This is a genomic window from Aeromonas sp. 11P (assembly GCF_051920165.1).
Lineage (GTDB): Bacteria > Pseudomonadota > Gammaproteobacteria > Enterobacterales > Aeromonadaceae > Aeromonas > Aeromonas veronii.
The window spans coordinates 3,831,865-4,058,449 of the sequence record NZ_JBQBDJ010000004.1; the positions used below are offsets into that span (position 1 = coordinate 3,831,865).

At 59.1% G+C, this 226,585-nt stretch carries 199 protein-coding genes, 7 tRNA genes, 5 pseudogenes and 3 riboswitches (2 of these 214 running past the window's edge); of the genes and pseudogenes, 103 read left to right on the top strand and 108 right to left on the bottom strand.

The annotated features are described in order from the left end of the window. Nucleotides 1–974, top strand: partial view of a retention module-containing protein gene (locus tag ACTG1P_RS17785; protein WP_440001838.1) — the 3' end only. Its footprint begins 11,266 nt before the window's first position; 974 of the gene's 12,240 nt are visible here — the last part of the coding sequence; its start codon lies off the left edge, out of view; its stop codon occupies nt 972–974. A 72-nt stretch (nt 975–1,046) separates the two neighbouring features. On the opposite strand, the gene ACTG1P_RS17790 is transcribed toward ACTG1P_RS17785, so the two are convergent. Next, nucleotides 1,047–1,541, bottom strand: coding sequence for a hypothetical protein (locus ACTG1P_RS17790; RefSeq protein ID WP_019445036.1), 495 nt, complete (start codon nt 1,539–1,541; stop codon nt 1,047–1,049). A 185-nt stretch (nt 1,542–1,726) separates the two neighbouring features. Here ACTG1P_RS17790 and ACTG1P_RS17795 point away from each other — a divergent pair, with 185 nt between their 5' ends. Next, on the top strand, nt 1,727–3,682 hold the full coding sequence (locus ACTG1P_RS17795; protein WP_440002317.1) for a sensor domain-containing protein: 1,956 nt from the start codon (nt 1,727–1,729) through the stop codon (nt 3,680–3,682). 63 nt (nt 3,683–3,745) lie between these two features. Here ACTG1P_RS17795 and rraB read toward each other — a convergent pair whose 3' ends face one another. Then, entirely contained in the window at nt 3,746–4,081 is a 336-nt protein-coding gene (gene rraB, locus ACTG1P_RS17800; RefSeq protein WP_026034893.1) for a ribonuclease E inhibitor RraB, read from the bottom strand. A 265-nt stretch (nt 4,082–4,346) separates the two neighbouring features. Here rraB and ACTG1P_RS17805 point away from each other — a divergent pair. The 3 genes from ACTG1P_RS17805 (at nt 4,347) to ACTG1P_RS17815 (ending at nt 6,203) form a co-directional block, all read left to right on the top strand. Then, a tRNA-Phe gene (locus ACTG1P_RS17805) sits at nt 4,347–4,422 on the top strand. Nucleotides 4,423–4,426: 4 nt separating this feature from the next. Then, a tRNA-Asn gene (locus tag ACTG1P_RS17810) sits at nt 4,427–4,502 on the top strand. Nucleotides 4,503–4,928: 426 nt separating this feature from the next. Continuing rightward, nucleotides 4,929–6,203: an alpha/beta fold hydrolase gene (locus tag ACTG1P_RS17815; protein WP_440001839.1), complete on the top strand. Its 1,275-nt coding sequence runs from the start codon at nt 4,929–4,931 to the stop codon at nt 6,201–6,203. 52 nt (nt 6,204–6,255) lie between these two features. Here ACTG1P_RS17815 and ACTG1P_RS17820 read toward each other — a convergent pair whose 3' ends face one another. Next, a complete protein-coding gene (locus ACTG1P_RS17820) occupies nt 6,256–7,233 on the bottom strand; it encodes a cytochrome-c peroxidase (RefSeq protein WP_064339529.1) in 978 nt (325 codons plus the stop codon). Nucleotides 7,234–7,651: 418 nt separating this feature from the next. Here ACTG1P_RS17820 and ACTG1P_RS17825 point away from each other — a divergent pair, with 418 nt between their 5' ends. Next, a complete protein-coding gene (locus tag ACTG1P_RS17825; RefSeq protein WP_440001840.1) occupies nt 7,652–8,377 on the top strand; it encodes a carbonic anhydrase in 726 nt (241 codons plus the stop codon). 67 nt (nt 8,378–8,444) lie between these two features. Here the strand turns inward: ACTG1P_RS17825 and ACTG1P_RS17830 are convergent, their stop codons facing one another. From ACTG1P_RS17830 to ACTG1P_RS17840, 3 genes are all read right to left on the bottom strand, one after another. Beyond that, the gene (locus ACTG1P_RS17830; protein WP_440001841.1) at nt 8,445–9,773 is read right to left on the bottom strand and encodes an IS4 family transposase; all 1,329 of its coding nucleotides are present in this window, start codon (nt 9,771–9,773) and stop codon (nt 8,445–8,447) included. Between the two features lie 126 nt (nt 9,774–9,899). Then, nucleotides 9,900–10,808: a pseudouridine-5'-phosphate glycosidase gene (locus ACTG1P_RS17835; protein ID WP_440001842.1), complete on the bottom strand. Its 909-nt coding sequence runs from the start codon at nt 10,806–10,808 to the stop codon at nt 9,900–9,902. Then, nucleotides 10,802–11,893 (bottom strand): PfkB family carbohydrate kinase, encoded by a 1,092-nt coding sequence (locus tag ACTG1P_RS17840; protein WP_108588195.1) that lies wholly within the window; start codon nt 11,891–11,893, stop codon nt 10,802–10,804. The genes ACTG1P_RS17835 and ACTG1P_RS17840 overlap by 7 nt, the downstream gene beginning before the upstream one ends. A 204-nt stretch (nt 11,894–12,097) precedes the next feature. Here ACTG1P_RS17840 and ACTG1P_RS17845 point away from each other — a divergent pair, with 204 nt between their 5' ends. After that, a complete protein-coding gene (locus ACTG1P_RS17845) occupies nt 12,098–12,550 on the top strand; it encodes an RNA methyltransferase (protein WP_005335311.1) in 453 nt (150 codons plus the stop codon). A gap of 120 nt (nt 12,551–12,670) precedes the next feature. Here ACTG1P_RS17845 and ACTG1P_RS17850 read toward each other — a convergent pair whose 3' ends face one another. Then, the gene (locus ACTG1P_RS17850) at nt 12,671–13,414 is read right to left on the bottom strand and encodes a hypothetical protein (protein ID WP_440001843.1); all 744 of its coding nucleotides are present in this window, start codon (nt 13,412–13,414) and stop codon (nt 12,671–12,673) included. A 188-nt stretch (nt 13,415–13,602) separates the two neighbouring features. Here ACTG1P_RS17850 and ACTG1P_RS17855 point away from each other — a divergent pair, with 188 nt between their 5' ends. After that, a complete protein-coding gene (locus tag ACTG1P_RS17855; protein ID WP_005335309.1) occupies nt 13,603–14,034 on the top strand; it encodes a universal stress protein in 432 nt (143 codons plus the stop codon). Between the two features lie 77 nt (nt 14,035–14,111). On the opposite strand, the gene ACTG1P_RS17860 is transcribed toward ACTG1P_RS17855, so the two are convergent. The 4 genes from ACTG1P_RS17860 to crp form a co-directional block, all read right to left on the bottom strand. Continuing rightward, a complete protein-coding gene (locus tag ACTG1P_RS17860) occupies nt 14,112–14,747 on the bottom strand; it encodes a murein L,D-transpeptidase catalytic domain family protein (RefSeq protein WP_440001844.1) in 636 nt (211 codons plus the stop codon). Between the two features lie 174 nt (nt 14,748–14,921). Then, complete coding sequence (locus ACTG1P_RS17865; protein WP_440001845.1) at nt 14,922–16,013, bottom strand: porin; 1,092 nt, start codon at nt 16,011–16,013, stop codon at nt 14,922–14,924. Nucleotides 16,014–16,355: 342 nt separating this feature from the next. Continuing rightward, nucleotides 16,356–17,156, bottom strand: coding sequence for a putative RNA methyltransferase (locus tag ACTG1P_RS17870; protein WP_440001846.1), 801 nt, complete (start codon nt 17,154–17,156; stop codon nt 16,356–16,358). A 125-nt stretch (nt 17,157–17,281) separates the two neighbouring features. Next, a complete protein-coding gene (gene crp / locus ACTG1P_RS17875) occupies nt 17,282–17,920 on the bottom strand; it encodes a cAMP-activated global transcriptional regulator CRP (RefSeq protein ID WP_005335304.1) in 639 nt (212 codons plus the stop codon). Between the two features lie 300 nt (nt 17,921–18,220). Between crp and ACTG1P_RS17880 the strand changes: the two genes are divergently transcribed. Both ACTG1P_RS17880 and ACTG1P_RS17885 read left to right on the top strand, forming a co-directional pair. Continuing rightward, entirely contained in the window at nt 18,221–18,625 is a 405-nt protein-coding gene (locus tag ACTG1P_RS17880) for an OsmC family protein (RefSeq protein ID WP_069556412.1), read from the top strand. 93 nt (nt 18,626–18,718) lie between these two features. Further along, nucleotides 18,719–19,015: an MliC family protein gene (locus ACTG1P_RS17885; protein ID WP_005348285.1), complete on the top strand. Its 297-nt coding sequence runs from the start codon at nt 18,719–18,721 to the stop codon at nt 19,013–19,015. Nucleotides 19,016–19,156: 141 nt separating this feature from the next. Here ACTG1P_RS17885 and ACTG1P_RS17890 read toward each other — a convergent pair whose 3' ends face one another. From ACTG1P_RS17890 to ACTG1P_RS17900, 3 genes are read right to left on the bottom strand one after another with little or no spacing between them, the layout of a single operon-like run. Further along, nucleotides 19,157–19,687 (bottom strand): DUF4136 domain-containing protein, encoded by a 531-nt coding sequence (locus ACTG1P_RS17890; RefSeq protein WP_201932275.1) that lies wholly within the window; start codon nt 19,685–19,687, stop codon nt 19,157–19,159. A 16-nt stretch (nt 19,688–19,703) separates the two neighbouring features. Next, entirely contained in the window at nt 19,704–20,573 is an 870-nt protein-coding gene (locus ACTG1P_RS17895; protein WP_346198142.1) for a phosphoribulokinase, read from the bottom strand. A 52-nt stretch (nt 20,574–20,625) separates the two neighbouring features. After that, a complete protein-coding gene (locus tag ACTG1P_RS17900) occupies nt 20,626–20,850 on the bottom strand; it encodes a YheU family protein (protein WP_005335298.1) in 225 nt (74 codons plus the stop codon). Nucleotides 20,851–20,947: 97 nt separating this feature from the next. Here ACTG1P_RS17900 and ACTG1P_RS17905 point away from each other — a divergent pair, with 97 nt between their 5' ends. Beyond that, on the top strand, nt 20,948–22,099 hold the full coding sequence (locus ACTG1P_RS17905; protein ID WP_440001847.1) for a GGDEF domain-containing protein: 1,152 nt from the start codon (nt 20,948–20,950) through the stop codon (nt 22,097–22,099). Here the strand turns inward: ACTG1P_RS17905 and ACTG1P_RS17910 are convergent. The 3 genes from ACTG1P_RS17910 to ACTG1P_RS17920 all read right to left on the bottom strand — a co-directional run bounded on the left by ACTG1P_RS17910 (nt 22,078) and on the right by ACTG1P_RS17920 (nt 24,842). Further along, complete coding sequence (locus ACTG1P_RS17910) at nt 22,078–23,064, bottom strand: hydrolase (RefSeq protein WP_440001848.1); 987 nt, start codon at nt 23,062–23,064, stop codon at nt 22,078–22,080. The genes ACTG1P_RS17905 and ACTG1P_RS17910 overlap by 22 nt on opposite strands. A 66-nt stretch (nt 23,065–23,130) precedes the next feature. Then, a complete protein-coding gene (locus ACTG1P_RS17915) occupies nt 23,131–24,030 on the bottom strand; it encodes a chemotaxis protein (protein ID WP_429186814.1) in 900 nt (299 codons plus the stop codon). Nucleotides 24,031–24,182: 152 nt separating this feature from the next. Then, on the bottom strand, nt 24,183–24,842 hold the full coding sequence (locus ACTG1P_RS17920) for a hypothetical protein (RefSeq protein ID WP_440001849.1): 660 nt from the start codon (nt 24,840–24,842) through the stop codon (nt 24,183–24,185). Nucleotides 24,843–24,881: 39 nt separating this feature from the next. Here ACTG1P_RS17920 and ACTG1P_RS17925 point away from each other — a divergent pair, with 39 nt between their 5' ends. Then, nucleotides 24,882–25,085, top strand: coding sequence for a YheV family putative zinc ribbon protein (locus ACTG1P_RS17925; RefSeq protein ID WP_005335287.1), 204 nt, complete (start codon nt 24,882–24,884; stop codon nt 25,083–25,085). A gap of 143 nt (nt 25,086–25,228) precedes the next feature. Continuing rightward, nucleotides 25,229–25,900, top strand: a complete 672-nt coding sequence (gene slyD, locus ACTG1P_RS17930; RefSeq protein ID WP_005348264.1) for a peptidylprolyl isomerase — start codon at nt 25,229–25,231, stop codon at nt 25,898–25,900. A 100-nt stretch (nt 25,901–26,000) separates the two neighbouring features. On the opposite strand, the gene ACTG1P_RS17935 is transcribed toward slyD, so the two are convergent. Both ACTG1P_RS17935 and ACTG1P_RS17940 read right to left on the bottom strand, forming a co-directional pair. Next, entirely contained in the window at nt 26,001–26,216 is a 216-nt protein-coding gene (locus ACTG1P_RS17935; RefSeq protein WP_005335285.1) for a SlyX family protein, read from the bottom strand. A 14-nt stretch (nt 26,217–26,230) separates the two neighbouring features. Then, complete coding sequence (locus ACTG1P_RS17940) at nt 26,231–27,199, bottom strand: hypothetical protein (protein WP_440001850.1); 969 nt, start codon at nt 27,197–27,199, stop codon at nt 26,231–26,233. A gap of 118 nt (nt 27,200–27,317) precedes the next feature. Between ACTG1P_RS17940 and fkpA the strand changes: the two genes are divergently transcribed. Both fkpA and ACTG1P_RS17950 read left to right on the top strand, forming a co-directional pair. Beyond that, nucleotides 27,318–28,121 carry an FKBP-type peptidyl-prolyl cis-trans isomerase gene (gene fkpA / locus ACTG1P_RS17945; RefSeq protein WP_005335283.1) on the top strand — a complete coding sequence of 268 codons (804 nt, stop codon included), beginning with the start codon at nt 27,318–27,320 and terminating at the stop codon, nt 28,119–28,121. Between the two features lie 151 nt (nt 28,122–28,272). Next, nucleotides 28,273–29,679, top strand: coding sequence for a sigma-54-dependent transcriptional regulator (locus tag ACTG1P_RS17950; protein WP_440001851.1), 1,407 nt, complete (start codon nt 28,273–28,275; stop codon nt 29,677–29,679). A 55-nt stretch (nt 29,680–29,734) separates the two neighbouring features. Here ACTG1P_RS17950 and ACTG1P_RS17955 read toward each other — a convergent pair whose 3' ends face one another. The 3 genes from ACTG1P_RS17955 to ACTG1P_RS17965 all read right to left on the bottom strand — a co-directional run bounded on the left by ACTG1P_RS17955 (nt 29,735) and on the right by ACTG1P_RS17965 (nt 31,542). Further along, nucleotides 29,735–30,604 (bottom strand): hypothetical protein, encoded by an 870-nt coding sequence (locus ACTG1P_RS17955; protein WP_440001852.1) that lies wholly within the window; start codon nt 30,602–30,604, stop codon nt 29,735–29,737. 113 nt (nt 30,605–30,717) lie between these two features. Next, complete coding sequence (locus ACTG1P_RS17960; RefSeq protein WP_005358483.1) at nt 30,718–31,053, bottom strand: hypothetical protein; 336 nt, start codon at nt 31,051–31,053, stop codon at nt 30,718–30,720. Nucleotides 31,054–31,197: 144 nt separating this feature from the next. Then, nucleotides 31,198–31,542 (bottom strand): DUF2956 domain-containing protein, encoded by a 345-nt coding sequence (locus tag ACTG1P_RS17965; RefSeq protein ID WP_005349520.1) that lies wholly within the window; start codon nt 31,540–31,542, stop codon nt 31,198–31,200. A gap of 268 nt (nt 31,543–31,810) precedes the next feature. Between ACTG1P_RS17965 and ushA the strand changes: the two genes are divergently transcribed. Continuing rightward, the gene (gene ushA, locus ACTG1P_RS17970) at nt 31,811–33,535 is read left to right on the top strand and encodes a bifunctional UDP-sugar hydrolase/5'-nucleotidase UshA (RefSeq protein ID WP_440001853.1); all 1,725 of its coding nucleotides are present in this window, start codon (nt 31,811–31,813) and stop codon (nt 33,533–33,535) included. 195 nt (nt 33,536–33,730) lie between these two features. Here ushA and ACTG1P_RS17975 read toward each other — a convergent pair whose 3' ends face one another. Continuing rightward, a complete protein-coding gene (locus tag ACTG1P_RS17975; RefSeq protein ID WP_005335275.1) occupies nt 33,731–34,591 on the bottom strand; it encodes a Tim44 domain-containing protein in 861 nt (286 codons plus the stop codon). A gap of 362 nt (nt 34,592–34,953) precedes the next feature. Here ACTG1P_RS17975 and dnaB point away from each other — a divergent pair, with 362 nt between their 5' ends. The 3 genes from dnaB to ACTG1P_RS17990 all read left to right on the top strand — a co-directional run bounded on the left by dnaB (nt 34,954) and on the right by ACTG1P_RS17990 (nt 38,040). After that, nucleotides 34,954–36,348: a replicative DNA helicase gene (gene dnaB, locus ACTG1P_RS17980; RefSeq protein WP_026035132.1), complete on the top strand. Its 1,395-nt coding sequence runs from the start codon at nt 34,954–34,956 to the stop codon at nt 36,346–36,348. Nucleotides 36,349–36,547: 199 nt separating this feature from the next. After that, nucleotides 36,548–37,621, top strand: a complete 1,074-nt coding sequence (gene alr, locus ACTG1P_RS17985) for an alanine racemase (protein WP_021230808.1) — start codon at nt 36,548–36,550, stop codon at nt 37,619–37,621. Between the two features lie 17 nt (nt 37,622–37,638). Then, nucleotides 37,639–38,040 (top strand): secondary thiamine-phosphate synthase enzyme YjbQ, encoded by a 402-nt coding sequence (locus ACTG1P_RS17990; RefSeq protein WP_440001854.1) that lies wholly within the window; start codon nt 37,639–37,641, stop codon nt 38,038–38,040. Nucleotides 38,041–38,159: 119 nt separating this feature from the next. On the opposite strand, the gene pepE is transcribed toward ACTG1P_RS17990, so the two are convergent. The 5 genes and pseudogenes from pepE to ACTG1P_RS18015 all read right to left on the bottom strand — a co-directional run bounded on the left by pepE (nt 38,160) and on the right by ACTG1P_RS18015 (nt 43,411). Continuing rightward, nucleotides 38,160–38,885: a dipeptidase PepE gene (gene pepE, locus ACTG1P_RS17995; RefSeq protein ID WP_440001855.1), complete on the bottom strand. Its 726-nt coding sequence runs from the start codon at nt 38,883–38,885 to the stop codon at nt 38,160–38,162. A gap of 232 nt (nt 38,886–39,117) precedes the next feature. Then, nucleotides 39,118–40,479 carry an endonuclease/exonuclease/phosphatase family protein gene (locus tag ACTG1P_RS18000; RefSeq protein WP_440001856.1) on the bottom strand — a complete coding sequence of 454 codons (1,362 nt, stop codon included), beginning with the start codon at nt 40,477–40,479 and terminating at the stop codon, nt 39,118–39,120. A 230-nt stretch (nt 40,480–40,709) separates the two neighbouring features. Further along, nucleotides 40,710–41,522, bottom strand: coding sequence for a heme ABC transporter ATP-binding protein (locus ACTG1P_RS18005; protein WP_100645236.1), 813 nt, complete (start codon nt 41,520–41,522; stop codon nt 40,710–40,712). A gap of 11 nt (nt 41,523–41,533) precedes the next feature. Further along, nucleotides 41,534–42,563, bottom strand: a pseudogene (locus ACTG1P_RS18010) (FecCD family ABC transporter permease). Continuing rightward, nucleotides 42,560–43,411 carry a heme/hemin ABC transporter substrate-binding protein gene (locus ACTG1P_RS18015; RefSeq protein WP_150998959.1) on the bottom strand — a complete coding sequence of 284 codons (852 nt, stop codon included), beginning with the start codon at nt 43,409–43,411 and terminating at the stop codon, nt 42,560–42,562. The pseudogene ACTG1P_RS18010 and the gene ACTG1P_RS18015 overlap by 4 nt, the downstream one beginning before the upstream one ends. Nucleotides 43,412–43,581: 170 nt before the next feature. Here ACTG1P_RS18015 and hutX point away from each other — a divergent pair, with 170 nt between their 5' ends. Together hutX and hutZ are read left to right on the top strand one after the other, a co-directional pair. Beyond that, nucleotides 43,582–44,094, top strand: coding sequence for a heme utilization cystosolic carrier protein HutX (gene hutX, locus ACTG1P_RS18020; protein ID WP_042080089.1), 513 nt, complete (start codon nt 43,582–43,584; stop codon nt 44,092–44,094). Continuing rightward, on the top strand, nt 44,091–44,648 hold the full coding sequence (gene hutZ, locus ACTG1P_RS18025; RefSeq protein ID WP_005335257.1) for a heme utilization protein HutZ: 558 nt from the start codon (nt 44,091–44,093) through the stop codon (nt 44,646–44,648). The genes hutX and hutZ overlap by 4 nt, the downstream gene beginning before the upstream one ends. 86 nt (nt 44,649–44,734) lie before the next feature. On the opposite strand, the gene ACTG1P_RS18030 is transcribed toward hutZ, so the two are convergent. From ACTG1P_RS18030 to ACTG1P_RS18040, 3 genes are read right to left on the bottom strand one after another with little or no spacing between them, the layout of a single operon-like run. Further along, a complete protein-coding gene (locus tag ACTG1P_RS18030; RefSeq protein WP_005335256.1) occupies nt 44,735–45,118 on the bottom strand; it encodes a hypothetical protein in 384 nt (127 codons plus the stop codon). A 37-nt stretch (nt 45,119–45,155) separates the two neighbouring features. After that, complete coding sequence (locus ACTG1P_RS18035; RefSeq protein ID WP_440001857.1) at nt 45,156–45,710, bottom strand: cysteine hydrolase family protein; 555 nt, start codon at nt 45,708–45,710, stop codon at nt 45,156–45,158. Nucleotides 45,711–45,735: 25 nt separating this feature from the next. After that, nucleotides 45,736–46,707, bottom strand: coding sequence for a ChaN family lipoprotein (locus tag ACTG1P_RS18040; RefSeq protein WP_440001858.1), 972 nt, complete (start codon nt 46,705–46,707; stop codon nt 45,736–45,738). 193 nt (nt 46,708–46,900) lie between these two features. Here ACTG1P_RS18040 and ACTG1P_RS18045 point away from each other — a divergent pair, with 193 nt between their 5' ends. The 8 genes from ACTG1P_RS18045 to ACTG1P_RS18080 all read left to right on the top strand — a co-directional run bounded on the left by ACTG1P_RS18045 (nt 46,901) and on the right by ACTG1P_RS18080 (nt 57,412). Beyond that, on the top strand, nt 46,901–49,006 hold the full coding sequence (locus ACTG1P_RS18045; protein ID WP_440001859.1) for a TonB-dependent hemoglobin/transferrin/lactoferrin family receptor: 2,106 nt from the start codon (nt 46,901–46,903) through the stop codon (nt 49,004–49,006). A 216-nt stretch (nt 49,007–49,222) separates the two neighbouring features. Then, on the top strand, nt 49,223–50,023 hold the full coding sequence (locus tag ACTG1P_RS18050; RefSeq protein WP_440001860.1) for a LuxR family transcriptional regulator: 801 nt from the start codon (nt 49,223–49,225) through the stop codon (nt 50,021–50,023). Nucleotides 50,024–50,249: 226 nt separating this feature from the next. After that, entirely contained in the window at nt 50,250–50,768 is a 519-nt protein-coding gene (gene hcp1 / locus ACTG1P_RS18055) for a type VI secretion system effector Hcp1 (RefSeq protein WP_005332563.1), read from the top strand. Between the two features lie 338 nt (nt 50,769–51,106). Next, nucleotides 51,107–53,188, top strand: coding sequence for a type VI secretion system tip protein TssI/VgrG (gene tssI, locus ACTG1P_RS18060; RefSeq protein ID WP_440001861.1), 2,082 nt, complete (start codon nt 51,107–51,109; stop codon nt 53,186–53,188). 9 nt (nt 53,189–53,197) lie between these two features. Further along, nucleotides 53,198–55,528: a glycoside hydrolase family 73 protein gene (locus tag ACTG1P_RS18065; RefSeq protein WP_440001862.1), complete on the top strand. Its 2,331-nt coding sequence runs from the start codon at nt 53,198–53,200 to the stop codon at nt 55,526–55,528. Beyond that, complete coding sequence (locus tag ACTG1P_RS18070) at nt 55,525–55,875, top strand: hypothetical protein (protein ID WP_440001863.1); 351 nt, start codon at nt 55,525–55,527, stop codon at nt 55,873–55,875. The genes ACTG1P_RS18065 and ACTG1P_RS18070 overlap by 4 nt, the downstream gene beginning before the upstream one ends. A gap of 221 nt (nt 55,876–56,096) precedes the next feature. Further along, nucleotides 56,097–56,516, top strand: coding sequence for a hypothetical protein (locus ACTG1P_RS18075; RefSeq protein WP_440001864.1), 420 nt, complete (start codon nt 56,097–56,099; stop codon nt 56,514–56,516). A gap of 116 nt (nt 56,517–56,632) precedes the next feature. Then, nucleotides 56,633–57,412 (top strand): hypothetical protein, encoded by a 780-nt coding sequence (locus ACTG1P_RS18080; protein WP_440001865.1) that lies wholly within the window; start codon nt 56,633–56,635, stop codon nt 57,410–57,412. A gap of 81 nt (nt 57,413–57,493) precedes the next feature. On the opposite strand, the pseudogene ACTG1P_RS18085 reads toward ACTG1P_RS18080, so the two are convergent. Then, nucleotides 57,494–58,536, bottom strand: a pseudogene (locus ACTG1P_RS18085) (IS481-like element ISAs19 family transposase). Nucleotides 58,537–58,897: 361 nt separating this feature from the next. Between ACTG1P_RS18085 and ACTG1P_RS18090 the strand changes: the two are divergent. Continuing rightward, the gene (locus ACTG1P_RS18090) at nt 58,898–60,052 is read left to right on the top strand and encodes a 3-phenylpropionate MFS transporter (RefSeq protein ID WP_440001867.1); all 1,155 of its coding nucleotides are present in this window, start codon (nt 58,898–58,900) and stop codon (nt 60,050–60,052) included. Between the two features lie 77 nt (nt 60,053–60,129). Here the strand turns inward: ACTG1P_RS18090 and ACTG1P_RS18095 are convergent, their stop codons facing one another. From ACTG1P_RS18095 to ACTG1P_RS18105, 3 genes are read right to left on the bottom strand one after another with little or no spacing between them, the layout of a single operon-like run. Next, on the bottom strand, nt 60,130–61,347 hold the full coding sequence (locus tag ACTG1P_RS18095; RefSeq protein ID WP_440001868.1) for a hypothetical protein: 1,218 nt from the start codon (nt 61,345–61,347) through the stop codon (nt 60,130–60,132). Nucleotides 61,348–61,354: 7 nt separating this feature from the next. Continuing rightward, entirely contained in the window at nt 61,355–61,564 is a 210-nt protein-coding gene (locus ACTG1P_RS18100) for a helix-turn-helix domain-containing protein (RefSeq protein ID WP_108612585.1), read from the bottom strand. A 7-nt stretch (nt 61,565–61,571) separates the two neighbouring features. Continuing rightward, the gene (locus tag ACTG1P_RS18105; protein WP_440001869.1) at nt 61,572–62,195 is read right to left on the bottom strand and encodes a DUF2975 domain-containing protein; all 624 of its coding nucleotides are present in this window, start codon (nt 62,193–62,195) and stop codon (nt 61,572–61,574) included. Between the two features lie 224 nt (nt 62,196–62,419). Here ACTG1P_RS18105 and ACTG1P_RS18110 point away from each other — a divergent pair, with 224 nt between their 5' ends. Next, complete coding sequence (locus tag ACTG1P_RS18110; protein WP_440001870.1) at nt 62,420–65,875, top strand: hybrid sensor histidine kinase/response regulator; 3,456 nt, start codon at nt 62,420–62,422, stop codon at nt 65,873–65,875. Nucleotides 65,876–66,109: 234 nt separating this feature from the next. Continuing rightward, nucleotides 66,110–66,197, top strand: a riboswitch (cyclic di-GMP riboswitch). 101 nt (nt 66,198–66,298) lie between these two features. Further along, nucleotides 66,299–68,893 carry a glycosyl hydrolase family 18 protein gene (locus ACTG1P_RS18115; protein ID WP_440001871.1) on the top strand — a complete coding sequence of 865 codons (2,595 nt, stop codon included), beginning with the start codon at nt 66,299–66,301 and terminating at the stop codon, nt 68,891–68,893. 127 nt (nt 68,894–69,020) lie between these two features. Here ACTG1P_RS18115 and ACTG1P_RS18120 read toward each other — a convergent pair whose 3' ends face one another. Further along, complete coding sequence (locus tag ACTG1P_RS18120) at nt 69,021–70,256, bottom strand: sensor domain-containing diguanylate cyclase (protein WP_440001872.1); 1,236 nt, start codon at nt 70,254–70,256, stop codon at nt 69,021–69,023. Between the two features lie 315 nt (nt 70,257–70,571). After that, a riboswitch (cyclic di-GMP riboswitch) is annotated at nt 70,572–70,659 on the top strand. 98 nt (nt 70,660–70,757) lie between these two features. Between ACTG1P_RS18120 and ACTG1P_RS18125 the strand changes: the two genes are divergently transcribed. From ACTG1P_RS18125 to ACTG1P_RS18155, 7 genes are all read left to right on the top strand, one after another. Next, a complete protein-coding gene (locus ACTG1P_RS18125) occupies nt 70,758–73,370 on the top strand; it encodes a glycosyl hydrolase family 18 protein (RefSeq protein ID WP_440001873.1) in 2,613 nt (870 codons plus the stop codon). A 79-nt stretch (nt 73,371–73,449) separates the two neighbouring features. After that, nucleotides 73,450–75,366, top strand: a complete 1,917-nt coding sequence (locus ACTG1P_RS18130) for a glycoside hydrolase family 19 protein (RefSeq protein ID WP_440001874.1) — start codon at nt 73,450–73,452, stop codon at nt 75,364–75,366. A 790-nt stretch (nt 75,367–76,156) separates the two neighbouring features. Next, nucleotides 76,157–76,232, top strand: a tRNA-Ala gene (locus tag ACTG1P_RS18135). 28 nt (nt 76,233–76,260) lie between these two features. Next, nucleotides 76,261–76,336, top strand: a tRNA-Ala gene (locus ACTG1P_RS18140). Between the two features lie 63 nt (nt 76,337–76,399). Continuing rightward, a tRNA-Ala gene (locus tag ACTG1P_RS18145) sits at nt 76,400–76,475 on the top strand. Nucleotides 76,476–76,523: 48 nt separating this feature from the next. Next, nucleotides 76,524–76,599: transfer RNA gene (locus ACTG1P_RS18150), tRNA-Ala, on the top strand. A gap of 34 nt (nt 76,600–76,633) precedes the next feature. After that, nucleotides 76,634–76,709, top strand: a tRNA-Ala gene (locus ACTG1P_RS18155). A 168-nt stretch (nt 76,710–76,877) separates the two neighbouring features. Here the strand turns inward: ACTG1P_RS18155 and ACTG1P_RS18160 are convergent. After that, nucleotides 76,878–79,073, bottom strand: coding sequence for an ExeM/NucH family extracellular endonuclease (locus tag ACTG1P_RS18160; protein WP_160882093.1), 2,196 nt, complete (start codon nt 79,071–79,073; stop codon nt 76,878–76,880). Nucleotides 79,074–79,365: 292 nt separating this feature from the next. Then, nucleotides 79,366–79,448, top strand: a riboswitch (cyclic di-GMP riboswitch). A 115-nt stretch (nt 79,449–79,563) separates the two neighbouring features. On the opposite strand from ACTG1P_RS18160, the gene ACTG1P_RS18165 reads away from it, so the two are divergent. Together ACTG1P_RS18165 and ACTG1P_RS18170 are read left to right on the top strand one after the other, a co-directional pair. Further along, the gene (locus ACTG1P_RS18165; protein ID WP_160882092.1) at nt 79,564–82,593 is read left to right on the top strand and encodes a glycosyl hydrolase family 18 protein; all 3,030 of its coding nucleotides are present in this window, start codon (nt 79,564–79,566) and stop codon (nt 82,591–82,593) included. Nucleotides 82,594–82,732: 139 nt separating this feature from the next. Beyond that, the gene (locus ACTG1P_RS18170) at nt 82,733–83,677 is read left to right on the top strand and encodes a chemotaxis protein CheV (protein WP_005335238.1); all 945 of its coding nucleotides are present in this window, start codon (nt 82,733–82,735) and stop codon (nt 83,675–83,677) included. Nucleotides 83,678–83,859: 182 nt separating this feature from the next. Here the strand turns inward: ACTG1P_RS18170 and ACTG1P_RS18175 are convergent, their stop codons facing one another. Beyond that, nucleotides 83,860–84,471 carry an arylesterase gene (locus ACTG1P_RS18175; RefSeq protein WP_005335237.1) on the bottom strand — a complete coding sequence of 204 codons (612 nt, stop codon included), beginning with the start codon at nt 84,469–84,471 and terminating at the stop codon, nt 83,860–83,862. Between the two features lie 56 nt (nt 84,472–84,527). On the opposite strand from ACTG1P_RS18175, the gene ACTG1P_RS18180 reads away from it, so the two are divergent. Together ACTG1P_RS18180 and ACTG1P_RS18185 are read left to right on the top strand one after the other, a co-directional pair. Continuing rightward, complete coding sequence (locus ACTG1P_RS18180) at nt 84,528–85,223, top strand: ABC transporter ATP-binding protein (RefSeq protein WP_019446439.1); 696 nt, start codon at nt 84,528–84,530, stop codon at nt 85,221–85,223. 36 nt (nt 85,224–85,259) lie between these two features. Further along, on the top strand, nt 85,260–87,707 hold the full coding sequence (locus tag ACTG1P_RS18185; protein ID WP_440002318.1) for an ABC transporter permease: 2,448 nt from the start codon (nt 85,260–85,262) through the stop codon (nt 87,705–87,707). 127 nt (nt 87,708–87,834) lie between these two features. On the opposite strand, the gene ACTG1P_RS18190 is transcribed toward ACTG1P_RS18185, so the two are convergent. Then, nucleotides 87,835–88,740 carry a TIGR01777 family oxidoreductase gene (locus ACTG1P_RS18190; RefSeq protein ID WP_440001875.1) on the bottom strand — a complete coding sequence of 302 codons (906 nt, stop codon included), beginning with the start codon at nt 88,738–88,740 and terminating at the stop codon, nt 87,835–87,837. 253 nt (nt 88,741–88,993) lie between these two features. Here ACTG1P_RS18190 and ACTG1P_RS18195 point away from each other — a divergent pair, with 253 nt between their 5' ends. Beyond that, entirely contained in the window at nt 88,994–90,523 is a 1,530-nt protein-coding gene (locus tag ACTG1P_RS18195) for an EAL domain-containing protein (protein ID WP_440001876.1), read from the top strand. Nucleotides 90,524–90,594: 71 nt separating this feature from the next. Here ACTG1P_RS18195 and ACTG1P_RS18200 read toward each other — a convergent pair whose 3' ends face one another. After that, nucleotides 90,595–91,776, bottom strand: coding sequence for a PLP-dependent aminotransferase family protein (locus ACTG1P_RS18200; RefSeq protein WP_440001877.1), 1,182 nt, complete (start codon nt 91,774–91,776; stop codon nt 90,595–90,597). A 349-nt stretch (nt 91,777–92,125) separates the two neighbouring features. Between ACTG1P_RS18200 and trmB the strand changes: the two genes are divergently transcribed. The 6 genes from trmB (at nt 92,126) to ACTG1P_RS18230 (ending at nt 96,570) form a co-directional block, all read left to right on the top strand. After that, nucleotides 92,126–92,839, top strand: coding sequence for a tRNA (guanosine(46)-N7)-methyltransferase TrmB (trmB, locus tag ACTG1P_RS18205; RefSeq protein ID WP_005335228.1), 714 nt, complete (start codon nt 92,126–92,128; stop codon nt 92,837–92,839). A 48-nt stretch (nt 92,840–92,887) separates the two neighbouring features. Continuing rightward, nucleotides 92,888–93,220, top strand: a complete 333-nt coding sequence (locus ACTG1P_RS18210; RefSeq protein ID WP_005348158.1) for a YggL family protein — start codon at nt 92,888–92,890, stop codon at nt 93,218–93,220. A gap of 122 nt (nt 93,221–93,342) precedes the next feature. After that, nucleotides 93,343–94,263 carry a glutaminase B gene (gene glsB / locus ACTG1P_RS18215; RefSeq protein ID WP_005348151.1) on the top strand — a complete coding sequence of 307 codons (921 nt, stop codon included), beginning with the start codon at nt 93,343–93,345 and terminating at the stop codon, nt 94,261–94,263. Nucleotides 94,264–94,292: 29 nt separating this feature from the next. After that, nucleotides 94,293–95,588, top strand: coding sequence for a sulfurtransferase (locus ACTG1P_RS18220; protein WP_440001878.1), 1,296 nt, complete (start codon nt 94,293–94,295; stop codon nt 95,586–95,588). 203 nt (nt 95,589–95,791) lie between these two features. Next, nucleotides 95,792–96,001: a YgdI/YgdR family lipoprotein gene (locus tag ACTG1P_RS18225; protein WP_005335219.1), complete on the top strand. Its 210-nt coding sequence runs from the start codon at nt 95,792–95,794 to the stop codon at nt 95,999–96,001. 167 nt (nt 96,002–96,168) lie between these two features. Continuing rightward, nucleotides 96,169–96,570, top strand: coding sequence for a DUF2541 family protein (locus ACTG1P_RS18230; RefSeq protein WP_069555906.1), 402 nt, complete (start codon nt 96,169–96,171; stop codon nt 96,568–96,570). A gap of 83 nt (nt 96,571–96,653) precedes the next feature. Here the strand turns inward: ACTG1P_RS18230 and mog are convergent, their stop codons facing one another. After that, complete coding sequence (gene mog, locus ACTG1P_RS18235) at nt 96,654–97,184, bottom strand: molybdopterin adenylyltransferase (RefSeq protein ID WP_005348144.1); 531 nt, start codon at nt 97,182–97,184, stop codon at nt 96,654–96,656. 393 nt (nt 97,185–97,577) lie between these two features. Here mog and ACTG1P_RS18240 point away from each other — a divergent pair, with 393 nt between their 5' ends. The 5 genes and pseudogenes from ACTG1P_RS18240 to folA all read left to right on the top strand — a co-directional run bounded on the left by ACTG1P_RS18240 (nt 97,578) and on the right by folA (nt 100,041). After that, nucleotides 97,578–97,913 (top strand): DUF3135 domain-containing protein, encoded by a 336-nt coding sequence (locus ACTG1P_RS18240; protein ID WP_021229719.1) that lies wholly within the window; start codon nt 97,578–97,580, stop codon nt 97,911–97,913. A gap of 316 nt (nt 97,914–98,229) precedes the next feature. Beyond that, nucleotides 98,230–98,945, top strand: a pseudogene (locus tag ACTG1P_RS18245) (threonine/serine exporter family protein). After that, entirely contained in the window at nt 98,942–99,067 is a 126-nt protein-coding gene (locus tag ACTG1P_RS18250; protein WP_005335209.1) for a hypothetical protein, read from the top strand. The pseudogene ACTG1P_RS18245 and the gene ACTG1P_RS18250 overlap by 4 nt, the downstream one beginning before the upstream one ends. After that, nucleotides 99,064–99,531, top strand: coding sequence for a threonine/serine exporter family protein (locus tag ACTG1P_RS18255; protein WP_440001879.1), 468 nt, complete (start codon nt 99,064–99,066; stop codon nt 99,529–99,531). Before ACTG1P_RS18250 ends, ACTG1P_RS18255 begins: the two co-directional genes overlap by 4 nt. 18 nt (nt 99,532–99,549) lie before the next feature. Further along, nucleotides 99,550–100,041, top strand: coding sequence for a type 3 dihydrofolate reductase (folA, locus tag ACTG1P_RS18260; protein ID WP_042082782.1), 492 nt, complete (start codon nt 99,550–99,552; stop codon nt 100,039–100,041). Between the two features lie 79 nt (nt 100,042–100,120). On the opposite strand, the gene ACTG1P_RS18265 is transcribed toward folA, so the two are convergent. The 5 genes from ACTG1P_RS18265 to prfB form a co-directional block, all read right to left on the bottom strand. Continuing rightward, nucleotides 100,121–100,915 (bottom strand): phosphoadenylyl-sulfate reductase, encoded by a 795-nt coding sequence (locus tag ACTG1P_RS18265; RefSeq protein ID WP_005335204.1) that lies wholly within the window; start codon nt 100,913–100,915, stop codon nt 100,121–100,123. After that, a complete protein-coding gene (gene cysI, locus ACTG1P_RS18270) occupies nt 100,905–102,629 on the bottom strand; it encodes an assimilatory sulfite reductase (NADPH) hemoprotein subunit (protein WP_440001880.1) in 1,725 nt (574 codons plus the stop codon). Before cysI ends, ACTG1P_RS18265 begins: the two co-directional genes overlap by 11 nt. Then, complete coding sequence (locus ACTG1P_RS18275; protein ID WP_440001881.1) at nt 102,629–104,419, bottom strand: assimilatory sulfite reductase (NADPH) flavoprotein subunit; 1,791 nt, start codon at nt 104,417–104,419, stop codon at nt 102,629–102,631. Before ACTG1P_RS18275 ends, cysI begins: the two co-directional genes overlap by 1 nt. A gap of 197 nt (nt 104,420–104,616) precedes the next feature. Continuing rightward, the gene (lysS, locus tag ACTG1P_RS18280) at nt 104,617–106,152 is read right to left on the bottom strand and encodes a lysine--tRNA ligase (RefSeq protein WP_005335201.1); all 1,536 of its coding nucleotides are present in this window, start codon (nt 106,150–106,152) and stop codon (nt 104,617–104,619) included. 16 nt (nt 106,153–106,168) lie between these two features. After that, a protein-coding gene (prfB, locus tag ACTG1P_RS18285) for a peptide chain release factor 2 (RefSeq protein ID WP_100645262.1) occupies nt 106,169–107,267 on the bottom strand; the annotation gives its coding sequence in 2 pieces (ribosomal slippage) (nt 106,169–107,191 and nt 107,193–107,267; 1,098 coding nt in all). Between the two features lie 256 nt (nt 107,268–107,523). Between prfB and ACTG1P_RS18290 the strand changes: the two genes are divergently transcribed. Next, complete coding sequence (locus ACTG1P_RS18290; RefSeq protein ID WP_058057175.1) at nt 107,524–109,395, top strand: methyl-accepting chemotaxis protein; 1,872 nt, start codon at nt 107,524–107,526, stop codon at nt 109,393–109,395. 240 nt (nt 109,396–109,635) lie between these two features. On the opposite strand, the gene gltS is transcribed toward ACTG1P_RS18290, so the two are convergent. After that, nucleotides 109,636–110,835 (bottom strand): sodium/glutamate symporter, encoded by a 1,200-nt coding sequence (gene gltS, locus ACTG1P_RS18295; RefSeq protein ID WP_005348115.1) that lies wholly within the window; start codon nt 110,833–110,835, stop codon nt 109,636–109,638. Between the two features lie 446 nt (nt 110,836–111,281). Between gltS and ansA the strand changes: the two genes are divergently transcribed. Beyond that, complete coding sequence (gene ansA / locus ACTG1P_RS18300) at nt 111,282–112,289, top strand: asparaginase (protein ID WP_005354141.1); 1,008 nt, start codon at nt 111,282–111,284, stop codon at nt 112,287–112,289. Between the two features lie 262 nt (nt 112,290–112,551). On the opposite strand, the gene ACTG1P_RS18305 is transcribed toward ansA, so the two are convergent. Both ACTG1P_RS18305 and ACTG1P_RS18310 read right to left on the bottom strand, forming a co-directional pair. Further along, nucleotides 112,552–112,845 (bottom strand): YeaC family protein, encoded by a 294-nt coding sequence (locus tag ACTG1P_RS18305; protein WP_011707127.1) that lies wholly within the window; start codon nt 112,843–112,845, stop codon nt 112,552–112,554. A gap of 72 nt (nt 112,846–112,917) precedes the next feature. Further along, complete coding sequence (locus ACTG1P_RS18310) at nt 112,918–114,351, bottom strand: glyceraldehyde-3-phosphate dehydrogenase (RefSeq protein ID WP_440001882.1); 1,434 nt, start codon at nt 114,349–114,351, stop codon at nt 112,918–112,920. Between the two features lie 211 nt (nt 114,352–114,562). Here ACTG1P_RS18310 and ACTG1P_RS18315 point away from each other — a divergent pair, with 211 nt between their 5' ends. Both ACTG1P_RS18315 and ACTG1P_RS18320 read left to right on the top strand, forming a co-directional pair. Continuing rightward, nucleotides 114,563–115,363, top strand: a complete 801-nt coding sequence (locus ACTG1P_RS18315; protein WP_139733452.1) for a DUF2989 domain-containing protein — start codon at nt 114,563–114,565, stop codon at nt 115,361–115,363. Nucleotides 115,364–115,370: 7 nt separating this feature from the next. After that, entirely contained in the window at nt 115,371–115,934 is a 564-nt protein-coding gene (locus tag ACTG1P_RS18320; RefSeq protein WP_101529558.1) for an NUDIX domain-containing protein, read from the top strand. Nucleotides 115,935–116,039: 105 nt separating this feature from the next. Here ACTG1P_RS18320 and lipA read toward each other — a convergent pair whose 3' ends face one another. The 14 genes from lipA to leuS all read right to left on the bottom strand — a co-directional run bounded on the left by lipA (nt 116,040) and on the right by leuS (nt 130,689). Next, entirely contained in the window at nt 116,040–117,005 is a 966-nt protein-coding gene (lipA, locus tag ACTG1P_RS18325) for a lipoyl synthase (protein WP_005335190.1), read from the bottom strand. Between the two features lie 85 nt (nt 117,006–117,090). Then, nucleotides 117,091–117,768: a lipoyl(octanoyl) transferase LipB gene (gene lipB / locus ACTG1P_RS18330; RefSeq protein WP_139477382.1), complete on the bottom strand. Its 678-nt coding sequence runs from the start codon at nt 117,766–117,768 to the stop codon at nt 117,091–117,093. Between the two features lie 62 nt (nt 117,769–117,830). Next, a complete protein-coding gene (ybeD, locus tag ACTG1P_RS18335) occupies nt 117,831–118,094 on the bottom strand; it encodes a DUF493 family protein YbeD (protein WP_005335178.1) in 264 nt (87 codons plus the stop codon). A 292-nt stretch (nt 118,095–118,386) separates the two neighbouring features. Beyond that, nucleotides 118,387–119,583 (bottom strand): D-alanyl-D-alanine carboxypeptidase family protein, encoded by a 1,197-nt coding sequence (locus ACTG1P_RS18340; protein ID WP_005335176.1) that lies wholly within the window; start codon nt 119,581–119,583, stop codon nt 118,387–118,389. 186 nt (nt 119,584–119,769) lie between these two features. Further along, the gene (locus ACTG1P_RS18345) at nt 119,770–120,750 is read right to left on the bottom strand and encodes a septal ring lytic transglycosylase RlpA family protein (RefSeq protein ID WP_440001883.1); all 981 of its coding nucleotides are present in this window, start codon (nt 120,748–120,750) and stop codon (nt 119,770–119,772) included. Beyond that, nucleotides 120,692–121,690 (bottom strand): lytic murein transglycosylase B, encoded by a 999-nt coding sequence (mltB, locus tag ACTG1P_RS18350; protein WP_440001884.1) that lies wholly within the window; start codon nt 121,688–121,690, stop codon nt 120,692–120,694. The genes ACTG1P_RS18345 and mltB overlap by 59 nt, the downstream gene beginning before the upstream one ends. Continuing rightward, on the bottom strand, nt 121,690–122,793 hold the full coding sequence (gene rodA / locus ACTG1P_RS18355) for a rod shape-determining protein RodA (protein WP_005335170.1): 1,104 nt from the start codon (nt 122,791–122,793) through the stop codon (nt 121,690–121,692). The genes mltB and rodA overlap by 1 nt, the downstream gene beginning before the upstream one ends. Beyond that, entirely contained in the window at nt 122,786–124,708 is a 1,923-nt protein-coding gene (gene mrdA / locus ACTG1P_RS18360) for a penicillin-binding protein 2 (protein WP_206901277.1), read from the bottom strand. The genes rodA and mrdA overlap by 8 nt, the downstream gene beginning before the upstream one ends. A gap of 103 nt (nt 124,709–124,811) precedes the next feature. Further along, the gene (rlmH, locus tag ACTG1P_RS18365) at nt 124,812–125,279 is read right to left on the bottom strand and encodes a 23S rRNA (pseudouridine(1915)-N(3))-methyltransferase RlmH (RefSeq protein WP_005335166.1); all 468 of its coding nucleotides are present in this window, start codon (nt 125,277–125,279) and stop codon (nt 124,812–124,814) included. Between the two features lie 19 nt (nt 125,280–125,298). Next, nucleotides 125,299–125,640, bottom strand: coding sequence for a ribosome silencing factor (gene rsfS / locus ACTG1P_RS18370; protein WP_005335165.1), 342 nt, complete (start codon nt 125,638–125,640; stop codon nt 125,299–125,301). Between the two features lie 103 nt (nt 125,641–125,743). Continuing rightward, complete coding sequence (nadD, locus tag ACTG1P_RS18375; RefSeq protein ID WP_440001885.1) at nt 125,744–126,394, bottom strand: nicotinate-nucleotide adenylyltransferase; 651 nt, start codon at nt 126,392–126,394, stop codon at nt 125,744–125,746. Next, the gene (holA, locus tag ACTG1P_RS18380) at nt 126,388–127,425 is read right to left on the bottom strand and encodes a DNA polymerase III subunit delta (RefSeq protein ID WP_440001886.1); all 1,038 of its coding nucleotides are present in this window, start codon (nt 127,423–127,425) and stop codon (nt 126,388–126,390) included. The genes nadD and holA overlap by 7 nt, the downstream gene beginning before the upstream one ends. Continuing rightward, complete coding sequence (locus tag ACTG1P_RS18385; RefSeq protein ID WP_440001887.1) at nt 127,425–127,907, bottom strand: LPS-assembly lipoprotein LptE; 483 nt, start codon at nt 127,905–127,907, stop codon at nt 127,425–127,427. Before ACTG1P_RS18385 ends, holA begins: the two co-directional genes overlap by 1 nt. Nucleotides 127,908–128,112: 205 nt before the next feature. Then, nucleotides 128,113–130,689 (bottom strand): leucine--tRNA ligase, encoded by a 2,577-nt coding sequence (gene leuS / locus ACTG1P_RS18390; protein ID WP_440001888.1) that lies wholly within the window; start codon nt 130,687–130,689, stop codon nt 128,113–128,115. A 145-nt stretch (nt 130,690–130,834) separates the two neighbouring features. Between leuS and ACTG1P_RS18395 the strand changes: the two genes are divergently transcribed. After that, nucleotides 130,835–131,329, top strand: coding sequence for a zinc ribbon-containing protein (locus ACTG1P_RS18395; protein ID WP_005335155.1), 495 nt, complete (start codon nt 130,835–130,837; stop codon nt 131,327–131,329). A gap of 83 nt (nt 131,330–131,412) precedes the next feature. On the opposite strand, the gene ACTG1P_RS18400 is transcribed toward ACTG1P_RS18395, so the two are convergent. The 3 genes from ACTG1P_RS18400 to fldB form a co-directional block, all read right to left on the bottom strand. Then, nucleotides 131,413–132,753 carry a TldD/PmbA family protein gene (locus ACTG1P_RS18400; RefSeq protein WP_252656256.1) on the bottom strand — a complete coding sequence of 447 codons (1,341 nt, stop codon included), beginning with the start codon at nt 132,751–132,753 and terminating at the stop codon, nt 131,413–131,415. Next, complete coding sequence (locus tag ACTG1P_RS18405) at nt 132,753–134,153, bottom strand: TldD/PmbA family protein (protein WP_440001889.1); 1,401 nt, start codon at nt 134,151–134,153, stop codon at nt 132,753–132,755. The genes ACTG1P_RS18400 and ACTG1P_RS18405 overlap by 1 nt, the downstream gene beginning before the upstream one ends. Before the next feature lie 202 nt (nt 134,154–134,355). Next, nucleotides 134,356–134,874: a flavodoxin FldB gene (gene fldB / locus ACTG1P_RS18410; protein ID WP_005335151.1), complete on the bottom strand. Its 519-nt coding sequence runs from the start codon at nt 134,872–134,874 to the stop codon at nt 134,356–134,358. A gap of 250 nt (nt 134,875–135,124) precedes the next feature. Here fldB and xerD point away from each other — a divergent pair, with 250 nt between their 5' ends. Next, the gene (xerD, locus tag ACTG1P_RS18415) at nt 135,125–136,024 is read left to right on the top strand and encodes a site-specific tyrosine recombinase XerD (protein WP_144714380.1); all 900 of its coding nucleotides are present in this window, start codon (nt 135,125–135,127) and stop codon (nt 136,022–136,024) included. A 72-nt stretch (nt 136,025–136,096) separates the two neighbouring features. Here the strand turns inward: xerD and mscL are convergent, their stop codons facing one another. Beyond that, nucleotides 136,097–136,507, bottom strand: coding sequence for a large-conductance mechanosensitive channel protein MscL (mscL, locus tag ACTG1P_RS18420; RefSeq protein ID WP_047438040.1), 411 nt, complete (start codon nt 136,505–136,507; stop codon nt 136,097–136,099). Between the two features lie 316 nt (nt 136,508–136,823). Between mscL and ACTG1P_RS18425 the strand changes: the two genes are divergently transcribed. The 3 genes and pseudogenes from ACTG1P_RS18425 to ACTG1P_RS18435 all read left to right on the top strand — a co-directional run bounded on the left by ACTG1P_RS18425 (nt 136,824) and on the right by ACTG1P_RS18435 (nt 140,507). After that, nucleotides 136,824–137,471, top strand: a complete 648-nt coding sequence (locus tag ACTG1P_RS18425) for a disulfide isomerase DsbC N-terminal domain-containing protein (RefSeq protein ID WP_278168033.1) — start codon at nt 136,824–136,826, stop codon at nt 137,469–137,471. Beyond that, nucleotides 137,437–139,165 (top strand): annotated as a pseudogene (recJ, locus tag ACTG1P_RS18430) (single-stranded-DNA-specific exonuclease RecJ). The gene ACTG1P_RS18425 and the pseudogene recJ overlap by 35 nt, the downstream one beginning before the upstream one ends. Nucleotides 139,166–139,322: 157 nt before the next feature. After that, the gene (locus ACTG1P_RS18435) at nt 139,323–140,507 is read left to right on the top strand and encodes a MerR family transcriptional regulator (protein ID WP_440001890.1); all 1,185 of its coding nucleotides are present in this window, start codon (nt 139,323–139,325) and stop codon (nt 140,505–140,507) included. 67 nt (nt 140,508–140,574) lie between these two features. Here ACTG1P_RS18435 and lnt read toward each other — a convergent pair whose 3' ends face one another. From lnt to miaB, 5 genes are all read right to left on the bottom strand, one after another. Further along, nucleotides 140,575–142,119 (bottom strand): apolipoprotein N-acyltransferase, encoded by a 1,545-nt coding sequence (gene lnt / locus ACTG1P_RS18440; protein ID WP_440001891.1) that lies wholly within the window; start codon nt 142,117–142,119, stop codon nt 140,575–140,577. Between the two features lie 148 nt (nt 142,120–142,267). Then, nucleotides 142,268–143,152 (bottom strand): CNNM family magnesium/cobalt transport protein CorC, encoded by an 885-nt coding sequence (gene corC, locus ACTG1P_RS18445; protein ID WP_440001892.1) that lies wholly within the window; start codon nt 143,150–143,152, stop codon nt 142,268–142,270. Nucleotides 143,153–143,247: 95 nt separating this feature from the next. Further along, entirely contained in the window at nt 143,248–143,712 is a 465-nt protein-coding gene (gene ybeY / locus ACTG1P_RS18450; protein ID WP_440001893.1) for an rRNA maturation RNase YbeY, read from the bottom strand. Beyond that, nucleotides 143,709–144,758 (bottom strand): PhoH family protein, encoded by a 1,050-nt coding sequence (locus tag ACTG1P_RS18455; RefSeq protein WP_440001894.1) that lies wholly within the window; start codon nt 144,756–144,758, stop codon nt 143,709–143,711. The genes ybeY and ACTG1P_RS18455 overlap by 4 nt, the downstream gene beginning before the upstream one ends. 54 nt (nt 144,759–144,812) lie before the next feature. Further along, the gene (gene miaB, locus ACTG1P_RS18460) at nt 144,813–146,246 is read right to left on the bottom strand and encodes a tRNA (N6-isopentenyl adenosine(37)-C2)-methylthiotransferase MiaB (RefSeq protein WP_005335132.1); all 1,434 of its coding nucleotides are present in this window, start codon (nt 146,244–146,246) and stop codon (nt 144,813–144,815) included. A gap of 265 nt (nt 146,247–146,511) precedes the next feature. Between miaB and ACTG1P_RS18465 the strand changes: the two genes are divergently transcribed. From ACTG1P_RS18465 to ACTG1P_RS18480, 4 genes are all read left to right on the top strand, one after another. Then, nucleotides 146,512–147,675, top strand: a complete 1,164-nt coding sequence (locus ACTG1P_RS18465; RefSeq protein WP_440001895.1) for an FAD-dependent monooxygenase — start codon at nt 146,512–146,514, stop codon at nt 147,673–147,675. 49 nt (nt 147,676–147,724) lie between these two features. Then, nucleotides 147,725–148,291, top strand: coding sequence for a cysteine hydrolase family protein (locus tag ACTG1P_RS18470; protein WP_047438019.1), 567 nt, complete (start codon nt 147,725–147,727; stop codon nt 148,289–148,291). A gap of 132 nt (nt 148,292–148,423) precedes the next feature. Beyond that, nucleotides 148,424–149,080 (top strand): excalibur calcium-binding domain-containing protein, encoded by a 657-nt coding sequence (locus tag ACTG1P_RS18475; RefSeq protein WP_440002320.1) that lies wholly within the window; start codon nt 148,424–148,426, stop codon nt 149,078–149,080. Between the two features lie 199 nt (nt 149,081–149,279). Beyond that, nucleotides 149,280–150,218 (top strand): diguanylate cyclase, encoded by a 939-nt coding sequence (locus tag ACTG1P_RS18480; protein WP_440001896.1) that lies wholly within the window; start codon nt 149,280–149,282, stop codon nt 150,216–150,218. A 94-nt stretch (nt 150,219–150,312) separates the two neighbouring features. On the opposite strand, the gene ACTG1P_RS18485 is transcribed toward ACTG1P_RS18480, so the two are convergent. After that, nucleotides 150,313–151,221, bottom strand: a complete 909-nt coding sequence (locus tag ACTG1P_RS18485) for a LysR substrate-binding domain-containing protein (RefSeq protein WP_440001897.1) — start codon at nt 151,219–151,221, stop codon at nt 150,313–150,315. Nucleotides 151,222–151,336: 115 nt separating this feature from the next. On the opposite strand from ACTG1P_RS18485, the gene ACTG1P_RS18490 reads away from it, so the two are divergent. Then, nucleotides 151,337–151,582 carry a hypothetical protein gene (locus ACTG1P_RS18490; RefSeq protein WP_040066840.1) on the top strand — a complete coding sequence of 82 codons (246 nt, stop codon included), beginning with the start codon at nt 151,337–151,339 and terminating at the stop codon, nt 151,580–151,582. Between the two features lie 20 nt (nt 151,583–151,602). Continuing rightward, nucleotides 151,603–152,259 carry an HAD-IA family hydrolase gene (locus tag ACTG1P_RS18495; protein ID WP_440002321.1) on the top strand — a complete coding sequence of 219 codons (657 nt, stop codon included), beginning with the start codon at nt 151,603–151,605 and terminating at the stop codon, nt 152,257–152,259. 112 nt (nt 152,260–152,371) lie between these two features. Here ACTG1P_RS18495 and ACTG1P_RS18500 read toward each other — a convergent pair whose 3' ends face one another. Then, nucleotides 152,372–152,974, bottom strand: a complete 603-nt coding sequence (locus ACTG1P_RS18500; protein WP_440001898.1) for a nitroreductase family protein — start codon at nt 152,972–152,974, stop codon at nt 152,372–152,374. Between the two features lie 273 nt (nt 152,975–153,247). On the opposite strand from ACTG1P_RS18500, the gene ACTG1P_RS18505 reads away from it, so the two are divergent. Then, entirely contained in the window at nt 153,248–154,774 is a 1,527-nt protein-coding gene (locus ACTG1P_RS18505; protein WP_440001899.1) for a diguanylate cyclase domain-containing protein, read from the top strand. 247 nt (nt 154,775–155,021) lie between these two features. Then, nucleotides 155,022–155,504: a YMGG-like glycine zipper-containing protein gene (locus tag ACTG1P_RS18510; RefSeq protein ID WP_123172513.1), complete on the top strand. Its 483-nt coding sequence runs from the start codon at nt 155,022–155,024 to the stop codon at nt 155,502–155,504. 95 nt (nt 155,505–155,599) lie between these two features. Here the strand turns inward: ACTG1P_RS18510 and ACTG1P_RS18515 are convergent, their stop codons facing one another. The 5 genes from ACTG1P_RS18515 to ACTG1P_RS18535 all read right to left on the bottom strand — a co-directional run bounded on the left by ACTG1P_RS18515 (nt 155,600) and on the right by ACTG1P_RS18535 (nt 160,560). Next, entirely contained in the window at nt 155,600–156,556 is a 957-nt protein-coding gene (locus ACTG1P_RS18515; RefSeq protein ID WP_005362328.1) for a D-2-hydroxyacid dehydrogenase, read from the bottom strand. Between the two features lie 145 nt (nt 156,557–156,701). Next, nucleotides 156,702–157,466 (bottom strand): DUF3530 family protein, encoded by a 765-nt coding sequence (locus ACTG1P_RS18520; protein ID WP_440001900.1) that lies wholly within the window; start codon nt 157,464–157,466, stop codon nt 156,702–156,704. A 134-nt stretch (nt 157,467–157,600) separates the two neighbouring features. Beyond that, on the bottom strand, nt 157,601–158,167 hold the full coding sequence (efp, locus tag ACTG1P_RS18525) for an elongation factor P (protein WP_005335100.1): 567 nt from the start codon (nt 158,165–158,167) through the stop codon (nt 157,601–157,603). A gap of 45 nt (nt 158,168–158,212) precedes the next feature. Next, the gene (gene earP, locus ACTG1P_RS18530; RefSeq protein WP_440001901.1) at nt 158,213–159,421 is read right to left on the bottom strand and encodes an elongation factor P maturation arginine rhamnosyltransferase EarP; all 1,209 of its coding nucleotides are present in this window, start codon (nt 159,419–159,421) and stop codon (nt 158,213–158,215) included. A 95-nt stretch (nt 159,422–159,516) separates the two neighbouring features. Further along, the gene (locus ACTG1P_RS18535) at nt 159,517–160,560 is read right to left on the bottom strand and encodes a GMP reductase (protein ID WP_005348017.1); all 1,044 of its coding nucleotides are present in this window, start codon (nt 160,558–160,560) and stop codon (nt 159,517–159,519) included. A gap of 381 nt (nt 160,561–160,941) precedes the next feature. Here ACTG1P_RS18535 and rloA3 point away from each other — a divergent pair, with 381 nt between their 5' ends. Next, nucleotides 160,942–161,436: a retropepsin-like aspartic peptidase RloA3 gene (gene rloA3 / locus ACTG1P_RS18540; RefSeq protein ID WP_440001902.1), complete on the top strand. Its 495-nt coding sequence runs from the start codon at nt 160,942–160,944 to the stop codon at nt 161,434–161,436. Nucleotides 161,437–161,474: 38 nt separating this feature from the next. Here rloA3 and ACTG1P_RS18545 read toward each other — a convergent pair whose 3' ends face one another. From ACTG1P_RS18545 to ACTG1P_RS18575, 7 genes are all read right to left on the bottom strand, one after another. Next, nucleotides 161,475–162,911 carry an ATP-binding protein gene (locus tag ACTG1P_RS18545; RefSeq protein WP_440001903.1) on the bottom strand — a complete coding sequence of 479 codons (1,437 nt, stop codon included), beginning with the start codon at nt 162,909–162,911 and terminating at the stop codon, nt 161,475–161,477. Further along, nucleotides 162,908–163,594, bottom strand: coding sequence for a response regulator (locus ACTG1P_RS18550; RefSeq protein WP_069554101.1), 687 nt, complete (start codon nt 163,592–163,594; stop codon nt 162,908–162,910). Before ACTG1P_RS18550 ends, ACTG1P_RS18545 begins: the two co-directional genes overlap by 4 nt. 130 nt (nt 163,595–163,724) lie before the next feature. Next, nucleotides 163,725–164,357, bottom strand: a complete 633-nt coding sequence (locus ACTG1P_RS18555; RefSeq protein ID WP_404974311.1) for a tetratricopeptide repeat protein — start codon at nt 164,355–164,357, stop codon at nt 163,725–163,727. Between the two features lies 1 nt (nt 164,358). After that, nucleotides 164,359–165,228: an SDR family oxidoreductase gene (locus ACTG1P_RS18560; protein ID WP_440001904.1), complete on the bottom strand. Its 870-nt coding sequence runs from the start codon at nt 165,226–165,228 to the stop codon at nt 164,359–164,361. A gap of 22 nt (nt 165,229–165,250) precedes the next feature. Beyond that, nucleotides 165,251–165,904, bottom strand: a complete 654-nt coding sequence (locus tag ACTG1P_RS18565) for a TenA family transcriptional regulator (RefSeq protein WP_440001905.1) — start codon at nt 165,902–165,904, stop codon at nt 165,251–165,253. Then, nucleotides 165,901–167,367 (bottom strand): AMP-dependent synthetase/ligase, encoded by a 1,467-nt coding sequence (locus tag ACTG1P_RS18570; RefSeq protein WP_440001906.1) that lies wholly within the window; start codon nt 167,365–167,367, stop codon nt 165,901–165,903. Before ACTG1P_RS18570 ends, ACTG1P_RS18565 begins: the two co-directional genes overlap by 4 nt. Continuing rightward, nucleotides 167,364–168,038 carry a thermostable hemolysin gene (locus ACTG1P_RS18575; protein ID WP_440001907.1) on the bottom strand — a complete coding sequence of 225 codons (675 nt, stop codon included), beginning with the start codon at nt 168,036–168,038 and terminating at the stop codon, nt 167,364–167,366. Before ACTG1P_RS18575 ends, ACTG1P_RS18570 begins: the two co-directional genes overlap by 4 nt. Before the next feature lie 144 nt (nt 168,039–168,182). On the opposite strand from ACTG1P_RS18575, the gene ACTG1P_RS18580 reads away from it, so the two are divergent. Next, the gene (locus ACTG1P_RS18580) at nt 168,183–168,830 is read left to right on the top strand and encodes a class I SAM-dependent methyltransferase (RefSeq protein ID WP_139494125.1); all 648 of its coding nucleotides are present in this window, start codon (nt 168,183–168,185) and stop codon (nt 168,828–168,830) included. Nucleotides 168,831–168,876: 46 nt separating this feature from the next. On the opposite strand, the gene ACTG1P_RS18585 is transcribed toward ACTG1P_RS18580, so the two are convergent. Together ACTG1P_RS18585 and ACTG1P_RS18590 are read right to left on the bottom strand one after the other, a co-directional pair. Then, nucleotides 168,877–170,265: an NAD(P)/FAD-dependent oxidoreductase gene (locus ACTG1P_RS18585; RefSeq protein ID WP_440001908.1), complete on the bottom strand. Its 1,389-nt coding sequence runs from the start codon at nt 170,263–170,265 to the stop codon at nt 168,877–168,879. Nucleotides 170,266–170,293: 28 nt separating this feature from the next. Next, complete coding sequence (locus ACTG1P_RS18590) at nt 170,294–171,217, bottom strand: ABC transporter six-transmembrane domain-containing protein (RefSeq protein ID WP_266134322.1); 924 nt, start codon at nt 171,215–171,217, stop codon at nt 170,294–170,296. Between the two features lie 107 nt (nt 171,218–171,324). Between ACTG1P_RS18590 and ACTG1P_RS18595 the strand changes: the two genes are divergently transcribed. The 3 genes and pseudogenes from ACTG1P_RS18595 (at nt 171,325) to ACTG1P_RS18605 (ending at nt 173,835) form a co-directional block, all read left to right on the top strand. Continuing rightward, a complete protein-coding gene (locus tag ACTG1P_RS18595; protein WP_440001909.1) occupies nt 171,325–171,918 on the top strand; it encodes a TetR/AcrR family transcriptional regulator in 594 nt (197 codons plus the stop codon). 107 nt (nt 171,919–172,025) lie between these two features. Further along, nucleotides 172,026–173,252 (top strand): winged helix-turn-helix domain-containing protein, encoded by a 1,227-nt coding sequence (locus tag ACTG1P_RS18600; protein WP_440001910.1) that lies wholly within the window; start codon nt 172,026–172,028, stop codon nt 173,250–173,252. Nucleotides 173,253–173,307: 55 nt separating this feature from the next. Continuing rightward, nucleotides 173,308–173,835 (top strand): annotated as a pseudogene (locus ACTG1P_RS18605) (hypothetical protein). A gap of 89 nt (nt 173,836–173,924) precedes the next feature. On the opposite strand, the gene ACTG1P_RS18610 reads toward ACTG1P_RS18605, so the two are convergent. The 10 genes from ACTG1P_RS18610 to mscM form a co-directional block, all read right to left on the bottom strand. Beyond that, nucleotides 173,925–175,049: a M20 family metallopeptidase gene (locus ACTG1P_RS18610; protein ID WP_440001911.1), complete on the bottom strand. Its 1,125-nt coding sequence runs from the start codon at nt 175,047–175,049 to the stop codon at nt 173,925–173,927. 25 nt (nt 175,050–175,074) lie between these two features. After that, nucleotides 175,075–175,542 carry a YjiG family protein gene (locus tag ACTG1P_RS18615; RefSeq protein WP_167556922.1) on the bottom strand — a complete coding sequence of 156 codons (468 nt, stop codon included), beginning with the start codon at nt 175,540–175,542 and terminating at the stop codon, nt 175,075–175,077. Further along, complete coding sequence (locus ACTG1P_RS18620; RefSeq protein WP_005335061.1) at nt 175,539–176,267, bottom strand: nucleoside recognition domain-containing protein; 729 nt, start codon at nt 176,265–176,267, stop codon at nt 175,539–175,541. The genes ACTG1P_RS18615 and ACTG1P_RS18620 overlap by 4 nt, the downstream gene beginning before the upstream one ends. A 252-nt stretch (nt 176,268–176,519) precedes the next feature. Continuing rightward, entirely contained in the window at nt 176,520–176,876 is a 357-nt protein-coding gene (gene frdD / locus ACTG1P_RS18625; protein ID WP_005335059.1) for a fumarate reductase subunit FrdD, read from the bottom strand. A 10-nt stretch (nt 176,877–176,886) separates the two neighbouring features. Then, a complete protein-coding gene (locus ACTG1P_RS18630; RefSeq protein ID WP_005335058.1) occupies nt 176,887–177,285 on the bottom strand; it encodes a hypothetical protein in 399 nt (132 codons plus the stop codon). Nucleotides 177,286–177,301: 16 nt separating this feature from the next. Next, entirely contained in the window at nt 177,302–178,036 is a 735-nt protein-coding gene (locus tag ACTG1P_RS18635) for a succinate dehydrogenase/fumarate reductase iron-sulfur subunit (protein ID WP_005335057.1), read from the bottom strand. Next, nucleotides 178,029–179,813 (bottom strand): fumarate reductase (quinol) flavoprotein subunit, encoded by a 1,785-nt coding sequence (gene frdA, locus ACTG1P_RS18640; RefSeq protein ID WP_047437968.1) that lies wholly within the window; start codon nt 179,811–179,813, stop codon nt 178,029–178,031. The genes ACTG1P_RS18635 and frdA overlap by 8 nt, the downstream gene beginning before the upstream one ends. 509 nt (nt 179,814–180,322) lie before the next feature. Continuing rightward, nucleotides 180,323–182,200 (bottom strand): methyl-accepting chemotaxis protein, encoded by a 1,878-nt coding sequence (locus ACTG1P_RS18645; protein WP_199416147.1) that lies wholly within the window; start codon nt 182,198–182,200, stop codon nt 180,323–180,325. Nucleotides 182,201–182,355: 155 nt separating this feature from the next. Further along, on the bottom strand, nt 182,356–183,039 hold the full coding sequence (locus ACTG1P_RS18650; RefSeq protein WP_440001912.1) for a glycerophosphodiester phosphodiesterase: 684 nt from the start codon (nt 183,037–183,039) through the stop codon (nt 182,356–182,358). Between the two features lie 24 nt (nt 183,040–183,063). Beyond that, a complete protein-coding gene (mscM, locus tag ACTG1P_RS18655) occupies nt 183,064–186,345 on the bottom strand; it encodes a miniconductance mechanosensitive channel MscM (protein WP_440001913.1) in 3,282 nt (1,093 codons plus the stop codon). 155 nt (nt 186,346–186,500) lie between these two features. Here mscM and ACTG1P_RS18660 point away from each other — a divergent pair, with 155 nt between their 5' ends. Continuing rightward, the gene (locus ACTG1P_RS18660) at nt 186,501–187,838 is read left to right on the top strand and encodes an MATE family efflux transporter (protein ID WP_440001914.1); all 1,338 of its coding nucleotides are present in this window, start codon (nt 186,501–186,503) and stop codon (nt 187,836–187,838) included. Between the two features lie 88 nt (nt 187,839–187,926). Here ACTG1P_RS18660 and ACTG1P_RS18665 read toward each other — a convergent pair whose 3' ends face one another. Further along, the gene (locus tag ACTG1P_RS18665; RefSeq protein WP_440001915.1) at nt 187,927–188,748 is read right to left on the bottom strand and encodes a peptidoglycan DD-metalloendopeptidase family protein; all 822 of its coding nucleotides are present in this window, start codon (nt 188,746–188,748) and stop codon (nt 187,927–187,929) included. A 302-nt stretch (nt 188,749–189,050) separates the two neighbouring features. Between ACTG1P_RS18665 and ACTG1P_RS18670 the strand changes: the two genes are divergently transcribed. Beyond that, entirely contained in the window at nt 189,051–189,830 is a 780-nt protein-coding gene (locus tag ACTG1P_RS18670; RefSeq protein WP_440001916.1) for a BPSS1780 family membrane protein, read from the top strand. A gap of 66 nt (nt 189,831–189,896) precedes the next feature. Here ACTG1P_RS18670 and ACTG1P_RS18675 read toward each other — a convergent pair whose 3' ends face one another. Beyond that, nucleotides 189,897–190,796: a LysR family transcriptional regulator gene (locus tag ACTG1P_RS18675; protein ID WP_440001917.1), complete on the bottom strand. Its 900-nt coding sequence runs from the start codon at nt 190,794–190,796 to the stop codon at nt 189,897–189,899. 126 nt (nt 190,797–190,922) lie between these two features. On the opposite strand from ACTG1P_RS18675, the gene ACTG1P_RS18680 reads away from it, so the two are divergent. The 4 genes from ACTG1P_RS18680 (at nt 190,923) to oxyR (ending at nt 195,369) form a co-directional block, all read left to right on the top strand. Beyond that, entirely contained in the window at nt 190,923–191,783 is an 861-nt protein-coding gene (locus tag ACTG1P_RS18680; RefSeq protein ID WP_005335035.1) for a Vmh family MBL fold metallo-hydrolase, read from the top strand. A 75-nt stretch (nt 191,784–191,858) separates the two neighbouring features. Then, nucleotides 191,859–192,503, top strand: coding sequence for a DsbA family protein (locus tag ACTG1P_RS18685; protein WP_440001918.1), 645 nt, complete (start codon nt 191,859–191,861; stop codon nt 192,501–192,503). Nucleotides 192,504–192,675: 172 nt separating this feature from the next. Next, complete coding sequence (locus tag ACTG1P_RS18690) at nt 192,676–194,313, top strand: methyl-accepting chemotaxis protein (protein WP_440001919.1); 1,638 nt, start codon at nt 192,676–192,678, stop codon at nt 194,311–194,313. 156 nt (nt 194,314–194,469) lie between these two features. Then, on the top strand, nt 194,470–195,369 hold the full coding sequence (gene oxyR, locus ACTG1P_RS18695) for a DNA-binding transcriptional regulator OxyR (RefSeq protein WP_005354003.1): 900 nt from the start codon (nt 194,470–194,472) through the stop codon (nt 195,367–195,369). Nucleotides 195,370–195,418: 49 nt separating this feature from the next. Here the strand turns inward: oxyR and ACTG1P_RS18700 are convergent, their stop codons facing one another. After that, complete coding sequence (locus ACTG1P_RS18700) at nt 195,419–197,890, bottom strand: penicillin-binding protein 1A (RefSeq protein WP_151286595.1); 2,472 nt, start codon at nt 197,888–197,890, stop codon at nt 195,419–195,421. Nucleotides 197,891–198,191: 301 nt separating this feature from the next. Here ACTG1P_RS18700 and tapM point away from each other — a divergent pair, with 301 nt between their 5' ends. The 19 genes from tapM to ACTG1P_RS18795 all read left to right on the top strand — a co-directional run bounded on the left by tapM (nt 198,192) and on the right by ACTG1P_RS18795 (nt 216,524). Then, the gene (gene tapM / locus ACTG1P_RS18705; protein ID WP_278167841.1) at nt 198,192–199,253 is read left to right on the top strand and encodes a PilM family type IVa pilus assembly protein TapM; all 1,062 of its coding nucleotides are present in this window, start codon (nt 198,192–198,194) and stop codon (nt 199,251–199,253) included. Continuing rightward, nucleotides 199,241–199,819, top strand: a complete 579-nt coding sequence (gene tapN, locus ACTG1P_RS18710) for a PilN family type IV pilus biogenesis protein TapN (protein ID WP_139476498.1) — start codon at nt 199,241–199,243, stop codon at nt 199,817–199,819. Before tapM ends, tapN begins: the two co-directional genes overlap by 13 nt. Further along, on the top strand, nt 199,816–200,415 hold the full coding sequence (tapO, locus tag ACTG1P_RS18715) for a PilO family type IV pilus biogenesis protein TapO (protein ID WP_440001920.1): 600 nt from the start codon (nt 199,816–199,818) through the stop codon (nt 200,413–200,415). The genes tapN and tapO overlap by 4 nt, the downstream gene beginning before the upstream one ends. Continuing rightward, on the top strand, nt 200,412–200,945 hold the full coding sequence (locus tag ACTG1P_RS18720) for a pilus assembly protein PilP (protein WP_440001921.1): 534 nt from the start codon (nt 200,412–200,414) through the stop codon (nt 200,943–200,945). Before tapO ends, ACTG1P_RS18720 begins: the two co-directional genes overlap by 4 nt. Nucleotides 200,946–200,961: 16 nt before the next feature. Next, a complete protein-coding gene (gene pilQ / locus ACTG1P_RS18725) occupies nt 200,962–203,187 on the top strand; it encodes a type IV pilus secretin PilQ family protein (RefSeq protein WP_236376219.1) in 2,226 nt (741 codons plus the stop codon). Nucleotides 203,188–203,378: 191 nt separating this feature from the next. Continuing rightward, nucleotides 203,379–203,897 carry a shikimate kinase AroK gene (gene aroK / locus ACTG1P_RS18730; protein WP_005335014.1) on the top strand — a complete coding sequence of 173 codons (519 nt, stop codon included), beginning with the start codon at nt 203,379–203,381 and terminating at the stop codon, nt 203,895–203,897. A gap of 14 nt (nt 203,898–203,911) precedes the next feature. After that, the gene (gene aroB, locus ACTG1P_RS18735) at nt 203,912–204,994 is read left to right on the top strand and encodes a 3-dehydroquinate synthase (protein WP_021229792.1); all 1,083 of its coding nucleotides are present in this window, start codon (nt 203,912–203,914) and stop codon (nt 204,992–204,994) included. Next, the gene (locus ACTG1P_RS18740) at nt 204,984–206,564 is read left to right on the top strand and encodes an SPOR domain-containing protein (protein WP_440001922.1); all 1,581 of its coding nucleotides are present in this window, start codon (nt 204,984–204,986) and stop codon (nt 206,562–206,564) included. Before aroB ends, ACTG1P_RS18740 begins: the two co-directional genes overlap by 11 nt. 70 nt (nt 206,565–206,634) lie before the next feature. Further along, the gene (locus tag ACTG1P_RS18745) at nt 206,635–207,507 is read left to right on the top strand and encodes a Dam family site-specific DNA-(adenine-N6)-methyltransferase (RefSeq protein ID WP_005335008.1); all 873 of its coding nucleotides are present in this window, start codon (nt 206,635–206,637) and stop codon (nt 207,505–207,507) included. A 190-nt stretch (nt 207,508–207,697) separates the two neighbouring features. Further along, nucleotides 207,698–208,372, top strand: a complete 675-nt coding sequence (gene rpe, locus ACTG1P_RS18750; protein ID WP_005335006.1) for a ribulose-phosphate 3-epimerase — start codon at nt 207,698–207,700, stop codon at nt 208,370–208,372. Next, the gene (locus ACTG1P_RS18755) at nt 208,359–209,027 is read left to right on the top strand and encodes a phosphoglycolate phosphatase (protein ID WP_042082626.1); all 669 of its coding nucleotides are present in this window, start codon (nt 208,359–208,361) and stop codon (nt 209,025–209,027) included. The genes rpe and ACTG1P_RS18755 overlap by 14 nt, the downstream gene beginning before the upstream one ends. A 42-nt stretch (nt 209,028–209,069) precedes the next feature. Further along, the gene (trpS, locus tag ACTG1P_RS18760) at nt 209,070–210,074 is read left to right on the top strand and encodes a tryptophan--tRNA ligase (protein WP_005362251.1); all 1,005 of its coding nucleotides are present in this window, start codon (nt 209,070–209,072) and stop codon (nt 210,072–210,074) included. 118 nt (nt 210,075–210,192) lie between these two features. Then, complete coding sequence (locus ACTG1P_RS18765; RefSeq protein ID WP_005334997.1) at nt 210,193–210,408, top strand: hypothetical protein; 216 nt, start codon at nt 210,193–210,195, stop codon at nt 210,406–210,408. 21 nt (nt 210,409–210,429) lie between these two features. Further along, nucleotides 210,430–211,011 (top strand): aminodeoxychorismate synthase component II, encoded by a 582-nt coding sequence (locus tag ACTG1P_RS18770; protein WP_440001923.1) that lies wholly within the window; start codon nt 210,430–210,432, stop codon nt 211,009–211,011. A 276-nt stretch (nt 211,012–211,287) separates the two neighbouring features. Next, a complete protein-coding gene (locus tag ACTG1P_RS18775; RefSeq protein ID WP_440001924.1) occupies nt 211,288–212,505 on the top strand; it encodes an aspartate aminotransferase family protein in 1,218 nt (405 codons plus the stop codon). A 75-nt stretch (nt 212,506–212,580) separates the two neighbouring features. After that, complete coding sequence (gene astA, locus ACTG1P_RS18780; RefSeq protein ID WP_019446361.1) at nt 212,581–213,600, top strand: arginine N-succinyltransferase; 1,020 nt, start codon at nt 212,581–212,583, stop codon at nt 213,598–213,600. Between the two features lie 72 nt (nt 213,601–213,672). Next, nucleotides 213,673–215,142, top strand: coding sequence for a succinylglutamate-semialdehyde dehydrogenase (astD, locus tag ACTG1P_RS18785; protein WP_440001925.1), 1,470 nt, complete (start codon nt 213,673–213,675; stop codon nt 215,140–215,142). 64 nt (nt 215,143–215,206) lie between these two features. Next, on the top strand, nt 215,207–216,004 hold the full coding sequence (locus ACTG1P_RS18790; RefSeq protein WP_071913116.1) for a DUF1338 domain-containing protein: 798 nt from the start codon (nt 215,207–215,209) through the stop codon (nt 216,002–216,004). Between the two features lie 262 nt (nt 216,005–216,266). Further along, nucleotides 216,267–216,524 carry a hypothetical protein gene (locus ACTG1P_RS18795; RefSeq protein WP_042029754.1) on the top strand — a complete coding sequence of 86 codons (258 nt, stop codon included), beginning with the start codon at nt 216,267–216,269 and terminating at the stop codon, nt 216,522–216,524. Between the two features lie 110 nt (nt 216,525–216,634). Here the strand turns inward: ACTG1P_RS18795 and ACTG1P_RS18800 are convergent, their stop codons facing one another. Next, nucleotides 216,635–217,231 carry an HAD family hydrolase gene (locus tag ACTG1P_RS18800; RefSeq protein ID WP_440001926.1) on the bottom strand — a complete coding sequence of 199 codons (597 nt, stop codon included), beginning with the start codon at nt 217,229–217,231 and terminating at the stop codon, nt 216,635–216,637. Nucleotides 217,232–217,402: 171 nt separating this feature from the next. On the opposite strand from ACTG1P_RS18800, the gene ACTG1P_RS18805 reads away from it, so the two are divergent. After that, nucleotides 217,403–218,767 carry an MDR family MFS transporter gene (locus tag ACTG1P_RS18805; RefSeq protein WP_440001927.1) on the top strand — a complete coding sequence of 455 codons (1,365 nt, stop codon included), beginning with the start codon at nt 217,403–217,405 and terminating at the stop codon, nt 218,765–218,767. 111 nt (nt 218,768–218,878) lie between these two features. Here the strand turns inward: ACTG1P_RS18805 and nifJ are convergent, their stop codons facing one another. The 6 genes from nifJ to ACTG1P_RS18835 form a co-directional block, all read right to left on the bottom strand. Next, on the bottom strand, nt 218,879–222,424 hold the full coding sequence (gene nifJ, locus ACTG1P_RS18810) for a pyruvate:ferredoxin (flavodoxin) oxidoreductase (protein ID WP_440001928.1): 3,546 nt from the start codon (nt 222,422–222,424) through the stop codon (nt 218,879–218,881). Between the two features lie 229 nt (nt 222,425–222,653). Continuing rightward, nucleotides 222,654–224,294, bottom strand: a complete 1,641-nt coding sequence (locus tag ACTG1P_RS18815) for an alpha-glucosidase (protein ID WP_440001929.1) — start codon at nt 224,292–224,294, stop codon at nt 222,654–222,656. A 199-nt stretch (nt 224,295–224,493) separates the two neighbouring features. Further along, nucleotides 224,494–224,874, bottom strand: a complete 381-nt coding sequence (locus tag ACTG1P_RS18820) for a DUF1622 domain-containing protein (protein ID WP_033115688.1) — start codon at nt 224,872–224,874, stop codon at nt 224,494–224,496. 61 nt (nt 224,875–224,935) lie between these two features. Further along, a complete protein-coding gene (locus ACTG1P_RS18825; RefSeq protein ID WP_440001930.1) occupies nt 224,936–225,856 on the bottom strand; it encodes an alpha/beta hydrolase in 921 nt (306 codons plus the stop codon). An 86-nt stretch (nt 225,857–225,942) separates the two neighbouring features. Further along, nucleotides 225,943–226,269 carry a N(4)-acetylcytidine aminohydrolase gene (gene yqfB / locus ACTG1P_RS18830; protein WP_440001931.1) on the bottom strand — a complete coding sequence of 109 codons (327 nt, stop codon included), beginning with the start codon at nt 226,267–226,269 and terminating at the stop codon, nt 225,943–225,945. A gap of 42 nt (nt 226,270–226,311) precedes the next feature. Further along, nucleotides 226,312–226,585, bottom strand: the end of a protein-coding gene (locus ACTG1P_RS18835) for a Crp/Fnr family transcriptional regulator (RefSeq protein ID WP_440001932.1). 398 nt of this gene lie beyond the right edge of the window; the window shows 274 of its 672 coding nt (coding positions 399–672); its start codon lies beyond the right edge, outside the window — the gene reads right to left on this strand; it ends in the stop codon at nt 226,312–226,314.

Consider the following 226,585-nt stretch of genomic DNA (forward strand, 5'->3'; position numbering starts at 1 on the left):
GTTCGAGCACGTTGACCTTTGTGGTGGGTACAGATGTAAGGTCTACAGGTGATGTGATTGATGATGTGCGATTGAATTATTTTGGTACCAGTTATGAACAACTGTTGTGGAGTAACCCTGCAGGAATCAGTAATCAGTTGATTGCAAACCATACTCGAGGTGTTGTGATTGACGTGGGGGCTGGTGGGGATAACGTATTATCTGGGCGTGGCGATGACATAATCTATCTTGGTGAAAGCCATGCGATTCTGGATCAGAATGCAAGTGCGCCTAACAATATAGCAGCCGCGCAACAAAAGCTGGTGTCGTTCATGAGTGGTGCGGACAGTAGCCTGCTAGTTACTCCAAGTAATGGTGAGGATAGTGCTCTTAAGACCCAGGCTTTTAGTACAGCCCATATTGATATTGCTCATGGGGGGGGCGGAAGTGATCGTATTTATGGTCAAGGTGGCGTTGACTTGCTATTTGGTGGTTCAGGTAATGATTTATTATTTGGTGGTGACGGAAATGACGGTCTGAGAGGTGGAACGGGTAATGATCTCCTTTCCGGCGGAGCAGGGAATGACTATTTGAGTGGTGGTCTGGGCAACGACATACTGACCGGTGGCGATGGAGCGGATATCTTCGTGTGGAACAAGGGGGATACCGAATCAGGTAAGTTGACGGTTGATACTGTCACGGACTTCAAACCGAGCCTGAGTGATCCGATACAGCGCGACAAGCTGGATCTGAGTGATCTGCTGGATCATGATGGGTCTAAAACGGAGTCATTGTTGAAAAATCTGTTGTCTGTGTCCGCAGATAGCCAAGGTGTGCATCTCAAGGTTAGCGATTCGGTTGGCGGCTCTGTTACCCAGGAGATTGTGTTGTCTGGTCACACTTTTGGTTCTCTGACCGGTAATAGTAGTGCAACGGCTAGCCAGGTGATCGATTACATGTTGGCCAACAACATGCTCGAGATTGATAAACAGTAAGCACTAACAACTACGCAATAAAAAAGCGGCAGAGCAATCTGCCGCTTTTTTTATCTTTGCAGGGAAGAGAAATCAGTTGCCGAGGGTGGCAAACAGGCTCTGCTCCAGGGTGCCGCGGGAGACACAGACTGGCTTGATGGACGGGGCCGGTACGCGCTCGCCTGAGGATTCAACGAAGAACAGCTCGGTGTTGCCCTTGACGTTGACGGTGGCCACGCTGCTGTTGCCGCTTTGGGTGATGATCAAGTTGATCTGCAGGTTCGGGTTGCCCAGTGCAACTTTGGAACCCATGGTACCGCAGTCCAGCCACTCCAGCCCGTCGGCTGACTGGTTGACGTTGGCAGTCATCAGGCCGGAGCCACGCTGGCTGTTTTCGATGGTGAGGCCGTGATCGGTGAACCACTTCTCGGCGCGAGCCCACACCAGATCCACCGGGATCGCCATCTCCTGAGTGTTGTTGGTTGCCTTGGCAATTGGCGGGTTGTAGCGATACTCCTCACCGCCGTTATTGTCACCAGCACAACCAACCAGCAGCAGCGCCAATGCGCTCCCCATCATCTTTTTCATCTTGTTTCTCTCGTCCATATCACCAGGCCATTGGCCAACCGGCGCCTATTATCGCCGGAGCGACAATCTCTGTCAGCAACCATCCAGCGTTAGGTGTTATGGGGAGGTGATCGGGGTGCTTTACAAAATTGGTTTGCTATCATAGATTTGCTCGAAATTCCTCCATAAGCACCCCTGTGACTAACATGCTCACCCCGGATCTGCTGCAGCAGATCATCGACCAATTGCCAATGAGTATCTTCTGTCGGGATAGTCATGGGCGTTACCTGTTCGCCAATCGGGAGTTCGCCCGTGAAGCCAAGCTGGAGTCGCCTGCCGAGGTCGTCGGCAAGACAGATGCAGAGATGCCCTGGGGCGATCTCTTTCGCAGTGAGGATGAGCAGCTGCTTGCCGGAGGCGTGCCGATGCTGTATCAGCAGCTCCATTGCAACCGGGGCGGGAATACCTGCTGGATGGAGGTGCACAAGGTGCCTCTTTACACCCCGCAGGGAGAGGCGTGCGCAGTATTCGGGGTGGTTAACGAGATTGCCCAGCGCAAGAGCCTGGAACAGACGGTCAAAAAGCAGCAGTTGTTGCAGCGTTTTCTGCTCGATGCCATTCCTGACCTGATCCGTTTCGATGATCACAACGGGGTGTTGCTGGAGTGCAATCAGGCGTTTCTCGACTTTATCGGCCAGGGGGCGGATGAGGTGCTGGGTCAGCAACTGCCGTTCCGGTTGGCGGCGCCGCAGGGGATGGGTCATGGCGAGTGCTGTCTGCTGGATGCCAGCGGGCAGGGGCGACACATGGAGATCACCCGGGTCGATGTCCCCGATGGTGATGGTCACTCCCTCGGGATCCTGACGCTGGGGCGTGACATCACCGGCCTGCGCACCACTCAGGCGCAGTTGCAGCAGGAGCAGCACTACGACAGTCTGACCGGACTGCTCAAACTCTCCCGGTTCTTGCAGACCAGCCGCCATCTTGGGGGACGCAGTGCCACATTGGTGCTGGTCGATCTGCACCATTTTCGTGAGATCAACGATCGCTTCGGGATCCGGATTGCCGACCGCCTGCTGAGCCAGGTGGCCAAGCGATTGCAGCAGCTGGTGCCGCCGCGTTCTCTGCTCTGTCGGGTCGCTGCCGATGACTTCAGCCTGCTGCTGCCGGATTTCAATGAGCCATTGCAGGGGTGGAGCCTGCATCTACAGCAGCAGTTGATGGAGCACTATCAGGTGGAAGATCATCGCATCCAGATCCCGGTGTTTCTCGGGCTGGCCCAGGGGCGGGCAAGCGATGCCGAGCGGTTGCTCAGTCATGCCGAGGCTGCGCTGGCGCAGGGCAAACGGCAGCAACAGTACTGCACCCTGTTTGATCCCGAGCTGCATGCCCGGCTCAAGCGGCGTCAGCTGATCGCCGCCCAGTTGCCGCTCGCTATCAAGTCCGCCCAGTTGGTAGCCGTCTATCAGCCCATTATCTGTACCCGCACTCACCGGCTGCACGGCGCCGAGCTGCTCTGTCGCTGGCCCCATCCCGAGCTTGGGATGATCTCCCCCGACGAGTTTATTCCGTTGGCGGAAGAGATGGGGATCATCGGTCAGCTTGGTCAGCTGATGCTGGAGCAGGGCTGTGCCCAGCTGGCGCAGTGGCAAACTGTGCAGCCGGATATGGTGCTATCCATCAACCTCTCGCCGCTGCAGTTCCGTGATCCGGCGCTCTGTGAGCGGGTCTCTGCCTGCATCGCTCGCCATGGTCTCAAGGCCAGTCAGCTGGAGCTGGAGATCACCGAAGGGGTACTGATGGAGAATGCCGACGAGATTGAGACCAACCTCGACAACCTGATCGCCGCCGGTTTTCAGTTGGCCATCGACGACTTTGGTACCGGTTACTGTTCACTGGCCTATCTGCCGCGTTTGCAGGTGGCGACCCTCAAGCTGGATCGCAGCTTCACTCAGGGGCTGGCCAGCAATAGCGCGACCACCGCTATCGTGCGCTCGGTCATCGGGCTGGGCCATGAGCTCGGGATCCGCATCACCGCCGAAGGGGTAGAGACACCCGAGCAGCAGCTGTGGCTGACCGAGGCGGGGTGTGATCGGCTACAGGGCTATCTGTTCAGTCGCCCACTGCCGCCGGCGGAGTTTGCTGCCAGCTATCTGGCGTGAGAGATCGTCAGAAACAACAAGGCCACCGCAAGGTGGCCTTGTTGTTTTACGATGGAGGCAGGATCAATCCTGGAAGTAGGTGCCCCAACCATCGTAATCCACCCCGTATTTTTCCAGGATGGGCAGCATCTTGGCGATATCGGCGACGATCGCTTCGACATTCAGCTTGCACTCGATGGTGGCATCGAAGCAGAAGATGGTGGCGCCGTCATCCAGCTCCATCTCTTCGGCATCGGTCACTTCAAAACCGGCCTTGAACAGGTCAACCGCTGCTTTTTCCAGACGGTCGAAATCCTGGCAGGCGAAGTGGTGCTCGATGTCGTAATCCGCATCGGGATTGCTGCCATCGGCCAGCAGTTCGTTGACGATCTCGGTGGTCTCATCACGCCACTCTTGCATATTCAGACTCATGTTGCCTCCAGGCGGTATCATTGCGGCAAAGCATACTCGCAGAGTGGATTCGGCTCAATGCGGCGGACCCACTGAACCTCGAATTTCCATCATATTGGCGCAGACTGCAGGGCGTGCAGAGGCCAGCAAGTACGGCAAACAGGACTGAAATGGATAATAAATGGCCGCTTCGTTCGGTTGTTGAGCGAACGCGCTTTTTATCGTGCCATCATGGTTGACACGCTGCGCTGGAAAGGGTTTAATGCGCGCCGTTGCCCAGATAGCTCAGTCGGTAGAGCAGGGGATTGAAAATCCCCGTGTCGGCGGTTCGATTCCGTCTCTGGGCACCACAATTCCTCCTTAGTTCAGTCGGTAGAACGGCGGACTGTTAATCCGTATGTCACTGGTTCAAGTCCAGTAGGAGGAGCCAAATTCGAAAAGCCCGCTCAATCGAGCGGGCTTTTTCATTTCTAGTTGCTGTTGCATGCTGCCAAAAAGAGCGTTGCGCCACAGGTGGCACTGAACAGCAGCATTCCGGTCTGCAGCATGCTGCCAGGGCATGGCTTCTTCTCTCTTTTTCTGGCCCTGATCCACTTCGGTTTCATCACATTCCCTTATCCATTTTGTCGGCCTGAATGGCTGCACTCCTGTGCAGGCGAGCCATCTTTGTTGAATGGCGCCATGGCGTCAATCTCCCCTGCAAAACAATTAATTCAGCACCGTTGAAGAGCGGCTTGTCGGGTGATGTTTCGACCTTTAAGCCATTGTTAACATTTTGGAAAACCGGAGTGACCCTGTGGCTGGGCGGGGCTATGATGGGGTCAATGATGTTCCCATCCTGACGGAGAGACCCCAGATGAACAGCCCCTTGAGCTATGTACTGGACGGCATTCATTGCGAGCCGCACTTTTTTACCGTTCCCCTCGATCATGATGAGCCGGATGGTGACAGCATTACCCTGTTTGCCCGCACCCTCTGCCGCAAAGACAAGCTCGATGAGAAGCTCCCCTGGCTGCTCTTTTTGCAGGGTGGTCCCGGTTTCGGCGCGCCGCGTCCGACGGCCAACAGTGGCTGGCTCAAGCGGGCGTTGCAGGAGTTCAGAGTGCTGCTGCTGGATCAGCGTGGCACCGGGATGTCGAGCCCCATCCACGGGCAGATTCTGGCCAAAATGACCCCAGCCGAGCAGGCGGAGTATCTCAGCCATTTTCGCGCCGACAGCATAGTGCAAGATGCCGAGTTCATCCGGCTGGAGCTGAGTCCCAAGCATCGCTGGAGCCTGCTGGGGCAAAGCTTTGGTGGTTTTTGCTGCTTGACCTACCTCTCGCTTTTCCCCGACAGTCTGCGGGAGGTCTATATCACCGGCGGTATCGCACCGATCGGCCGCAGTGCCGAGGAGGTCTACCGTGCCACCTATCAGCGGGTGGCTGACAAGAACCGAGCCTTCTTCGCCCGCTTCCCCCACGCTCAGGGGATTGCCAACCGGTTGGCTAACCATCTGCACCAGCACGATGTGCGGCTGCCCAACGGCCAGCGCCTGACGGTGGAGCAGTTCCAGCAGCAAGGGCTGGATCTCGGCGCTACGGGTGCTTTCGAGGAGCTTTATTACCTGCTGGAAGAGGCCTTTATCGGCGACAAGCTGAGCCCGGCCTTTCTCTATCAGGTGCAGAGCATGCAGCCATTCAATACCAACCCGCTGTTTGCCATCCTGCACGAGGCTATCTACGCCGAAGGGGAGGCGACTCGCTGGGCGGCGGATCGGGTCAGAGGGGAGTTTCCTGCGGTGAACTGGGCGCCTGGCAAGGATTTCGCCTTCACCGGCGAGATGGTTTACCCCTGGATGTTCGAGCAGTTCCACGAGTTGCTGCCCCTGAAAGAGGCGGCCCATCTGCTGGCCAACAAGGCGGACTGGGGGGCGCTCTATAATCCGGCCCAGCTGGCCCGCAACAAGGTGCCGGTAGCCTGCGCCGTCTATGCCGAGGATATGTATGTGGAGTTTGACTACAGCCGCGAAACCCTGCGTGGCCTTGGCAACAGTCGCGCCTGGATCACCAATGAGTATGAGCACAACGGTTTGCGTGCCGATGGTGAAGCGATTCTTGATCGTCTGATCGCCCTGAATCGGGATCGCTGAATCGTCCGGTAAGGTAGCAGACAACAGGGGCCACGGCCCCTGTTGTTTTTTATCAGCTTTTTACCTCTGGTTTGGGGGTATCAGGTTGTGACGGTGGGAGTTGTGGCAACACGATCTGCGGTTGCTCACCGGTCAGGCTCTTGAGGTAGGCAGTCATATCTTCGGCTTCCTGATCTGTGAGGCGCTGCCCCAGCTGGATATCAGCCATGATCTGGACTGCCTCTTTCAGATCCCATACTGCACCATCGTGGAAGTAGGGATAAGTCAGCTCGATATTACGCAGGGTGGGTACCTTGAACCAGCCGATGAACTGCTTCTCTCCGGTGACGGCACCGCGACCCTGAGCCGGGTTGTCCGTTTTGTAACTCTTGACCAGTCCCATCTTCTGATAAGAGTTGCCGCCGATAGCGACCCCGTTGTGGCATGCCGTGCATCCTTTGGCTTTGAACAGCTCATACCCTTTCAGCTGTTGTGCGGTCAGTGCCTTGCTATCCCCTTTCAACCAGCGGTCAAACGGGGCATTGGGGGTAACCAGGGTCTCTTCAAAAGCAGCGATGGCATCGGTGACTTCGTCAATGCCGAAGTTGTCCTTGCCATAAACAGCGCTGAAGCGGGTGCGATAACCAGGAAGGGTATGCAGAGTTTCTACTGCCAGATTGTGGGTAAATGCCATCTCCAGCGGGTTGGCGATGGGGCCCGCCGCCTGCTCTTTCAGATCCTTGGCGCGACCATCCCAGAACTGCACGAAGTTGAGGCTGGAGTTGAGTACGGTCGGGGAATTGATGGGACCCACTTTCCATTTATGGCCGAGTGAGCTGACTTGATTATCCACCCCACCGGTCGCCAGGTTATGGCAAGAGTTACAAGAGATTGCGCCGGATTTGGAGAGTCTTGGCTCGAAAAACAGCATCTTGCCCAACTCGACTTTTTCCGGGTTTGTCACCTTGGCTGGTTCCACGGGCTGTATGGGTTCATTCGCCCAACCGGCACCGGGTAATATCAGTGCCACTAGCAAACAATATTTTCTCATTGCGTCATCTCCCTTGATGCTGTTTATGCCAGCAAGACAAGGATGACGTCAAAGTGCTGCTCATTAATTGATCAAAATCAGGCTTGCTTGATTATTTACAATAAAAACAATCACATATAATTTGTTGGCAAAATGAGGGCAGGATAATTAAGAGGAGAGTATGGAATTAGCATCATGTCTGGATTATGTGCGAAGCAAAGAAAATGAACAGGCGATTAATTAGATTGCTGTCATTGAATAAAGCGATTATTCAATATGCTTTGCCATTCTGCCGTTAAATAAATACCTATCAAATGCATCATTAATAATAAACCGACAGGATGAGCAAATTGTACTCTGCGTTTCAACTCCCTCTGTCGTCTTGTTCTTTGGAGCGGCGCCGGATGGTCGTGCTTTTCAATCAAGATAAGGATGTATGATGAGAAAGTCTCTGTTGGCCTGCTCCCTGTTACTGTGCCCTGTCGTGTTTGCTGCCGCTCCTCATTGGGAATATAACGGTGAGGCGGGGCCTGCCCACTGGGCCAAGCTGACCCCGGAGTTTGGTCAGTGTGCGGGCAGCAATCAGTCGCCGGTTAACCTGAGCGGATTGGTCGAGGCCAAACTGGCCCCGCTGGTACTCCACTATCAGGCGGGTGGCAAGACCGTGGTCAACAACGGTCATACCGTGCAGGTCGGTTATGCCCCGGGCAGCACCTTGCAACTCGATGGCACCACGTTTGAACTAAAGCAGTTCCACTTCCACGCCCCGAGTGAAAACCTCATCGAGGGCAAATCTTATCCGCTGGAAGGGCATCTGGTGCATGTCAGTGACAAGGGAGAGATCGCCGTGGTGGCTGTGATGTTCGAGGCTGGCAAGGCCAATCCGGCGCTGGCGGCAGCCTGGAGTGCATTACCGGCCAAGGTGGGGGAGAACAAGGCCCTCAAGGCGCCGCTCTCTGCTGAGCAATTGCTGCCCGAAAGCCATGACTACTACCGTTTCAGCGGTTCCCTTACTACGCCTCCCTGCTCGGAAGGAGTGCGCTGGCTGGTGATGAAGCAGCCGGTCGAGGTCAGTCAGGCCCAGATCGACGCCTTCAAGGCGGTGATGCACCACCCCAACAACCGGCCTGTGCAACCGCTCAATGGGCGCGTGGTGCTGCAATAACACAGAGTTGCAATAGCGCTGCAGATAGCAAAAACAACAAGAGGGCCGCGAGGCTAATGCCAGTCAGTTAAGCTTGACTGGCATTGTTTTTATTGGCTTTTTGCACCGCATACTTTTGCGGTCTTACCTTCACACTGCGGGGGTAACTCCGCTCCCTTCGCTCCGGTAATACAAACTGCCCCGCCTGCTTATCCAGCTCCGCCACCCGCTTCGGGATACTCCCCGGTGACAGGTACGGCATGCAACTCAGTTCATGGATGAGGTACACCGATGCCATGTGAAAACTCAGCTGGCTCGCCGTGTATCCCTTCAGACTCGCCGCCATCTTTACCATCTGGCTGCGCAGCAGGTTGTACGCCAGCAGCACGCCCCACAGCTCTTGCCGTATCCCCGCCGCCTTCTTGCTGCGTAGGGTCAGCCGGTGTTGTTGCAGGCTGTGCTTCATCTCCCGATAGCCCAACTCGATTTCCCAGCGGTGGCTGTAGAGCTCAACGATATCGGCCCCCGGGAAACGCATCGGGTCGACCATTGAGGTCAACACTTGGCGCGCCTTGCCATTGATGTGGCGGGTCAGCAGGCGGGCTTCCACTGTGTCCGGCAGGTGCGGCCACTTCTTCCTCGCCTGTGGGCTGGTTTTCAGCAAGACCAGTGCATCCTGGCGCCCCAGCTTGCGCACCACCTCGTATTGGGTGCCCTTTTTGAGCGGCAGCAACCAGTGCCGCTCAACGCCCGCACTCTGCCATGCGTGGAGCAGGCCGAGGGAGTAGAACCCCTTGTCGAACAGGGTGAGCGAGTGGTCCGGCGTGCGTGCGACAAGCCGTTCGGCCAACACCATCTCGTTGACGGCGCAGCTCTCCATGACGGCTTGCGTGAGCAGGTGGCTGGTCAGCTCCATCTGGCAGAGCATGCGCACCTGCGGATAAGCGGTCTCGCCATGCTGGGGGCCGGGTTTGGCAAACGCAGCGGCATTGTCCGGGGTATCGGGTGTGCGCCACATCACGCCATCGACGGCGAGCAGTTGCAGCCCGGCCCAACCGGGATGATTAGCCTGCTGGTGCCAGCGCGAAGCTGTCTCGTGAAACAGGCGTTCGATGCTCTTGTCCCCCAGTTTTTGGCGAGCTTGCAGGAAGGCGCTGGGGGCGACAAAGGGGCGGTCGCCGGGCAACAGGATATCGAGCTGATTGACCAGCTGAGTCATGGGGACGTGGCGGAAGATAGCCATGTCGATGATGGCCCAGACCAGGCGCTCCATGGGCATACGGCGACGGCGCAGGGTAGCGACGCCCTCTTCGCCGAGCAGAGTGGTGATGAGCTCGTTGGGAATGAGGTCGGAGAGTGACTCAAACTGAGCGGCATTGCTAGCGTGGAGGAAGTCGAGAGCCTGGTCGATACGCATAAAAAATCCGAAACCAATCAACAGGTTTCGGATTTTCACACATCAGAAGGATCGGTCAATGGATCCTTAACTGATCGGCATTAGGCCGCGAGGCCCTCTTTTACATGGCGAGGTATCGGTGTGCGCTCAGAGGCTGGCGGCGATGCGGGCGCCAAGTGCCGCGTTGTTCAGTACCAGCTGGATGTTGGCCGCCAGCGAGTTGCCGCCAGTCAGCTCGCAGACGCGGGCCAGCAGGAAGGGGGTTGACGCCTTGCCCTTGATCTCCTGCTCATCGGCTTCACGTAGCGCTTGGGCAATGGCTGCGTCGATATCGGCTTTCGGCATGGCGTGTGCGCTCGGGATGGGGTTGGCCACCACGGCGCCGCCCGCCAGTCCCAGCTCCCACTTGAGGCGTAGCGCCTCGGCGATGGCTGCCGGGGTATCGAGGCGATAATCGACCTTGAAGCCGCTCTCGCGGGTGTAGAAGGCGGGCAGCTCCTCGGTTTGATAGCCGATCACCGGCACCCCCTGGGTCTCCAGATACTCCAGGGTCAGCCCGATATCGAGGATCGACTTGGCACCGGCACAGACTACGGCCACCGGCGTTTGCGCCAGCTCCTGTAGATCGGCCGAGATATCGAAGGTCTCCTGTGCGCCGCGATGTACCCCGCCAATGCCACCGGTGGCAAAGACCCGGATCCCCGCCATGGCAGCGATGATCATGGTGGAGGCGACCGTGGTGGCTCCCATCCCCTTGCGCGCCAGTACGAACGGAATGTCGCGGCGGCTGCACTTGGTGACGCTGTGGCCTGCCCGGCCCAGCGCTTCCAGCGCACCGGCATCCAGACCCACCTTGAGGCGGCCGTCGAGGATGGCGATGGTGGCCGGAATGGCGCCGTTATCGCGCACCACCTGTTCAACCTGACGGGCCGTCTCCACGTTCTGCGGATAGGGCATGCCGTGGGAGATGATGGTAGATTCGAGGGCGACCACCGGTTTGCCAGCGGCCAGCGCGGCAGCCACTTCCGGTTGGATATCGAGGTAAGCGTTCAGCATGAGTACTCCTCCAGTATGCGGTCAACAGCGGTCTTGCTCAGACCGGAAAAAACGGTATCGGAACAATTGACGGTGAGGGCAGCGCAGCCCAGGGCAAAGCGGGTGGTTTGGGCAATGTCGAGCTGTTGCAGCCAGGCGTGGGCGAGGCCAGCCATAAAGGCATCCCCGCCGCCGGTGACGTTGAGTACCGGGCTGCCCAGCACCGGTAGATGGCCCTGCTGCTCGCCATCGCTGTAGAAGATCCCCTGTTCACCCAGACTGAGGAACAGTCGCTTGATCCCGGCGCGGTGGAACCAGGCGGCCACCATGGGCCAGGTTTCGGGCCCGGCGATGGTCATGCCGCACAGCTGCTCGGCTTCGCTGCGATTGGGTTTGAGGGTGTGGATCTTGCCGAGCCAGGGGCGGATCTTCTCCACCTTGGCCACCGAAACGGTATCGACAAAGATGGCGTGCTCCCCCTGTCGCTCGAACAGCCAGTCGAGGGTATGGATGGCCAGATTGGTGTCGAGCACCCAAAGCCGGGCACCGCCGAGAAAGCCTGCGAGGGGGGTCAGGCGGGCAGGGGTGAGCTGCTCTATGATGGCCATGTCATTGATGGCGCAGCTCATTTCGCCGCTGCCATCATGCAGGCTGAGATAACAGGAGGTGGTGTGGCCATCGAGCACCAGAGTCTGGCGCACATCGACGCCGGCCCGCTGGCTCACTTCCAATAGATGGTGACCATACTGGTCGTTGCCGACTGCAGTCAGCAGTCGGGTATCGCTGCCGAGCCGCGCCAGATTCTCGGCAATATTGCGGCCAACACCACCGGCCGAGGTGCGCACCTTGCCCGGATTGGAGTCGCCGAGCAGCAGGTTGTCGTGGCTGGTGCCGCAAATATCCATATTGGCACCGCCGATCACCACTACGTAAGGGCCCTCTCGCAGTACATAACCTCTGCCTTGCACATACCCCTGCCGGATCAGGCTGGAGATGTGGCTGGCCAGCGCAGAGCGGCTGATGCCGAGGCGATCGGCCAGCTCCTGCTGGGCAATCATGGGATCCTGACGCAGCAGGGCGAGGATCTCTTGTTCACGCTCAGTCATAGACAAACATCCATTTGCAAACGTTTGTCCATTATTGCTGGGAAACGTTTGCTGGCTATCGGCTTGTGCAAGATTTGTCGGATTGCGCACAATAAATCGACATTCAAAGATGGGTTGGCAAGCGGTTTAGCCGGGGAGGGGACTTTTAACGGGTCGGTGGCCCTGCAACGGCTTATAATGGCCGCCGCAAGATGAGGAGAGATGATGGAAAAGAGTGCATTCTGCTGTGTGGGGCTGGTCAATCCCAAGTCTCCGGAAAATGTCGGCTCAGTGATGCGGGCTGCGGGTTGTTACGGGGTGGACGAGGTCTACTACACCGGCAACCGCTTCGAGCTGGCGCGCCGCTTTGCCACTGATACCAAGCAGATGGTGGAGAAAATCCCGCTGCTCGGGGTGGATGATCTGATGGCGTTTATCCCGCAGGGATGCGTGCCCGTGGTGGTCGATCTGATCGACGGCGCTACACCGCTCCCCGACTATGTCCATCCGGAACGCGCTTTTTATATCTTCGGGCCGGAGGATGGCACGCTCGATCCTGCCCTCTATGGCGCGGTGAAAGATGTGGTTTATGTGCCGACTCAAGGCTGCATGAATCTGGCTGCCTCGGTCAATGTGATCCTCTATGACCGATTGGCGAAGGGGTTCCGGCAACCCTGAGTTGTGGCATGGCAACGGTGACTCAAACCGCAATGGACAAGGTGTTGCTTATGGGCAGGTTGCTGGCGGTGGTCACTGTTGACGGGGCTGCGGCATCCTTCTCTTTCCCCTATGGTGGGATCAGTGTTCGCCGACCTTGACCGCCTGCTCCTCGAGAAAGTCGCGGTAGTAGTCATAGAGGTGATAATGGCGATATATCTCGGCCAGCGTGCCGCGACGGATCAGATTCACCATCTCCTGGTCCCACAACTGCAGTAGCCGGTCGCCCTGTTCGGTATCGGCAAAAATGGGGTAAGTCGGGATCCAGCGCAAAATGGTGCGGTACATATTGGCTGGGGTCTCATCGGCGGCATGGAGCACGCCAGCGGTCAGATAATAGCGATAGCGCCCCTTGCCAATCAGCTGCAGGGCCATCTCATGGTTGTCGATCTCATGCCATCGCATGGTGACCGGAAGATATTTATCCAGCACCCATCCTCGCCGCCAGAGTACGGTCTCTCCCTCCAGGCTGCGCTCTCCCCGCCATTGTGGCTGCCACTGCTTGAGCATGAAGACGGTCACATCATCGGCGGAGGCGGGTTGACGGGGCTGCTTGACCCCCTTGATCTCGTCCAGATAGACGCTCATCGCCATATCCCCCTCTTGCTTGGCTACCATGGCGACGGCGCGTTTGTAGGGCACGATATGGGGCACGATCTGATAGCCATGGGGTTGGTAGATGGTTCGCACCAGATCGAGATAGATACCGCGGCCATCCGGTTGGCAGAAACCGGGCCAGCCATCGCAATAGACGTGAACATCAGCTGTGCGAGCGTGGGCGATCGCACACAGAGAGCAAAGCAGCAAACAAGCGATGCGCAGCATAGTCAGCATTATCCTCGCAGGGGTGAGGAGAGCATTTATCACCTGATTTATACCATGCATTGATCGCGGCGGGCGGAGAAAACATCCCGCATCTCCATTTTGCGACAGGGTCGAGGGTTATTTGCGGCTGGATCGTTATGATCGAGTAAAGATTCAATAGCACCCCAATCAGTAGAGGAGACTGCATTATGCCATCGATCAAGACTCTGCTCTGTCCAGTCGATTTTTCCCAAATGTCTCGCGCGGTACTCGACTATGCCGTTTTCATGGCACAGAGCCATCAGGCCCAGCTCAAGCTGATCCACGTGGTTGATCAACTGCACGGTTTTGACAGTTACAAGATCCTTCATATGACGGCCATCGAGATTACTCACGAGATGGAGCGTCAGGCCAGAACCCAGCTCAAAGAGCTGGTTGCCACCCTGCCGATCCCGGCCACCTTTGATATTCGCTTTGGCCGCGCCGCCGATGAGATTGTCATTCAGGCCAAGGAGGATGAGGTTGAGCTGATCGTGATGGGCAGCCACGGTCGCTCCGGTATCAGCCATCTGCTGGTAGGCAGTGTCGCCGAGTCTGTGGTGCGTCATGCACCCTGTCCGGTACTGGTGGTGCGCCAATAACGCGCCACGTTTAGAGTGAAAAGCGTAACAAACAAGGCCAGCGATCGCTGGCCTTGCGTTTTCTGATGTTGTGCCCGCTAGCCGTGAGCGTAGATGACACTCCCCCCCTTGATGGTATCTATGATGGCTCTGGCCTGCTCTTTGGGCAGGGCGGGGCAACCCCAGCTGCGGCCCAGCTTGTCATATTTGCGCAGATGGGTCGGGCTGGCATAGGCGGCGCCATGTACTACGATGGCACGCTTGCGGGCATTGCTGTTCTTGCCGGGGCTGAGCCCGTCCAGCCGCAGGGAGTAGCCATGCTTGCCCAGATAGGTTTCTGCGGTGCGATAGACGCCGAGGGAGCTTTGTCGGGAGTTGAGCTGGTTGGAAAAGCGTTTTGCGGCCAGTTCACCTGAGTTGCGGCCATGACTGACCCAGGTGTGATAGAGTAGCTTGTGGCGTTTCATATCGATGACAAACAGCCTGCGCTGGGTGGATGGCTTGCTGTAATCGATGATGGTGAGAATGGGTTTTCGTTTGTGGTGCACAGTTTGATAACTGTTGAGTGCCTGACGGAAGGTCTGTTTATCCAGCTTGCCGGCCAGACCCAGCTGACGATAAAGGCTCTGATCCCAGCTGGCATCTGCCGTGCTGCTCCAGATGAGCGATATCAACAACAGTGGCAACAACAGCCACCCGCGTTGCCAGTCTATGTTCCCGCGCGCTTGTCTCATCCGTGAATATCTCCTTGTCACTCCCTGTCAACGGCGCGGATATTGCCATCAATCCGCTCGATAGTTATATGCAAGGTGCTGAAAAGGCGCAATAAAAAAACCGGCCGCAGAGCGGCCGGAAGTAATTCAAACAGTAGACATTGGTATCACAGGGTATAACTGACTTCCAATTACTTAGAAGTTGTACTGCAGGGCAACTGCGACTACGTCGTCGGTGTTCTGGCCCAGCTTGCTGGTACCGGAAACTGTGCCGTCGTCCAGCAGATTCAGCTTGTAATCAACGTAGGCGTTGAAGTTCTCGGTAAAGTTGTACCAGGCACCGATAGATACGTACTCGGTGTAGGTATCATCGATACCTTGCGCGGAATCTTCCACGTCAGTGCGCAGGTAAGCCAGAGAAGGCTTGAACTTGCCGATGGTGTACTGGGCAACGGCTTCGTAGCCATCCATCTTCTCGGCGTAACCGTTCTTGACGAACAGGTGATCTTCACCGTGGGAGTAGGTTGCAGCCAGGTAGAGGTCACCAGTTGCATATTTGGCGCCGAAGCCCATCAGCTTGGCATCGTGGTCGCCATTGAAGGCAGCAAAGCGGGCTTGTTCGTCGGTCTTGCCTGCCTGGTTATATACAGCACCCAGGCTCAGGCCCATATCGAAATCGTAGTTGGCTGAAACTGCGAAGCCTTCTTTGGACCCTTTCTTGTTCCAAGTAGTATTGCCATTTACATCTTTGAAGTCGGAACGATCTGCATTCTGCGGGTCATTGTTACCAGTGAACTGGGCACCCAGGGTTAGACCCTGATAGTTGTAGATGTACTGGGCTAAGCCATTGGTACGGCCGGTACCGAATACTTCGGTATCTTTGCCCAGGCCGTCACCGCCCCACTCGGGCAGGACGTCGGTATAGTTGTTGACGGCCTTGGTGAACAGGCCATCCTGACGACCATAGCTGAATGCGCCGAAACGGTCGTGCTTGATACCGGCATAGGCATAACGCAGCTCGTCGTTGTCAGAACCGGAGGTCGGCAGGTTGTACTCGGCAAAGCCGAACGCCTTCATCTCGGGAGCAATCTTGGTCTCGCCAGCAACGTGCAGACGGAAGTAGCTCTGGTCACCTTCAGCATCGTTGTTGTCAGTGCCGTAGTACATACCCTGAGCGCGGCCACCGATTTCCAGCTTGGTATCGTTCTGGTTGTAAACGGTAGCAGCATGGGCGCCGCTCGCCAGCAGCAGGCTGGAGATGGCAATAGTCAGTGCAGACTTCTTCATATGCGTTATTCCTCTGATGTAAACACTTCCGAACTTGTTGTCGGTTCTGTGAAATCGGAAATGGTCCGATAGCCACACGGTAGGCGCCCTAACCTTGACTGGGCCTGAATCCATCGTTGTTTAATTGGGGTGGCGGGAATGTTATCAAGACTGGATGTGACGGTTTTTGACAGGGTAAAAAGAGATTAAATTCAATGGATTATTTTCTAGTGACTTTTTTGACATCAAGGCTGTTCTGAGCAACAAAGTCGATGGCTCAAGTTGTGAGCTAGATCAAGCAGGGGAGAATGGGGGGGGCGGGAAAATACGGGGTGGGAGCCTTGCAAGGCTCCCGCCCAGTGATCAGATGGCTTTTTGCCACAGGGTCAGCAGCAGATCCTGTTCCAGTTCACCCGGGCCCTGTTGCGCGAAAGCGTGACGCTGCTCACCGGTTGCCCGCCAGCCAAGACGGCTGGTCTCCAGAATAAAGCTGCGCATGGCCTGATCCATGGTGAGGCTGAACTGGCAGCGCTGTTGAGCCATCGGATTGAGATCGCCGAGGGTTGGCCAGCTGAGGGGGTGTTCCATGCTCACCGGATTGAGGCTGACCCGCAGTTGCCACTGATGGCGCGGGCCCGGCTGCAGATAGAGCAGATAGCCACCGGGGGCCAGCCAGCTGACCAGCTGTTCGGTCTTGACCTTGAGATCGTTGACCAGCAGCACCTGAGCAGAGCCCGGTTGCAACGGCGCACGAGCGGGATCGGCAATGACAAACTGGCCGTCCGGCTGCGCTTTTTTGGCGGCAAAGATGGTGTTCTTGGCGATATCAACCCCAGCAAACTGCCAGCCGGGCAGGCGCTCTGCCAGCGCGCGGCAGTAGTAGCCTTCACCGCACCCAAGATGGATCAGCTCTTGTGGGGCCAGCGGAGCGAGCAGGCCGGCCATGGCCTCAACCAGCGGCAGTTGGTGGCCAGCTTCCAGGAAATGGTGCTTGGCGCGCATCAGGGCACGGCTGTCGCTGTCTTTGGGGTTTTTCTTGCCGGGAATGAGATCCAGATAACCTTCCGGTGCCGGATCGAAGTGATGCTTGTTGTCGCAATAGCGCCCCTGGGAGGCTTCATGAAGATGGAGTGGACTGCGGCAGCGGGGACATTGAAGATGCATAGTAACTCTCTGGGCGAATGCCGGAACAGTGAAGGGCGTTCGGGATTATAGGGGAGAGGATCAAAAAAGGCTGCCGTAGCAGCCTTTTTTATCCCAAGGCCTCAGTCAGGCCTGCGGACGGGTCATCAGCGAGTGCCAAATACCACAATGGTCTTGCCGTGAGCAGAGATGAGCTCCTGCTCTTCCAGCATCTTCAGGATGCGGCCCACGGTTTCACGGGAGCAGCCGACGATCTGGCCGATCTCCTGACGGGTGATCTTGATCTGCATGCCATCCGGGTGGGTCATGGCATCCGGCTGTTTGGCCAGGTTGAGCAGGGTCTGGGCGATCCGGCCAGTCACATCCAGGAAGGCGAGGTTACCCACTTTCTGGCTGGTGTGCTGCAGGCGCTTGGCCATCTGGCCAGAGAGACGCATCAGAATGTCCGGGTTGACCTGGATCAGCTGGCGGAACTTCTTGTAGGAGATCTCTGCCACTTCGCAAGAGCCTTTCGCGCGAACCCAGGCGGAGCGCTCGGGATTCTCGTTCTCCTCGAACATCCCCATCTCGCCCAGGAAATCGCCCTGGTTCAGATAGGAGAGGATCATCTCTTTGCCCTCATCGTCCTTGATCAAGACGGCCACAGTGCCCTTGACGATGTAGTAGAGGGTCTCCGCTTTTTCACCCGCATGGATCAGGGTGCTCTTGGCGGGATACTTATGAATGTGGCAGTGCGACAAGAACCATTCCAGGGTGGGATCGCTTTGCGGTTTGCCAATGACCATGAGAATTCCTCTGTAGTGTCTTTTTATGGACTTGTGCGTCCGGGCAAGCTGCCAATCTTGCCATTCCTTGTATTGGTCGCAGTAGGATAAGAGCCTTTGCCTGTGCTGACAAGGCTTTGCGGGCTTTTGACAGAGCCCTTTGAGTAATGCCTGCTGCGCCGCTTCGGCCATTCTAGGGAAGATAGAGGTCGGAGATGTTGATTTTGATCTATTTCCATCCCAACTCCCCCTGTTCGGCAGAGATAAGCGACTGGGTTATGCTAGGGATCCATCATCATGATTAACAGGAGAGAGTGCGAGATGAAAGCCAAGGTCAGCTGGGTGGAAGGGATGAAGTTTGTGGGTGAGAGTGAATCAGGTCACAAGGTGATCCTGGATGGTGCCAACCCCGGTGAGGGGGCCAGCCCGATGGAGATGATCCTGCTGGCGGTCGGTGGCTGCAGCTCCATTGATGTGGTTTCCATCCTCGAAAAAGCGCGCCAGTCGGTGACCGCATGCCATGTCGATATCAGTGGCGAACGGGTCGATAGCGTGCCCCGGGTTTTCGAGAAGATTAATCTGCACTTCGTGGTGACGGGCAAGGGATTGGCAGAGAAACAGGTGGCCAGAGCGGTCGATCTGTCGATGGAAAAATACTGTTCTGTTTCCCTGATGTTGGAAAAAGCGGTACAAATTACCCATAGTTATCAAATTGTTGAAGCTTGATAACGATTGTTTCGTTGGTACCCTGGCATAAGGCCGTTACGTAAGGCCACAGCACAAGGCCATGACATAAAGCCATTACATAAGGAAAGTGCAATGAAAAAATTGATCGCTCTGCTTCCCCTTTTGGGCCTGGCGGCGTGCAGCAGCCCGCAACCTACCCAGTATCAATACAGCCAATACCAGTGTGGCGAAGAGATGCTGGCCGTTACCTATGATGCCCAGGCTGACATGGTGCAGTTCCCCTATGCCGGGGTTTATCACAAGCTGGCGCGTGTGGAGTCAGAGTCTGGCGCCAAATATTCTGACGGCCTGACCACCTTCTGGAATCAGGAGAAACAAGCCCTCCTCACCCAGAAAGGGGTCACACTGCTGACCTGTACGCTTAAATAAGTGACCACAGATAGCTGAAGGTGTGCAGCTTTGTGCCCGGGTCTGGCCTAGGCCGGATTGGGTCAAGAGGTTGAGACCACAAAAAACGGCTTGCCGGGAGGCAAGCCGTTTTTCTATCCATCCCTTATCACTAAACAAGCGCTAGTTGGTGGGGACGCGATTGAGCAGCTCGGCCGCGAGCTGCTGGCTGAGTGCCTGACGCTGGCTGTCTGCAATGCTCACGTCGCTGGTCAGCTGGATGATGCTGCTCCAGACCGCTTTCTGGGTTTTGCGATCGAGCAGCACGATGGCCAGCGACCCTTTGCGCTGGTTGGCTGAGGCATATACCCCGGGTGTCATGCCAAGACGGGCGAAAATCTCGCCGTCACTCATATCCTTGCCGCCTGCGACGCCGATGGCGACCCACAGATCCGCCTCGTCGAGCGGTGCACTCTGCCATCCCTTGCCATTGAGCTCCCGGCTTACCGCTTGCTGCATTGGCTCAAGCCACCCTTCCGCCAACTCACCGGCAAATTGATACTGCTCGGCCAGGGCGTAGCGCGGGGTTGCACCATAGGTCCAGTTGCCCATCGGGCGAACCAGCATGGTGCCGGACTCCAGCGTGGGGGCCGCCGGCCCGCTGCTGCAACCGCCAAGCAGGGCGAGCAGCACAGAGAGATAAGCAAGCCGCATCGTGAGCTCCTTTGAATCAGGTTATTTTGCCGGTTTCGATCAATTGCTGGATGAGCGGGCGCAGGATCAGCTCCATCGCAAAGCCCATCTTGCCACCCGGCACCACTATTGTGTTCATCCGCGACATGAATGAGCCATCGATCATCGACAGCAGGTAGGGGAAATCCACCTGCTTGATGCCGCGAAACCGGATCACCAGCATACTCTCGTCCAGACTCGGGATCACCTTGGCACTGAAGGGGTTGGAGGTGTCCACCGTCGGTACTCGCTGGAAGTTGATATGGGTGCGCGAGAACTGCGGGGTGATGAAGTTGATGTAGTCATCCATGGAGCGAACGATGGAGTCGGTCACCGCCTCGCGGGAATGCCCTCGCTCCGAGGTATCGCGGATCAGCTTCTGGATCCACTCCAGGTTGACGATGGGCACTACGCCTATCAGAAAATCCACGTGGCGCGCCACATTGTGATCCTCGGTGACCACGCCGCCGTGCAGCCCTTCATAAAACAGCAGATCGGTATTGTTGGGCAGATGCTGCCAGGGGGTGAAGGTACCGGGCATCTGGTTGAAGGGCACTGCCTCGTCAAAGCTGTGCAGATAGCGGCGATACTGGCCATTGCCATCCTGGCCATAGCCCTGGAAAAAGCTCTCCAGCAGCCCGAAGTCATTGGCCTCAGGGCCAAAATAGCTGATGTGGCGCCCCTGTTCGCGCGCCTTGCGGATCGCTACATCCATTTCCGGTCGGGTGTAGCGGTGAAAACTGTCACCTTCCACCACAGCCGCGGTATATCCCAGTTGATGGAACATGGAGCGAAAGGCGTTGGTGGAGGTGGAGGTGCCGGCACCGGACGAACCGGTAACGGCAATAATGGGGTGCTTGGCCGACATGGGATTCTCTCTTCCTTGGGAATTCCGTTATAAGGTCCGGATTGCGGTTGGGTCAAGACTGCTCAATGAAGCGGTCTTTCATCACGATATTCACCGATTCGTGCAGCTCGCTATAGACGATGACTGCCTTGCCTTGCTGTAATTGCTCTCTTACCGCGTCCACTTTGACGCCAAGCGGCACATCCTGCTCCCCATACTCGGTACCTTCCTGCAGCACAAAGTGTTCGATCAGGTTGGTCAGGGTGTCGCCGTCCAGTTCTTGCCAGGGAATGATCATTTAAAGGTCTCACAGCAAAAGAGGTGATCGTCAGGCTATTGTTGTGTTGAATCCCGCGAATGCAATCACTTTTTACCTTTTCACCGGAGTCTGAGAGATGTTGTCTGAAGCGCAACGCAGCGCGCCAATAACCCTGGTGGAGCATTTGGCTCAGGCCAGTCGCCGCGCGATTAGTCGCGGCATGGTGTGGTTCTGGTTACTGCAATGGCTGATGGTGTTGTTTCTTGCAATACGCTACGAAGTCTATCGACAGGCCGGTCTGGCCAGTGACAGCTCTCTTCCATGGCGTTTTCAGAGTGAGTTGGGCTTTGTCATGGTGGCGCTGTTGCTGCTGCCTGTTATCGGACTGTTCTGCGATTATCTCAATGACAGGGCCTGGCTGAGGGCTGCCTCTCTGGTCACCCTGGTCTGGGGCTGTGTGTGGGCTGTTCATCTTTATACGTTGGGACAGGTCGAGCTGCGAGGTGGGCTCAGCTTTTCCAACGGTATCATGCGCCTCAACCTGTTAGCCGCGATGATCGCTTTCTATCCTTCGTGGAAGGTATTTTATGGATACGTGTTCGGCTCATTGCTGTTAGGGATATGGAATGAGCTTTACCTGCGGGTAGATTTTCCACAGTTATACATGTTGGGATTGGGTTGTGGTCTGGTGGTGCTGGAGGTTGGCCGCCGCATGCTGCACCGCTGGTTTGAGCTGGCGATCATGCGGGAGCATGAAAATCTGACGCTGCTGCGCCAACTTGATCAGCTCGCCAAGCAAGATCCTCTGACCGGTGTCGCCAACCGGCGGCATTTCAATATCGAGTTGGAGCGCGCGTTGGCCCATAGCCAGCAAAACGGCGCCCCGCTCTCGCTCATCCTGATCGATGTGGACTATTTCAAGTGCTTTAACGACCACTATGGCCATCAGGTGGGGGATATGTGCCTAAAGGAGGTGGCACAAGCGCTCAACCGTGCGGTACGCACGCCATCTGATCTGGTGGCCCGCTATGGTGGAGAGGAGTTTGTGCTGCTGCTGCCCAATACAGACCGTCAGACTGCGTCCAGTGTTGCAAAGCGGCTGCAAGATGGCCTGGCCAGCCTGCAGCTGGAACATCTGGCGTCCGATGTCGCCTCTTGGGTGACGGTGAGCCAGGGGATTGCCACGCTACTGCCCGGTGAAAGTGCAAGCCAGTTGCTGGAGCGGGCCGATCAGGCGCTCTATCGGGCCAAGGAGTCGGGACGCAATCAGTTCTGTGTTGCAGAGTAATTCTGCTCGGCAATCCAGCGACTGATCCGCTCATCCAGCCAAAATCGTGGCCGCCAGGGCGTGCCGTGCAGAAAGCCGACATGGCCGCCACGCTGGCTCAGCTCATAGCGCACCGTGGGCGAGAGCTGCTCGGGGCGTGGGATAACGGCATCGGACATAAAGGGATCGTCGGCGGCGTGCAGGATAAGGGTGGGGATGGGGATCTGGCCCAGCAGTGGTAGCCCCGAGCAGCTCTGGTAGTAGTGGCTGGCGCTGTGAAAGCCGTGCAGCGGCGCGGTGACCTGCTCGTCAAAATCACGCAGGGTGGCAATCTGCTCCACTTGTCGAGGTTGCCAGCGTTCACTCGCTTTCTGCTGCTGGCGGATCTTGCTGAGCAAATTGCGGCGCATGGTGCGCAGCAGATAGTTCTGATAGACCTTCGAGAAGCCCTGATTGACCCGCTCGGCGCAGCTCGCCAGTTGCAGCGGGGCCGAGACCACCACCGCCGCTTTCAATGCCGCAGGACAGGCCCGCGCCAGCAGATTGACCAGCATATTGCCACCCAGTGAAAAGCCGATGGCGATCAGCGGTTTGCCCGGGAAGCGCTGGCTCAGCTCGGCAATCAGCTCCTGCGCATCACCGATGGCGCCGGAGTGATAGGCCTGCAGATGGCGATTGGGCTCGCCGCTGCAACCTCGAAAGTGCATCAGCACGGCCTCTCTGTCCTCTTGCTGCAGATGGGCGAACAATCCCTTGGCATAGTGGGAGTGAATGCTCCCCTCCAGCCCGTGAAACACCACTATCAGCGGCCGTTCATCAAGGCTGACTTCCCCGCTCCAGGCGAGGTCGACAAAGTCCCCATCCTGCAGTTCAAACCGCTCCGCCACAAAACGGGCAGGGGGGCGGCGCAGCCATTTGGGCAATATGGTCTGCAGATGAGGATTGCGTGCCCACCAGGGGGCGTGGAAGTGGCTCTCGGTCAGCATGGGGTCAGTCAGTCTGGGTCGAAGATAAGGAGGACGGGAGGCGTGTTCCTCCCGCCAGTCATTGGCTTATTTCAGCAGGCGATCGTGATGTTCGGCACCGCGCAACATGGCCTGGATCAGCTCATTGGCCTCGAACTTGGTCAGCGCCTCATGAGCACCCACCTGATGGGCCCGCTCCACACTGATCTCGCTGGAGAGCGAAGTGTGCAGGATGATGTAGGCCCCCGCCAGTTTGCTATCACTCTGCACCTCGAAGGCCAGCTCATAGCCATCGAGCCCCGGCATCTCGATATCGCTCACCAGAATGTCGATCGGGGTCTTCTGGCTCGCCCGCGTCTGCATCAGGGTCAGTGCATCCTTGCCATTGGTGCAGACCTCATAGGGGATATTGATGTAGTCCAGCGCAGCCATCAGCTGACGGCGAGCGACCGAGGAGTCGTCGACCAGCAGGATCCGCATCGGCTTGATCCGCTCCCGCTGCACATCGGTCAGCACCGGATAGAGGTGGCTCGGATCATCCGGATAGACCCGGGAGAGGATCAGCTCCACATCCAGCAGCTGGATCAGCTGGTCATTGACCCGGGTCACGCCGGTTACGAACACATTGTGGCCGAGGGAGGCGGGTGGCGATTCGATATCGCGCCAGTTGCACTCGGTGATCTTGTCGATACCGCGCACCAGAAAACCGACCAGAGTGCGGCGGCAATCGGTGATGATAATAAAGCAGTGCGGCATCTCCTCCCTGCTGATAGGGCGATAGCCCACCGCCATCGCCATGTCGATCACCGGAATGGTGGAGCCGCGCATATTGGCAGCCCCCAACACGGTCGGGTGCGAGTGCGGCATTGCCGTCAGTTGGGTGTAGGGCACTATCTCCTTCACCTTGAGGGTACCGATGGCAAAGGATTGTTTGGCTGAAAGGTGAAACAGCAACATGCCCTGGGATTGATTGGCTTTGCTCGTCATGGCAGATGTCCTGTTGGTCGAAACGTTGGCAGTCACTTCAGGCCTCTAGCATAAAGGATTACGGGGGGAATGGCCCTTCCTTGTTAACGACCATCTGGCAAAAAACTGGACTCATTCAGCCAATTTCGTTGGCGTATTCCATCGGCGTCCGGTTATTGATCACCATCCTCGCCAACGCCCCACTGCTGACAGGCCGCTTGCAGCGCGGCCTCATCGGCATAGCCCAGCTTGCTGGCCACCAGGGCTGGTTTGCTGCCGCCCTTGAGCAATCTGAGCGCCTGCAGCAGTTGCCACTGTTGTTGCAATTCAGTCCCTTCCACCGGCGTATCGGCTTGTTGTGCCCACAGTTGCAGAGACTCCGGTTGGCCATTGGCCAGCGCTTGCCAACAGGCTTGCAGCTCACCGTGACCCTGCTGGCTGATGGCGCACTGTTGCAGCTCATCCAGGATCACCTGCAGTCGCTGACCGTAGGCCCCTTGCCACTCTTTCGGACGTTGCCACCGGGCCTGCGAGTCGAGCAGGGCATTGAGCAGCGGAGTGGCTTGTAGCCAGCCAGCCTGCTGCGGCTGAGCCACGCGCAAAGAGACGCTCAGCTGATCGTACTCGCAACCGCTGAGGGGGCTGAAGGCTGCGAGGGCATCGGCGCAGAGCCAGAAGCTGCTGCCTGCCGGCAGCAACAGCTCATGTTGGCCCAGTCTCAGCAACGCGGCGCCCCGGGTGATCCGCAACAGCTGCCCGACCGGAGTTCGTTTGCGGTTGCCGGCGTGCAGGCTCTGGCAGGAAAAATGGTGATACTCGATGGCGTGATGCATGTAAAAACCCTGATATGATGCTGCCTGGAGGTAACAAATATGGAAACCAGACGTAAAAAACGCTTCATTGCCGGTGCTGTCTGCCCGGCGTGCGGCAAGTTGGACAACATGATGCTGTATCTGGAGCATGGAGTCGAGAAGGTGACCTGCGTCGCCTGTGGCGATACCCAGGTACAAACGCCTGCCGAGGTCGACAAGCAGACTCGCGAAGCGGAAGAGGTGATCGGGGTGTTTCGCCCCTGATAAGGGAACGGCGGGTGGAATGCGGGTCTCCTCGCTGACGCTGTTGTCGTTTTTTTCGTCACTCCGTGGCGCCGCACGGCATATGCGCGGCCCGCTTTTTAGGGTATTCTGAGCCCGTTTTTTTCTATCCGCAGGATCCTGACATGAAAGTAGCTCCTCTGAGCGTGGTTACGCTGGAATACACAGTCACCGACGAGCACGGTGAAGTCATCGACAGCACTGTCGGCAAAGAGCCGCTGGTCTATCTGCACGGCACCCGTTACCTGGTCTCTGGCCTGGAAGCCGAGCTGGAAGGTCGCGCGGTAGGTGAAGCCTTCGAAGTGACTCTGGCACCGAGCCAGGCCTACGGCGAATATGACGAGACCCTGGTACAAGAAGTACCGGGCGAGCTGTTCGACGGCATGGAAGTCTCCGAAGGGGATACTTTTGTGGCTGAAACCGACGATGGCCACCGTCCGGTGACCGTGGTTGAAGTGTCCGAAGAGTTCGTCAAAGTGGATGGCAACCATCCGCTGGCTGGCGTGACTCTGGGCTTCAAGGTCGAGATCAAGGACGTGCGCGCTGCCACTGCCGAAGAGCTGGCTCACGGCCACGTTCACGGTGCTGGTGGTTGCGGCCACGATCACGGTCATGACCACGATCACGGCGGCTGCTGTGGCGGTCATGGTCACGACCACGATGAAGATCACGGCCAGGGCGGTTGCTGCGGCGGTGCTGGCCACGGTCACGATCATGGCCACGACCACGGTGATGATCATGGTCACGGCGGCTGCTGCGGTGGCGGCGGTTGTGGTGGCAAGGGCCATCACCACTGATCACGGCCATGCCGATGATAAAAAAACCCGCGATTATCGCGGGTTTTTTATTGGCTGACAGCTGTGCCAGCCATGTTGCCTGACCAGAGATAGTGCCGGATCAGTAGTGCGGCGGCGGGGTCTCTTCGGCCATGCTGGCAATCTGGCTGGGCTGTACGCTTTGCAGTTTGTCGATCAGCAGCTGGATCTGGTATTTGAGCCGATCGAGTTCACGGCCCTGGGTGGTTACCTCGTCATTGAGCTGCTCTATGGTGTACTCCGCATAGGCGAGACGGGTTTCCAGGGTTTCGATGCGATCGTTAAGTTGCTGACTCATGGGCCTTCGGGTCCTTACTTGATTGTCCAGATTTCGGCCAGACCACTGGAGCTGGCACTGACAAGGTGGCTATTGTCGCGCAAAGCGACGCCGTAGACCACTGCGCTGGGCGGTTTCACCTTGGGTTGCGGCGAGACGCGCCAGTTCTGCAGCAGGGCACCATCGCTCACTTGCCACAGGGAGAGCTGACGGGAAGGGGCGCCAGTGATGAGCCACTTGCCATCGTTGGCAAAGCGGGCGCTGGTGTAGACCTCGAAGCGGTGATCATATTTCAGCTGACTCACCTCCTTGCCGGTTTTCAGATCCCAGATGCTGGCCCGGCTGCTGTCGGCGGTGAAGGCGTAGCGGCCGCTCGGCTCCAGTCTGGCCATGATCACCCGGCCACCATGGTTGAAGCGCCAGATCACCTGCCCGCTACGGGTATCCCACAGATAGGCGCTGTAGTCGTTGCCGCCGGTCAGGGCGTAGCGACCGTTGGCGGAGAGATCCACCGTATTGACCTGTTCGGTGTGCCCGAGAAACTGCAGGCGACGGCCGCTTCGGGTGTCGAGCCACTCGGCCTTGCCATCTTCCCGCCCGATCAGCACATAACGACCGTCGGCAGAGAGCGCGATGTCCCTCAGCCTGGATTCAGGAAGTGAGTAGTAGCCTTGTGATTGCCCGTCGCTCAGCCGCCAGGTTGCAAAGGTGTCTGGGGTGGCGGTGACGGCATGGCTGTTGCCTTCGGAAAAGCGGGTAATGAATACCAGGTCTTCCGCAGAGTCGGATTGCTTCCAGCGCCAGCGTTGACGGTTCTGTTCCAGATCCCAGACGATGATGCCCTGGCTGATGCTGGAGACGATGGCCTGCTTGCCATCACTGGAGAGATCTGCGGTCAGCAGACCCGTGCTGGCGAGGGTCATTTGCTGGTTGGGTTGGGAGCTTTGCTCGCAACCGGTGAGCATTAAACAGAGGCTCACCAGATAAATGGCACTTTTTATCATTTTTGCGGTCTCACGCTTTTGTTACCTGCGATCACGGCGTTAGTATAAGGCGCTTATCACGATAAACCTCTCATTTCACGATGGAACCGAGAGCGGTATTTGGAGTTTGGAGAAACTGATGAACAAATTTCTGAAGGTGTCCCTGTTGGCGGCGGCCGTTGCCGTCGGTCTGACTGCTTGCCAAAAAGACGAGAAGCCTGCTGCGGCCAATACCGCCGAAGTGAAGGCAGAAGCCAGCAAGCCGGCAGAGGCGACCAAGGCCGAAGCCAAGAGCTTTGAAGAGCAATCTGGCTACGCAATTGGCCTCTCCATGGGTCGTTACATCGCCAATACCCTGGAGCGTCAGCAGGAACTGGGCATCAAACTGGACAACGCCGTGATCCTGAAAGGGGTGACTGACGGTCTGGGCAAAGAAGCCAAGATGACTGATGAAGAGATCCAGAAGGTACTGCAGGATTACGACGCTAAGATCAACGAGCTGACCAAGGCCAAGGCCGAGAAAGATGCCGTTGAGAATCTGAAGAAGGGCGAAGAGTTCCTGGCTGCCAACGCCAAGAAAGAGGGTGTTAAGAGCACTGAATCCGGCCTGCAATACGTGGTCGAGAAGATGGGCACTGGCGCTAAGCCGAAATCTACCGATATCGTCAAGGTTCACTACACCGGTACCCTGACCGACGGCACCAAGTTCGACAGCTCCGTCGATCGCGGCGAGCCGGCTACCTTCCCGCTCAATCAGGTTATCCCGGGTTGGACTGAAGGTGTTCAGCTGATGCCGGTTGGCTCCAAGTTCAAGTTCTTCCTGCCGTCCAAGCTGGCTTATGGCGAGCACGGTGCAGGCTCCATCCCGGCGAACGCCGTGCTGGTGTTTGACGTTGAGCTGCTGGCTATCGAGAAGCCGACTGCAGACGACGCCAAGAAGTAATCCCTTCTTGTAGTTAAAAACGGCTCCTTAAGGAGCCGTTTTTACTTGTGTATTCCCTGCAATCGCGGGATAACAGAGCTGTCTTGGCGTTGGGGTTGCGCGCGAAAATAAGGCAAAATAGATCGCAGAATCAAATACAAGGATGAGTCCAGTGGCTGAAAATAAATCGCGTGTCCTGCTGGTGGAAGATACCCGTAGTCTGGCGGTGGTCTATGAACAGTACCTGCGCCAGGAGGGGTATGAGGTGGTGCTGGCCGATTGTGGTCAGCAGGCGTTGGCGCAGTTGCTGGCAAGTCCTCCCCCCGTGGTGCTGCTGGATCTGGAGCTGCCGGATATGTCCGGTATGGATATTCTGCAGATGATCACCGAACAGCAGTTGCCCTGCTCGGTGGTGGTGATCACCGCCCACGGCTCGGTGGATGTGGCGGTGGAGGCGATGCGCCTCGGTGCCTTCGATTTTCTGACCAAGCCTTTTGACAGTAAGCGGCTCTGCGCCACCGTTCGCAATGCCTTGAAACACCAGCAGTTGAGCTCGCTGGTTGCCCACTATCGGGAGAACTTCGAGCGTAGCTCCTTCTTCGGCTTTATCGGTGCCTCCATGTCGATGCAGGCGGTCTATCGCATCATCGAAAGTGCGGCGCCCAGCAAGGCGACCGTCTTTATCACTGGCGAGAGCGGCACCGGCAAAGAGGTGTGTGCCGAGGCGATTCACCAGTGCAGTCCCCGCAGCGAACAGCCCTTTATTGCCCTCAACTGCGCCGCCATTCCCCATGATTTGATGGAGAGCGAGATCTTCGGTCATGTGAAGGGCTCTTTTACTGGCGCCCAGGGGGATCGCAAAGGGGCGGCCAGTCTGGCTGATGGTGGCACCCTGTTTCTCGACGAGATCTGCGAGATGGACCTGGATCTGCAGAGCAAGCTGCTGCGCTTTATTCAGACCGGGACCGTGCAGCGGGTCGGCAGCGGCAAGCTCGAGACGGTGGATGTGCGCTTTATCTGCGCCACCAACCGGGATCCGCTGGTCGAGGTGAAAGCGGGCCGTTTTCGTGAGGATCTCTATTATCGGCTCCACGTCATTCCGCTTACTCTGCCGCCCCTGCGGGAGCGGGGCGAGGATATCCTGCTGCTGGCGCGCACCCTGCTGCAGAGCTACGCCAAGGAGGAGAACAAGCGCTTCAAGGATTTCGATGTCGAGGCGGCGCGAGTGCTGCTCGACTACCCCTGGCCCGGCAACGTACGCGAGCTGCAAAACGTGGTGCGCAATATCGTGGTGCTCAATGACAAGGAGCTGGTGAGCCCGGATATTCTGCCGCCACCACTCAATGGGGTTCGCCCCCAGCTGCCGGCTGCGATTGCGGCGGCGGTGACATCGGCTCCGGCCGCCACCGGGGGGGCCAACGGGCCAATTCGTCCGCTCTGGCTGGTGGAAAAAGAGGTGATCGAACAGGCCATCGCCAGCTGTGACGGCAATATTCCCAAGGCGGCGGCTCTGCTCGAGATCAGCCCCTCCACCATTTACCGTAAAAAACAGGGGTGGGAGGAGTCCAATCGGGCCTGAACCATCTTGCCAGCAGAAAGGGCGGCTAGCGTGCCGCCCTTTCTATTTTGGGGGATCAGAGTTTGGCGAGGCGTTTGAGGCGGGCCAGTCGCTCCCCCTCGTTGGCGCTGAACCAGCGGTCCTGCGACAGCAGAAACCAGGCGCGGGAGAAGTATTCCGCGGCCAGCGGATCGTCCAGCACCAAGGCATTCTCCCCCAGCTCCTCGAACAGATAACCATCCTCAGGTTCGCCAGCCTCGGCCATATCGGCCTTGAGCTGGTGCAGCTCTGCCAGCGCCTGCTGGTGCTGACCCTGGGCCCGGGTCAGGCGAGCCAGACTCCAGCGAGCGATAAACGCCTTGGCCGGCTGGTTATGCTGCAGATGCCAGGCCAGGCACTTCCGTTGCTGGATTTTCGCCTCATCAAAGCGGCCCAATTCGAACAGGGTCCAGCCCTGATTGTTGTAAAGGGGGGCCAGCCAGCCACGCACCTTCTCGTCACTGCTGCGTTCCGCCAGCTCCATCGCCAGTTGATGCCAGCGGCTCTGCTCTTCCAGTGGTGCGGCGATGGCGATCATGTGAGCGGCGTCGATGGCGAGATAGGTCTCCTTCTCCTTGAGCCCCCATTGCCAGGCTTGTTCAAACAGCGGTTTGGCACTGGCTTTGTCGCCCGCCGAGTTAAAGGTGCGGCCTCGTTCCAGCAGGGCCCTGATCCGCGCTCTGGGGGTTTTATCGGTGAGGCGAGGCTCTATCTCGTCGAGCAGCTGGTGGGCTTCGGCAAACTGGCGCTGCAGCGAGTGGGTACGGGCAATTTGGGTCAGCAACTCCAGTTCGAGTTGCAGGTCGGCGGCGGTGCGCGCTTCGGGAAGAAGGGTGTGAAAACGAAGGGCACTGGCGGCGGGATCCTGATAATCCCACAGCGCCATGAAATCGGGCGGATTGTCCATTTGGCCTCCTTGCTGGTTATCCTGTCACCAAGATGCCTGCAGGCCATTGTTTGTACAAGGGGCGCCCGTCACAGAGTGCCCCTTGCATCATGCTAACGGCTGTGGCCAGTTGGTCAGTAGACCATGGCCAGGCTCATCAGCATCAGACCGAGGGCGGCAAAGGCCCCCTCCTTGATGGCGAGCCGTGGCACCAGCGCCTTGGGCAGGGCCGGAAACAGGCTCAGGGCAAAGCCAAGGCCCGGCATCAACCAGTGGAATGCCGGATCGCGCAGGGCAGGATCGGCGGCACCATTGATGATGATCAGCAAAATAAACAGGGTGAAGGCGGGGAGGATAAACCAGCGAACCCCACCGGCGGCGACCGCCCGCAGCGGCGAAATGCGATAGAGCAGCATGGTCACAAGGAACAGAACAAAAGGGGCCAGCAGATAGAGCGGAGCGGGGTTCATAACATCTTTCCTGAAAACTGATCGTCAAAAAACAGGGAGTCCGGTGCAAGAGGCGCGGGATTTAATCACTCTTCGCAGGTAATCACCAGCAGCCCGGGCCCGGGCTGTGAAGAGGATCCCGGATAAAGGTTTGCTAGCTCACTCTTAGTGCAACCAGAACCAGGCTGCAGCAAATCCCAGCCAGCTCAGCACCAGCAATATCCAGGGCAGGGGATGCTGATGGCTTACTTCAACCAGCTCCAGCTGATCGTCTTGTTCTTCGGTTTGGGGCGCGCCCTGTGGCTGCCTGGCTTTGGCCTGCAATTTTTTCTGGCGGCTCGCTTCACGGGCCCGCGCCTTCATCTGTTTCTTGTATTCGTCGATGCCTTTCTGGATCCCTTGCGCGATAAGCTGGGTCTGCTCCTTGGTCTGCCCCGGCTTCTGGTTGGCACGGGCAATTTTCATCGCCTCCTGCTGGGTCTCGGGGGAAATCTTGTCGTACTTGGCCATCAAATCATCTCCTCGGGCATGGCTGGCTGGGGAGTATGCCATAAAGGGGCGTCCGGGTGGCGCCTCCTTGGTGCGGGAGGGGTGCAAGTGAGTGACTGCTCAACAAAAAACCTGATAAATCAGCAGGAAGCCGGATGTTGGGCCGAAGATCACAATTAGCAGAATTTGTGAGTCATCGATGAAAAACGGTCATCTGTTGTTTGTTATATTGGCGCCCGACCCGCTGGACAGGGTTGATAAATAACAAAACAATCAAGGTGATATGGAAATGAATAATAACTTTATCAAAGGCGGCGTGGCACTGGCCGTGCTTGCTGCACTGACTGGCTGTAATACCTCGAGCAATGACACCGTTGCACCCTGCACCGAAAATGTCTGCAAACTGACCATCCTGCACACCAACGATACCCACGGCCGTTTCTGGCACAACGCTGAAAATGAGTATGGTATGGCTGCCCAGAAGACTCTGGTCGAGCAGCTGCGTGCCGATGCCAAGGCTGCTGGCAGTGACGTACTGGTTCTCTCCGGTGGTGATGTGAATACCGGCGTGCCGGAGTCAGATCTGCAGGATGCCGAGCCTGACTTCATGGCGATGAACAACATTCGCTACGATGCCATGGCAGTGGGCAACCATGAATTCGACAACCCTCTCAGCGTACTGGAGAAGCAGCGCAAGTGGGCCCAGTTCCCCATGCTCTCGGCCAACATCTATGACAAGGCGAGTGGCAAACACTACTTTGACCCCTACAAGGTGTTCAAGCTGGAGAGCGGTCTCAAGGTCGCCGTACTGGGCCTGACCACCGAAGATACCGCCCAGCTGGTTGACCCCAACAACGTGCAGACCCTGGAGTTCCGCGATCCGACTACGGAAGCGGCCAAACTGGGCCAGCAGATCCGCAGCAACAAGGAGGCCAATCTGGTCTTCGCCATCACCCACATGGGCCATTACGAGAATGGTCAGCACGGCAGCAATGCGCCGGGCGATGTAGAGATGGCTCGTGCACTGCCGGCAGGGACTCTGGATGCCATCATTGGTGGCCACTCCCAGAATCCGGTCTGTATGGAACCGGGTACCACCAACAAGTACGCCAATTTCAAACCGGGTGATAACTGCCAGCCGGATCAGCAGAACGGTACCTGGATCATGCAGGCTCACGAGTGGGGCAAGTATGTGGGCCGTGCCCAGTTTGAGTACCAGAATGGCAAATTGACCCTGACCAGCTATGACCTGATCCCGGTCAACCTGATCAAGCGCAACGCCAAGGGCGAGGCGATCGATGCCAACGGCGCCGTAACCAAGGACCCGGCCAAGATGCAGTTCGTACAGGACGAGATCACCAAGGATCCCGAGCTGTATAACACCCTGCTGGGTTACCAGGAGAAAGGTCAGCAAGAGCTGAATGTCGTCATTGGCTCGGCAGACGGCTTGCTGGTTGGTGATCGCAACTCGGTTCGCAACAAGCAGACCAACCTGGGTCGCCTCATCACCACGGCGACCAGCAGCAAGCTGGGTGTCGACTTTGGTATCGTCAACTCTGGCGGCGTCCGTGACAGCATCCCGGCCGGTGATATCACTTACCGCAGCGTGCTGCTGGTGCACCCGTTTGGCAACACGGTCAACAAGGCTGTCATGAAGGGAAGCGATCTGGCGACCTATCTGGGTCAGGTGGCAAGCAAGACCCGCAATACCGGTGGTTATGCCCAGTTTGGCGGTATCAACATGGCGGTGGATTGTCAGGCCAAGAGCGTCAATATCACCAGTATCGGTGGCAAGGCGTTTGATCCGGCTGCAACCTACAGCTTCGCGATCCCGAGCTTCAGCGCCTCCGGTGGTGACGGCTATCCGAAGATCGATACCATCAACGCCGGTTTGGTCGATGCAGCTGTGCTGAAAGAATTCATCGAGCTCAAGAAGACCATCAACGTGGCCGATTATCAGCCAGGCAATGAGGTGAGCTATCTGAACTCAACATCTGCCGAAGGGTGCAACTGATTCGTCAGCGGTGCGTTTAGCTCCAGATGTGATCCCCAAGGGCAGCCGGTGGCTGCCCTTTGTCGTTGTTTGGGTGGCGGTTACAACTCTTCAATCATCAATGACGATAGCAATCGCCTGTATGAGGTCAGGTGAGGGGATGAAATGAAAAGAGGCGGCCCGTTGGCCGCCTCTTGCGTAGTGACAATCTGAACCTTACAGCTGCTCGATACCGACGATATGCCAGGGGGCATTGTTCTTGGCCAGATCGCGCTCGAGGTGCCACACCTCTTTGATATCTTCTTCGACCTGCTCCTGACGGTCCATGTAGCGGCCGCTGAAGCGCACGCTCACCTGAGCCCAGTCGCTGCCATAGTCGGCACGTACCAGCTGGGTATCGACGTACATTACTTCCGTATGCTGGTCGCCAGTCAGTTCGGCGCGCTCGGCTTTGAGCTGCTCAAACAGTTCGGGGCTGACATACTCGCGCACTTTTTCCAGATCGTTCTTGTTCCACGCTTCTTGCAGGGTGCGATAGTGATCGCGGGCACCGGCCAGGAAGCTGTTCATGTCAAAGCCTGGCGGCAGGCGGAACGGGACGTCGCTGTCGGCAAAGCCGGTGGCTTGCGGTGCGCTGTTGCTCTGCTCAAACTGCTGCGGGGCCGCGGATTGCGGTGGCTGATAGCCCGCATAGGCCGCCTGTTGTGGCTGTGGCGTCGCGACCTTGCCCTTGCGCAGGGTACGGATCAGGAAGACGGCACCCAGCGCCAGCAGGGCGATCAGCAGGAAGTCCATTCCTTGCAGACCTTCAAAGGCACCGCTGCCCAGCAGGTAGGCAAACAGGCCACCGGCCAGCAGGCCGCCCAGCAGGCCACCCATCATGCCGCTCTTTTTCGGCGGAGTCTGGGCATTCAGTGTCGGATTCTTGTTGTCGACCGGTTTGGCCGCAGGCTGGGCCGGCGCAGTTTTGTAACTTTTACCAAAGGATTTGCCGCCGCCAAATTTCTTGGCTTCGGCGTGAGGTGCCCCCAGGCCAATGGCCAGGATCACGGCAAACAGGGTCAGCATCTTTTTCATTTTGACTCTTTTCACTCTCGTCTGTGGGTGGGGCATGCTCCGCTTTGGCAAGCTCAGCAAGGCGCATGGCAGGCTGCCTGTCCCTAATTGTGTCGCAGCTTGTATTCATCAATATCACCTCTGGCATGAATTATTCATGAACGAGGTTGCCGCGATACGGCGTCAACAAGAGGAGTAAACCGGATGAAAAGCAGAAGATTGAGTCGCAAGGAGCGCAAAATGCGAAGCAAAATCAAAATGGTCAAGGTAGAGCAGACTCTGGTTTGGCCCTTTATGATGGTATGAGCCGCCAGATAGGGCTCGCCGTAGTTGGCTTTCTTTTGTAAAATTCCCGTCCCCTTCCCGCTGCGGTTTTTATGTGTATGGCAGAGCAAGTGACGGCGAAAAAAGACGCCAAGACACAACAGCTGAAAGTTCCTCCCCACTCTTTTGAGGCCGAACAGTCCGTACTGGGCGGCCTGATGCTGGATAACGATGCCTGGGATCGGGTTGCCGAACGGGTTATCGATCAGGATTTCTACAGCCGTCCGCACCGGTTGATCTTCCAGGCCATGACCCGCCTCTCCAACGCGGGCAACCCCATCGACCTCATCACCCTGCAGGAGGAGCTGGAGCGCTCCGAACAGCTGGAAGAGGCGGGCGGCTTCGCCTATCTGGTGGAGATCGCCAAGAACACCCCGAGTGCCGCCAACATCAACGCCTACGCCGAAATCGTGCGAGAGCGGGCGGTGGTGCGAGAGATGATCTCGGTCGCCAACGAGATCGTCGAAGCGGGCTACGAGCCACAGGGCCGTACCTCCGGCGATCTGCTCGATCTGGCCGAGAGCAAGGTATTCAAGATTGCCGAGCAGCGTACCAGCGCCAACGAGGGGCCCCAGCCCCTGAAGCTGATCCTCGAGCAGACCGTCGACAAGATTGAAGAGCTGTTCAAGACCCCGCACAACGGGGTGACCGGGGTATCGAGCGGTTACAACGATCTCGACAAGATGACCGCCGGTTTGCAGCGTTCGGACTTGATCATCGTGGCGGCCCGTCCCTCCATGGGCAAGACCACCTTTGCCATGAACCTCTGTGAGCATGCGGCCCTCACTGCCGACAAGCCGGTGCTTATCTTCTCGCTGGAGATGCCCTCCGAGCAGATCATCATGCGTATGCTCGCCTCGGTCGGTCGTATCGACCAGACCAAGGTGCGTACAGGCCAGCTCGACGACGAGGATTGGGCGCGCCTCTCTTCCACCATGGGATTGCTGCTGGAGAAGGGCAAGATGTATATCGATGACGCCTCCGGCCTCACCCCGACCGATGTGCGCTCCCGCGCCCGTCGGGTGGCGCGCGAGCATGGCGGCCTATCCATGATCATGGTGGACTACCTGCAGCTGATGCGGGTGCCGGCGCTCTCTGACAACCGTACCCTGGAGATCGGTGAAATTTCCCGCTCCCTCAAGGCGCTGGCGAAAGAGCTGCAGTGCCCGGTGGTGGCGCTCTCCCAGCTGAACCGAAGCCTGGAACAGCGGGCCGACAAGCGCCCGGTCAACTCGGATCTTCGTGAATCGGGCTCTATCGAGCAGGATGCGGATTTGATCATGTTTATCTATCGTGATGAGGTTTATCACGATGACAGCCCGGACAAGGGGATTGCCGAGATCATCATAGGCAAGCAGCGTAACGGCCCTATCGGAAGAGTGCGCCTCACCTTCCAGGGTCAGTTCTCCCGGTTCGACAACTACGCCGGTCCGGCGTTTGACGACGATTATTGATAAGTAACAATCATGGCAATCCTGTGGTCAGGATTGCCACCACCGCTCTGACCCGCTTGCCATTTATTGAGAGGCAGCCAGCCAGAGCCTGTTTTCCCGGTTCGACAATTATGCCGGTCCGGCCTTCGACGACGATAAGTGAGTGGCGGTCTTCGGCCCGATGAGGGGGAGACCATTTGTGCCCTCGTAAGGGAAAACCATGAAAGCGGCTACTGCCCAAATCAACACTGCGGCCTTGCGCCACAACCTCGCCGTGGTCAAGCGCCACGCCCCAGCTTGCAAGATCATCGCTGTGGTCAAGGCCAACGCCTATGGCCATGGACTGCTGCCGGTCGCCCGCACCCTGGTGGATGCGGATGCCTATGCGGTGGCCCGCATCGAAGAGGCGCTGATGCTGCGCTCCTGCGCCGTGGTCAAGCCCATCGTGCTGCTGGAGGGCTTCTTCTCCGCCGACGATCTGCCGGTGCTGGCGGCCAACAATCTGCAGACGGCGGTTCACACCTGGGAGCAGCTCGAAGCGCTGGAGCAGGTTGAGCTGCCAGCCCCCGTGGTGGCCTGGCTCAAGCTCGACACCGGCATGCACCGCCTCGGGGTGCGTGCCGACGAGATGCCCGCCTTTATCGAACGACTCGGCAAGTGCAAGAACGTGGTGCAGCCGTTCAACATCATGACCCACTTCAGTCGCTCCGATGAGCTGGAGCAGCCTACTACCCGCGAGCAGATCGACTTGTTCAGCAAGTTGACCGCACCGCTGGCGGGCGAGCGGGCCATGGCCAACTCGGCGGGCATTCTGGCCTGGCCAGACTCCCACTGCGACTGGGTTCGCCCCGGCGTCATCCTCTATGGCGTGTCGCCCTTCCCCAACACGGTGGCGGCCGATTACGACCTGCAGCCGGTGATGACTTTGAAGACCCAGCTGATTGCAGTGCGGGATCACAAGGCGGGCGAGCCGGTGGGTTATGGCGCCAACTGGGTGTCGGATCGCGATACCCGGCTCGGGGTGATCGCCATCGGCTACGGTGACGGTTATCCGCGCATGGCTCCGAATGGCACTTCCGTGCTGATCAACGGACGCATCGTGCCGCTGGTGGGGCGTGTCTCCATGGATATGAGCACGGTAGATCTTGGGCCCGGCGCAACCGACAAGGCCGGTGACGAGGCGGTACTGTGGGGCGAGGGGCTGCCGGTAGAGCGGGTGGCCGACGAGATTGGCACCATTCCCTACGAGCTCATCACCAAGCTCACCTCCCGCGTCTTTATGGAATACGTCTGATGTGGCAGCAGTGCCTGTTGACCTTAAAGCCCCGTTCGCGGGGCTTTCATCTGGTGACGGACGAGCTGGTGGCCAAGCTGCCGATGCTGGCGGATTACCGAGTCGGCATGGCGCACCTGCTGCTGCAACATACCTCCGCCTCGCTCACCCTCAACGAGAACTGCGATCCGAGCGTGCGCAGCGATATGGAGGCCCATCTGCACCGGCTGGTGCCGGAAGATGCTCCCTACTATCGCCACACCTATGAGGGGCCGGATGACATGCCCGCCCACATCAAATCCTCCCTGCTCGGGGTGAGCCTGCTACTACCAGTTCGCGATGGTCAGCTGGCGCTCGGTACCTGGCAGGGGATCTGGCTCGGTGAGCATCGCGTCGATGGCGGCGCCCGCAAGGTGCTGGTAACCCTGCAGGGGGAGTAATCAGGCTGCAACCAGCTGAAAGATGACGATAAAAAAGAGGGATGGCATTGAGCCATCCCTCTTTCGTTTTTGCGGTTCGCGAGCTATCCGCTTGCCAGTGGCACGGCGCTCTGCGTGACTCAGCCGACCTTGAAGGGGGTCAGCTCGGCCAGCGGCGCTGCATCCATAAAGGCTTGCGGCTCCTGGCCATGTTTGAAGATCTTGAAGTCCTGATCGCGGGCGCTCCAGTATTCAACGGTGTCGCCGCTGATCTGCAACAGGCTCGCTTCGCGCAGGGCCACCACATATTCGCTCGGGTTGATGGCGCAGAACTCGGCCAGACGCTCGTCGCGGGTCTCGCCCATGTGGCCGCTGATGCTGGCATCCAGATAGTGGGGGTTGATCTGCAGCGGGAACAGGCCCAGCGCTGGCAGCACGGCGGCGTTGCAGACCGGCATGTCGTTGGTGGTGCGGATGCTCGGGGTCGCCACGTTGCAACCAGCGCTCCAGCCCACATAGGGGACGCCACGTTCGCGCACAGCACGCTGGATCGGCACGATCAGGCCATTTTCGTGCAGCAGCTGATTCAGGCGCCAGGTGTTGCCGCCGCTGATAAAGATGGCGTCGGCCTGATTGATGGCATCGACCGGATCATCGAAGTGGTGAATGCTGATGGTCTCGATCCCGAGGCTCTCGGTGAGATCATTGGCGCGGGCATCCCAGTCGCTGCGGATCACCGCGTAGGGGATGAGCAGAATGCGCTTGACCTGTTTGCGAGCCAGCAGGCTCTGCACCCGGTCGCGGGCCCAGCCGAGCAGACCCGGAAATTCGTTGGCTTTACCATTGCTAAGCAGAAGCAGTTCCATCAAATCGTTCCTCAAAAAGTGAAAGCGGAGGAGGGAGGGCCACCGGATCCGCCGTGCGGCCGGATGGCAAGAGCGGGCATGCTACCACCATTGGCGTGGCGGTTCTGTGATCGCGAGGCCCATTCAACTGTTATGGATGGGGGATGCCATGCCAAGCGGTGGATTAATGAGCCGTGGTCAACGCGCCACCCCTCGCCATAAAAGACCCCGCCGCAGCGGGGTCATGGCAGAGTTAGTCGAGTTTGAGATCGACCCAGACCATGCGGTGATCCGAACTGACACCCTTGGCGATGCCGAGTTTCGCATCATAGACCAGGTGATAACCGGCCTCGAAGCTGGCAGGCCAGAAGACGCCGCTCTTGACCGCGTTGAGGTTGGCGGAGGGGATGACGTGATCCAGCTGCAGCACGCTGGAGTTGGTGATGCGTTCCGGGTTGGGGCGATTGAGGTTGCGTTTGCAGTCGGTCCCCTTGCTGACACACTCCGGGCCCCCTTCGCTGACCGGGATCAGGGTGCCATTGGTGATGGCTTGATTCATCAGCGGATTGTTTAGCAGATCCTGAATGGCGCTCAGATCGCCATCGCCAGTGAGGGGATCGGCGTTGAGATCCCCTGCGATAACGAACTTGGCGTTTTTGTCCAGCCCGCCCTTGGTGCCCTTGTCATCGGTCATGTAGTTGAGACCCTTGACGTAGTCGTTCCAGAAGGCGATCTCGGCGCGGTTGTGCTTGACGGTGTGACGCGCAGCGTTGGCAAAGATTGGCGGGGTCGGGTGGGAGATCAGGAAGTGGATCACCTCTTCACCCTTCTCGGTCTTGATGCGTACCGGTACATCGGCGTGGTTCTTGGAGGAGAGCGGGTACTGCTGCCAGGCTGCGTCTGAATACCAGGCATCACCACACTGGCGGCTGGCAGGGATCTTGACCTTGGGATTGTTGCAGTCATCGATGATGGGGTTCTGCTCGCCCGGCATATCCTTCCACTTGAAGTTCTGGAAGGTACGGATCTGCTTGGTGTCGATGGGATATTTGGACATCACCGCAAAGGCGTACTGGCCGTGATAGTTGCCAAAGCCCCAGGCATCGTCGGGGCCGCTGTTGACCTTGCCATCCAGATTGAGGTCGTAGCCACTCATCAGGCCGGTGTTAGTGGCGAAGTTCTGCATCACCGGATAGCTGATGGCGGTTACTTCGGCGTGCTGGGCGTGGGCCAGATAGTTGTCGTTGAAGGCTTTCAGATCGGCGGTGCTCTCGCCTTTGCCGTCGTTGTCGAATTCGTTGAGCAGGAACACATCCGGGCGGGTGCGCTGGATGATCTCCGCCACGTTGCGGATCTGCTGTACGTTCTTGGCTTTGGTTTCAGTGGCGCCGCTCAGGCTCCCTTCGGCGAGGCGGGCCAGCAGGGCATCCTGCTCGGTGCGGGTCAAGGCCAGCTCACCGGTCAGCATACCGGCGGCAGTGCGGTCAAAAGAGAGGTTGAAGGTGGCAAAACGAACCATGGGATCAGCTGCTTTTGAGTCGTTGTCGCTGTTGCAGCCAGCCAGCATCCCGAGGGAGATGGCGGCAGCCAGTAGGGTCTTGTTGATATTCTTCATTGTAATTATTCCGTAGCATCAATGAGTTATGCCTTCTGTGAGGCGGCGCCATTATAAGGAGACGGTGATGCTGCGGGGATTTTGCCTGAGCAAAGTGTGAGGATATTCACACCACATATCTGGCGATGATGAATGTTAGCAGGGCGATATGGGGTGTGAAAAACCGGTTTATACGCTGCAGTTTCCGGGATGAATGGCGCGCTTCCAGCCGTTACCGCACTCTGAATTTGTCACACCACCATCGGCAGGCCGCTCTCGGGGTGGTGGATCACCTGTGCCGGATAGTCATAGAGACGGGCGATGAGCTCAGGGGTCAGCACCTCGGCAGGTGTGCCATCGGCCATCAGTTTGCCCCGTTCCAGCATCACCAGCCGATCGGCATAGCGCGCCGCCAGATTGAGGTCGTGCAGCACCACCAGCACAGCTGTATTGCGGCTGGCGAGGGCGCGCGCCATGGTGAGCAACTGGTGCTGGTATTTCAGATCCAGCGCCGAGGTTGGCTCATCGAGCAGCAGCAGGCGAGGTTGCTCGGCCTGCTCGGTCGGGGAGGGGGCCTGCCAGATCTGCGCCAGCACCCGGGCAAACTGCACCCGCTGCCGCTCGCCGCCGGAGAGCCCCGGATAGAGCCGCTTGGCCAGATGCTCGACCCCGGCATGGGTCATGGCCGCAGCCACAATCTCGTCACGCCGCGCCGCCGGTTCACTGTGGGGCAAGCGCCCCATGGCGACCACTTCCTCGCAGAGAAAGGGGAAGTTGAGGGAGGAGCTTTGCGGCAATACCCCGAGCCGGTGGGCCAGTTGGCTGCTGTCCCACTGCTGGCGATCTGCGCCAAACAGGGTGATGGAACCCTCATATTCCAGCTCGCCGGTCAGGCACTTGAGCAGCGAGCTCTTGCCCGCCCCGTTGGGGCCGAGCAGCGCGGTCAGGGTGCCGCTCTCGAGACTAAGATCGAGCCCATCCAGGATCTGGCGCTGGCCACGGCGCAGGCTGAGTCGGGTGCAGCTCAACAAGGGGGCGGAGAGTGAGGATGAGAGTGGTTGCATAACAGTCCGTATCAGAGGGCGCGGCGGCCTTTTACCAGCAGCCAGAGGAAGAAGGGGGCGCCGAGCAGGGCGGTGATGATGCCCACCGGCAGCTCGGCCGGGGCCAGCAGGGTGCGTGCCAGCATGTCGGCCGCCAGCAGCAGGGCAGCGCCGAGCAGAGCCGAGAGCGGCAGCAACCTGACATGGTTGGGGCCTGCCAGCAGGCGAACCAGATGGGGCACCACCAGCCCGACGAAGCCGATCATCCCCGATACCGCCACCGCCACGCCGACGCCCGCCGCGGTGAGCAGAATAAGGCGGCGCTTGAGGGACTGCACATTGACCCCCAGATGACGGGCCTCTCCTTCACCCAGCAGCAGGGCATTGAGGGGATTGGCATCGCGCATAAAGAGCCACAGCAGCGCCGCCAGGGTGAGCAGGGCCAGCGCCACATCGGCCGGTTTGCCCGCCGCCAGCGTTCCCATTTGCCACAGGCTCAGGTTGCAGCATCTGATCGTCCGCCAGATAGGTGAGCAGGCCGATCACCGCTCCGGAGAGCGCCGTGATGGCGACACCGGCCAGCAGCATGACGGTGACCGAGGTGCCCCCCTCGCGGGTGCCGAGCAGATAGACCAGAGTAGTGGTGAGCGCACCGCCGAGAAAGGCGAGCAGCGGCAGCAGGCCAACCCCGATGGTGGCTTGCAACTGCTGACCGAGTGGGGCCAGCAGCACGATGGCTAGCGCGGCACCGAGCGCCGCACCGCCGGAGACACCTATGATGCCGGGGTCAGCCAGGGGGTTGCGAAACAGTCCCTGCATCACGGCGCCACAGAGCCCGAGAATCCCCCCCACTGCGATGCAGAGCAGGGTTCTCGGCAGGCGAATTTCCTGCACGATCAGCAGTTTGTGCGACTCAATCCCGCTCTCCTGTCCGGCAAACAGCGCCCGCAGACTCTCGCCCAGGGTGAGGGTCATGGGGCCGGTTGCCAGCGAACCGAGCAGCAGCAGCGCCAGTGCGGCCGCGGTGAAGGCCAGCAGCCAGGAGAGGGGCAAGCGCATCATGACCCCTGCTTGATCCACTGGGCGATCTGGTTCGCCTGTTGCAGGGAGTTGAGGCTCAGGCCCCCTTGCAGGGCGTGACCGTCGATGGCGTGAATGGCGTTGCGCTTGCCTGCCGGGGTAGCCGCCAGGGCGGGCACTTCCGCCAGCACCTTGGCCGGATCGGCATATTGCTGCCAGTCACGACCGCTGACCAGCACCAGATCGGGCTGCATCTCGATGAGGGATTCTGCAGATACCGGCTTGTAGTTGCGCAATTCGGCGACCGGATTGATGCCGCCCGCCAGCGAGATCAGCGCGCTGGCGGTGGTGTCACCCCCGGCGATGCTGGTGGGTTGCCCCTTGTGCAGCAGCAGGAAGGCGACCTTGAGCGGTTTGTTCTGTTTGGCTTGCGCCGCCAGCTGAGCGGTCTGGGCCTGGATCTCAGCCTTCAGGCGATCGCCTGCGGCTTTATCGCCCAGCAGGCTGGAGAGGGTGTCGATACGCTGGTTGAGGTTGGCGAGAGTCGGCGCGGTATCCAGCACCTCCACCTTGACCCCGGCACGGCGCAGCTGATCCAGGGTCGGGGCCGGGCCCATCTCGTCGCTGCCCACCAGTCGGGTGGGGGAGAGGCTCAGGATCCCTTCGGCGGCCAGCGCCCGGTGATAACCCACCTTGGGCAACCCTTTTGGCAAAGGGCTGCTGACATCGGTGGCGATCAGGCTCGATTCACCGCCAAGGGCCAGAATGAGTTCTGTGGTGGCGGGGCCGATACTGACGATACGCTCTTTCTGTCCGTCGGCGGCAACGGCAGAGAAGGGAGAGAGTGAACTGCAGAGCAGGGTGATGGCGAGGGCAAGACGACGGCCCATGCTAACCTCCGAAGGGGTGAATGAAACGGGTGTGCCGCCGAGAATATCAAGGCTTTGGAAAAAATGCACTGATAATGATAGCAATTATCAATTGCATTGATTCCAGTGCTTTATTAGAGTAGCCGCCATGATAAACAGCGGGACGACCTGATCCCGCAGAGGGAGAAAACATGAGCATTGCACAACGCATTCACGCGCTGCTGGAGCAGGATCCCGGCGCTCATCCGTCCACCCTGGCGGCCCAGCTTGCCATCAGCGAATGGGAGGTGGTTCGCCATCTGCCCGCCGAGCTGGTGACCCTGTTGCCCGCCGATCGTGCGCAAGGTCTGCTGGAAGATCTGGCCGACTGGGGCCCGGTGACCACCATCGTCGAATCAGAAGGTTCCATCTTCGAGGTAAAAGCCCCCTTCCCGAAAGGCAAGGACGCACGCGGTTACTACAACCTGATGGGCCGCGACGGTGAGCTGCATGGTCACCTCAAACTCGACAACGTGGCGGGGATTGCGCTGGTCAGCAAGCTGTTCATGGGCAAGGAGGGGCACTCCTTCCAGTTCTTCGGTCACTCCGGCCGCTGCATGTTCAAGGTCTATCTGGGGCGCGACGAGAAACGCCAGCTGCTGGCCGATCAGGTTACCCGTTTCATGGCGCTGCGCCACAACTCTCAAGAGGAAGTCAAAGCATGAGTGAACGTCAGGAGCGTCTGCAGAACCGCCTGCAACCGGAGATCCGCGAGTTTCGCGACAGCTGCCGCACCCTGCAGCTCGCCACCGTCGATGGCGAAGGCAATCCCAACGCCAGCTATGCCCCGTTTGTGCTGCAGGAAGATGGCTACTATGTGCTGATCTCCGAGATCGCCCGCCACGCCCGCAACCTGCAACAGGTGCCCCGGGTATCCCTGATGCTGATCGAGGATGAGAGCGGTGCCCGCGAGCTGTTTGCCCGCAAGCGCTTGACCTTCGATGCGGTGGCTGAAGTGGTGGCCCGTGACGACGCCCGCTGGAGCAAGGCGGTGGCGGCACTGGAAGGTCGTTTTGGCGAGATCATCAAGGGTCTCTCCAACCTCAAGGATTTCAAACTGTTCCGCCTCAAGCCGGAACAGGGGCTGTTCGTCAAGGGCTTCGGCCAGGCGTTCGCGGTCTCCGGTGACGAGCTGGTGGATTTCGTCCATCTGGTGGAAGGGCACAAGCGCATCGACAACGGTGCCGAGCTCACCAGCCCGGCCGATGCGCCGGTCTGACGATCCCTGTCGACACGACAGCCGTCATAACAAAACGGGCAGCCACTGGGCTGCCCGTTTTTATTGCGTTATCTCATCTGGCCTGTTCAATCCTGCCAGGAGGCCTTGTTGGGAAAAGCGCGACGATCGGCGTCGGTGGCCGTTTCGTTGCACTCTCCCCGCACCTTCCAGGAGGTCTGGCTCAGTACGATGTACCCCTGGCGGCAATACTGCTTGGTCGCCAGGGTCTCGGTCAGCAGATTCTCCTGCAAGGCTTCCCGCTGTTCCAGCAGCCGCTGGCTCTGGGCCGCCGAGAGGCCGCGCGGCAAGGTGTCGTTGGGCGCGGCTTCAAAGGTGAAGCGCTTGCTCCCCTCCTCATTGATATGGGTCAGAAACAGAGGTTCCGGCCCGTCATACTTCTGTCCGGGCAAGCTGGAGCAGGCCGATAGCAGGGGAACAATCAACAACAGGGTGGCAGACAACAGGCGCACGACAGACTCCAGTGAGAAACGAGGCGAGGCTCGCAGATTAGCACGGCTGCAGGGCGGGTGTTACTGCCAGCAGCTCGTCGGTGCTGAGCAGGGTCACACTGCGCCCCTCCGGCAGGCTGAGGTGGCGCCACATCCAGTGATGGTGCTCGGTGATCTGTGCCGCGCTCAGGTGGGGGCGATCGGCGGTGGTGTGACCATCGCTCAACACCAGCACCTCATACCCATGGGAGGCGGCACTGCGCACCGTGGTGTCGACGCAAAAATCGGTGGCGCAGCCACAGAGAATGAGTCGATCGACCGGCTGCTCGGCCAGCAGGAAGGCAAGCTCGGTGTCGAGAAAGCTGTCACAGGCCGTTTTGCGTACCCGGCTCTCTCCCTTGGCCGGTTGCAGCGCACTGTGCAACTGCCAACCCGGGGTGCCCGGTTCCAGCTCGGTACCGGGGGGTGAGTCATGCTGGATATAGATGACCCGTCCCTGTTGCTGCCTGACATGGGCCGCAGCCCGGTTGATATTGGCCAGCACCTGCTCCTGGCGGTAACGGGGCTCGTTGAATAAGCCTTGCTGCACATCGATGATCAGTAACACATCCATATTTTACCCGCCGTTTCCTGGAAGATTAGGGTTGCAGCCACTGGCTGCAGTCACGACTGCGGGATTGATGCAGCGCGCCCATATCTTGCTTCATCTCGTCACTGTTTTGCCAGCGCTTAGGCAGCGGCATGATGGTTACCTGCACATCGGCTGCGGGATCTGCAACAGAGGTCTCATCTGTGCGGGGCACGACCAGCGCCACCTTGAGGGCAGGATTGCGGCTGGCGATGCGACTGGCGAGCCCAAGCCCCCCCTCGACGTGGAAATTGCCGGCGATATGCATGATCTGCTGGCCCGGGTGCTTGGCGAGATAATCCACCATGCTCTCGGCCATGGTGTCATCCCAACTGGTCTGAGCGGCGAAGCGGCGGGCGTTGCTGTCGGCATCGCCATGGTGCATGGAGGCCATAAATTTCTGGCGATAGGGCTCATCTCCCAGCGTCAGCTGGCGGGCCAGTTGGCTGCGACGCGACGCGGGCAGTTTGTCGAGCCACTCAGCCCCCTCCTGACCGACACAGCTCACCAGCGGCTTGGGGGCGTTGGCGGCGATCACCGGCATCCGGTGAGCCTTGGCAAACTCCACCAGCGGACGGTAGTCGCTCGGATAGTTGGGCCAGGCGTTGCCTTCGCGGATCAAGGCCGCTTCACCAATCTGGTTCGCCAGATAGGCATCCAGCGTCTTCTGATCGGCGCGGCTGAACTGCTCCATGGAGAGGGCCAATGGCCGACCGTGCTGCTGGCCAGCGGTGTAGAGCCCGCTCAGCAGGCGCGATTGAAACAGGTGCACGGCGGGATGGCTGTGCAGCTCACCCACCAGAATGATATCGGCGTCGGCAGTGCGCGCGATAGCCTGCTCCAGCGTCAGGTCTGCGTCTCCTTCGCCGCTTAGCCGGTAGTCATAGAGCGTTTGCAACTGTGATGACACGGTTGGCTGGGTTGGGGTGGCACAGGCTGCCAGTAGCAGCGGCAGGGCGAGCAGGGGAAGTCGTCTAATCATGGGATCTCACGGCTGATATGCCCGGATGCCGGTGCATCTCGGGGGGCTAATAGAGAATAAGGGCAACACAGGACGACAGTGTAAAACCAATTTGGTTCAAAACAAATGAGAATGATTTCGTTTCTTGTTGATCTTTGTCGAGAGCCGGGTAATATGCGGCCTGTTTGATAACAGTTCTCAATAAGGATTCGCTGTGACCCATCATAACGCACTCTCTCTGGTTGCCCTCGCCGTGGCGGCCGGTCTCTCCTCCCAGGTCTTTGCTGCCACCCAGAAGGCGGATGAAGTCGTGGTCGTCAGCGGCTCACGGATGGAGCAAAAACTGGAAGATGTCTCCGGCCCCATCTCGGTGATCACCGCCAAGCAGATTGAAGAGCAAGTCGTCACCAACGTCGCCGACCTGTTTCGCTACGAACCCGGTGTGACCGTGCTCGGCGGTCAGGGTGATGCGCAGACCTTCATCATCCGCGGCATGGGTGAAAACCGGGTCAAGGTGGTGCGCGACGGTGTGCGCCAGAACGATGCCTACAGCAAGGGCGGTGTCGGTCAGAGCTACTTCGATACCGACATGATCAAGCAGGTGGAAGTGGCCAAGGGGCCGGCGTCTGCCGCCTACGGATCCGATGCGCTGGGTGGCGTGATTACCATCACCACCAAGGATGCCAGCGATTTCCTCAAGGGCAAGGATAGCTATCTGGATGTGACCAGCGGTTACGCCTCCAGCAGCCACCAGAAAATGGCGGGCTTTACCGGCGCCCTGCGCACTGGTGAAGTGGAGAACCTGCTGCGCTACACCTGGCGCGATGGCGGTGTGACCCAGAATTTCGACTCCACCAAAAACGACTTCGATATCGGTACCCACGCCCTGCTGCTCAAGAGCAAGTGGAATCTCTCCGATGAGCAGTTCCTCAAGCTGACCGTTGACTACCTGACCGATGGCGAGGAGCCGGATGCGGTCAAGCTCAACAAGGTCGGTACCGGTACTGCCCGTGTCTTTGATCAGCCCATCACCGACAAGCAGACCGACAACCTCTCGGTGGTGCTGGATCACGGCATCGCGCTGAATCAAGGCTGGGCCGATCGGATGGATAGCAAGGTTTACTTCGCCCGCACCAAGCAGACGCTGGATCAGTACGCCTCATCCAAGTATCCGGTCAGCCCCGGCAACCCCTATGTGACCAAAAACTCGCTGGATCACAACGTGTTCGATCAGAAGAACATCGGCGCCCAGCTGCAGTTCCACAAGGCGGTCGCCAACCACCGCCTGGCCTGGGGGGCTGAATACGAGCACACCGACAACGAACGTACCCGTTACAAGGGGCCGACGACTCCCGGTGATTTTGTCGGCTACAACGAGCTGAGTTTCCCGACTACCACCAGCGAGCGCAGCGCCCTGTGGGCCTTTGACGAGATCAAGTTTGGCGAGCGCTGGGTGCTGACCCCGGGTGCCCGTTATGACTACTACCGGATGACCCCGGACAACGATCCGGCCTACACAGGCGACAAGCTGCACAAGTTCTCGGAAGGGGAGTTGTCACCCAAGCTGGGTCTGGTGTTTAAGGCCCACGAGGCGGCCAACCTGTTCGCCCAGTACAGCCACGGTTTCAAGGCCCCCATGTATGACAGCGCCTTCTCCACCCTGAACCATCAGGCGTACGGCTATCGCATAGAGCCCAACCCGAACCTCAATCCGGAGAGCAGCGACGGCATCGATCTTGGCGTGCGTGGCAGCAGCCACGGCTTCAGCTATGAAGTAGCCAGCTTCTACAACAAGTTTGAAGACTTCATCGAGATGGTGGAAGTGGGCAAAGAGGGGCGCACCACCGTCTACCAGTACCAGAACCTGAGCAAGGCGACCACCAAAGGGGTCGAAGCCAAGGCGGATTACTGGCTCAACGATATCGTTAATGTCTGGGGCAACCTCGCCTACATCGAAGGCAAGGATGGGGATGGCAACTACATCAACAGCCTGAGCCCGCTGAACGGCTCCGTCGGTGTGCGTCTGGAACAGTCCCAATGGAACTTCAACACAGCCCTGCGCTTTGCTGACGACATGGACAAAGTCCGTAAAGACAGCAAAGGCAACGATTACGTGAAGAGCGCCGGTTGGGGTGTGGTAGATATGTATGCCCAGTTCAACCCGATGACCGACCTGCAGCTCAACGTCGGGGTCTTCAACCTGTTTGACAAGGAGTACACCAGCTACGAGCGTATCGCCGGTCGTGCCGAGGGCTCCGATAACAGCCTGATGACCGAACCGGGCCGCAACCTGAGTGCACGGGTCAAATACGTATTCTAAAAAGACAACACACGCAGTGATCTCGGGCTGTTGCCCGCACCGGATCCCCGCCCTGACAGGCGGGGATTTTTTATACATGTAGCCAGGTGTGAGGTGACCCGCTCAAGCCATGTTATTCATTGGCTTCGCCTTTTTCTTTGTGTTGGCGAGATACTATGCTATTTGATTCATTGTTAATGACATTTAGTAATTCTTTACAATGGGTGTGCCTCGCTTTTGACTTCGACATCGCACTTTTTCCTCGACACCGTCGATGCACTTGAGCTGATTACCCGCTTCAATGAGGCCTCTGACGAGCAGACCATAGTGACTCTGTTGCGAACTCTGAGCCAGCAGATGGGATTTGACCACTTCCGGCTGGGATTCATCTTTCCCAGTTCGATTCAGCGTCCTGATGTGAGGATTTTCAACGGCTGTCCTGTCGAGTGGGTGCAGGCCTATGACAAACAACGTTTTTTTGCGGTAGATCCTGTTGTGCGTAAAGGAATGAAGCAGAGCACCCCAATCCTCTGGGCCAACCTGATCTCCGAGTGTTGCGATCAGCAAGACATCGCTGGGTTGGAAGTGATGCGGCAGGCACAAGAGATGGGGCTGCGCGACGGGATCACGATTCCTTGGCACGGGGCGAATGGCCATGTTGGCTTGCTGTCATTGATCACTCGTACGCCACGAACCGAACATCAGTGGCTGACGGCTATTCCCTTTTTAAGCTGGCTGGCGGTGCATGTCTTCGAGGCGGTGGCCCGTGTTTGTCTTGCCGTGACGCTTCCTCAGGAAGATCTGACGCTACGGGAGCTGGAGGTGTGCCAATGGGCCGCCGAAGGCAAGCAAGTGAGCGATATTGCCCAGATCCTGGGGATCAAGCCCAGAACCGTCACTTTCCATCTTGAACGGATCGCGGAGAAGCTGGGGGCAAGCAGCAAAAATCAGGCGATATCCTGGGCACTGATGCAGGGGATTGTCAGACTGAACATTGACACGGCACAAATCGAAAATGTGGATGATAACAGTGCATGATGCTGCCTAACGCAAAAGCTTGCTCATTACGTAGATGAAATTACTGAAAAGGTCAGTTTTGCCAGTGAGTGTGATGACATTGCGCAACTTATTGCACCCATGTGCGTCGAGTGGGAATTGATGTGGTCTAATTGATTGATAAATAAGAAATAAAAAAATGGCATGGTCGCTGCTAAAGGTTGGTCGAGTGCTATCTCGTTTAACCAATCTATTTAGGAGCATACCCATGCCAACTCCATGTTATATCAGCATTGAAGGTAAAACCCAGGGCAATATCACCGCCGGTGCCTTCACTTCCGATTCCGTCGGCAACATCTTCGTACAAGGTCACGAAGACGAGATGCTGGTACAAGAGTTCCAGCACGTTGTCACCGTCCCGACCGACCCGCAATCCGGTCAGCCTGCCGGTCAGCGTGTCCACAAGCCGTTCAAGTTCACCGTTGCGCTGAACAAAGCCGTGCCGCTGATGTACAACTCTCTGGCGTCCGGCGAGATGCTGCCAAAAGTGACCCTGAAGTGGTACCGCACCTCCGTTGAGGGCAAGCAAGAGCACTTCTTCTCTACCGTGCTGACCGATGCCACCATTGTTGACATTGACTGCCAGATGCCGCACTGCCAGGACCCGGCGAAGTCTGACTTCACCCAGCTTATCCAGGTCTCCATGGCTTACCGCAAGATTGACTGGGAGCACACCGTTGCCGGTACTTCCGGTGCGGACGATTGGCGCGCCCCCATCGAGGCGTAAGCCTTGCTTCGGTACTTTGGTATTCCTTGTAAGTAGTAATGTGTCTTTGAGCCGGTTGTTCAACCGGCTTCTTGTACTGTGCATTTTCTCCAGCCTGGCCAACGGGGTGGCTGGAGCTTTTCTGTTTTGCCATCCCTCTGCCTTGGGTTCGATTCATGCGGGGTGATGGCAAAGCACTAAAGGGTGTCCTGTGATGCAGACCCAATCCGCCCGTGACCCGTGTTCGCCGCTATCTTGGTTGCCCGTTGTGGCACCGGAGAGGGCGGTAGCGTGGTTTGGCGGTTGGGGTCTTGAAGAAGGGCGCAGACATCGCGTGGCCGTGACAAGAGGGGAGAGCCATGGCTAATCAAACCGGATTGCAATTTACCGTCAAGGTGGGGGCGCTGCCCGAGAGCACCTTCGTGGTGGCGAGTTTCCAGCTGGACGAGGGGCTGAACCGGCCCTTCAACCTGCGCCTTGAGCTGGCAAGCAGCCAGCCCGATGTCGACTTTGGCGCCGTGCTGGACCAGCCGTGCGAGCTCATGGTGTGGTACAACGGCGAGCTGCAGCGCCGGGTCTGCGGGGTAGTGAGCGAGTTTGCCCAAGGGGACAGCGGCTTTCGCCGTACCCGTTACCGCATGGAGGTGAAACCTGCCCTGTGGCGGCTGGGGTTGCGCCAAAACTCCCGCATCTTTCAGGCACAAAAGCCCGATGAAATCCTCAGCATCCTGCTGCAAGAGCACGGCATCACCGACTACGCCTTTGCACTCAAGAATGAGCATGCCCAGCGCGAATACTGCGTACAGTATCGGGAGACCGACCTTGATTTCGTGAACCGCTTGGCCGCCGAAGAGGGCTTGTTCTACTTCCACGAATTCGAAGCAGGCAAACACCGCATTGTGTTTGCCGACGACGCGGCGGCCCTGACTGCCGGCCCCGAGCTCTTCTTCAACCTCGGCAACCGCTCGCTGGAGCAGGGCCCCTATGTGCGCCAGTTCCACTACCGCGAATCGGTGCGCCCCTCGGATGTGGAGCTGAAAGACTACAGCTTCAAGACCCCGGCCTATGGTCTCTCCCACAAGAAGCAGGGTAGCGAACTTGAGCATCAACGGGATACCTACCAGCACTTCGACTACCCGGGCCGCTACAAGCAGGACCCGAGTGGCAAGGCCTTTGCCCAGCACCGGCTCGATGCCCTGCGCAATGACGCGGTGGCAGGCAGTGGCAAGTCCAACAGCGCGGCGCTGCTGCCGGGTCAGCACTTTTCATTGACCGAACACCCCAACGGCAGCCTCAACAGCGACTGGCAAATCGTCCATATCCGCCACACCGGTGAACAACCCCAAGCCCTGGAAGAGGAAGGCGGCAGTGGTCCGACCGTCTACCACAACGAATTTGGCGTAGTGAAAGCGAGCACCACCTGGCGCGCCCGCATCGGCAGCCCCGAGGCTCCCCGCAAGCCGATGGTGGATGGCCCGCAAATCGCCATCGTAGTCGGCCCCGAGGGGGAAGAGATTTACTGCGACGAACATGGCCGGGTGAAACTGCAGTTCCCGTGGGACCGCTACGGCTCGAGCAACGACCAGAGCTCGTGCTGGGTACGGGTGAGCCAAGGCTGGGCTGGTGGTCAGTATGGCATGATGACCATCCCACGCATCGGCCACGAAGTTATCGTCTCGTTTCTGGAAGGAGACCCCGACCAGCCCATCGTGACGGGTCGCACCTTCCATGCCACCAACCGGCCTCCTTACGAGCTGCCGGCCAACAAGACCCGCACCGTGCTACGCACCGAAACCCACAAGGGTGAGGGTTTTAACGAACTTCGTTTTGAAGACCAGGCGGGGCAGGAAGAGATTTATATTCACGGTCAGAAAGACCTGAACGTACTTATCCAGAACGATGCTGCCTGGCATATCAAGCATGACGAGCATCGTGACATCGACAACGAGCGGGTCACTCGCATCAGGAAGGTGCCGGGTAAGGATGGCGCTCCGCCCAGCCTCGGTAATGACCACCTGACAGTTGAAGGCGAGAAACGCGACCACATCAAGGCGGACTATTCACTGACCGTCGATACCTCCCTGCACCAGAAGCTGGGGCAGTCGCTGCTGGTGGAAGCGGGTGAAGAGGTGCATATCAAGGTGGGTGACAAGCTGGTGCTGGAGGCGGGCTCCGAGATCACCCTCAAGGGGGGTGGCAGCTTTGTCAAAGTTGACCCGAGCGGCATCAAGCTGGTCGGCCCCGCCATCAAACTCAATGCCGGCGGCAGCCCTGGAGCAGGCTCTGGCTGGGCTGGTCAGGCTCCCGTTACTCCCAAAGGGGTTGATGTGGTCAAAGCCCCAGAACTGGTTGAACTGGTCCAGGCCATTCCTACTGAGAAGGCGATGGAGGCGCTCTTGAAAGAAGAGAAGCCCGATGCATTCTATCTCTTTTCTGAATAAGGATAAAGCATGAAGTTTGCATTTCCCATCCTCACTGCCAAAGGTGAAGAATTCAAGGATGTCAAAGCGCTGACTGCACTTATTAATGGCGAAAAATCCGGTCATTATCTCCTTGGCAATCACAACAAATGGCACGGTGGTATTCATATCAGCGACCAGAGCGCTCCCTGGTGCAAGGATAAATATCCTGTCCGAGCCATTGCTGACGGCAAAGTCGTGGCTTTTCGGATGATGAAGGATTATCTGACCTCTGAATTTCAGGGAGAGTCACTGCGTTATTCCAACTGCTTCTGCCTGGTCCAACACGAATATTGTGAAATCAATGCAGAAACAAAAGCTAAAAACGAGTTCACCTTTTATTCGCTCTATATGCACCTGTTGCCTTGGGATAAGTACCAAAGCACCGAGAAGCTGGTGTTGAAAAAGGGTTGGAATGCTCGCAATTCTGTTCCCCATGCGAATCCTGATGCAGAGCAGCAGCGTGCCGATGCTGCCTTGCCCCGTTTCACTTTGCCTAAGGATACTGAACTGGAGATGGATAGCAGCATTCCCCCGAAAAAGGGGAGTGTTGGGGGCAAGGAGTATGATTTCATCAAGGTAAAGATCAAGAGCAAGCTGTCCAATGCCCAGATAAAAGAGGCTGAAAAGGCTGGCGTATTGGTCAGTGAAGGGAGTTCAGTCTGGATCGCCAATAGCCCGGATGCCGTGACCTTTATCAAGCCCAATGTGCCAACCTGGCTATTTGACCAAATAGAAGCTGAGCTGCTGACTAATATGATTGGCCGTTCAGATCCTGTTCTCAATGGGCCTACAGGTCGTCTAATGGCGGGAGACAAAAGTGTTTCTCTGCCTGCTGGCACCAAGTTGCAGTATGATGCCCACCAACTCGAATTTCATTGGATTGGTGATAAGGCTCGCAAGATGGCCAGATGCGAATATGTGACACCAAGTGCAGGTGCTGCTGCTGGTAGTTGTGGCATGGCTTGGGTGTGCGTCGAAGATGAATTTATCAAGGTCAATACCCGTACACCCTCCCATCTCGGCGAATTATATGTATTGCCATCTCCCGTGTCGATCGCGGCGGGTGAGACCATTGGCTACCTCGGTCTGGTGGAAACGCCGGGCTCCCTGATTGGGGGCAAGCAAAGCAAGCATCAGGTACATCTTGAGGTGTTCACCCAGGATCCCCGTCTGGACGATGTTCTAGCCAACAAGGCGGGAACGAAAGGTGGTGCTACCTATGCCAAAGTGCCTGCCGATTTGATCCTTCATGAGAAGAAGAGTGAGGGGGGGAAATCCAAGTGGGTAGCAACCAAGGACAAAAGTCAGGAAGTGCTGGTTGAATCACCCAAACAGGAAAAGGATGAAGCCAAGCAGGAGTGGGTCTGCGTTTCAGCAGATAAATATGTCAAGAAAGAGCAAGTTGAGTTATTGAGTCAGCATGACTGGCTGAAGATCGGCTTTAAAAAGGTCGATGGTTCAGGCTCTGATGGCTATCTGGATCCCGATGCGCCACCCACCTTCTTTACCGAATTGGTAAAGAGTTTCGATACCGACAAAAATGGTGAACTAAGTAGTAAAGAGATACAGGCCGCTCTACAAAATAGTGATAATGCCGGACAACTTCAAAAGTTAATTGTCAAGCATCCCAGTGAGTGGTATGAAAAATCATCAGCCAGTAGTTATCTATGGCTAGATAAACTTATGACCAAGATTGGTCTGCCTGACTTTGACTTATTGGTTGATCATGAGAAACAACGTATCGACAAGTTAGAGTGGATGCAAAGCGTGGCCAAGTTAAAATTAGGTGCTGAGTTGTGGCACATTTTTCCATTGGCATTTTGCTTAAATAACAATAAAAAGAGAACAGCCTTGCCAAAAATTTTTACAAGAGCTGAGTTCATTGAGTTTGTCTATGAATCTGCCAAAGAAAGTCAAGAAATATCACGTGTTCCAGCTGAGATTACAGCGGCTCAAGCAATTTTGGAAACTGGGTATGGAAAAAGTGTTCCAATCGACGTCCATACTGGCGTTTATAGTTATAACCTTTTTGGTATCAAAGCTCATGGTCATCCAGATTTTGTTGAAATATATACACATGAATATGAAAGGGGAGTTAAAGTTAAGGTTTTAGATAAGTTTAGAGCGTACGAATCTTTTGAGGATAGTATAAGTGGTCGAGCTGATTTTTTTGTAAATAACAAGCGATATCACTCTTTATTTGAATCGGTAGACCCGGTCAAATGGGCTCAAGGCCTCCAAAATAAAGGCTATGCGACAGATCCTCAGTATGCAAATAAATTGATTAGTATAATGAAAGCAAATGGATGGGTGAAATGAAAAATATTATTTTTATTTTATGGTTTTTTTGTGGTGTGGTTTCATCTGGTGAGATGGGAAACTATTGTGAAAAAAAAGATTCCGTAGGTCAGATTGAAGCAGAGAGAATAAATAGTTCTGAATCTGGCTATACAGTTTCAAGCAAGGGAAGAAGTTTTTTTTACTCTGCGCCTGATGATAAGTGTAAAACGAGCAAGTTTATTATTTTCAGGGATCGAATTGATGCGTACATGGAATATAATGACTTTTATTATGTTATTTACTTTGGAAAAAATGGCGTGACAACTGAGGGGTGGATGAAGTCCGAACGAATAAAAGCAAATGGCTATGGTGTAGGGCATAACTGAAGCTGGATGTGCAGTAAGTAACATTATTTTTAATTTGATGCTCAGCAATATTATAATTATTTCCAGAGGCAATATTTAAAATGCGGTTTCTCTTGGGTACTGCTTTAGTGTGCACTTTTTTATTTTTCGCTCATCGCATTCTTGATGACTATTTATTGTTAAAGAATTTCAATAGAGCATGGTGTGAAAGCGTCGTCTTAAAAAAGTGTTTTGGATGATAAATGATTTTTAAATTTTGCGTTTTTATTTTTGCATTTTTCTCCTTCTGCGTAAATGCTGGTGAAAGGTGGGCTATAGATTGTGTTTCGGGGAAAGGTAGTATTATCTTTGATCAAAAAAAAGCTGATATTGTAGTCAACTCTAATCAAATAGTAATATCTACTAAAGTTGTTAGAAATGATAATAAAATGTCTTTCTTCCTCGAAGGCCCTGCGGATCTGGGACGTGGTGGAATGATGCTCAACTGGGATGATTTCTCTATTGATAAGTCAATTGCAGATGCAGAAATGAATGGCAATAACATCAATTTATCATGGAAAGGCTTTTTAGAAAAAAGTGCATTTAAGTATGTCTGGGTATCAGAATCTGAATTTACCCCTCTCCATAATAAAAATCATGTAACTCTAATGAGATGTAAGTAAATATATAGCAATACAGACTAGTTTATTATCTGACATCGGCTCCACCCGGTGCCAGTATTTATTTCTCCCTGATATTAACATCTCCTGGCCATGCCAAAACATAAGATTTTATCATTATGAAGTTCATCCATTTTATTTTTTTGTTTTCAGGTGCTGTGATTGCTAATTGCAACGAAAACTGGGCGCACGTACAAAAGATAGAGTCCGCTAACACATATGTTGTGAAAAATAAATCCTTTTTCTATTTTTATCCATTCGAAAAGTACAAATCTGAAAGTTTATTTTTGATTGAAGGTGACAATTTTCATTCCTATTTTAAAAGCAATGACTACATTTTTGGTAGTTACATCAGAACAAATGGCTCTGTTGTAAGTGGTTGGCTAAAAGCTGAAACATTAGTTGGTTCATCATCTAAATCGCATTACTTTCCACCAGAAGTGTCGAAATCTGATTTTGTTATTATTTCACCCTATAGAAACATCGAGTTAGGAAGTTCATATGAGCAGTTTTATAAAACATGGGGTAAATGTGAGATAAACAAGCAGCCAGATATTGGTATTTCAGGTAATTTCCTTGCCAAGGGTGATGAAACATATAAATACTTCGATCACTTTTGGAAAGGTTTTACAATCAGATCATCAAATATAAATTATCAATTGACAGGAATGGATTACAACTATTATAGAATAACAACTATAACAATTAACAGTAATAAATACATGACCAGCAGGGGTATTACAATAGGAGATACTACGGATAATATATTCGCTTCCTATGGTAAGCCATTTAATTTAGATAAAGTACAAGTAATATATAAATTTAAAAGCAACACGCTGTCATTCGATATTAATAATGGTTTGGTCGAAAGGATTGTTATGGATGAACAAGCAGAGTGAAAGTTTAAAACGCGCACCTATTCTCTACTATCTGTATAGATCCTGTTATCACCTGACACCGGCCTCAAACCGGTGTCTTGTTTACGCTACTTTAGTGCGCACTTCCTTCGGTATCAATTTCAGACCCTTCCTGAACATGCTGTAGGGGGTTTGCCCCTCCATCATCCTGCCCTGATGTGGCCGCTGGGTGTTGTAGTGCTCTAGGTAGCTATCCAGGTCTGTCTGCATCTGCTCTACCGACTCATACCAGGTCGTTCTCCCCTTGATACGGAAGTGTTCATCCAACAAGGTTCGATGTAGCCGCTCGATAAAGCCGTTGCTCTGTGGCCTGCGTACCTTGGTTGTCCGGTGCTCAATCCCCTCCAGTTGCAGGAACAGCTCGTAGGGATGGTGGTCAGGTCGTCCACAGAACTCGCGCCCGTTGTCCGACAGGATGGTATAGACCCGTGCCTCGTGGGCCTCGAAAAACGGCAGCACCGTTTCATTGAGTACATGAACTGAGGTCACCGGCAGCTTGCTGGTGTAGAGCCGCCCCCAGGCGTGGCGACTGTAGCAGTCCAGCACGGTTTGCAGATACACCTTGCCAACCCCCTTGAGCGCGCCGACGAAGAAGGTGTCGACCGCCACCAGTTCTCCGGTGTAGTGAACCTCAATCTGGCGTTCTCGAAACTCGGGGCTGAAGCGCTCTAACAGGCGAATCTGCTCGTCATTGAGCTCAATGGTCTGCTCCCGGTGCGTTTTCTCGAGGCGCAACAAGCGGTCGTGTTTGGAGAGCAAGTCGTGACGTTGCCACACGCCACGCCCCCCCCCCCCGCACTGACATTGATGCCCTGCAGAGCCAGCTCTTGTGCAACCCGCAGAGGGCCATGAGTTGGTCTGGTGAGGGAATAATCGAGGATGGCCTGTTCAATCTCGGGAGCGACCCGATTGGGATGAGCCCCTTTACAGCCGGGCAATTTGTCGAGCAATCCCTCGGCGCTATAGGTCTGGTAGTTACGGCGAATTTCGTAGAACTGCTGACGGCTGTAGCCGATGAGCTTGCAGGCTTTGCTGACATTATTGAGCTCTTTGGCGAGCTCTAGCAGGCTGAGTTTGCGACGTGCTACTTTCTCGTTGGTGGTCATACGGTGACTCCGGATAACACGGTAGGGGTACCGTTTTGTTATCCGGTTTGAAGCCGTATGACCATTCCCTTTTGTGGGCAACTGTCAGGTGAATACCATCTCCATACAATTTAAGTTTGAATGCGAGATGCAGATCCTGGTGATAAGAAAAAGTGATCAGGGGACAAAAAAGAAACCCGCCATGGGCGGGTGGAAGGATTGCAACACTAACCAGGAGGAGGTGTTATCAGGTAGACCCCGCTTCTTCGGTAATAGTTCAATTTTATTGAAGTTTTTTCGTTTTCTTCACGGGGTTTCCATCGGGATCTGCGGGGGCGGATGGGTTATCATTCTGCTCCCGTCATCCGGTTGCAGAGGATCTATGCCCGCGTTTTCCTGGTTAGCGCTCTTTTTCGGCGCCTTCTATTTTGTCTACGGCGCTTACTTGCCGTTCTGGTCGCTCTGGCTGGAGGGGGTGGGCGTCAGTGCCGAGATGATAGGTCTGCTGCTGGGGGCGGGGATGGCGATCCGCTTTGCCGGCAACCTGATGGTAATGGGGCAGATCAAGGGGGCGGGTCATCTGCTGCCGGTTACCCGATTGCTCTCCCTGCTCAGTCTGCTGGCCTTTCTCGGCTTCTACCTCAGTCATAACCTCTGGTGGCTGGTGGGCTTGACCCTGCTGGCGAACTTTATCTATCCGACCCTGATGCCGGTGGGGGAGGCGCTGGCGACCCGCATGGTGGTGCAGGCGCACCTCGATTACGGCAAGGTGCGGCTGTGCGGCTCCTTTGCCTTTATCGTCGCCTCTACCCTGGTGGGGGCGCTGGTGGGCAACTTCGGTAGCGACTGGATTTTGCACACCATGGTGGCGGGGCTGGTGCTGATGCTGCTGCTCAGCTGGTTGCCGCTCTATCCGGCGCCACAGGATAGTCAGGGCGAGCGGGACAAGGCCTCTTTGCTGGCGACCCTGCGCAGCGCGCCGGTGCGCCGTTTCCTGTTGCTGACCGCTCTGCTGCAGGGAAGCCACGCCGCCTATTACGGTTTCAGCGCCATCTACTGGAAGGCGCAAGGGTATAGCGGCACCATCATCGGCTATCTCTGGGCGCTCGGGGTGGTGGCGGAGATCTGCATGTTCGCCGCCGACAAGCGTTTCTTGCAGCGCTTTGGCGCCCAGAGTCTCTTTATCGCCGGTGCCATTGGTTGTGTGGTGCGCTGGGTATTGCTGGGTGCCTCGACCGAGCTGTGGGTGCTGGTACTCGGGCAGTTGCTCCACTCGGTGACGTTCGGTATGAGCCATCTGGGGGCTGTGCGTTTTATGACTCGCCAGCTACCGGCCGAGCAGTTGATCCCGACCCAGGCGCTCTATGCAGCCCTTGGCCTCGGTATGACGGTGGCGGCCCTGATGGCGCTCTGCGGCGTGCTGTTCGAGCCTCTCGGCGGCGGCATCTTCTTCCTGATGGTGCTGGTGGTGTTGCCGGTGTTTTTCCTGCGGCTGCGCCCCTTTGTGCCCTCTACGCAGGAGAGGGCTCCAGCCTGATATTTGTCTATTTGAATCATCACCTAACAAAAGGGAGAGCCACGGCTCTCCCTTTTTTGTTGCTGCGGTTTGCGGCGTTACTGCTGCTCGCCAAGATAGTGGCGGCTGAGTCGGCGCCAGGTATCCGAGCCGATGGTGCCTGCAATCAGCTCATTGGATGCGGCATCAAAGCGGCCATCCGGCAGCCAGCCCAATTGGGGCAATAGTTGCGCCAGCATCACGTCATTGTGTTGCAGCTCCCGCTCCAGCACTTCCCAGAAGGCGCTCCCTTTGACGTAAAAGAGCGGGTAGTAGGAGCGATCGCCCGCCATCACCTCGCGGGCCGCCCGATAGAGGCCGCTCTCGCTATGGGGCAGCTGTTTGCCCCGCTCGGCCAGCTCGTTGACTGCCGTGACCTGATGCAGCCGGAAGCGGCGCAGTGCCTTGATGGCGAGGTACTCGGCGAGGCTCTCGTTGACCCAGGTGGGTTGCGGCTCGGAGCGGCGAGCGCTGAGGATGTGTACCGCCTCGTGGGCCGAAGTGCGCAGCAGGCGCAAGGGGGCCTGTGGCGTCGGTTTGCCATTCATGATGGGGTAGTTGGCGACAAACACCTGATCTCCGGCGGCGCCGCCGAGGGAGCGGGTCGCCACATCCCGCCCCAGCCACACCAGTTGCCACGGGTGAGTGGGTGGAGCCACATCGAGCTGGAAGGCCAGATAGTCGATGATCTCATTCAGTTGCTGCTGCAGACCTGGCAGATCGAACTGGTTGGCTGCCCCGTCATGGCTCAGCACCAGCCGCGGATCCGGCTTGGTGACGGGCACAGTGTCCAGACCGAATGGCAGGATCAGCGGCGGCTGGTTGACATCCGGCAGCGGTTGGCAGCTGCCATCCGGCAGACAAACCTTTCCTTGGTGGCTCCCCATCTGGCGCACAAAGTTACCCCACTCGGTCAATAGCCACTGGTCAGGGGCAAACAGCAGCGACTGTTGGGCCGAGGCATCCGCACCCAGTGCCGGAGCCGTTGTGAGCGTGATCTGCCAGCCGATCTCTTTGCAAGAGAAGGGCTGGTTGAGGGCAACCGGCTGGTTGTCTGCAAGGCAGACCAGCGCGGGGGAAACCGGCGCGGTACTGCCAGGCAACTGGCGGGCGGGGAGTAGGGTAAAAGGGGGCTTGCCATGCATGGTGAGGCGCACTTGCAGCACATTGGCACTGGCGCCCTGCTCGATAAGGTAGCGTGGGCCGCTCGCGCCATCGGCGGCGCAGGCCCACAGCGGCAGTAGCCACAGGGCAAACTGGGTGATATGACGACTCATAAGGGGGTTAGCGCTCCTGCTCGTAGCCCAGCAGATCGCCGGGCTGACATTTAAGTTCACGGCAGATGGCCTCCAGGGTGGAGAAGCGCACCGCCTTGGCGTGGCCATTCTTGAGGATCGAGAGGTTGGCCTCGGTGATGTTGATGCGCTGGGCCAGCTCGCGGGCGGTCATCTTGCGCTCGGCCAGCAGGGCATCGAGCCGGATGATGATAGGCATAGGATCCTCACACCGTCAGTTGCTGTTCGTCGGCCAGCAGTTTGGCCTCGCGCATGACCAGTGCCAGCGCCAGTACGATCAGTCCCGCCAGCAGTAGCCGGAAATCGGATGAGCTGATGGAGACGGAGCCATGTATCTCGGGTCCGCTCATGGTGAGGACGGTATCGAGCAAGGGGGTCTGGATCAGCTCGACCAGGAAGGAGACGCAGAGCAGCACTCCGATCTGCCGGTAGCGGCGGATCTGCTCGAAGGTGAAGAGCAGGCCGTGGCGGTAGCCGCGAAACAGTTGGCGCAGTTGCCACAGCATCAGCATGAAGACCAGATCTGGCAACAACTGCACCAGGGTGCCGAGCAGTCGGTTGGCGGTACGCAGCGGATAGTCGGCAATGGTAAGAGGCGGCTCTGGGAAGAGGTCGAGGGACGGCGTTTCACCATTGGCCAGCGGCACGCCATTGAGAATGTGCGAGCCGCTGCTGTGGATGATCTGGTTGAGCTCCTCTTGCAGCAGGTCATTGCCGCCAAACAGGTGGGACCAGGTCTCCATCAGGGTAATGGCGGGGGTGGCGAGCAGGGCAAACAGCAGCAGCCACTCGATCAGAACACTCAGGCGTTCGAGTTTGGTCGTTCTCATCATGAACCTCATGGTGGGGGCCATCTCGCTGGCGAAATGGCTTGGAGTTTATTGTTTATCAATATGCAGATGGGCGAATGTTTATCGTTTTACGATATTCAGTCAAGGCAAAACTTATTGAAAAACGATAATTTCAATCTGTCCGAAGGGGATGACTTTTGGCTGCTGCCTCTCTAGACTGACGAGGCTGTATACAAAAAATCAACATGGACAAGGAGTTATCGATGCACCAGGGATGGCTGCTGATCGGATTGTCGCTCACCTATCTGGGGCTGCTGTTTCTGATAGCCTTCGTGGCAGACAAGCACAAACGGCACCGTCTCAAGGGGCAACCGCTGCTCTACAGCCTGTCGCTGGCGGTCTACTGCACCTCCTGGACCTTCTTCGGCACCGTGGGGCAGGCGAGTGAATCCCCCTGGTCGCCGGTGCCCATCTATCTTGGTCCCATGCTGGTCTTTCTGTTTGGTTGGCGGCTGCTGGCCCGCCTTATTCTGGTGGCCAAGCGCGAGCACATCACCTCCATCGCCGACTTTATCGCTGCCCGTTACGGCAAATCCCAGCGGCTCGCCATGGTGATCGCCCTCATCGCCATCATGGGGATCCTCCCCTATCTGGTATTGCAGCTCAAAGCCATCGTGACCGGGTTGGATCTGCTGATGGTCAACAGCGGCGGCATCAGCCCGACCAGCAATACCAGCGAGTTGGCGCTCGGGGTCACTCTGCTGCTGGCGCTGTTCAGCATCCTGTTCGGCACCCGCCACCTCGATGCCACCGAGCACCACAGGGGGATGGTGGTGGCCATCGCCTTCGAGTCGGTGGTCAAATTGCTGGCCTTTATCGCGGTGGGGGGCTTTGCCCTCTGGCTGATCCTGAGCAAACCGGGCGAGGCTCACGAGAAGGTGACCCGCGACTTCTTTGCACAGGTGGTAGCGGTGAGCCCAGGCAACCTGCTGGAGCTTGCCATCTACACGGTGCTGGCGATGTGCGCCGTTATCTGCCTGCCGCGCCAGTTTCATGTGACTGTGGTGGAGAACAATCAGGGGCAGGATCTGCACTGGGCGCGCTGGATCTTCCCGCTCTACCTGTTCGTGATGGGGCTCTTCATCTGGCCGCTGGCGCTGGCGGGCAAGCAGTGGGTGGGGGCCGACATGGCCTCCGATACCTATGTGATCAGTCTGCCGATGGCCCTCGGTTTCGATGGCATGGCGATGCTGGCGTTTCTCGGCGGCACCTCGGCGGCCACCGGCATGGTGATCGTCTGCACCATCGCGTTGGCGATCATGGTGAGCAACGATCTGGTGCTGCCGGTGCTGCTGCGCCGCTTCTGGCGGCAGGGGCGCGACGAGCGGCTGGTACGGCTGCTGTTGCAGGTGCGCCGTGGCGCCATCTTGCTGATCTTACTGGCGGCCTGGGGGCTCTACCTCTGGCTCGGCGATCTCACCAGCTTGTCGCGCATCGGCTATCTCTCCTTTGGCGCGGTGGCCCAGTTTGCGCCGGCCCTGCTGCTCGGCCTCTACTGGCGTCACGGCAATCGCAAGGGGGTCTATCTTGGGCTGAGCCTCGGGGTAAGCCTCTGGTTCGTGACCCTGCTGGTGGAGAGCGGGCTGCTGGCCGGTTCACCGCTGGCCGAGCTGCTGGCGCCGCCGGACTGGCCCGCGTTTCGCGAGTTGAGTCTCGGGGCCTGGTGCATCTTCCTGAGCCTGCTCTTCAACCTGCTCGGCTATGTGGCAGGCTCGCTGCTCTCACGCCCTGCGGTGAGCGAGCGGCTGCAGGCGGCCAACTTTGTCGGCAAGCCGAGCCGCGATACCGCCGCCCTCTATCAGGCGCGGGTCTCGGTCAAGGAGCTGGAGATGCTGGCGGCCCGCTTTGTCGGTTCAAGCCGGGTCAAACGCGCCTTTGGTCGTTTCGCCGGTGAGCGGGGCGGCACCCTTGCTCCGCAGATGCAGGCCTCGGCCGAGCTGATTGCCCACACCGAGCGGCTGCTGGCGGGGGTATTTGGCACCTCATCAGCACGGCTGGTGCTCGCCTCTGCCCTGCAGGGGCGCAACATGCAGCTCGAGGAGATCGCCACCATCGTCGATGAGGCCTCCGACGTGTTTCGCTTCAACCGCGGCCTGCTGCAGGGAGCGATCGAGCATATCGGGCAGGGGATCTCGGTGGTGGACAGGGAACTTCGGCTGGTGGCCTGGAACCGCCGTTACATCGAGCTGTTCCACTATCCGCCGGGGCTTATTCAGGCAGGGCGTCCCATCGAGGAGATCATCCGCTACAACGCCCAGCAGGGGCTTTGCGGCCCCGGCGATATCGAGGATCACGTGGCGCGGCGGGTCGCCTTTATGAAGCGGGGCAGTGCCCATATCTCGGCGCGGGAGCGCCCGGACGGGCGGGTGATCGAGATGCAGGGCAACCCCATGCCCGCCGGCGGTTTTGTCATGACCTTTACCGACATCACGCCGTTTCGCGATGCAGAGCGGGTGCTGCGCGAAGCGAACGAACATCTGGAGGCGCGGGTGGCCGAGCGCACCCGTGAGCTCTCCGAACTCAACCGCCAACTACTGCTGGTGAACCAGCAGGTGGAGCGGGCCAACCACTCTAAGAGCCGTTTTCTGGCAGCGGTCAGCCACGATCTGACCCAGCCCCTCAATGCGGCCAAGCTGTTTACCTCCTCCCTGCTGGAGATGTTGCCCGATGCTGGCGAGCAGGCCCGTATCGCCCGCCATATCGATGATGCGCTGGGGGCGACCGAGGATCTCATCACCGATCTGCTCGATATTTCGCGACTCGAAGCGGGCAAGTTCAAGGCCAAAAAGCTCGATTTTGTCTTGCGTGATCTGTTCGACAACCTCAAGGCGGAGTTTGGCGTACTGGCGCAGGCGGGGGGGATCCACTTCTCGGTGGTGGAGAGCAAGCATGCGGTGCATAGCGATGTGCGGCTGCTGCGCCGAGTGCTGCAGAACTTCCTCACCAATGCGTTTCGCTACAACCCGGGTGGCCGGGTGCTGCTCGGTTGTCGCAAGTCAGGAAGCAAGATCCGCATCGAGGTGTGGGACAACGGCCCCGGCATCCCGCAGGACAAGCAGGAGGCGATTTTTGACGAGTTCTCCCGTCTCGATCACTCCCGCACCGCCAAGGAGCAGGGGCTGGGTCTGGGGCTCGCCATCGCCCGCGGCATCTCGCAGGTGCTCGGTCATCAGCTCACCCTGCAGAGCTGGCCGGGCAAGGGGTCGGTTTTTGCGGTGACCCTCAATCTGGCGACCCGGCCGGTCACGGCCCATCAGCTGGCGGCGCCAGTGGTGCGCGACAGCCAGTTGGAGGGGGTCGCCGTGCTCTGTATCGACAATGAGCGGGACATTCTGACCGCCATGAGCACCCTGCTCGGCCGTTGGGGCTGCGAGGTGCGTTGCGCCGTTGATCTGGCCGAAGCCGAGGAGCTGGTGGCAGACGGGTTTGTGCCAAGACTGGTGCTCTCCGATTACCACCTCGACGATGGCAAGACCGGGTTGGAGGCGCTGGCAGCCCTGCAACGGGTGTGTGGCGACGAGCTGGGAGGCATCATCATCAGTGCCGATCGCAAGAGCGAGTTGCAGGCGCAGATCCGCGAGCGGGGGTATGGCTACATCAGCAAACCGGTCAAACCACTCAAACTGCGGGCCCTGATGAACAGTCTGCTGCTGCGCTAGCCGCATCCGGGGCGGCTAGCCGTGAACCGGCTCACAAAACCGCGCAATGATCCTGTGGCCCGTGGTCATGGATGAATGCCGAAAACAGAGATTTATTGGCGAAGATCTCTTCATCTTCCTGCGTAATGGCTGCCAGTTACTCTTTTGGCTTGCCACTGTCGGTGAACGCCGACAGTGGCAGACCGGATTGGCTCACTCTATAGTCGGGATGCGATTTTTTGCATCGCAAATGAAGTAACCGAAGGGCAAACCGATCGCAAGATCGGGACGCAAAGCTTCCGGTCCAGGGATGAGCCGTACTTGAGATAGCGGGGCCACCACAGGTTGTTGTGCACCTTGCCAAGAGGCCGCACTGCCGTCTGCGTGACCTGTCAGGGCGTAGCCCTTTTCGTTGCCAACATAACGAAATAGGGAAATATAAAAATGCTAAGTCCAAAGCCTACCATGCTGGCCCTCGCGGTCGGTCTGTGCTGCGCCTCGTCCGCTTATGCTGCGGCGCCCGGCAAGCCCACCATCGGATGGGGCCCCACCAAGTTTTCCATCGTTGAAGTCGATCAGGCGGCCACTGCCTACAACAATCTGGTCAAGGTAAAGGATGCCGCCGATGTAGAGGTGAACTGGAACCTCTGGAGCGGCGATCTGGGCCAGAGTGCCAAGGTGCTGCTCAATGGTCAGGAGGTGTGGTCCGGCCCCTCGGCCGCGGCGGGCAGTGCCAAATTCAAGGTGAAGAAAGGGGGGCGCTACCAGATGCAGGTGGCGCTGTGCAACGCCGATGGCTGTACCCTCTCTGATGCCAAGGAGATCGTGGTCGCCGATACCGACGGCAGCCATCTGGCACCACTCAAGGCGCCACTGCAGGAGAACAACAAGCCCTACGCCAACAAGTCCGGCAAGGTGGTGGGGACTTACTATGTGGAGTGGGGGGTCTATGGTCGCAAGTTTACGGTGGACAAGATCCCGGCCCAGAACCTGACCCATATCCTCTATGGTTTCACCCCCATCTGCGGCGGGAATGGCCTCAACGACAGCCTCAAGGAGATCGAAGGGAGCTTCCAAGCGCTGCAACGGGCGTGTGCCGGTCGCGCCGACTTCAAGGTGGCGATGCACGATCCCTGGGCCGCCATCCAGATGCCGCAAGGCAACCTCACCGCCCATGACGAGCCCTACAAGGGCAACTTCGGCGCCCTGATGGCGCTCAAGCAGGCCTATCCGAACCTCAAGATCCTTCCCTCCGTCGGCGGCTGGACTCTCTCCGATCCCTTCTACTTCCTCGGTGACAAAACCAAGCGCGATGTGTTTGTCGGCTCGGTGAAAGAGTTCCTGCAGACCTGGAAGTTCTTCGACGGTGTGGATATCGACTGGGAGTACCCGGGTGGACAGGGTGCCAACCCGAAACTGGGTAGCCCGAGTGATGGTGCCACCTATGTGGTCCTGATGAAGGAGCTGCGGGCCATGCTCGACGAGCTGGAGGCCGAGACTGGTCGCCAGTATGAGCTCACTTCCGCCATTGGCGCGGGGGGCGACAAGATCCAGGATGTGGACTACAAGGCGGCCCAGCCCTACATGGACCACATCTTCATGATGACCTACGACTACAACGGTGCCTGGAGCAACACCGAGCTGGGCCACCAGACCAACCTCTATGCGGCGAGCTGGGATCCCGATACCAAGTACACCACCGACAAGGCGGTGAATCAGCTGCTGGCGCAGGGGGTTGAACCGGGCAAGCTGGTGGTCGGGGCCGCCATGTATGGCCGTGGCTGGACTGGCGTGAACGGTTATCAGGGCAACAACCCCTTCACCGGCAAGGCGACCGGCAAGGTGAAAGGCACCTGGGAGGACGGGGTGGTGGATTACCGCGACATCGTCAACAACCGGATGGGTGCGGGCTGGGAGAAGGGCTATGACGAGGTGGCCGAGGCGCCCTATCTGTTCAAGGCGGCGACCGGCGACCTCATCACCTATGACAACGACCGCTCGGTCAAGGCCAAGGGGCAGTATGTGCTGGCCAACAAGCTCGGTGGCCTCTTCTCTTGGGAGATCGATGCCGACAACGGCGACATCCTCAATGCCATGCACGAGGGGCTGGGCCACGGCGAGGGGGCGACTCCACCAGCCAACAAGCCGCCGCTGGCCAACGCGGGCAGTGACCTCAAGGTGACCGGCCCGACCGAGGTGACGCTGGATGGGTCGGCCTCCCACGATCCGGAAAATGGCGCCCTCACCTATAGCTGGAAGCAGATCTCCGGGCCGCAGGTTGGCTTGCTTGATGCCACTCAGGCCAAGGCCCGTGTTGTACTCGATGCCGTGGCCGCCGACATCAATCTGGTGTTCGAGCTGACCGTGACCGATGACCAGCAGCTGAGTGCCAAGGATCAGGTGGTGGTGACCAACAAGGCGCCGCAGGCCAATCTGGCGCCGGTGGTGAGTGTACCTGCCACGGCCTCTGTGGAGGCGGGCAAGCAGGTGACCATCAAGGCGACCGCCTCTGATCCGAACGGTGATCCGTTGACCTATCAGTGGAGCGTGCCGGCAGGCATCACCGCAACGGGCCAGAACAGCGCCACTCTGGTAGTCACCGGCCCGAACGTCACCAGCGACACCGGCTATGACCTGAGCGTCACCGTCTCCGACGGCGGGCTGGATGCCAGTGCGACAACCCGTCTGACGGTCAAACCGGCCAGCAGCGGCGGTGGTTGCACGGCGACTGATCCGGATGCGGCCAACTGGCCACTCTGGAAAGCGGCCAGCACCTATAACAGTGGCGACAAGGTGAGCCACAACCAGCTGGTATGGCAGGCCAAGTACTGGACCCAGGGCAACGAGCCTAGCCGCACTGCGGATCAGTGGTTGCTGGTGAGCAAGGTGCAACTAGGTTGGGATGCCAATGTGGCCTACAACGGTGGCGAGCTTACCACTCATAACGGCCGTCAGTGGAAGGCGCAGTACTGGACCAAGGGCAATGAGCCCGGCAAACACGACGTCTGGCAGGATGTGGGGGCCGCCAGCTGTAAATAAGCATTGAATGGTGGCGGGGCATGCCAGTCATGCCCCGTTTTTTCTCCCCGCTTCGCTACTCTCTGACGGGCCTGCCAACCGGTTTCTCCCAGCTTCTCTCTCGTCCCTGCAAAGTGCTCACTCCTGCCTAGTGATTAATGCTCTCCCTGATATGTGGCATCTGTGCCGCACGCTGCTCTTTGTGGCGCCGCTTGTGTTGGTACATGTCGGCATCGGCTCTGGCAAACGCGGCAGCAAAGTCGCCGCGATAGGGGGCCATCCCCATGCTGCACGAGATGGTGGGGGAGGCGCTGGCCAGCATGGTCGTCAGCCTGGTCATCGTCTGTTGCAGCTCGGTCGGTGTCAGAGTGGTGAGCAGCACAAACTCATCCCCGCCAAAGCGGGCGGCAATTACCCCCTGACCGAAGTGCTGGCGTATGCCGTCAGCGATAAGGCGCAGGGCCTGATCACCCGCCAAATGGCCACTGCTGTCATTGAGTTGCTTGAGATTATCCATGTCGATCAGCAGCAGTGTGCCTTCCGGTTGCCCCTGCAGAGCGAGTTCGAATTGCTGGCGATTGGCGAGCCCGGTCAGCTGGTCTGTATTGGCCAGCTGATAGATGCGGCGGGACTGCTGATAGATGGTGATGGCGTGGCGAATATCCCGCGCCAGGATCGCCATCAGGTGGCTGTCGTAGCGGGTAAAGGCATGACGTTTGCTGCTGTCCATATTGATCATGCCGTAGAGCTGACCATCGATATGGATCGGGGTCGCCAGCGTGGCCTGGATGGGCAGGTCGGTGCAGTTGACCAGCAGCTCTCTGTCCTGTTCGGACAGGGGCATGGTGGCGTTTATCTTCGACAGGTCGTTGATCAGCAAGGTTTTGTTGCAGCGCCCCTGAGTCAGTTTGTACTGAAAGGTGTGCTCCAGCGGCAGATTGATCCGCCGCAGTTTAACCAGATCCATGCCGATGGCCGCTTCATACCTCAGCATGCCTGTGCCCGGCAGCAGCTTGATCAGGCAGCCCATCTCGGCCCCCGGTATCAACATCACGGCGCGTCTGAGCAGATCCTCCAGAAAGGCCTCTTCGGTCTGGTATTGCGCCGAGTTGCGGGCCAGTTCGGCGGTGGTTTCGTTGATCTTGAGTGCTTCACTCAGATGTTGCCACTGGCGGTGCAGATGGTAGCGGTAGTGGCGATAGAGCCAGAAGGTGCAAATAAGGTAGCTCTGGACTAGCAAGGTGCTGGCAAGCGGTGCTCTTTGCCAGCCATTGAGGCTGTTGATCAGCAAGAGCATCCCGGCCAGTGGCAAGGTATAAATCGTCAAACGAACAAATTTGTCGTATCTGGATAATCGGGTGCGTGAGGGCAGTTCGCTGGGCATGAAGACACCTGCTGGTCATGCAAAGCGGCGATTATAAATTCATTAGTTGCGATACAGATGGGTCTTTTGTCGCATATTGTTCTTACTCATTGATTTTTCTCAATTTGGTGTGATGCAGATCAAAAAAATGGTGCCCGGTATCTGGTTGGAGGTGCTGAGATTGGACTTTCATATCAGATTGTTTTTTAAACACTAATTTATTGAAAGTGGGCAATTATCGGGGTTGGTAACCAGTTAGCAGGCAGTGGTCCAGTTTGCTTACCCAACAGAATTACCCTACAGTCAATCGGCGATTATTTATCGCCAGAAATAACGTTGTGACAAGGGCAAACCGATTGAAAAGTCGGGACGCAAAGCTTCCGGTCTAAGGGTCAAGACGACCTAGGATAGCGGGGCCACCACAGTAGAATGTCGGCTGCCTTTGCCAAGGGGTGGTCGCTTTTGTGTTACCTGTCGTGTTGCGTAGCCCTTTCGTTTTTCCATAACGAAAAGGAAAGCAATATGCTAAGTCCAAAACCCGCACTGCTGGCCATGATGGTCGGTACCCTGCTCGCCTCCTCCGCCGCTTATGCGGCAGCTCCCGGCAAACCCGCCATCGGTTGGGGCCCCACCAAGTTCGCCATCGTCGAAGTCAGCCAGTCCGCGACCGCTTATAATGAGCTGGTCAAGGTGAAGGATGGTGCCGATGTGACCGTCACCTGGAATCTCTGGAACGGCGATATCGGCCAGAGTGCCAAGGTGCTGCTGGATGGCAAGGAAGTCTGGTCCGGTCCCTCTTCCGCCGCGGGTACCGCCACCTTCAAGGTGCACAAGGGGGGCCGCTATCAGATGCAGGTCGCGCTGTGCAACGGCGATGGCTGCACCCTGTCTGATGCCAAGGAGATCGTGGTCGCTGATACCGACGGCAGCCACCTCGCACCGCTCAAGCCCGCCCTGCAGGAGCACAACAAGCCTTACGTCAACAAATCCGGCAAGGTGGTCGGCACCTACTATGTGGAGTGGGGGGTCTACGATCGCAACTTCACCGTGGATAAGCTGCCTGCCCAGAACCTGACCCATATCCTCTATGGCTTCACCCCGATCTGTGGCGGTGATGGCCTCAACGACAGCCTCAAAGAGATTTCCGGCAGCTTCCAGGCGCTGCAACGTGCCTGTGCCGGGCGCAAGGATTTCCAGGTCGCCATTCACGATCCCTGGGCCGCGCTGCAAAAAGGGCAGGGGTCACTGGTTGCCTGGGATGAGCCCTACAAGGGCAACTTCGGTAACCTGATGGCCCTCAAACAGGCCTATCCGGACCTGAAGATCCTACCCTCCGTCGGTGGCTGGACCCTATCCGACCCCTTCTTCTTCATGCATGACAAGGCCAAGCGTGACGTGTTCGTCGCCTCGGTCAAAGAGTTCCTGCAGACCTGGAAGTTCTTCGACGGTGTCGATATCGACTATGAGTTCCCGGGCGGCGATGGCGCCAACCCCAATCTGGGGGACAAGACCAAAGATGGTGAAACCTATGTGCTGATCATGAAGGATCTGCGCGCCATGCTCGACGAGCTGGAGGCCGAGACCGGTCGCACCTATCAGCTCACCTCCGCCATCGGTGCCGGTTACGACAAGATTGAGGATGTGGATTACAAGGCTGCCCAGCAGTACATGGATCACCTCTTCGTGATGAGTTACGACTACAACGGTGCCTGGAGCAATACCTCCCTGGGTCATCAGGCCAACCTCTATCAGGCCACCAACGGCTCGGCCAACAAGCGCTACAACACTGATGCAGCGGTACAGCAGCTGCTGGCGCAGGGGGTCGACTCCGGGAAGCTGGTGATCGGTGCCGCCGCCTACGGTCGCGGCTGGAAAGGGGTGAGCGGTTATCAGGGCAATGACCCCTTCACCGGCACCGCCACCGGCAAGATCAAGGGCACCTGGGAAGATGGCGTGCTGGATTATCGTCACATCGTCAACAGCCATATGGGCGCAGGCTGGGAGTACAACTACGACGAGACTGCCGAAGCGGCCACCCTCTTCAAGCCCTCCACCGGCGAGCTGATCACCTATGACGACGAGCGCTCGGTCAAGGCGAAAGGCCAATATGTGCTGGCCAACAAGTTGGGCGGGCTCTTCTCTTGGGAGATCGATGCCGACAACGGCGACATCCTCAACGCCATGCATGAAGGTCTCGGTCACGGTGAAGGGGTCACTCCGCCAGCCAACAAGCCGCCAGTCGCCAATGCGGGCAGCGATCTGAGTGTCACCGGCCCGACCGAGGTGATGCTGAACGGCTCCGCCTCCCACGACCCGGAAAATGGCACCCTCACCTATAGCTGGAAGCAAGTCTCCGGCCCGCAAGCCACCCTGCATGATGCGACTCAGGCCAAGGCCCGTGTAGTACTGGATGCCGTGGCAACCGACATCAATCTGGTGTTCGAGCTGACGGTGACCGATGACCATCAACTGACCGCCAGGGATCAGGTGGTGGTGACCAACAAGGCGCCACAGCCCAACCTGCCACCAGTGGTCACATTGCCTGCCAGCGTCAAGGTGGAAGAGGGCAAGCAGGTGACCATCACCGCCAAGGCATCCGACCCCAACGACGACGAGCTGATCTACCAGTGGCAGGTGCCTGCCGGTATCACGGCGACCGGCCAGAACAGCGCCACCCTGGTGGTCACCGGCCCGGCGGTCGATGTCGAAACAGGTTATGACCTCTCAGTGACCGTCTCTGACGGTGCGCTCGACGCCAACGCGGCCACCCGTCTCACCGTCACGCCAATCAACGAAGGTGGTGAGGGGGGCTCTTGCAACACCACAGATCCGGAAGCGGCCAACGTTCCCGCATGGCAGGCCAGTAAGGTCTACAACGGCGGTGACAAGGTGAGCCATAACCAGCTGGTATGGAAGGCCAAGTACTGGACTCAGGGTAATGAGCCGGGCCGCGTCGCCGATCAGTGGGCACTGGTGAGTCAGGTTGAGCTGGGCTGGAGCGCGACCGTTGCCTACAACGGCGGTGAGCTGACCAACCACAACGGCCGTCAGTGGAAGGCCAAGTGGTGGACTCAAGGCAACGAGCCGGGCAAACACGATGTCTGGCTGGATGTCGGGGCGGCAAGCTGCCCCTAGGTTGAGTCCATGATGAAGATGGCGGAGCCTGTTCAGGCAGGCTCCGCCTTTTGCCACAAAACCATAGAGAGCAACAATAATGAAAAAAAACCGCATCACCCTTCTGCTTGCCGGCATGATGCTGAGCGGCCACCTGTGGGCGGCCGAGGCATACGACATCAACAAATCCTACCCGGGCGGCAGCCAGGTTAATTACAACGGCCAGGTTTTCGAGGCCAAGTGGTGGGTCAACCCGGGTCAGACTCCGGGCATGGCGGCCGCCCATGAGTGGGATACCCCGTGGAAGCTTGTCGGCGAAGGGGAAGTGACCCCGCCGGACACCGGCGGCGATGACAAGCCCAATCCGCCAACGCCTACCCCGCCGGATGGCAGCACCACCCCCGTCTATATGAGCCAGGCCGAGCTGGATGCCAAAGAGAAGGCGCTGACCGACTTCCCGGCGATGGAAGCGGTCAAGGCTTCCATCGCTACCCGGGACAATCTGGTGGTCGAGGCGGTGCAGCCGGGCCGTGTCGACAACCCGGGCAACGTCAAGCGGGTCGAAAGCCTGCTGAGCGAGGGTCAGTTCAACTACCTCTTCCCGCTGCGCGCCCCCGAGTACACCTATCGCGGCCTGCTGCAGGCGGCGGCCAAGTTCCCGGCCCTGTGCGGCGACTACAGCGACGGCCGCGATGCTGACGCCATCTGCCGCAAGACCCTGGCGACCATGTTCGCCCACTTCGCCCAGGAGACCGGCGGCCATGAAAACTGGCGCCCGGAAGCCGAGTGGCGTCAGGCGCTGGTCTACGTGCGCGAGATGGGATGGAATGAGACCATGCGCGGCGGTTACAACGCCGAGTGCCGCCCCGATGTGTGGCAGGGTCAGCAGTGGCCGTGCGGTACGTTCGACAATGGCGAGTTCAAGAGCTACTTTGGCCGCGGCGCCAAGCAACTCTCCTACAACTACAACTACGGCCCCTTCTCCGAGGCGATGTTCGGCACGGTGCGCACCCTGCTCGACCGCCCCGATCTGGTGGCCGACACCTGGCTGAACCTCGCCAGTGCGGTGTTCTTCTATACCTATCCGCAGCCGCCCAAGCCCTCCATGCTCCATGTCATCGATGGCACCTGGCAGCCGAATGACCCTGACAAGCAGAACGGTCTGGTGCCGGGCTTCGGGGTCACCACCCAGATCATCAACGGTGGGGTGGAGTGCGGCGGCCCGGTCGAGCACGCCCAGTCCCAGAACCGCATCAACTACTACCGCGAGTTTGCCAACTACCTCGGAGTGGCGGTGCCATCCGACGAGGTGCTGGGTTGCAAGAACATGAAGGTGTTTGACGACAATGGCGCCGGTGCCTTGCCCATCTATTGGGAGCAGGACTGGAGCTATGTGGCAGAGAACCCCAACGGCGGCAAGAGCTATGCGTGCAAGCTGGTGGGCTACCAGACCCGCTTCAGCGCCTTCAAGGCAGGGGATTACAGCCGCTGCGTTCAGCACTTCTATCCGGAGGTGGTGATCGAGGATAACGGCGGTGGCACCAACCTGCCGCCGGTGGCCAATATCACTGGCCCGGCGCAGGCCGAAGGTGGCAGCAAGGTGACCCTCTCCGGCCAGCACTCCAGCGATCCGGAAGGCAAACCGCTCACTTATGCCTGGACTATTCCGGCCGGTGCCTCTGCGCCTGCGCTGGATCAGGTTACGCTGGAGTTGACTCTGCCCAAGCCAGCCAGCGATACCAAGCTGGAGATCAAACTGACGGTCACAGATGAAGGTAATCTGAGCCGCAGCACTACTCATAGCCTGCTGGTGAAAGGAGAGGAGGGGGGGGGAACGCCGCCTGACTATCCGGTCTATAAAGAGGGGACTCCCTACAAGGCGGGCGAGCGGGTCAGCAACGGCGGTGCCAGCTACGAGTGCAAACCGCACCCCTACACCGGCTGGTGCGCCGGTGCCGCCTGGGCTTATGAGCCGGGCAAGGGCACGGCCTGGGCTGATGCCTGGATCAAGCTCTGAGCCGTTTCAGGGTTACAAGGCTTGCCGATTAGCCAGCGCACTATCTGGTGCAATGACAATCCGGAGCAATAAAAGATGGGGCCTGCGGGCCCCATTCTTGTTTGGTGGAGTTCAGGTTTGGCCGTGGAACATCTGGCCCGGACAGGACAGCGCCTCGAAAGGGCTGTGTGATGATGTGTGTTGTTGTTTTATTACATTTTTCGTGAAAGGCTTTCAGCAATTATTTGCCGTAGCGGAAGTAGTATTCACGGGTGGAGGGGGCATAGGCATCTTTCTCTACAACGCCGTTCTTGGTGGTTGCACCACGCAGGTGGAACAGGACTGCCAGATTCTCAAACATGGTTTACCTCATCGCTCTGTCATTTATGGTTATGGTGTGTGACCTGGGTCACGGTTTGATCCTATGGTCATTTGTGATCCAGATCAACTTTCTGTGTTGTAAATTTACAAAAATCATGGAAAGGGTTTTCAAATGCAATGCCCTTTATGGAAAGGCTTTCCCGAGGTGACGGGGGAGAAGCTGATTACCAGCCAGCATAGAGAGGTCTGAGAGCGGGGGGCGTTGCACGGGGAAAGGGGCTTGCTGCACGGCCTCTCCTGTATAGGTGCTTGAGCCGATTTGTGACATAAAACAGAGAGATAGCACGCGCCTTGCTGGTAAAAACAGCGAACTGCTGCAATTTTGACTAAACGAATCAGTCGCGGTTATTTTAGGGTTGACAGCAAAGCGGGTGATGCCTATCATGCGCCTCCGTTGCCGGAGATAACTTCGTCAGCGCCGAGGTGAGTTGGGGTTATAGCTCAGCTGGGAGAGCGCTTGCATGGCATGCAAGAGGTCCGCGGTTCGATCCCGCGTAGCTCCACCAAATTCTCCTCGAACAATCTGGAATCAAAGGGGTTATAGCTCAGCTGGGAGAGCGCTTGCATGGCATGCAAGAGGTCCGCGGTTCGATCCCGCGTAGCTCCACCAGGTTCCTGATTGACATGAAGTACCCAGGGCAGTGCGGTGTGTATCACCCAAGCCGACCTTTGTGGGGTTATAGCTCAGCTGGGAGAGCGCTTGCATGGCATGCAAGAGGTCCGCGGTTCGATCCCGCGTAGCTCCACCATTATTTAGGATGAATGGCCGCCAGAACCATTCATTCAATACCGAATTTGGGGTTATAGCTCAGCTGGGAGAGCGCTTGCATGGCATGCAAGAGGTCCGCGGTTCGATCCCGCGTAGCTCCACCAAATTCAGAATGACTACCGGTCATTCACAAAAATCGGGGTTATAGCTCAGCTGGGAGAGCGCTTGCATGGCATGCAAGAGGTCCGCGGTTCGATCCCGCGTAGCTCCACCAAATTCTTGTTACAAGAAGCAAAAGGCCACCGCATCGCGGTGGCCTTTTGTTTTCTCCATCATTTATTTTCTCCATACGCCCGCGCCTTTCATTTGTAAATCCAATGACCTGAATGAAAAAGCCCGCGAGACTCGCGGGCTTTCTTGCACTATTCAGATGCGCTTGTGGTTAACGGCGACGTCGCCAGGCCAGCGGTAACAGGGCCAGCAGGCCGAGTCCCAGTGCACCACCGCCTGAGGAGGTGTCAGGTTTGCCGGCATCACCCTTCATGTTCAGATCGACGATGATGGGGTCGTGGTCGGAGGCGCTGAAGGGGTTATCAGATTTGACCAGGGCGTCGGTGAACTTGGCCGCGTACTCGAACTGATTGCTTTCGAAGGCGTTGATATGCCAGTCGGCTACGCCGGCCACCTTGCTGGTCAGCGCCGGGTTGGCGAGGGCGTAGTCGAGGGTGCCGAGCTCGCTGTCATAGCTGTAGGAGATGGCTTTCTCCTTGTTGAACTTGACGTTGAGATCGATCAGGCCATAGCTGCGAGTCACCTCGCGACCGAGCTGTTCATAGGATTGCTCACCGATAAAGGTGTGGGAGGCAGATACGATCTTGCGTTCGCTGGTGGCTGGATTGTAATCGGTCAGCACCCGGATCGGGTCCTCCTTGGCGTAGGAGTTGAAGTCGCCCACCAGCAGTACCTGTCCCGGCAGCTTGCTGACGGCTTCACCCAGCACCTTGGCCGCGGTCACGCGGAACTCGGTACACTTGCCCTGCAGGTCGGCCGGTTCTGTCTTGCCATCGCCGTTTTCATAGCAGCCTGACCCCTTGGACTTGAGGTGGTTGACCACCAGCGTCAGCGGATCCTTGCTGCCGGCGACGGTAAAGGTCTGCACCAGTGAATCGCGCTGACCGGCTGTCTTGGCCACACCACCAGTGGTGTAGCGCTGCTCCGGCAGCTTGATGACGCTGGCATCTCCGCTGGGGGTGAGCAGGGCAGGACGGTAGATCATCGCCACCATGATGGCGTCGCCGCCGAAGAACTTGCCATCGGTAAGGGCAGTGACCGGCAGACGCACATAGGCGTAGTGTTTGCTCGCATCTTTCTGCTGTTCGTTGAGGCGGGTCACCAGATTGTTGATGGCGGAGTTGTCGCCAAAGCCGTTGTTCTCCATCTCCATCAGGCCGAGCAGATCGGCATCCATTTCGGTGATGGCGTTGACGATTTTGGTGCGCTGTTTGTCGAACCCGGTCAGTGTCTTGGCTCCGCGGTTACAACTGTTTACTTTTGGATCTGTGTTATCTGCATCCGCCTGATCTTTGCACAAGACGTTGAGCGCGCCGCCAATGCTGGAGTGGCTGGTGAAGTAGTTGAGCACGTTGAAGCTGCCGATCCGCAGATCGCTGCCACTGGCCCGGGCGGGAGCTGGCTGGCGGTCATCTTCCGGTGTGCGCAGCAGGGAGCCGGCGCTCAGGGTGACATCGCTGGGTACCACCAGACGGAAGGCATCCTTGTTGTAAATCACCACCCCTTCCAGGCCATCGAGCTGATCACCGATACGCAGATAGCCCTGATCTGCATCCAGCGCAGGGAACCAAGGCAGGGCTCCATTTTGTACTTTGAAATCAGACTCGACCACCAGACGGTTGCTGCCATTTTTGGCGGCCAGAGCGACCGCTTCCGGGCTGCTGGCGACATGGAGCTGGGTCGGCTTGATAAGCGGCGCCTTATGGGAGAGTTCCAGGTTAGTGCGAGAGGCCTTGTAGTCGAAGCTGAAGTTGCGGGTCAGGTGGAGATCGCTGCTGCTGTCGAGCCGTACCCGCATCCCCTCGTGGCGATTGAGCGCTTGGGTCAGCGTCTCCTCTTCATTGACCTGCAGTATGCTGGTTGGCACCGTCAGCCCTTGTGCGGTGACCTGCAGGCGGGCTTTGTTGGCCTCGAAGGTGGGTTTGAGCTGGGTGCCGCCGTAATACTCCTCGACCCTGGCTTCGAGGCAGAGTTCAGCCCCCGGTTTGATGTCTTTATATTTGGTCGCGAAGTCTTTGTCGTTCAGATAGACAAAGATGCCATCTGAGGTGGCCGGATTACCATCCCCGACGGGATCGGTCAGATAGAAGCCTCTGGTCAGACTCTGGCCGAGGGTGGTGACGACACCGCGCACCATGAAGGTACCCGGACTGATTTTTCCCGTGATGTTGCCGTTTTTATCGGTCACCGTGTCGGTTGCGAACTGGCTCCCTGAGCCTGTTCCCTGAATAGTCGGAATGGGGGTGAGTTGCGCCGGATCGGAGGGGCAGACGAAGGCGGCGTGGGCGCCGGGGGCAGCGAGGGCCAGCCCTACGGCCAGCGACAGCAGGGTACGAGTACCTTTCATAGTATTCCTTTTTTATTTTTGCCAGTGATTCCATAGCCTTGGCTCGTTGACCAAGGGCGCGCATTGTCACATTTCTGGCATGTCATACCAGTGAGCTAACGCACATTAAATGAATCTGGGAAGGTGCGGGAAAGCGTTTTTATGATCCCAGTAACGATATGATTTTTTTGATAATTCAATCAATTTTAACCCTGTGATCATGACGCTTTCGTGGCAGGGGATAATTCTCTTTGAGAATAAAGATTGAGGGGATCTTGTCGCCTTCCTATACTGGGTTCGTTCCTCACGGAACCCAGGTAAAGGGCAAACCGGCAGTGATGTCGGGGCGCAATGCTTCCGGTCTCGATCGTGGATCCAGATAGCGGGGTTTCCCTGGGTGAGGGGTGGTTTTTGTGGCAGGTCCATTGCCAGTTGTCTGCGCCCATCATGCAGGTTGCGATTGTTCTTTGCCTTGGTGACCAAGCCAAGACAAAACAAGGAAGATAACAATATGCAACAGCTCTTCAGACCCAGCAGGCTTGCCATGCTGGTCGCCCTTGCGGCTGCGCCCGCCTGGGCTCAGGCCGCTTATCCCGCCTATAAATCCGGTACTGCCTACAAGGCTGGCGATATCGTCAGCAACGTCGGTGCCCTCTATGAATGCAAAGAATTTCCCTATTCAGGCTGGTGCGGGGCATCCCCCTATCACTATGAGCCGGGGGTCGGTGTGGTCTGGGCAGATGCCTGGAAGCCCTATGGTGGCGAGGTGCCCCCTCCGGCGCTCGGCGTTGCCGTCAGCTCGCCAGCTGCTGGCGCCAGCTTCAACGAAGGTACCAGTGTGGCGCTGGCGGTGACCTTGAGCGGTCCGGTGACGGCGCTGGCCAAGGTGGAATATCTTGTCGACGGCAAGCTGGTCGCCACGGCGAGCGCCTCGCCCTGGAGTGCCAGCTGGAGCGCCGCCGGAGTGGGAGGCCATACCCTCAAGGCACGGGCGCTGGATAAAGACGGCAAGGTGCTGAGCGAGGCGGATTCGCGCTTCAACGTCGCCGCCGTGGTGGCGCCGGAGGCGCCCAAGGTGAGCATCAGCAGCCCGGCCAGCGGCGCCAAGGTGACCCTGGGTCGCAGTGTGGCGGTGAGCGGTAACGTCACCGATGCCAACAACGATGTGGCCAAAGTCGAGCTCTATGTCGACGGCAAGAAGGTGGGCGAAGATACTACTGCCCCCTGGCAGGTTAACTGGACACCGGATGCCAAAGGCAGTGCCGCCCTCAAGCTGGTGGCCACTGACAAGACCAATCTGAGCGGCGAGTCGGCGGCAGTGACCGTCAATGTCGAGGAGGCCGCGCTGCCGCCCACCGGTGGCAACCTCTCTTGTGACATTCGCCAGATCTATCGCCCGGATGGTTACGAGTGCATGGGGGATGACCATGCCCGTCGGGTCATCGGCTACTTCACCTCCTGGCGCACCGGCAAGAACGGCCTGCCCGCCTATCTGGTGAGCGATATTCCATGGAACAAGATCACCCACATCAACTACGCCTTCGCGGCGGTGGATGAGCAGAGCCACACCATCAAGGTGGACGATGCAGCCACCAAGATGACTTGGGATGGCGTGCCGGGTGCCGAGATGGATCCTGAATTTGCCTACAAGGGCCACTTCAACCTGCTGTCGAAGTACAAGAAGCAGTATCCGGACGTGAAGACCCTCATCTCGGTCGGCGGCTGGGCCGATACGCGCGGCTTCTACACCGCCACTACCAAGGGTGACTGCTCGGTCAATACTGCCGGTATCAACACCCTGGCTGACTCGGCGGTGAGTTTTATCCGCCAGTACGGTTTTGACGGGGTCGATATCGACTACGAATACCCCACCTCGATGAAGGATGCGGGCAATCCCAACGACTTCCCGCTCTCCAACCAGTGCCGGGCCAAGCTGTTTGCCAATTACGAGGTGCTGATGAAGACCTTGCGGGCGCGGCTCGACAACGCTGGTAACGAAGATGGCCGCAAGTATATGCTGACCATCGCCTCACCGGCTTCTGCCTATCTGCTGCGCGGGATGGAGAACTTCCAGGTCACCCAGTACCTCGATTACGTCAACCTGATGACCTATGACTTCCACGGTGCCTGGAACCACTTTGTCGGTCACAACGCTGCCCTGTTCGACAACAATGCCGACCCCGAGCTCTCCCATTGGGGCGTCTATACCCAGACCCAGTTTGGCGGTATCGGTTACCTCAACGCCGCTTGGTCTGCCCACTACTTCCGTGGTGCGCTGGCGGCTGGCAAGATCAACGTTGGCGTGCCCTACTACACCCGCGGTTGGCAGGGGGTGAGCGGTGGCAGTCATGGGTTGGGTGGCAAGGCAGCCCTTCCGAGCCAGAACGAGTGCCAGCCGGGCACAGGTGGCAGCACCATTCCGTGCGGCAACGGGGCGGTCGGCATCGACAACATCTGGCATGATCTCGACAAGAACGGCAAAGAGATCGGCGGTGGCGCTGTGCCCATGTGGCATGCCAAAAACCTGGAGCATGCAGCCAGCCTCGGCATCACCACGCTGCCGAGTTATGGCACTGCCTGGGGTCTGGATCCCAACAATCCGGCTCACGTGATGCAGGGCAAGTATGTGCGTTACTACGATGACAAGGCCCACGCGCCCTGGCTGTGGAACGAAGAGAAGAAGGTGTTCCTCTCAACCGAAGATGAAGAGTCCATGGGCCACAAGCTCGACTACATCATCAAGCGCGGTCTGGGTGGCGTGATGTTCTGGGAGATGGCGGGTGACTACGCCTTCGATCCGGCCAAGAACGAGTACGGCATGGGCAGTACCCTGACCACCCTGGCTTATGAGAAGTTTGCCAAGGCAACTCCGTACAACACCAAGCAAAACGATCTGGCCGCGCCGAGCGCCCAGCTCGACATCCAGGTCAGCCTCTCCGGCTTCAAGGAAGGGGACTCCAACTATCCGATCAACCCGAAACTCAAGCTGGTCAACAAGTCGACCCAGACCATTCCGGGCGGCGCGCGCATCGAGTTTCTGGTGCCCACCTCTACCTCTGACACCATCACGGATCAGAGTGGCATGGGCCTGAAAGTGGTGGAGAGCGGTGGCAACGACAACTCGGAAGGTATTGCCAATGAGAAGGATTTCCACAAGGTCGCCATGAACCTGCCGGGTTGGCAGACTCTGGCTCCGGGGGCCGAGATTGAAGTCGCCATGACCTACTACCTGCCCGCAGCGGGCGTGCCGAGCGGTATGCGCATCATCAGCGGCAGCCAGACCATTGGTCTCAAGGCCGAGTTCCCGACCTTGCCGGAGGCCGTGCTGGGCTCGGGTGGCGGCGAGAATCCGGGCACCAGCTGCAGCAGCCAGAACGTCAATCCGGCGGCCTACAAGGCCTATCCGAGCTGGCCACAGGGGGATCATGCCAATGGTGGCGATCGCATCACCCATAACAAGGTGGTGTGGCAGGCGAACTGGTGGACCAGCAGCGAGCCCAAGGCAACCGATGGCAGTTGGAAGTCTGTCTGTAGCTATTGATTTTAAAATCAATGAGATAAGTGAGGCTTCGGCCTCACTTTTTTTGTCTGGTTGGTCGCTCTGGTTGAAAATGCGCCTGCCTTTCCTGGCGGGCAGCCTCTATAATAGAGTCGATTAATAATCAGATGGATATCAGCGTATGGCGAGTATATTGGATTCCGTTGATCAACGAACTCAACTGGTGGGTGAAAACCGCCTCGAGTTGTTGATGTTTCGTCTCGGCACCCGTCAGATGTTCGCCATCAACGTCTTCAAAGTGCGGGAAGTGGTCAAGCTGCCCCACCTCAGCAAGATGCCGGGTTCCCACCATAACATCAGCGGGGTGGCCAATATCCGCGGTACCTCGATCCCGGTGATCAACCTGCGCAGCGCCATCGGTATGCGCCCCATGCCCATCGACAGTGAATCCAACCTCATCATCACCGAGTACAACCGCACAATTCAGGGTTTTCTGGTGGGGCAGGTGGCCAATATCGTCAACATGACCTGGAAGGATATACTGCCGCCGCCGCGCTCCGCCGGGCGCGCCAACTACCTCACTGCCATCACCCGCATTCCCGAAGATGGAGTGGATCAGATCGTCGAGATTATCGACGTGGAGAAGGTGCTGGCGGAGATCATCACTTATGACATCCGCATCTCCGAAGAGGTGCTGGATCGGGAGATCCTGCCCGAGATGCATGGCCGCAAAGTGCTGATCGTCGATGACTCCAGCACCGCCCGCAATCTGGTGCGCGAGACCCTGGGCCAGCTTGGGCTTGAGGTGATCGAGTGTCAGGATGGTTTGCAGGCGCTGACCCTGCTCAAGGGGTGGTGCGATGCTGGCAAGAAGGTGACCGACGAGATCCTGCTGATGATCACCGATGCCGAAATGCCGGAGATGGACGGCTACCGCCTGACCCACGAGGTGCGCAGCGATCCGCGCATGTCTGACCTCTTTATCACCCTCAACACCTCCCTGAGCGGCAACTTCAACGAAGCCATGGTCAAGAAGGTGGGGTGCGACCGCTTTATCTCCAAATTCCAGCCCGATTTGCTGGTCGGCGTGGCCCAGGAGCGGCTGCGTCAGGTGCTGGAAAGCTGAGAAGCTGCCTGCCGGTTATGCTAAATCAATAACAAAACATCCCGCTTCAGCGGGATGTTTTGTTATTGGGTATTGGCGATGGATTGGTTGAATCAAGGTGCCATGCCGAGATCGTCGACCATTCAAAACATCCAAGTTTGGCGGGATGTTTGGTTATGGGATATTGGCGATAGACGGCGGGCTTATTGGCTGAGCAGCGGCTCCATAAAGCGGGCAACCTTATCACGGATTTGGGGCTGGGCCGCCGGGGTGGGATGAATACCATCGTTCATCATAAGTTCAGGGCGCAGCGCAATATCATCCATAAAGAAGGGGAGCAGGGGCAGATCGTTAGCCTGGGCCAACTCGGGAAAGATCTGTTCGAACTGGCGCAGATAGCGGGCACCGTAGTTGCGGGGCAGCTGGATTTGGGTCAACACCACACGGGTCTGCTGCTCCTTGGCGAGCGCGATCATGCTGGCCAGATTTTGGCGGGTAATGGTCGGTGCGAAGCCGCGCAGGCCATCGTTGCCCCCCAGTTCGATCAGCAGCCAGTCCGGCTTGTGCTCCTTCAGCAGAGCGGGCAGACGGGCCAGCGCCCCTTGGGTCGTTTCACCGCTGATGCTGGCATTGAGCAGAGTGTGTTTGCCCCCCTCCTCCTGCCATTTCTGGTTGAGCAGGGCGGGCCAGCTCTGCTCAACCTGCATCTGATAGCCGGCGCTCAGGCTGTCTCCCAGCACCAGCAGGGTCTGGGCCTGAGCCGACGAGAGCAGGCTGCCGAGGCCAACGAACAAGGCAAACAGAATACGCACCATCAATTCAACTCCCGCTATGGATTGTCATCAAGGAATTGGAACAAAGGATACAGAGCATGAGTTCAACCCCCATTATTGTCGTCAAGGGCCTCGGCAAATCGGTTCGCCTCGGCCAGGAAAGCCTCACCATCCTTGAAGGGATCGATCTGCAAGTCAATAGCGGCGAGACGGTGGCACTGGTCGGCGCCTCCGGCTCCGGCAAGTCCACTCTGCTGGGGCTGCTGGCCGGGCTCGATCTGCCGAGTCAGGGAGACATCGAAATCCTCGGCAAATCCCTGGGCGAGCTGGATGAAGAGGGGCGGGCCAGATTGCGCGCCGAGCAGATCGGCTTTGTGTTCCAGTCGTTCCTGTTGCTCCCGACCATGACGGCGCTGGAGAATGTGATGCTGCCCGCCGAGTTGCGCGGCGAGCGTGATTGCGAACCAAGAGCCCGCGAGCTGCTGGCCGCGGTCGGACTTGGCGAGCGGTTGCACCATCTGCCGCCACGGCTCTCTGGCGGTGAGCAGCAGCGGGTGGCCATCGCTCGCGCCTTTATGACTCGTCCCAGCCTGCTGCTGGCGGACGAGCCGACCGGCAACCTCGACAGCAAGACCGGTGAGAAGGTGATCGAGCTGCTGTTTGAACTCAATCGCAAGCATGGCACCACGCTAGTGGTGGTGACCCATGACCATCAGTTGGCTGAGCGTTGCCAGCGGCAACTGGTCATGACGGCGGGCAGACTGGATCGCGAGGTGGCCCATGATGTGGTGTAACGGGGTGAGCTGCGGATCAGGCGGGAGATGCAAGGGATGATGCAGTGGCGATTGGGATGGCGACTGCTTCGCCGGGAAGGTTTTAGCGGCGAGCTGCGCTGGTTTGTGCTGGCGCTGGCTCTGAGCGTGGCGTGCGTCTTGAGTGTGGCATTGGTGGCGGATCGGCTCGATGCCGGACTCAAGGCATCGGGCCGCGACTTTATCGGGGCTGATCGGGTGCTGCGTACCGCCGCTGCTCTGCCGGATGGTTGGCTGGAACGAGCTAAACAGGATGGCTTGGCGGTGCAGACCACCGTCAGCTTCAACAGCATGCTGTTTCACGGTGATACGTTGCAGCTCGCCTCCATTCGGGCCGTGCCCGACGGTTTTCCCTTCTACGGCAAGCTCACTCTGGAACCGGCCCGCGCCCCGGCACCTGGCGAAATTTGGCTCTCCGCCCGGGTGATGCAGCTGCTTAAGGCCAAAACGGGGGATGAGCTGGAGGTGGGCAATACGGTGCTCAAGGTAGCAGGCCTGCTTGGTGAGGAGCCGGATCAGGGCTTCAGCCCCTTCCTGCTGGCGCCGCGGGCGCTGATCCACAGTGCCGATATCGAGGCGACCGGTGCTCTGCTCCCCGGCAGCCGCCAGCAGTGGCGCTATCTGTTCAAGGGGCCGCGGGAATCGCTGGCCCGTTACGAACAGTGGCTGCTGCCGCAATTGCAGGCCGGACAGAAGTGGATCAAACCGGATGACAGCGAATCCCGGGTAGGCCGCTCGCTGGCCAATGCCGAACGTTTCTTCCGGCTCGCCTCGCTAAGCGGAGTGTTGCTGGGGGCGCTGGCGATGGGTATCGCGGTGCGCCACTTTGCCGAGCGCCAGACCAATATGGTGGCGCTGCTCAAGACGCTGGGGGCATCTCGTCGCTCGCTCTGGCAACTGATGGGAACCCTGCTGCTGTCGTTGACGCTGATCGGCGCGCTGCTGGGGTTGATGGCGGGCACTGCCATGCAGTGGATCACCTTGCAACTGCTGGGGGACCTGTTGCCGCCGGATCTGCCGCCCCCCTCCTGGCGCCCCTTTGCCCTGGGGGTGGCGGTGGCGCTCTTTATCACCCTGCTGCTCGCTTTTGTGCCCTTCTTGCGGCTGCTGAAAGTGCCGCCGCTGCGGGTATTGCGTCGGGAGCTGGAGGCGGGGATTCCCCCCTGGCTGGCTCTGCCGGTCGGACTGCTCGGGCTGTTTGCGCTGGTCTGGGGCTTTACCGCCGATGTGCGGCTGTCACTGGGGCTGGTGGGTGGCATGGGCTTGCTGATGGGGCTGCTGGCCCTGTTGGCAGCGCTGATGTTGCGGCTGGGGGCAAAAGTGAACGGGCCTCATGCCTTGCGGTTGGCGCTCGCTCACCTGTCACGCGAGCGCAGCAGCGGCCTGTTCCAGCTGGCGGGCTTTGCGCTGGCATTGATGCTGTTTGGCTTGCTCTGGGCGGCCAGGGTCGATCTGCTGGATGAGTTTTCGGCTCGTCTGCCAGTCGATGCGCCCAACCGGTTTCTGGTCAACGTGGCCGAAAACGAGCGGGAGGGGATCCTGAGCGAACTGGCCGCGGCGGGGGCCGTGACCTCGGACTTCTATCCCATGGTGCGTGGCCGGCTGACTCATATCGCCGGTGAGGCGGTGGGCGAGGGGGCGAGTAGTGGTCGTGAAGGGGTCGATCGGGAGCTTAACTTCACTACCACGGCGACCCTGCCAATCGACAACAAGCTGGTGGCCGGTAAATGGCTTGCCGGGCCCGGCGAGGTGTCGGTGGATAGCGAGTTGGCCAAGCGACTCGATATCAAGCTGGGGGACATGCTCGCCTTTACCATCGAGGGGCGCAGCTTTGGCGCCAGGGTCACCAGTTTGCGCAGCATCAAGTGGGACAATATGCGGCCCAACTTCTACATGATCTTCTCCGAGGATCTGCTGGCACCCTTCTCCCGTACCTGGCTTGGTAGTTACCGATTGCCCGAGGTGGGGCGCACTGCCGAGGTGGAGTTGATCCGCCGCCGCCCCACGGTGAGTCTTATCGATGTGGATGACCTGATTGCGCGGCTCACTCAGGTCTCGGAGCAGGTGAGCCGGGCGCTGGCGCTGATGTTGGGGCTGGTGACAGTGGCCGCGCTGCTGGTGCTGCTGACCCAGACTCAGGCCAGCATGGCCCAGCGTCGGCGCGAGCTGTTGCTGATGCGCACACTGGGTGCCAGCAGCGACCTGCTGAAAAAGATGCTGCGCTGGGAGCTGGTGGCCAGTGGTGCGCTGGCGGGGCTCTGTGCCAGCATGGTTGTGGAGCTCTGCTCTTTTGGCCTGCAGTGGTGGTGGTTCGAGGGGCAGTGGCAGTTCCACTGGGCTATCTGGCTCGGCCTGCCGACACTGGGGGCACTGCTGGTGACGCTGGCGGGGCAGGGGATGCAGCGTCAGCTGCTGGCTGGCACCCTGAGCGATCGGCTGCGAGGGCTGGGTCAGGGGTTGTTGTAATCCCGCCAGCGCGAGCCGATGCACACAAGGTGCAATAGCGCAGCCACCATAAACAAGCAGCCCGGCCATTGGCCGGGCTGCTTGCTATGTGGGGCGCTGACGAGTGGACGCAGCGAGCGGGTGTGAGTTAGCGGGGCTCGCGCAGCAGATTGGCGAGGGCGCTCGACAGCTCGGGATAGCTGAAGTGAAAACCGGCCTGTTGCAGCCGTGCTGGTATCACCTTTTGTCCGGTCAGCAGCAGATCTGCCGCTTCGCCCATCACCAGTTGCAGCAGGGGGGCGGGCACGAAAAAGAGGTGCGGGCGGTGCAGCGTGGTAGCAAGGGTCTGGCTGAACTCCCGGTTGCTGACCGGATGGGGCGCAGTGCCGTTGAAGATGCCGCTACACTCCTCATGCTCCAGCAGGAACAGCATGGCACGCACCAGATCCTGCACATGGATCCAGCTCATCATCTGGCTGCCTGACCCCATGGGGCCGCCGAGCCCGAGTCGGTAGGGAGGGAGCATTTTGGGCAGGGCGCCGCCATCCATGCCAAGCACCAGCCCGATCCGCACGATACAGACCCGGGTTTGGCGGCTCTGGGCCTCCTGCGCCAGTGTCTCCCACTGCTGGCAGAGCTGGTGGGTAAACTCGTCGTTGGGAGAGCAGCACTGCTCGTCGAGGGTTTCGGTGCCCTGTCTGCCATACCAGCCGATGGCGGAGGCGTTGATCAGCACCTTGGGCGGTGTGCTGGATAGCTTGATGAGATCCACCAGCTGCTCGGTCAACAGCCAGCGGCTATCGCAGAGCAGCTGTTTGCGCGACTCGCTCCAGCGTCCGGCGGCGATGGGTTCGCCGGCCAGATTGATCACCGCATCCACGTCATTGAGGTCATCAAGCCGGTCTAGGTTATCCAAAACCTTGATATCGTGACCGAGCAGGGAGTAGGCGCGGCTCCCCTGCCTGCTCAATACCACGACCTCATGATTGACCTTGAGATGGGCAACCAGTTTGCGGCCGATAAAGCCGGTTCCTCCGGTAATAAGAATCTTCATCGCTGCATGCTCCTGCTGCCGTTTGCTCTACTCTAATTGCGTCGTCCAGCTGCAACAAGTGGACGAGCTTGGCATGTGTTGTTCACTAGACTGGTTTTAACTCTATCTTTTTCTTACCAGATATTGTTGAACAATAGTTTGAATTGATTGATTTTTGTTGGGTGGACATTTGTTGATCAATCGCTATTATGGCGACCCTTTTCGCCTGTCCACCGAGGCTGTCACCCATTATCCGAGCATCAAAGAGGCCGCCATGCCATTTCGTCGTTTGAAACTTCGCCAGCTTTACTCGAGGATTCTGGTGGCGCTGCTGATGGGGGGCGGGATCCTGCTGCTGGGGGTTGTTGCCGTTATCTGGCAGACGGTGACGGAGATAGAGCGTGATGCCGATTCACGGTTGCAGCATGCCCGGATAATGTTTGATCGCTCCATCGGCCATGCCCGGCAGGCGGCCATCAATGTGGAGGGGATGCTTGGTCACTCCTGCAAGGAGGCGGCACAACTCCTGCGCGAACAGGTGGCCACTGTGCCCGATGTCCGTTCCGCCAATCTGGCTGTCGGCAGCCACATCTACTGCACCTCGCTCTATGGTGACTACGATGGCCCCTTCAATCCTGACAGTTATGTGGATGGCAGTCTGCAACTGCTGCCCGGCAATGAGGTCACACCGGATCGTCCCTTGATCGTGTTGCGTCATGAAACGGACAAGGGGAGTGTGCTGATTGGTATAGATGGCTACTACCTGCGCAATACCCTCGAGATCTCCAGCAAGAACTCCCCGATGGCTCTCGTGGTGGGGCAGAGGGCACTGTTTGGCTCAGGTCAGTTCGGGGCGGCGCCCTCTCCGACAGAAGAGGGCTATATTGCCCTCGCTTCGGCCGATTTCCCCTATCAGGTCGTCACCCGGGTCACGGTGCATGACTACTTGAGCCACGCATGGCGCTACTCCAGAGATACCTTAATCCTCTCTCCATTGCTGGCGCTGCTGATTGGATTCGGCACCTTCAGGCTGATGGGGCGTAGCAGCTCACCAGCGGAGGAGCTCAAGCGCGCGTTGATCGAGGAGGAGTTTATCCCCTATCTGCAGCCGGTGGTCTCCGGTGAGGATGAGCAGTTGCGTGGCTGTGAGGTGCTGATGCGCTGGCAGCATCCCAAGCAGGGGATGATCTCGCCGGATCGCTTTATTCCGTTGGCGGAAGATAGCGGGTTGATCGTGCCCATGACCAGCCTGTTGATGGCCCAGGTGCGCGACCACTTCGCCCCTTATGCCCGCAAGCTGCCAGCAAAGTTTCACTTTTGCTTCAATATCAGCGCCAAGCACTTTCAGGATCTCGACCTGTTGGCTGACTGCAAGTCCTTTCTCGACGCGTTTAAGGACAATCCCGTTGATTTGGGGCTGGAGCTGACCGAGCGTGAACTGCTGGTGGCTGATGAGACAACTGCCCGGATGTTTGCCGAATTGCGCAAACTGGGCGTGTTGATCTCTATCGATGACTTTGGCACCGGTCACTCCAGTCTCACTTATCTGCAACAGTTTCAGGTCGATGCACTCAAGATTGATCGGAGCTTTGTGGAGATGATCGGTACGGATGCACTCTCCAGCCATATCGTTGAAAACGTGATTGATCTGGCGAAGCGACTTGAATTGATCCTGATCGCGGAGGGGGTTGAGAAGCAGTCGCAGGCGGACTACCTGCGGGCTCGCCACGTTGATTATCTGCAAGGATATCTCTATAGCCGTCCCATTCCGATGAAGCAGTTTTGCAAAACCCTGTTTGGCTGATCGGTTGAATGGGGAGCATAAAAAACCAGCGATAGCCGCTGGTTTTTTTGTTGGTACCGTTTGTCTGACGATCAGAGCATGCGCTGGAGGGCGCGGGCCAAGCGTTTGACCCCCTCCTCAATGGTGGCTTCGTCGACGCAGGAGAAGCTCAGGCGCAGGGTGTTCTTGATCTCGGGGCGCACATAGAAGGGAGCACCGGGTACGAAGGCCACTTTTTCCTTGATCGCTTCGTCAAACAGCGCCATGGCACTGATGTGGGCAGGCAAAGTCAGCCAGAGGAACATGCCCCCTTCCGGTCGGGTGTAGCTGACGCCGGGCGGGCAGTGACGGGCCAGCGCGGCCTCCATGGCGGCACGCTGGCGACCATAGACCTCCTTGATCTTCTCCAAGTGAGCGTCGAGAGAGTTGTCTGTCAGGAAGCGGTGCAGTACCTGCTGGCTGAAGGCGTTGCTGTGCAGGTCGGTCGCCTGCTTGGCGATGGTCACCTTCTTGCGCAGCCACTCCGGCATCACCATCCAGCCCAGACGGAAGGCGGGCACCACGGTCTTGGAAAACGAGCCGAGCAGTACGGTATTGTTTGGCGCCAGCTTGGCAATGGGGGGGAGATGCTCGCCCTCGAAACGCAGCTCGCCGTAGGGATCATCTTCCACCATCAACAGCGCGTGGCGAACCAGTCGCTCGGCCAGCGCCTCGCGGTTGGCACGGCTGTAGGAGACGCCACTCGGGTTCTGGAAGTTGGGCACGCCGTAGAGCAGTTTGGCATTGGAGCCGCTTGCCAGCAGCGCATCCAGCGCCGCCAGATCCAGCCCGGATTCGCCGAGGGTGATTGGCTTGAAATTCGGTTGATAGACAGAGAAGGCCTGAATGGCACCAAGATAGCCCGGCTCCTCAATGATCAGATCCTGACCCTCGTCGATCAGCACCTTGCCCAGCAGATCCAGCGCCTGCTGGGAGCCGCTGGTGATGAGGATGTTGTCCGGATTGACCTGCATGCCGTGGCGGGCCAGATAGCGGTCGGCAATATACTGGCGCAGCGGGGCGAAGCCCTCGGTCGCCGCATATTGCAGGGCGGCAGCCCCTTGCTCGCGCAGTACATCCTGACAGGCCTGATCGATCGCCTTGACCGGAAACAGGTGGGGATTGGGCAGACCACCGGCGAAGGAGATGATCTCCGGATTGGCGGCAACTTTGAGGATTTCACGGATAAAGGAAGGCTCAACCTTCTCGAAGCGCTGGGCAAAAAACGGCTGCATAGACAATTCTCTCGGCATGTGGGCGGTCGCTCCATTCGACCGCCAGGTTATCCGTTTGTATCAGATTTCAGAAATGAGGCAATGATTGTCACAAAAATCGCCAAAAAAGGGCTGGAACGACTCTGCTGCGGATTATATTGGACAGTTAGTCGGTGTGGTGATGCCAGTAAGGGGGCAGGGAAGTGGATGGCCGGAATATTTGTTGCGCGAAACACTTGCGCCTTGGGCCCATCTTGGGATAATTCGCTCCCCTGTTTTCGCGGGTCGATGAAATGACGAACCGCGAGCGGTCCCGCTCGGGATCGGACACCAGATGTATTACCCGGATTGATGAAATAACGAGACCATTATGCCTGTGACCCAAGATGTATTTAACGAAGACGGCAAGTTCATGCGCAAGATCCGCAGCTTTGTCCGTCGCGAAGGCCGCCTGACCAAAGGGCAGGAGAAGGCCCTGGAAGAGCTTTGGCCGGTCATGGGCATCGATTTTGAGCCAAAGCAGCTCGATCTGGTCGCGCTGTTTGGCCGCGAGGCACCTGTGGTGCTGGAGATCGGCTTTGGCATGGGCGCCTCTCTGGTCGAGATGGCCAAAAATGCCCCCGAGAAGAACTTCATCGGCATCGAAGTGCACTCCCCGGGCGTGGGCGCCTGTCTGGGTACCGCTCAGGAAGCGGGCGTCACCAATCTGAAGGTGATCTGCCACGATGCGGTGGAAGTGCTGGAGCACATGATCCCGAACGGTTCACTCTCCTGCCTGCAGCTCTTCTTCCCGGATCCCTGGCACAAGAGCCGTCACCACAAGCGTCGCATCGTACAGCCTGCGTTTGCCCAGGACATTCGCCAGAAGCTGGCCATCGGTGGCGTGTTCCACATGGCGACCGACTGGGAAAACTATGCCGAGCACATGCTGGAGGTGATGAGCGCCGCCGAGGGGTACGAGAACACCTCCGCCACCGGCAACTGGGTGCCCCGTCCGGACTGGCGTCCGCTGACCAAATTTGAACAACGCGGCCACCGTCTGGGCCACGGGGTTTGGGATCTGATTTTCAAGCGTGTCAGCTAAGCTGGCACGTCAACACACCTAGCGTATCAACTAACTTGAGGAGCTATCATGGCCAATCGTAGCCGCCGCCTGCGCAAGAAACTGCGCGTCGATGAATTCCAGGAAATGGGTTTCGACATCAGTTTCAACTTCCCGGTCGGCACTGCCGAAGAGACCATCGATGCGGTAGTCGATGCGATGATCGATGAGGTTGTTGAACCCCGTAAACTGGCATTTGCCGGCTCCGGTCACCTGGCCTGGGAAGGGATGATCTGCACCCAGCAACTGGGCAAGTGTACCGAAGAAGACCGCGCCGCCGTCAAATCCTGGCTGGAAGGCAAGGGGATGGAAGCCGTGGTCGTTACCGAGCTGTTCGACCTCTGGTACGGTGAACCGGCCTGATACAAGGCTGCCGCATCTGGCGCCTTGTTGTGGGTAACTGAAAAATCCCGCCGCTGGCGGGATTTTTGTCAGTGGGGATGGGATCTCCACCGCTGTTTTAGTCATGGAATCGCTTATTGCTTATGGTGTTGTCATCCGAATTACTGGCCAGCATCCTTGAAGAGGTGCGCCCGTTGCTGGGACAAGGCAAGGTGGCCGACTACATTCCGGCACTGGCTCAGGTGCCGGCCGATCGGCTCGGTATCGCAGTCTGTACCGTCGAAGGGGAGCTGTTCACCGCCGGTGACGCTTTTGAACCCTTCTCCATCCAGAGTATCTCCAAGGCCCTGAGCCTGACCCTGGCACTCACCCTCTATCAGGAGGAGGAGATCTGGGCCCGGGTGGGCAAGGAGCCCTCCGGCCAGCCCTTCAACTCGCTGGTTCAGCTCGAGTTCGAGCAGGGGATCCCCCGCAACCCCTTTATCAATGCCGGGGCGCTGGTGGTGAGTGATCTGCTGGAGACCCGCCTCACTGCGCCGCGTCAACGTACCCTTGAGCTGGTGCGCCGCCTTTCCGGCAATCCGGCCATCATGGCGGATCAGGTCGTCGCCCGCTCCGAATATCAGCACTCTGCCCGCAACGCCGCCATCGCCTATCTGATGAAGGCCTATGGCAACTTCGAAAACGAAGTGGACAAGGTGCTGCAAAGCTACTTCAATGCCTGTGCCATTCGCATGAGCTGCGTCGATCTGGCGCGGGCATTCATCTATCTGGCCAACCGTGGTGTGCCACTGGGTGAGAGCGTACCGCTGCTGCCAGCCCGCACCACCAAGCAGGTCAACGCCCTGCTCGCCACCTGCGGCCTTTATGATGAGGCGGGCGATTTTGCCTATCGGGTCGGCATGCCGGGCAAATCGGGTGTCGGCGGCGGTATCATCGCCCTGATCCCGGGCGAGCTCTGCGTCTGTGTCTGGTCGCCCGAGCTCAACAAAGCTGGCAACTCGCTGGCGGGCACGGCGGCACTGGAGCTGCTGGCCGAGCGGCTGGGTCGCTCCATTTTTTAACCTTGTTCACTATGAATCGAGAAATCACCATGAAACGACATCTTCGCTTCCTGCAGGCCGCGCTGGCGACCTTACTGCTCTGGTGTGCCCTGCCCGCCGTGGCAGGGGAGTTGCCACCGCTCTCGCTGGCCGATGCCAAGGCCAAACAGGCTGTCATCCTGGATACCCGTGCCAGCTACTTCTATCAGGGGTGGCCGATGGAAGGGGAGAAGCAGGGCGGCCATGTGGCGGGCGCCGAGAACCTCTCAGCCGAGTGGAAATACAGCGATGAAGAGTGGCCAAAGGCGCTCGAGATCAAGGGGCTGAAGGCCGATCGTCCGGTTGCCCTCTACGGTGCGTCCCGCGAAGTGGCCGAGGTGGCCCGTTTGCTGCGCAAGCAGGGGATCAAGCAGCTGTTCGAGCTGCAAGGGTGGCAAGCCGCACCACGCGAGTCGCTGGCACGCTGGCAGCAGCTGGTCTATCCGCGCTGGTTGGCGGATCTGCAAGAGGGCAAGCCGGTTGCCGCGGCGCCCAAGGGTGACTGGAAGCTGTTTGAAGTGGATTGGGGTTCACCCAAGGCCTACCTCATCAGCCACATCCCGGGGGCCGGTTATATCGATACCAACAGCCTCGAAGAGGAGCCGCTGTGGAACAAGGTCTCTGACGAAGCGCTCAAGAAGCTGCTGCTGGATAACGGCATCCGTCACGACACTACCGTCATCCTCTATGGTCGCAACACCATGGCGGCCGCCCGTGCCGCGCACCTGATGATGTATGCGGGGGTGGAAGACGTACGCTTGCTGGACGGTGGTCTGGATGCCTGGTTTATCCAGCACCTGCGCACCGAAACCGGCCTGCCCAACAAATATGAGCCGGTGAAGGAGTTTGGCGTGACGATTCCCGCTCACCCCGAGTACTACACCACGCTAAGTCAGGCGAAAGAGCTGCTCAAGCAGCCCGATAGCGCACTGGTCAGCGTGCGCACCTGGGACGAGTTTGTCGGCAACACCTCAGGTTACAGCTACATCAAGCCGAAGGGCGATATCCCGGGGGCCAAGTGGGGTCACGGCGGGGTGGATGCCAACAGCATGAGTGATTTCCACAACCCGGACGGCACCATGAAGCCGGCCCGCGAGATCCTCGCCATGTGGGAGCAGTGGAACATCGAGCCAACCCAGCAGGCTGCGTTCTACTGCGGTACCGGCTGGCGCGCCTCCGAGGCTTTCTTCTACGCCTGGCTGATGGACTGGAAACAGATCAGCGTCTACGACGGCGGTTGGTACGAGTGGAGTTCAGATCCCAAGAACCCGACCGTGACCGGTGAGCGTCAGCCTGCCAAGTCATGATGGCGTACTTGCTCTGAACAGAAGAGGCCGGACAGAGATGTCCGGCCTTTTTCATTGCGCTCGCCACCCGGCCAGATAACTAGGCTAAGTCGCTGATTATTGACGGCGATCCCGCTTTGCTCATCGCGCCATCCCGAGCCGTGCGATTGAACTAGGCTTCAAGAAACATCCTCGTGGTGAGGATGATCGCAGAAGAGGCCGCAATGAAAAAACTGATGATGATCCTGGTGTGCGCCCTGGGGCTGGTGGCATGCAGCTCCCAATACATCATGAGCACCAAGGATGGCAAGATGATCACCACAGAGAGCAAACCCAAGCTGGACGAGAGCACCGGCATGTATCGCTATTACGATCATGAAGGGCGCGAGGTAATGATCAAGAAAGATGACGTGACCCAAATCATGGAGCGCTAAGCGCTCTCTTGCCGCAAGGGCCGCTATCTGCGGCTCTTCTCTTTTTGCCGAAAAGTCGCGCTGTTTTCTCTGTTGATCCCCGCACATTCGCAGCAAATTCAGCCGTGATACAGCTTCCGTTATGGTTTAACCCTTATCATCACACTCCATTTTTTATTGGAGGTGTTATGTCCTTGATGTCTATCTGGAATTCCCGTTTTTCTGCACGCAGCTTGCTGGGTGGTGTCTTGCTGGTGGTGGCGTCAGCCAGCCATGCCGGTGACGATCAGTTCACGCTGGGGCGGACTATTTTACTGGGAGCCGGTGATCATGGTGCGACAATTCCTTTGGTGATTTGCCGTCAGACCAAATATATCAAGGTGAAGGCGGAGCGTGATTTGACCCTGGATCGGGTGGTGGTGACCTATGGTGGTGACCGTACCAAGACCATTCATTTTGATCGGGATATGAGCAGTGATAAAGAGACTGAGTGGAAATCACTTGGCTCGCGCCGTTGTGTGAAAAAAATCGAAGTGTACGGTAATTCAGAGCGCAGCAAAGCGGGCGTAAAAGTATTCGGCCGTAAATAATCGATGCATTTCGTCTGTACGAACAGATGAGTTAAAAATAATGGCGAGCCGTGGCTCGCCATTATTTTTTATGGTCGGGTTCGCTATTTTTTCGGCCGAAATGGCTTGATGACAGTTTCATCGCACTCGAGATACGGCCCTTCCATCAAATCAATGCAGTAGGGGATGGCAGGGAAAACTGCATCCAGACACTCGCGGATCGATTTGGGCTTGCCCGGCAGATTGACGATCAGGGTGTCGTCGCGCAGCCCGGCAGTCTGGCGCGACAGAATGGCAGTCGGCACAAACTTGAGGGATTCGGCCCGCATCAGCTCGCCAAAGCCCGGCATCATGCGATCACATACCGCTTCGGTCGCTTCCGGCGTGACATCCCGCTTGGCCGGGCCGGTGCCGCCTGTGGTGACGATGAGACAGCACTGCTCCTCATCCGCCAGCCGGATCAGGGTCGCTTCAATCTGCTCCTGCTCATCGGGGATCACCTGATAGACAGGTTCCCACTCCGAGGTCAGATAGGCGTTCAGGGTGTCGATGATGGCCTTGCCGGAGAGGTCTTCATAGATGCCCGCGCTGGCGCGATCGCTGACGGTGACGATACCGATTTTTGCCTTGCTCATGGTCTGCTCTTGAATGTCCGATAAAAGTGGCAATTAAAATAACATAATCAGTGAGATATGTTAAACCGTCAGGAGATGACGCGGGTCGGTGAGGGAAGAATAAAGTGTCGAATGAAGCAAAATAAGGCCACTCGGATTTTTATTGGCAATAAAAAACAGAAAGTCACAACCTAAAATGTATAAGTGTTTTATCTCGCCTGAATTAAAAACAATCGCTTGTTTCCAAACACAATTAAAATAGATAGACACCCTCGTAGTGACCATTGTCCGGTTTAGTCGCCAGTAGATGGATTGAACCCTTTTTAGCCGCGTCGTATATACAGATTTATATGGCTGGGACGTGATGGTGTGGTACCGCAGTGTGTTGCCAGCAATAGTCGCCAAGGAGGGCATATGGAGTTGCCTGATTTTGACACCCTGAAGGAGTTGGCTGCGAGTGAGCCCTCCCGGCTGGATGCGATTCTGGAGCAGCAGATCGACCAGTTGATGGCCCGAGCGAGCCCCGATCAGCAGCGCCGTCTGCGCGGGTTGCAGTTCAAGATTGATGGTCAGCGCCGGCTGGCGAAAAACAATCTTGATAGCTGTATCCGGATTACCAACATGATGCGGGAATCTTTTTATTTGATGCGCAGCGAAATGAGCCAGTTCAGAGAAGAGGGGGACCCTCCGCCTGAAAGCGATGGCAGTGGTAAAATAATCCATCTGGCGGACTATCGACGTCGTAAATAATCTGCAATAACCCCCTTGGTTGATATTTCAGCCAAATCGGTGAGGCCATAATAAAGGGAATTGCTGGCGACCTGATTGTTATGGTTTTTAATGTTAGTCGTAATGTGTTTGTGATGTAATTTCTTTTTTCCTTCTTGTAATAACTAATTAGTCAGGTTGTGATAGGGGTGGATGAATAACAGTAAAAGTTAGGCTAATATGGCCGAAATTTTTATTGCTACGACTCGAAGGGATTATGAGAAGTATCACACCAAGACGGGTGTTGTCGCGGGAGCAACAGACAGAGATCACCCGCATTATCGTCAAGGTGGGTCAGATGTTGGCCCAGTTCGGGGCGGAGAGCCGGATCATCGAGCAGACCACGGTGCGGCTGGGGATGGCGCTGGGGCTGGAGAGTGTCGAAATGGCCATCTCGTCGAGCGCCATCGTGCTCACCAGCCTCTATCAGGGGGGCTGTGTTACTACTACCCGGCGGGTGCGTGAACATGGCATCAATATGCAGGTGGTGTGCGAGATCCAGCGGATCTGCATCATGGCGGAGAAAGAGCTGATCGGTGCCCGTGAAGTGCGCCAGCGCCTCGAAGCCATCGTCCTTTCCACTATCACCCTTGGTTGGTGGTCCCCATGGTGGGGCTCTCCTGTGGTGCCTTTAGCCTGCTGTTTGGCGGTGACTGGCCCATCTTCCTTGTGACCTGCTTCTCATCTGCCGTGGCGATGCGGGTGCGCCAGCTGATGGCCCGCCATCACCACAGCCCGCTCATCAACTTTGCCGCCACTGGCTTTATTGCCACCTTGCTCTCCTCCAGCGCCACCTTCTTCAACTGGGGTGACCAGCCCTATCTCGCCATGGCGGCCAGCGTGCTGCTGCTGGTGCCGGGCTTTCCGCTGATCAATGCGGTCTCCGACATGGTGAAGGGCTACTTCAACATGGGGCTGGCCCGCTGGGGAACCGCGACCCTGCTGACCATCAGCGCCGCCATAGGTATCATTTTGGCCATGTCGGTCACCGGGATCTGGGGGTGGAAGGTATGAAGGCTGTCGACTCTGTATCGGCCAGCGGGAACGGGGTTGCCCTGCTCACCATCAGCGCACGGATCAATACCGGCATCATTCTCGCCATGTCGGTCACGGGGATCTGGGGGTGGAAAGTATGATGGATTTGCTCTGGATACTGGCCAAGGATGCTTTCTGGTCCTCCATTCCGGCGGTGGGATTTGCCATGCTGTTCAACGTGCCGCCACGGATGCTGAAGTATTGCGCCATGGGCGGCGCGCTGGCCCACAGCTTGCGTACCCTGCTGATCCACTATGGTATGCCCATCGAGTGGGCGACGCTGGCTGCGGCGACCACGGTCGGCTTTGTCTGCGTCTACTGGTCGCGCCGTCTGCTGGCGCCGCGTCCGGTGTTCAGCGTTGCCTCGATTATTCCGATGATCCCGGGCAGCTATGCGTTCAAGACCATGATTGCGGTGGTGGAGCTCAACATCAATGGCGTGACCATGGAGTTGATCCAGAGTGCGGTGGAGAACGGCCTCAAGGCGCTCTTTATCGTTGGATCCCTTAGTTTCGGTTTGGCGATCCCCTCTCTGGTCGTGTACCGTAACCGCCCCATAATCTGACGGATGGTGAGAAGCCCAATGAAGATTTCCATGATTGCCGCCATGGCCCACGACAGGGTGATCGGCAAGGACAACCAGATGCCCTGGCATCTGCCTGCCGATCTGGCTCACTTCAAGCGTGTCACCCTCGGTAAACCGGTATTGATGGGGCGCAAGACCTTCGAATCCATCGGTCGACCGCTGCCCGGACGGCGCAATCTGGTGATCAGCCGCAATCCCGGTTATCAGGCCGAGGGCATTGAGGTGGTGGGCTCCGTCGAGGCGGCGCTGGCGCTGTTGGCAGGCAGCTCGGTGGAGGAGTTGATGGTGATCGGTGGTGGTCATCTCTATGCCGAGATGTTGCCGAGCGCGGATTGTCTCTATCTGACCCGCATCGATCTGGCGGTGGAGGGGGATACCCGCTTCCCTGCTTTTGACGATGGTCAGTGGCAACGCGTTGATTGCGAGAGCCACCCTGCCGATGAGAAGAACCCGCACCCCTATAGCTTCGAGACCTGGCAGCGCCGCTGACGGGCGAATGCTAATTTGCAAATAACAACAAGGGCATCTTCGGATGCCCTTGTTGTTCTGTTGGGTTTTCAAGACGGGATTAGATGCCTGAGCCGTCGTTCTCGCCATTTTCCTCGTGCAAACCGCACTCGCGCTTGAGGCCGAAGAAGCGGGTCTGCTCCTCGCTCATGCCCGGCTCCCACTTGGCGGTGGTGTGGACATCGCCCACCGAGAGATAACCCTGCTCCCACAGCGGGTGGTAGGGGAGGTCGAACTCCTTGAAGTAGTAGAAGACATCCTTGTTGCTCCAGTCGATCACCGGCAGGAACTTGAAGCGGCCGCGCTGGATGCCCAGCACCGGCAGCTTGCCACGGCTGCCGGACTGCTCCCGGCGCAGGCCGGAGAACCAGGTCTGGGCCCCCAGCTCGCGCAGGGCGCGGTCCATCGGCTCCACCTTGTTGAGCTGGTTGTAGCGGGTGATCCCCTCCACCCCCTGCTCCCACAGGAGACCGAAGCGAGCCTCCTGCCAGGCAGGGCTGAGCTCGGCCCGGTAGATCTTCAGGTTGAGCGCGAGGCGCTCGGTCAGCTCGTCGATGAAACGGTAGGTCTCCGGGAACAGATAACCGGTATCGGTCAGCACCACCGGCACGTCGGCCCGCTCGCGGCTTACCAGATGGAGCATCAGCGCCGCCTGAATGCCGAAGCTAGATGAGAGCACATGCTCCCCCGGCAGATTGGCCAGGGCCCAGCGCACCCGCTCGGGGGCACTCATGGTATCCAGCTCCCGGTTGAGGGGCGCCAGTGCCTCGACTTGCTCCTCACGGCCGAGGGCCAGCAGCGCCTGCAGGTCAAGGCGGCCATCTTCAGTGACATTAAGCGGCAGATTAAGCGGCATAGAAGTCCCTCGCAGAGTCGATAACGGGGGCAATCACCCCAACCCGGATCACGAAGTCGCCGAAGCACTCACCCTGATTGCGCTCGCTGGCCCAGCGGCCGATCAGCGCGTCGAGTTCGGCCAAAATCTGCGGCTCGGTGATGTTCTCCTGATAGAGGCGCGGAATGCGGGTCCCCTCCAGATTTCCCCCCAGATGCAGGTTGTAGCGGCCCGGCGCCTTGCCCACCAGACCCACTTCCGCCAGCATGGCGCGGCCGCAGCCGTTGGGGCAGCCAGTGACCCGGAAGATGATGGCGTCATCCGCCAGCCCATGTTTGGTGAGCAAGCCCTCGATGTCGGTGACAAACGCTGGCAGCATGCGCTCCGCCTCGGCCATCGCCAGCGGGCAGGTGGGCAGGGCCACGCAGGCCATGGACTGCTTGCGCTGCTCGCTCACGCCGTCATCCAGCAGGCCGTATTGGCGTGCCAGCCCTTCGATGCGGGCCTTCTCGCCAGCAGGCACGCCCGCGATGATCAGGTTTTGGTTGGCGGTCAGGCGAAAATCCCCCTGATGCACCTTGGCGATCTCCAGCATGCCGGTTTTGAGCGGCTTGCCCGGGAAGTCCAGCAGGCGGCCGTTCTCGATAAACAGGGTGAGGTGGTGCTTGCCGTCGATCCCCTCGACCCAACCGAAGCGATCGCCACGGCTGGTGAACTCATAGGGGCGAACCGGCCCGAACTGGATGCCTGCGCGGTTTTCCACCTCGGCCTTGAAGGCTTCGACGCCGACGCGCTCGAGGGTGTACTTGGTCTTGGCGTTCTTGCGGTTGACCCGGTTGCCCCAGTCGCGCTGGGTGCTGACCACGGCGGCCGCCACCTCCAGCACGTGAGAGAGCGGAATAAAGCCAAAGTCGCTCGCCTTGCGCGGATAGGTGGTGGTGTCGCCGTGGGTCATGGCCAGACCCCCGCCCACCAGCACGTTGAAGCCTACCAGCTTGCCGTGTTCGGCAATGGCCACGAAGTTGAGATCGTTGGCGTGGATATCCACGTCGTTGTGGGGCGGGATCACCACAGTGGTCTTGAATTTGCGCGGCAGGTAGTTGGACCCCAGGATCGGCTCCTCATCCTGCCCCAGTTTTTCACCGTCCAGCCAGATTTCCACGTAGGCGCGGGTCTTGGGCAGCAGGTGCTCGGAGATCTTCTTGGCCCACTCGTAGGCCTCCTGATGCAGTTCGGACTCCACCGGGTTGCTGGTGCAGAGCACGTTGCGGTTTACGTCGCCGGCGGTGGCGATGGAATCGATGCCGGTGCTGTTGAGGGTCTGGTGCATCAGCTTGATGTCGCGTTTCAATACCCCGTGGAACTGGAAGGTCTGACGGGTGGTCAGGCGGATGCTGCCGTAGAGGCTGTGCTCTTCGGCGAACTTGTCGATGATCTGCCACTGGGCCGGGGTGATGATCCCACCCGGCAGGCGGGCACGCAGCATGACGTTGTGCAGCGGCTCCAGCTTCTGGGCGGCGCGCTCCGGGCGGATGTCGCGGTCATCCTGCTGGTACATGCCGTGAAAGCGGATCAGCTGGAAGTTGTCGCCGTTGAAGCCGCCGGTGAGCGGATCCTGCAGATCTTGCTCTATGGTGCCGCGCAGAAAGTTGCTCTCGCGCTTGAGGCGCTCGTTGTCGGCCAGCGGCCCTTCGACCGGTCCCGCTTTTGGGTGAGAAAGAGGTTGTTTGCTCATCAATAGACATCCCTTTGATAACGTTTGGCACGACGCAATTCGCTCAAATACTCTTCTGCTTCCTCACGGCTCTTGTGACCGTGTTCGGCAATTACATCCAGCAGGGCCTCCTGTACATCCTTGGCCATCTTGTTGGCGTCGCCACACACATAGAAGTGAGCGCCTGCTTCCAGCCACTGGTAGAGCTCAAGCCCTGCCTCGCGCAGACGGTCCTGCACATAGATCTTGTTGGCCTGATCCCGGCTGAAGGCCAGGGAGATCTTCGACAGCAGCCCAGATTTCACATAACGCTGCCACTCCACCTGATAGAGGAAATCCTGGGTAAAGTGGGGGTTGCCGAAGAAGAGCCAGTTCTTGCCCTCGGCACCTTGGGCTTCCCGCTCCTGAATAAAGGCGCGGAACGGGGCGATGCCGGTGCCCGGACCCACCATGATGACGGGGGTATCCGGGTTGGCAGGCAGGCGGAAGTTGTCGTTGTGCTCGACGAATACCCGTACCTCGCCATCCTCAATCAGCCGATCCGCCAGATAGGAGGAGGCTGCGCCAGAGCGCACTGTGCCATCTTCCTGTGGGTAGCGCACCACGCCGACGGTCAGGTGTACCTCCTCTTCCACTTCGCTCTGGGCGGAGGCGATGGAGTAGAGGCGCGGGGTGAGGGGACGTAGCAACCCGATCAGCTGCTCGGTCGTGAGGGCGGTCGGGAAGCGTTTCAGCACATCCACCACCTGAGCGGAGGCCACCAGTGCATTGACCTGGGCCTTGTCACCGGCCAAGTCTTTCAGCGCCGCGTTCTCCGATATGTCAGCGAGTCCTGTGATAAAGCCGCCGTGCAGCCGGGTCAGTTCGAAGTGGCTGGACAATGCGGCGCGCAAGGTGCCGTGAGCCGTGGCTTCATCTCCGGAGAGGCTGGTCAGGGCCAGCACTTCGCCCACCAGTTCGGCGTCATTGTCGAACCAGACACCGAGGGCATCCCCCGGCTGATAGGTGAGGCCGGAGTCGGCCAGATTGATCTCGATATGGCGGATATCCTTGGTGGAATCCCGGCCGGTGATCTTCTGATTGACCGACAGGCGGGCAGGGAAGGGGTTCTCCTTGCTGTACTGGCTGTGACCAACCGCCTGCTGCACCGCGCTGGCTACGCTGTTGCTGGCAGCACCGATAGAGGGCGTCGCTGCAATGGCATTGAGTGCTTGTTCGCCCCACGCCTTGGCTGCATCCTGATAATCCACATCAAGGCTCGCGAGCTCATAAATCCGCTCAGCCCCAGCGGTGGCGAGGAAGCTGTCAAAATCTTTGCCGGTCTGGCAGAAAAATTCGTAGGAGCTGTCACCCAGCCCCAGCACCGCGAACTTGAGCCCGTCCAGCTTGCCAAGTTTGCCTTTTTTAAGCTGCTCGAACAGATCGACGGCGCTCTCCGGCGGTTCACCCTCCCCGTAAGTGCTCACTACCACCAGCAGGTGGCTCTCTTTCTTGAGCTGCTTGGGTTTGTAGTCGGCCATCGACGCTAGGGTGACGGGGAGGCCGCGGGCCTCGGCCTGCGCCTTGATGGCAGTGGCGACCCCTTTGGCGTTGCCGGTCTGGGAGCCGTAGAGAATGGTCAGGCTGCCGCTGGGCGCAGCCACGGCGGCGCTGGCTGCAACGCTCTGGTGATCGGTCTGGGAGAGGCCGTAGAGATATCCGCTCACCCAGGCCAGTTGCTGGGTATTGAGGGTCGAGAGTACCTGACCCAGCTGACGTTGCTGCTCGTCAGAGAGGGGGGAGAGGTTGAATGGGGAATCCTTCAATTGCATCACACGCGTCTTCCATGGTCTGATTTTTGGCCAGATTAAAGGGCGTGTTGGCTAACAACAAAGAATAAAAATATCTTCTTTATTCCATTATTGAATTTTGAAAGTGATTTTGCGGTAAAGGAGATAGAAAAACGCCCCGCTGTTGCAGGGCGTTTTCAAGCTATCGCGCTCGGGATGGATCCCGGCGGGCATGAACCTTACTTCTGCGGACGCAGGGCCGGGAACAGAATGACGTCACGGATGGTGTGGCTGTTGGTGAACAGCATCACCAGACGGTCGATACCGATACCCTGACCGGCAGTCGGCGGCAGGCCGTGTTCCAGCGCGGTGACGAAGTCGGCGTCGTAGAACATGGCTTCGTCGTCGCCTGCTTCTTTCTGATCAACCTGATCCTGGAAGCGTTTGGCCTGGTCTTCTGCATCATTCAGCTCGGAGAAGCCGTTGGCCAGCTCGCGGCCACCGATGAAGAACTCAAAGCGGTCGGTTACGTCCGGGTTCACGTCGTTGCGGCGGGCCAGCGGAGAAACGGCAGCCGGGTACTCGGTGATGAAGGTCGGTTGCAGCAGCATGTGCTCCACGGTCTCTTCGAAGATCGCGGTGATCACGTGGCCCAGCTCCCAGCCCTTCATCAGCTCGATGTGCAGACGCTTGGCAACGGCCTTGGCACTCTCGAGGGTAGCCAGATCGTCCAGAGTTACATCCGGGTTGAACTTCAGGATGGACTCGACCATGGTGAGGCGCTGGAACGGCTGACCGAAATCGATGGTCAGGCCCTCTTCGCCCTCTTTGGCGTAACGGATCTTGGTGTCGCCCAGAATGTCCTGCGCCAGGGTGCGCAGCAGCTCTTCGGTCAGGTCCATCAGATCGATGTAGTCGGCGTAGGCCATGTAGAACTCGATCATGGTGAACTCGGGGTTGTGACGAACCGAGATACCTTCGTTACGGAAGTTGCGGTTGATCTCGTAGACACGCTCGAAACCACCAACCACCAGACGCTTCAGATAGAGCTCCGGAGCGATACGCAGGTACATGTCGATGTCCAGCGCATTGTGGTGAGTGACGAACGGACGCGCGGAGGCACCACCCGGGATGACTTGCATCATCGGGGTTTCCACTTCCATGAATCGCTTTTCGTTGAAGAACTTGCGGATACCGGCAACTACCTGGGTGCGGATCATGAAGGTCTTGCGAGACTCTTCGTTGGCGATCAGATCCAGGTAGCGCTGGCGGCAGCGAGCTTCCTGGTCGGTCAGGCCTTTGTGCTTCTCGGGCAGCGGACGCAGTGCCTTGGTCAGCAGGCGGATATCGGAAACGTGAACGGAGAGCTCACCGGTCTGGGTCTTGAACAGGGTACCTTCGACACCCACGATGTCGCCCAGATCCCACTTCTTGAACTGCTCGTTGTAGAAACCTTCCGGCAGGTCGTCACGGGTGACGTAGACCTGGATCTTGCCGGCCATGTCCTGCAGGGTGGCGAAAGAAGCCTTGCCCATGATCCGGCGGGTCATGATGCGACCGGCAATCTTCACCCGTTTACCCAGGCTCGTCAGCTCCTCGGCGCTTTTGTCGTCGAACTCTGCGTGCAGATCGCCAGAGAGGCTGTCGCGACGGAAGTCGTTGGGGAAAGGATTACCCTGGGCGCGCAGGGCGGCCAGCTTGGAACGACGCTCGGTCATCTCGTTGTTGAGTTCGAGAGTTTGGTCGACTTCCGGAGTGATGGTTTGTTCAGACATGGTGATTCCTGCTTGTTTACAGACCTGATTTCAGGCTGGCTTCGATAAACTTGTCCAAGTCACCGTCGAGCACCGATTGGGTATTACGGGTTTCGACGCCGGTGCGCAGATCCTTGATACGGGAGTCATCCAGCACATAGGAACGGATCTGGCTGCCCCAACCGATATCAGACTTGGTCTCTTCCAGGGCTTGTTTCTCAGCGTTCTGCTTCTGAATTTCCAGCTCGTAGAGCTTGGCTTTCAGCTGCTTCATACACTGGTCTTTGTTTTTGTGCTGGGAACGGTCGTTCTGGCACTGTACCACGACACCGGTCGGAACGTGGGTAATACGCACTGCGGATTCGGTTCGGTTAACGTGCTGACCACCGGCACCGGAGGCGCGGTAGACGTCGATCCGCAGATCCGCCGGGTTGATCTCGATATCGATATCGTCATCGATCTCGGGGTAGACGAACACAGAACAGAAGGAGGTGTGACGGCGGCCACCGGAATCGAACGGGGACTTGCGAACCAGACGGTGTACGCCGGTTTCGGTACGCAGCCAGCCGAACGCATATTCGCCGGTGAACTTGATGGTGGCGGATTTGATACCGGCCACGTCGCCTTCGGAGCATTCAATCAGCTCGGGCTTGTAACCGTGGGCATCGCCCCAGCGCAGGTACATACGCAGTACCATGTTGGCCCAATCCTGTGCTTCGGTACCACCGGAGCCGGACTGGATGTCGATATAGCAGTCGGAGCCGTCGTGCTGACCGGAGAACATGCGGCGGAACTCGAGATCCACCAACTTGGCTTCCAGCTGTTCGGATTCGGCGATGGCTTCGTTGAAGGTCTCTTCGTCTTCCCCTTCGACGGCCAGGCTCACCAGCATCTCGACGTCATCCACGCCCTGGGTCAGGGTGTCGATGGTGCCGACCACGTTTTCCAGCGCAACGCGCTCTTTGCCCAGCGCCTGTGCGCGCTCGGGTTCATTCCATACGTCCGGCTGTTCCAGCTCGGCGTTGACCTCTTCTAGACGCTCTTTCTTGGCGTCATAGTCAAAGGTACCCCCTAAGAAGCTCGGTCCGCTCAGACAGCTCCTTAAGTTTATTTAATACGGGATTAACTTCGAACATCGTGAAAACTCTCAGGGTCGATGTGATTTAAAAACGGGATATTCTAGCCAATTGTGGAAGGAATAAACAGGGTTGCCTTGGCTTGTGCGGCTCATGCCGTCAATTTCTGGTGCACTTTTCTCCACCTCGGTAGAAAATATCGCCCGCCGACCTATTTTCAGGTTCAGTTTTGGCCATTCGGGTCGCTAATGACTACGTGTAGTGTTGTGCAATTTAGGGAAAAACCCGCTCCTCACCTCAATAAGAAGAACACATGATGAAAAACCTGTCACTCAAGCAGAAGATACTGTTGTCAGTGGTGATCGCCCTTTCGTTGGTGATTTTGTTGCTCTCTTGGCAGAGCTATAGCAGCCAGAAGTCTCTGTTGTTGCAAGGTAGCCAGGAGCAGTTGCAACGGCTGGGTACCCAGCAGGCCGAGCGTGTCAGCGACTGGCTCGCAGCCCGTCGCGACGTGATCCAGGCGCTCGGCAACAAGGCCGGTGCCGAACCCCTCAATGCCTTGCAACAGGCACAAGTTTCCGGCCGTTTCCAGCTCACCTATTTCGGTGAGAGCAGCGGCAAGATGAATGACTCCGATCCCTCCATCAACCGCGATGGCTACGACCCGCGCTCCCGTGGCTGGTATCAGGAGGCGATGAGCAAAGGTGGCCTGATTGTCACCAAACCCTATCTCGATGTGGCTTACAACATCATGGTGGTGACCCTGGCCCAGCCGGTTTCTGGCGGGGTCGTCGGTGGTGATCTCTCCATCGCCTCGCTGGTGGAAGACGTGACCAAGATGCAGCTGCCTGCCGATGGTTTCGCCATCATGATGCACAAGGATGGCACCATCATCGCCTACAAGGATGCCGCCAAGGCGATGAAACCGGCCAGCGAGATCGACAATGATCTGACCAACGCGCTGATCGAGCAGAGCAAGTCGAGCAAGGATCTGGTGCCAGCTTATTTTGACAGCGAAGGTCGCGACAAGCTGCTGTGGGCGGCTGATATCCCCGACACGGATTGGGAACTGGTACTGGTGCTGGACAAGGCCGCGCTGGAAGCGCCGCTCTCCTCTCTGCTGATGACCCAGCTGGGGATGGCGCTGCTGGTGCTGGTGGGCAGCATCCTCGCTATCTCCTGGCTGGTCAGCATGCTGCTTGGCCCACTCACCAAGGTCTCCCAGGCACTGGCCCGCATTGCCGATGGTAACGGCGATCTGACCCAGCGCATCAAGATCGACGCCAACGACGAAGTGGGCCAACTGGCCAACAGCTTCAACCGTTTCGTCGGCAGCCAGCATCAGCTGATCGGCAATATCCGCCAGCTGGCCAACGAGTTGAACGCCGATGCCGAGCGCAGTCTGGTGACCAACCAGGCCGCGGTGGACGAGCTGCAGCGTCAGCAGCAGGAGGTGACCATGGTCGCCACGGCGGTCACCGAGATGGCGAGCGCCACCATGGAGATCGCCGGCAACGCCGAGAACACCGCCGCTGCTGCCCAGCAATCTGCCCAGAGCAGTGAGCAGGGCAAGATGCTGGTCAACAAGACCCGCCAGTCCATCAATGGTCTGGCCGAAGAGGTGGGGCAGGCGACCGAGGTGATCGGCGAGCTGAGCCGCCACGCGCAGGCCATCACCAGCATCCTCTCCACCATTCAGGGGATTGCCGAGCAGACCAACCTGCTGGCGCTGAACGCGGCCATTGAAGCGGCCCGCGCCGGTGAGCAGGGTCGTGGTTTTGCGGTGGTGGCTGATGAGGTGCGGGTGCTGTCGCGCCGTACCCAGGACTCCACCCAGCAGATCCAGTCCACCATCGAGACCCTGCAACAGACCACTGCCCGCGCGGTGAGCCTGATGCAGACCAGTCAGGGGCTGGCGGACAACAGTGTGCAGGATGCGGATCAGGCGGTGCGTGCGCTGGAAGAGATCACCAGCGCCATCTCCCTCATCTCCGACATGGCGGGCCAGATCGCCACCGCCGCCGAGGAGCAGACCCAGGTGACCGGCGAGATCACCCAGAACACCACCGCCATCAAGGATGTGAGTGATGAGATCACCGCCGCCGCCATGCGCGATCTGGATCAGGCCCACAGCCTCAAAGGGCGTGCTGCTGACCTGAACCAGCAGGTGTCGACCTTTATCCTGTAAAGTGCAACTCACGGCCTGTTCCGGCTGAGATAAACAAGCCCCGCCCTCTGTCGAGTGCGGGGCTTTTTGTTGTTCGAGGGGAGCGCGGACTTGGTGATTTCGGGTAGTCCGGGTTGCTCGCGGGTCACCCTGGTGGCGGATACGAGCCCCGGCTCTGCCTGCGTCAGCTGGCGAGTAGAGCACAAACAAAGAGCCCACCGAAAGGTGGGCTCTGATCATATACGTCTGACGGAAAGGGAATTACAGGAATGGCATCGCCATAAACAGCTTGATCACCATGGCGTTGATGATGTCGATAAAGAAGGCCCCCACCATGGGCACTACCAGAAACGCCAGGTGGGAGGGACCGAAGCGCTGGGTGATGGCCTGCATGTTGGCAATCGCGGTCGGGGTGGCCCCCAGGCCAAAGCCGCAGTGACCTGCCGCCAGCACGGCCGCATCGTAATTTTTGCCCATCACCCGGAAGGTGACGAAGATGGCGTAGAGCGCCATCGCCACGGTCTGGGCGGCCAGCAGAATGAAGATGGGCAGCGCCAGGCTGGCCAGATCCCACAATTTCAGGCTCATCAGTGCCATGGCGAGGAACAGCGACAGGCTGACGTTGCCCAGCAGGGAGACTTCTCGATCGCTCACCTCATGCCAGTTCAGCAGGGTCAGGACGTTGCGCAGCAGCACGCCGACAAACAGCACGCAGACAAAGATCGGCAGCTCGAAGGCGCCCCCTTTGAGGGAAGCAGAGAGCAGCTCGCCGCCCTTGAGGCTGATGGCGATCAGTGCCAGCGTTTCGATAACGCTGAAAGTGGTGAGGGGGCGCTCCATATCCGGCATTTCGAAGCCCTGGGGGGCCTCATCCTGATTGTGCTCCTCACCGGGCACCTGCACTTTCTTCACCAGATAGCGAGCCACCGGGCCGCCAATCAGGCCGCCCAGCACCAGACCGAATGTGGCACAGGCGATGGCGAGCTCAGCGGCGGATTGCACGCCGTACTTCTCGGAGAAGGTGGCACTCCAGGCCGCACCGGTGCCGTGGCCGCCGGAGAGAGTGATGGAGCCGGCCAGCAGCCCCATGTGGGGATCCAGACCGAGCAGGGTAGCCAGACCGACACCCAGACTGTTTTGCACCAGCAGCAGGCCGGTGACCACCATCAGGAAGGTAACCACCGCCTTGCCGCCGCGTTTCAGGCTGGCGAGATCGGCGGAGAGACCGATGGAGGCGAAGAAGGCCAGCATCAGCGGGGTTTGCAGGCTGGTATCAAATTGCAGCTCCATCTGTAGGGTGGAGCGCAGCAGCAGTAGCACCAGCGCGACCACCAGGCCGCCGGCTACCGGTTTGGGGATGTTGAAGGTACGCAGCAGCCCGACTCGGGTAACCAACACCCGGCCAAGCAGCAATACCAGAGTGGCAGCGACCAGCGTTGCGTAGGAATCAAGTTGTAACATTCAGTACTCCCATGTTGATTGGCTGTGTCTTTCATAGCAAAAGACTTACAGATTCAGCCGGGATGAAAACAGTGTGGCTCATGCGCCAGCAAAGAAGGGGAAACATCTCCCCGCCCCAGGAAAGATGGGGCTTGTGCGGGCCTGACATGCTCAGGCATCCAGATGAGATTTTAGTAAAATCCGGCGGATTGTAGCAAAAAGCATCGTTTAATTCCATCTTTGTCGTATTAATGCTCGTTTTAGTCGTTTATTGTGACATTTAACACTATGTAGGTAGAGGGCAGAAAAGCCGAAAAGGGTGCATGGAACGGCTGTCATTTGGGGCGCCAGTCTCTATAATTCGCCGGTTTCCGCTGCACGCAGAGGCGCTGGCGGGCGTTGACATTGTGGTTCACCCCGACATGGCTCATGTTCCGGCGGTGTTCACTTCATCAAGAGGAGAGGGTGTGAAGAAGTCTATCTACATTGCCTACACAGGCGGCACCATAGGGATGCAGCGTTCCGACCACGGTTATGTGCCGATGGCGGGCTTTATGGAAGACTGTCTGGCGCGGATGCCCGAGTTCCATCGTCCCGAGATGCCGGATTACCATATCCACGAATATGCCCCTCTCATCGACTCCTCCGACATGACCCCGGCGGACTGGCAGCGCATCGCCGAGGATATTCGCGACAACTACGACAAGTACGACGGTTTCGTCATTCTGCACGGCACCGACACCATGTCGTTCACCGCCTCGGCGCTCTCCTTCATGCTGGAGGATCTGCACAAGCCAGTCATTATCACCGGCTCCCAGATCCCGCTGGCCGAGCTGCGCTCCGACGGTCAGCAGAACCTGCTCAACGCCCTCTATATCGCGGCCAACTACCCGATCCACGAAGTGACGCTGTTCTTCAACAATCAGCTCTATCGCGGCAACCGCAGCAAGAAGGTGCACGCCGATGGCTTCCACGCCTTCGATTCGCCCAACTATCCGCCGCTGCTCAATGCCGGGATCGCCATCTCGCTGGAAGCGGGCGAGCTGGGCGTGCCGTCCGAGCGGCCGCTGGTGCTGCACGACATCACCCCCCAGCCGATCGGCGTGGTGACCCTCTATCCGGGTATCTCCAGCGAAGTGATCGCCAATATCCTGCAACAGCCGGTGAAGGCGCTGATCCTGCTGTCGTTCGGGGTCGGCAATGCGCCGCAGAACCCGGCCATGCTGGCGCTGCTCTCCGAGGCATCGGCCCGCGGCGTCATCATCGTCAACCTGAGCCAGTGCCTGCACGGCAAGGTCAATATGGGGGGCTATGCCACCGGCAATGCCCTGTCGCGGGCCGGGGTGATCTCGGGCTTTGACATGACCGCCGAAGCGGCGCTCACCAAGCTGCACTTCCTGCTGAGTCAGGACTTGCCATCCCACCGCATTCGCGAGCTGATGCAGCAGTCCCTGCGCGGGGAGCTGACTCCCTAAGCGATGCGGCCCTCACCCTAACCCTCTCCCGGCGGGAGAGGGGATAGAGCGAGGTGCTGTTGGCCACGAGGCTTGCCATGAAGAGCGTTGGCAGGTGGCCCGTTCACTGTTCGCAGGTGCGAGCCTGCTCCCTTCTCCCCCTGGCGGGAGAAGGGTTGGGGATGAGGGGGATGAGTCACCCGGCATCGATAGGAAAAAAGAGGGGAGCCATCATGGCTCCCCTCTCTGTTGTGGCCGCCGCAAGCAGCCTGCCGGGTCAGGTTCAATGGTTAAGATCGACCCGCACTATCTCTTCCTCGTCGCGATACTGACGCTTGAGCTCGCTCTTGCTCTTCATCACGATCTCGCCGTCACGACCGATGTTCATATGTTCGGGATTGTCGAGATGCATCGCCTGCCAGGCCATAACGGCTTGCAGCGACGTGGCCTTCTGCTCGTCGGTGAGGGGCTTGCCATCGGGCCACTTGCCCAGCTCGACTGCGGTCTTGAGCCGCTCGTACACCTCTGCGGGCATCTGCCTGATAGCTTGTAAAAACTCACCCTGTTGAAACGACATCCGGCATTCTCCTTGAACTATTGAGCCATAAACAGCGGGATCTGATGGGCCATGCAGGTAGACCCTATCGGTCTATGCCGGTAGATCCTGGCGGACTACGCCAGCCATCTGCTCCATCACCCGCACTACCTGACAACTGTACCCGAACTCGTTGTCATACCATACGTAGAGCACACAGTGATCCCCCTCGGCGATGGTCGCCTGGGAGTCGACGATGCCCGCATAACGGGAACCCACCATGTCGGAGGAGACCAGCTCGGTACTGGCACTGAAGTCGATCTGGCGGTGCAGGGCCGAGCTTAACGCCATCTGTTGCAGATAGGCGTTGAGGCTCTCCCGATCGGTGGCCTGCTCCAGCGACAGATTGATAATCGCCAGCGAGACGTTGGGGGTCGGCACCCGGATGGCATTGCCGGTCAGCTTGCCCTTGAGTTCGGGCAGCGCCTTGGCCACCGCCTTGGCGGCGCCGGTGCTGGTCATCACCATGTTGAGGGCGGCGCTGCGACCGCGGCGCTCGCCTTTGTGATAGTTATCGATGAGGTTCTGATCGTTGGTGTAGGAGTGGACCGTCTCCACGTGGCCGTGGCGGATGCCGTACTGCTCCTGCATCACCTTGAGCACCGGGGTGATGGCGTTGGTGGTACAGGAGGCGGCGGAGATGATCCTGTCACCCGGGCCTATCACCTCATGGTTGACCCCGAACACCACGTTTTTCATCTCCCCTTTGCCGGGGGCGGTCAGCAGCACTTTGCCGGCACCGCGCGCCTTCAAGTGCTCGGAGAGGCCTGCCTCGTCACGCCATACCCCGGTGTTGTCGACGATCAACGCATCGTGAATGCCGTAGGCGGTGTAGTCGATGTCGGCCGGGCTATTGGCGTAGATCACCTGAATGAAGGTGCCGTTGGCGATGATGGCGCTGCGCTCCACATCCACCTCGATGGAGCCATTGAAGGGGCCGTGCACTGAGTCGCGTCGCAGCAGGCTGGCACGTTTCTCCAGATCTCCGTCGCGACCACCGCGTACCACGATGGCGCGCAGTCGCAGCGGATTGGCAGCGCCGGTGCGCTCGATCAGCAGGCGAGCCAGCAGGCGGCCGATACGGCCAAAGCCGTAGAGCACCACGTCGGTCGGCTGCGGCATCTGGCTGCGGCCAAGGGCTGGTGCCAGTCGCGCTTGCAGATAGTCCTCGATCCCCGCCTCATCCTGATGATCCTGCCAGTAGCCGACTGCCAGCTTGCCAAGGTCAACCTCGGCGGCGGTGGGTTTGAGGGCAACGATGGCCTGAAGCAGGGGGAAGCTTTGCTGGATGGGGAGGGGCGCGCCCTGGTGGCGGCGGACGACCCGGTGGGCCTTGAGGATATCGATGGTGGAGGCGTTTTGCAGCGGGCGGCCGTAGAGGGTGATCTCGACCCCTTGTTGTCGGTAGAGGCGACCAATCAAGGGCTGCATGGCTTCGGCGAGCTCCTGGCTCTCCTGCCACGCTTGCAAGTAGTGCTCGTGGGTCATTGACCAGATCCTTTATTTCACGTTGTTGGTGTAAATAGAAAATTCGTCGAATGCAGATCAGTGTAGGGGTGTATATTTCGTTATATTATTCTGCAATCGCGGCCTTATATGGCGCGCGTATTGTAATGGATATGTAACCGGTTTGCTAGCCGGAGGTGGCCCGTAAAGGCGCCAGTTGTTACCAACCCGCGTTACCAACAAGATGTGAACCATGGCCAATTTCCCCCTGCGACAGACCTTCATCATGCTTTCAGTCGGCCTTGCCGTGGCTGGCTGCAATGACGATCGGATCCACAACATCTGTGGCAATCATCCCGAGCTCTGCCAGGATCTGGTGGACGATGGCTGGTGTCGCTACGAGCGTACCGATGTGATCCGCAGTCGCTTCTATCTCAAGGAAGAGGGGACGGATCGGCGCAAGTACGAGCTGATGCGCAACCTTGAGCGCTATCTCAAATGTGCCGAGCGCTCCACCAGCATTGAATACAAGAATGCCCGTGAGCAGAAGAGTCCAAGGGTCGAGGGCATGCTGGCGGCCGGGGATCAGTTGGCTCAGCTCGATGCGGCGACCCGCAATTCACAAGATCCCTACCTGCTGCTCTGGCACTGGACCAACAACACCAACGAGTTGGCTCGTCAGCAGTTTATGGCGCTGGAAGGCACCAAGGCGCTGGATGAACCCGAGCTGCAACTGGCGCTCGGCGGTATCTACGCCAAGAGTGACCCGGAAAAGGCCATCGCCACCCTGCAGCACGGCTTATCCCTCTATCAGGAGGGGGACAAGGTGAACAGCCGCATATTCACCTCCCTCAGTACCCTCTATATGGGCCAGAAACAGTATGGGCTGGCCTATCTGTGGGGCAAGGTGAGCGAATCGTTTCAGGATAGCCCCGAGGTCTCAGCCAAACGTTTTGGCATCTACCACACCCTGAGCAAGACCGAGCAGGATGGTTACGATGTGCGGGCTGCCGAGATTGTCGAGCAGCTCAAGCATGGCAGCTACCGGCCCTGAGGCAGTGATGACGATGCTCTCCCCGGCCAGCTGCTGGCCCAATCCGTTCGATCTCTCTTTCGTTCATGGCGAGGTACGTACCGATGGCCGTACTCTGGAGCGCCTCACTGTGCGTGCCGTGGTGCCCCGTGGTGACGAGCTGCTGCTGGTGCACTCCCGGGTCAATGGCGATCTGATGTTCCCCGGGGGCGGCATTGAAGCGGGGGAGAGCCACCATGTGGCGCTGGCTCGCGAGCTGCTGGAGGAGTGCGGTGCCGAGCTGCGGGAAGTGGGGGGCCTGCTTGGCGAGACCCGTGAATATCGCGCCGCCCGCGAGCCGGGGTTCGATGCCTACTGCATCCGCTCGCTCTACTACTTGTGCCGGATTGGCGATCAGCTGGTGGCCCCGCAGCCGCAGCCCTACGAGATCCGCCTCGGTTTTGTGCCCGGCTGGTTTGCTCTCGACGAAGCGCTGCAGACCAACAAGACCCAGCTGGCGGGGCCCTGTCCCCAGTGGACGGCGCGAGAGACCCGGGTGCTGGCCCAGTTGCAACGCTGGCATCAGCAGGGGATCTTCGACCACGGCTACTGAAGTAGATCAAGCCGCAACGGTCAGTGACACCAACAAAAAGAGCGCCAATAGGCGCTCTTTTTCATTGCGAGGGAGGAAGTTATTTGGCCTCCTTGTCGTACGAGATCATTTGACCTCTTCGCCCTTGGCTTGCAGATCAGCATGGTAGGAGGAGCGAACGAAAGGACCGCAGGCGGCGTGGGTAAAGCCCAGCTCCATGGCGACATCTTTCAGCTCGTCAAACTCTGCTGGCGGCACGTAGCGCTTGACCGGCAGGTGGTGGCGGCTCGGCTGCAGATACTGACCCAGGGTCAGCATGTTGACGCCGTGGGCGCGCAGATCCTTGAGCACCTCGACGATCTCTTCGTTGGTTTCGCCAAGGCCCATCATCAGACCGGACTTGGTCGGCACGTGGGGATGCATCTCCTTGATGCGGCGCAGCAGCTCCAGCGACCACTTGTAGTCGGCACCCGGGCGGGCGACGCGATACATGCGCGGCGCGGTTTCCAGGTTGTGGTTGAAGACGTCCGGCGGGGTTTCGCGGAACACCTCCAGCGCCTGCTCCATCCGGCCACGGAAATCCGGAGTCAGGATCTCGATGCGGGTCTGCGGGCTGTGCTCGCGGATCTCGCGGATGCAGTCGGCGAAGTGCTGGGCACCGCCGTCGCGCAGATCGTCGCGGTCCACCGAGGTGATCACCACATACTTGAGGTTCATCTCCTTGATGGTCAGCGCCAGCTTCTTCGGCTCTTCCGGATCGAGTGCCAGCGGGCGGCCGTGGGCCACGTCGCAGAAGGGGCAGCGACGAGTGCAGATGGCGCCCATGATCATGAAGGTGGCGGTGCCGTGGTTGAAGCACTCCGCCAGATTGGGGCAGGAGGCCTCTTCACAGACCGAGTGCAGCTTGTTCTTGCGCAAGGTGCTCTTGATGTGTTCGATCTTCTGGCTGGAGGGGGGCAGCTTGATCCGCATCCAGTCCGGCTTGCGAAGGAGTTCTTCGTTGGGATCCGGCATGAATTTCACCGGGATCAGGGCCATCTTGTCGCCATCGCGCAGCTTGACGCCCGGCTCCATACGAACGGGTTTGCTCATGATTCACTCTCGGTGTTTGTTATTGTCTGGTTGGTAGCCATCAGGGTCTGCTCGGAGCCCTCATGGTTGCACGGCATGGGGTTGCTCATGCTGCTTCTTCGGTATTGATGATCGTTTGATAGCCAATCAGGTTGGCCAGCTCGGCCACCAGAATGGATTGCGCCTCGGCCACGCTCTGCGGGCCGCCCAGGGCGCTGGTCTGGGTCATGGCCATGCCCGCATAGCCGCACGGATTGATGTGCAGGAAGGGGGTCATGTCCATGTTGATGTTGAGGGCCAGCCCGTGGAACGAGCACCCCTTGCGGATGCGCAGACCCAGCGAGGCCAGTTTTGCCTCCATGCCAAGGTCATTTTTCACATAGACCCCGGGGGCATCGGCCTTGGCATAAGCCTGGATATCGCTTTTGGCGAGGGTGTTGATGATGGCTGTCTCCAGCGCGGTCACCAGCTCGCGAACCGAGAATTTGCAGCGGCGGACATCCACCAGTACGTAGAGCACCAGCTGGCCCGGGCCGTGATAGGTCACCTGACCGCCGCGATCGCTCTGCACCACCGGGATATTGCCCGGATTGAGCAGGTGTTCGGCCTTGCCGGCCTGACCCTGGGTGTAGACGGGATCGTGCTCGACCACCCAGAACTCGTCCGGGGTATCGCTGGTGCGGTTGTCGGTGAAGGCTTTCATGGCGTCCCATACCGGCTGGTAGGGGCGGCGACCCAGCTGCCTGACAATCAGACTGGACTGGGCGGGGATCTGGGATGACATGGCGTCCTCGCGGCGTGCTGCGGCCAAAAACAGTCGCCCCGCAGAACGGGGCGAGAGAGAAATTACAGTACGTATTTCACCAGCTCGATCTTGCCAAGGGCGTGGTACATCGCTTCGATGTGCTCTTTGCTCTGGGCCGTCACGGTCACGCGGACCGAGTGGTAGTTGCCCTTGGAGCTGGGCTGGACTGTCGGGCTGTAGGTGCCGGGGGCGTGCTGCTGCAGCACTTCAACCACCATTTCCGGCAGTGCCGGGTCGGCAACGCCGAGTACCTTGAACGGGAATTTGCAGGGAAACTCCAGCAGTTCATCAAACTTGGTATTCATTTACTCACCTTTTGCGTCATCACCGGGATGACTTCATCTTGGATGGCTAGTGGCCTATGGCCCGTGGAGGCCGCCATTTCAAGTCTATATGGGCACGGCTCATAACTATATGGGCGCTGCCCGGACCGGGATCAAGGCCAGGATCGGTCAGACAAGGATGGAAGTGCTGCTTTTTACCACAAATCAGGGTAAGGCGGAACCTGCAGTTTACAGGGTTATTCACTGCCTTTGTCCGTCACAGACAGCAGCGGCGCCTGTTGGCGCCGCTGTTTGGTGAGGATTGTGCGTTGGATTACTTGAACCAGCTGGTGACCAGCAGTACCAGATAGTCCCACAGACGGCTCATCAAGCCACCTTCCTGCACCTCTTCCAGGGCTACCAGCGGCACCTGCTTGATCTCTTTGTCGCCTTGCTTCAGGAACACGGTACCGACGCGCTGACCCTTGGCCAGCGGCGCTTTCAGTTCGCTGTCGAGCTGGAAGTCAGCCTTCAGGTTGTTGCCCTGACCGCGGGTGACCAGCACGGAGACATCTTTGTCGACGCCCAGTTTCACTTCCGGTTTGTCGCCCATCCAGATCTTCTGGGTGACCAGCTCGGTGCCTGCCTTGTACGGGGTCAGGCTCTGGAAGAAGCGGAAGCCGTAGGTGAGCAGTTTTTTGCTCTCGGCGGCGCGGGAGGCTTCGCTGCTGGCGCCCAGCACCACGGCGATCAGGCGCATGCCTTCGTTGTTGGTGGCAGAGGAGACCAGGTTATAGCCGACCTGGCTGACGTGGCCGGTCTTGATGCCATCCACTTGCAGGGATTGATCCCACAGCAGGCGGTTGCGGTTGTGCTGGGTGATGCCGTTGAAGACGAAGGATTTCTGGGAGTAGATCTTGTACTCCTCCGGCAGGTCGCGGATCAGCGCCTGACCCAGACGGGCCATGTCGTGAGCGGTACTGTAGTGACCTTCCGCATCCAGACCGTGCGGGTTCATGAAGTGGCTGTCGTTCATACCGAGCTTGGCGGCCCAGCTGTTCATCAGGCTGGCGAAGGAGTCGGTGCTGCCCGCCAGGAACTCGGCCATGGCGACGCAGGCGTCGTTGCCGGACTGGATGATGATGCCCTTGTTGAGGTCATCGACGGAGACCTGCTTGCCCACCTCGATAAACATCTTGGAGGAGTCGGAGTAGTTCTTGGACCAGGCGTTCTGGCTGATGGTCACCATATCGGTGCGCTTAATGTTCCCCTTCAGCAGCTCCTGGCCGATGATGTAGGAGGTCATCATCTTGGTCAGACTGGCGGGCGGCAGACGCTCTTCGGCGTTCTGCTCGGCCAGCACCTGACCGGAGTAGTAGTCGATCAGAATATGGGCCTTGGCGGAGATCTCCGGCGCGGCGGGAACCACCATGGGCATGGCATTCGGGGTCGGTGTCGGCACCGGCGTATTGGCCTGGGCGGTTACGCTGATCAGTGAGGCCAGAAGAACTGAACGGGCAAATTTGGACATCTTGAAATTCCTGCGAGCCAGATGGGGATAAAATGCGGGCCTAACTATACCAGATGCGCCCGCAGGTTATAGCCCGAGATGGCGATCAGAACTGGTTTTTTATCCATCACTCCCTGTCATCACGCCATAAAACGACGTGATGACAGTGAGTAAGCGGTTAGTCACATCCGCAGCAAAAGGGGGCGATCAGGGCACGATAAAGGCCTGTTCCAGCCCGCCCTGACGTACTTTTTCCAGCACACTTGCCTGCTGGTCGGCGGCGACCGGGCCAATCAGCACCCGGAAAATGGCGCCATGAGCATCGATCCGGTAGGGCACGCCGTAACGCTGGGTCATCACCTTGCCCATCGCCTCGGCCCGATCCCGGGAGCCGCTGGCCAGTACCTGGATCATCTTGCCATCCCCACTGCTGGCGGGTGCTGCAGCCTTGGCTGGTGCTGACTTGACAGGTGCCGCTTTGGCGGGCGTGGCCGCGGGCGCCTTGACGGGAGCGGGTTCGGCAGCGGGAGTGGCCATCGCCAGCGCAGTCGGTTCACCCAGGAAGGCATCTTGCGACAGCGTGTTGGAGGCCGCAGCCTGAGTGGTCGGGGTCATCTCGATGGGCTTCATCGGCTCCATGATCACCATCTGATCCGGAGTGTCGCTGATCAGCTCCAGCCGTACTCGGGCCTCACCGTTGTCGACCATCTCCAGCTGCTTGGCCGCTGCGTAGGAGAGGTCGATCAGGCGCGGGCTGTTGAACGGGCCGCGGTCATTGACCCGCACAATGGTCTCCAGCCCGTTGTCCAGATTGGTGACCCTCACATAGCTCGGGATGGGCAGGTTGCGGTGGGCGGCACTGAACAGCTTGCTGTCCAGCACATCGCCGTTGGCGGTCTTCTGGCCGTCCAGATCCGGCGACAGCCAGCTGGCGGTGCCCTCTTCGCTGTAGTGTTTGATGTCGCGCCACACCTCGTGCTTCTGCTTGCCGATCCAGTAGTCCCGGTTGCCGCTGGTACTCAGGGGCTCGGGGCGCGGAATGGCGCCGGTGGCTTGCGGGATCTCGATAACGGGTGGCTTGCTGACCGGTGCTTGCGGCTCGACGGGGGCGCTCTGTTCCGGCTGGCTGCTACAGGCGGCCAGCAACAAGCTCAGGCTGAGCGGGAGGAGTTTGTGACGAAGATGCATACGCTTCCTGAATGGCTTGGCTAAGTTGATACACCGCCATCGCATAGAGTGGGCTGCGATTGTAACGGGTGATCACATAAAAGTTATGCCGTGCGACCCAGTATTCCGGTCCATCGGCTTGGGCAAACGCCAGCAACTTGACCGGCGTCTGTGGGGCCAGCGGCGTGGCGAGCTCAATCCCTGCCGCCGCCAGTTCTGACCACTGTTGTGTTAACTCGGGCTCAGGCCTGAGTAGAGGTTCGACTGCCATCAACCCGATCTGGGCCGGTTCCACCACGGATTCGCCCCAGCGCCACTGGTGGCTGGCAAAATAGTTGGCCACGCTGCCGATGGCATCGACCGGGTTGGCAAACAGATCCCGCTTGCCATCCCCGTCAAAATCGACGGCGTAGTGGCGGTAGCTGGAGGGCATGAACTGCCCCATCCCCATGGCGCCGGCATAGGAGCCCTTGAGGGTATCGAGTTGCCACCCTTCCTCTTTGGCCAGCACCACAAGCTGGGCAAACTCCTTGGCAAAGAAGTCGCTGCGCGCCGGGTAGTGGAACCCCAGGGTGTAGAGGCTATCGAGCACCGGATGACGGCCCATCTGGCGACCGTAGAAGGTCTCGACCCCAATGATGGCCACGATGAGCGAGGCCGGCACCCGATAGGTCTGCTCCGCGCGGGCCAGCGTCTCGGCATGTTGCTGCCAGAACTGCTGGCCATCACGGATGCGATCCGGGGTAACGAACAGCGGCCGGTAGCGATGCCAGGGTTTGGCCTCCCACGGCTTGTTGATGGTGTCGAGCACCTCCTGCCGTAACTGGGCTCGGGCGACGGCGGCCTGCAGCTCCGCCAGCGGCACCTGTTGCTGTTCGGCGAGCAGGGCCAACCGATCCGGCGCCACGGCGGCGGTCGCCATCGTGGTGGCGAGCGAGAGCAGCAATCCAACCCGTCTCATCAGGCGAGCAGTCTTCTATGAGTCTGGATGGACATCAGGATACCGAATCCGGCCATCAGGGTCACCATGGAGGTGCCGCCATAACTCACCAGCGGCAGGGGCACCCCTACCACCGGCAGGATGCCGCTCACCATGCCCATGTTGACGAACACATAGACGAAGAAGGTGAGGGTGATGGCGCCGCCCAGCAGTCGCTCGAAGCTGTTCTGAGCCTGCATCGAGATAAACAGGCAGCGGCTGATGACGTAGAGGTAGAGCACCAGCAGCAGGGCAACCCCTACCAGACCGAACTCCTCGCTGAATACCGCGAAGATGAAGTCGGTATGGCGCTCGGGCAGGAACTCCAGCTGGGACTGGGTCCCTTGCAGCCAACCCTTGCCAAAGACGCCACCGGAGCCGATGGCAATCTTGGACTGGATGATGTGATAGCCGCGGCCGAGCGGGTCTTTCTCCGGGTCGAGCAGCATCAGCACCCGCTGGCGCTGGTAGTCGTGCATCAGGAAGAACCAGAGCACCGGCATAAAGGCCAGCATCAGCAGGACCGCCAAGCCGATCAGCCACCAGCTGAGCCCCGCCAGGAAGATGACGAAGAAGCCGGAGGCGGCCACCAGAATGGAGGTGCCAAGGTCAGGCTGGGCGGCGATCAGCAGGGTGGGCAGCAGCACCATGATGAGGGCGATCACCACATGGCTGAACTTGGGGGGCAGCGAGTGGCGGCTGAGCCAGGCGGCGACCATGATGGGCATGGAGAGCTTCATCACCTCGGAGGGCTGGAACTTCATAAATCCCAGATCGAGCCAGCGCTGGGCCCCCTTGCCGATGTGGCCGAATACGTCCACCGCAATCAGCATCAGCACCACCACGGCGAACAGCGGCACCGACCAGCGGGCGTAAAGGGAGGGGGGCAGCTGGGCCAGGCCGATCATCAGGGCAAAGGCGAGACCGCCGCGCACCAGCTGGCGCACGATGGAGTCCATATCCTGACCGGAGGCGGAGTAGAGCACCACCATGGAGAGGGTCATCACGGCCAGCAGACCGAGCAGCAGGGGCAAGTCGATATGCAGCTTGTACCAGATGCTCTGCTGGCGGGCAGAATTACTCATTGGGAGCGACCTCACTCGGTTGGGACGGCTTTTCCGGTGCCGGTGGCAGTTGCGGATCTGGGGGCAGCAGATAGGCATCCAGCATCTGGCGTGCAATGGGCGATGCAGCTCGACCACCACCACCTCCGATGGAGTTTTCCAGTACCAGAGCTACCACCGCTTTGGGTGCCTCGAAGGGGGCATAAGCAACGAACAAAGCGTTATCGCGATGCTCCGCCTTGACCGTCTTGATGTTGTAAACCTGATTTTCCTTCAGGCCGACCACCTGAGCGGTGCCCGACTTGCCGCCCGAGGAGTAGGGGGCTTTTGCAAAGGCATGACGGCCACTGCCTTCACTGCCATGGTTGACGCGCCACATGCCGTCCTGCGCCACTTTCCAGAAGCTGTCGTTCTTGAGTTTGAGGGCAATATTCGGATTGACCGGAGCATCGACCACTCCCGCCTGCGAGGCGGTGCTCTTGAGCAGGTGCGGGGTCACGTCGTGACCATTCTGGGTCAGGATGCTGATCGCCTTGGCCAGTTGGAGCGGGGTGGCGCTCCAGTAGCCCTGACCGATACCGACAGAGATGGTGTCACCCTGATACCAGGGCTGGCGCCAACGGGCCATCTTCCAGTCACGGGACGGCATGACTCCCTTGGTCTCTTCATAGAGGTCGACCCCTGTGTACTGACCGAAGCCGAACTTGGTCATGTAGCTGTGGATCTTGTCGATGCCGACCCGATAGGCGAGATCGTAGAAGTAGGTATCTGCCGAGACCTCGATGGCGCGATAGACATCGAGCCAGCCGTGTCCCCAGCGGCGCCAGTCGCGGAACTTCTTGGTGGTACCGGGAATGGAGAAGCTCGGGCCGCCGAAATAGCGGTAGCCCGGGGTGATGGCCCCCTCGTTGAGACCCATGATGGACATCATGGGCTTGACGGTGGAGGCAGGGGCATAAATGCCTTGAGTGGTGCGGTTCACCAGTGGCCGCGCCGGATCGTTGAGCAGCGCCGAGTAGTTGGCGCTGGAGATACCGGTCACGAACAGGTTGGGGTCATAGCTCGGGCTCGACTCCAGGGCCAGGATGGCGCCGGTTTTCGGGTCCATCATCACGATGGCACCGCGCTGGCCAGCCAGCAGTTGCTGGGCCTTGAGCTGCATCCGGACGTCGATATTGAGGTAGATATCCTTGCCGGGAATAGGCGGCTGGAACTTGAGGGTGCGGACAATCCGGCCGCGGTTGTTCACCTCGACCTCCTGATAGCCCGCTACACCGTGCAGCTCATCCTCGTAATACTTCTCCACCCCCTGCTTGCCGATATCCTTGGTGGCCGCGTAGTTGGCGAGTTTTTCTTCCTTCTCGAGGCGCTCCACGTCACGGGTATTGATCTTGGCCACATAGCCCAAAGCGTGGGTGAGGGTGTCACCAAACGGGTAGTAGCGTTTGAGGTAGGCCTCGATGCTGGCGCCCGGGTAGTTATGCTGGTTGACCGAGAAGAGGGCAACCTGATATTCGGTCAGCTTCTCGTAGAGGGCGACCGGCTTGAAGCGGCGCTGGCGCTTCACTTCGGCGAGGAACTTCTCCTTGGTGCCCTCCGGCAGACCCAGCAGGGTGATCAGCTGGTCGGCGGTTTTTTCGAGATCTTTGGTCTCTTCCGGCACAATTTCCAGACTGTAGACTGGGCGATTTTCTGCCAACAGCACACCGTTGGTGTCATAGATGAGGCCCCGTGGCGGCGCCACCGGCACCACGCGGATTCGGTTGGAGTTGGAGCGAGTCTGGTAGGTGTCGTAGGACTCGACCTGCAGATAATAGAGATTGCCCAGCAGTACCAGCATCAGCACGACGATGCCGATGTAGGCTACCAGGGTGCGCCGGAAGAACAGATTGCCCTCGGCACTGTGATCGCGCATTTCGATGCGTTGTTTCAGCATGCCTTTACCTCAAGACCCTTGGGGGCAATAAGAGCAGGAACTGCATTGTTCACTCTCTGTGATAGGGGTGAATATGAGAGGTGAGACTCCAGAGACGCATGGCTCACTCTCTATGATACGGATGATTGGTGGTGATGCTCCAGGCCCGATAGAGGCTCTCTGCCACCAGCACCCGCACCAGCGGATGGGGCAGGGTGAGCGGTGACAGTGACCAGCTCTGTTCGGCGGCAGCCTTGCACTCGGGGGACAAGCCTTCCGGCCCGCCTACCAGCAGGGCTACATCGCGGCCATCGAGTTTCCACGCCTCCAGCTGGGTGGCCAGCTGCTCCGTGGTCCAGGGCTTGCCCGGAATATCGAGGGTGACGATGCGCGATCGCCCCGCAGCCGCCAGCATGGCTTCCCCTTCCTTCTGCAGGATGCGGGGAATGTCGGCATTTTTGCCCCGTTTGCCTGCGCCAATCTCGACGAGTTCAAACGGCATGTCTTTCGGGAAGCGGCGACGATACTCTTCGAAGCCATGCTCTACCCAGGCGGGCATCTTGGTGCCCACCGCAATCAACTGGATCTTCATGGTCGTTACACTTGTGCTCTTATTGCGTATTCATTTGAGCGGCACCGCTCCACAGCTTTTCCAGTTGGTAGAAGTCACGATGTTCATCCTGCATCACATGCACGATCACCGAGCCCATATCTACCAGCACCCATTCACCGCTCAGTTGTCCTTCCACGCTCAGCAGATCCAGACCCGCGTGGCGGGCTTCGCTGGCCAGATGGTGGGCAATGGCGCTGACGTGACGACTGGAGTTGCCGGAACAGATGATCATGGTGTCAGTAATGCTGGATTTGCCGCGTACATCGAGGGTGATGATGTCGCGGCCTTTCATGTCATCGATCTTGTCGATGATAAAGGCATGCAATTCTTGGCCTTGCAATGAGTCTCTCCTGTATTCCGGCGCGCAGCGTTTGCGTCAGGGCGGCGGATTATATCATGGTCACTCCCGTTTCCCATCGGGTGGGGCGGGATTACGACAGGGGCTAGCGGCGGTTGGCGCGGTAGAGCCCCTGTTGATCAATATAGTGCGCAACCGACTCGGGCAAGAGGTAGCGGGTATCTTGTCCCGCATCCAGCAAGGCTCGCAGTCGGGTGGCTGACAGTTCGATGGGCTGGTTGTCCGCCAGCCAGATATGACCGGCCAGACGCTGATGCAGCGCGTTGGCATCCGTGGTGTGATGGCGCGTCAGCAGCTGCGCCACCTCAGCCGGATAATCCGGTTGCCAGCCCGGCCGCACGCTCACCACCAGATGGGCATAGTCGAGCAGCTCCAGCCAGCGGTACCAGCTTGGCAGGCTCAGCAGGGAATCCATCCCCATCAGAAAACAGAGCGGCGTATCGGGCAGTTCACGACGCAGCTCGATCAGGGTATCGATGGTGTAAGAGGGCTTGTCCCGTCTCAGCTCCCGCTCATCCACCACAAAGTGGTGGTTCTCTGCCGCCGCCAGTTTGACCATGGCGAGGCGCTGCTCGCTCGAGCAGAACGGATTGGCGCGGTGGGGCGGGATATGGTTCGGGATCAGCCGCATCTCGGCCAGCCCGAGGGCATCGCGCGCCTCGATGGCCGGACGCAGATGACCGATATGGATGGGGTCGAAGGTGCCGCCAAGCAAACCGATCGGCGCCTTCAGCATGGCGCACTCTCCATCACCAGCGGCAGCGGGGTGCCATCACGAAAGCCGAGGGCAATGGTTTGCAGCATCAGCCAGGCCTGTTCGGTATCGAAGCGGCGCTGGGCATCGTCCAGCCGGGCCATCAGTTGCCACAGTTGCTGTAACTTGGCAAACGGCAGTCGGGTCAGCGCTTGCTGAATGAGCTGCTGGCGGCTCTGCCAGATGCGCAGGCGGCTGAAGTGCTCACCCAGCGGCTGGCCGTTGCGCATCGCCAACGACAGCTCGGTCAGCTGCTCCAGCTCGCGGCAAAGGGTCCAGGTCAGCATCCCCGGTTCGGTGCCTTCGGCCCGCAGGGCTGCCAGAATGCGCTGGGCCCGGTTCACCTTGCCCTCCAGCAGGGTATCGACCAGCTGGAACGGGGTGAAGTGGGCGTGGCGGATAATGGTCTCTTGCAGATAGGTGACGCTGATGGGCTGGGGCGGCGAGAGCAGGGTCAGCTTCTCGATCTCCTGACTGGCGGCCAGCAGGTTGCCCTCGTAGGAGTGGCACATGAAGTTGATGGCATCCGGCAGCGCCTTGAGGCCGAAACGCGCAAAACGGGCGCTCATCCAGCGCGGGAAGAACTTGGGCTCCGGATGGTTGACCGGCACATAGGTGCCAATCTGGTAGAGCTTGTCGAACCAGGCTGCCTTCATCTGGGTCTGGTTGAGGCGACCGCCACTCAGTACCAGCAGCAGGTCGGGATGAAGCTGCTTGCCAATTTCGCTGATGCGGGCAGCGAGATCCTTGTCCACCTTGGCGGGCAGCTCCAGCTCGATGATCTGGCGGGCGGAGAAGAGGCTCATGGCCTGACAGGCATCGTAGACCTGATTCCAGTCCAGCCCCTGTTCCACGACAAAGGTGTGGCGTTCATCGAAACCCTGTTTGCGGGCGACCTGACGGATGGCATCGATGGCCTCCAGTCGCAACAGGGGCTCGTCGCCAAAAACGAGATAGCAGGGCCGAAGCCCTGCTTTGAGGTGGTCACCAAATTGTTCCGGATAAATCCGCATCAGAAGCTGACCTGACTCAACTGCCGGATCACCTGATTGGCCGCCTGCTCCTGCATTTCGCGGTTGAGCTGCTCCTGCTCACGAGAAGAGGCGAGCGCTGCATCCGGCTTGTTGAGGAAGCTGCGGTTGAAGTTGATGGGGAAGACCTGAGTCGGCTTGCCCGGTGCCGAGATGGTGAATTGGGTACCAAAGCCCAGCACATACTCGGTATCGGCACCTTGTGCGTTGACCGACGCGACCTGACTGGTGCTGCCTACGCCGCCCAGAGTGAGCACCGGAATGCCCTCCTTGTCGGCCAAGGTCACGCCAGAGGCTTTCAGGCGAGTGGTGACCATTCGGTAGAAGTCGCTCTTGTTATCGCCCACGACCTTCATGGTCATCAGCTCGCTCGGAATGCCGTTGCCGCGCATGTGAAAGCCGCAGCCTTGCAGCAGCAGGCCAGCCAGCACGATGGCCATCCAGCGGGTGAAGATGGTGCCCATAGAAAATCCTCTTTGCATTAAGGGAAAGCGGCGGGCGCAGGGCCCGCCGTTATCATCCGTTTGCTGTCACAGATTGGCAATGATCAGTTGGCAGCCAATTAGTTAGCGACAATGTTGAGCTGTCATGGGCCGGTACGTCGTTACCCATGAGTGGCTACACAGTCAGCCAAGGTCGCCAAATGGTATGACATCAGTTGGCAACCGATCAGTTAGCGACAATATTGAGCAGCTTGCCAGGTACATAGATCACCTTGCGCACGGTCAGACCGTCGGTGAACTTCTGCACGGAGGCATCGGCCATCGCCAGCTTCTCGACGTCGGCCTGGCTGATCTCGGCCGGCACGGTCAGCTTGCCGCGCATCTTGCCGTTGATCTGTACCACCACCAGCTTCTCGGTTTCGACCATGGCCGCTTCATCGGCCACTGGCCAGGCAGCGTGATCGATGTCGTCGCCCTTGCCCAGCATCTTCCACAGCTCGAAGCCGATGTGCGGGGTGATGGGGTAGAGCATGACTACCACAGCTTCCAGCGCTTCCTGCATCAGGGCGCGGTCCTGCTCTTCTGAACCCAGCTTGGCCAGATTGTTCATCAGCTCCATGATGGCGGCGATGGCGGTGTTGAAGGTCTGACGGCGACCCACGTCATCACTTACCTTGGCGATGGTCTTGTGCAGTTCACGGCGTACCGCTTTCTGCTCGTTGGTGAGAGCAGCTACATCGAGTGCGGCAACGGCGCCACCGGAGACGTGCTCGAAGGTGACGCGCCACAGGCGACGCAGGAAGCGCTGGGCACCCTCTACGCCGGAGTCGGACCACTCCAGGGTCATCTCGGCCGGGGAGGCGAACATCATGAACAGACGGACGGTATCGGCGCCGTAACGCTCGACCATCAGCTGCGGGTCGATGCCGTTATTCTTGGACTTGGACATCTTGGTCATGCCGGAGTGCATTACCTCACGGCCTTCGTTGTCGATGGCCTTGGTGATGCGACCCTTCTCGTCACGCTCTACCTTGACGTCAGTCGGGCTGACCCAGACGTTGCCGCCCTTCTCGTCCTTGTAGTAGAAGGCGTCGGCCAGCACCATGCCCTGACAGAGCAGGCGCTTGAACGGCTCGTCGCTGTTCACGAGGCCTGCGTCACGCAGCAGCTTGTGGAAGAAGCGGGCGTAGAGCAGGTGCATACAGGCGTGCTCGATACCGCCGATGTACTGATCCACCGGCAGCCAGTGGTTGGCTGCAGCCGGATCCAGCATGCCCTTGTCGTAGTCCGGGGAGCAGTAGCGCGCGTAGTACCAGGAGGACTCCATAAAGGTGTCGAAGGTATCGGTCTCGCGGAACGCTTCCTGACCGTTGTAAGTGGTCTTGGCCCACTCGGCGTCAGCCTTGATCGGGCTCTGGATACCATCCATCACCACATCTTCCGGCAGCAGTACCGGCAGCTGGTCTTCCGGCGTCGGCACTACGGTACCGTCAGCCAGGGTCAGCATCGGGATGGGGGCACCCCAGTAACGCTGACGGGAGACACCCCAGTCACGCAGGCGGTAGTTGACGGTGCGCTTGCCCTTGCCGAGCCCTTCCAGCTTGCTGGCGATGGCATCGAAGGCGCCCTGGAAGTCGAGACCGTCAAACTCGCCGGAGTTGAACAGCACGCCCTTCTCGGTGTAAGCGGCTTCGCTCACGTCGACGTCGCCATCAACCGGCTTGATCACCGCCTTGATGTCGAGGCCATATTTGGTGGCGAATTCGAAGTCACGCTGATCGTGGGCCGGAACCGCCATCACGGCGCCGGTGCCGTAGTTCATCAGCACGAAGTTGGCGACCCAGACCGGTACCTTGCGGCCATCCAGCGGGTGAATGGCATAGAGGCCGGTGGCCATGCCCTTCTTCTCCATGGTGGCCAGCTCGGCTTCGGCTACTTTGGTGTTCTTGCACTCTTCGATAAAGGCGGCCAGCTCAGGATTGTTCTGGGCCGCTTGCAGCGCCAGCGGGTGACCGGCGGCGATACCGACATAGATCACGCCCATGAAGGTGTCCGGACGGGTGGTGTAGACCTCCAGCTGCTCAGCCTGACCCTCGATAGCGAAGCTGATGTTGACCCCTTCGGAGCGGCCAATCCAGTTGCGCTGCATGGTCTTGACCATCTCTGGCCAGCCTTCGAGGTTGTCGATATCGTTCAGCAGCTCTTCGGCGTAGTCGGTGATCTTGATGAACCACTGGGGGATCTCTTTCTGCTCCACCGGGGTGTCACAGCGCCAGCAGCAGTTGTCGACCACCTGCTCGTTGGCCAGCACTGTCATGTCGTTCGGGCACCAGTTGACGGAGGAGGTCTTCTTGTAGACCAGACCCTTCTCGTAGAGCTTGGTGAAGAACCACTGCTCCCAGCGGTAGTAATCCGGTTTGCAGGTGGCGACTTCACGATCCCAGTCATAACCCAGACCCAGCATCTTCAGCTGGTTCTTCATGTATTCGATGTTTTCGTAGGTCCAGGGCGCCGGCGCGGTATTGTTTTTGATCGCGGCGTTCTCGGCCGGCAGACCGAATGCATCCCAACCTATGGGTTGCAGCACGTTCTTGCCATTGAGGCGTTGATAACGGGAGATCACATCACCTATGGTGTAGTTACGAACGTGCCCCATGTGTAGTCGACCAGACGGATAGGGGAACATGGACAGGCAGTAGAACTTCTCCTTGTCTACCTTCTCCACGGCCTTGAAGGTTTTCTTGGCATCCCAGTGCTTTTGCACTGCTGGTTCGATTGATTGGGGAACGTATTGCTCTTGCATTGGTGACATCCGGATCTGTGAAATGAATAGATAAATCAGCTGGGAAATCGCAATAGAATACCCATATCCTGCGGCGGCAACAACCGCCAGCGTCCCTTGGGCCTTAAGCCGGGCCAGATCAGGGTTTAGTAGAGGAGTTAGAGCCATGGACAAACGTCAAAAAGGGTACGAAGCCTTCATTGCCGAGCTGCAAAAACAGTGGCAAGAGACTGAAGAGTTCCAGGGGGAGCGCCTCAACCGGATGATTGCCAAGGTGCAGGCCTATCTGGAGGCTGCCAGCGACCTGACTCAGGACGAACTGGCGCTCATCGCCGAGTACGTGAAGCGGGATCTGGGCAACTATGACGAGGGGCGCCATGACGATAGTGCGCAGGTGGAAGAGTCTGCCTTTATGCTGGCCCTCAAAGACACCGCCTGGTCCTGGCTGGCGGATGTGACCGACCGCGCCCAGGTGGAGTGGCGGGAACTGGCCGACGAGTTGGAGCACAAGGGTGTTTACGAAGCGGGTGACTGGGTAGGGCTCGGGGTCATGGTGTGCGACCAGTGTGGCTGGCGCCATACCGTGCTGCATCCCCAGCAGCTCGATACTTGCCCCGAATGCGGCTGCGCCGAGTATCACCGCGAGCCGCTCTCGCCCTGAGTCAGGCCTCAAGGCGGACGAGACAACGAGCAAAAAGGCGCCATCAGGCGCCTTTTTCTTACTTGCAGGTTTCGTCGGGGCGTTTACTTGCCCGCGACGGAGAGACCGCCAAAACGGATCTGCGGGGCGTAGAAGCCCTTGCCGTCGTTGTGGTGCAGGGTATCGCCGACCGCTTCCAGCTCGCCCAGCAGGCGGTAGAAGTTGCCTGCTACCGTGATGCCGCGCACCGGCCGCAGGCGAACTCCATCGCGACAGAGGAACCCTGACGCGCCAAAGGAGAAGTCGCCGCTCACCGCATCGGCTCCCGAGTGCAGGCCATCCAGCTTGACCAGCTCCAGATAGTCGCCGCTCTGCACTTCTGCTTCGCTATGGGGGCCTGCGCCGAACACCAGATGGCGAGCGGTCACATCGAGGGCGCTGCGAGCGCCGCGAGCGGCCGAGCCGTTGCTGGCCACACCAAAGTGGCGGGCGGTGGCGCTGTTATGGAGCAGGGTCTTCAGCTCCCCTTCGCCAATCAGCAGCAGATCCGAGCTGGCCGCCCCCTCGCCATCAAACGCCTTGATGTTCATGCCGCCCGGCATATAGACCCGGCTTTCCAGAGTAAGCCAGCGTGACGCCACGCTCTGGCCGACCTTGCTGCGCCAGGGGTTGATCCCTTGTTGGGCCCACTTGCCCGACAGCACACCCTGAAAGCAGCCAAACAGGCTGGCGAAGCAGTTGGTGCTAAAGATGACGCTGTAGCGACCGCTCGGCACCGCTTCACCGGGCAGTAGTCCATCGGCGATGGCGTAGATCTGCTCGATCAGGGCCTGGCTATCCAGCTCGTCGAAGCGACGGCCATACTGGCCCTGCGAGTGCATCGACTGGCGGCCATCCCGTTCCACCAGCGCCGAGGTGTAGCAGCCGACGCTGAACTCGCCGTGCTGGCAGAGGGTGCCCTGACTGTTGGCGAGCCAGAGCTGGCTCTCCCCTTCGAAGAAGCTGTTGTAGGGAGCGCCGCTCACATCGGGCATGGCCAGCATGTCAGATTCCAGGCGCAGGGCCAGAGCGATCTTCTCCTCAACCGGCGTGGTATCGGGCTGGTTGATCTCGGCGCAATCTGTGGTGATCCGGCTATTGGCTACCGAGATGCGTTGATCCGGGTCCACCTTGGCAAAGCGGCTGGCATCGAGCGCATCCTGCAGCATGGCATCCAGCGCCAGCTCATCGAGGGATTCCGAGTAGGCGATGCCGACCCGACCCTCTTTGATCAGGCGAATACCGAGTTGCTGGCTGCTGGTGACCTTGTATTCACCCAGCTCGCCCTTGTCTGCCTTGAGGGAGAAGGCCTTCTCCTGATTGGCGATGATGTCTGCCTCGGCGCCGAGGTCGGCCACCTTGTCCAGCAGGCGGGTGAGCAGTTGGTTCATGTCGAGCTGGCTCATCAGGCGTTCCCTCCCACCAGAATGTTGTCCACTTTGAGAGCCGGCTGGCCCACCGAGGTGGGCACCGAGCCCGAGACCGAGCCGCACATACCGGCGGCCAGCGCCAGATTGCTGCCCACCATGGAGATCTCTTTCAGCACCTGCGGGCCGGTACCGATCAGGGTGGCTGACTTGAGCGGTTTGGTGATTTTGCCGTGCTCGATGAGGTAGGCCTCCTGCACGTTGAAGTTGAACTCGCCGGTACCGGGCTGTACCGAGCCGCCCCCCATCTTCTTGGCGTAGATGCCGTGCTCCACTGTGGCCAGCATATCGTCGAGGCTGTGGCTGCCCGGTTCGATATAGGTGTTGCGCATGCGCGAGGTGGGGGCGTACTTGTAGGATTCGCGCCGACCCGAGCCGGTGCGGGCGTAACCCGTCTTGAGGGCGCCCATTCTGTCCACCAGAAAGCCGGTCAGCACGCCGTCCTTGATGAGCTGGGTGTGCTGGGTCGCCATCCCCTCGTCATCGACGTTGATGGAGCCCCAGACGTTGCTCTGCAGCCCTTCGTCCACCGCATTGACCACCGGATTGGCGATGAGCTGGCCCATCTTGTCGTGGAATACCGAGGCCTTCTTGGCTACCGAGGTGGTCTCCAGCAGGTGGCCGCACGCTTCGTGGAAGATGACGCCGCCAAAGCCGTTCTCCATGATGACCGGCAGGGTGCCGCTCGGGCAGGGAGCCGCGCCCAGCTTCACCAGTGCCTGACGGGTTGCGGTGAGGGCCAGCTCGCGCGGATCGATGCGATCGGCATGCTCCCAGCCCATCAGGGCGCCGGGGGCCTCGTAACCGACGCTCTGCTCGCTCCCTTCCATGGCGATGGTCTGGGCCATGATGCGGTTGTAGTGGCGGCGATCGGCCACTTGCACTCCTTCGCTGTTGAAGATCTCCACCTCCTGCTCCCAGCCCAGCACGTTGCCGGAGAACTGGCTCACCTTGCTGCTCTCGGCGCGGGCCACCGCATCCATGGCGTGCAGATAGGCGATCTTCTGCTCCAGCAGCTTGTCTGCCGACAAGGGCAGGGCCACCGGGTTGCGATCGCTCAGGCGGGTGAAATCGAAGGCGGTGGCGGTCACCACGGGGTCGCGGCGGTCTTTGGCCGCCAGCAGGGTGACGATGCGCAGCAGCTCGTCGCGGCTGGCCAGATTGGTGTAGCCGTAGAGCACCTTGTGGCCGTAACAGAGGCGCACGCCGATGCCGAAATCGAGGCCGCCGCTGATGTTCTCTATCTGGCTGGAGAGCAGGCTGAGCTGGCTGCGGCGCTTGCGCTCGACAAACAGCTCGGCAAAATCGGCACCCAGCGCCAGCGCGTGATCGAGCACGTCACGGGCAATGGCGGGGGCCAACAGGGAGAATGGGGTCATAGAATATCCTTTTCTGGTCTGTCCGTTTGCTTCCGACATCCGGCTCTGATTGTTATGGGATGTCGAGTCCATTGTTGCAGACCAGCACAAAAAAGTCGCTATAGCGTCATGCGATGATACCGATTGAGAAAATCGGTGCGATAACTGCGCCCGGCGGCCAGGGCCAGGCGCTCAGGGTCGTTTTGCCAAAACGTGGGAAAGATCAGAGCAGGGCGTGGATTTCGCTCAGGATCTGCTCGACCCACTGCTCGATGCGCGGATCGGTCTGGTCATATTGGTTGGCATCATCGAGGGCCAGCCCGACGAAGTGACGGCCATCGTCGATCAGTGCCTTGGAGGCATCGAATTCGTACCCTTCGTTGGGCCAGTAGCCCACCAGCTTGACCCCTTTTGGCACCAGCTGATCGTGCAGCATGCCGAGGGCGTCCTGGAACCATTCGCCATAACCGAGCTGATCGCCGAGGCCAAACAGGGCGACGATGCGTCCCTCCAGATGGAGATCGGCGATATCTTCCCAGCGGGACTCCCAGTCCTCCTGCAGTTCGCCAAAATCCCAGGTGGAGATGCCGAGGATCAGGATCTCGTAATCCTCCATCCGGCGCAGGGAGACATCCTTGATATTGTGAATATCCACCAGCTCGGGGCCGATGAGGGCGCGGATCTTCTCGGCAGCCATCTCGGTGTAGCAGGTGGTGGAACCGTAAAACAGACCAATCTTCATCGCTCTTCTCTCTGTTGGCGCTTTCTCGCTTGCTTTTGGCGCGTTCTCGCATGCTCGTGTGGGCTGCGCCATGTTGGCAACACGATGGGTAACGTAAGGGGAGGGCGCCAGTCTAGCAGATTGCCATTCGACCTTCACCGCCCGGCAAGGGGCGTGGCAAACGAGCCTTATCTTTCCAATGAAAGTGCCTTGTCTTTCCAAGGAGTTGGCGCGTTACAATGGGCCATCGATCCCCTGACTGCAGCGCACCATGAGCAAGCCTGACCCACATCCCCTGATTGAACCCTTCCTCGACGCCCTCTGGCTGGAGCGGGGATTGTCTGACAACACGGTCAGCTCCTATCGCAGCGATCTGGAGAAGTTCTCCCTCTGGCTCGACGAGCAGGGGAGCTCGCTGCTGTTGGCTGGGATGGACGAGATCCAGCACTACCTCGCCTGGCGGGTCGATCACCAGTTTGCGGCCAGCAGCACCGCCCGTTTTCTCTCGGCCCTGCGCCGTTTCTATCAGTATCTCAACCGCGAGAAGCTGCGCAGCGACGATCCGACCGTGCTGCTGGAGGGGCCCAAGCTGCCGAAAAAACTCCCCTCCGATTTAAGCGAAGCGGAAGTGGAGGCACTCTTGAGTGCGCCGCTGGTGGATGACCCGCTGGAGTTGCGGGACAAGGCAATGCTGGAGCTGCTCTACGCTACCGGCTTGCGGGTTTCCGAGCTGGTGGGGCTCACCGCCGAGCATGTCAGTCTGCGTCAGGGGCTGGTGCGTGTGGTCGGCAAGGGCAACAAGGAGCGGCTGGTGCCGATGGGCGAGGAGGCGATGTACTGGTTGGAGCGTTACTACCGGGAGGCGCGCACCCTGCTGCTGGGGGGCACCAGCTCGGATGTGGTGTTTCCCTCCAAGCAGGCCCGTATGATGACCCGCCAGACCTTCTGGCACCGCATCAAGCTCTATGCCCTGCGGGCCGGGATCAACGGTGAGCTCTCCCCTCACACCTTGCGTCACGCCTTCGCCACCCATCTGCTCAACCATGGCGCCGACCTGCGAGTGGTACAGATGCTGCTGGGCCATGCGGATCTCTCCACCACCCAGATCTACACCCATGTGGCCAACGAGCGACTCAAGGCGCTGCACGGTGAGCACCACCCCAGAGCCTGAGTTGTTGGCCTTTCAAAAACAAAAAACCGCCAGCAGGCGGTTTTTTTATCTCTACACGACAGGAGATGGCGCTTATTTCCCTTGCTGGGATTTCAGCAGATCACGGATCTCGGTCAGCAGCTCCTGATCCTTGGTCGGGCCTGCCGGGGCGGCGGCTTCCTCTTCCTGCTTCTTCTTGAGGGTGTTGATGGCCTTCAGTCCCATGAAGATGGCAAAAGAGATGATCAGAAAGTCGATGATGGTCTGGATGAACTTGCCATAGGCGATAACTACGGCGGGTGTTGCACCTTCTGCGGCCTTCAGGGTGACCGCCAGGTCGCTGAAGTCTACGCCGCCCAGGATCAGGCCGATGGGCGGCATGATCACGTCACCGACAAAAGAGGAGACAATTTTGCCGAAGGCGGCACCGATGATGATACCGACCGCCATATCGATGACGTTGCCGCGGGCGGCAAAGGCTTTGAACTCTTGAATCAGACTCATTATTTCCTCCGAAATTAAACAAGATAGCGCGTTGATTACCCTTGCCAAAGGGCGAACTCTTGTCAGGAAAAACAGAGGCTAAGCCGCGTTGTTCCTGTCGTCCTGACTAGCTTGCGGGCGTTATGAGTCCTTGGCAATCGGGGGGAACCATTTTTTTGGTACAAAGTGATATTAATTTTTTGGTAAGTAGCTGGTTGAATGATGAGCTGTGCTGCTGTAGTTTGCTGGGTCGATTCATTCATACCACGTGAGTAAACAAGTGAAGTATTTACTACTGGGAATGATGCTTTTGTGCACATTTGCTGCCAGAGCGGGGATGGATACCCAAGCCTTGAAACAGACCATCACAGCCCGGCTGGGGGTCCCCGTCTATCTGGTTGAACCGACCCCGATCGCGGGGTTGTATATGCTGGGCACCTCACAGGGGGTGCTCTACAGCGATGCCAAAGGGGATTATGTGGTGCAGGGGGTCATGCTGGATATGACCCGCGACATGAAGAACTTGACCATCTCGGGCATGCGTGAGCAGCGCCGACTTGGTCTGGCGCAGGTGGCTCATGCCCCCATTGTGCTCAAGGCCCGGAATGAGCGTCACCGGGTCGCACTGTTTCTCGGCGAGCAGGACGCCAAGCGCCATCAGCTCTCCGGCACCTTGCAACACCTGCAGGCATCCGGGGTGAGCGTGGCACTCTATCCGGTGATTGATCACGCCGAACGGGCCACAGACTGGTGCAGCGATCCCCTACTGCAAAATGATCCGTTAAAAGCCTATTTGCCTCAAACGGCATGTAGTGAGACCCTTATCCAAAATATTGGCCTGAGCCAATGGTTGGGGGTCAAGGTACTGCCGGCCTGGGTCTCCTCCGACGGGGATCTGGTGCGCGGGTATCAGAGCCCCGAACAGCTGCTCAAGATACTGGATAATTTTGATGCCTCTGCACATTCGTCGTCGTCCGCGAGTTGATGATTCCCATCTGCCTGCCACTCTGCATCCCCTGCTTCGCCAAATCTTCGCCAGTCGTGGCGTAGAGGACCCCGCCCTGCTGGAGCGCAGCGCCAGCCAGCTGTTGCCGCCCCAGCGCCTCTACGGCATGGAACAGGCGGTGCCGCTGCTGGCGGAGGCTCTGACCGCCCAGAAACGGATCCTTATCGTCGGTGACTTTGACTGCGATGGCGCCACCAGCTCGGCCCTGTGTGTGCTGGCCTTGCGAGCCATGGGCGGTTGCCACATCGATTTTCTGGTGCCCAACCGCTTCGAGTTCGGCTACGGCCTCACCCCCGAAATTGTCGAGCTGGCGGTGGCCCGCGGCGCCGAGTTCCTGATCACGGTAGACAACGGCATCTCCAGCATTGCCGGGGTGGCGGCAGCCAAGGCGGCGGGCATGCAGGTACTGGTTACCGATCACCATTTGCCGGGTCAGGAGCTGCCTGACGCCGATGCCATCGTCAACCCGAACCAGCGCGGTTGCGATTTTCCCTCCAAGTCGCTGGCCGGGGTGGGGGTGGCCTTCTACCTGATGGCGGCCCTCAACACCCACCTGCGCCAGCTCGGCTGGTATGAACGGCAAGGGCTGCGCACCCCCAATGTGGCGGATTACCTCGATCTGGTAGCGCTCGGCACGGTGGCCGACGTGGTGGCGCTCGATGGCAACAACCGTATTCTGGTCCATCAGGGCTTGCAGCGGATCCGGGCCGGCCGCTGTCGTCCCGGCATTCAGGCGCTGGTGGATGTGTCGGGTCGCGATGGTCGCCGTCTCACCGCCGCCGACCTCGGCTTTGCACTGGGGCCGCGCCTCAACGCGGTAGGGCGCCTCGATGATATGTCCCTCGGGGTCGCCTGTCTGCTCTGTGATGACCTCAATCTGGCGCGCCAGCTTGCGGCCGAGATGGACAGCCTCAATCAGGAGCGCAAGGAGATCGAGCAGGGGATGCAACAGGAGGCCCTCGCCACCCTGGAGCAGATCCGTTTTCGCGATGGCGAGGTGCCGTCGGGCATAGTTGCACCGGGACGACTGGCATCAGGGAGTGGTGGGGCTGGTGGCCTCCAAGGTGAAGGAGAAGTACTACCGCCCTGTCATCGCCTTTGCCGAGAGCAGCGAGAGCGAGCTCAAGGGATCAGGGCGCTCCATCCCCGGGGTGCATCTGCGCGATGCGCTGGAACTGCTCGACACCCGCCACCCCGGCTTGATGGGTAAGTTTGGCGGCCATGCCATGGCGGCAGGGTTGACCCTGCCCAAGGCCAATATCGAGGCCTTCGGTCGGGCGTTTGAGGCGGTCATCAGCGAGCTGGTGACCCCCGAGCTCTTGACCGGGGTGCTGCTCACCGATGGTGAGCTGCTGCCGGATGAACTGAGTCTGGAGCTGGCGGAGCTGATCCGCGCCTCCGGCCCCTGGGGTCAGGCCTTCCCCGAGCCACTGTTTGACGGCGAATTCGTGCTGGTGCAGCAGCGGCTGGTGGGGGAGAAGCACCTCAAGATGATGCTGACAACCGATTCCGGTCACGCGGTGGATGCCATCGCTTTTGGCGTCGATCTCAAGCGCTGGCCCGATGCCTCGGTCAAGCGGGTGCGGCTGGTCTACCGGCTCGATGTCAACGAGTGGCGCGGCAACCGCAGTGTGCAGCTGCTGGTGGAACATCTGGAGGCGGCCGGTCTTTGAGTCAAGAGCATCGCAGCTCTATAGCTGACAACGGCCACCCTCGGGTGGCCGTTTTTGTTGGCAGATCTCTGGAAAAGGGCGTTGACCTGTCTATAGCTTTACAGTTTAAGCTCGTCTCTATCGGGTCACCTGATGGCCCGCACCGTGAGTGATTGCCATGAAAATATCCGAACTGGCCCGCCGCTGCGGTCTCGCCCGCTCCACCCTGCTCTATTACGAGAAGCTGGGAGTGATTGCCGGCAACCGGGCTGCCAACGGCTATCGCCATTATGACGAGGGGGATCTGCAACGGCTGCAAATGGTGCAGGCCCTGCAGGCGGGTGGTCTCAGCCTCAAGCAGTGCCTCGCCTGTCTGGCTGGCGAGATAGATCAAGCGGCATTGCAGGCCCGAGTCAGGGAGCTGGATGAGGAGCTGGTGCGGATGCAGCGTGCTCGGGATCTGCTGGCGGACTTGGCAGGGCTGCGCCCGCGCTCCGGTGAGGAATTCAAGGCCTGGCAGCTGCAACTGCAGCGCGAGGCACCGGAGGCCTACTTCGCGTGGGTGATGAAACAGGGTTTTAGCGAGAAAGATCGTTACCACTTGCAATGGTTGAGCAAAGACATGAATGAACATGAGCGTTACATCAAGGACTTTATCCAGCTGCTGGATGGCATGAGTTACTGGGGGCCGGGGGATCGCGCCTTCACCCAGCAGCAGTTTGCCGCCTTGCCCATCCGGCCGCGCCGGATCCTCGACATGGGCTGCGGGCGCGGTGCCTCGACCATGGCGCTGGCTCAGGTGACCGATACCGCCATTGTGGCCATCGATCTGGAAGAGGAGGCGCTGGCCGCCGTGGCGCACTCCGCCCGTGCAGCGGGCTTTGAGCATGTCTCCACCCTCTGCGCCAACATGGCGGCACTGCCGGACGATCTGGCCCCGGCCGACCTCATCTGGGCAGAGGGGAGTGCTTACGTGATGGGGGTTGCCAATGCACTGAAGGCGTGGCGCCCGCTGCTCGCGAGCCCGCAGGCTTGCATCGTGCTGAGTGATGCGGTCTGGCTGACCGATAACCCGCCCGAGGAGGCGTTTGCATTCTGGCAGCAGGATTACCCCGCCATGCAGACGCTGGCGGGCCTGCTTGAGACGGTACAAGCGGCAGGCTACCGCTGCCTGTCGCACACTCCGTTGCCGATGAGCGCCTGGAACAACTATCTGGACCCTATCGAGGTCAATCTGGTGCGCTATCGAGACGAGCTGGGGGAGAGTGCCGCCTGGCAGGACTTGAGCCGGGAAGTAGCCATCCACCGCCAATATCTGGGCAGTTACGGCTATGTGATCTGCTGCCTGCAAAAAGATGCGTGATAATTTGTCGTAAAAAAATGAGGCGCCTGCGGGCGCCTCGTTGTTTATCAGGGATTGCGGATGGCCATTACAGCTCGCGGGCCCAGGGGTGAGCCTTGGGGCGCAGCGCCAGCGCCAGACCCAGCAGCAGCACGGTCAAACCGTAGAGGGGCCAGCTGCCAAAGCGCATATAGGGGGTCTCGCCGTGGGCGGGACGCACCTCGCTGCGCAGCACGCCCGCTTCAAACTGCGGGATCTGGCCGATGATGCTGCCATCGATCTCGGTCACGATGGTGATGCCGGTGTTGGTGTCCCGCAGCAGCGGACGAGCCAGCTCCAGCGCGCGCATCCGGGCGATCTCCATATGCTGCCACGGACCGATGCTGGTGCCGAACCAGGCATCGTTGGAGACGGTCAGCAGGAAGTCGGTATCGGCATTGACGTTGCGGCGCACCTCCTCCGGGAAGATGATCTCGTAGCAGATGGCGGCGGCAAACTTGAGCCCCTTGGCGATCAGGTTTGGTTGCACTTCGTCACCCCGGCTGAAAGAGGACATCGGCAGGTTGAAGAAGGGGGCGATGGGGCGCAGCAGATCTTCAAACGGCACGAACTCGCCGATGGGCAGCAGGTGGTACTTGTTGTAGCGGTTGGGGTGGTTGTAGAAGTAGGACTCCTTGCCATCCGCATCCTGCACCCCCATGCCGAGCACGGTATTGTAGAAGCGCTGTTGCTGCTCGTCGTAGTGGATGATCCCCGCCAGCAGGCCGGTATCGTTCACCTTCATCGCCTTGTCCAGATTCTCCAGATAGGGGCCCATCGCCTTCTCGATGGCCGGGATCGCCGACTCCGGCCAGATGATGATGTCGGCATCCTGATTCTCGCGGCTCAAGTCCTGATAGGTGCGCACTGTGGGGGCCAGCGCCTCCGGATCCCACTTGAGGGACTGGGCGATATTGCCCTGCACCAGTGCTACCTTGACCGGCTCGCCACGGGTCACCCAGTTGAGCTGCATCAGACCGTTGGCACCTGCCACCAGCAAAGCGGGCACAGCCAGCCAGAGCGGGGAGCGGGACTTCCACACCAGCCAGATGGCGGAGGCGGAGAACAACAGCGCCAGCGTGATGCCCTGCACCCCGAGAATGGGGGCGAAGCCCTTGAGGGGGCCGTCGATCTGGCTGTAGCCAAACCAGAGCCAGGGGAAACCGGTCATCACCCAGCCGCGCAGCCAGTCAGCGACTAACCACAGGGCCGGGAAGGCGAGCAGCCAGCGGCTCCAGTGACGGCCGCCAAAGAAGCGGGCAAAGACCCAGCAGGTGAGCGTCGGGTAGAGTGCCAGATAGGCGGAGAGACCGGTCAGCAGCACGAAGGCGACCGGCAGCGGGATGCCACCAAACTCGGTCATGCTGACGTGGATCCACCACAGCCCCGGCAAAAAGAGCCCCATGGCGTAGCCAAAACCGCGCCAGGCGGCCTGTTTCGGCGTGGCTTTGTCCAGCAGGGCGTAGAGACCGAGCAGGGAGGGGATCACCAGCGGCCAGCAGCCGAAGGGGGAGAAGGCCAGCACGGCGATGGCACCAGAGGCCAGTGCGCTGAGGCTTAACAGAATTTTGGAAGTAACAGGGGATAATCTCACGGGCGATGGTGCTCGTCTTGGTGTGCAACTGGGGTCGAATGGCCGGTATCTTAACCTGTAAGCGGGGCAACGGCGAGCCTCGATGCCGGTGGCAGAGAGCACAACGCCCCGAGGTCGGGGCGTCGTTTCACACATCGAGCGGATCTGCTTATTGCGGCTCAGATTGCGCCGCCGCGTGGTGTTCGGGGATCTTCACCTGCAGCTGCTGCAGACGACGCCGGTCGGCATGCATTACCTTGAACAGGTAGCCGTCCAGCTCGATCTCCTCGCCCTTCTTGGGCAGGTGGCTGAAGGCGTGCATCACCAGACCACCCACCGTATCCACCTCTTCATCGCTGAATTTGGTGCCGAAGAAGTCGTTGAAATCCTCGATCTCGGTCAGGGCGCTGATGGAGAAGACCCGCTTGCTGAGGCGGCGGATCTCGTCCGGTTCATCCTCGATGTCGTCAAACTCGTCGTCGATCTCGCCAACGATCAGTTCCAGTATGTCTTCGATGGTCACCAGACCGGAGACGCCACCAAATTCGTCGACCACGATGGCCATGTGGTAGCGCTCTTCACGGAACTCCTTGAGCAGACGGTCAACCCGTTTGCTTTCCGGCACGATCACCGTGGGGCGCAAGATTTTCTCGAGCTGCAGCGGCTCGCTGGCGTGATGGCCGCGAAACCCGAAGGGGAGCAGATCCTTGGCGAGCAGAATGCCCTCCACATGATCCTTGTCCTCGTTGATCACCGGGAAGCGGGAGTGGCCGGACTCGATGATCACCGGCAGGATTGCATCCACCGGTTGGGACTTCTCAATGGTCACCATCTGGGAGCGGGGGATCATGATATCGCGCACGCGAAGATCGGCGATCTCCAGCACCCCCTCGATCATGTCCTTGGTGTCCTGATCGATGAGGTCGCGCTCTTCGGCATCGGCTATCACGTCTACCAAATCATTGCGGTCTTTTGGCTCGCCCTGGAAGAGTTGGCTGAGTTTGTCGAGCCAGGTTTTCTTCGGCGAGCCGGTACTAGGGTGATCGTCGGTCATTTTCTCTCTTGGTTACTCGTATGAACACACTTGAAATAGTTCGGGTTATATAAGGATGGCCATCTGCTGTTTCAAGACGATGACCATCCGGTTCTTTACTCTTCGTCGTTCAGATAAGGATCGGCAAAACCGAGCTCCTGCATGATGTCGCGCTCAAGCGCTTCCATCTCTTCAGCTTCCTCATCCTCGATATGGTCATAACCTAGCAGATGCAGACTGCCGTGCACAACCATGTGGGCCCAGTGGGCCATCAGGGGCTTGCCCTGCTCCTCGGCCTCGCGCTCTACCACCTGACGGCAGATCACCAGATCGCCGAGCAGCGGCAGCTCCAGACCGGGTAGCGCCTCGAACGGGAAGGAGAGCACGTTGGTGGGCTTGTCCTTGCCGCGATAGGTGAGGTTGAGTTCGTTGCTCTCCGCCTCGTCGACGATGCGCACCGTCACTTCTGCCTCCTGCTGGAAGCCGAGAATGGTGCCGTCGAGCCAGCCTTGCAGCTGGGCTTCGGTGGGCAGGCCGTCAGTGCTGGCGCTGGCCAGCTGCAGATCCAGGGTTACGCTCATTGCTCACTCTCTTTGCTGGCGTTTGTTTGGCCGGTAACCTTCTCCGCTGCCTGTTTGGCATCGAATGCCTCGTAAGCCTGCACGATACGAGCCACCACCGGGTGGCGCACCACGTCTTTGGACTCGAAGAAGTTGAACGACAGACCATCGACCCCTTGCAGCACTTCCAGCGCGTGGCGCAGGCCGGATTTGGCGTTGCGCGGCAGGTCTACCTGGGTGATGTCACCGGTGACCACCGCCTTGGAGTTGAAACCGATCCGGGTGAGGAACATCTTCATCTGCTCGGTGGTGGTGTTCTGGGCCTCATCGAGAATGATAAAGGCGTCATTGAGGGTTCTTCCGCGCATATAGGCGAGCGGCGCCACCTCGATGATGTTGCGCTCCATCAGCTTCTCGACCCGCTCAAAGCCTAGCATCTCGAACAGGGCGTCGTAGAGCGGGCGCAGGTAAGGATCCACCTTCTGGGAGAGATCCCCGGGCAGGAAGCCCAGCTTCTCGCCCGCTTCCACCGCCGGACGAGTCAGCAGAATGCGGCGAATTTCCTGACGCTCCAGCGCATCCACCGCCGCCGCGACTGCCAGATAGGTCTTGCCTGTACCGGCAGGGCCTATGCCGAAGCAGATGTCGTGGCGCACGATATTGGCGATGTACTGAGCCTGGTTGGGGCTGCGCGGTTTGATGAGACCGCGCTTGGTCTTGACCGTCACCTCCTTGCCATAGGGGATGCTCGGCACCGGTTCGTCATCCTGCTCCAGCACCCGCGACTCCTGAATAGCCAGATGGACCATGTCGGGAGTGATGTCGGTCACCTTGCCACCCTTGAGGGGCTGGGTTTCCACATAGAGGTGCTTGAGGATGACGGCGGCGGCATCCAGCTGGGCCGGTTTGCCCACCAACTGGAAGTGGCTGTCACGGTAGCTGATCTCGACGCCGAGGCGGCGCTCCAGCTGCTTGATGTTGTCATCGAAGGGGCCGCACAGGCTGGCAAGGCGCTGGTTGTCGGCGGGCTCCAGATGCAGATTCAGGGTCGAGATGTGTCGGCTCAAAATATCCTCGTCTCAAGGCGCTCCCCATCCGCCGGGCGAATGGGGAGGAGGGGATTAATGGGGTGTGAAAGCGGCCACGCCCAGCTCGTCCGGTACGTTATCCGGGCGACGGGCCAGGATTTCGCTCGGGGCGGTGGCGATCCGCAGGTTCATCTCGCTCTCGCCGCGGATGAACTTGCCGCGCAGGGAGTTGGGACGTACCTCGGTGATCTCCACGTCGGCAAAGCCGCCGATCAGGGTATGCTGGCCTTCGAAGTTGACCACCCGGTTGTTCTCGGTGCGACCACACAGCTGCATCGGGTCGAGCTTGGAGGGCCCTTCCACCAGGATACGCTGGGTGGTGCCCAGCATGGCGCGGCCAATCTGCATCGCCTGGTTGTTGATGACGTGCTGCAGGCGGGCCAGACGGGCTTTTTTCACTTCCATGTCGACATCGTCAGGCATGTCGGCGGCCGGGGTGCCCGGGCGCGGACTGAAGATGAAGCTGAAGCTCATGTCGAAACCCACATCCTCGATCAGCTTCATGGTGGCCTCGAAATCCTCATCGGTTTCGTTCGGGAAGCCAACGATAAAGTCGGAGCTGATGGTGATGTCGGGACGGGCGGCACGCAGGCGACGGATCTTGGATTTGTACTCCAGGATGGTGTGCGGGCGCTTCATCATGGTCAGGATACGGTCGGAGCCGCTCTGCACCGGCAGGTGCAGGAAGCTGACCACTTCCGGGGTGTCTTTGTAGACTTCGATGATGTCGTCGGTGAACTCGATCGGGTGGCTGGTGGTGTAGCGAATGCGATCGATACCGTCGATAGCGGCCACCAGACGCAGCAGCTCGGCGAAGGTGCAGATACCGCCATCAAAGGTCGGACCGCGGTAGGCGTTGACGTTCTGGCCGAGCAGGTTCACTTCGCGCACGCCCTGCTGGGCGAGCTGGGCGATTTCGTAGAGCACGTCGTCCAGCGGACGGCTCACCTCTTCACCGCGGGTGTAGGGCACCACGCAGTAAGTGCAGTATTTGGAGCAGCCTTCCATGATGGAGACGAACGCGGTGGCCCCTTCGGCGCGCGGTTCGGGCAGGCTGTCGAATTTTTCGATCTCGGGGAAGGCGATATCAACCTGGGCACCACGGCCCTCTTGCACTTCCTTGATCATGGCGGGCAGGCGATGCAGGGTCTGCGGACCGAACACGATATCCACATAGGGAGCGCGCTGGCGAATGGCATCGCCCTCCTGAGAGGCAACGCAGCCACCCACGCCGATCACCAGACCGGGCTTGTTGGCCTTGAGCTTTTTCCAGCGTCCCAGCTGGTGGAACACCTTCTCCTGCGCTTTTTCGCGGATGGAGCAGGTATTGAGCAGCAAGACATCTGCCTCTTCGGGCTCTTCGGTAAGGGTGTAGCCATTGCTGGCATCCAACAGGTCGGCCATTTTGGACGAGTCATACTCGTTCATCTGGCAACCCCAGGTTTTAATGTGAAGTTTCTTGCTCATTGCTTCTCTTGACTTGTTTTGAAATCGGCATGGTCAAAGGACCGCGCATTTTACTCCGCAATCTGGATACTGCCTAGCTAATATCCAGCTGGCAATGGTGCTCACCCGATACCTGTTGCCAGCAAGCTCAATAAGCTTTCTCCTTGATTTGACGCAGCAATTCCCCGTTTGTCTCACTGTTTATCAGTCGCCCTTGCGCTATCATGCAGCCATCCGGTTCACGTCCGGGCGCTGTCGCCGGACGCACCCTTTCAGGAATAAATGTATGGAACAGTGTGATATCGCCATCGTCGGCGCCGGCATGGTGGGCGCCGCCACCGCCTGTCTGCTGGCGGCTCAGGGTCTCTCGGTGCGGGTCATCGAGACCCAACTGCCGGAGCATTACGCACGGTCGCAGCCGCTGGATCTGCGGGTCTCCGCCATCAGTCAGGCCTCGGTGGCTCTGCTGGAGCAGGCCGGTGCCTGGCACCATCTGCAACAGATGCGGCTGTGCCCCTACCGCCGACTGGAGACCTGGGAGCTGGACGGTTTTGCCACCCGCTTCAATGCCGCCGATCTCGGTCTGCCCCAGCTCGGCTACATCATCGAAAACCGGTTGGTACAGCTCGCCCTGCTCAAACGGATGGAAGATTTTCCCACCATCCAGACCCACACCCCGGCGGCGGTGACCAGTCTGTGCCAGAGCGTTGACGAAGTGGTGCTGACCCTGGATGACGGCACCGAGCTGGCGGCCCGCTGGGTGCTGGCCTGCGACGGTGCCGAATCCCACACCCGCAAGCTGGCGGGTATCGGTGTATCGCGCTTCGAGTACCGACAGCACTGCATGCTGATCAATATCGACACCGACTTTGCGCAGGAAGATATCACCTGGCAGCAGTTCACCCCGAGCGGCCCGCGCGCCTTCTTGCCGCTGCCCGGCCAGCACGGCTCTCTGGTGTGGTATGACAGCCCGGCCCGGATCCGGGCGCTGGCAGCCATGAGCAACGAGGCGCTCGCTGCCGAAGTGCGCCGCCACTTCCCAAGCCGCCTCGGCGGGTTCACCGTCACCGGCAAGAGGAGTTTCCCGCTGGTGCGCCGCCACGCCAACGACTATCACGCCGGTCGGGTAGTGCTGCTTGGTGATGCCGCCCACACCATCAACCCGCTGGCGGGGCAGGGGGTCAACCTCGGCTTCAAGGATGTAGCCTGCTGGGTCGACTTGCTCCAAGGGGCCGGTGCCGACTGGCATCAGCTGGTGCTGGCCGAGCGCTACGAGCGCCGTCGCCGCCCCGACAACCTGCTGATGCAGTCGGGGATGGATCTCTTCTACGGGGTGTTCAGCAACGAGATTGGCCCGCTCAAGCTGGCTCGCAATCTGGCCCTCAATCTGGCGGACAAGGCGGGCCCCCTGAAGGAGATGGCCCTGCGTTATGCACTGGGGCTGGTTTGACAGGTAGAAACCAGATAGCACGGGCTGAATGCACGAAGGAGCAAAGGTGATGAACAAGGCACTGCTGGTGATCGATTTTATCAACGATATTGCCCATCCCGACGGGCGCATCGCCGCCTCCGCAGCCCATGTGCTGGAGCAGGATGCCATCGCGCATGCCAATCAGGCGCTGGCCCATGCTCGCGCCAACGGCTGGCTGGTGGTGCTGATCAAGGTGGGCTTTGACGGCGGCTATCAGCTGCAGCCCAAGGGGTCTCCCATGTTTGGTCGCGCTCACCAGTTGGGGGCGCTCTCCTTGGCTGACAGCGGCACCGACTTTCATCCGGATCTGGATGTGCAGCCCGGCGATCTGGTGCTGACCAAGCCCAGAGTGAGCCCCTTCTATGGCACGGCGCTGGAGCCTGCGCTGCGGGCCAACCACATCGACCACCTCTATCTGTGCGGGGTGAGCACCAGCTGGGCCATTCAGGCGGCAACGCGGGATGGTCACGATCGCGACTACGCCATCACCATTCTGGAGGATGCCTGCGCAGCCGCAGATGCCACCGAGCATCACACCTCGCTGCGGATGCTGGGTCGCATCGCCGAGATCATCAAGGTGTCCCGGCTGGCTTGATCCTTAACGCAGGCTGCGCCCGATCACCGTTTTGAGATTGACCCTGCGGCCCTCTGTCGGGCCGCTGCGCTTTTGGGCAACATGATTGTCGGGCAAGATAGTGCTCACATGGATAACAACAAGGATGGACAGATGCGTTATCAGGGACGGATCGCGAGCTGGAACGAGGCGCGCGGCTTTGGATTTATTACGCCGGAGCAAAATGGCGCCGAGCAGGCAATCAATGGAGCACGCAGTGCAGGGCTGTTTGTGCACGTTACGGCGCTGCAATCAGATGGCCGCGTGCCCGAGCCGGGGGAGCGTGTCACCTATCTGATCGGCAGTGGCCAGGATGGCAAACCGAGGGCGTTACAGGTCTTTTTCCCCGATCGCCCGCTCACGTTGGCGGATGCCGTGCCGTCGGCCTCATCATCAGCGGCGCCATCGTTTCGGGCGGCAAGTCAGCCGCCACGACCCACTTCTACCAGAGAGCGGAGTAACCCCTATCGACGTCGCAAGAGCAGCTGGAGTGGCAAATTGATCCCTCTGCTGGTGCTCGTCGGCCTCTTTTCCATCTATTCCCGTTTCTCGGCCGAGTCGATGGCGCCATTGCCGGTCTCCTCTTTCAATAAGGAGGAGGTCAGCACGCCACAGGCAACGACCTTTATTCGTCAGTGTGATGGTCGGCAGCATTGCTCCCAGATGACTTCCTGCGAGGAGGCAACCTGGTTTTTGCAACATTGCCCGAACACCAAAATGGACGGAGAGGGCGATGGCATCCCCTGTGAAAATCAGTGGTGTGGTCATTAAATGTGACTTATCAGATACATATGATCATGATGTGCTCTTGTTATCCGGAACAGGGAAACTGGCCTGAAACCTTGCCGGATGATGTGCGATGATGAAATTTGGTCTCAGTTGGCCAAGTGGAAATTGGGTGCTTTACTCTATCTGCTGACTTTATTGTTAATAGATGGCGGTATGCCACTTTTGCCACAGGATGGCCATCATGGTGGATGATATACAGAGGCCGCGGAGTCACTTCTCCGAGCGGGCTCATTATCTGGCTGCGCTGCTGGATTCGCTGGAAGACCAGATATCGGTGATAGATCGGGATGGCGTGATCCATTACACCAATCTCGCCTGGGATCTGTTTGCCGAGCAAAACGGCATGCCCAAGGGATATAACTGGATTGGGGTTAATTACATGGGGGCTTGTGACGCTGAATCCGAGCCCTCTGGATTGGCTGCCGTGGAGGGGATTCTTCGGGTTATCCGTCATCAGCAGGAGAAGTTCTATCTGGAATATCCCTGCCACAGCCCCGACACCCAGCGCTGGTTTATGATGCGAGTAGCGCCGGTACCCGGGCTTGATGCCGAGTATTTTTCCATCGCCCATATCAATATCACCGAGCGCAAGCTGCTGGAGCTGGAAGTTGCCAGCCTCTCCCAACATGATCCTCTGACCGGACTGGCCAATCGGCGGCTGTTCAACAGCTTTTTGCATAACGAGTGGCGGCGCAGCATGCGTGAACATACCCCGCTCTCCCTCATCATGCTGGATCTGGATAACTTCAAGGCGTGCAATGACCATCTTGGTCATCAGATGGGGGATGGCTCCCTCCAGCTGGTGGGCCATCTTCTGCAATCATTCTGCCAGCGTCCGGCGGATCTGCCCTGCCGTTTTGGTGGTGACGAGTTTGCCCTGATCCTCGGCAATACCGATCGAGATGCGGCCCAGCGGATTGGAGAGGAGATCCGCCAGGCCATCAACGATCTCGACATTGTGGTGGCAAATAATATTCAGCTTAGCGCCAGCATTGGTATTGCCACCTACACAGCAGAGCAACTGCTGGAGGGAGAAGGGGCGTTGCTGGCCGCGGCCGATGCGGCGCTTTATTGCGCCAAGGGGTCGGGTAAAAACCGTAGTCACTGCGCCAGCTGTTGAGCCGCATTGCCGCTTTTGTCCTGCATGCGCCCCCTTGATGGGGGCGCACTGTTTTTTGACTGGTCACGGTGCTAGCCACCAGCGAGCGCTGGTTTCAGCGCTCTGGCGTGGCTGACACCGGCAGGGGATGGCTGGCGATCACCTGCCTGACGAAGTGATCCCGGATGGGGTCGGCAAAGTCCGGATTCCATACCATGCTGACCTCCCACTCGGAGCTGGGGCCTGAGAGGGGATAGAGGGTGACATCGGGCCCTGCGATAAAGCTGACGCTGCGTGGCAGGATGGCGTTGCCTATGCCAGCCGCGACCAGTGCCACCAGTGTCTGGATATCCTCGGCCTCCTGAACCATGCCGGTCAGCCGGTTGGCGCCGAGAAAACCGGCGATCTGCTGGCTGAGACCGGGGCAGCGGTGGCCCACCATCTGCAACAGCGGTTGACTGATCAGTGCCTGCTGGACGTCGAATGTGGTCGGGTCTGGCTCGGTCATCCGGGTCGGCACCGCCAGCACCAGCCGGTCGATCAGCAGTCTGTGCTCCTGCAACTGCGGCGTCTGAGGTCTGCGCATAAAGCCAAGCTGCAATTGGCCGGAGAGCAGCTGCTCCTGCTGGATGGCGGAGGGCATATCCTGCAGATGAACCATCACGTCCGTGACCTGCTGTTTGAAGCAGGCCACCAGCGCAGGGGCCAGCGCGAAACTCGACAGGCCAAACCCAATCTTGAGCCGACCGGCTACCCCGCTCGCCACAGCCAGCGCATGGCTTTCGAACTCCCGACCGTGCTCGACCAGCGCACTCGCCTGAGTGAGCAGCTGGGCGCCGAGCGCCGTCAGCTCGGCACCGTGGCGACCCCGCTTGAACAGGGTGCAGCCCAGCGCCTGCTCCAGCCCCTGGATCTGCTTGGTGAGGGCCGGTTGGGTGATAAAGAGGCGGCTGGCCGCTTCCCGGTAGTTGGCGGTGTCGGCCAGCGTCACAAACGCCTGCAGTTGCCTCAAGTCGAATTTCATTCCAATTGGTTATCCAAAGTGGCCATTTACTCATTATAAATTATCTAAACGCCCTGTTCTAATGGCGCTGAAAGGGGAGCAGAGCCCCCTTCGGTCTGGAACAAGGAGTCATATAATGTCGACCCAACGTTATCTCTTTTTGATCAAAGGCACCCTGGTGCTGGCCCAGCCGCTGGCCGCGCCTGAAACGGGGGAGCTGCTCGCCAGCCTGCTGCAACAGGGGTTTGTGGTCGGCCCGCTGCAGGTGTGGGCAGGCAGCGCAGAACAGGCGCTGGCCTGTTATGAGCGTGCCGCCCAGCAGCAGGCCTTTGCCGATGCGCTCTCTGGCTCTCTGCCCGAGCTGGCCGGGGTGCCTGTATGAGTGTCTGTATGAGTGCTGGCATGAACACGCTCACCCTGTCGGTATCCGCCCTGTTGCTCGATATGGATGGCACTCTGGTCTGCTCGACCGGCGATGTGGAGAAGGTGTGGCGGCTCTGGTGCCAGCATCATCAGCTTGCCCCAGAGCCGGTGCTGGCTATGTGCCACGGTATGCGCTCGCGTGAGGTGATCCGGGCGCTGGCCCCGCAGCTGGATGTGGAGCGGGAAGCGGCGCGGCTCGACGATCTGGAGATGGAACATACCGGCGGCGACGCCATCACAGGGGCTGGCGAGTTGCTGCGCCACTTGCCGCCACAGCATTGGGCCATCGTGACCTCCGCCAGTGAGCGGGTTGCCCACCATCGCCTGCGTTGTGCCGATTTGCCGCTGCCGGCCGTGCTGGTGGGGGCCGAAGCTGTGGTCAATGGCAAACCCGATCCCGAGCCCTATCTGCTGGGGGCTGAACGGCTTGGCGTCTCGCCCGCTCGTTGCTTGGTGTTCGAGGATGCCCCGGCCGGTATCGAGAGTGCCCTGCGTGCAGGTTGCACTGTGGTGCAGGTAGGGGGCGATGCGCCGCTCAATCCGGCGGTGGTGGCGGTGATCCGTGACTGGCGCGAGGTGAAGGTGGAGCTGGAGCTGGGGGAAGATGACTCCCTGCTGGTGACGCTGCCCGCCTGAGCGATGGAGATAAGGGGTTGTTGCCGCATAAGCGCTATGAACTATCGCCATCCGCACTCTATGTTGCAATAAAAACGCCCCCGAGATGCGGGGGCGTTTTGCTATCTGACTGTTATTTGAAGACGCGGAAACGGGTCGCGTCGTCGATAAAGGTCTTCTCTCCAGCCGGTTGCTTGATGCTGCCAAAGGGCATTTGGGCGCGCAGCAGCCAGCTGGCGGGCAGGTTCCACTCCTTGCGTACCGCCTCGTCGATCAGCGGGTTGTAGTGCTGCAGGGAGGCACCGACTTTCTCCTGCGCCAGCGTTGTCCAGACCGCAAACTGGGCGATGCCGGTGGCATGTTCCGACCAGATGGGGAAGTTGTCGGCGTAGAGGGCGAATTTTTGCTGCAGATCCTTGATGACGTCGGTGTCTTCGAAGAACAGCACGGTACCGAAGCCTGCGCGGAAGCTGCCATCCACCTTGGCCTCACTTTGGGCATAGGCCTCCGGCGGCACGATCTTTTTCAGCTCGGCTTTGACGATATCCCACAGCTTGTGGTGCTGGGCGCCAAACAGGATGACGGCACGGGAGCTCTGGGAGTTGAAGGAGGAGGGGCTGTGCTTGATGGCATCCTGGATCAGGGTCGTCAGCTGCTCCGGCGTGTGGGACACCTGGTCGCCCAGGGCATAGATGGTACGACGTGCTTTGATCTGTTCGATAAACGGACTGCTCATAACATCTCCTTGTTCTGCTTGGCGTTGCAGCCGGTGATGGGCGGTTTGTCCAGCGCCGGCCGCGTCAGGTATAGACTATAACACCCGCGATGCAGAGCGGGGTTAACCTGGGGTAACTCGCTTTTTTCCTGTCAGTTGATATTCGTTTGCGAACCTTGATGTTTTGTTAGTGTTGGAAATGTCACTCAAGGAACGTTGAAGTGATATTAATCAATGATTCATTCCCTCTTCTCTCGCACACTTCCGCTATGTTTTCCCCTGCTCGGATGTCATGTGAGCCGCTCGTATCTCAACAAGCGCTACTATGTGCTGGCCCCTCTCTCCGCACTGCTTGGTTTGCTGATCCTGATCGTGACGATCATCATGGCCATTGCCAGCTATCTGCGGGATATCGACATGACGGTATCCGGCTTCGGCCACATGGCCTCCTCGGTTGAAGCGTCCCTGATCCACGAGATGGTGAAGGTCAATGAGCGGCAACTGGCTGTGCTGGAGGCCTCGCTCGACAAGAAGAAGATCGCCCGCGGCGAGCCTGCCGATTCCCCCATCTGGGCCATTGCCCATCAGATCAAGCCTGGCAACCACTACATCTACTTTTACAACCTGAAAGCGGATCGTATCGACAGTTACCCGGAGTGGCTAGCGCCCCCCGCTTATAAGGCTGCCCTGCGTCCCTGGTATCAGGTGACCGCCTTGCCGGGCGACGAGCTCGTCTGGTTTGGCCCCTACCCTGAATACAATACCAATGAACTGATACTCAGCCTGATCAAGCGGGTGAGGGACGAACAGGGGCAGTTGCTGGGTCTGCTGATGGTCGACATGTCATTCGACTCGTTGCAGCAGGCGCTGCAGCGCACGGTCGGCAGTAATCAGGCTGCACTCTATCTTACCTTGCGCGACAGCGGTCAGCTGGTGGTGGGCAGCAATATGGATCTGCTGGCGGCCAACACCATCAAGCAGCATCAGAGTCAGCAGTGGCTCGGTCTGAATGTGTTGTGTCATGGCACTTTCCTTAAGCGCGAACTGGCGGATATTGGCTGGGATCTCAATATCTATCTGCCACCCGTGCTGTTTCGCAACAGCCTCTACGATGCGTTGCAGATGGTGGTTTTTCCACTGCTCTCTCTGTTTGCCATCTGGTGTTGCAGTTTGAGTCTGCTGGTGCGGATCTTCCGCCAGGAGCAGGAGTTGGTGTCGGGATCATTGACCGGTATCGTGCGCGATCTGGAGCGTTCAGCCCCTCTCACCGAGCCCAAGACCTGGTTCGTGCGGCGTAGCCTGAACGAGATCGATCAGGTCAGGGCCAGTTTCCTCAAGGGGCAGGATGCGCTGTTGCGGGACCCTCTGACCGGTATCATGAACCGGCGTGCCTTCGAGCAGCACAAGGCGGCACTGGAACAGAGGGGGGAGTGGTTCTGGCTGCTGCTGTTTGATGTCGATCACTTCAAGGGGATCAACGACAGCCAGGGCCATGCCTTCGGCGATCAGGTGCTGTGTCGGGTGGCCAACTGTCTTGCTGATGTGCTGGGGGTGAGTACGGTTTACCGGATAGGTGGGGATGAATTTGCCGCTCTGCTGCAACAGCCACAGGATGAGTTGGCGGAGAAACTCGGTTGTCTGCTTGAACTGGTGCGTCAGCAAGAGTGGCGTGAACACCGTGGACCGATCACCCTGAGTGCTGGTGGAGCCTGCCATTCTCCTGCTGCCGGCCCTATCTTCGAGCGGGCTGATGCAGCCCTTTATCGTAGCAAGGAGGCTGGCCGGGACTGCTGGCATTTGGCGGATGAGGCTGCTGACTGACAGCTTTTGTCCCAGCGCGGCGGGCCTGTGCCGGGACACGACAACCAGATTGTGGGTCACCCTGCCGTAATAGTTTGGCTTTTTGGTGATTTTAATCTTTAAATTCAATCGCTTGATTTTACTCTTCCATTTTTGGCAGTAGCCGTGCGGCCATTGACTGTCGCATCCCTCATTTCTGCTGGCTGGCGAACCTCGTGGCGCTTTGTATAGTGCCGCTGAATATTAATCAGGTTTGACAGGAGTACCCATGGAGATGAATTCGCGCGATCTTCGCGCACTGGCACTGCTTGGCGCCTTGCTGGCTGGCAGCACCACCGTGCATGCTTCCGAGACCCTTAATACCATTCTGGGTGGCGGCGCAGGCGGTGTGGCGGGCACCATGATCGGCAAGGAGCTGGGGGGCGATACCGGTGCGCTGGTGGGGGCTGCGTTGGGCGGCGCTGCAGGTGGCGCGGCGACAGCCAACAAGGGCAACAAGAATGAAGCGGCCCTTGGCGGCGCGGTGGGGGCGCTGGGTGGTGCCGCCATCGGCAAGAGTGTCGGTGGCGATACCGGTCAGCTGATCGGCGCCGGGGTCGGCGGGGCGAGCGGTTCGGCCATCGGTGCCAAGACCGGCGATGGCCACAAGAGCCAGGATCGCTATTACGATGATGACGACGATCATCACCATCACAAGCACCACAAGAAGTACAAAAAGCATAAGAAGCACAGATGGCACGACGATGATTGATGTGCGCGCAGTGAGTGCGGAAGATGCAAAACGGGGCTGTTGGCCCCGTTTTGCATGGTGTGGTCACTCGATTTTGCGGTTACTCGCTCGTGCGGTTACACCAGCCGGTGCTGGCGGCGACCGGCGGCAAAGGCGTTGATGTTGTCGATCAGCTGATCGGCGAGGCGCTGCATCGACTCCTCGCTGGCCCAGGCCACATGGGGGGTCAGAATGAAGTGGGGGTATTGCAGCGCCTTCATCAAGGGATGGTCGGGGGGCGGGGGTTCGACGCTCGCCACATCGAAACCGGCACCGCCGAGGCGGCCATTGGCCAGCGCTTGCAGCAGCGCCTCCTCATCCACCAGTCCGCCACGGCCGACGTTGATCAGCAGGGCTCCCGGTTTCATCAGATCCAGCTCCCGCTCGCCAATCAGGTTGCGGGTGTAGGGGGTGAGCGGGCAGTGCAGGCTGATGACGTCCGAGCTTTGCAGCAACTCGTCGAGGGGCAAGCGATCCTCGTCGTGGCTGGCGCCGACCTGACTCTGGGCGTAACGCACCGTCATCCCCATCCCTTTAGCCCGCTCGCCAAGCGCCTGACCGAGTGTCCCCTTGCCGATGATGCCCAGCTGCTTGCCGTGCAGATCCATGATGTTGTGGTCGAAGAAGCAGAACTGGCCGCTCTGTTGCCAGCGCCCCTCCAGCAGCGACTGGCGCCAGCAGAAGAGGTTGCGGGACAGGGCCAGCATCAGTGCCATAGCGTGCTCCGGCACCGAAGGGCCCGAGTAGTTGCGGATGTTGCACACCCCGACGTTGGCGGCGCGGCACGCTTCCAGATCCACGTTGTCACTGCCGGTGGCGGCCAGGGCGATGAGTTTGAGTTCAGGCAGCTGGGCCAGTTCGGCGGCGCCGATCCGTACTTTGTTGATGATGGCGATGCTGGCATCTTTGAGCCGCTCCACCACCTGTTCCGGGGTAGTACTTGGATAACTCTGCCAGTGGTGGGGAAAGTCGGGGTGATGCAGGGTGATGCCTGCATCCAGGGTATCGCTGTCGAGAAACACAATCTGCTGCATGGACCTTCCTGCTATTGTTCAGGTTCGAGGAGCCATGATGCCAAACAGGATGCAGTCCGGGCCAGCTTGTCGCTGTGCCAGAGCGGCGCTTTATCCGGCAGATGTGAGCTGGCGCGCGCTTTGCTGCGCCGTGGTGGTGACCGGTTTAGAGCCAGCCCAGATGGTTGAGCCAGCCCTGAATGCGGGTGGGGGTCTCCTCCAGCTCCATCAGGGCGTAGGGGCGATAGTTGAGCTTGTTGCTGCGCCGGCTCTCGCTTTTGCGGGCCTCGGCGGCCAGCAGGGGCCAGCGACCGCCATCTTCCTGATAGAGATCCAGGGTGGGGATGGCCGCCTGCGCCACCTGTTTGGCCAGGGTCTGGTTGCTCTGCTGATTGGGGAAGAAGCCATCGAGCAACACCAGCGCGTCGGGGGCGGGCAACTGTTCGCTGGCGATGAGGTTGGCAGTCCAGGCTGCGCCTGTGCCTTGCGCCAGGATCAGCTTGAAGCCCCCCTCCTGCAGCTTGGCATCGGCCAGCTTGCTGATCCGCTCGGCAAACTGTTTGCGAAATGTATCGCTGTTTTTCGCTTTTTTCTCGGCGGCTGGGTCCAGTTCGGTCTGCTGGGGGGAGGGCAGCAGCAGCAGGGTATCAAAGCCCAGTTGGCCGATGGCGCGAGTCAGTTGCCAGAGCTGGCCGCTGCGCTGCCAGTCGGGCAGTAAAATGGCGAGCCCCAGATAGTTTTCACTGTCGTGTTTGGCGAACAACACCGTCTGCTTGTCGATTTGGGTAGCATCGGGCAACCCTTTCCAGTCGCTCGCTTGCCAGTGGTCGAGGGGCATTGGCTCGGCAACGGGGGGCGCGACCTCGCTCGCCTGCGCGACATGGCCAGCCAGCAAGGTCAATAACAGCAGTGATAAGGATAATCTGGCCATAGTGTGCTCCCCCGGTTATCTGGGTTAGCGGCGGCGGCCGGATTTTCTGAAGGCAGGCGGTGCGATGGCAACTCGCAAGCAATAAAAAAGCGAGCCGGAGGCTCGCTTTTTTGCAATCAATTCAACGTGGTCAATTAGTTGACGCGACGCTTGAATTCACCGGTGCGGGTATCGATTTCGATCTTGTCACCGATCTCTACGAAAGCGGCAACAGCCAGCTCGTAGGTAGTGCCTTTCAGACGGGCAGGCTTGGTCACTTTACCGGAGGTGTCGCCACGGGCAGCCGGTTCGGTGTACTCAACTTCGCGCACGATGGTGGTCGGCAGTTCTACGGAGATGGCTTTCTCGTTGTAGAAAGTCACTTCACACAGATCTTCCATGCCGTCTACCAGGTAGTTCAGCACGTCACCCAGGTTGTCTTTCTCTACGTCGTACTGGTTGTACTCGGTGTCCATAAAGACATACAGGGGATCGGAGAAGTAGGAGTAGGTGCACTCTTTACGCTCCAGCTGAACAACGTCCAGCTTGTCGTCGGCCTTGAAGACAGTCTCGGTGGCGCTGCCGTTCAGCAGGCCTTTCAGCTTCATTTTGACCACGGCGGAGTTACGGCCGGATTTGTTGAATTCAGCCTTCTGGACCACCATCGGCTCGGTGCCGATCATGACTACGTTACCAGCGCGGATTTCCTGTGCGGTTTTCATGTAAAAAATTCCTGTTCGTGAAACGGACGGATAAAAACTGCCAGATTATATACGGCTTTCTAAAAATTTCACCAACCTCGTGACGAGATCCCCGTCCCGGAGCAACTTCTGTGACCAGCTTCGCCCATGTTGCTGCCAAATGGCGCTATATCGGGGCCATTGGGCCCAAAGTTCGCCGCAATCTTCGCCACGGTTGAGAGCCAGATTAAAGCGGCGCAGCCATTGGCAGCACTCGGCGGGTAGATCGGATAAGTAGTGGTCAAGGAACTGCTCCAGCTTGACCAGATGGGCTTCCTCCTCCTGCTGGTAGATGTGCCAGAGGAAAGGACGGGCGGCCCACTGGGCCCGCACGAAGGAGTCCTCCCCGCGCACCAGATTGAGATCGCAGCTCCACAGCAGTCGATCGTAACCGGCCTGATCGGTCATCGGCAGCAACTTGATGGTGAGGTTGCCCGAGTGGAGCAGATCCCCCGCTTTGGCTGCAGGGATGGCATCAGTCAGACCGGCACCGGTGAGCACATCGTTGAGAGAGCGCCCCAGCGGCAGCAGTAGGGTGACGGGCGTGGCGCTATGGCACCAGCTCTCGACCAGACTCTTCAGCGCATCGCTCTCGTAGGTAAAGAGGCTGACCCGCAGCTCGTGCTCTTGTTTTGGCGGCAAACCAAGGCTGGCCCAGTAGGCTGCCAGTCCCGCATCATCTTGCTGCCACTGCTCCCGTTCGGCGATGAGGTCGTGCTCGCACAAAAGGCCACCGGTTTTAGCGGTAAAGCCCGGGAAGAAGAAGTATTTGTTGAGGCTCTGGTTGCCCACCCGCTGGGGCGAGGCGAGGCCGTGGCAATCCTCGACCCAGCTCTCCGCCGAGAGGTACTCCAGATTGATCCAGCATGGGGGGCTGGGTTGGCTCGCCATCTGCTCGGCCATTCGTTCAATGAAGGGGGCGGGCAGCTCGCAGGCAAAGGCTTCGATCACTACCCTGGCCGGTGTCATGTCGGTCGGCAGGGTCTCATGCCAGTGCTGGATATAGATCCCATCGACCCACTGGCCATCCTGCGCCGGGTCGAGCCCCGGACAGATGCGGGCAAAGCTTGTCAGATCGTCCACCCAGAGCCGCACCTGAACCTCATTGCTAGGTGCCGCAATATTCCCCTCCCGTTTTAGCTGGCGGGCGAGTCGCCAGGTGACGCCGATGTCACCGAAGTTGTCGACGACGCAGCAGAAGATGTCCCAGTCAAACGGGGGCAGGGGAGTGGTCATGGCTCGGGGTTCCAGATGCAAAAAAACCGGTGCGCAGGGTAGCACACCGGTTGACTGGCTTCTAACCGTCAGCGCGTGACGGTCGCTGCGGCAGGTTACTCCTTGCCGTAGACGTTGTTCTCTTGCTCACGCACCCGGATAAAGGTGGTGCGCTTGGTGAGCTCTTTCAGCTGGCTGGCACCCACGTAGGTACAGGTGGAGCGCACGCCGCCCAGAATGTCGCGCACGGCGTTCTCGACCGGGCCGCGGTAGGGCAGCAGTACGGTTTTTCCCTCGGAGGCGCGGTATTCCGCGACGCCGCCGGCGTGTTTGTCCATGGCGCTGGAGGAGCTCATGCCGTAGAACTTCATGAAGGGTTCGCCGTCTACATCGACGATCTCGCCACCGCACTCTTCGTGGGCTGCCAGCATGCCGCCCAGCATGACGAAGTCGGCGCCGCCGCCGAAGGCTTTGGCGACGTCGCCCGGGCAGGTGCAGCCGCCATCACCGACGATCTGGCCGCCGAGGCCGTGGGCCGCATCGGCACACTCGATGATGGCAGAGAGCTGCGGGTAGCCGACGCCGGTCTTGACGCGAGTGGTACAGACCGACCCCGGGCCAATACCGACCTTGACGATGTCGGCGCCGGAGAGGATCAGCTCTTCGACCATCTCGCCGGTGACCACGTTGCCCGCCAGAATGACGTGGTTGGGGCAGGCTTCACGAATCTTGCGCACGAACTCGACAAAGTGCTCGGAGTAGCCGTTGGCCACGTCGACACAGATGAAGCGCAGCGCTTCGGACATGGCGAGGATTTGGCGGGTCTTGGCGAAATCTTCAGCCGAGGTGCCGGTGGAGACCATCACATGGCCTAGCAGCGCCGGATCGGTCTCGTTGACGAAAGCTTGCCACTGCTCAAGGCTGTAGTGCTTGTGTACCGCGGTCATCATCTCGAAACCGGCCAGCGTGCGCGCCATGGCAAAGCTGCCGACGGTATCCATGTTGGCGGCGATAACGGGTACGCCTTGCCATTGGGTCTGAGTGTGTTTGAAGGTGAACTGACGGGTCAGGCTTACTTGGGAACGGCTCTTGAGAGTAGAGCGCTTGGGGCGGAACAGGACATCCTTGAAACCGAGCTTCAAGTCTTCTTCGATACGCATTACAAATTCCTTATTGAGCCTTGTTGAAAGTCACTTTTGCAGTGGCAAATTTTCGGCAGGCGCAAAAAAACCGGTGGTTTTCAGGCCCTCCGGTTTACAACAGTGTAGGCAAAAATCCCTTCAGAACAAGACTGATAATTCGCTCATTGTTGTGGTAGCCTTTGGCGTCACAACCTGAGGTTGGCCACAAGCTTCATCCAGCACCGTTCGGTGCCTTGCTCTCCTTCGATATTCCCGCCCGTTTGGGCCGTCGTTCGGCCACCCCTTGTCGTCTCTCTCCTGACCCGCCAGATATTATCCAAGTAGCTGAAATAAATCGGATTGACCCACAATAGGACTGTGGTAGATCTGGGCGCAGGATTGACAAGGCAGGGTAGTAAAATGGGCAAGATGATGGTGGGGATCACCCTGATGCTGACACTGTGTGGCAGTGCGCTGGCCGAGACCCCGACCAGCTATGGCTGGATCGAGAAGGGACTTATTTTGCCCACCGGCGTGGCGGTGAAGATGAAACTCGACACCGGGGCGCTCACCTCTTCCCTCGATGCACGCGCCATCACCAGATTCAAACGGGATGGCAAGCCCTGGGTGCGCTTCATGCTGGTGGTGACCGATGCCGACAGCGGCAAACTGGTCAAGCAGCAGTTCGAGCGGCGGGTCGAGCGCAGCGTGACGGTGCGCGGGGCGGGCGGTATGGAGCATCGACCAACGGTGACCATGTCCATCTGTCTGGGGGACAAGGTGTATGAGGAGTGGTTTACCCTAGGGGATCGCAGCAAGATGATCTATCCGGTGCTGCTGGGCCGACGTCTGCTGGCGGAGCTGGGCCCGGTGGACTCCAGTCGAACCTTTACCGTGCAGCCAGATTGTGATTGAAAGTAAAGAGCCCGCATCGCGGGCTCTTTACTTATCGCTTATCTTGCTGGCGGGAGCGGGAGTAACACGCTCACCTCCAGCCCCCCTTCCGGCCGGTTGTGGACATCGAGGTCGGCGCCGTGCAACTGGGCGATGCGCGAGACGATGGCCATGCCAAGGCCGACGCCATCCCCCTGCTGGGGATTGACCCGAAAGAAGCGTTCATACAGCCGGGGCAAGGCGTTGGCGGGAATGCCGGGGCCGTTGTCACTCACATCCACCCTCACCCGGTTGCCCTCTCGCAGTACCCGCACCCTGATCTCGCCCTCCGGCTGGGTATAGCGCAGCGCATTGTCGATCAGGTTGCTGAACAGCAAGTCGAGCAGGGTGGCCTGCCCCATCACCAGCAGCGGCAAGTCACACTCCAGCGACAGCTGCTGATCCTTCTTGAGCGCGATGGGAGCAAGCGTTGCGAGGGTGCCTTGCAGCAGGTGACCCACCTCCAGTTCGGTTAATACCAGCCCCTGCTGGTTGTCGATACGGGCCTGGGTCAGCAGCTGGCGGATCAGCCGATCGCTGCGGTCGAGTGCCTGCAGCATCTTGTGCAAGGATTGCTGGCGGCTCTCTTCATCTTCTGCAGCCAGGGCATTTTCACTGTGGATCCGCAGCACCGCCAGCGGGGTGCGCAGCTCGTGGGCTGCCTCGTTGGTGAACTGTTTTTCCCGCTCTATGGTTTCCGCCAGCGCCTGCATCAGCCGGTTGATCTCGTTGGTGAGGGGGGTCAGCTCCTGCGCGCTTATCTTGAGGCTGAGCGGGCTCAGGTTGGCGGGGTGACGTTCGCTGATGGCCTGGGCCAGCTGACGCAGGGGGGCCAGCCCGCGGGTGATGAGCCACCAGAGCAGGGCCAGCAGGAACGGCAGGGTGATCAGCAGCGGCAGCATGGTGAGGGTGGCCATCTTGCTGGCCAGTTCGCTGCGCTCGTCGTCCCGCTCGGCCACTACCAGCCAGGTCTGCTCCTGCTGGTTGTAGAGAGTGAAGGTGCGCCACTGGTGATTATCTTTTTCGACCGTGTCGAAGCCGATAGCCAGGGTGACCAGCGGCTGATCAGGGGCGCTGGGGGCGCGCAGCAGCAAGCCGCCCTTTTCATCGAGCAGCTGGAAGTAGAGATTGCGTTCGAACTCGTGGCCGTAGGGGGTGATCTCCCGATCCTCGCCGGTCAGGTTGAGGCCGGGATCTTTTTGCCACTCATCGGGGTTTTGCGCCTCCCACTCCTGATAGACGGTGCCGTTGGCGGGCAACTGCCCCTGCTGGGCCATGTAGCGGGCCAGCAGCTGGTTGGTGATGCGGGCCGACTGGGCGAGGCGGGCATCAAACAGCTCCTCCATTTCGTGGCTCGCCTCCATGTAGCCGATAAAGGCGCTGATGGTAAGGCTCAGGCTCACCAGCGTCAGGATACCGGTGAGCAGAAAGCGGCGAATGGAGCGGGGGCGTTTCATCGTGCGGGTGTCCGGCTTGGCTGTTCGAGCTGGGGAATGATGTAGCCGACCCCGCGAATATTGCGGATGAGGTCGCTGTAGAACTTCTTGCGCAGATGGTGGATATGCACCTCCACCGCGTTGCTCTCGGCGCCTTCATCCCAGCCGTAGAGGCTCTGTTGCAGCTGATCCTTGCTCAGCACCCGGCCGCTCTGGCTGATCAGCTCCTGCAGCAACTTGTATTCGTGGGGGGTGAGTTTGATCGCTTCCCCCTGATAGGTGACCTGCTGGGATTCGGGATAGATGAGGATATCGCCATACTCCAGCACCGCCTGAGCCTGCCCCTTGCTGCGGCGAACCAGGGCGCGCAGGCGGGCGTTGAGCTCCTGCAGGGCGAAGGGCTTGACCATGTAGTCGTCGGAACCGGCATCGAGGCCGACCACCCGATCGTCCAGCGCATCGCGGGCGGTGAGGATCAGCACAGGCAGCTGGTGGCCTTCACGCCGTAACTTGCGCAGCAGGCTGAGGCCGTCGATGTCGGGCAGGTTGAGATCGAGGATCAGTGCGGCGAACTCATCGCTCTTGAGGGCTGCCAGGGCGGGCAACCCCTGTTGCAGCCAGTCCACCGTATAGCCGCTATGGCGCAGTGCATCCTGCATACCATCCCCCAGCATCACATCATCTTCTACCAGCAGGATCCGCATTCTTTTCTCCCTGTTTGTTGGGTGTGGCGATCTGGCTCAGCGCCAGGGTGTGCCGTGGCATAAACAACCCTGCCCACCAGTATGCAAGCTGGTGGGCAGAGTTTAAATAGTTCTTTGATCCATCAGGGTTTTATAGCTTGGCCAGCCGATCGCGGATCTCCATTCTGCGCCCTTCGTCGGCCACTTCGCGACCCGGGCGGGCCGGGGCGGCCAGCGCCTTGTCGAGGTAGGTTTTGGCCTCGGCCTTGCGACCCTGATCCAGCAGGAAGTCACCGTAGAAGAAGTTGGGATCGATGCCATCAGGATTGATGGCCAGCGCCTGCTTGAGTAGCTGCTCCGCCTTTTCGTCATCGCCAAAGCCGACCGGCCACCCGGGCACCTGATAGTAGAGGGAGCCCAGACTGGTGTAGGCAGAGCCGTCCAGCGCCTTGGGATCCTGTTTGAGTGCCAGCTCCAGCTTGGCTTTGGCCTCTTTCACCAGCCCCAGCGCTCCCAGCCCGCCCTTGGCCCCCGCCCAGGTGCTCTTGACGATGGCCGACCAGATCAGCAGATCGGCGCGAAAAGGCTCCTTGGCGCTGGCCGCTTCGGCTTGGGTGCTCAGGGTTTCGAGGCAGCTCTCTTTCGCCTTGCCGCTCTGTTGATACTGGCAGACGGCCCACTGTTGTTGGATGGGGATGAGGGCATCACCCGCGGCCATGACCGAGGTGGACCCCAGCAGGATGGCGATGGCACAAGAGGTCACTGATTGACGGAAAAAGTTCATATTAATGCTCCTTTTTGGTCGGGATCGGGCGGGACAAGTCTGGTTGTGGCGCACTGTTTGCGCCGGCATCAGCCGTCCCTGGCTGAAGATGACGGGCATAACGTTTGATGAGCGGCAGCTGTCTTGCCAGCGCCTTGTCGACGATGCCGGGCAGTAGGGCGTTGAGCCGCACGAACAGTTTTTCCGGCCAGCCGAGCCAGCTGCGGCGGGTTTCGTTGCACAGGGCGATGACCGCCTCTTCGGCCACTTCCTGCGGGCTGTCGGTCTGGGTGCCGAGCGCTGCATTCATCTCGTAAGCGGCCTCGGAATTGAGTTTGGTGCGGGTGGCGCGTGGGGCGAAATGCAGCACCTTGATGCCACTCCCCTCCAGCTCCCGTCCCAGCGCTTCGCTAAAGCCGCGCAGGGCAAATTTGCTGGCGCAGTAGACGCTGTAACCGGGGTAGCCGATGCTGCCCAGGCTCGACCCCATGTTCATGATGATCCCCGGCTTGCGCATGGTTGGCAGCAGGGCTCGGGTGAGCTGGATGGGCGCCTCGATATTGAGCAGCAGCTGGCGCTCCACCTGCTCGAAGCTCTGATCTTCCAGCCAGGCAAACTGGTTGCAGCCAGCGTTGTTGATCAGGATGTCGATCCCGTCCTCCAGCGCCGGGTGTTGCAACAGCTTGGCCCGCTCCTGCGCAGAGCCGAGGTCGGCGAGCACCACCTGATGGCGCTCGGGATGGGGCAGTGACTTGCACAGCCGCTCCAGTGCCGGGCCGCGACGACCGTGCAGCAGCAGGTGTGCCCCTTGGGCCGCCAGCTCCTGCGCCAGTTCTTCACCTATGCCACCGCTGGCGCCGGTGAGCAGCACCGTTTTTCCTTCAAGTTTCATGATGCAGATTCCTTCTCTCTGGTCACGGCGTGGCGGTGAGGTTGTAGAGCATCTCGCCATAGAGGCGGTAGACCACCTTGGTCGAGTGGATAATAGCCGCCTGATCCGCCGGACTTTCGACCCGATCCATCAGGGATTCAAAGAACTTGAGGTGCTCCTGATCCAGGGTGCCGTGGGAGCTCAGGTAGCTCATCGCTTGCGGTGGCAGGCCGAGACCCTTTTTCAGCTGGTCGGCGACGGTGAGGGCGATGGCCACGCTGGTGCCTTCCAGTACCTGCACCATGCCGAAGAAGCCCATGGGGTTGCCGCGCTGGATCTGGTCGTAGAGGAAGGCGACCATCAGCTCGATGGGCAGCCCGGGCTGGCCGTGGCGCACCGCCTCGGCATCACCGCCACAGGCGCGGATATCGTTGAGGATCCACTCCTGATGGCCATACTCCTCGTCGATGTACTCGGCAATGGCGCCACGCACCCACTCGTACTCCTGACCCAGCTTGCCGCCGGTTGCCATCAGCAGCGGAACTGTGTGGCGCACGTGGTAGTAAGCCTGCGCCAGGAAGGCGAGATAGGTGTCACGGCTGATATCGCCACGGCGACAGGCTTCGATAATGGGGGCGTTGAACAGATGTTCACGCTCCTGAGCAGTGGCTTGTTGCAGAGTCTGATAGAAGCTCATGACGATTCTCCTGTAAGGCATTGGCTGATTTGCCGGAAAAAGTGTTGGTAAATCTCGTTGCGACGGGGGCGCCCGTTGGCGGTCAGCAGGCCGGGATGCTGGTCGAGTGCCACCGGCAACCAGTGGTGCAGCCGGGCATAATCGGGCAGCCGCTGGTTCAGACCTGCGATCTGGCGTGGCAGATCCGCCTCCTTGCCCGGCAGGGGCTGGATCAGCGCCACGTTGGCGGGTTGACCATCGCCAAAGACCACGATGCGGGCGATGGCGGGGCAGAGCTGTGCTTCGGCTTCCACCCACTCGGGGGAGAAGTTGCGGCCAAAGGCGGTAATCTGGACATTCTTCTTGCGCCCGGTGATATGGAGGTAGCCTTCTTCATCGAGGTGGCCCAGATCGCCTGTGGCAATCTGTTCGGGAGTCAGTTCGTTGCTGCCGAGATAGCCCAGCATGGCGCTGCCGCTCACCATAATTTCGCCATCGGTGGCAATGGAGACCTGACAGTGGGGTAGGGGACGACCCACGCTGCCGGGCTTGTCAGCATCCGAACTGTTGAGTGCCACCACGGAGCCGCACTCCGAGAGGCCATATCCCTCATACACCGGCAGGCCGAGCTGGCGGGCATGTTTGATCAGGTCGGGTGCTACCTTGCCGCCACCGACGGCAATAAAGCGCAGGCTCTTGAGCTGCTGGGCCAGCGTCGGTGTGCTGGTGCAGAGCGCCAGCAGCAGGCGCAGCAGTTCGGGCACCAGCACCAGACTGTGGGTCGGCCAGCGCAGCAGGGCCTCCCCCAGCATGGCTGGATTGAGCGAACTGGATCCGGTGAAACCGAGCTCCCCGAGGGACGGAATGCGGCTGCAGGCGCCGGTCAGCAGCGGCACATAGAGGCCGGTGAGGTTCTCAAGCAGGGTCGCCAGCGGCAGCAGGGTCAGGTGTTTTTCCACCTTGGCTGGCGCAACCCGCTCGGCCAGCGCATGGCTCACCGCCATCATCTGGGTCAGTGACAGGCAGACGCCCTTGGGCTGGCCCGTGGTGCCGGAGGTGTAGGTGATCTTGGCGGTGCCCTTGGGCAGCGCCGGTCGATTGGCCGGGATATAGCGCCAGAGCGGCAGCTCGCCGGTGATCAGCGAGAGCGGCTCGGCGGCATGCCACCCCTGATGATATGGGCCGACCAGCGCATCGGCGCCGCTGCTCTCCAGCAACCAGGCCTGCTGGGCCTGACTGAAGAAGTGGGGCACCGGGATCACCACGATACCTGCGCGGGTGCAGGCGAGATCCAGCAGCGCCCAGGGCAGGCCGTTGTCCAGTTGCAGCGCCAGACGGCTGATGTCGAGCTGTTGCAGCTGGCTGGCCAGACGCTGGATCTGTTGCCACAGGGTCTGGTAATCGAGACGCTGCTGGCTGCTCAGCAGCGCAGGGGATTGCGGATCCTCGTGGGCATGTTTGGCGATGGCGTCGAACAGGCTCATTGGGCGCACCTTTTTTGATGGGTCTGGTTATCACTGCTCTCGCCGGCATCCTCAAACAGGGTTGGCATGGGGGCCAGCAGATTGAGCAGCAGGCTGCGCTGGGCCAGCACCTCGCGCCCCTGATTGATGTCGCCCACCATCACCTTGGGTTGGCAGCGGTAGTACTCACCCCAGGCATCGGCGTCGGCCCCCACCTGATGGGCCTGGGCGGGGGCCAGCTCCACCGGGTTGAGTTGCAGGCGGGCAAAGCTGTTGCGCAGCTTGGCGGTGCCGGTAAAGACCACGTAGTCGAGGGCGTTTTCACATAGCAGACGACACAGCGCCGCAAACATCAGGCGGGCATTGCCCGGTTCGCTGCAGGCCAGATTGCCCACTTCGATAATGCGGTTGCGTGCCGGATAGACCCCGAGGCGGGTATTGATGGCGGCCTCGATGGGTTGCTCCAGATACTGTTCCAGATAGAGAGTCCCCTCACTGGCATGATTGAGACCACAGGCACCGACCAGCGTCCCGTCTGCCCGATAGAGTCCCAGCAGACAGGGGAGGAAATGGGGGATGCGGGCGTTGAACTCGAGGGTATAGGCGGCCTGGATATAGGTTTGCAGCGCCATGACCTGCTGCGGGGACTTGGCTAGCAGCAATCGGTAGGGGGCCTGGATCTCGGTGGTCATGGGTGACTCCTTCTCTTGCGATGGTTTGAGAGTAAAAGGGCAAACTTAAGAAACCCTTAAGGAGCAAAAAAAGTTGTCAGCGAGGCAGCGGGCAGGCAATCTGCGCCGCTGTTATCCAACAGGAAGCCCCCAAGAGGAACCGCCATGTCATCCACCGTCAGCTGCCCCCTGTGTGCCAGCCATCGCAGTTATCCCCTGCCGGTAGCTGGCAAGCGCTATCATCGCTGCCTCGCGTGCGAGCTGGTTTGGCTGGATGAGGCGGATCATCTGGATGAGGCGGCGGAGAAGGCGGTCTATGACGGTCACGACAATCGGGTGGATGATCCCCGTTATCGCACTTTTTTGATGCGGGCCTTTGGTGAGGTGCTGAGCCGGGTGCCAACTCCTGCCAGTGGCCTCGATTTTGGCTGTGGCCCGGGCCCGGCGCTGGTGGCGATGGGGCGTGAGGCGGGTTACCAGATGGCGGGGTATGACAAGTTCTACGCCGATTTTCCCGAGTTGCTGACGCGTCAGTATGACTTCATCACCAGTACCGAGGTGATCGAGCATATCGCCGAGCCGCGCACGGTGCTGGCGCAGTTGTGGGATTGCCTCAAGCCGGGCGGTGTGCTGGTGCTGCAGACCCAGCGGGTGCTCAGTGACGAGCGGTTTAAAAACTGGCGCTATCGCCACGACCCGACCCACATCGTCTTCTTTGCCGAGGCATCGTTTCAGGTGTTGGCCGCCAGCTGGCAGGCCGAGCTCAGCTTCCCCCACGCCGATGTGGCGGTATTGCAGAAAGGCACGCCCTGAGGCGTGCCTTCGTCTGTTACTCGGCTGTTTCTTGCTCGGCTCTCGGTTACTCCTTGTAGCCCTTGTCCTGCCACTGGTAGTACATCAGGGCAGATTTGACGCCAATTGACTTGAACGGCTCTGGCGGCAGCCACATCGGCAGACTCTGCTCCGCGTGGTTGAACCAGGGATGCTCCTTGCCCTGATAGAGGCTGGCCACGATGTCGCCAAACAGGAAGGAGAGGTTGATGCCGTGGCCGTTGTAGCCGAGGGCGTAGTAGATGTTCTGGTGATCCCCCATTACCCCCACCGCTTCGGTGCTGTCGCCGGTCATGCCGAGCACCCCGTCCCACACCTGCTCAAATTTGATCCCCTTGAGGGCAGGATAGAGGGTCACCAGCTCGGTCATCATCATCTCGCTGACACGATTGAGATCTCCCCTGTAGTTGAGGCCGTCGTTGAACACGTACTCGGCATTGCCACCGCCGATGACGATGCGGTTATCCGGGGTCAATACCAGATGAAACAGGATGTTGCGGGTGTCGTAGTAGGGCACTCGACTCTGCCACTGGATGGCGGCCAGCTGTTTTTTACTGAGCGGCTCGGTGACGGCGCTTTGGGCGTGCACCGGAAAGACCCGGCCGCTGAAGTAGCCAAGCTTGGAGGTATAGCCGTTGGTCGCCAGCACTATGCTGTCGGCGGTCACCTTGTACTTGTCGGCCACATTGAGCTCGATCGGCTTGCCCTCCTTGATCCCCAGCACCGGGCTCTGCTCATAGATGGTGACGCCCGCCTGCTCCACCGCCTTGCGCAGGGCATTGACCAGTTTCATTGCGTGAACCTGACCACCATTGGGGTCGTAGACCGCCCCCACGTAGCGGTCGGTGCCCAGTTTCTCTTCGGTGGTATCGGCGTTCCAGTACTGGAGCGGGATGCCGAGGCGATTGGCGGTTTTCACATAGTCGCGGTACTCGGCGATATCCTCCTCATCGAGGATCGCCTCCACATAGCCATCGAGCTTGAGGTTGGCTTCGACGCCGGTTGAGGCGACCAGCGCCTGCAGCTTGCGCATGCTGGCGACGGTGAGATCGTAGTGGCGCTTGCTCGCTTCCCCCTCTTCGTAGAGGTCCATCACCTCGGAGCCCGGCAACACCATGCCGCCGTTGCGGCCCGAGGCACCACTGCCCACCTGCTTGGCCTCGAAGATGGCGATCTTGAGCGACGGATTGGCCTTGGCCAGATGCCAGGCGCTGGAGAGGCCGCTGTAGCCGCCACCGACGATGGCGATATCCACCTTCAGATCTTGTGCCAGCGGGGTACTCTCCTCTGCCTGTTTCTCCTTGAACCAGTAGCTGGTGTTGGGCTCAAAGTCGCTCATCTTGGGGCCGCAGGCGGCGAGGAAGAAACAGCTGATGCACATGGTCAACGCTCGTTGGCAAAGGGTGGTCGGATTCATCTTCTACTCCGGTTACAGATACAAAATATCAAATCATTTCATCGGGTTGGGCGGTATTGACCCGGCGGCCTATGTCTCGCAGCCGGGCCAGCTGATCGGCAAGGCCGGGCCCCTCATCCAGGCTGGTGACAAAGTTCCAGAGGTAGGTCATCACAGCATAGACATGGCCTGCCGAGACCTGGGGTTGGGCCATCAGCATGGTGATGGCCAGCAGGAACAGCAGGGAGGCGCTGATGCCGACCGCCAGAAAAGCGAGTGCCTCCCGATCCGAAATCCGGATGCGGATCCAGGCCAGCGCGCGGTAGTGGCGGGCGAGACTGGCTGACTGGGCATGGGTGACCAGCTTGACCTCGTGTTCCAGCCGATCGTTGAGCCGCTCGTGCAGCAGCTGGTTCTTGCGCGAAAAGCCGGGCAGCAGCAGGCCGAACAGCAGCAGTACCCCCATGCAGGCGATGCCGACCCAGAACTCGATCACCATCAGCATCACGGCCGCCCCGACGATGGAGATCAGGCTGGTGGCCAGGATCGGGATATGTTTCTCGAAGAAGTCGACAAACTCCCGCGCCAGGGTGACCCGCGCCACTATGGTGGATTGCCCCTCTTGCTGCTGGCGTTGTGTCAGGATCACCGGCACCGCCAGTGCCGCATAGATATGGGTAAAGGTGCGGGTATCGACCGCCCGGCGCAGGGCGCCGATGAGCCAGAACAGCAGCACGATGAGGGCGTAGCTTGAAGCCTGCCACCACTGGCCCTTGACGATGGCGTCGATGGCAAAGCCGGCGAACAGGGGATAGACCACCAGCAGGATGTTTTCGAGGGCCACCAGCGAGAAGGTGCCCGCCAGCTTGAGGGGATTGGCCCGCGCAATCGCCCCCAGCGAACGACCGGCCGAGTGTGGCAACGGCGTGGCCTGCTCGTCGCAACTGGCTGCCGAAGTGGTTGGTGTTGTCATGGGTTATCTCCTAAGATGTCGGAAACGCTAAGTTTGAGCGAGTGCTCAAAGTTTGTTTGAGCGACTGCTCAAAGTCAAGCAGATCGATTGATATCGCAGGAGGTCAGATGGCACGCCCATCAGCAGAACAGCGCAAAGAGATGATCATCGAGGCCGTACTGGCCCTGTTTCGAGAGAAGGGGATGGCGGCATCGTCAACCCGTGATATTGCCGAACGCACCGGTCTGGCGCGCAGCCACGTCTACCACTACTTCAAGGATTGGAAGGAGCTCTGCCTCTGCGCCGTGGAGCGTTTCACCTATCAGGAGATCGCCGAGCAGCGGGAGTGGCTGTTGCCGCTGACAGCCCGCGAAGCGTTGCCGCTCTTTGTGCGGGACAACCTGCCGACCAGTCAGGATGCCTCCTGGGCCATCTATCTGGATGCCTGGAACGAGTCGCTGCGCGACCCTGTGTTTGCCGAGAGCTACCGCAAAATCATTTTGGCGTGGCGCGAGGTGCTGGAGCTGATCCTGCAAAAGGGGATCGACAGCGGCGAGTTTGTGGCGGGCGATGCCCGGCGACTGGCGCGTCAGGTCACCTCTCTCATCAACGGCTATGCCGATGACCTGATTCTGGAGCCGACTCCCGAGACGGTAGAGGCCACGTACCAAGAGATCATGCTGGTGGTCAATCAGCTGGTCTTGCCCCCGGCTCACTCATAGCGGCGCAGGCACACAAGGGAGGGGAGGCATGTCAGCGTGGTGCCTCCCCCGGTTTTGTTGGCTATCCGCCGGGCGCGCGATGGCCAGATAACAGGGAGCGGTTGTTGATGTCGATTACCCATTTGTCACTGCAAGATGCCCGTCATCTGCAACTGGCGGCGCAAGGGCTGCTCGCCCCCCGCCGCAGCAAGGCGACTCCGGCCGATCTGCTGGCCACCATCCGCCGCATGGCGCTACTGCAGATCGATACCATCTCGGTGGTGGCTCGCAGTCCCTATCTGGTGCTCTTTAGCCGGCTTGGCCAGTACGAACCACGTTGGCTAGAGCAGTTGTTGGCCGACGGCGAGATCTTCGAATATTGGGCCCATGAGGCCTGCTTTGTGCCCCGTGAAGATTACCGGCTGCTGCGCCACCGGATGCTCGATCCCGCCGCCATGGGCTGGAAGTTTTCGGCCAACTGGCTCGCTACCCATCAGCAGGAGATCGGCCAGCTTATCGAGCGTATTCGTCAGCACGGCCCGGTGCGGGCGGCTGACTTTGAACGCACAACCGGCAAGGGGAACGGCTGGTGGGACTGGAAGCCGGAGAAGCGCCATCTGGAGGTATTGTTTACCACCGGTCAGCTGATGGTGCGGGAGCGGCGCAACTTTCAGCGAGTCTATGACCTGGTCGAACGGGTCATCCCCGAGTGGAGCGACCAGCGGGATCTGCCGAGCGTCGAGCAGGCCCAGCGGGATATGGTGCGCGCCAGCTGCCGAGCGCTGGGGCTGGTCAAAACTGGCTGGGTTGCGGACTACTACCGGCTGCGGCGTGGCAAATATGACGCCATGCTCCATCAGCTGGCGGACGAGGGGGAACTGCTGCCGGTTCGGGTGGAGGGGTGGCAGCACGGCGCTTTCGTGCACGCCTCGCTGGCCGATGAGCTGGTGCAGGCAGAGGAAGGCCGTCTCAAGGCAACCCATACCACCGTCTTGTCGCCGTTCGACCCGCTGGTGTGGGATCGCAAGCGGGCCAAGGATCTGTTCAACTTCGACTATCGCATCGAATGCTATACCCCGGCGCCCAAGCGTCAGTATGGCTACTTCGTGTTGCCCTTGCTCCATCGCGGCAAGCTGGTGGGCAGAATGGATGCCAAGGCTCATCGTCAGCAGGGGATCTTCGAGATCAAGAGCCTCTATCTGGAAGCCGGGGTGAGAGTGACCCGCACCCTTGCACAGGATCTGGCGAAAGCCCTGCAAAAGCTGGCTGACTGGCACCAGACACCGCAGCTCCGTTATGGTGCCATTCCGGCTAATTTGCTGGCGTTGTGGCATGAAAGCGCCCCTGCAAAGTGAGATCTATCCCTTCTGGGCTAAGCTGCAAGAGGGATAAACAGTTCGGGAGCGGGAGATGAAACGAGTGGCAACATGGTGGGCGGGATTGGCGATGGCCATCTTGTCCCCCGCGCTATGGGGGCAAGAGCCGCCGGTGAAGATCTGTCTGGGGGAGGGCAACGAGTGGGCCCCCTTTACCTACTGGGAGCGCAAGGACGGGGTGCCCGATACCAGCCGCCTGACCGGTTCGGCGACAACGCTGGTGCTCGATGCCCTGCAATAGAGCGGGCTCTCGCACCAGATCCGCTATCTGCCCTGGGCGCGGGTCCAGCAGGCGCTCGATATGCTGGAGCGGGATCGCTGCGACTTTCTACCGAGCGAAATCGAACCTCTGGTGGCTGGCATCAGCCTTGGCATCTACCGCAGCGAGAGCGGGTTGCTCAATCTCGCCCTGCCCAGCCGCAAGGGATTCTATCTGCTGGTGAGCAAGGGCTCCCCCCGCGGTCACCAGCTGGTGAACATCCTCAATCAGTCGCTGGTGGCATTTCAGGAAGGGGGGCATACGGATGAGGTGATGCGCCGCTTCTTGCCGCCAATGGAGTAATAGCGAAGGGTTGCTGTCATTCAGGGGGAGCAGATAAACAGAGGGCCAGCCGGTGCAAACCGGCTGGCCCTTTTTTACGTGAGAGCTTGTCAGGCTGCCAGACGGGTCAGTACCTTCACCAGCAGCTCGATGCGCGGGGCAATGCTGGCCAGATCCAGATACTCCTCGTCACTGTGGAAACCGGCACCGATGGGGCCCAGACCATCCAGAGTGGGAATGCCGAGGGCAGCTGTCAGGTTGGCATCGGAGCCGCCCCCCACCTCCTGCCAGCTGATTGGCAGTCCCAGTTCGGCGCCACACTCCTCCACCAGCTGCATCAGCGCCAGAGTGCCTTCTGATGGCACCATGGCCGGTTTGTGGGCCTCGCGGGCCAGCTGGATGGTGACGCCGTCCAGATGGGGCCGCTCGGCCAGGGTCAGCAGATGATCGTTGATCTGGTGGTACTCCTGATTGTCCCAGAAACGGACATCCACCACGGCGCTGGCATGGGCCGGCACTATGTTGGCGCCGTTGCCCCCCTCGACAATGCCGATGTTGAGGGTGGTGCCGCTCTCGAAGTTGGTCAGGGCGTTGATGGCCAGGATCCAGTGGCCCAGCTCGGTGATGGCGCTGCGCCCCTTCTGCGGTTCGTTGCCCGCGTGAGCCGCCTTGCCGGTGAAGTCGATGCGATAACGGGCCATCCCCTTGCGCGCCTTGACCAGCGAGCCATCTGCGCGGGCCGCTTCGGCCACCAGCACCTGTTTCGCCTGTTTGGCCACCGTTGCCAGCCAGTCGCTGGAGTGCAGGGAGCCGATCTCCTCATCCGGGTTCATGCAGACGCAGATGCTCAGGCGATCGCGCACCTCGCGGGGCAGTTCACGCAAGGCATAGACGATGTTGAGCAGGCCGGATTTCATGTCGGAGACACCGGGGCCGTAAGCGCGCTCACCATCGATGCTCATCGGGCGGGCGGCGGCGGTGCCGAGGGGGAAGACGGTATCCATATGGCCGATCAGCATTACATCGATCTGCGCCACATCAGGCTGGTTGCGGATCTCCAGCCCCACTCCGGCGGCGCCGCAGTCGACCCGCTTGATCTGCCAGCCGCCCATCGCCTCATATTTGGCGGCCATCAGGTTGGCCACTGCCGCAATGCCCGGCTGGTGCAGGGATCCGCAATCCAGATTGATCAGCGGGGCCAGTTCGGTCAGGTATTTATCCAGAGAAAAAGTCATTGCTTGCTCCACTATCAGGTTCGGGTCAGAGAAGGATGTTCATCACCAGCATGGCGCCGAAGGCGTTGAGTACCGAGATGGCGACCATGATGGGGATGTAACGCCCTTCGGTGCCGATGCAGCCGAGAATGCGGCCCATGTACTGCACCTGGGAGCCCATCAGGTAGATGGCTGGCGCCAGAATGGCGATGTGGGTGCCGTTGAGGATCCCCTGATCGAACAGGGTGATGACCACGCCGACCGCACCACCCATCGACATCCAGGCGCCGATCAGCACGGCTGCCGCCTCACCGGGCAACCCGAAGATGGCCATGATAGGTGCAAAAATGGCACCCATGGCATCCAGCGCGCCGGTGATCTGCAGCGCCTTGATGATGACGAAGGCCATCAACACGTTGGGGACGGTGGAGGTGGTGGCGATGACCCAGCCCTTCTTGGCCCCTTCGACGAAGATATCGGTGACGATGGGTTTCTTGATGTTGGCCTGGCTCATTTGGCTTGCTCCTGAGTGTTGAGGGTCTGCTGGGTGTTGTTATCGGTCTGCTTGCCTTCGCTCATATTGAGGTAGACCCGGAACAGGTTGGCCCCGACAAATTTGAAGGCGAACATCACGATGACTGCCAGACCGATGGAGGAGCTGACCGCCGGGCTGCCATCTGCCAGCGTCAGGGTGAACAGCACGGCGCCGGAGGAGAAGAAGTTGACGATGGTGGCACCAGCGGAGAACTGGAACATGGTGAATACGTCGGTTTCACGCTTGGTGATGAGCCCTTCATCCTTGAGCTGACGAGTCATGGCGGCACCGGCATCGGTACTCTGCAGGGAGGCGATCAGCGCCAGACCTGTGTTGCCCGGGATCCCCATCAGTGGGCGCAGCAGCGGGGTCAGCAACTTGCGGGCCGCTTCCAGCGCGCCGTAGTGTTCCAGCACATTGATCATGCCAAGGGCAAACATCACGGTGGGGATCAGGGTCAGGGCAAACAGAAAGCCATCGCGAGCGCCGTTGCCCCCCTTGCCGCGCATATCGGTCATGGCGGTCTTGATGCCGTCACCATTCTCGCTGACGCTTTGGACCATGGTGCCGAACGAACCATTCAGCGTGGTGAAATCGAATACCCCGTACCACTCGCCGGATTGCAACAGTCCGGAGAAGAAGACCACGGCGAAGGCCAGTGCCAGGTAACTGCCTATGCTCACCGAGCGTGTTTTGTCTGTCATTAGCTAGCTCCATATGAATAATTATTTAATCTGAATAATTATAATTGATATGGATGTCACTAAATTGATGGTGGTCAAAATGGTTTGCTACAAATGACGAATGTATTGGGGTTATGTGACTGTGATCGCCATATGATTGGACGATAATCTGGTTTTTATCGAATTATTTGAGTGAATAAAAAGCAGGGGCGGGATAGCGGGGCAATAAAAAACCGGGCACTTGGCCCGGTTTGGTCAATCAGTCAGATGTGATTACTGGAGTACCAGCACCATCAGCAAGCCGACGCTAATGGCAGATACCAAGAAGGCAAAGCCATAGAACACATAGTGGTGCAGCTTGGTGGTGTGGATCCCCAGATCGTGCAGACCGTGGTAGATACGGTGCATGCCGTGCCAGACTGGCAGGGCGATGATCACCAGTAGGATACAGGCACCCCACCAGGAGCTGGCGAACGCGTGCACGCGGTCATAGCTCATGGTTTCCACGTCCATGATGCCCATGGGCACCAGCAGACCGGTGATGAGGACAATGACCGGCAGCAGCATGGCAACGACCATGCCACCCGCACCAAACAGACCCCAGTAAATTGGTTCGTCAGAACGTCTCATTGTTTTCTCCTCAGGCCACGATGATCAGGACAAGCAGGGACACCACCGCCAGCGCCACATACTGGGCGAGAACGATCGGCTTCTCCGGTACCAGGTCTTCACCACGGAAGATACGCATGGCTTTCGGCGCCAGGGCGAACCAGGTTTTGGCATGGAACAGGCACGCCGCCAGAGCGACGACATGGAACAGGATGGCGATCGGGCTTTGCAGGGATTCCAGCCAGCCGTTGAACGCTTCCTGACCCTGAACCAGGCGCATCAGGCCCCACATCAGCACAACGGCGTAGATGGAGACGAAGATACTGGTGCCTTCACGGATCATGTAACCGGTGTAGAAGGCGTTCTTCAGCCACCAGTCTTTCTTCATTTCGCGGACGTAAGGTTTACGTTTGCTATCAGTGTTGTTCATGGTCTCAATCCTGCTCTCAATCTGGCTTGAACATGGCGATCATGTAGTCCTTGGCGCTTTCGACCTTGCCAAGCTGGATGGCCGCCGCCGGATCGACGCCTTTCGGGCACACTTCGGAGCAGTAGCCCACGAAGGTACAGCCCCAGACGCCTTCGTCCTGGCTGATGATGCGCATACGCTCTTTGGCGCCGGCATCACGGTTGTCGACGTTGTAGCGATAGGCCAGAGCCAGTGCCGCCGGGCCGGTGAACTTCTTGTTGATGCCGTACTGCGGGCAGGCCGCGTAGCAGAGACCACAGTTGATGCACTGGGAGAACTGCTTGTACTGCGCCATCTGGGCCGGAGTCTGGATGTACTCGCCATCACACAGGCTGCGCGGCTCGCTCGGGATGATGTACGGCTTGATGCTCTCCAGCTTCTCGATGAAGTCGGACATGTCGACCACCAGATCGCGCTCGATCGGGAAGTTGTTGAGCGGCTCGACGGTCATCTTGCCCGGCAGATAGTCGCGCAGGAACGCCTTGCAACCCAGCTTGGGCACACCGTTGACCATCATGCCGCAGGAGCCGCAGATCGCCATCCGGCAGGACCAGCGGAAGCTCAGGGTAGAGTCCAGGTGATCCTTGATGTACTGCAGGGCGTCCAGCAGAGACATCTCTCTCTGGTATGGCACCTGGAAGGTTTGCATCCAAGGCTCGTTATCCTGTTCCGGACGGTAGCGCAGGATCTCAATTTCAATCATCTCAGCCATTCTTCTTAGCCTCGTCTTGTTTCTCACCCTCGGAGCCGTACACGCGTTTTGCCGGCTGGGACTTAGTGATCTTCACATCGGAGTAATCGATGGAGGGCGTTTCGCCATTTTTGTAGAACGAGAGCGTGTGCTTGAGGAAGTTCACGTCATCGCGCTCTTCGTAACCATCCAGACGCTGGTGGGAACCGCGGGACTCTTTACGATTGATAGCGGAGTGCGCCATGGCTTCAGCCACGTCCAGCATGTAACCCAGTTCGATGGCGTACAGCAGATCGGTGTTGAAGACAGAGGACTTGTCGTTGATCTTGACCTTTTTGTAACGGGCTTTCAGCTCGTTGATCTTGTCGATGGTGCCCTGCATCAGCTCTTCGGTACGGTAGATACCGACACCGGCTTCCATGGACATGCCCAGTTCGTTGCGGATGTCGGCCGGGTTTTCGGTACCGTCTATGTCCATCAGGGAGAGGTGCTGCTTGATGAGCGCCTCGGCCTTGGCGGCCAGCGCTTCGGTGTTGCCATGCTTCTGAGTCTTGGCAAATTCACCTGCCTGCTCACCGGCCAGCTTGCCGAATACCACGATCTCGGACAGGGAGTTGGAACCCAGACGGTTGGCACCGTGCAGACCGACGGAGGCACATTCGCCCGCGGCGTAGAGGCCGGGCAGACGGGTGGCACACTTGTTGTCAGTCTCGATACCACCCATGGTGTAGTGGGCGGTCGGACGTACCGGGATAGGCTCTTTGGCCGGATCCACGTTGACGTAGGCTTTGGCCAGTTCGCAGATGAACGGCAGACGCTCTTTCAGGTACTTCTCGCCAAGGTGACGCAGGTCGAGGTGAACCACATCGCCCATCGGGCCCTGAATGACGCGGCCTTTCTGCTGCTCTTGCCAGAATGCCTGGGAAACACGGTCGCGCGGACCCAGCTCCATGTATTTGCTCTTCGGTTGGCCAATCGGGGTTTCCGGGCCCAAGCCGTAGTCTTGTAGGTAGCGGTAGCCATCCTTGTTGAGCAGGACGCCACCCTCACCACGACAACCTTCGGTCATCAGGATGCCGGTGCCCGGCAGACCGGTCGGGTGATACTGGACGAATTCCATATCACGCAGCGGTACGCCGTGACGGTAGGCCAGCGCCATGCCGTCGCCGGTGACGATGCCACCGTTGGTGTTGTAGCGATAGACACGGCCAGCACCGCCGGTTGCCACGATCACCGATTTGGCCTGGATGAAACGGGTGATACCGTTCTGGATGTCGAAGGTCAGTACGCCCTGAACGCGGCCGTCGTCCACGATCAGATCAAGGCAGAAATGCTCGTCGAAGCGCTTGATGCTCGGGTATTTGACGGAGGTCTGGAACAGGGTGTGCAGAATATGGAAACCGGACTTGTCTGCGGCGAACCAGGTACGCGGAACCTTCATGCCACCAAACGGACGCACGTTGGCTTTGCCATCCGGCTTGCGGCTCCAGGGGCAACCCCAGTGCTCCAGCTGGATCATCTCTTTGGTCGCGTTGTTGACGAAGTATTCCACTACGTCCTGCTCGCACAGCCAGTCACCACCGGAGACGGTGTCGTTGAAGTGGTTTTCGAGGGAGTCGTCATCACGGACGACACCGGCGGCGCCGCCTTCGGCAGCAACCGTGTGGCTGCGCATCGGGTAAACCTTGGAAATCAGGGCGATGTCCAGGTCTGGCTGTGATTCGGCTATAGCGATAGCGGCGCGTAAGCCGGTACCGCCAGCACCGATGATGGCCACATCGGTCTTGATAATATCCACATCTGCCTCCTTAGGGATAGATTTGCTGGGCACGATTTTGCTCTATGAAAAAAATTCAGGCTTGATGCAAGTCAAACTGCTAGGTTTTATTCCCTTTTTATTGGTTATTTTTCTATAAAACACCCAAATCCCTGGATGAAAATGTCGTTATTATCGTCATTTTTTGGTGTTACTGAGCAGTTGAACACCTAGCTACGAGTACTTTAACTTCTGGATTGTACGTAGTTTTCTTTCAATAAAATGCGAATCACCTCTCTTTTTAGGTACTCGCGAAAAAAATTTTAAGTTTTTTATTGTAATTTTTTAATGAGAATTATTGGCATTTATCTATTCGGATAGAAATAGGTAATCCGAAATGCTGTGGTGATCACGGCGGTGATCTGATAATTCCAGACGAATTACAAGGATTTCAAGGCGGGGTATTTGGCGGGTAATGTGAGATTACTCACTGAAAATTAAGCGCTATTTAGAAAAATAAAAGGGGCCTGTACGGCCCCTTTTGCTCATGCTCAAATGCGGAACATGCCGACCTGATTGCTCAGTTCACCCGAAATATTTTTAAGTTGTTCAGAGAGATGGCGTGAGCTGTCTGCATCCACTGCCAGTTCATCCGAGACATCTTTCACCGCCTGAATGTTGCGGCTTACCTCATCGGTGACGGCCCGCTGCTCTTCAGCCGCGCTGGAGATCTGGGTCGCCATGTCGGAGATCTGGTTGATCGAGGTGGTGATCTGCTCCAGCGCGTGGGTGGCGTTGTTGGCGTCATCCACGCTGTTCTGGGCCAGCAGCTGGCCTTCGTGCATGGTGCTGACCGCCCCTTGGGTATTGCGTTGCAGGGTTTCGATCATATTGCGGATCTCGACGGTGGAGCTGTGGGTACGCTGTGACAGTACGCGCACCTCGTCGGCTACCACCGCAAAGCCGCGGCCCTGTTCACCGGCACGGGCCGCTTCGATGGCGGCGTTGAGTGCCAGCAGGTTGGTCTGCTCGGCGATGCCCTGAATGGTGGAGAGGATGGTATTGATCTCTTGAGCGTTTTTCTCCAGTTCCTGAATGATGTTGGAGGCCTGTTCCACCTGGGTGGCCAGATCGGTTATGGAGCGCTGGTTGCGGGCGATCACCTGCTTGCCATGCTCGCAACTGCTGGAGGAGCTGCGGGCCGCTTCGGCGGTCTGCTCGGCGTTGCTGGCAACCTCGACCGCGGTGGCCGACATCTCGTGAACGGCCGTTGCAATCTGGGAGATCTCGTTTTGCTGACGAGCCAATCCCTGATTAGCCTTCTCCGCCATGCTGTGGGAGGACTTGGCCTGTTGGTTGAGTTGGCCGGAGGAGTTGGAGATATCCTGCACCATCACGTGGATCCGCTCGATGAAGGTGTTGACGTGTTTGGCAACCGCGCCCACCTCATCCTCACGTTCAATCTTGATGCGGCGGGTCAGATCGCCGTTGCCACGGGAGAGATCGGCAATCGCTTCGCCCAGGGTTTTCAGAGGGGCCAGCGAGCCGTTGATGGCGACATAGGAGAAGCCTGCCACGATCAGTATGGTGATAAGCCCCTGAATGAGGGAGGAGGTAACCATGCGGCGTACCGACTGGTAGGCGGTCTCCTCATCCACCATCATGCCGTAATACCAGTTGGTATTGGGGATGGCGTTGAAGTCAAAAACCTCTTTCTTGCCGCTGATCACCAGCTCGTTGATCATGCCATCGTGGGCTATCTGGTTGATGTAAGATGCGGTCAGTTCCGGTGCCAGAGCGGTGGCGGATTTCAGGCTCAGGGAGGCATCGGGGTGAGCGATGATGGTGCCATTGCTGTCCACCAGCATGGCGTAGGTGCCCTCGGTGGTGACCGCCAGAATATCCGAGATCAGTGAGCTGATGGAGACGTCACCGGCGATGACGCCCTGGGTATTGCCACGCTGGAACGGCTCGGCAATGGTGACAATCAGCTGGCCGGTGGAGATGTCGGCATAGGGGGCTGTGATGACCAGCTTGCCTGCGGCGGCCGCGTCCTTGTACCAGGGGCGTTGACGTGGGTCATAACCGGCGGGCAAATCGGTTGGTTTGCTCTGGATCATCTTGCCGTCTGCGGTACCGGCATAGACCAGGTCGAAGCCACCGGCATTCATGGACTGGGCCAGATGACTGATGGGCTCATCTTCTTTGGCGAATGCTTCCTTGGTGGTGCTGACCATGCTGATCCGGGAGTCGACCCAGCGGGAGATCCCCTTGACGTTGGCCATGGAGCTTTCGTCGATGATGTTCCAGACCAGTCGCTGGGTCTCGCTGCGCAGTTGCGAGGTGTTGTACCAGACCTGCAGGCAGGTGATCACCAAAATGATGACCCCGATAGCCAGAACAAGCTTGTTTTTAATGGATAAGTTCATAGTTACATCCTTGTGAGCGTCAGTCTGAAGTGTGTGTGGAATCTAGTTATTGTTATGAGCCTCTGTTTATCGGCTGAAGTTGAACTCTTTGTATCCCGGTCAGCTATTTAAAGTTAGTGCCTAAATCAGTGGTTATCCATGCGCGTATCGCCCCCTCACTGCGTCAGAAAACGATCTGGTCGATTGGTGAAGATTCCATCGACCCCCATGCTAGAGAGCGTTTCATAATCTTCTGGATAATCAACGGTATAAACCAGAACTTTGAGCCCCCGGCGATGGGCATCATCGACCAGCTCGGCGTCGATGAAATCAACATCGCAATTGATGGACCAGGCCCCCAGCTCGTCGGCAAACTGCGCCAGGTTGAGCGGCAGGTTAGCGGTCAGGGCACCGAGCCGGATATCGGGCCGCAAGGCGGCAAATCGGGCCAGCTCCGGGTGATGGAAGGAGGAGACCAGCCACTGGCCGGGAGTAAAGCCCAGTTCGGCCTCTGCCCGTCGGGTCAGGGCTGCCACCGCATCGGCGGTATAAGTCCCCTTGAGCTCGATATGCAGCTCGCAGCGTCCGGCGATGATCTCCATCACCTGCCACAGGGTCGGGATCACCTCTCCCTCACCGGCATCGAGCTGCTCCAGATAGGAGCGCGATTGCTCGGTCAGCACCCCCTTACCGTTGGTGCAACGCTCCAGCCGCCGGTCGTGAAAGACCCACAACTCGCCATCGGCCGCCTGTACGTCGATCTCGATGGCTGATGCTCCCAGCTCCAGCGCTTTGGCCATCGCCTTGAGGGTGTTTTCCGGTGCCAGACCGCTGGCGCCACGGTGGGCAATAATCTGCATGTTCTGCTCCTTGTACCTCGCGGATCAGCCGCGGCTCAGGTGAATGTCGATCTGTTGATGGGGCAGGGTAAGTCCCTGCTGCTGCATCTTCTCCAGCACCAGCGAGTGAACCTCGTGAGTGATGGGCATCCGGTGATCCATGTTGTTGACGTAGAGGCGGATCTCGTAGATCAGTGCCGAGTCGGTGAATTCGATCAGGAAGACCTCGGGCGTCGGCGTCTCCAATACCAGGGTCGATGCCTGGATGGACTCTTCCAGAATGCGCTGCACCAGTTTCGGATCCCGGGTCAGGCCGATCCGGATCCGCAGTTTGACCCGGGTGATGGCATCGGAGAGTGACCAGTTGATGAACTGTTCGGTGATGAAAGCCTTGTTGGGCACGATGATCTCCTTGCGATCCCAATCCACGATAGTCGTCGCCCGGGTTTTGATCTTGGTGACGGTGCCAGTGAGATCGCGGATGGTGACGGTGTCACCGAGCCGGATTGGCTTCTCAAACAGGATGATGAGGCCGGAGACAAAGTTGGCGAAGATCTCCTGCAGACCGAAACCCAGCCCCACCGAGAGGGCGGCGACCAGCCACTGGGTCTTCGACCAGTCGATGCCCAGCATGGAGAAGCCGGTGAGGGCGCCGATCAGGATCACCAGATACTTACTGGTGGTCGTGAGGGCAAAGCCGGTACCTGGGGAGAGGCTCAGGTGCTGCAGCAGGGTCAGCTCCATCAGCCCCGGCAGGTTGCGGGCAGTCACCACGGTCAGGATAAAGACGAAAGCGGTCAGCATCAGATCCTGCAAGGTGATGGCCGAGAGCTGCTCGATGCCGCCAATCTTGCTGCTCACCTGCCACACCTCGATATTGCTGAGGAAGCTGAAAGCGGAGTTGAGATCCGACCATTGCACCACCACCAGCATGGTGAAGCCCAGCATCAGCAGGGTGCGCACCAGTCCCAGCGACTGGGCGCTGATGGTATCGAGATCCAGCTCAGTCTCTTCCACCACGTCCGGGGTCTCGGAGCTGAGCTCGTCATGCCCCTCTTCCCGGCCGCGCTGGGCCAGGATCTCGGCCCGCTTGCTCTTGGCGCGTTCGAAGGCGAGGCGGCGGCGCTGGATCAGCATCCAGCGTCTGGCCAGATAGTAGGCCAGCAGGCAGCCCAGCCCCACCAGCAGGCTCAGCTCCAGCTGGCGCAGCAGGGTGCGCGAGGTATAGAAGTAGCCAAACAGGGCGCCAATCACCGCCAGCAGCGGTGCCAGCATCAGGCTGTTCCAGATGAAGTGGTGCAGCAGATGGGGCTTGGTCATATCGGTCTGGCCCCAGGTGAGCGGCAATCTCTCCCGGTTGAGGCGGGCGAAGAAGAGCAGCAGCCAGAGTGCGCCTATCATGAAGGCCATCCGGCCGAGGGAGTCGTAGAAGGCGTGCTCCTGATAGCTGTTGGCCATCCCCTGCACAAAGAAACTCGGGATCAGCACCAGCAGCAGAGTGCGAAATTGCCCCCATACCTTTTGCACCTGTTCCCGGGGCCAGCGGAAGTGGTGGATCAAAATCCCCCTCTCCAGTGTCAGATGGCGGGCCATCACCAGCGCCAGCAGCAGAAACCAGATCTCGCCAAGACCGCGCGCCACCGCCACCGCAAACGGGTATTGCCAGGCCCCTTCGAGCAGGCCGCGCACCATCAACACCATGGCGGGCAAGGGGAGGGCGGCAAGCAGGGAGCGCAGCAGCAAGCGGCTGGTGAGGCTGAATTTGTCCTGGGTCACCTTGCCGATCCGCGGCGCAATATGGTCGCAATAGAGGTTCAGGTGACGGGCCAGTTTGAACCAGCTCCAGGCCAGCACCAGCAGACCAATACCGGCCAGCGTGAGGCTCAGCGGGCTGTTTTCGGCGATGGCGTAGGGCAGTTGCAACCAGTTGTCCGGGTTGAAGGCCAGGGTCAGCGCGGCAGGAATGCCGAGCATCACCTGTGGGGTAAAGGGGCGCACATCCGGCATCCAGAACAGGTGGCTGGCACTGATCTCCCGGATCTCGTCGATCTTGCTGTTCTGACGGCTGTAGAGCAGTTTGAGGCGGGTCTGCTCCTGAATGAGGGTGTCGGAGGCGTCGTTGAGCCGGGTCAGCAGTTGGCGCCGGGCCTTGAGCAGGTTGTCGAGCACCGCTTGCTGTGGCCGATCGAGCGTCACCTCCTCTTCGGCCATCAGCTTGTCGCGCAGCTGGCGGGTATCCTTGAGCCCATCCTGCTCGCTCTCGTACTGGTACTTGGCCATGCGGGCGCTGACGATGGCGGACTCCAGCTTGTCGAGGGGGAACTGGGGGGGCAGATCGGAGAGTTTGCTGCGCAGGTTCTCGCCGTAGGCATTACTGATCTGCAGCCACTCCAGCTGTTCGCGTACCGAGTTGACCAGCTCATTCAGTTCAAACAGATTCTTGTCGACGCTGCGCTGCTCGTCCTGCACCCGCTCAATCTGATCTTCCAGTGTGCCGAGCTGGATGGAGAGCGCCTGATTCTGCTGTTGCTGCTCCAGCAGCAGCGGCATGTCGGTGGTGAGTTGTTTGCGCAGCCGCTCGCTCTCCTCCAGCGCCTGCTCGGTCTTCTCCCGCCGCAGCTGGTTCTGCTGGGTCAGCAGGCTGGCTTGCCACTCATCCTCGTCGGCGATGGCCAGATTGAGCTCCTGCAGCTTCAGCTTGCCGAGATCGTTGCGCTGCTGGGCCGAGAGCTGCTCCAGCTCCAGCATCTGGATCCGGTCGGAGAGGCTCTGCTCCTTCATTCTGGTCAGCAGCAGTTGTGCCTCCTGCTGGCGATCCGATTCACTGCTGAAGCTCAGTCGCTCCAGCTGGCTACGGGTCAGTTGCAGCTGCTTGCGCAGATCATCCACCCGCAGGTGATACTCCTGCCCGGTGCTCTCCAGCTGGTTGAGGCTATCCATCACCCCCTGCCGCTCCTTGCGCAGGTTGAGCTGGCGGTTGCTGCTCAGGCCAATGGCCTGGCGCAGCGCCTCCTCCTTGAGGCTCGCCAGCGGCGGGCGAGCAGCGGGCTGATAGTTGTGCAGGCTCTCCTTGAGGCGTGCCGACTCCTTGGGGTAATCGATAAGGATCTGCTGATAGGCTTTGCTCTGCTCCCGGTAGCGCTCGGCCTCTCTGGCAAATTGCAGCGCCTGCTGGTAGCTCTCCCGCAGCTTCTGGTTTTCCGGGGTGTCGCTCTTGGGCACGCTCTGCAACAGGGATTCGGCCTGGGCAATGGCATCGTCGGCGCGCACGGTTGGCGGCAACAAGAGAAGGGAGAGCAGCAAGAGGGTGAGCAGGCGTTGCAACATGAGGCTCGTTTCCGTTCAGAAGAGGTGGCCCTAGCCTAAAACAGGGCAGGGAGGCGGGTAAAGCAGTCTATATTAATGATTCATAACACAAATAACAGGAAGTCGTGCTGCCGTTTCGCTATGATCCCAGCCGCTTTCTCTCCACCGAGTCGAATATGTCAGCTGTTGATCTGGGCACAGCCCCGCTATCTCGCCTTTTCTGGCGTTACGTAACCCCGACCGTGGCGGCCATGCTGATCACCGGCATCTATGTCACCATCGATGGCATCTTCGTTGGCCATGTGCTGGGTCAGGATGGCATGGCCGGTCTGATGCTGGCTTATCCCATCTGCGCCGTGCTCTATGCGGTGGGGGCCCTGATCGGCATGGGGGCTTCGTCGCTGGTCTCCTTCTATCTGGGGCAGGGCAACCTGGCCAAAGCCCGCCATATCGTCGGCAATGCGCTGGTGATGGTGTTGTTGGCCTCGGCACTGCTCAGTTTTATCGGGATCCGTTATGGCGAGCCCATGCTGGCCTGGATGGGGGCGGAGGGGGAGATCTTTACCGCCGGGCTCTCCTACCTGCAGGCCTACGCCTGGCTTGGCGTCTTTGCGGTGCTGTCGATGGCGTTCAGCTCGCTGCTGCGCAACGATGGCCGCCCCGGATTTGTCACCCTCATCATGGTAGTCGGGGGCCTGCTCAACGTGCTGCTCGACTATCTGCTGATGGTGGTGTTTCCGTTCGGACTGGCCGGGGTTGCGACCGCCACCATGCTCTCCCAGGCAGTGACGGGCCTTGCCTGCCTGTGGCACTTCTTCACACCGCGTAGCCAGCTGCGGATAAGCTGGGACACCCTGCGCCCCGATCTGCGGCTGATGGGCGAGACGGTGCGCCTCGGGATCTCCAGTTTTCTGATGTACCTCTATCTCTCTGTGGTGCTGGCGCTGCACAACAAGGCGTTGCTGGCGGTCGGCACTTCGCTGCATGTGGCGGCCTACGGGGTGATCAGTTACACCGAGGCCTTCTTCTATCTGGTGTTTGAGGGGATCGCCATGGGTATCCAGCCCATCGCCAGCTTCAACGCGGGTGCCGGTCACTGGCGGCGGGTGCTGCGGATCCGAAATCTGGCACTCGGAGTGACGTTGGGGATCGCCCTGTGCGCCATGTTCCCGCTCTATCTGTGGCCGGAGGCGGCGGTCTATCTGTTTGCCGGCGACAACGCCACCTTGCTGCCGGTGGCGAGCCTCGGGATCTGGCTCTACTTCTGGGGGCTGCCGATGGAGGGTTTGCTGCTGGTGGGGGCCACCTACTTCCAGGCCATCAATCGGGCCCGCATCGCCTCCCTGCTCACCGGTGGCAAGCTGGTGCTGATCGGCGGTTTTTTGTGGGGATTCTCGACCCTGTGGGGCGTGCCCGGGGTCTGGCTGGCATTGCCAACGTGCAGCTCATTGCTGGTGTTGGTGATGTGGCGGGCGATGCGTCGGGAGTCCGGCGCCCACGCGCTGGCCGGATAGACAATCAGGTTCGACGTGCAGATAGCAGACAGGCAGCCATGGGCTGCCTGTTTTGTTAGAGGATGTTTTGTTAACGGGCTCTGCCGATTCAGGGCTTGAAGGCACCGATAAAGATGGCGGGATCGACCCGGGTGTCGTTAAGGCTGACATTCCAGTGCATATGGGGGCCAGTAGCGCGGCCGGTCGAACCGACTCGCCCGACGATGCCGCCACGCGGCAGGCTCTGACCGAGCTTCACATCGATCTTCGACATGTGGCAGAACATGCTGATGAGCCCCTGACCGTGGTCGACAAAGACGGTATTGCCATTGAAGAAGTAGTTGCCGATCAGGATCACCTTGCCTGCGGCGGGGGACTTGATCGGGGTGCCGGCGCCCACGGCGAAGTCGAGGCCGGAATGGGGGTTGCGCTCCTCGCCATTGAAGAAGCGACGCAGGCCAAACGGGCTGGAGAGGGGGCCGTTGACCGGCTTGTCGAACAGCAGGTTGCTCGGCTGGTTGGGGCTGAAGGTCTGGTAAGCTCGGGTCTGCTCCGCCAGCTCGCGGTTGATGCGGGTCATATCCTCGGCGAGTGGATTGACCTGACGGCTGTTCTTGAGCTTGATGTGCTGCTCGCGGTAGTGCTTGGGGGTGACGGTGAAGGCGAGAGTACGGCCATCACCTGTGGTCAGCTGCTGGGCGCCGGGCATGCTTTTCAGAGAGATGCCGACGATGGCGATCCACTGGTTGTCTTCGCGCACCACCAGCACGGGTTTGTCGTGATAGCGGGCCGTGGGGGCAGTGGGTGACGCGCCAAGAGGGATCACCGCAACGCCGCCCGGCACCGGATGGTTGAGCAGGCGACTGATAAAACCCTCGGCCAGGGCTGACTGGCTGGCCAGTAACAACAACAGACAACACACAACTCTCATGACGATACCACTCGATGTTAAAGCGCCCGGGATGGCGGGATGACAACCCCCTGTCCGGTATTCGTCGATCACTAAAGGGTGATCACGACACGTAGGCCACGACAGGCGCGGCTGGGGAAGGGGGCAGATTGTGCCTCGTTATGGCCGGGGCAGCCAGAGGCGGGGCGTGGCTGACGCCCCTTTTGTGCATCGCTGCGTCAGGTTTTATGTCGTGGTCGGGCCGCTTCGCCATTGAGTCGCCCCCGCCCTGGCTCTAGAATCGGCTTCCGGCACTGATGCCACCGACACTCCGAGGAGACGATATGAACGGATTACCCCCTTTGCGCACCACTCCGGCCCGGTACACGACAGGTCGTGGCTGGCTCTGGGTTCGCAGCGGGTTCGATATCTTCAACAAGGGGATGGGGATCAGCGTAGCCATGGTGCTGGTCTGGTTTATGGTGGGCATGCTGCTGGAGCAACTGCCGGCGGGTGGCCTTATCTCCCAGCTGCTCTACATGGTGTGGGGCGCGGGTTGGGTGGCGGTCGCCGCTCGGGGTTATCGGGGGGAGCCGCTGCAGTTTGCCGATCTCTTCGCCGGTTTTCGCCACAAGTTGACCCCGCTGATGCTAGGCGGTCTGCTGGTGTTGCTGCTGTTCAGCCTGGTGGGCCTCGTCTGTCTCGGTCTGCTCTCCATGTGGGGGTTGCTCCCGCTGCTGACGCAGGATCCCGAGAGCATGGTGGTCTCAGCCAGCCAGTTGCAACAACTGTTGCTGGTATTGCTGGTGGGGATGCTGCTCATTATTCCCGTGCTGATGGGGGTCACCTTTGCTCCTGCGCTGATCTACCACCACGATATCGGCATCATCCAGGCGGTACGGCTGAGCTTCTTCGGCTGCTGGCGCAATATTTTTCCCTTCTTCTGGTGGGGAGTGCTCTCAGCCATGTTGTTGCTGTTTGGCGCTGTGCTGTTGCTGGTAGGTCTGCTGGTGGTGATCCCGGCGCTCAACTACTCCATCTATGTGGCTTATCGGGATATTTTCCTGGACGAGAGTGCGCAGCCGGAAGCGCCGCACTCAGAACCATTCGGATTTGAAGCCTGATCAAGGGATCAGAGTGAAGAAGGGGCCCGCAGCGGCCCCTTCGTTATGTTTGGGGGCGCGGAGTGCTTACTCCTGCCAGATGGGATCCGCCGCCATGCGGGCCAGCAGAAAATCGAGGAAGCTGCGCAGCAGCGGTGACATCTGCTTGCGGGTGGCATACACCCCGTATACCCCGAGGCGCTTGGGCTGCCAGTCGGTCAGCAGGGGCACCAGTTCCCCGCGCTCCAGATAGGGTTGTGCCGAGTAGCGGGGCTGCAGGCTGATACCGACGCCTTCCAGCGTTGCTTCCAGCAGCAGGTTGGAGATATTGGCGCTCAGGTTACCGCTAACCGGCACTGACTCGGGACCGTCCGGTCCATTGAACTCCCACAGGCTCTTGCCGAAGTAGGTGTAGGTGAGGCAGTTGTGCAGCGCCAAATCCTGCACCTTGTGTGGCATCGGATGATGGGCCAGATAGGCCGAGCTGGCACAGACTACCGAGTGGCAGGTGCCGAGACGACGCGCCACCAGATTGGGGTCGAGGTCGTTGGTGATGCGCACCGCCAGATCGATCCGCTCCTCCACCAGATTGACGGTTCTGTCGAGCAGCAGAATGTCGATGGCTGTCCCCGGGTATTGCGCCAGATAGTCGTTGGCAGCCCCGACCAGCAGCGCTTCTGACAGGGAGTAGCTGCTGGTGATCCGCAGTTGTCCCTTGGGGGCGTCATCTCCCTTCACGGCGATCTGCTCCATCTCTTCGCCGAGTGCCAGCATGGCGCGGGCCCGGTTCAGCGCCTCCTCTCCCGGCCCGGTCAAACTCAGACGACGGGTGGTGCGGTGCAGCAGGCGGGCGCCCATCCAGCTCTCCAGCTCGGCCAGATAGCGCGACACCATGGCGCGCGACATATCCAGTTTCTCTCCGGCGCCGCTCAGGCTCCCTTGTTCAACTACGCTGACAAAGACCCGCAAGGCGGTCAGTCGATCCATGTATGGCTCTCTATATGTTCGATATGTGCAACAGTGATGCGCTTTTTATGCTGTATTTGCACCTTATTAGATCCAATACACTGTGTCCATCAAATGAACCCCCGAATACTTAATGAGGAATAGATGATGAACAACACCCTGATCCGCAACCTGACTCTGGCGACCACCCTGCTGAGTGGCGCCGCACTGGCCGCCCCCCTGAGCGTGACCGTCTACAACCCTGGCGAGAAGGCGATCTTCCCGGTCTCCTCCTCACTGGTGACCGGTGACAAAGAGGCCATCCTGATCGATGCCCAATTCGATGTGCAAAATGGTCAGGCGCTGGTCGACATGATCAAGAAGAGCGGCAAGAAGCTGACCACTGTCTATATCAGTGCCGGTGACCCCGACTTCTACTTCGGTCTGGAGCCGGTCATGGCGGCGTTCCCGGATGTCAAAGTGCTGGCCGATCAGCATGTGGTTGACCACATTAACCAGACCAAGGATGCCAAGCTGAGCTACTGGAGCCCGATCCTCGGCAAGGGCGCACCGAAGAGCCTGACCGTACCGCAAGTGATGACCGCCAGCCACCTGACGTTGGATGGCGAGAAGATTGAAATCAAAGAGATGAATACCCCGAATGCCTACCTCTGGGCCCCTTCCATCAAGACTGCTTTTGGTGGTGTGCCGGTTTACCACGGGGTGCATGTCTGGATGGCGGACAGCCAGACCAAGGCGGCCCGCAGCAACTGGGTCAAGGCGCTGGACAACCTGCTGGCCCTGAAACCCGAGCGCGTGGTGCCGGGCCACTTCCTGGGGACTGCTCCCAAAGGCACTGCCGCTGTGACCTTTACCCGTGACTATGTAGAGCGTTTCGAGCAGGAGCTGGCCAAGGCGAAAAACTCCGGTGAGCTGATTGAGGCTCTGAAGAAGGCCTACCCGGCGCTGCCGGTTGATGATGGTCTGGCCATCGGTGCCAAGGTCAATACCGGCGAGATGAAGTGGTAAGCCACTGAGCCTGCTTTCCCTGTGTTTTTTTACCGGGCCTCAGGGCCCGGTTTTTTATCCAAGATTTAAGTGAGAATGACGATGAACGCACAGCAAACCACCCTCCATTATGTCTATGACCCGCTCTGTGGCTGGTGCTATGGTGCCGCCCCCCTGTTGCAGGCGGCAGCCACCATTGACGGACTCAAGATCGAGCTGCATGCGGGCGGTCTCTGGCTGGGTAGCCGCCGTCAGCCGATGGGCGAGGCATTGCGTGATTATGTGCGCCCCCATGATCAGCGGATCGAGGCGCTGACCGGCCAGCATTTTGGCGAACGCTACTTTAACGAACTGCTGCTGCGGGAAGGCTGTCTGCTGGACTCCGAGCCGCCGATCCGTGCGGTCTTGGCCGTCACGGCCTTGGGGGGCGATGGGCTGGCCATGTTGCACCGGATCCAGCAATCCCACTATCGGGATGGGATCTGGATTGGTGAGCTTGCGTTTCTTGCCACGCTGGCGGCAGAGCAGGGAATTGCAGCCGAGGCATTTCAGCAAGCTTATCTGCAGGCCCCCTTGCTGCAACATCTGGCAGATAGCCAGGGCTGGATGAAACGGCTGGGTGGTCAGGGTTATCCCACCCTAGGGTTGATGCACAACGGTAAGGTGAGTGCTGTGCGAGTGGCTGACTTTTTGGGCGATCCTGCCGGGTTGCGTCAGCATCTTCTTGAGTTGATGGAATAGTTATTAGAATGTGAACGGACAAGGTCTCTTTAGAAGTGGAGTGAACAGGCCGATACTCCTGTATGCAGAAACGATATGAAAGCCTTCGACTTTCTGCTTGCAGACTATGCTCTATGTGACCATTCCCGGCGGATGTTGCGGGAGTGCAGACTCATTTCAAGGAAGCCCCCATATGTTCAAAAACATGTCTATCGGCCAGAAACTGAGTGCCGGATTCGCCATCCTGGCACTGCTGGTACTGGGCTTGGCCTGGTTCTCCATCAGCCAGTTGGCAAAGCTCTATGGTGATACCGAAACCATTACTGACAACCTGCTGCCGTCAACCCGCTATGCCAGCCAGATGCATGTTGCCATTCTGGATGCGCGCCGCTCAGAGTTGGCACAGGTTATCGGGGGGCTTAACAAGGATGATCAGGAGGTGAGTGAGCGAGCGCAGACATTCAATAAGGCCAGGCAGGAGTTTGAGCAAGCAGCGCAGAAATATGGCGCATTGGAATTTAGTACCGAAGAGAAACAGGTTTATGAGCAGGTTGTTGCGGCGGGGGCCAAGTATTTTGCGGTGCATGACCAACTGTTGAGCGCCTTTGCTGCTGGCGATCTGGAGCGTGTCAGAAGTCTGCGCAAAAACGAAACCCGGGTCGCTCTGGAGGAGGTGGGAGCAAAATCCTATCGCCTGCGGGAAATCAACAACGAGATTGCAGCTCAGATGACAAAAGATGTGGAGGCGCTCTACAGCAGTGCCAGAACCATGAGCATCATCGTCAGTCTGGTGACGCTGGGTTTTGTGGTGGCAATTGCCTGGCTGCTGACCGGTCAGATCCGCAACCCCGTGATGGCGTTGCTGGAACAGACCCGGCGGGTCTCCTCTGGTGATCTCACCTCCCGTATCGATATGCAGCAGTTCAACAACGATGAACTGGGAACCCTTGCCAAAGGGTTTGGTGAAATGCAGACCAATCTGCGCACCCTGGTGAGTGAAGTGTCGGGCTCTGTGGTGCAACTGAGTTCCGCCGCGGAGGAGATCAGCTCTGTTGCCAGCCAGTCAGCCAACAACATGAATGCTCAGCAACATGAGCTGAATCAGCTGGCGACGGCGATGAATGAGATGCAGGCTACGGTGCAGGAGGTCTCTCGCAATACCAGCGATGCGGCCAGTGCCGCCACCTCGGCCAGTGAGACGGCCGAACTTGGTGCGCAAACGGTGAATGACTCCATTCAACGTATCGAACGGGTCGCCGGTGCTATCGAGAGTACCGCGGTGGTGATCCGCCAACTGGGCGATGACAGCCGCAATATCGGCATGGTGCTGGAGGTGATCCGCGGCATTGCCGAACAGACCAACCTGCTGGCATTGAACGCGGCGATTGAAGCAGCCCGTGCCGGTGAGCAGGGACGGGGGTTTGCGGTGGTGGCCGATGAGGTGCGTACTCTGGCCAAACGTACTCAGGACTCCACCTCCCAGATCAATACCATCATTGCCGAGTTGCAGCAGCGTGCCGAACAGGCGGGCAGTACCATGCAACAGAGTCAGGAGCTGATGAACACCACGGTTGCTACCGCTCGGGAAGCTGGCGAGTCTATCTCCCAGATCAGTGGCTCGGTCAGCAGCATCTCCCACATGAACATCCAGATTGCAACGGCCACCGAAGAGCAGGGAGCGGTGAGCGAGGAGCTCAACCGTAACGTGGTCAATATCAGCCATGCTTCTGAAGAGGTGGCTGCCGGTGCCACCCAGATGGCTCAGGCGTGCAACGAGTTGAACCATCTGGCTACCCAGCTGCAGGATATGGTGCGCCGTTTCAGGGTGTAATCTCTCGGCGAGTCAAACAGCCCGATTACCGTGAGGTGATCGGGCTTTTCTGTTTTGGTAGGGCAGCCAGAGAGGTTCACTGCAAGTGGATGACTTGTCCAGCCGGACGATATTGTGCATGCTGATGGCCCATTTTCCAGGCAGGACTCTTGCTGTATGAATCTTCGCGATCTCGAATATCTGGTGGCGCTGGATGAGGAAAAACATTTTCGCAAAGCCGCTGAACGCTGCTTTGTCAGTCAACCCACCCTGAGCGGCCAGCTGCGCAAGCTGGAGGATGAACTCGGGGTCATTCTGATCGAACGTACCTCGCGCAAGGTGCTGTTTACTCCGGCTGGCGATGCCATGGCCCATCAGGCGCGTCGGGTGCTCAAGGAGGTGCGTGAGCTAAAGAGCATCGGTCAGCACTTCTCCGAGCCGATGTCCGGGGAGATCCATATCGGTTTTATTCCGACCGTGGGCCCCTACCTGTTGCCCCGCATTATCCAGACCCTGCGTGAGCGTTTTCCCCAGCTGGAGTTCTACCTCTATGAGGAGCAGACCCAAACCCTGCTCAAACGGCTGGAAGAGGGGGAGCTGGATTGCGTCATTCTGGCCGAGATGCCGGGGATGGAAGGGTTTGGTTCAATCCAGCTCTATCATGAGCCGATGTGGTTGGCGGTGCCTTGCCATCACCCCGAAGCACAGGCCAGACAAGTGCCACTCGGCAATCTCAAGGGCAAGAAATTGCTGATGCTGGCCGATGGCCACTGTTTGCGGGATCAGGCGATGGGCTTCTGTTTCGCTGGCGGGATAGGTGAGGATCAACGCTTCAAGGGGACCAGTCTCGAGACCCTGCGCAACATGGTGGCCGCCGGTAGTGGTATGACTCTGGTGCCAAAGTTGGCCGTACCTGCCGATCATGATGAGGGAGGGGTGAGCTATCGACCTGTGGTTGACCCTGTGCCGGGGCGTACCATCTCGCTGCTCTATCGCCACTACTCGGTGCGTCGCCCCTGTTTCAACGAGTTGGCCGCCTCGATCGCCACGCTGATGAGCAAGCAGTTGGCCCAATAAAAAAACCGGCAGCCAAGGCTGCCGGTTTTGCTTCTGCCGCGATAACGACTTAGAAAATATCGTCGGTAGAGACAGGCCCTTCTACATCGGGGTTGTCACCGCCGTAGACCTGATTGCCATCCGAGCTTGGTGCTGCGTAGCGGGTCGGCTCGGTCCCTTCCTTGAAGTATTCGTCGGTGCCGCCACTGGTCGCCAGCAGGCCGGTTTCGCTATCAATCTTCACCGTCATGATCCCCTCGGGAACCGGCATCTTGTGCTCCGGCAGCTTTTTGAGGGCGACTTTCATGAAGTCGATCCAGATAGGCTGCGCGGCGCCACCGCCAAATTCGGCACGGCCAAGGCCACGCTGGTGGTTGTCAAAACCGATCCATGAGGTAGCAACGATGTCCGGGGTGTAGCCGGAGAACCAGGCATCCCGCGATTCGTTGGTGGTACCGGTTTTACCGGAGATGTCGTGACGTTTCAGGTCGCGGGCTGCACGCCAGCCGGTACCACGCCAGCCGTTGCCACCCCAGATGGCTGTGCTCAGGGTGTCGGTGATCAGGAATGCACTCTGGGCACTGATGGTATGCGGGGCGATGGTTGGCGCGAGAGGGGTCTGCGTGCCATCTTGTGCGGCTCCATCAACAGTTGGTTCCGGCAGTGTGCTCTGCTCGGGGGCGGCCTGCTGTTCGCAGGTGGTGCAAGCAATAGCAGGATTGGCCTGATAGAGGGTGTTCTCCAGACTGTCGGTCACTTTGTCGATGAAGTATGGGGTCACCAGGAAGCCACCGTTGGCCAGAACCGAGTAACCACGCACTACCTCGAGGGGGGTGAATTCGGCAGCACCCAGCGCCAGCGACTCATGGGGAGAGATGAAGTCGCGAGGGAAACCAAAGCGGGTCAGACCGTCAATATAGGTATCCAGACCGATGGCGCGCATTAGTCGAACCGACATCACGTTCTTGGACTTGGCCAGACCCAGACGCAGCGGGGTGGGGCCATCATAAACGGCCGGGGAGTTCTTGGGCTGCCACATGGGCCCTTTTGACGGATCCCACTGGTTGATCGGCGCATCGTTGATGAGCGACGCCAGGGTATAGCCATGCTCCAGCGCGGTCGCATAGAGGAAAGGCTTGATATTGGAACCGATCTGGCGACGCGCCTGATCGACCCGGTTGAATTTGGAGAGTTCGAAGCTGAAACCACCAACCACTGCTTCCAGTGCCCCATTTTTCGGGTTCATGGCAACCAGCGCGGCGTTCACATCCGGGATTTGAGCCAGCAGCAACTCTTCGCCCTCTTCCCGTACCCAGATCTGGGCGCCGACTTTCAGCACATCGCGCGCCGATTTCGGGGCATAGCTCTGACGGTCGTCGGTAATAAAGGAGCGGGCCCATTTAATGCCATTCCAGCCGAGCTCTGCTTCCTTGCCATTTTTCAGTACCAACGTGGCGCTGCGATCACCGAGCTTGGTCACGACCGCCGCCATCAGCGGATCATAAGTGGGCTGCTTGCCAAGGTGAGCGACAATCTGCTCGTAATCCCAGGCTGTCTCGCCTGCCTTCCACAACTGAGCCGTCGGGCCGCGATAGCCGTGGCGCATATCATAGGCAAAAACGCCATCCAGCAGCGCCTGTCTGGCTGCCCGCTGACGTTCGGCAGAGACAGTCGTGTAGACGTGCAGGCCCATGGTATAGGCATCTTCACCGAACTGCTCGACCATCTTCTGGCGCACCATTTCCCCCAGATAGGGGGCGTGCAGGGTCACTTCGGCGCCGTGAAAACGGGCCTTGATCGGCATCTTGGACGCTTCGTCAAACTGAGCCTGGGTGATCTTGCCGGTTTCCAGCATCCGGCCCAGCACCACGTTGCGGCGAGCAAAGGCGCGTTCGGGGGAGCGGATGGGGTTGAGCATGGAGGGAGCTTTCGGCAGACCGGCAATGATGGCGATCTCGTCCAGTCCCAGATCCTTGACCTCTTTACCAAAGTAAACCTGTGCCGCAGCACCGATCCCGAAGGAGCGATAACCAAGGGGGATCTTGTTGAGGTACAGTTCGAGGATCTCGTCTTTTGAGAGATTCTGCTCGATCCGCCAGGCCAGGAAGACCTCCTTGATCTTGCGGATAATGGTCTTCTCATTGCTCAGGAAGAAGTTGCGGGCAACCTGCTGGGTGATGGTACTGGCACCCTGACGGGCATGGCCGGAAACAGCCCAGACTGATGCGGCTCGAATGATGCCTATCGGGTCAATGCCCGGGTGCTCATAGAAACGTGCATCTTCGGTTGCCAGTACGGCATCGATCATGGGTTGCGGAATTTCGTCCAGACGCAACGGAATGCGACGAATTTCGCCATATTGGGCGATCAACTCCCCATCCCGGCTGTAAACCCGCATCGGGGTTGCCAGCTTGACGTCACGCAGTGCGGTGACATCGGGCAGTTGGGGTTTGATATAGAAGTAGATACCGATGAGGCTGGCAACACCCAGCACAGCACCCAGCATCATGACAATAAACAGGCGAACGAGCCATTTCAGCATGGAAGAACTACCAATCGTCTTAAAATTAGCCAACGGGCGCAGAGTATAGCCCTTTTGCCATCGGGAATTCGAGGTTTTCCTGTGGCGAGCCACCCATCTCAAAAGGATGCGAGAGGTTAGCACTACAGGGAGCAATTACCAAGGAGGGCCACTTGCCACGAAGAAAGCGAGATGGGTCACTTTTCGGCATAAACTTTATGACATTGATAGTTAGAGCATTTAGGATGAGTAAAGCACTCCTCTGATTCGGGTGTCCTACACTCTGTTCAGGAATAAAACCAAATAACGCATGGATGTGTATATGTTTGGGCTTTTTAACAAGGGATCCCTCCTCCCTCTGGTGGGCATTGATTTCGGCAGCCAGACCATCAAGGCCGTTACCCTCAGTGGCCGACCCGGCAAGCTTCATCTCGAATCTGTCGCAGATATTGCCACCCCGAAAGGGACGCTGGTTGACTATCAATTGCAGGATATCGAGCGCGTCAGCCAATCTCTCAAGACTCTCAAGCGTCTTATTCCAACTCATAGCGACTATGCCGCCACTGCGGTGACCGGCTCCAACGTGATAACCAAGGTGATCCAGATTGATGCCCGCCTCAGCGACAAGGAGCTTGAGAGTCAGGTGCAGCTGGAGGCCGAGCAGATCATTCCCTTCCCCCTCGATGAAGTGAGCCTCGACTTTGAGGTGCTGAGCACCAACAACAGTGAAGATCGTCAGGATGTGCTGCTGAGTGCAGCCCGCACCGAGAGTGTCAACGGCCGGGTCAGCGCCCTTGCCGAAGCCGGTATTGCCGTCAAGGTGGTGGATGTGGGCGCCCATGCGTTGGGGCGTGCCGTGGTGGCCTGTCTGCCCGAATTGCAGGAGAGTGAGCGGCCAATCGGGGTGATAGACATAGGTGCCAGTGCCATGACCTTTGCGGCGCTGGTCAAGGGGGAGGTGATCTACTCCCGCTTGCAAAACTTCGGCGGCGATCAGTACAGCCAGGCGCTCTCCTCCTTCTATGGCATGACGCTGGATGAAGCTGAGCAGGCTAAAACCAAAGGTACCTTGCCTGTTGACCATGAGCTGGATGTGCTGATGCCCCACATCAACTCGCTGCTGCAGCAAGTGCGGCGCAATATCCAGCTCTTTTGCAGTTCATCCGGTTATCGCGACATCGCAAAACTGGTGCTGACGGGGGGAGGCAGTCTGCTACCCGGTTTGTTGGTTCAGGTAAAAGAAGAGGTCAATTGTGAGGTGTTGCACCCGGATCTGTTCGCCCTGTTTGGCAAACCAAAAGGGGAGGCCGAACTGGTACATGGCGCTAAATATATGACGGCATTCGGGTTGGCTCTGAGGAGTTTCATACCATGTCAAATATAAACCTTCTGCCCTGGCGTGAAGCCCGGGCCCAGCGCCAAAAGAAACAGTTCGGGGCCTTGCTTGGGATTTTTGTACTAGCCACGGTCGCGCTGGGATTTTTTGCCAACTGGCTGGTTGATCGCCAAATCGTCGCCCAGCAGCAGCGCAACCAGCGGCTGGTTCAGGAGATGACTATTCTGGATGCCCAGCTGGGAGAGATCCGTCTGCTCAAAGAGCGTCGCAAGGAGCTGATCGATCGGATGCAGCTCATCGAGCAGTTGCAGATGCGCCGCAATGTGCCCGTCCGCCTCTTCAATCAGCTGCCTTCATTGGTGCCCAACGGGGTTTACCTCAACACCCTCTCGATGCAGAACAATATTATTGATGTAAATGGCAAGACCGAAGCCTATGGTCGGGTGGCCAGTATGATGCGGCGGATTGATGGTTCCGGCTGGTTGGGCCAATCAAAGATAAGCACTATATTTGCTGCTGATGTTGCGCCAGTGTCATTGAGCCAGTTTTCCATGATGTTCCTGATCGCCAACAATGCTGCGGCTGCAGGGAATGTGGCCAAGGAGCAACAATGAACCTTCAGCAACTCAACGAGTTGGATATCAATGACATAGCAAGCTGGCCAAAATGGGCAAAAGGGGTCTTCATCTTTTTTTGCTGCGTGTTGACCGGCGGCGCCATCTACTACTACGTGATTGCCAACTCACTGACCAGTTTGACTCAGGAAGTAGGGAAGGAGACCGAGCTGAAAGCCCAGTTTGAAAGCAAGGCGATGCTGGCTGCCAATCTGGGGGCATACAAGGCACAAATGGTTCAGCTTGAGCAACTGGTTGATACCCAGCTCAAGCAGTTGCCCAATACTCATGAGGTCGCCGGTCTGCTGGACGATATCAGCTTTATTGCTACCGACAACGGCTTGAAATTGAACCGGATCAACTGGGAACCCGAGGTAAAGCACGAGTTTTCAACCGAGCTACCAATGCGTATCGAAGTCGTGGGCACTTACCATGAAATTGGCAAGTTCACCGCTGACATGGCTGCTTTGCCCCGTATCGTCATTCTTGACTCCTTCACTCTGGGTCAGAGCAAGGATGAAGGGGAGCTGATTTCGATGTCGATGTTGGCCAAGACCTACAAGTACAACGGTAAAACAGTGGAGCCGAAACAATGAGACGCATCTGCTGGTTGTTACCTGCCCTCTTGCTGGCGGCGTGTGGTGGCCAGGAGGACATGGATAGCTATGTCGCCCAGACCAAAGCAAGGCCACCCATACCTATCGAACCCTTGCCCGAGCTGAAGCCTTTTTCCCCTATGCATTACCAGCAACGCGAGTTGCGCAGCCCCTTCATGGTTCCCCAGCCTGAGGCGACGGTCGGAAGTACAAACACTGCCAAGGCTCAGCCGGATTGTGCTCAGACCCTGATGGATCGTGAGAAAGATGTGCTGGAAAATTATTCGCTGGCCAGTCTGTCGATGCATGGCTCTTTGGGTAAGGCGGGTCAGTTGTGGGCCTTGATCAGCACCCCGGATGGCAAATCGATGCGGGTCGGGCTCAACCAGTATATGGGGCTTGATCAGGGCCGAGTCATCAAGATCACTGACACTGCCGTGGATTTGCTGGAAACCATTCCGGACGGGAAGGGGTGCTGGGTAACAAGAGAAACCCAGTTGGCGATGGCCAATGTGCAAGAAAAACAATAATCAGGGACGAACAGCAATGAGAACAACAATAGAGAGTGTATCCAAAGTGGCTTTGCTGTTTTGCGCCAGCGCCCTCAGTCAGGCGTGGGCAGTGGCAACCCTGCAGGAGATCAAGGTCAATCCGCTGCTTGCCGATCAATTGCTGGTGGAGCTCAGTTTCAGTGAGCCGGTCACGGGCTTTACCGATCGTCTCTCTTACCAACCCAATCAGCTGTTGTTGCATGTTCCCGGTGCGGTAGGGGCGCTGAAAGTGAACCCGCTGCCGATCCAGCGCCTAGGGGTAGATAATATCAAGGTTGAGGGTAAGGGCGCAGGTCTGGATATCAAGATCGCACTCGATCAGCTTGCTCCCTATCAGGTGCAGCAACAGGGGAACAAATTACTGGTGTCATTGGGCGAGGGGGCCTCTTCCGGGCTCATCAATGGTGAGAGCGCGCTGATTGCACCCGCAACCTCGGCTACTCCTGTGCCAGCGCCCTCTTCGATGGCGGCCACACCCTCTCCCTCGGCGCTGCTCAATCCTCAGGTTGTCGCTCGGTCGATGCCTGTTGCGCCCGTGACAACGCCGGTAGCAACACAGCCTGCCAGCAAGCCGGTGCTCAACAACTATCAGAGCAGTGGGGGCGGCGCCTACTTCAACTCGGTTACCGGTGTGGATTTTCGTCGTGGCAAAGATGGCCAGGGGGAGTTTCTGGTCACGCTGGATAACAGCTCGGCCGCTGTTGATGTGAGCAGCCGCGGCCAGACTGTACTGGCCAAGTTTCATGGCACTCGGGTACCGGATGGCTTGCTTAATCTGATCAATGTGCAGGATTTTGCAACGCCGGTCTCTCAGGTTGAAGTCTCCCGGCAGGGCAGCGATACCCTGTTTGAACTGTCGATCAATGGTCAGTTTGATTACCGTTACGATCAGGCAGACAAGCTCTTCATTATCGAGGTGAAAAAGCGGACAACGGCCACGGCATCCAAGCAGTATCAGGGAAAGCCCATCTCATTGAACTTTCAGGATATTCCAGTCCGTACCGTGCTGCAGCTGATTGCCGATTTCAACAACCTTAACTTGGTAACTACAGATTCGGTAGCAGGCAATATTACCCTGCGTCTGGATGGGGTGCCGTGGGAGCAGGCGCTCGACATTATTTTGAAGGTACGGGGTCTGGATAAGCGGTTGGATAACAACATCTTGCTGGTAGCGCCTGCAGAAGAGATCGCAACACGCGAGAAGCAGCAACTTGAGAGCCGCAATCAGGTTGCTGATTTGGCGCAGCTCTATACCGAGTATCTGCAGATAAACTATGCCAAGGCCTCGGAAGTGGCGGCCCTGCTCTCTTCCGAAAGTACCAAGTTGCTGTCACCCCGTGGTGCGGTGAGCGTGGACGAGCGAACCAACGTGCTGGTGGTCAAGGATACCGCCGATGTCATCAGCAGCATCAAACGGATGCTCGATATTCTCGATATTCCGGTCAAGCAGGTGGTTATCGAGGCGCGGATGGTGACCATTGACGACGGTTTTGATGAAGCGCTCGGGGTGCGGTGGGGGGTGACCAAAAACGATGGTCATGGCAACAGTACGTCCGGTTCCATCGAGGGGAATGATGGCTCTGGTAACAACAATGGTGGTTCGACAATTACCAGACCGACAGCAGACGATCGGTTGAACGTCAACCTGCCGGTGACCAATGCGGCCGGTACTTTGGCCTTCCAGGTTGCTCGTCTGGCTGATGGCACCTTGCTGGATCTCGAGTTGTCGGCGCTGGAAAAAGAGAGCAAGGCCGAGATTATCGCCAGTCCGCGGGTGACTACGGCGAACCAGAAACCGGCATTGATTGAACAGGGTACCGAGATCCCCTATGTGGAGTCCTCTTCCAGTGGCGCTACCTCGGTGACCTTCAAAAAGGCGGTATTGAGCCTGAAGGTGACCCCGCAGATCACCCCTGACAATCGGGTTATTCTCGATCTGACCGTGACTCAGGATACCAAGGGTGAAACGGTACCAACCGGTACCGGTGATGCGGTTTCCATCAACGCCCAGTCCATCACCACTCAGGTGCTGGTGAACAATGGCGAGACCCTGGTGCTGGGCGGTATTTATCAGCAGACCATTAAGAGCGATGTGACCAAGGTGCCGCTGCTGGGTGACATTCCCGGATTGGGGGCTTTGTTCCGCAAGACCACCAGCGAGAACAAAAAGCGGGAGTTGCTGATTTTCGTGACGCCCAAGATAGTCACCGACGCCTTCTGAATGCTTTACATGTGAAGGTAAAACACATATAACCTTACGCCCCAATGAGGCTGGGGCGTAAGGGCTGCGGTTGCCAGTCCCGATATCTATTGAGATAATCCCCCTCCTGATCCATCGCAAGATAAGGTTCATAGGTACCCCGATCCAGTATTTATCGGGGTCGTACAGTTTGTAATTACTAACGAAAAGACATGGCTGAGAAACGCAATATTTTCCTGATAGGTCCCATGGGTGCGGGCAAGAGCACCATAGGTAGACATCTGGCAGAACAACTGCATATGGAGTTTTTCGACTCAGATCATGAGATTGAGCGCCGCAGTGGTGCTGATATCGGCTGGGTGTTCGATGTTGAAGGCGAAGAAGGTTTCCGGATTCGCGAAGAGAAGGTGATCGGCGAATTGTCAGAGCAGCAGGGTATCGTGCTGGCGACGGGTGGCGGTGCCATCAAGAGTCGCGAAACCCGCAACAAGTTGTCTGCTCGTGGCATCGTGGTCTACCTCGAAACCACTATTGAAAAGCAGCTGGCGCGCACACAGCGAGACAAACGCCGCCCTCTGCTACAGACCGAAGAACCGGCACGCGAAGTGCTGGAACGTCTGGCACAAGAGCGCAATGCCCTGTATGAAGAGGTTGCCGACTTTGTTGTGCACACCGATGACCAGAGCGCAAAAATCGTTGCCAATCAAATTGTAAAGCTGATCGGTATGTAATCTAGAGGACGTCCATGGAACGGTTGAAGGTCGAACTGGGTGAACGCAGCTATCCCATCGAGATAGCTGCCGGGTTGTTGCAGCGCCCCGAGGCGCTGGTATCGACCATCAAGGGCAAGCGGGTGATGATAGTGACCAACACGGTTGTTGCTCCGCTCTATCTTGAACGGGTAACCGCTCTGCTGTCGGGTTTTCAGGTTGAACACCTGATCCTGCCTGACGGTGAGGCATACAAGAACCTGGCGACCTTTGAGCAGATCATGTCTGCTCTGCTTGAAACCAACCATGGGCGCGATACGACACTGATCGCTCTGGGGGGCGGCGTGATCGGGGATGTGGTGGGCTTTGCGGCAGCAAGCTATCAACGTGGCATTCCTTTTATCCAGATCCCGACCACTCTGCTCTCCCAGGTTGACTCCTCTGTTGGCGGTAAAACCGCTGTCAACCACCCCCTCGGCAAGAACATGATTGGGGCTTTTTATCAGCCCAAACAAGTTGTTATCGATACCGAATGTCTGAGTACCTTGCCCGCCCGCGAATTTGCCGCAGGGATGGCCGAGGTGATCAAGTACGGCATCATTTGGGATGCTGATTTCTTCAGCTGGCTGGAGCAGAACATGGTGCGTCTGCAACAGCTGGAACCTGCCGCGCTGGCCTACGCCATCAAACGCTGCTGCGAGATCAAAGCCGATGTTGTCGGTCAGGATGAGACCGAGCACGGCGTCCGTGCGCTGCTCAATCTGGGTCACACCTTTGGTCATGCCATCGAGGCCGAGCAGGGGTATGGTAACTGGCTGCACGGTGAAGCAGTATCCGCTGGCACCATGCTGGCAGCCTGGACTGCGCAGGCCCGTGGCGATATGAGCGAAGCGGACGTTGCGCGAGTGCGCGCTCTGCTGCTGGCCGCCAATCTGCCCATTCATGCGCCTGCCGAGATGGATTTCGCCGCCTTTATTCGCCATATGCGCCGTGACAAGAAGGTGCTGGAAGGCAAGCTGCGTCTGGTGTTGCCGGTTGGCATCGGCCATGCGCAGGTGGTGGGGGATGTGTCCGATGCCGAGTTGCTGGCGGTGATCGAGTCTGGTCGTGACGAATAAACTGCTAAAACTTCCTTCCCAGCGGCAGCTGGTTGACCGGCTGCTGCATCTGATTGAATTCAATCACCCTTTCATTTTTCTCTCCGGTAAACCCGGTTGTGGTCGCGGTACCCTGTGCGAATCCCTGCTCGGCTTGTTGCCGGAAAAAGTGCGGGTGGTAAGCCTGATTGGTACACCTGCCATGAAGATGGTGGATGTACGCCAGCTGTTGTTGCCACAGGTGGTGGCGCGCCCGCTGTTCAATCCACAGGATGCGCTGGCGGAGAGCTTCTTTCGCATGCTGGAGGGGAGCAAGCCTGCCACTCTGCTGCTACTGATAGAGCGGGCCGATCAGTTGCCGGCCGAACTGCTGGGAGAGTTGTGGGCGATCATCCGTCATAACGATACACTGGCGGCGCCCCATCAGCTGGCCATTATTGTCTCGGGCAGTGACGTCTGGTGTCGTACGCAACGGCCGCAGCTCAAAGGGCGTGCCATGCCAGCCCTTGAGCTGGAAGTGCCGCCACTGAGCCCGCCCGAGCAGCGCATCTTCTTGTATGAAAAAGCCAAAGAGCTCAAGATCCCGGCGACCCTCTTGCCCAAGCCGCAAGTGGAGGAGATCCTGAAAACGGCGAACGGACATCCGTCCACCATCATGCAGTCACTGGAGGATATCATGACCGACAGAAGGCCCAAGAAGCGTCAGGCGGAGTTGCCTGTCAAGAAGATTGCCACTGCTATTGCGCTGGTCGCTGGCGGCCTGCTGGCGCTGAGCTACCTGCTGCCTGCGCTGTTTGACAATGAAAGCAAACCGGCGCTGCAGGATCCGGCGCAGAACACGGCATTGCCGATCCCGGTAGCGGGAGGCGATCCCCTCACCGCTGGCGGTTCGAATACCGATGCCGCTGCACAAGGCGCGCAAAACAGCGATGCAGCCAGCAATCCCAATGGGGTTGTGAAAGATTGGCAGCCGGAAGCGAAAGTGCTGCCCAAATCGGTGGAGAGCGAAACTGTGACCACCGAATCAACCAATTACGAAGGGCGTCGGGTGGTGATCTCTGACGAGGTCGTGCAAAAGCTGATGACCGAACCCAAGGTAAGCGGCGCTCTGCCTACTGACGTGGTGGACGAGCTGACCGGCAAGAACCCGAGTGGCAGAGCCCCCAGTGGTGCGGTCGCAACCACAGCTCCGGCCAGTACCGCCAAGGCACAGAATCCGGTGACAACCGCAACACCTGCTGCTGCCACCAAAACTGCCAGCAACGAGCCGGTTGCCGCGCCTGCACCCAAGGTGGCCCTGACACCGGTCGCCACCTTGAACAAGAAGCCGCGCAACCACTACAGCGTTCAGCTGATGGGGGCGAGCAACACCAAGGCGGTGGATCAATTTGTTGCCGAGCATGGTCTGGCGGGCAAGGTCTGGGTCTATCAGACCAAATTCCGTGGCAGCCCCTGGTATGTGGTGCTGCAAGGGGATTATGCCGGTCTGACCCAGGCCAAGAGTGCCATTCGCAAGCTTCCGCCAGCCTTGCTGAAAGGTCAGCCCTGGCCCAAGTCGTTTGCACAGGTACAAAAAGAGCTGAAGCAATAGCCTTGATACCGGATAAGGGGGTAGAATCGTCCCCCTTTTTGGGTCTTGCCTTCTTACACACCGGATTTCCATGAAAAAAACACGCGCTTTTTTAAAATGGGCCGGGGGAAAATACTCCCTGGTTGAAGAGATTGCCGAGCGCCTGCCGGCCGGGCGTGTGTTGCTGGAGCCCTTCGTCGGGGCCGGGTCTGTGTTTCTCAACACCGACTACGACGCGTATGTGCTCAACGACATCAATCCGGATCTGATCTGCCTGTACAACCACCTCAAGCTGACGCCGGACAGTTTCATTGCCGAGGCGCGCAAGCTGTTTGTGGCAGAGCACAACCACAAGGCGGCCTATTACCGGCTGCGTACCCAGTTCAATCAGACCGAGACCACCTTCGAGCGGGCACTCTTGTTCCTGTTCCTCAACCGTCACGGTTTCAATGGATTGTGCCGCTACAACAAGAAGGGCGGCTTCAACGTGCCGTTCGGTTCCTACAAGAAACCCTATTTCCCGGAAAAAGAGCTGTGGGCCTTTGCCGAAAAGGCGCAGAAGGCGACCTTTATCTGCGAGAGCTACGCCGACGCCATCAAGCGTGCCGAAGAGGATTGGGTTATCTATTGTGATCCACCCTATGCGCCGCTCTCCACTACGGCGAGCTTCACCACCTATGCCTCCGGTGGGTTTACCCTGGATGATCAGGCGATCCTGGCGCGACTGGCCCGCCACACAGCCGCTCACAAAGGGGTGCCGGTGCTGATCAGCAACCATGATATCGAGCTGACTCGTGAGCTTTATCGCGGTGCCCGCCTCGACGAAATTCTGGTCAAGCGCACCATCAGCCGCAATGGCGGCACCCGCAACAAGGTGGCCGAGTTGCTGGCGCTCTATCCCCCCGGTATCGAGCCGGAGCAGGGCTACTATCCCAGCGACAGTGAACTGCTGCCGCTGACGTAATAGACCATGCGGCGCCCAGGGGCGCCGTTTTTTTATGGGCGCGCCTGGGCTCGTGCCGATGCCGCAAAACCCGGGTTGCTGGGGGAGGGGAGGCGATTGCCCCATTTACCCCGCATTCGAGTCGTTTTCGCCCGCCTTTTACGTTAAAATTGCGCCGCTTTTTCTCCCTGGCTGCCAATGGATGATGCTGATGAAAGACTTTCTGATTGCCCCCTCGATCCTCTCTGCCGATTTTGCCCGTCTGGGTGACGATGTAGCCAAGGTACTGGCTGCTGGTGCCGACGTGGTTCACTTCGACGTGATGGACAACCACTATGTCCCCAACCTGACCATTGGCCCCATGGTCTGTCAGGCGCTGCGTGACTACGGTATCGAGGCCCCCATCGACGTGCACCTGATGGTCAAGCCGGTGGATCGCATCATTCCCGATTTTGCCAAGGCCGGTGCTTCCCTCATCACCTTCCATCCGGAAGCGTCCGATCACGTTGATCGTTCTCTGGGCCTCATCAAGGAGATGGGCTGCCAGGCCGGTCTGGTGCTGAATCCTGCTACCTCGCTCTCCTGCCTCGAGTATGTGATGGACAAGCTGGACGTGATCCTGCTGATGTCGGTCAACCCGGGCTTCGGTGGCCAGAGCTTCATCCCCGGCACCCTCGACAAGCTGCGTCAGGTGCGTCGTCTGATCGACGAGAGTGGCCGCGATATCCGTCTCGAGATCGATGGTGGGGTGAAGGTCGACAACATTCGCGAGATCGCCGAAGCGGGTGCCGACATGTTTGTCGCCGGCTCTGCCATTTTCAGTCAGCCTGACTACAAGGCGGTGATCGACAAGATGCGTGCGGAGCTGGCTCATGTCACACGCTGAGCGCGCATTTGATTTGGTGCTGTTCGATCTGGACGGCACCCTGATTGACAGCGCCGCCCAGCTGGCGCTGGCGGTCAATCTGACTCTGGCAGACCTCGGTCTGGCGCAGGCCGATGAAGCGGTGATCCGTACCTGGGTTGGCAACGGCGCCGACAAGCTGATCCAGCGGGCGCTCGCCTATCGCGAGGCCGATCCCGAGCTGTTTGCCAAGGCCAGACCGATCTTTTTCCAGCACTACAACGCTTGCCTGCTGCAAGGGCTGGCGATGTATGACGGGGTGGCGCAGAGTCTGCGCCGTCTGCAAAGCCTGGGCTACAAGCAGGCGATCGTCACCAACAAGCCGAGCGATTTCGTGGCACCCATCCTCGATGCCCTTGGCATCAGCGATTGTTTCGAACTCTGGCTTGGCGGCAACTGCGTGCCGGTCAAGAAGCCGAGCCCGGAGCCCTTGCTGCACGCTTGCCAAGAGTTGGGGGTGAGCCCGGCTCGCACTCTAATGGTGGGCGACTCCGAAAATGACGTGCTGGCGGCCAAGGCGGCTGGCATGAAGGTGGTGGGTCTTACATACGGCTACAACTATGGCCGTCCCATCGCCGACTCCCATCCAGACTGGGTATTCGAGCAGTTTGCCCAGCTCGATGCACTTTTGGTCTAATAGCGCAGCTGGGCTGGCTGAATAACAAGGATTAACACACTCATGACTAAACCAATCGTATTGAGCGGAGCGCAACCCTCCGGTCAACTGACCATCGGCAACTACATGGGGGCCCTGCGTCAGTGGGTCAACATGCAGGATGAGTTCGACTGCCTCTACTGCATCGTCGACCTGCATGCCATCACCACTCGTCAGGACCCGGCAGCCCTGCGCAAAGCTTGTCTGGACGCAGCCGCCCTCTATCTGGCGGTCGGTATCGATCCCAAGAAGAGCACCGTCTTCATCCAGTCTCACGTGCCGCAGCACGCCGAGCTGGGCTGGATCCTCAACTGCTATACCCAGATGGGTGAGCTGTCGCGCATGACCCAGTTCAAGGACAAGTCCGCCCGTTTCGAGAACAACGTCAACGTCGGCCTGTTCGGTTATCCGGTGCTGATGGCCGCTGATATTCTGCTTTATCAGGCCAATCAGGTACCGGTCGGCAACGACCAGAAGCAGCATCTGGAGCTGACCCGCGACATCTGCACCCGTTTCAACAACCTCTATGGTGAGGTGTTCACCATGCCGGAGCCCTTCATTCCGACCGAAGGTGCGCGGGTGATGAGCCTGCAGGATCCGACCAAGAAGATGTCCAAGTCGGATGACAACGAGGCCAACTTCATCGGCCTGCTGGAAGATCCCAAGCAGATCGTCAAGAAGATCAAGCGTGCGGTGACCGATTCCGACGAGCCGGCGGTGGTGCGTTTCGATCCGGAAAACAAACCGGGTGTCTCCAACCTGCTGACCCTGATGTCCGGTGTGACCGGACGCTCCATCCCCGAGCTGGAGCAGCACTTCGAAGGCAAGATGTACGGTCACCTCAAGACCGAAACCGCCGAAGCCGTGGTTGCGCTGCTGGAACCGATTCAGGCCCGTTTCCACGAGTTGCGTCAGGATGAGGCCCATCTGATCGCGATTCTGGCAGAAGGCGCACAAAAGGCGCGCGAAAGAGCTGAAAAAACCCTGACCAGCGTATATGATGTAGTCGGCTTCGTTCCTCGAGCCTGACATACTGGGAAGGTGTAGTAGAAGAGAGCTGGGTATTTGCCTGGCTTTCTTTATTTTCTGCCCGGCTATTTTGTTTAATTTCTTTATTTCAACGTGGGTAATATCCCCAAGAGAAAGCATGCCTGTTCAACCAACTATTTCTGCTGAAGAGCTGAGTGACAAAGGTCACTGGCTACGTAAATTTCGCAAGGCGAAAAACCTCAATACCCTGCAGTTGATGGTCTCCAATGCCATCGACAAGCACCATAAAACCCCTGCCGTTGCTGCCGCCATCTATCTGGCCGAGTGTCAGCGTGAACGGGAAATGGAACAGGGTCGTTATCTCGATCGTTAATTCTCTGCTGTTGGTTATCTCATGCTGTTGTTGATCGATAACTACGACTCTTTTACCTGGAACCTGGTGCAATATTTCGGCGCCCTGGGACAAGAGGTTGTGGTCAAGCGCAATGATGAACTGACGCTTGATACCATCACGCAACTCTCCCCCCGTTTTCTGGTGATCTCTCCCGGTCCCTGTACGCCCAATGAGGCGGGGATCTCTCTCGACGCCATCAGCCACTTTGCTGGCAAGCTGCCCATTCTCGGCGTCTGTCTTGGTCATCAGTCGCTGGCGCAGGCCTTCGGCGCCCGCGTAGTGCGTGCCCGTCAGGTAATGCACGGCAAAACCTCGCTCATCCGCCATCGCAATGAGGGGGTGTTCAAGGGGCTCAACAACCCGCTGCGGGTGACCCGTTACCACTCGCTGGTGGTGGAGCGCGACACGCTGCCTGACTGCTTCGAGATCACCGCCTGGAGCGAGCATGCCGATGGTTCGTTTGACGAGATCATGGGGCTGCGCCACAAGACGCTCCCCATCGAGGGTGTTCAGTTCCATCCGGAGAGTATTTTGAGCGAGCAGGGCCATCAGTTGCTGGCCAACTGTCTGGCGCGTTCATAAAAAGTTGTGATCGCCTTCTCAAGTTCGAGAGAAGGCAAAAAAAATTTCCCTGACACTTTATTCACCCCCTCTCCTGCCCAAATTATCTCTTGCCAAGCCCCCCTGAGTCGTTATGCAATGCGGTTGCCTAAAATCTCAAGAGCAATCGAACATTGTTCCTTACAGGCCGTCTTGTTACAGACTTTTTACTTTATTTCTGTGATAATCCCGTCACGTTTACACGGATTTAACTTTTGGGCGGTGGATTATTCTGTCGCCGAATCGAAGGAGAGCTATATGTCAGAGTTGTTGGCAGTGACACGTGAAGTGTTTGATGAAGTGATGGTTCCCAACTATGCGCCCGCCAAGATCATCCCGGTGCGTGGTGAAGGGTCACGTGTCTGGGATCAGGAAGGGCGCGAGTATGTCGACTTCGCCGGTGGCATCGCTGTCAACGGTTTGGGTCACTGTCATCCCAAGCTGGTCGAGGCCCTGAAAACCCAGGGCGAGAAGCTGTGGCACCTCTCCAACGTCATGACCAACGAGCCGGCCCTGCGTCTGGCCAAGAAGCTGGTCGCCGCCACCTTCGCCGACAAGGTCTACTTCTGCAACTCAGGCGCCGAAGCGAACGAAGCCGCTCTCAAGCTGGCTCGCCGCTACGCCATCGAGAAGTTTGGCGAGCAGAAGACCCAGATCATCGCCTTCAATCAGGGCTTCCACGGTCGTACCTTCTTTACCGTCAGCGTCGGTGGCCAGGCAGCCTACTCCGATGGCTTCGGTCCCAAGCCCGGTGACATTACCCATGTTCCCTACAACGATCTGGCCGCGCTGGCCGAGGTGATCTCCGACAACACCTGCGCCGTGGTGATGGAGCCGCTGCAAGGGGAGGGGGGCATCATTCGTCCTACCGACGAGTTTGCTAAAGGGGTGCGCGAGCTGTGCGACAAACACAATGCCCTGCTGGTGTATGACGAAGTGCAGTCAGGGGTCGGTCGTACCGGCGAGCTCTACGCCTACATGGGGCTTGGCGTCACGCCGGACATCCTCACCAGCGCCAAGGCTCTGGGTGGCGGTTTCCCCATCGGCGCCATGCTGACTACCAACGAAATAGCCTCTTACCTGAAAGTGGGCACTCACGGCTCTACTTACGGTGGCAACCCGCTGGCCTGTGCGGTGGCGGAAGCAGTGATCGATGTAATCAATACCCCGGAGGTGCTGGCGGGTATCAAGCAGCGCGAGCAGCTGTTCCGTGATGGGCTTGAAGCCATCAATGCCAAGTACCACTGCTTCAGCGAAATCCGCGGCAAGGGGCTGCTGCTGGGCGCAGCCCTGAGCGAAGAGTACAAGGGGCGTTCGCGCGACTTCCTGCTGGCCTCCATCGATCAGGGGCTGATGGCGCTGGTTGCCGGCACCAACGTGGTTCGTTTTGCTCCTTCGCTGGTGATCCCGGAAGCGGACATCAAGGAGGGGCTGGCCCGCTTCGAGAAGGCGGTCGCCCAGGTGGTTAACGCCTGATCCAAATTGAGGTGGGGAGCCCTCCCGGCAGGAGCCGGGACCCCACCTGACGTCAATGAAAGGGAGTTGTCATTTATGTTGGTTATCCGTCCCATCGAGCAAAAAGATTTTGCCGGGCTCAAGACCTGCGCCATCGAGTCCGGCACCGGCATGACCTCGTTGCCCGTCAATGATGAGCTGCTGCAGCGCAAGATCGACGCTTCTACCCAGACTTTTTCCGACAAGCCGGCCGGCAAAGGGGACTGCCTCTACTTCTTCGTGGCCGAGGATCTCGAGACCGGCGAGATGGTAGGGACCTGCGCCATCGATGCGGCTGTTGGTCTCTCCCAGCCGTTTTACAACTACCACATCGGCAAGGTGGTGCACTCTTCGCCCAAACTCGGTATCTACAATGTGGTCGAGACGCTGACTCTCTCCAATGACTACACCGGCAATACCGAGCTTTGCACCCTGTTCCTGCGCGAATGTGCCCGAGAGGGGCTCAACGGCCGCCTGCTCTCCAAGCACCGTTTTCTGTTTATGGCCGAGCACCCCGAGCTGTTTGACGAAACCGTCTTTGCCGAGATGCGCGGCGTCTCCGATGGCAATGGCCACAGCCCCTTCTACGAGTGGCTGCAGACCCATTTCTTCTCGATGGACTTTCCCACCGTCGACTATCTCACCGGTATCGGCAAGAAGCGCTTCATCGCCGAGCTGATGCCCAAGTACCCCATCTACGTCAACTTGCTGAGCAAGGAGGCGCGCGCCGTCATCGGCCAGACCCACGAGAAGACCCGCCCGGCCATCAAGATGCTGCAGGACGAGGGATTCGTGAATCGCGGCTATGTCGATATCTTCGATGCGGGGCCGGCGGTCGAATGCGAATTGAAGAACATCCGCAGCGTGCGTCGCAGCCAGAAACTGAGGGTGCTGATCGGCGAGCCCATCGGCGGCCGTACCCACCTGCTCTGCAACAGCCGTTTCGAACAGTACCGTGCCTGCTACGGCAATATCCGCGTCGATCTCGACAAGCACGAGGCCATCATCCCGCCCAAGATGGCGGCGGCACTCAAGGTACAGGATGGCGACATGGTGCGGGTAGTCGACCTCGACTGAGGCAGACAGGACAAGCAAATTGATTATCAAGCAGGCAGCCGAGGCTGCCTGTCAGCGACAGGGAGTGAATGGATGAGCCAGTTAGTGCAATTTATCGACGGTCAGTGGCTTGCTGGTGAAGGCAAGCCGTTCGAGTCACGGGATCCGGCCAAAAACGAGGTGATCTGGCAGGGCGCTGCCGCCAGTGCGGCTCAGGTCGATGCGGCCGTCAAGGCTGCCCGCGCCGCCTTCTACCACTGGTCTGATATGGATCTCGAGGATCGCCTGACCATAGTGCGTCGCTATGCCGACCTGCTGGGTGAGCACAAGGAGGCGTTGGCGCTGACTATCGCCCGCGAAACCGGCAAACCGTTGTGGGAGACCCGCACCGAAGTGGCCGCCATGCAGGGCAAGATCGCCATCTCCATCCGCGCCCATGACGAGCGTACCGGTACGGTGGAAAACCCCATGCCGGGCGCCAAGGCGTATGTCCGTCACAAGCCCCACGGTGTGGTGGCGGTGTTCGGCCCCTACAACTTCCCGGGCCATCTGCCCAACGGCCACATAGTGCCAGCGCTGATCGCGGGCAATGCCGTGGTGTTCAAACCCTCCGAGCTGACCCCCATGGTGGCGGAAGCCATGCTCAAGGTGTGGCAGGAAGCGGGACTGCCCAAGGGAGTGCTCAATCTGGTGCAGGGCGAGGTCGAGACCGGCAAGGCGCTGGCGGGCAACCCCGATATCGACGGCCTCTTCTTTACCGGTTCATCCCGTACTGGTCATTTCCTCCATCAGCAGTTTGCCGGTCAGCCGGGCAAAATTCTGGCCCTCGAGATGGGTGGCAACAACCCGCTGATCGTGAAAGAGGTGAGTGACATCGACGGGGCCGTCCATGCCATCGTCCAGTCGGCGTTTATTACCTCCGGTCAGCGCTGCACCTGCTCGCGTCGCCTGTTTGTCGAGCGCGGCGAGCGTGGCGATGCCCTGGTCAAGCGACTGGTCGAGGTGGTGGGCAAGATCAAGGTCGGCCTCTATGACGCCACAGAACAGCCGTTTATGGGGGCGATGATCAGCGAGAAAGCTGCGATTGGCATGGTCGAAGCACAAGCCAACCTGCAACAGCTGGGCGGCGAGAGCCTGCAGGTGCTTGAGCACCTGAAAGCGGGCACCGGCTTTGTCTCCCCGGGCATCATCGATGTCACTGCGATCAGCGCGCTGCCGGACGAAGAGTACTTCGGCCCGCTGCTGCAGTTGATCCGCTATGACGATTTCGATGCGGCCATCGATCTGGCCAATGCCACTCGCTACGGCCTCTCGGCCGGTCTGCTGGGTGACAAGGAGGCGGACTGGAATCACTTCTTCAAGCGGATCCGTGCCGGCATCGTCAACTGGAACAAACCCATAACCGGTGCCTCCAGTGCCGCGCCGTTTGGCGGTATCGGCGCTTCCGGCAACCACAGGGCGAGCGCCTACTACGCCGCTGACTACTGTGCCTATCCGGTTGCGTCGGTCGAAGACAGCAAGGCGGCTATGCCTGAGCAGCTCTCGCCGGGCCTCTTCTTCTAAACAGACAACTACAAGGGGCACCCATCGGGGCCCCGTTTCGTACCCGCAATCAAAGGAAAGAGAGATGCAAAAGGATATCGACACCCTGTTTAGTCATCTGTGGGACAACTACATCAAGGTGACACCAAGCGCCCTTAAAGTGCATGCCCTGCTGGGGGGCGGTGAGCCCATCATCAACGACCACATTGCCTTTCGTACCTACAACCTGCCCAAACTGGGGCTGGAGAAGCTGGCCGCCCACTTTCTGGCACTCGGTTACGAGCAGAAGGGAGAGTATGTGTTCAAGGCGAAGAAGCTCAACGCCAAGCACTTTGAGCACAAGGATCCCGATGCTCCCAAGGTGTTTATCAGCGAGCTGAAGGTCGAAGAGCTCTCCGCAGGCGCGCAGGCCATCATCCACAAGCTGGCGGATCAGGTGCCCGAGCATCTGACCGATACCCCGGCATTTCTCTACGCCGGTGCCCCCTGGCAGGTCTCTTACGCTGATTACCAGACCCTGCTGGCGGAGAGCGAGTATGCTGCTTGGATGGCAGCCTGGGGTTATCGTGCCAACCACTTCACGGTCAATATCAACAAGTTGAAGGACTTCGACACCATCGAGCAGGTCAACGCGGCGCTCAAGGCGGCGGGTTTTGTCCTCAACAGCGTGGGTGGCGAGGTGAAAGGGGATCCGCAGGTCATGCTGGAGCAATCCTCCACCATGGCCGACAAGGCGGATGTGCCGTTCAGCGATGGGGTGCGTACCATCCCGAGCTGCTTCTACGAGTTTGCCCTGCGCTACCCGCAACCAGACGGCGTGCTCTATCCGGGGTTCGTCGAGGCGTCGGCCGACAAGATCTTCGAATCGACCAACGCCATGTAAAGTTCGGTGAGCGGCACGGGTTGTGCCGTGCCACTTGGCATGAGAACGCCTCCCCTGTGGAGGCGTTTTGTTTGCAGTTGGTGGCGGTGCCCTCTCTGGTTATCAATGACTTAAGAGGAGAGGGGTTATGATTTTTGCTGGTGTTTGGTGTGGTCGAATTGTTGATAAAAATGTGAACGAGATCACTCGATACGCCACAGATTGACGCAGGCAAGTGGGCAAAAAGGAGTAGAATGACGCTTTATTTTTGCGGGGCCAATCGATGCCTAACTATCACTTTTTCAAGCAAGGTCAGTCGCTTACCTATCTCGATGCGAATGCACCCAGCTATAGCGATGAGCGTCGACATCTGGTTGCACAGGGTTTTGCTGCCATTGCTGCGCCCACCTTCGCGGATAGTCCGAGCAAGGCGCTGGAGTTGCTGTGCGCTCATCAGAAGCAGCATGAGTTGCATGCCGATGGCTTTACTCTCACGGTGTCTGAAGTACCTGCGTCTGCGGCCTCCCTCTCGGGCAAATAGGTCGGGCCAATAGGTCGGGCAAACAGGCGTCAGCCAGTTACGAGTCGGGGAGCTGACAGGCTCCCCGAAAATGATTGCAGTTGTGCCCTGGCACGGTGGCTATGCCCCTGTTATCTCGGGTGCCACTCTCCCTCAAGCACCAGCACGGTATCCATACCTGCCGTCTTGCCTGCCTCAAGCCCGATCTGGGTATCTTCAAACACCAGACAGTTGGCCGGATTGGCCCCCAGCTGTTCGGCTACCTGCAAGAAGGTGTCCGGGTGCGGCTTGTGGTTGATGACGTCATCGGCGCTCACCACCACAGAGATATAGGCGTCGAGACCGGTACTCTTCAGGATCGACTCCGCCTGATTGCGCGGTGAGCCGGTGCCAATCCCCATCTTGACCTTGCCGTGATAGTGCCTGACCAGCTCCCACATCCGGGGGAAGACGCTGACCTTGTCGATATGCTCCATGTAGAGGGCAATCTTGCGGCGGGCGAAGGCGTCGGTGTCTACCTCCAGCCCCTGCTGCTCGGCCAGCATGGCGATGATCTTGCGAGTCGGAATGCCGCCGTACTGGTAGAGCTGCTCGCGCTTGAAGGGGATGCCGAATTCGGCGCAGGTGAGCTCCCAGGCATCGAGATGGAGGGGCATGGAATCAACCAGGGTGCCATCCATATCAAAAATCAGGGCATCGTAGTGATCAAACCGGTACTGCTCGCTCATGGGGACTCCTTGGCTAAATGGGGCAGGCTAGCAGATTGAGGGTTTTGATTGTGGGATCGGTCTCATGGTTGAGGATGGCCGGCCGTGGTTTTTTCTCTCTCTTGCTGATTTGTGAGACAATAATTCGCTCAATGCCGGATCCTTTGGCATATCAGATTAGCGAGTCCTCTTATGTCCCCGAAAACCATCTTCTCGAGTGTGGCGCTGGTGATCGCACTGGGATCACTGGAAAAAAGCATCGTTACCACCCCGCTGCCCATGATTGGCGCCGAGCTGCATGCCGGTGGTGCCCTCACCTGGGTGGTCACCGCCTACCTGCTGGCGGCCACCGCCGTGCTGCCCCTCTATGGCAAGCTGAGCGATCTCTTTGGTCGGGTGCGGATGCTCAATATCGGCATCGGCCTGTTTCTGGCGGGCTCGGTGGCCTGTGCTCTCTCTCAGGATCTGCCGACCCTGCTGGCTGCGCGGGTGCTGCAAGGGCTGGGGGGCGGCGGCCTGATTGCCCTCGCGTTTACCGTGATTGCCGACACCATTCCACCGCGGGAGGTGGGCAAATATCAGGGCTACATCTCGGCGGTCTATGCGGTCTCCAGTATCGCTGGCCCCTTGCTTGGCGGCTATTTCACCGAGCAGCTCAGCTGGCGCTGGATCTTCTGGATCAATCTGCCGCTTGGGGCGCTGGCGGTCTTTCTCATCAACCGCAACCTCAAGCAGCTCAACGTGCGTCGTCACAGTCGCTTCGACTGGAAGGGGGCGGGTCTGCTGATTACTGTCACCACGCTCACCCTGTTGCTGCTCTCGCCGGAGGCGGCGCTGCCCGCCGTCTGGCTTTCGGCAGCGCTGGGCGTTGCATTGCTGCTGCTCATTCTGATTGAGCGGCGTGCCCACGACCCCATTCTGCCTGCCCATCTGGCACGGCTGCCCGGTTATCTGGTGAGCGTGCTGCTGGTGATGCTCTCCCAGCTGCTGATGTTTGCCGTGCTGGTCTATCTGCCGTTGCAGATGCAGTGGCAGAAGGGGTTGAGCGCCAGCGAGAGCGGGATGAGCATGGTGATCTTCATGATCTGCATCACCGCCGGCGCCTTTGTCGGCGGCAAGTTGATAGGCCGTACCGGTCACTACAAAAGCTTTGTTGCGGTCGGGTTTGCGCTGGCGGCGGTGGCTCTGTGGCAGATCCACTTCGATGCCTGGGTCAAGCTGGCCCTCGGGTTTGCCGGTATTGGTCTGGGTCTGGTGCTGCCCGCCCTCTCGGTGGTGGTGCAAAATGCCCTGCCACGGCAGGATCGCGGCATCGGCATGTCGCTGTTCAACTTCGGGCGGGAGCTCGGCGGTGCCGTCGGCGTGGCCATCTGCTCCATGCTGTTTCACTTGCGCCTGCCTGCTGGCAGCGGTGGCGATCTGAGCCGACTTGCCCCCGATCTGCTGGCCCCGGGCTTTAGCGCAACCTATATCGGCATGGCACTGATCGCCACGCTGGCGCTGCTCATCACCCTGCTGGCGTTGAAACGCCACGAGCTGGCCTCTATCAGCGCCTGATTTGGTCTGTGCCGACATTGGCTCACCATAGATAGCATCAGGGCTCCCCGCGGGGAGCCCTGATCGTTATTTGGCGAATAGAGTGGCTGCTGCCATCAAGCCATGCGTAAGTTACTCCTGCACTGGACTCTCCTTGCCCGCCAGTTGGCTCAGCCAGGCGAAGCGGCGATTGGCCTCCTGCTCCGCCTCTTCATAGAGCTGGCTGGCCACCTCCGGCAGCTGGCGTTCCAGCCGCTGGAAGCGGGGCTCGTGGCGCAAGGTCTCGGCCAGCGAGGCGCTGGGCGCCCGCGAGTCGAGCGCCAGCGGCAGTTTGCCCTCGTCAGCGCGGCGCGGGTCGAAGCGGTAGAGGGGCCAGAAACCGGTGGCGGTCAGCTGTTTCATCTGCTCATGGCTCTCGGCCATGTCGTAGCCATGCTCCTCGCAGGGGCTGTAGGCGATGATGAGCGACGGCCCCGGATAGGCTTCAGCCTCCTGAATCGCCTTCACAGTCTGGTTCATCTGGGCGCCGAGGGAGATCTGCGCCACATAGACGTGACCATACATCATCACGCTGGCCCCGAGATCCTTGCGTGCCTTGCGTTTGCCCTGCTCGCCAAACTTGGTGATGGCCCCAAGCGGGGTTGCCTTCGACTGCTGGCCGCCGGTGTTGGAGTAGCACTGGGTATCGAGCACCAGCACATTGATGTTCTCCCCCAGACTCAGCACATGGTCGAGTCCGCCAAAGCCGATGTCGTAGGCCCAGCCATCGCCGCCGATGAGCCAGACCGATTTTTCCACCAGATAGTCCGCATCGCGAGCCAGCTCGTGGGCTGCCGGAGCCTTGCTCTGTTGCAGCAGCTCCCGCAACTGCTGGATATGGGCCCGCTGCTCGGAAACCGGCAGGGTGGCATCGCCGAGCGCCTCGCGCAGCGCTGCCGGTATGGTGTCGCCTAGGCTCGCCAGCAGACGGCGCACCCGCTCCCTGTGCTGATCGATGGTGAGGCGGAAGCCCAGTCCGAACTCGGCGTTGTCTTCAAACAGCGAGTTGGCCCAGGCCGGCCCGCGCCCCTCTGCGTTGGTGGTGTAGGGGGTGGTAGGCAGGTTGCCGCCATAAATGGACGAGCAGCCGGTGGCGTTGGCAATCAGCAGCCGATCGCCATAGAGCTGGGTCAGCAGCTTGATATAGGGAGTCTCGCCACAGCCGGAGCAGGCGCCCGAGTATTCAAACAGCGGCGAGATGAGCTGGGAGGTGCGAATGTCGATGCGCTCCAGCTGCTCGGCGCTGCGCTCTGGCAGGTCGAGGAAGAAGTCGTAGTTGGCCTTCTGCTCGTCGAGGTGATCGAGGCGTGAAGCCATATTGATCGCCTTGCGATCCGGGTTGCTGCGATCCTTGGCCGGGCACACCTCGACGCAGAGGTTGCAGCCGGTGCAATCCTCCGGCGCCACCTGCAGCACGTACTGTTGGCCGCGCATGTCACGGGATTTCACATCCAGCGCATCGAGAGTGGTGGGAGCAGCGGCCAGCGCATCCGCTTCCACCACCTTGGCGCGAATGGCCGAGTGGGGACAGGCGGCGACGCAGTAGTTGCACTGGGTGCAGAGCTCCGCCTCCCAGATGGGGATCTCCTTGGCGATATTGCGCTTCTCCCAGCGGGTGGTGCCGACCGGCCAGGTGCCATCCGGCGGGAAGGCGGAGACCGGCAGGCTGTCACCCAGTCCCGCCAGCATGGCGGCGGTGACGGTCTGGACAAAATCGGGGGCCTTGGCCGAAACCACCGGTGGGCGCGGGCGGCTGGCGGGATCCAGTTCGCCAAGTGGCACCCGGGTCAGGGCGGCGCAGGTTGCCTCCAGTGCCTGCCAGTTGCGTTCGACCAGCGTCTGCCCCTTGCTGCCATAGCTGGTGGCGATGGCCTGCTTCAGCAGGCTGGTCGCCTCTGCAGGGGGAATGATGGCGCTGAGCTGGAAGAAGGCCATCTGCATCACGGTATTGATGCGGTTGCCGAGCTGGCAGTCGCGGGCAATCCTGGCGGCGTTGATGATGTAGAAGCGCGCCTCTTTCTCGCGCAGGGCACGCTGCACCTCGCTGGGTAGTCGTTGCCAGATCTCCGCTTCGCTGTAGGGGGTGTTGAGCAGGAAGATGCCACCTGCTTTCAAGCGCTCCGCCATCCGGTACTTGTCGACAAACTGCCACTGATGGCAGCCGATAAAGTCCGCCTCTTCCACCAGATAGGCCGATTGCAGCGGCCGCTCGCCCACCCGCAGGTGAGAGACGGTGAGGCCGCCCGCCTTCTTGGAGTCGTAGACGAAATAGCCCTGCGGATAGAGGTCGGTGTGGTTGCCGAGGATCTTGATGCTGTTCTTGGCCGCCGAGACGGTGCCATCGCTGCCAAGGCCGTAGAAGAGCGCCTCCAGCTTGTGTTGCTGGCTGTAGATGGGGCTTTGCGAATCCAGCGCGGCCAGCGGTAGCGAGAGACCTGTGATGTCATCGAAGATGCCGACGGTAAAGCGCGGACGCGGGTTCTCCTGCGCCAGTTCAGCAAACACCGCCAGCGCGCAGGCGGGACCGAACTCTTTGGAGGAGAGGCCATAGCGGCCGCCGATAACCCGCGGCAGGCTTGCCCGCTCGCCCCGGCTGACCGCTTCGGCCAGCGCCGTCATCACGTCGAGATAGAGGGGCTCGGCCTGTGCGCCCGGCTCCTTGGTGCGATCCAGTACGGCGATGGCGCGGGCACTCTCGGGAATCGCGGCCAGCAGGTGCTCGGCCGAGAAGGGACGGAACAGCCGCACCTTCACCAGCCCCACCTTCTCCCCTTGGGCAAGCAGGCGCTCGATCACCTCTTCACAGGTGCCAATCGCCGAGCCCATCAGCACCACAATCCGCTCCGCCTGCGGGTGGCCGACATATTCAAACGGCCGGTAGTGGCGGCCGGTCTGCTCGCCAAAAGCCTGCATTGCCTCATTCACATGGCCATAGGCGGCGTCATACCAAGGGTTGCTCGCCTCTCGGCACTGGAAGTAGGTGTCCGGGTTGGCGGCGGTGCCGCGAATGACCGGTTTGTCGGGGGTGAGCGCCCGGTCACGATGGGCACGGATGGCATCTGCGGGTAGTAGGGCGCGCAGGGTGTCGTCAGCGAGCGGCGCTATCTTGGCGATCTCGTGAGAGGTACGAAAGCCGTCGAAGAAGTGGATAAAGGGGAGGCGGCTGTTGAGGCTCGCTATCTGGGAGATCAGGGCAAAGTCCTGCGCCTCCTGCACATTGCTGGCACAGAGCATGGCACAGCCGCTCTGGCGCACCGCCATCACGTCCGAGTGATCGCCAAAGATCGATAGCGCATGGGTCGCTACGGTGCGCGCCGCCACATGCAGCACGAAGGGGATGAGCTGACCCGCCAGCTTGTAGAGGTTGGGGATCATCAGCAGCAAACCCTGCGACGAGGTAAACGAGGTCGCCAAGGCGCCGGTCTGCAGGGCGCCGTGGACGGCGGCAATGGCGCCCCCTTCCGACTGCATCTCGACAACCCGGGGCACATCCCCCCAGAGGTTCTTGCCCCGCTCGCTCGACCAGGCCGACGACTGTTCAGCCATGGCCGAACTGGGGGTTATGGGGTAGATGGCGATGACTTCGCTGGTGCGGTACGCCACCGAGGCGACTGCGTTATTCCCGTCTGTGGTGATCATGTGTTTTCCACTTTGCTATGCCAGTTTGAAGGCCGATAGTTGCATCGGCAATGGATAGGTCGCAGGCATAGTAAGAGGGGCAATGAGAGCGTATCAAACGGGATAAATAATCAATTAATAAGTCAGTAATAGTGGTTAATTTAACCCCTTCGAGTAGGGGCGTGATTTTCTGCTAGTAGCCGGTGGGGTGGCGATTGACGGGCCATTGCTATGGCCCGTCAACACGGGGCTAACCCTGCTCCACTTGCAGCCAGATGGCGCACTGATAAGGGGCGAAGAGCTGCATCGGTTCGCTTGGGTAATTGGCCAGCAGCAACCGCATTCCGTCTGCCACCTTGTCGAAGTGGGGCATCGGCAAGGGGTTCGCGGTGAGATTGGCGAGCAGCAGCAGGGTGTGCCGCTCTCCGCTGGCCGGATCCTGCCAGTGGCGGCGATAGCTGATGCGCTCGGGATCATCCCCATCCAGCAGCTCGAATTTGCCGTGGCGAACGACAGGGTGAGCCTTGCGCAGGGCGATGAGCTGGCGATAGCAGTGAAACGGCGAGTCGGGGCGAGTCAGCTGCTCGGCGGCATTAATCTCGATGTGATTGGCGTTGAGGGCAATCCAGGGGGTGGTGGAGGTGAAACCGGCGTGGGGACCAGCATCCCACTGCATCGGGGTACGGGCATTGTCGCGGCTGATGGCATCGAGCCGCCGACTCAGCTCGGCAGGATCCAGCCCTGACTGGCTGGCGCGGTAGTTGATTGCCTCCACATCGCGCAGCTCGTCCGGCTGCCAGTGGCGGTTGGTCATGGCCAGCTCCTCCCCCTGATAGATGAAGGGAGTGCCCTGCATCAGGTGCAACACCATGGCCCACAGCCTGGCGCTGGTTTCGCGCCACTTTGGCCTGTCATCGCCAAAGCGGGAGACGGCGCGGGGCAGGTCGTGGTTGCCGAGAAACAGGCTGTTCCAGCCTCGGCCATGCAGCCCTTGCTGGTGGCGGGCCATGGCACGTTTGAAGGCGAGGGGAGCAAAGCGGGATGACCACTTGTCACTGCCGAGCCCCAGATGCTCGAAGTTGAACACCATGCTGAACTCGCTGCCATCCGTGCTGGAGTAGCGTTGCATATGGGCGAGATCGGCCCCCCAGGTCTCCCCCACCGTGATGATCCCCTTGCCGCCGAAGCTCGCGGCATTGAGCTCGAAGATATAGTCGTGCAGGTGCGGGCCATTGCTCATGGCAAGCCGGTCCCACTCCTTGCTCACCATGTCGATCACATCGAAGCGAAATCCCTTGATCCCTTTGCCCAGCCAGAAGTTGATCACCGCCGCCATTTCGACCCGCACCGCCGGGTTATCCCAGTCCAGATCGGCCTGACTGGAATCGAAGTTGTGCAGATAGTAGCGATCAAGCGCTGGTACATACTGCCAGCCGCTGCCGCCAAAAATCGAGGTAATGGGGTGAGCATCGACAAAGGCTTGATCCCGGAATACGTAGTAGTCCTGATAGCAGGGATCCCCGGCCAGTGCCTTCATAAACCACTCGTGCTCGGTAGAGGTGTGGTTGGCGACGATATCCATCATGATGCCGATGCCGTGAGCGGCCGCTTCGGCTATCAGCTGCTCCATCTCGGTCAGGGTGCCGAAGGCGGGGTCGATGGCACGGTAGTCCGCCACATCGTAGCCGTTGTCCCGCTTGGGGGAGCTATAGATGGGGGTGAGCCAGAGCATATCGACCCCGAGGGTGGCCAGATAGTCGAGGCGCTGACGGATGCCGTTGATATCGCCCATGCCGTCGCCATCGCTGTCCTGAAAACTCATGGGGTAGATCTGGTAGATGACGCAGCTATCGAGGTCGATATCGGGCGTGTGAAGGGAGTGCGTATTCATCAGCTTGGCCGGTTAGGGGAGAAGATTTTCTATCTTACGCAGATGAACGGGTACTCGACAGGGCAGGGGAAACCTTGAAAAGGGTTCCATAGTTGGCTGATTGCCAAAAGTGCGGGAAGGGTCACAAAGGTGCCATCCCGAGCCACGGCGGTGGTCGGGATGGCTGGCACTTCTTGCTGATGCAGTGCAAGGAAATGGGCTACTGGGCCGCTTTGGCCTGCTCGCTGCGCTGCTCCTGCTGGCGTTCGGTCTGGGCTTCCAGCTCCTTGCCGAGGAAGTAGTTCAGGAAGGTGCGGATCACCGCGATGATGGCGAGGCGGATCAGCTCCTCCTTGCTCGGTGCGACCGTGGTGGCCAGGATGTCGGCGGCGAGCTGGAACTCCAGCGCCAGAATGAGCCAGCTGCCAAAACAGAGGCGAATGCGGGGAAAGCCCGGTTCGTGATCCTCCATCCGTGCCGCCAGCCAGAGGGTCTTGCCAAGCCCTATCACCACACAGGCGATGGAGATGATCTCCAGCAGCAGCTGGAACAGCTCGACCCCGTGCATCATCCCTTCTCTCAGGCTCGCTATCTCAAACACTCGGGTCACCTCCATGATTCAAAAGAGGACACTATTAACACATCGCTCGGCAAAGGCCAAATCAGAGTCTCCTGATAAGCAGTGAGAGCTGTTCAATGAGCTGACGCGCAGTGGGGCTGACTCCGGCCAACTGGAAGAAGCCGTGTATAACACCCAGTTGCCGCTGACAGGTGGTTCTGACACCGGCTTGCAGCAGTTTGCGATAGAGGGCTTCCCCTTCATCGCGCAGCGGATCATATTCCGCCGTTACGATATGGGTCGGTGGTAATCCTGACAGGGCGGGATGGTGGAGCGGGCTGGCTTCGGGATGAGTGGCGGGTAGCTCGCCCAGATAGGCGTGAAAACCGCTTAACAGCATGTCGCGGGTGATGAGGTAGTCATCCCCTAGCTGCCGATAGCTGTCACTGTCGCCCGCAGCATCGAGCATCGGATAGATGAGCAGTTGGGCTGCAGGCAAGGGTGCGCCTTGCTCCTTGAGTCGCAAGGTGGTGATCAGGGCGATGTGCCCGCCGGCACTGTCGCCCGCAAGGACAACCCGCGCCGGATCCCCATGCCATTTCTCCATATCGGCCATGATGGCGAGCGTAGCAGCCAGTGCATCGTCGTGTGCTGCAGGATAGGTGTGTTCGGGGGCAAGGCGGGTATGTACCGCGAACACCAGTGCTTCGGCGCGATTACACAGCATGCGCATCTGGCGGTCGTGGGTGTCGAACTCGCCGCTGACAAAACAGCCGCCATGAAAGTAGATCAGGGCCGGACGGTTTGCGCTTGAGGTGGGCGCTGGCTGATATAGGCGAATGGAATAATGGCCATGTTGCCACTCTTCGACAGCGCCAACCTCCTCCCGTTCACAACCCAATATGGCTGAAGCAAGATATCCTTCACGCCGCTTCTGCCAGCTCAGGCTGCTCGCCTTGGGGCGGCCTGCAGCGATGAACTCTGCCACCATGGCCGCAATGGCCGGTTCAAGTTGTGTATCCATAATTCACCAACAACTGTATATAAAAACAGTTATTTTGCGCTTTTAGCCAGAGAGCGCAACCGGCGTTAGCTGAGGCAGCTCACAAATCATGTTTCAAACAGCTGGAATTCAATCACATAGAGCGGCGGCAGAGCGGGGTAGATATCGCGGATCACCTGTTTGAGCTCGGGGAGGGTCATGTTCTCCTGACGGGCGTGCTCCTCATTCAGTTCATCGAAGGCCACTGCATTGACGGAGAGCACCTCTATGGTGCCGAAGGGCTGGTGCTCCGGGTTTGTGAACAGCGCCAGCCGCTGGCCAGGCTGCCAGTTGGCCTCGCTCTCGTCGCGGATGGTGATGGTCTTGCGGCCCGCCTGAATGTCGGCAACGAAGCGGCTGAAGAAGGTGAACTCTGGATAGGTGTGAGTAGACATGGTGACTCCTGACGGGGTGAATCGAAATGGGATGAATGTAAATCAAAGGTCGAGATAGGCGCGCAGCTTGGCCAGATCGGCGATAACGGGGCCGTCGCTGCCGTCGGCAACTATGCCCTGTTCAACCAGCTCCTTGAGGGCGCGGCGGTAGACCCGCTCGGTGGTGCCGAAGCGCGCCGCCTCGTGGGCCCGCTTGCGCGATCCCAGCATGGGTGTGCGCTGGCGCTCGCGCCACAGCTCGTAGGCGATGTTGTAGGCGATGGGGTGGAGCAGCCGGCTGGTGGTGATCTCCAGCGTATCGAGATAGTCGCTGGCA

What these genes read in the sequence shown, in the direction of transcription:
- ACTG1P_RS17790 (WP_019445036.1), bottom strand. Translation starts at nt 1,541, where the DNA reads ATGAAAAAGATGATGGGGAGCGCATTGGCGCTGCTGCTGGTTGGTTGT.
- ACTG1P_RS17795 (WP_440002317.1), top strand. Translation starts at nt 1,727, where the DNA reads ATGCTCACCCCGGATCTGCTGCAGCAGATCATCGACCAATTGCCAATG.
- rraB (WP_026034893.1), bottom strand. Translation starts at nt 4,081, where the DNA reads ATGCAAGAGTGGCGTGATGAGACCACCGAGATCGTCAACGAACTGCTG.
- ACTG1P_RS17815 (WP_440001839.1), top strand. Translation starts at nt 4,929, where the DNA reads ATGAACAGCCCCTTGAGCTATGTACTGGACGGCATTCATTGCGAGCCG.
- ACTG1P_RS17820 (WP_064339529.1), bottom strand. Translation starts at nt 7,233, where the DNA reads ATGAGAAAATATTGTTTGCTAGTGGCACTGATATTACCCGGTGCCGGT.
- ACTG1P_RS17825 (WP_440001840.1), top strand. Translation starts at nt 7,652, where the DNA reads ATGAGAAAGTCTCTGTTGGCCTGCTCCCTGTTACTGTGCCCTGTCGTG.
- ACTG1P_RS17830 (WP_440001841.1), bottom strand. Translation starts at nt 9,773, where the DNA reads ATGCGTATCGACCAGGCTCTCGACTTCCTCCACGCTAGCAATGCCGCT.
- ACTG1P_RS17835 (WP_440001842.1), bottom strand. Translation starts at nt 10,808, where the DNA reads ATGCTGAACGCTTACCTCGATATCCAACCGGAAGTGGCTGCCGCGCTG.
- ACTG1P_RS17840 (WP_108588195.1), bottom strand. Translation starts at nt 11,893, where the DNA reads ATGACTGAGCGTGAACAAGAGATCCTCGCCCTGCTGCGTCAGGATCCC.
- ACTG1P_RS17845 (WP_005335311.1), top strand. Translation starts at nt 12,098, where the DNA reads ATGGAAAAGAGTGCATTCTGCTGTGTGGGGCTGGTCAATCCCAAGTCT.
- ACTG1P_RS17850 (WP_440001843.1), bottom strand. Translation starts at nt 13,414, where the DNA reads ATGCTGCGCATCGCTTGTTTGCTGCTTTGCTCTCTGTGTGCGATCGCC.
- ACTG1P_RS17855 (WP_005335309.1), top strand. Translation starts at nt 13,603, where the DNA reads ATGCCATCGATCAAGACTCTGCTCTGTCCAGTCGATTTTTCCCAAATG.
- ACTG1P_RS17860 (WP_440001844.1), bottom strand. Translation starts at nt 14,747, where the DNA reads ATGAGACAAGCGCGCGGGAACATAGACTGGCAACGCGGGTGGCTGTTG.
- ACTG1P_RS17865 (WP_440001845.1), bottom strand. Translation starts at nt 16,013, where the DNA reads ATGAAGAAGTCTGCACTGACTATTGCCATCTCCAGCCTGCTGCTGGCG.
- ACTG1P_RS17870 (WP_440001846.1), bottom strand. Translation starts at nt 17,156, where the DNA reads ATGCATCTTCAATGTCCCCGCTGCCGCAGTCCACTCCATCTTCATGAA.
- crp (WP_005335304.1), bottom strand. Translation starts at nt 17,920, where the DNA reads ATGGTCATTGGCAAACCGCAAAGCGATCCCACCCTGGAATGGTTCTTG.
- ACTG1P_RS17880 (WP_069556412.1), top strand. Translation starts at nt 18,221, where the DNA reads ATGAAAGCCAAGGTCAGCTGGGTGGAAGGGATGAAGTTTGTGGGTGAG.
- ACTG1P_RS17885 (WP_005348285.1), top strand. Translation starts at nt 18,719, where the DNA reads ATGAAAAAATTGATCGCTCTGCTTCCCCTTTTGGGCCTGGCGGCGTGC.
- ACTG1P_RS17890 (WP_201932275.1), bottom strand. Translation starts at nt 19,687, where the DNA reads ATGCGGCTTGCTTATCTCTCTGTGCTGCTCGCCCTGCTTGGCGGTTGC.
- ACTG1P_RS17895 (WP_346198142.1), bottom strand. Translation starts at nt 20,573, where the DNA reads ATGTCGGCCAAGCACCCCATTATTGCCGTTACCGGTTCGTCCGGTGCC.
- ACTG1P_RS17900 (WP_005335298.1), bottom strand. Translation starts at nt 20,850, where the DNA reads ATGATCATTCCCTGGCAAGAACTGGACGGCGACACCCTGACCAACCTG.
- ACTG1P_RS17905 (WP_440001847.1), top strand. Translation starts at nt 20,948, where the DNA reads ATGTTGTCTGAAGCGCAACGCAGCGCGCCAATAACCCTGGTGGAGCAT.
- ACTG1P_RS17910 (WP_440001848.1), bottom strand. Translation starts at nt 23,064, where the DNA reads ATGCTGACCGAGAGCCACTTCCACGCCCCCTGGTGGGCACGCAATCCT.
- ACTG1P_RS17915 (WP_429186814.1), bottom strand. Translation starts at nt 24,030, where the DNA reads ATGACGAGCAAAGCCAATCAATCCCAGGGCATGTTGCTGTTTCACCTT.
- ACTG1P_RS17920 (WP_440001849.1), bottom strand. Translation starts at nt 24,842, where the DNA reads ATGCATCACGCCATCGAGTATCACCATTTTTCCTGCCAGAGCCTGCAC.
- ACTG1P_RS17925 (WP_005335287.1), top strand. Translation starts at nt 24,882, where the DNA reads ATGGAAACCAGACGTAAAAAACGCTTCATTGCCGGTGCTGTCTGCCCG.
- slyD (WP_005348264.1), top strand. Translation starts at nt 25,229, where the DNA reads ATGAAAGTAGCTCCTCTGAGCGTGGTTACGCTGGAATACACAGTCACC.
- ACTG1P_RS17935 (WP_005335285.1), bottom strand. Translation starts at nt 26,216, where the DNA reads ATGAGTCAGCAACTTAACGATCGCATCGAAACCCTGGAAACCCGTCTC.
- ACTG1P_RS17940 (WP_440001850.1), bottom strand. Translation starts at nt 27,199, where the DNA reads ATGATAAAAAGTGCCATTTATCTGGTGAGCCTCTGTTTAATGCTCACC.
- fkpA (WP_005335283.1), top strand. Translation starts at nt 27,318, where the DNA reads ATGAACAAATTTCTGAAGGTGTCCCTGTTGGCGGCGGCCGTTGCCGTC.
- ACTG1P_RS17955 (WP_440001852.1), bottom strand. Translation starts at nt 30,604, where the DNA reads ATGGACAATCCGCCCGATTTCATGGCGCTGTGGGATTATCAGGATCCC.
- ACTG1P_RS17960 (WP_005358483.1), bottom strand. Translation starts at nt 31,053, where the DNA reads ATGAACCCCGCTCCGCTCTATCTGCTGGCCCCTTTTGTTCTGTTCCTT.
- ACTG1P_RS17965 (WP_005349520.1), bottom strand. Translation starts at nt 31,542, where the DNA reads ATGGCCAAGTACGACAAGATTTCCCCCGAGACCCAGCAGGAGGCGATG.
- ushA (WP_440001853.1), top strand. Translation starts at nt 31,811, where the DNA reads ATGAATAATAACTTTATCAAAGGCGGCGTGGCACTGGCCGTGCTTGCT.
- ACTG1P_RS17975 (WP_005335275.1), bottom strand. Translation starts at nt 34,591, where the DNA reads ATGAAAAAGATGCTGACCCTGTTTGCCGTGATCCTGGCCATTGGCCTG.
- dnaB (WP_026035132.1), top strand. Translation starts at nt 34,954, where the DNA reads ATGGCAGAGCAAGTGACGGCGAAAAAAGACGCCAAGACACAACAGCTG.
- alr (WP_021230808.1), top strand. Translation starts at nt 36,548, where the DNA reads ATGAAAGCGGCTACTGCCCAAATCAACACTGCGGCCTTGCGCCACAAC.
- pepE (WP_440001855.1), bottom strand. Translation starts at nt 38,885, where the DNA reads ATGGAACTGCTTCTGCTTAGCAATGGTAAAGCCAACGAATTTCCGGGT.
- ACTG1P_RS18000 (WP_440001856.1), bottom strand. Translation starts at nt 40,479, where the DNA reads ATGAAGAATATCAACAAGACCCTACTGGCTGCCGCCATCTCCCTCGGG.
- ACTG1P_RS18005 (WP_100645236.1), bottom strand. Translation starts at nt 41,522, where the DNA reads ATGCAACCACTCTCATCCTCACTCTCCGCCCCCTTGTTGAGCTGCACC.
- ACTG1P_RS18015 (WP_150998959.1), bottom strand. Translation starts at nt 43,411, where the DNA reads ATGGGCCGTCGTCTTGCCCTCGCCATCACCCTGCTCTGCAGTTCACTC.
- hutX (WP_042080089.1), top strand. Translation starts at nt 43,582, where the DNA reads ATGAGCATTGCACAACGCATTCACGCGCTGCTGGAGCAGGATCCCGGC.
- hutZ (WP_005335257.1), top strand. Translation starts at nt 44,091, where the DNA reads ATGAGTGAACGTCAGGAGCGTCTGCAGAACCGCCTGCAACCGGAGATC.
- ACTG1P_RS18035 (WP_440001857.1), bottom strand. Translation starts at nt 45,710, where the DNA reads ATGGATGTGTTACTGATCATCGATGTGCAGCAAGGCTTATTCAACGAG.
- ACTG1P_RS18040 (WP_440001858.1), bottom strand. Translation starts at nt 46,707, where the DNA reads ATGATTAGACGACTTCCCCTGCTCGCCCTGCCGCTGCTACTGGCAGCC.
- hcp1 (WP_005332563.1), top strand. Translation starts at nt 50,250, where the DNA reads ATGCCAACTCCATGTTATATCAGCATTGAAGGTAAAACCCAGGGCAAT.
- tssI (WP_440001861.1), top strand. Translation starts at nt 51,107, where the DNA reads ATGGCTAATCAAACCGGATTGCAATTTACCGTCAAGGTGGGGGCGCTG.
- ACTG1P_RS18065 (WP_440001862.1), top strand. Translation starts at nt 53,198, where the DNA reads ATGAAGTTTGCATTTCCCATCCTCACTGCCAAAGGTGAAGAATTCAAG.
- ACTG1P_RS18070 (WP_440001863.1), top strand. Translation starts at nt 55,525, where the DNA reads ATGAAAAATATTATTTTTATTTTATGGTTTTTTTGTGGTGTGGTTTCA.
- ACTG1P_RS18075 (WP_440001864.1), top strand. Translation starts at nt 56,097, where the DNA reads ATGATTTTTAAATTTTGCGTTTTTATTTTTGCATTTTTCTCCTTCTGC.
- ACTG1P_RS18080 (WP_440001865.1), top strand. Translation starts at nt 56,633, where the DNA reads ATGAAGTTCATCCATTTTATTTTTTTGTTTTCAGGTGCTGTGATTGCT.
- ACTG1P_RS18090 (WP_440001867.1), top strand. Translation starts at nt 58,898, where the DNA reads ATGCCCGCGTTTTCCTGGTTAGCGCTCTTTTTCGGCGCCTTCTATTTT.
- ACTG1P_RS18095 (WP_440001868.1), bottom strand. Translation starts at nt 61,347, where the DNA reads ATGAGTCGTCATATCACCCAGTTTGCCCTGTGGCTACTGCCGCTGTGG.
- ACTG1P_RS18100 (WP_108612585.1), bottom strand. Translation starts at nt 61,564, where the DNA reads ATGCCTATCATCATCCGGCTCGATGCCCTGCTGGCCGAGCGCAAGATG.
- ACTG1P_RS18105 (WP_440001869.1), bottom strand. Translation starts at nt 62,195, where the DNA reads ATGAGAACGACCAAACTCGAACGCCTGAGTGTTCTGATCGAGTGGCTG.
- ACTG1P_RS18110 (WP_440001870.1), top strand. Translation starts at nt 62,420, where the DNA reads ATGCACCAGGGATGGCTGCTGATCGGATTGTCGCTCACCTATCTGGGG.
- ACTG1P_RS18115 (WP_440001871.1), top strand. Translation starts at nt 66,299, where the DNA reads ATGCTAAGTCCAAAGCCTACCATGCTGGCCCTCGCGGTCGGTCTGTGC.
- ACTG1P_RS18120 (WP_440001872.1), bottom strand. Translation starts at nt 70,256, where the DNA reads ATGCCCAGCGAACTGCCCTCACGCACCCGATTATCCAGATACGACAAA.
- ACTG1P_RS18125 (WP_440001873.1), top strand. Translation starts at nt 70,758, where the DNA reads ATGCTAAGTCCAAAACCCGCACTGCTGGCCATGATGGTCGGTACCCTG.
- ACTG1P_RS18130 (WP_440001874.1), top strand. Translation starts at nt 73,450, where the DNA reads ATGAAAAAAAACCGCATCACCCTTCTGCTTGCCGGCATGATGCTGAGC.
- ACTG1P_RS18160 (WP_160882093.1), bottom strand. Translation starts at nt 79,073, where the DNA reads ATGAAAGGTACTCGTACCCTGCTGTCGCTGGCCGTAGGGCTGGCCCTC.
- ACTG1P_RS18165 (WP_160882092.1), top strand. Translation starts at nt 79,564, where the DNA reads ATGCAACAGCTCTTCAGACCCAGCAGGCTTGCCATGCTGGTCGCCCTT.
- ACTG1P_RS18170 (WP_005335238.1), top strand. Translation starts at nt 82,733, where the DNA reads ATGGCGAGTATATTGGATTCCGTTGATCAACGAACTCAACTGGTGGGT.
- ACTG1P_RS18175 (WP_005335237.1), bottom strand. Translation starts at nt 84,471, where the DNA reads ATGGTGCGTATTCTGTTTGCCTTGTTCGTTGGCCTCGGCAGCCTGCTC.
- ACTG1P_RS18180 (WP_019446439.1), top strand. Translation starts at nt 84,528, where the DNA reads ATGAGTTCAACCCCCATTATTGTCGTCAAGGGCCTCGGCAAATCGGTT.
- ACTG1P_RS18185 (WP_440002318.1), top strand. Translation starts at nt 85,260, where the DNA reads ATGATGCAGTGGCGATTGGGATGGCGACTGCTTCGCCGGGAAGGTTTT.
- ACTG1P_RS18190 (WP_440001875.1), bottom strand. Translation starts at nt 88,740, where the DNA reads ATGAAGATTCTTATTACCGGAGGAACCGGCTTTATCGGCCGCAAACTG.
- ACTG1P_RS18195 (WP_440001876.1), top strand. Translation starts at nt 88,994, where the DNA reads ATGCCATTTCGTCGTTTGAAACTTCGCCAGCTTTACTCGAGGATTCTG.
- ACTG1P_RS18200 (WP_440001877.1), bottom strand. Translation starts at nt 91,776, where the DNA reads ATGCAGCCGTTTTTTGCCCAGCGCTTCGAGAAGGTTGAGCCTTCCTTT.
- trmB (WP_005335228.1), top strand. Translation starts at nt 92,126, where the DNA reads ATGCCTGTGACCCAAGATGTATTTAACGAAGACGGCAAGTTCATGCGC.
- ACTG1P_RS18210 (WP_005348158.1), top strand. Translation starts at nt 92,888, where the DNA reads ATGGCCAATCGTAGCCGCCGCCTGCGCAAGAAACTGCGCGTCGATGAA.
- glsB (WP_005348151.1), top strand. Translation starts at nt 93,343, where the DNA reads ATGGTGTTGTCATCCGAATTACTGGCCAGCATCCTTGAAGAGGTGCGC.
- ACTG1P_RS18220 (WP_440001878.1), top strand. Translation starts at nt 94,293, where the DNA reads ATGAAACGACATCTTCGCTTCCTGCAGGCCGCGCTGGCGACCTTACTG.
- ACTG1P_RS18225 (WP_005335219.1), top strand. Translation starts at nt 95,792, where the DNA reads ATGAAAAAACTGATGATGATCCTGGTGTGCGCCCTGGGGCTGGTGGCA.
- ACTG1P_RS18230 (WP_069555906.1), top strand. Translation starts at nt 96,169, where the DNA reads ATGTCCTTGATGTCTATCTGGAATTCCCGTTTTTCTGCACGCAGCTTG.
- mog (WP_005348144.1), bottom strand. Translation starts at nt 97,184, where the DNA reads ATGAGCAAGGCAAAAATCGGTATCGTCACCGTCAGCGATCGCGCCAGC.
- ACTG1P_RS18240 (WP_021229719.1), top strand. Translation starts at nt 97,578, where the DNA reads ATGGAGTTGCCTGATTTTGACACCCTGAAGGAGTTGGCTGCGAGTGAG.
- ACTG1P_RS18250 (WP_005335209.1), top strand. Translation starts at nt 98,942, where the DNA reads ATGAAGGCTGTCGACTCTGTATCGGCCAGCGGGAACGGGGTTGCCCTG.
- ACTG1P_RS18255 (WP_440001879.1), top strand. Translation starts at nt 99,064, where the DNA reads ATGATGGATTTGCTCTGGATACTGGCCAAGGATGCTTTCTGGTCCTCC.
- folA (WP_042082782.1), top strand. Translation starts at nt 99,550, where the DNA reads ATGAAGATTTCCATGATTGCCGCCATGGCCCACGACAGGGTGATCGGC.
- ACTG1P_RS18265 (WP_005335204.1), bottom strand. Translation starts at nt 100,915, where the DNA reads ATGCCGCTTAATCTGCCGCTTAATGTCACTGAAGATGGCCGCCTTGAC.
- cysI (WP_440001880.1), bottom strand. Translation starts at nt 102,629, where the DNA reads ATGAGCAAACAACCTCTTTCTCACCCAAAAGCGGGACCGGTCGAAGGG.
- ACTG1P_RS18275 (WP_440001881.1), bottom strand. Translation starts at nt 104,419, where the DNA reads ATGCAATTGAAGGATTCCCCATTCAACCTCTCCCCCCTCTCTGACGAG.
- lysS (WP_005335201.1), bottom strand. Translation starts at nt 106,152, where the DNA reads ATGTCTGAACAAACCATCACTCCGGAAGTCGACCAAACTCTCGAACTC.
- ACTG1P_RS18290 (WP_058057175.1), top strand. Translation starts at nt 107,524, where the DNA reads ATGAAAAACCTGTCACTCAAGCAGAAGATACTGTTGTCAGTGGTGATC.
- gltS (WP_005348115.1), bottom strand. Translation starts at nt 110,835, where the DNA reads ATGTTACAACTTGATTCCTACGCAACGCTGGTCGCTGCCACTCTGGTA.
- ACTG1P_RS18305 (WP_011707127.1), bottom strand. Translation starts at nt 112,845, where the DNA reads ATGTCGTTTCAACAGGGTGAGTTTTTACAAGCTATCAGGCAGATGCCC.
- ACTG1P_RS18310 (WP_440001882.1), bottom strand. Translation starts at nt 114,351, where the DNA reads ATGACCCACGAGCACTACTTGCAAGCGTGGCAGGAGAGCCAGGAGCTC.
- ACTG1P_RS18315 (WP_139733452.1), top strand. Translation starts at nt 114,563, where the DNA reads ATGGCCAATTTCCCCCTGCGACAGACCTTCATCATGCTTTCAGTCGGC.
- ACTG1P_RS18320 (WP_101529558.1), top strand. Translation starts at nt 115,371, where the DNA reads ATGACGATGCTCTCCCCGGCCAGCTGCTGGCCCAATCCGTTCGATCTC.
- lipA (WP_005335190.1), bottom strand. Translation starts at nt 117,005, where the DNA reads ATGAGCAAACCCGTTCGTATGGAGCCGGGCGTCAAGCTGCGCGATGGC.
- lipB (WP_139477382.1), bottom strand. Translation starts at nt 117,768, where the DNA reads ATGTCATCCCAGATCCCCGCCCAGTCCAGTCTGATTGTCAGGCAGCTG.
- ybeD (WP_005335178.1), bottom strand. Translation starts at nt 118,094, where the DNA reads ATGAATACCAAGTTTGATGAACTGCTGGAGTTTCCCTGCAAATTCCCG.
- ACTG1P_RS18340 (WP_005335176.1), bottom strand. Translation starts at nt 119,583, where the DNA reads ATGTCCAAATTTGCCCGTTCAGTTCTTCTGGCCTCACTGATCAGCGTA.
- ACTG1P_RS18345 (WP_440001883.1), bottom strand. Translation starts at nt 120,750, where the DNA reads ATGCATCTTCGTCACAAACTCCTCCCGCTCAGCCTGAGCTTGTTGCTG.
- mltB (WP_440001884.1), bottom strand. Translation starts at nt 121,690, where the DNA reads ATGAGACGGGTTGGATTGCTGCTCTCGCTCGCCACCACGATGGCGACC.
- rodA (WP_005335170.1), bottom strand. Translation starts at nt 122,793, where the DNA reads ATGAGTAATTCTGCCCGCCAGCAGAGCATCTGGTACAAGCTGCATATC.
- mrdA (WP_206901277.1), bottom strand. Translation starts at nt 124,708, where the DNA reads ATGCTGAAACAACGCATCGAAATGCGCGATCACAGTGCCGAGGGCAAT.
- rlmH (WP_005335166.1), bottom strand. Translation starts at nt 125,279, where the DNA reads ATGAAGATCCAGTTGATTGCGGTGGGCACCAAGATGCCCGCCTGGGTA.
- nadD (WP_440001885.1), bottom strand. Translation starts at nt 126,394, where the DNA reads ATGCTGAAGGCGCCGATCGGTTTGCTTGGCGGCACCTTCGACCCCATC.
- holA (WP_440001886.1), bottom strand. Translation starts at nt 127,425, where the DNA reads ATGCGGATTTATCCGGAACAATTTGGTGACCACCTCAAAGCAGGGCTT.
- ACTG1P_RS18385 (WP_440001887.1), bottom strand. Translation starts at nt 127,907, where the DNA reads ATGGGCACCATCTTCACCCGCTGGATGGCCATCGTGCTGGCTGGCCTG.
- leuS (WP_440001888.1), bottom strand. Translation starts at nt 130,689, where the DNA reads ATGCAAGAGCAATACGTTCCCCAATCAATCGAACCAGCAGTGCAAAAG.
- ACTG1P_RS18395 (WP_005335155.1), top strand. Translation starts at nt 130,835, where the DNA reads ATGGACAAACGTCAAAAAGGGTACGAAGCCTTCATTGCCGAGCTGCAA.
- ACTG1P_RS18400 (WP_252656256.1), bottom strand. Translation starts at nt 132,753, where the DNA reads ATGAGCCAGCTCGACATGAACCAACTGCTCACCCGCCTGCTGGACAAG.
- ACTG1P_RS18405 (WP_440001889.1), bottom strand. Translation starts at nt 134,153, where the DNA reads ATGACCCCATTCTCCCTGTTGGCCCCCGCCATTGCCCGTGACGTGCTC.
- fldB (WP_005335151.1), bottom strand. Translation starts at nt 134,874, where the DNA reads ATGAAGATTGGTCTGTTTTACGGTTCCACCACCTGCTACACCGAGATG.
- xerD (WP_144714380.1), top strand. Translation starts at nt 135,125, where the DNA reads ATGAGCAAGCCTGACCCACATCCCCTGATTGAACCCTTCCTCGACGCC.
- mscL (WP_047438040.1), bottom strand. Translation starts at nt 136,507, where the DNA reads ATGAGTCTGATTCAAGAGTTCAAAGCCTTTGCCGCCCGCGGCAACGTC.
- ACTG1P_RS18425 (WP_278168033.1), top strand. Translation starts at nt 136,824, where the DNA reads ATGGATACCCAAGCCTTGAAACAGACCATCACAGCCCGGCTGGGGGTC.
- ACTG1P_RS18435 (WP_440001890.1), top strand. Translation starts at nt 139,323, where the DNA reads ATGAAAATATCCGAACTGGCCCGCCGCTGCGGTCTCGCCCGCTCCACC.
- corC (WP_440001892.1), bottom strand. Translation starts at nt 143,152, where the DNA reads ATGACCGACGATCACCCTAGTACCGGCTCGCCGAAGAAAACCTGGCTC.
- ybeY (WP_440001893.1), bottom strand. Translation starts at nt 143,712, where the DNA reads ATGAGCGTAACCCTGGATCTGCAGCTGGCCAGCGCCAGCACTGACGGC.
- miaB (WP_005335132.1), bottom strand. Translation starts at nt 146,246, where the DNA reads ATGAGCAAGAAACTTCACATTAAAACCTGGGGTTGCCAGATGAACGAG.
- ACTG1P_RS18465 (WP_440001895.1), top strand. Translation starts at nt 146,512, where the DNA reads ATGGAACAGTGTGATATCGCCATCGTCGGCGCCGGCATGGTGGGCGCC.
- ACTG1P_RS18470 (WP_047438019.1), top strand. Translation starts at nt 147,725, where the DNA reads ATGAACAAGGCACTGCTGGTGATCGATTTTATCAACGATATTGCCCAT.
- ACTG1P_RS18475 (WP_440002320.1), top strand. Translation starts at nt 148,424, where the DNA reads ATGCGTTATCAGGGACGGATCGCGAGCTGGAACGAGGCGCGCGGCTTT.
- ACTG1P_RS18480 (WP_440001896.1), top strand. Translation starts at nt 149,280, where the DNA reads ATGGTGGATGATATACAGAGGCCGCGGAGTCACTTCTCCGAGCGGGCT.
- ACTG1P_RS18485 (WP_440001897.1), bottom strand. Translation starts at nt 151,221, where the DNA reads ATGAAATTCGACTTGAGGCAACTGCAGGCGTTTGTGACGCTGGCCGAC.
- ACTG1P_RS18490 (WP_040066840.1), top strand. Translation starts at nt 151,337, where the DNA reads ATGTCGACCCAACGTTATCTCTTTTTGATCAAAGGCACCCTGGTGCTG.
- ACTG1P_RS18495 (WP_440002321.1), top strand. Translation starts at nt 151,603, where the DNA reads ATGAACACGCTCACCCTGTCGGTATCCGCCCTGTTGCTCGATATGGAT.
- ACTG1P_RS18500 (WP_440001898.1), bottom strand. Translation starts at nt 152,974, where the DNA reads ATGAGCAGTCCGTTTATCGAACAGATCAAAGCACGTCGTACCATCTAT.
- ACTG1P_RS18510 (WP_123172513.1), top strand. Translation starts at nt 155,022, where the DNA reads ATGGAGATGAATTCGCGCGATCTTCGCGCACTGGCACTGCTTGGCGCC.
- ACTG1P_RS18515 (WP_005362328.1), bottom strand. Translation starts at nt 156,556, where the DNA reads ATGCAGCAGATTGTGTTTCTCGACAGCGATACCCTGGATGCAGGCATC.
- ACTG1P_RS18520 (WP_440001900.1), bottom strand. Translation starts at nt 157,466, where the DNA reads ATGGCCAGATTATCCTTATCACTGCTGTTATTGACCTTGCTGGCTGGC.
- efp (WP_005335100.1), bottom strand. Translation starts at nt 158,167, where the DNA reads ATGAAAACCGCACAGGAAATCCGCGCTGGTAACGTAGTCATGATCGGC.
- earP (WP_440001901.1), bottom strand. Translation starts at nt 159,421, where the DNA reads ATGACCACTCCCCTGCCCCCGTTTGACTGGGACATCTTCTGCTGCGTC.
- ACTG1P_RS18535 (WP_005348017.1), bottom strand. Translation starts at nt 160,560, where the DNA reads ATGCGTATCGAAGAAGACTTGAAGCTCGGTTTCAAGGATGTCCTGTTC.
- rloA3 (WP_440001902.1), top strand. Translation starts at nt 160,942, where the DNA reads ATGGGCAAGATGATGGTGGGGATCACCCTGATGCTGACACTGTGTGGC.
- ACTG1P_RS18545 (WP_440001903.1), bottom strand. Translation starts at nt 162,911, where the DNA reads ATGAAACGCCCCCGCTCCATTCGCCGCTTTCTGCTCACCGGTATCCTG.
- ACTG1P_RS18550 (WP_069554101.1), bottom strand. Translation starts at nt 163,594, where the DNA reads ATGCGGATCCTGCTGGTAGAAGATGATGTGATGCTGGGGGATGGTATG.
- ACTG1P_RS18555 (WP_404974311.1), bottom strand. Translation starts at nt 164,357, where the DNA reads ATGAACTTTTTCCGTCAATCAGTGACCTCTTGTGCCATCGCCATCCTG.
- ACTG1P_RS18560 (WP_440001904.1), bottom strand. Translation starts at nt 165,228, where the DNA reads ATGAAACTTGAAGGAAAAACGGTGCTGCTCACCGGCGCCAGCGGTGGC.
- ACTG1P_RS18565 (WP_440001905.1), bottom strand. Translation starts at nt 165,904, where the DNA reads ATGAGCTTCTATCAGACTCTGCAACAAGCCACTGCTCAGGAGCGTGAA.
- ACTG1P_RS18570 (WP_440001906.1), bottom strand. Translation starts at nt 167,367, where the DNA reads ATGAGCCTGTTCGACGCCATCGCCAAACATGCCCACGAGGATCCGCAA.
- ACTG1P_RS18575 (WP_440001907.1), bottom strand. Translation starts at nt 168,038, where the DNA reads ATGACCACCGAGATCCAGGCCCCCTACCGATTGCTGCTAGCCAAGTCC.
- ACTG1P_RS18580 (WP_139494125.1), top strand. Translation starts at nt 168,183, where the DNA reads ATGTCATCCACCGTCAGCTGCCCCCTGTGTGCCAGCCATCGCAGTTAT.
- ACTG1P_RS18585 (WP_440001908.1), bottom strand. Translation starts at nt 170,265, where the DNA reads ATGAATCCGACCACCCTTTGCCAACGAGCGTTGACCATGTGCATCAGC.
- ACTG1P_RS18590 (WP_266134322.1), bottom strand. Translation starts at nt 171,217, where the DNA reads ATGACAACACCAACCACTTCGGCAGCCAGTTGCGACGAGCAGGCCACG.
- ACTG1P_RS18595 (WP_440001909.1), top strand. Translation starts at nt 171,325, where the DNA reads ATGGCACGCCCATCAGCAGAACAGCGCAAAGAGATGATCATCGAGGCC.
- ACTG1P_RS18600 (WP_440001910.1), top strand. Translation starts at nt 172,026, where the DNA reads ATGTCGATTACCCATTTGTCACTGCAAGATGCCCGTCATCTGCAACTG.
- ACTG1P_RS18610 (WP_440001911.1), bottom strand. Translation starts at nt 175,049, where the DNA reads ATGACTTTTTCTCTGGATAAATACCTGACCGAACTGGCCCCGCTGATC.
- ACTG1P_RS18615 (WP_167556922.1), bottom strand. Translation starts at nt 175,542, where the DNA reads ATGAGCCAGGCCAACATCAAGAAACCCATCGTCACCGATATCTTCGTC.
- ACTG1P_RS18620 (WP_005335061.1), bottom strand. Translation starts at nt 176,267, where the DNA reads ATGACAGACAAAACACGCTCGGTGAGCATAGGCAGTTACCTGGCACTG.
- frdD (WP_005335059.1), bottom strand. Translation starts at nt 176,876, where the DNA reads ATGAGACGTTCTGACGAACCAATTTACTGGGGTCTGTTTGGTGCGGGT.
- ACTG1P_RS18630 (WP_005335058.1), bottom strand. Translation starts at nt 177,285, where the DNA reads ATGAACAACACTGATAGCAAACGTAAACCTTACGTCCGCGAAATGAAG.
- ACTG1P_RS18635 (WP_005335057.1), bottom strand. Translation starts at nt 178,036, where the DNA reads ATGGCTGAGATGATTGAAATTGAGATCCTGCGCTACCGTCCGGAACAG.
- ACTG1P_RS18645 (WP_199416147.1), bottom strand. Translation starts at nt 182,200, where the DNA reads ATGAACTTATCCATTAAAAACAAGCTTGTTCTGGCTATCGGGGTCATC.
- ACTG1P_RS18650 (WP_440001912.1), bottom strand. Translation starts at nt 183,039, where the DNA reads ATGCAGATTATTGCCCACCGTGGCGCCAGCGGTCTGGCACCGGAAAAC.
- mscM (WP_440001913.1), bottom strand. Translation starts at nt 186,345, where the DNA reads ATGTTGCAACGCCTGCTCACCCTCTTGCTGCTCTCCCTTCTCTTGTTG.
- ACTG1P_RS18660 (WP_440001914.1), top strand. Translation starts at nt 186,501, where the DNA reads ATGTCAGCTGTTGATCTGGGCACAGCCCCGCTATCTCGCCTTTTCTGG.
- ACTG1P_RS18665 (WP_440001915.1), bottom strand. Translation starts at nt 188,748, where the DNA reads ATGAGAGTTGTGTGTTGTCTGTTGTTGTTACTGGCCAGCCAGTCAGCC.
- ACTG1P_RS18670 (WP_440001916.1), top strand. Translation starts at nt 189,051, where the DNA reads ATGAACGGATTACCCCCTTTGCGCACCACTCCGGCCCGGTACACGACA.
- ACTG1P_RS18675 (WP_440001917.1), bottom strand. Translation starts at nt 190,796, where the DNA reads ATGGATCGACTGACCGCCTTGCGGGTCTTTGTCAGCGTAGTTGAACAA.
- ACTG1P_RS18680 (WP_005335035.1), top strand. Translation starts at nt 190,923, where the DNA reads ATGAACAACACCCTGATCCGCAACCTGACTCTGGCGACCACCCTGCTG.
- ACTG1P_RS18685 (WP_440001918.1), top strand. Translation starts at nt 191,859, where the DNA reads ATGACGATGAACGCACAGCAAACCACCCTCCATTATGTCTATGACCCG.
- ACTG1P_RS18690 (WP_440001919.1), top strand. Translation starts at nt 192,676, where the DNA reads ATGTTCAAAAACATGTCTATCGGCCAGAAACTGAGTGCCGGATTCGCC.
- oxyR (WP_005354003.1), top strand. Translation starts at nt 194,470, where the DNA reads ATGAATCTTCGCGATCTCGAATATCTGGTGGCGCTGGATGAGGAAAAA.
- ACTG1P_RS18700 (WP_151286595.1), bottom strand. Translation starts at nt 197,890, where the DNA reads ATGCTGAAATGGCTCGTTCGCCTGTTTATTGTCATGATGCTGGGTGCT.
- tapM (WP_278167841.1), top strand. Translation starts at nt 198,192, where the DNA reads ATGTTTGGGCTTTTTAACAAGGGATCCCTCCTCCCTCTGGTGGGCATT.
- tapN (WP_139476498.1), top strand. Translation starts at nt 199,241, where the DNA reads ATGTCAAATATAAACCTTCTGCCCTGGCGTGAAGCCCGGGCCCAGCGC.
- tapO (WP_440001920.1), top strand. Translation starts at nt 199,816, where the DNA reads ATGAACCTTCAGCAACTCAACGAGTTGGATATCAATGACATAGCAAGC.
- ACTG1P_RS18720 (WP_440001921.1), top strand. Translation starts at nt 200,412, where the DNA reads ATGAGACGCATCTGCTGGTTGTTACCTGCCCTCTTGCTGGCGGCGTGT.
- pilQ (WP_236376219.1), top strand. Translation starts at nt 200,962, where the DNA reads ATGAGAACAACAATAGAGAGTGTATCCAAAGTGGCTTTGCTGTTTTGC.
- aroK (WP_005335014.1), top strand. Translation starts at nt 203,379, where the DNA reads ATGGCTGAGAAACGCAATATTTTCCTGATAGGTCCCATGGGTGCGGGC.
- aroB (WP_021229792.1), top strand. Translation starts at nt 203,912, where the DNA reads ATGGAACGGTTGAAGGTCGAACTGGGTGAACGCAGCTATCCCATCGAG.
- ACTG1P_RS18745 (WP_005335008.1), top strand. Translation starts at nt 206,635, where the DNA reads ATGAAAAAAACACGCGCTTTTTTAAAATGGGCCGGGGGAAAATACTCC.
- rpe (WP_005335006.1), top strand. Translation starts at nt 207,698, where the DNA reads ATGAAAGACTTTCTGATTGCCCCCTCGATCCTCTCTGCCGATTTTGCC.
- ACTG1P_RS18755 (WP_042082626.1), top strand. Translation starts at nt 208,359, where the DNA reads ATGTCACACGCTGAGCGCGCATTTGATTTGGTGCTGTTCGATCTGGAC.
- trpS (WP_005362251.1), top strand. Translation starts at nt 209,070, where the DNA reads ATGACTAAACCAATCGTATTGAGCGGAGCGCAACCCTCCGGTCAACTG.
- ACTG1P_RS18765 (WP_005334997.1), top strand. Translation starts at nt 210,193, where the DNA reads ATGCCTGTTCAACCAACTATTTCTGCTGAAGAGCTGAGTGACAAAGGT.
- ACTG1P_RS18770 (WP_440001923.1), top strand. Translation starts at nt 210,430, where the DNA reads ATGCTGTTGTTGATCGATAACTACGACTCTTTTACCTGGAACCTGGTG.
- ACTG1P_RS18775 (WP_440001924.1), top strand. Translation starts at nt 211,288, where the DNA reads ATGTCAGAGTTGTTGGCAGTGACACGTGAAGTGTTTGATGAAGTGATG.
- astA (WP_019446361.1), top strand. Translation starts at nt 212,581, where the DNA reads ATGTTGGTTATCCGTCCCATCGAGCAAAAAGATTTTGCCGGGCTCAAG.
- astD (WP_440001925.1), top strand. Translation starts at nt 213,673, where the DNA reads ATGAGCCAGTTAGTGCAATTTATCGACGGTCAGTGGCTTGCTGGTGAA.
- ACTG1P_RS18790 (WP_071913116.1), top strand. Translation starts at nt 215,207, where the DNA reads ATGCAAAAGGATATCGACACCCTGTTTAGTCATCTGTGGGACAACTAC.
- ACTG1P_RS18795 (WP_042029754.1), top strand. Translation starts at nt 216,267, where the DNA reads ATGCCTAACTATCACTTTTTCAAGCAAGGTCAGTCGCTTACCTATCTC.
- ACTG1P_RS18800 (WP_440001926.1), bottom strand. Translation starts at nt 217,231, where the DNA reads ATGAGCGAGCAGTACCGGTTTGATCACTACGATGCCCTGATTTTTGAT.
- ACTG1P_RS18805 (WP_440001927.1), top strand. Translation starts at nt 217,403, where the DNA reads ATGTCCCCGAAAACCATCTTCTCGAGTGTGGCGCTGGTGATCGCACTG.
- nifJ (WP_440001928.1), bottom strand. Translation starts at nt 222,424, where the DNA reads ATGATCACCACAGACGGGAATAACGCAGTCGCCTCGGTGGCGTACCGC.
- ACTG1P_RS18815 (WP_440001929.1), bottom strand. Translation starts at nt 224,294, where the DNA reads ATGAATACGCACTCCCTTCACACGCCCGATATCGACCTCGATAGCTGC.
- ACTG1P_RS18825 (WP_440001930.1), bottom strand. Translation starts at nt 225,856, where the DNA reads ATGGATACACAACTTGAACCGGCCATTGCGGCCATGGTGGCAGAGTTC.
- yqfB (WP_440001931.1), bottom strand. Translation starts at nt 226,269, where the DNA reads ATGTCTACTCACACCTATCCAGAGTTCACCTTCTTCAGCCGCTTCGTT.